Below are 222,049 nucleotides of genomic sequence, written 5' to 3' on the forward strand. Positions count from 1 at the left end.
TCATTTGTGACAACATGGAATTGTTCCACTTGGTCTCAATCGCTAATTTTAATGGATTATGGGTATTATATTGAAAAATGCACATAAAATATTTGATTTTGTGAAATTATTTCAATCTTTTAAAAACCACTCTAAATCAGAGATTATTCGCAATATACTACTATCAACAATATCCAAAACATACAGAGTGACATGGAGTACCATAAACAACTACAAACCACTACAACATAGTATATGATACCTTTAGCTACTAGCTAGCATTTCTAAAAATAACAGATTATTAACATAATTCAGTAAATTACATACACAAAATATTATTTTATAAAATAATTACAGATTTTAAGGAAATTTATTTCTGAAGAAAATTATTCGCAATATACCATATCTTTGTTTTTCAGTTTCAGTTTTTTTAATTAGGATCAGCATTAGTTTTGGGGGTTTGATAGTCTAAGAAAATAATCAAAGATCATTCCAGGTCTTTTCTCATTTCATCAAATTCCTCTTTGGAAATTTCTCCCTTGGCATATCTGGTTTTTAAAATGCCTGTCAGGTTGTTCTCGTCAACTCTGTTTTCTTGGGTTTGGACAGGCCATGGTTTTAGAACTGCCGGTTTGTCATAGTACGGCATTTTTTCAAGCAACTTTACAATTTTCTTTTTGTGGTTTGTCTGATAGTGTACTTGGGCACTTTGTTGATTTACAAACCAGGTTATCTTGAAATTTCCGCCCCTCAAAAATCCCGAGTCCCATTTGAAGCTAGTTATCATGTCATGTGGCATTTCATAAAACAATCCCAACCCAGGAAAAGAACATACTATTCTCATATTGGTAATCATCAGCTTTCCCGTACGTCCTCCAGCAGTATTGGCAATCATACCAGGCAGTCCTATTTTGACCTCCAAGAGATTCTCTTCGTTTTCCCACAAGGGAATGTCTTTCATGATGTGCCTGCCCCCATCAGAGATGGCCCAAATATTTTAGGACGTGACACCTCAATCTTGCAATATTCTACTACTGGGAGTGTCTTGAAATTCTCATACTGAAAACGGGTAAGTTCTACAGTGTTTATCGTGTCATCACCCTTGAATTTGTAAGATATTGTTCTATACGCATTCCAAAAACTATCAGTCTGATCACCATCATACCAATCATCAGTGGTTTTTTCGAGCATCTGTTTGTGATTTGATCTTTGATTCATTACAGACCTCGCACAATTAGTAAATCACACAAAAATCGGCATTTTATCAAGAAATTACTCATTATTTCATATAGTATGATATAGTGTACTATATTAATATAGCGTCATATATTTAGCTATATGTAATAGATCTGCTAATCTTGACAGAGATAGCAAAGTTTGTCGCAACAGTGTCACATCAAGGAGACATGAGAGTTATTGTTGTCCCAAAAAGACTACATAAGAAATTTGAGAGGTATGAAGGGAGCCAAGTCAAGATAACCATAGAAGAAATCTAATCAAAAATACAATATTTTGTTTTTTAATCATTTTTACATTAGCAAAATGGAACTCCGTGTTACTAGTGGGTTTTGAACTAAAATTGTAAGTCCCTATGAGAGAATTAATTGTACAAATTTTGTAATTTTAAAAGTTTAGTTTCCCTCACTTTCCTTCCCGCAACTGGACAAACCGTGTCCAGTGCATCTGAGTTATCTGACAGGATTGATGCATCAAAACTGCTTGATTCAGTTGTAATGCCATACCAAGTCCAATCAGTCTCCTCACAAGAAATTGTCAACCAAAACATTGAATCTGCAAAAACCTGGATTTATGAAAAGCAAGACTATCTGGAGTCATTGTCTTTTGCAAGTCCAAATGCCAAATACGAGCTAGACAAGGCAAAAAATTCGCTAAATGAGGCAAAGACATACCTTGCAAACGCAGAATGGACCCAGAAGGAGGGAGAATCATACATCTCAGAGAAGGAATACCAAAAGGCGTTTTTCAAATACGAGTACTCTAAAAAGATGATTGAAAAATCCGAGCCGTTAATCAAGGAAATAGATGGCTTTGCTCAAAATGCAAACTAGCATGAAAAACTTTTCTTGGAAAGCAAAATCAATGAGATAAAAACGGAAGAGCCAAAGACTTGTTTCTTGTTTTGGTGCTGGTGATTGATTGACTCTTAAAGGTCAACAGAGTGCTATTCTATTGATTCACCATCAATGAACATGTCCATTGTTTTTTGAGGATTTTTCTTTCTCCATTTCTTCCAAGACGTTATTATTTTTCGTAACACATGATTTGCAGGAATGTCCGTGACTTTGCTCAAGACATAAGGGATTCCATACTCCACCACCACCTCAAAGAAGACTTCCACCGAATGAGGAGACTTTCGGGCATCCTTGATGGAGACTGAATGCAGTTCCCGTTCGTCTACCATGTTATACAACTGATGAGTGAACCCCCCAGCAGCTTCAATAGGCGTGTTTTTAATAAGAATGGAGTGTTTCGTGAGTTTGATTTGAGATTTTTGTTTTGACAATTAGTTTGGGATCGGTACTGATGTTAATACCCTTTTTGGTGACATTTTCTAAAACTGTTAAAATAGTTCGTATCAAATGAATGTAGTAATATATGAAAATTTCAGACGATGCAAGCAATTTCAAGGCAAGCGTAAAGAGCGCAGATCCCGATAGTGCAAAAAAAATTACCGACATATTGTACCAGATGGTCGAAGACAAGAAAATAGAATCATTTAAGATAAGAAGAGTCACAAAAGGGGCCAATTCCATCGACCTTTCCCCGTTAGTACCGCTAACAGATTACGTAGACATTGAATCTCTGTACCATCAAATCAAAGATTCGGAAATAGCAGTGTTGGGTTCAGGATTGCTTGCACTTGGAATTGCCAAAAAAATACTCTCCATAGTAAAAGACGGGATAGAGATTGCTGAAAAAATCAAAGGAAAGAAATCCATGTTTGGGGTGAACTGCAGAATTGATGAGCAGTCCGTGGTAAAGTACGGCAGAAGCTTTGGTGTAAAGCCTTTTGACACCATACTGACATCAGCAACTCCAAAAAACATGGAAAAGATGTTTTTGAAGGAACGTAGGTGGGGGGAAATCAAAATTGCTTTTGAAAAGTATTACACCATACAATACATTGCAATGTTTGTCAAGCATCCTGTTGCAGCGATAACGCACATGGGAGAGGTTGACCACATAGAATACAATCCAGAAACAGGAAAATCAACATTGATTTTGAAAGGCTCGCCAAAGAAACTCAAAAAGGAAATCCCATATGATCCAAAATGGGAGCACCACAATGCACACGGAACAGTGTACACAACCAAATCAAGAATTGACACTGCAGATACGCTGGCAGATGTCTATCCGTCATTAGACTACAGAAGAAAGAGAAAAATCCATTAGATTAACTGAAATATTCCTTTAAGAACACCAGTACGTTGCCAGACAAGTTCTCAAAGCAAACACGAAGTCGCATAATGTCATCAATCAGGTCGAAGAACACAAAACCAGAACTGCAAGTAAGAAAACTTGTGTGGGCACTTGGCAAGAGATTCAGGATTCATGACAGGACAGTTTTTGGAACACCTGACATCTCAAACAAGTCTAAGAGAGTTGCAGTGTTCATTGACGGATGCTTCTGGCACGGATGCCCAAGATGCTATTCTGAGCCAAAGTCAAACACTGAATTCTGGAGAAACAAGATTGCAAGAAACAGGGACAGGCGAAAGAAGGTAAAATCAGAGCTTAGAAAAGAGGGCTGGACTGTCATGGAGTTCTGGGAGCATGCAGTAAGAAAGGAGCCTATTCCAATCGCAATTTCTATCTCAGAGAAAATTTGAGCCTGGATGAAAAAATTTGGTAAAACTTGTCTGATAATTTGATCGCCATCGATCAACCTGGACGCTTAACCTGGAATTTTTTCCAACAAAACAATGAGCCCTCCAGTAAGGTTTGACTTCTCAAAGCCGGGAAAGACCAAATTCACGTTCAGCGATATATGCGCCGGAATCGGGGGAATGCGAATGGCATTTGAGAACCTTGGCGGCAAATGTGTCTTTACTTCTGAATGGGACAGGTTCTGCCAAGAGACATACCGTGAAAACTTTGGCGAGACTCCGCATGGAGACATTACAAAAATTCCAATCCGAGACATTCCAAGACACGATGTAATGCTTGCAGGATTTCCGTGCCAGCCATTCTCAAAGAGCGGTTTTGCGACAAGGAAGTTTCTCAACAAGAAGGACGGTTTTGCAGATGACACACAGGGGAAAATATTTTTCAGGATTGCAAAAATAATTGCAGCAAAAAAACCAAAGGCAATATTTTTGGAAAACGTTCCGCGACTGGTAAAGATGAACAAGGGAAAGACTTTCGAGATTATAATTAATGAAATTGAAAAGTTAGGATATAATTGCAAATGGAAAGTAATCAGTGCAGAAACGGTAGTTCCGCAAAGAAGGGAACGGCTCTATATTGTTGCGACAAGAAAAGGGATAGAGTTTGAGTTTCCGGAAATTCCCGACCTGAAACCGCAGCTTAAACAAATCCTTGAGAGAAGAGTTGACAAAAAATATGTTCTTTCAGACAACACGTGGCAATGGCTGCAGGACCATGCAAAAAAGCACTCTTCAATGGGAAACGGTTTTGGTTTCAGGATGGCAGATCCGAAAAAGACTGCATGCACATTAAGTGCAAGATACGGCAAGGACGGCTCAGAGATACTTATTCCCAGAAGAAACGGGAACCCAAGAAAGCTCTCCCCAAGGGAATGCGCAAGGCTGATGGGATTTCCTGACAACTTTGCGATCCCGGTATCGGACACCCAGGCCTACAAGCAGTTTGGGAATTCTGTGGCGGTCCCGGTAATTTATCTAATTGGTTATTCATTTATCAAAAAAATCACAAACATGCCATTTCCAAAAATCTTTCAAAGTACGTGATGAGTTTAAAAGTCACAGCTACCAAGTGAGCTAATTGAGCAAAAATCCCGCCTCAGAGGAAGAAAAAATTGAAGAGAATGAGCCTGAAGACACTATCAAGTTCAAGATCAGTAGTAAAGTTGCAAGACTGTTGGGAAGAGAATCCGTGTCAAGTGATACCGCGGCTCTTTTTGAACTTATCAAGAATAGCTATGATGCAGATGCTTCAAAAGTTACGGTAACATTTAAAGAAATACTAAATAAAAATCCTGAAAGAAGAACAATAATCATTGAAGATGATGGAGTTGGAATCTCGTTCAAAGAATTTGAAAAGAAATGGATGGTTATTGGAACTTATTCAAAAGAAAAGGAAACATTTACAACAAATGGAAGACGTATGCTTGGGAATAAAGGAGTTGGTCGTTTTGCAACAGAAAAGCTTGCAAAAAAATTAACTTTAATTTCAAAACCACAAAAATCCAAAGAGAAAATTCAATTAGATGTGGATTGGGGAAGTTATGAAAATGAAGAAATTGAATTTAATCAAGTACCAAATAAAATTCATGTGGAAGAAGAAAGAAATGATGGCGAACATGGTCTAAGAATTGTTTTATCCAATTTACGAACTGAGTGGAATACAAAAAAACTTACACGATTACTTGATGCAATAGGTTCTATTTTAATTCCAAAAGAGCTCCAAAGAACAAGAGATGATACATTTGATGTACAAATAATTGCTCCTGAATTTGAAACAAAAATTAAACCAACAGCTGAAAGCGTATTGTTAGAAACTGCACCTTATGTTGTTACATGCAATATGCCATCAGATACTTTCAAAACCAGTGTTACGATTAAAAAAGAAGGAAATGTTGTTGCAAGCCCTGAATTAGATTTTGCAAAAACTCCTATCAAAAAAACAGGGCAACAATGGAAACCATTTGGCCCTTGTACTGTTAAACTGTATTTTTATCCTATGAAATCAGCATTTGAAACGTGGGATAGTTATTACAGAGATACGATGAAGACTGTAAACATTAGAAAAATTCTAAAAGATTATCACGGAGTAAAAATTTACAGAGATGGTTTTTGGGTAAGTCCATACGGCGGGTTAGAAAATGATTGGTTGGAGCTAGAAGCGGAGAGGGTTCAAGCAAACATGAAGATAGGAAATACCCAAATAATTGGATTTGTGGAGATTTCCAAAGATAAGAATTCAAACATCACAGATACTACCACTAGAGAAAAATTAGTTGAGAATGATGCATTTCATTCCATGCGTCATTTTGTTAAATCAGTGATAGATGAATTGAGCGAATACCGAATTCAAGAATACAAAGATTTTAGAGAACAGCAGCCAAAAAAAATCTATAAAAATATTCTTGATTCGGAAATTCAAAGGCTGTTGAGTTATTTAGAAACAGAGTCAGACATTCCTGAAAATATTAAAAAAAATATTGTTAAACATGCACAAACGATTGATGCCAATATAAAAAATCTAACCAAAGTGACCTCCTCAGAAACAAAAAGAACTGAAATTGAAACAAGAGGTTTGTTAAATTTAGCTTCATTAGGAATACTTTCTGCAAATTCATACCATGAGATCTTTAACATTATCGGAAATATGAAAGAAACACCCACTGCCATCAAAACTCTGTTGTTTGAAAAATCAGACATAGACGATGTAGTGAATTCATTTCTCATTGAACTTGATGAACAATTAGAATTGATTGATCAATTTACATGGTTAGTACGACAATTTGTTAAAGCGATAGGAAATGATGTTGAGTCAAAACTATCAAAAGAAGAAATTCCGTTAGAAGAATTGGTATCAAAAATGATGAATAGCTATACAACTTCAACTGCAAAGAATGTTGTTCCAGAAATTATTGTGACTCCAAACGATTTTACTGTCACAATGTACAAGTCAGACATCATTTCAATAGTTTTGAATTTGCTTACAAATGCCATAAAATCAGTAGATTTAGACGAAGATGATGAAAAGAAAATCAAAATAACTATCAATAAAGAAGCATATGATCTGATATTGTTGTTTAGTGATAACGGTATAGGGATACAAGAAGGAATCATGCCCAAGATATTTAGGCCCTTTTTTTCAACTTACGAAAATGGAACAGGAATGGGTTTATCAATAGTGCAAGAAATTCTTGAGTCATATGAAGGCAAGATTTCCTTAGAACCAAAACCTGAATTTGAAAAAGGGGCATCATTTAAAATCACCATACCTTTGAAAAATTTGAGGAGTGAGAAAGAATGACAAAAAAAATGCTCATAATAGATAATGATACAAGCCTTCTCACAAAACTCAAAATTAACATTAAAGATTTTGATGTAGAAATAACTACAACAATTGATGAAAGCATCGAGATTATAGAAAACGGAGGTTTTTCATTTATAGTGGCAGACATAAAATTAGATAAAGGAAAATTAGGCTATCATGTGTTTGATAAATTATTTTTTAAAGGAAGATATGTACCGGGAATAGTAATAACCGCCTACGAATTAACAGACGGCCAAGAAGAAGAATTAAAAAAAATCGGAGTTGAAAAACTTGAAAAGATTGGCGCTAAAGGAACTCTGTCAAGTAGAATTCAATCACACGCAAATGAAATTTTGGCAGACAGACAAAAAAAATATGCAGGAATTTTTAACAAAATTTCGGAGTATGAATTGGAAAATTCTAATGCGTTACATGATGGACAAACAAAGACCATTAGTTCATGGATGAAAATTGTGTTGGACGGAATGTTATCCATAGAAGATGAAGAAAAAATAATAGATTCAGTTACAAAAGTTTGTAATGTGTTGATTAAAAGGGATGATTCAAAAGATTATGATTTTCCACAAATATAGAATGAATCCTCATTTTCCTCATAGTATAAAATCCATAATCTTTTCAGGTGGAATTTGACCATAACTTTTCTTCAACTCATCAATTGTATGCCATCCTCCAACCTCTGCAATAACACCATAATTGTAATTTGTTTTAGATAGCCAGTAATGAGCACCCAAATGTCGCAGAACATGTGAAGGACGAGTCAGGAAATATGTTTCATTTTTTCCTAAATATTAAAAAATTTTGTGTTTTTAAAATCTAATCAGCAGAGATTTGAACCAATCAAGTAATTCTCCATGTGGGTTTTAGTAGTTGGTTTGCACGCCAAATATTGTGTACTATGTATTGACTATTGTTCTACGGAAAATACACACAAAGCATCTAATACAAATTTTGTACAAGTACACATGTGAGAGTCGATTCGTGCCGTAATTGTGGATACATGTTAAATGTTCTAAAATACTGCAATGTATGCGCACAACCTCTCCAGCTAAAGTGTTCACACTGCCTGAAATATGCCGATGACCCAATTCACTCTGCATGTGCTTCCAAAGTTGCATTGTGTTAACTATTGATCATTCTATCATGTTCAGGTACAATTATACAAAATCACAAAAATTGTTATTGTTCACTGTATATCTCAATCATGTCTATTTGTTTTGGTAGTTTCTCAAAATTAGAATCTAGCATTTTAAATCCAATTTTAACTTCAAATGGCACATTTTGGAATTTATCCAAGTGTTCTTCAGGCACATCAATTTCCACGGGCAACAATATAGGATAATTGGCCTTGATGTAAATTTTATCTTGAAGTGGTTTAACATATTCTGATTTTACAATCGTATTTTTGTGTTGGTTTTGAATAGTACATGGTTCGACCATGTAAGCTTGACCTAGAATTTCATCCTTAAATGAAGCATATTGGCAATTAACCACGGGTTCTAAAATAGCCCAGGAACCAGAATATTTCGAAGATTGCATATCCACTTCAAGTATCACAATTGTTGAACCATCATTTGTTAATTTTGGATTGTTTAATTGTTTTACAGACAAATATGGCATACCTTGTTCTTGTGCTCTGTCAAAACTACGGTAATTGGAAATACTGAATTCTCTAGGAGTTTTATTGTTATTATCATAATCAATAGCTGCGTACATAGATAATGATGCAGTAAAAATAATTCCAAGTATTATCAAGAGTCTAGTTTTCATTTCCTATTTCTCCAAATTCCAAAACCAATTACAGCAATACCTGCATACAATACAAGTGACCAGAACAACCAGTATGGATCATTGACTGCAGTCTCAATAGGAAGGTAATCAATTTCAATATGTGTTCCACGTCCATCACTAGGAATTACATTGTGTAGGTGTTCAAATGGAAATGGTCGGTTTACCAACGTTAATGATGTTGGCATGTATCGAAAAACATTTGCCAAACCAAATACAATCATACTGGTTCCGATTATCAAAAATCTAGTTTTCATTCTCCATTAACCCCTCAACAAATCCCAAACCCAATAGAGTACAGATGTCCCTCATATTGAATTACTCTGAATGTATCAGAGTTTAAACGGTCTTGTGATTTTTGCCCAAACCATTCACGATACTGATTCTGTTGATCTTCAGGCAATCCCTTGCGTGCAGATATGGATTCTTTGACTTTGCCAATATTTTCAATGGCCTCTTTTATTTTTGGTACAGATTCCATATCCTCATCAGTTAGTATGATAAATTTTTCATCATCCTTGATGCTGTCTTGTGGATAAACACCCATTCTTCTTGGGTCGTGCTCGTTAGATGTCCAAAAATAAGTGCCATCTATAGAATACACATTATCATTGTAAACGATTGTAGGTGATTCAAAGTGGTTTGTCAATCCTTGTTTTGCAGGATTGGTCAATCTTTCCTCATAGTCTCCATCCAATTGCATAAAATAATCACCTTGAGTGTCACCATATTTTTTCATGGATTTTTCCATCAAAAAGAACTCATACTCTACAAGAGTCAAACCATCCAAATAAACAGACGAATGTTTGTTGTATGGAAATTCAATTGAATGTACAGCATGGATTAGTTCTTGTAATTCTGGAATTTCTTTTAGATCTTCAGATGTAATTTGTAATGTGTTGGCATCACTCAGACCTTTCTCATCATTTTTGTATCTTTGAATGTCTTGTTCAGTTGGAAAGTCTAATGTTAGTGAGGCACACATGTTTTCTGGGTATAGTGATATGTATCCATCTTCTATTCGGGCAATGTTTTGTCTGATTAAATTAGAATTGTTTTTTATGTCATCTGAACTTTCAGTTTCAGTCCATCCCCTCTCAATCAGTTTTTGTTTGGTTGATTCTGTCACACATGCAGGAGAGCCATCATACTTTTGGACAAGAACCAAGTCATCATTGCATTGTATTTTATCAGTCGGGATTTCTGACTTTAATTGATTTAATGGACTGGATAGTTTCTTTACTGCAATAATTGCATCATCAAAATTCTCAGATCTTATGGAGGGGTTTTCAAACCACGCTTTCTTTGTTTTAGAATTTGGATCATCATAACTGACCTGATATCCATACACATGGTAACAAACACCATTAGGATCATATGTTGAAACAAGCACTCTTAAGAGAAATATCCCATGATGGAACTCTGAATATGTTCTAGGATTTCCGGGTTCATCGCCTGTCTTAAAATGCTCAAAGGTTGCAGACGGATAACTTTGAAGAAATTGTTTCACCACAGGATCTTTTTCCAGCATTGCCCTTACTGCAAATTCATCATTTACATCACACAACTCTGTTCTAAAAGAATCATGATCAGATACGATATTCAAATAAACATTTCCTACTTGTTTGTATATCATGGTCTTGTAGGTGTCTAATGAAAAAAGCGGGTTATGCTTGTCATTAATTCCAACAGTTATCACTGAATTTTTTGGATTGAGGTACAAAGACGAGATTGGGATCCCATAGTCTTCATCATTCATGATTTTGTTTAGTATGTTGAATGTCTTGTTGGCTTCTCTGAATTGGTCAGACATGACATGGATTGTCCCAATCACATCAGTTGATCTGTGCTCTGCTAAAGATAATTGGTACTCTCCAGATTGAGAAAACAAGAACGATGACGTCCTATCTGGAAATATCATGCTGTGAAATCTATCATCAGAACTCCAATGGAATCCATCTTTACCTTCAATATAGCTTCCAGTTGACATGCGACGAATGTCAGGAGTGGTGTTGCTAAACTCTACAACAGTTCCAGCATCAATAATCAATACGGAGGGTTCAGTACATGCAATTAGACAATCATCTGTAGAGTCAGAATATATCGAGACTGTCTCTGTAGGATATGGTTGGTCGTCCTTTAATGCAGGAAATGTGATATGATCATGAATCAGTCCAATTCCACCATATGAAATACCGGAAACGTAATTTCCTTCCATAGACGGAGTAAATTGGTAAGTAATGGTAGTTGTGCCTCCAGATTCCAGATGGACTGACAGCATTTGATGATCCAGTATTTTGTTCTTCATAGTACGCGTAGAGAACCCGACCTCAAAATCTACAGAGTTTTCTTCGTTGTTTGTTATTGTAGTTTCAAAAGTTATTGGTTGTCCAACAATTCCCGTCAACATAGTGTCATTGTTTGTATTCTTTGCAATCAATGGTTCAGATTCCAATGCATGTGCAGGGATTTGTAAAACTACAAAGAAACCAAGAATCAGAAAAGGAATCACGAAATACTTCATACTGTATGAAAATCAATCCAAGTCATTGAAAAGTGCTTCTTATCAATAATCCCAAATTACACACAAAAAGTTAATGGTTTAACCCTAATTCAATAATTTAAGTTAACGTCAAAATCCCAAAAATACACTTTTAATTAAGGATTTCAAAATTCAATACGGTTTGCACGCCAAATACTGTTTACCGAGTATTGGCTTAAACAAAATTAAAATTTAGAAATTCAAACCAAAATTAGAAGAGTTATCTTTTTTGTCTTTGAAAGGACATGATTTTCCCTCATGTTCTCCATCTTCACCATAAGGCATCATATCATCACTTTGAGCAAATACTGATTCCATAGGAACTGCGACAACAAAGACTGCCAATGCAACAAGTGAAAACATGATAATTTTTGAATTCATATGAAATACAATAGTAGTTTTGACATTTAAGGTTTGATTATTTGTAAGAAAAAAGAATTTTTAGCAGGCCTTTAATGTCTGCCAAATTCCGATAATATTTCCTTCAGTGTCTTGTACTCGGGCATACAATCCAAAATCACCCACCTCTACTTTAGGCATGATAGTTTTGCCTCCAGCAGATTCAATTTTGGCAATATGATCATCAATAGATGGAACATCAATTACAATAACTGGGTGATTTCCTGTAAGATCTTTTTTCAAAAGACCTCCATTAATAGAGCCAGGTTCTTTTGGTTTCATGTTCTCATCACTTGGAGTAGTGACAGCAAGAAAGTAATCCATTTCTGGAAACTTTGTTATTTGCCATCCAAAGACATCTTGGTAGAACTTTTGTGCTCTTGATTCATCATCAAAAGGGATTTCAAAATGTACTACTTTGTTCATATAGACTAGAAATTACAATAATTGATAACCTTTTTTCCAATAGATTATAGAATGAACTTGTTCAGATTTGATGTGTGTTGACATCATATTGCGTCTCACATATGTGGAATTAGATTTAATCAAAGAACAAAAAGTAGAGTTAATCTTGCAATTACAGAAATCTGTGTAACAACAAAATACACATACAAAACTCTCCTCCATATCGGAATGGTTCTGGTACAAATCCAACTAGGAATAATTGCCAATAATGGGAGATACATTGCAAGAATCACATATGTAGCATCCCAAGGAGGAGCCTCAAGGTAACTAAAAACAGAGCTACTAAAACTAAATACAAATGAAGTAGAAGTAACAGAATTGAGATAGTGAGCTAGATCCATACTAAGATTTGGAAGATGGATAGAATATCCCGCATACCAACCAGCAAGATAAAACTGATCAAAATAGGTAACGGCATGAGTATAGAAATTTATCAAAAGTAGGTCTGAAATAGGAATATGCTCTGCAGATGGATACTTGCCAATCATATATGAAATCTCAGTCATGATTGGGACGATTGCAAAAGACAGCAAAGTGATTGTAGTTGTAACCGACAGCAGAATCTTTTCTTTAGTTTTCATTTTCTAATCTTCCATGACTATTACAGTACCAGTAATCCAAGGACCTGGCGTTCCATGATAATTGAAAATCCCCGTATTGTTAAATGTCACAGAAGACGATTCCCCAGGTTTTAGCAATCCAGTCCACCATGCATCATTTACATGATCGCTAATTAGCGTATGTGTCACGTCGTCACGGTTAATCCACGTTACAGTGTTGTTGACTCCTAACACAACGGTAGTTGTTTCAGGATCCAAGGCTTTGTTCTCCGCTATCACTGCACCTGGCAAAATAATTACAGTTGGGTTGGATTTGCCATATTCAGCAGTCCATACACCATATCTTATCCAATTTCTCTCAACCAGTTTCTGTTTGGTCGATTCTGTCACACATGCAGGAGATCCATCATATTTTAGAACTAAAACGTGTTCTGATTTACATAAAAAATTATTTTCATTCAAATCATACATCATTGCACGACTATATTGAATTTTAAGCGGATATACAAAATCATAATATTCATAGTCTTGTTTTTCAAAATCAAAAGGATTCAAACAGTCAATTATTTGAGAATTTTGAGAATCCCAAAAAGCAGTTGAATTTGCAAGAAAGGTGTTGAGTCCAGGCATGAGATCAAATTCTATAACCATATTGTCATCTTCTGTTTTAGTCGGGATTATTTTCTGGAAATTATTATCTTCTGGGAAATTAAGAGATGAAGAAGTTATGATGTAATATGTACTATTCTCATATCCGCCAGGCCAGTTCATGTCATTTGGAAATTTATATTTTACATATCCTGATTCGGAAAAAGAATTTTTATCAAGGACAAAGTCTGATGTGAAATAGCACTTGCTATAGGAGTCTCCTGCTAATGCATCAGGTGGAGAATATTTGTATTGATAGAATTTTTCACCATAATGAAAATCGCTGAATCGTCCCGTATCAAAGCCGTCTTCTGAAAAACCCTGAGCGGCATTAAAAGATCCTGCAAAAATTATTACTCCAAAAATCATTGCCAGTTTAGTTTTCATCTTCTTTTTCTCCAAACTATGTAGATTATCAAAATTGTAATTCCCAAGACAACGTATGGCCAAAAAATAACTAAAAACATGCCAAACATCATAGAAGGGCCGCCGTCATCTATTTTACAAGGAGTGAAACTTCCGTCATCTTCCTGATACCAGCATTCGTTTGGATTGCCCGTGTTTTTAGAACCAACAGGGTTTGATTCTACATCGTTATTTTTCAAATTACATTCTGCATTGCCTTCATTTTCATCACACAGTATCAAAAATTCTTTCCCATCCTCAGAATTGTCATAATGAAACCGGGTAATGTTTGACTTTTGATCAAGAAAGAGAATTTCGTTTTCTGCGTTAGACAAAAGTTTTGTGGGACCACAGTCATTTCCACTGGGATGTTTCTGGGTAGTATTCTCTGCAAAAAATAGATACGATTGCCCTTCTTTAATTTCAACACCGCCGCTTGATACACCCCTACATGACAAAAAGGATATCTTGTCAAGTGTATCTCCTTTCCATTGCTCCATTGTCTTGACAGATATTTGTTTTACTCCTCCAGATGTGACATCCAGAACCGTCGCAGAAAAAATAAAATCAGAATCATCATATTCGTCCTGTAGAGTTCTACCGGAGATACATTGACATGCAAAGACAGGTTCTTGCAAGTATGTGGTAAAAAATGTTGAAAAAACAAGCAGAATTAGAAGATACTTCATAATGTATGAAAACCAGTCCAAGTCATTGAAAAGTGCTTCTGATGTTTTGCATCGGGGGATGTTCTTCACAAAAGGAGTGTCATTTTGCAGATGGGACCCATTATGAAACTAGTTGTTATCATAACTGTCGTACTAAAAATTCAAGACTCACACCAACATATTCTCTAAACTGGAATCTGATTCTTACAATAACTTACAAATTCCCACCCATCTAAACGGCATAACTCATTGATACTTGCGACACATCTCCAGTGTTGATTTTGATAGTTTTTCATTTACTATTAGTAGTTCATTTTCTTGTTTTGTAGAATAGTTTTGTTCTTGTAGAAATTTTGTTAATTCTTTTTCTAATTCATTATTTTGAGCACAATCAATCTTTGTCATTTAAAAAGATCACATGTTTCCTAATTCATAAGTACTTCTAATCTTTGATTCAAAGTCTGATAGGAGGACTCAAAATAATAACTACAAAAACTGTAATTCCTAAAAGAAAAGCAACATATACAATTTTGAGTTTCTTTGTTTGTCGCTTAAGATTTAATGGAAGAAATACAATGTTTGCAAAGTAAATCAACCACAATCCAATCATTGGAAAGTTTTGAGTTGCAGCAGAAACAACTCTATCAGGACTTGCATCCAACATTACCATAGGAAGCAATGTAAAATATGCAGCCCCAATACTAAAAAAGACGACCAATCCAAGATTTATCAAAAACAAAACATTGATTTTCAAAACTTTTCATTCCATTGTCTGGACCACATCATTATCAAATAAACAGAAAATCCAGAAAAGCCAATTGAGGATGCAATACTAATTGCAAAATATGGAATGGAATCAAACTTTCCCACCTGAGGCTCTATCGGAGTCATATATGGAGGAAGTGTAGGATGAGGTGTTTCTGAATGACCGAAATTATCAATTACAGAAAACTCATAGTATCCAAAAAATGTCAAGAATAGACTTACAGCCATTGCAGGAATGAAAACATAAAGCAGATACTTTTGAAGTTTCTGAATTCTGTAAAAGGCCCAAATATTCAGAGGAGAGATTAATGAAAAATAATTTGCCACTTTACGTTAACTTTTGAATTAGATGGCATCTATGAAATAATTTTTGCTAGTAGGTTCATAAAGTATTCTATTGAATGGTTCAAATTTCAGTAGGTTTGAACTAGGTATCATTTTCCAAATTTTGGCATAAATCTATTTTGTGGAGTATAATATTCAAACATTACCTCAGAAATTGCATCCTCACATTCAACTTTGATTGTATAGTATCCATTCTCAAACAATTCCCCACGAGAATGTTAATTGGTTTGCACACCAAATACTGTTTACCGAGTATTGGCCATTAATGAGAAATAATTTTTGAAAAGTATGAGTCCACGGGAATTCAGCTACCATTTTGGGCATAAAAATGGACGCAGATAATTAAAAACTAAATAATTTTTCAAAAAATGCAAGAATTTCATCAAAAATGGATGGCTGTGTAGTTTCTTTTGTTGGTAAAGTATCATCACTGGCATAAGATACATCGCCGTTTAGAACTTTAACAGGTAGAGTTGCTACTGCAAATGGATTACCTTCTACATTAAAAAACTTCAAATCAACTGATGTTTTGGAATTTTCAGGAATAGCAAATTCTATTTCATTTGGATTATCAACTGAATTAGTGGATTTTCCATAATGAGTAAGGAGTGTCTCTTCTCCAGATTTTATGGACAGATCATAATATGTTTCAACAGGAGTTAATTGTGGAAATGTATTAAAAATATTAAAAAGAATTTTTGCAGTAGAACCTGCTTCAAAGTTTTTTGGTTCTACAATTATTCTAAATTGTCCATTTTCAGTAACAGCACTGAATGGAATATCTTTTGATGCAGGTTCTAAAACAAACTTCATACCTGTTATTTCACTATCTTGTCTCTCTTGTAATTCCAACAAATCAGCATGACTGAGAATTATGTGAACTAGCCTACCATCTGTAAAGAACTCATCTAATGTAATTAACTTACTTGGAATTTGTATATCATTAACATATGCATTATACTCTGCAACCATCAAATTTCCAAAAGTCTTTGATATTGTAAGCTCTTCATGCACAACAGATGTACGATTAATGTTATCACTAGTCCACTCAAAAGGCATCTCAAAAGAGATAGTTCTTGTTTGTGGAACATATTGAAAATTTGATGTTTTATCAAAATATGAAATCAGTTGTATGTATTGAGTTCCAAAATGAGAGTCTTTTATTTCATGAAATGTTTTATGAGGAAAAGGTATCTGGACTAAAAACACCAGAGGTTCATCAATTATTTTATTTTCTGCTTCTAGGATTTTGATTTCAAAGAAATACAAACCTCCAGTTTCAAAATCATTACTTTGTACTGAAACCAAGTCATATTTTGAATTATTTGGAAACTCTTTTGATGTTACATCTTTTTTTTCTTCTATTGTGATTGCTTCAGATTCTACTGGAAGAAATTCCATTATGAGCAAGCCATCATCTTGTTTCTCTGAAGTATATTCAAAAAGAAATTCTCCTGATTTTGTTGTTTTAATATCAAATACAGTATCTGTTATGACCTGATTAGTACTCACATCAAGAATCTGAAATGATATTTCCCTAGCATTTGTGTCAGGATCATATGAGGGGGAAGATGTGAACTTGAGAAGGACTTCTTTGTCTCCTAGTTTTTGAGTAGGAGTAAAATCATGATGGAATCCATGACCAAAAGAATTTGGAACAGAAAAGAAAATCAGAGATACAGCAATTATTGTACATATTACAAGATATTTTTTAAAAAACAAATTATTGTAATTCATAATTTGTTTACAGTTGAAACGATAATAACTCTTATTTTATTAGTACAACTATCAAACATTTTTTTATTAGAAAAATTGCATTATTGTTTTTTATACAAAAGATAGATTCCAGATAAAATAATCACCATTGCAATAATCTGGAAATAGCTTATTTGTTCTTGCAAAAATAATGCAGCAAAGAGTAGTCCAAAAACAGAAGAAGTTGAAAAGATCATTATTGTCTTTACAGTTCCAATTCTCTTCAAACCATGCAAAAAGAGGAAGATTGACGTACCAAACCCTGCTATTCCCAATAATAGAATATTTGGAATGTGTTCTAATTCAATTTCAATAGGAATTTGGAGTAAGAAGACTAACAGCAAGAGGATTGCACCTCCAATCAGTGATTTTATCTGGACAATTTTTGCAACATCTAGTCTTGTGCTGAGAATTTTACTTAGGTTGTTATCAAGAGCCCAAAACAGTGTTGCACCAAGAATGAGTAGATTTCCTTTATTTTGAACATCAAAAATGGAATCTGAGAACTGCATATCAGTTGTTACAATGATTATTCCTGCGATTACCAAAATAACTGCAAAGTATCCTATTGCTGAAAGTCTCTCTCTGAACAGCAACACTGCAAGAAATACCGAAAAAATAATTTCCCCATTTAATAGCAGTGATGAATCAGAAGCCGTGGATTTTTCTAATCCTGCAAAAAATAGAATCGGACCAATTACTGCACCTGACAGCGCTATTGCAATCAACAGTCCCTTGTCTTGCAATGAGAGCGAGACAGTTTTCTTTGAAAGTGGAGTGGCAACTATTGACGCTAAAAAATACACTAATGATGCAAGTAGTATTGGATGAATGTCTACAAGTGCAGGCTTTGCGACAGTAGAAACAGAACCAAATAACAAGGCAGCTAATACTGCTGAAATATAACCAAATTTTACATGTTGAGTGTTTGTACTCAAACTGTAAGTGTTAGATTAGACATAATTAAAATGATTGAATCTATAGAGATTCACCTACCGTTTAAGGGTTAAAAATGGATGTAGATATGCATGAAAATGCTTTCTGAATTGAATTCATGAAATTCTGTTATGGGTTTGTTGGATAGATTAAGTCGTACGTTTGACAAGCATGGATATGATCTAGATGGGTATGACAAAGATGGGTTTGACAAAAAAGGTTATGATAAAAACGGGTATGACAAAGATGGGTTTGACAAAAAAGGTTATGATAAGAATGGATACAACAAAAACGGGTTTAACAAAAAAGGTTATGATAAAAAAGGATATGATAAAAAAGGATACAAAGATGGGTTTGACAAAGATGGGTTTGATTTCAAGGGTTACAACATAAATGGATTCAACAAAAATGGGTATGATGAAAACGGGTATGACAAAGATGGGTATGACAATCGGGGTTTTTCTATAGATGGAATTCACATCGATACAAAAATAGCCTTTGATAAAGAGGGGTTTAACAAAAAAGGTTACGATGAAAATGGATACAATGAAAATGGATATGATAAAAATGGATACAACAAAAATGGGTATGACAGAGACGGATATGATTTAGATGGGTATAACAAAAAAGGTTATGATAAAAAAGGATTCAACATAGATGGGTATGATGAAAATGGATATGATAGTAGCGGATATGATGAAAATGGATACAATGAAAATGGATATGATTTAGATGGTTATGATGAAAATGGATATGATAGTAGCGGATATGATAAACTAGGATATGATCACCTAGGTTATGATAAAGAAGGATACAACCAAGAAGGATTCAACAAATTCAATAAAAAGAAAAACGAAGTACTCAGTGATTAAACCTAGGGTTATGAATGAATCCAAAGAAAGTATATGAGCCCACGAGGATTCACCTACCGTTTTGGGGTCAAAAATGGACGTAGATAATCATAAATTTTGAAACAAAAAATAAGGTCAAAGAGGCATGTTTTCTTCGACCCAATTGACAATAGTCATGATATTTTGTATGTTGCCAAACTCTTCTCCCTCTAAACTTACAAAAAGCAAATGATTGTTTGGGAGCGGGACAGTAATTCGTTTGATTTTATCATATGCTACAATAGCATATTTTCCCTTTCCAATTTTTTCAGAAAGTTTATCACGTTTTTCCCAGGTTTCAATTGAACGTTTTAGAGATTCTTTTGTTTCATCTACGGAAAGGTAACTTGTAGTATTATCACGAACACTATTCCATAGAATATTTCCATCATGATCACAGATTATTGCAACTCTAGAACTAGGGATTTCCCCTAATATCATGTTCAAAAGTTTCTCTTCATTTTCATTGACATTTTGTGTGGCAGACATTAAAAATTAGTTAAGATTATTGAAGATAACCTTAATGACTAAACATCTTTAGAAATGTTTGAAAAATACAAGGTTTTTCAACAAATGTAAATCTAATCAATCAATGTAGGATTGTTTTGATTAATAATCTTGGAATGGACTTAATCAAATTTAATTCACGGAAGCTGAGAGGGAACAGTGGCAATTCTCAGCAAAGTTATGTTAATCATAACTGCATTCCAGCTTCCGTCGCAATAGTTGACAACTCATCACTAAAAAAACACATGTCTTTTTGAAATTAACGTTCTCTAAAAATCAGGAAGCCAACTGCATCCACCCTCTACCTAATGCTGCTGTAAGCGAGCATCAGTAACACGATGGGAATTTCATATGACAATGGATATTGTGTCGGCTCCTTGATACTATTACTCATTCATCACATAAAATATGATCAGAAAAAATCTTAAAACATGTTTAAATTTGATAGATTTTTTTAAAATTTTTAAAAAAATATTCAGGTTTCAAAAACTCATTCTTAGATAACATAAACCCCTAATCAAAACATGTCATTGTTAAAGACAACAAGATTGACCAAGCAAGGAAACCGCTTTGAAATTGAGATTCCTCCTGAATGTGTTGAAAAACTAGGATGGAGAAATGGGCTTGTTTTAGAGATAGACATTCAAGATTCTGAAGCAGTCATAAAGAAATTACAAGGGTTTGTAGGAAAATGAAACCTCAATCCTCTAAAGACTCTGTATTTTCTTCTAGCAAGCCCAGAGACATGCCATGGTTTTTTCTTCTAGTATTACTTGTATTGTTAGGATTAATCTCTCTCTTCAAAATGTTTGATTGAAACGATTTGTCAATAGAAAATTGTTGAAGATAGCTGTAATGAATTTTCAAAAAATCAACAATTTGCCTGTTTTCGTCCTTTTTTAGGCATGAATTAGTTGCAAACATGCCAAGATCTTTCAAATCAGACCTTAGTTTGGTATGTGATTTTCTGATTTCCTTTACATTGTGTGATTTTGAAAATTCTTTGATGTTTCCTTCAATTTCTAAAACATCCTTTTCTAATGCATGAATATTTTTAGTAATGCTTGAGTGCATAAATGGTTAATATGTTGGGATCAAAGATAACTCTTTTCTCATACAAATTAATCATTGTAAGTAATTTCAAATTAATTTAAACATATTTTCATGTTTTAGATGGAGAGTTTTTTATTCCATATTAGAATGAGTTATGATGGTAGTAGTCAACTGAATGAAAACGTTGGTGCGATAAAAAAGGTCAACGGACAAGGACAATGTTCTTGCGTAAGGTTTCAGTGGATTACTATCATCTTTTCTAATATGTCAAATGATACTTTAGTTCATTGATTTTATTTTTGAGAACAGTTGCAATTATCCTATACATCTCTATTGTATCTGAATCAAGATAGATGTCTTTGAGAAATTTCCATTGGGATTCAATTACAATTTTTGAATTTGTTTTAACATCTTTTTCTTGTGGGGTGTATCTAGAGATAACAATTGTTCGCTCTTTGAGTAGGCATTTTATCATCAATGCTCGTAATCTTTGTTCTTGGTATAATGCATCTGCAACATTATCTCTGACTAGCCCAGGAGGTAATGTTGTGAGTTTTTGATATCCACTCCACACAAAATCTTCAACTTTTGAATTGAATAATCCTTTCTTTATTGTGGTAATAGTTCCAAAGTCTAAAGGCCCTAATTGTATTGAGGGCGGAAGTGACAAAAAGAATCGTAGTTTCCTCCAAGAATGTTTGTGAACACCCATCCCAACATGGCTTCCCATCACAAAGTCACATTTTGCATATTCTTGTTTTTTTAGGATTTCAATAAAATCAATTGGAGAGTTTTCTAGTTTTAATGTCCCTACATGTCCAATTCCATCAGTAGTTCCAAGAAAAACAGCATCAACGTTATCTGCTTCAAAATCTAGTCTTTGTTCTGAAACCCTAGAATCAATTCCATGTTTTTTGAGATGTGCTTGCAGTTTTTCTAACTCTGGTTCAACATGTAATAACATGGACATTAGATTATGTTAGAATTTGATGATTATAAGATATATTAATTAGAAACCTTAAATCCATAAGGAAAAATCTTCTATTCTTAAATATTTGTTAAGAGAATAACATGTATGAAAATGGATGAAAAAGACACTCAGATACTAAAACTGCTTTTAGCAGATTCTAGGCAATCTGCAAGAAAGTTGTCACTTAGAATGGGACTATCTACAGTAACTATGATATCAAGAATCAAGAGGCTTGAAGAACAAAAAGTGATTCAGGGATATTCTGTTCGTCTTGATCATGAACTACTTGGATATGAGTTGACAGCAGTAATTGAGATTACAACAAATCAAGGAAAGATGTTAGAGATTGAAGACCATATTGCACAACAAGAAAATGTTATTGCAGTTTATGACATTACAGGCAATGCAGACATACTAGTTATTGCAAAATTCAAAGACAGAAAATCTTTGAGCATCTTTGTCAAGAAACTCTCTACAATTCCAAATGTAGAAAATACTGTAACCCATATTGTACTAAATACTATTAAAGAAGATGAACGTTTCATATAGAATTCTTCAGTCATTGTCTTGCAATCCTCTCTTTGCTGAGGATTTCACCAGAATTCTTGTTAATTTCAATTCCTATCTCTTGATATCCTATTCTTACAATTACTGAAGTTATCTTTGGATTATCAATAGATGTGATTGATTCTAATTCAAAATTATAGTGCCCGTCTCTTTCTAATTCATCATGAACTATTTTCAATGTCTTTTCATCATTTATTGTTGTTTTTTGTTTAGAGAATTTTATTGACAACACAATCAAAATTAGAATTATTAATAATCCAAATCCTATTTCAAACCAAAACAAACTCATTTTCACTTTAGGATTGATTTAATAGAATTTATTGGTCATTGTGCCAATACAAAAAATTTGTTTACAAAAAATATTATTTTTTAAAATATTGAATAGCAGTAATCTTACAAAATCAGGCTTTCTCTGAGTACAGCCCATTGATCAGTTTAACTTTTCAATGTTGTTCATTGTTTGACTACTGCAAAGTTACTACCATATATTGGAATAAAAGTACGATTGTTTGAATTCTTAAAACTTGTTTAAAATATGATGATTTTTTAAAATGGTTTATCCGCCTGTTGCTGCATCAAATAATGCACATTCACATTCATCTCTTTTATCACAATAAGGACATCTACAATGACAATGCGGAAGAGGATTATGACACAAGTGACAATCGGTAAATTCATCAATTTGTAAAGATGTTTTTTGTGACATTTTTTCCACCTAACTTTGTCCTACTACACCAGTTAATGTCAAAGTAGCTCGGATGTATGGCAGTTTACGAATCTTCCAGGTAATCTCTTCACGTAACTTGTCAGTAGAATCAGCAATGACTTCTGCAATAATATCATATGCCCCAAATGTTCCATGAGCTTCTTTTACAGATGATAGACTTCTCAGAGCCTCTAGAATCTCTTTTTCTGATCCTAAACTACAATTAATTAGCACATATGCCTTTTTCATGAGGTATTTTTAGTTAAATTATATTTTAAGCATTAGTTCAAAATATTATAAATTTAAAACTATTAATCCAGTTTTTTTAAAAAGATTTAAACTTTATAGATATATTCCTTTATATTCATTTATTGTTAAATTAACTCATGTCATGGGTAGTACAATGTCCAAAACACGGAGCAGTGATAGAAGAATACCATTTTCAAGCCTTACGAGAACTAGAATTACACAGTAAGGAAAAGTGTGATTTTAAGCATGACTTGTCTCTCCTCTTTGAGCTAAAAGAACAATCAGCCTAGAAATCATTCTATTAGTTGACGAATTTTTTCAATAATGACGTTGTGTTCTGCTGTTGTTTCCATTCCAATTACAAGTACAGCATAATTTTTTAGAGGAAAAGTAATTCTTTTGACTTCTTCATACTCAGTAAGAGAATATTTTCCTGTACCTAAAAATGGATACATCAATTCACGTGTTTTCCAACGTAGTAAAGTATTGTGAATGGATTTTGTTAATTCATCTGGAGGCAATAGTGATGAAATCCCATCATGCATTCCTCCTGCTAACAACTCACCATTATTATGATAAACATAAACAGATCTTATCTGCGGTTCTAGTCCCAGAATTAATGAACAGAGTTTTTTAGGATTCATGACTTATGGAAAATTTGCTCTACCAATACGCCATTTTTCTAACCGCTTCCAATCTTCATCATCATTTTGTTTATCGGATGACTTTATCTTGTGTTCAGTCTTCTCCATGAATTCATTATAACATATCTAAAACAAAAATAATGTGGAGAAAAACCTATACAGATATTCATTTTTTATTAATTTTTAAAATAGAAAATGAATTTTTGTTTATGTTATTTTATAAACAAAACTAATGCCGATACTGCAGCCAGTATTCCAATAAAAATTAGAACATTTCGCAGAGAACTGGTATGTACCAAATGACTCATCATAACATATTTTGGGTTTTCTAAAAGATAAATTTAATCTTTGGAAACTTTAAATTTTTTTAATTAATGTTAGATTTTCAAATAAATTTTCATTTCCCCAATATACTACTTTATTGATAATAAAATCACATAGTAGTCAGATTGAACATCTATGATACAAAATCAATAACATGCAAGGATTGTGGCAAAGTTATTGGAGAAGTAGATTATGATGCAGAGATTATCCTTCCAAGGTGCGGTCAATGCTCAAATCCCATACCAGATGTAAAAGACAAGATGCCATACCTGATTTATCACTAGGCTCAAAACTTCTATTAAATTTAATGAAAAAATTATTTAAAATCATTTAGAAAATTTTTAAAATATTAAACAATTTTTAATGCAATGTAGAGTTTTGCTTAAATATTTTTTTCACATATTTTCCTCATGGACACTGCCTTTGTATTAGTTAACTGCGACCTTGGGGCAGAAGAAGAAGTGCTTGTAGAACTAAAACATATTGATTCTGTAAAGGAAGTATGTGGAACATTTGGAGCATACGATGTTATTGCAAAAATTGAAGATTCAGATAGAGACAAAGTCAGAGATACAATTACTTGGAATATTAGGAAAATTCCACACGTACGCTCTACATTGACACTAGTTGGGATACCAGGACAGTCCTAGAAAAAATGGCCAAAGCTTATGTTTTAATTATTAATGAATCAGGAAAAGAAGGTTCAGTAATTTCTCATCTACGTAACATACAAAGTGTTTCTAATGCATATGGTACATTTGGAAGTTATGATATTTTAGCAAAGCTAGAATCATCAGATGAGAAAAACATTCAACAAGACATTTCAAATGGAATAAGAAAAATACCAAACATAAGATCCACACTCACACTACTAGTTGACAAAAGATCAGGAATTTCTAAAACAAGTGATACAGAGCAAAAAGTACTAGATGAGCATATGGCTCAAGCCTACATTACAATTCATTGTTTAAAATCAGAAGAAGAAAATATTATCAGTAAATTAAATGCAGTTGCCGAAGTAGTAGAGGCACACACACTAGTAGGAAACTATGAAATCATTAGCAAAGTTGTAGCACCAACTTATAATGAAATATCAGAAATCATAAGCAAAAAGATTAGAAAGATTCCTGGAATAAAATCTACAATAACAATTAATCTAATAAACAATCAGGGATTTGATAAATAATTTTTATGTAAATGCCAGCACTTCGCCTTTAGCACATTTTTCTTTAAAATCTTCTTTGTCTTTTTCTTGGTCTTTCATGTTTTTGGACATGCCTTAAGTATCACAATTATATCATTTATTGTAGCTAGTGAAAATTCTATAAAACTGTCTAAAAATGATCAAAAAATTAAACATCTTTTCAAGTTTAGAAATTTTTCTTCTAATATCAGGGATATGATTATGAATTATGGACGAGATTCTAAAATGTGAATGTCCACCAGGCTCAAAGACCTATGAAAATGATGATGGAATGCAGATTTGTGTTTCATGTGAAGGCTGGGTTGAAGCACAATCCTAGTCTTTGATTTTTTGTTTAGAAAATCTGTTAAAAAACAATCAAGTATGAAAATATGTTAAGTATTTTTTAGTAATTTTTACAAGTATTAAGAAATCAATGAACTAGAGTTATTTTGCATATTGTTACTCATAAAATATGCAAACTGATGTCCGTCATGATATCAGGAAGTTAGAAAACGAGATCGTACAGATAGAAAACAAAATAGTTGAATTTATGAATTTTAGACATCAAGCAGAAATCAAAAAATCATTACACAAGTTAGAATCAGATTTGAAATATCTGAGCATTCTTGCAAATGGTGCACCTATTGATAAAAGAGAGGACAGAAAAGTAATGGATTTTTTGAGAGTTCATTATGACTATTTGCAAAAACTATCGGTGCCAGTGTAATAGTGAAAATCCATGTTTGAGTTAAAATGTAATGATTATGGGTTTGAATGCAATTATGAGATTAAAGGAGACAAAGAATCAGTTACAGAACAATTCAAGGCACATGTCTATGAAGAACATGGAATAGATTACACAAAAGAGGCAGTTACACAGTTCATACGACGAAAATATCCTGAATGTAAATAAAAATACAGATTATTCAAATACGAATTTTGAATTTTTGTCCCATACTGCAAACACTTGCCTTACATACAGAACATATGCTTTCTATATCCAGTCTTTTGCAACCACACATACACATACATTCTTGAAATTCCATTTGGTTTTCCCTCAATCAAGTTCCTCGGGATGTCCTTTTCCACGTAGTGAAAACAAGACTATTGCAAGGGTAATTGCTACTCCTGCAGCAGCTCCATATGCTGCCATTCCAGCTTCAGCCATAATCAATCTAGTAAGAAATTAACAATAAACATAATGGTGTCAAAACAAAAAATTTGTTTGATTCTGCAAGAAAAATCTAATAAGTTTTAACTATCACTAGTTGTTTTTCAAAATTCCAAAAATTAAGTTTCAGTGTCGTCATAACCACTTTCCCTGCCACAATGACTACAAGTCCTTTGGTTTTGGAATAATTCTTTTCCACAATTTCGACAAGATTGAGGTTTCACAAAATAATTAGTACTTTATTTGATTTAAACAATAATTTCATCATAGGTTCAATTTGTAAGAAGCTTGAACCGTTATCAGATTTAATCTAGATTCAATGTAAACGAAAATGCAGATTGTTCAAAACCCAAATGTTTGTAAAATTGATGAGATTCTGTTCGTTGATTTCCAGATTCTAGTCTAATTCTATGACATTTTTTTTCTTTTGCAAAGTCAATACAAGAGTTGATTAGTTTTTTACCGATTCCCTGATTACGATATTTTTCAATAACCACCAACTCTGGAATATACATCTCCAAGGTATCACGATTTAGTCTTGATAAAAACATCAAACTTACCATACCAACTATTTTTGTATCATCAAGAATTGTAACACGGATTTGTTTGTCTGAATCTATGATGTATTTTTTTACTAATTTTCTAAATGAATCTATATCAGAGTCTTTTTGTGGTTTTGGACGTCCTAAATCATATAACAACCCAAGAATTATTGGAATGTCTTTATCAGATGCATCTCTGATTGTCACATTGTCCATGATTAGACAAGATCATTATATCATAAGAATTGAGCCCATAGAGTCTTGAACCGTTTATGGAGACAAAGTTTGGCTCACAGACCAATCTTCACTTTACGAGTATTGGTTTCAAAGAGATTTTACCCAATCAGACAATTCCCCTTCAGAGAATTAATGTTGGAATCTTTTACTCTCATAGTCTAAAATAAAAAGAAAAGAAGGGCTAGCAAGCCTCCTTTAAGATTGAGAATAGTTTGTTTTTGAGCTCTTGTTCACTACCTGCCGTAGTTATTGCTGCAGATATTTTCTTGTGAATATGTTCAACTACAGCATCAGCACCTTGATCTAGTGCATCACCCATCTGTTTTTCAATTCTTGATTTGATTCTGTCTTTTTTAGCCTCCAAGATGGCATTCATTGCTGCTTTGTGCCAAGTCAATTCAATAAAATCAACTGGATTTTGTCCTGTACAAGATGGGCAATCACAGGAGTTGTGTGATTCTACTTGCGAAACAGAGCATTGTGGTCCATTACATTCCATTTACTTCACCTCCTGTTACATCAAAAGTAAGACAACAAGAATCACATAGAATTGTAGGGGAGCGACTATTGTTAGTATGGTTTGTGATTCTCATTGTTACTTACCTAAAGTAAGTTAATTACAATTCTTTATTTATAGCAGCTAGTGAAAGACTAGATACTAGATATACATCAGGTTAGTTACTCTTTATTAGTAACTATAGAAAAGTAAGTATTATATAGAAAATTTGTTAAAATCAAATATGAGTTTAAATTCATTCAAGTGTTGCCCAATTGACAATACTTTTAAAATTATTGGAAAAAAATTCACCATGCATATTATTAGAAATATGGCTATGAAAGAACATACAAGATTCAATCAATTTTTGGATCATATTGAAGAGATTAATCCTAAAACACTATCTGCAAGATTAAAGGAGATGGAAAAGGCAGGATTAATTTCAAGAGAAGTATATGATGAGACTCCAATTAGAGTTGAATATCACCTTACAAACAAAGGTAAAGATTTACAGGGAATATTATTACAAATGGCCGCATTTTCAATGAAACATTATCCTAAACAAGTTTTCAAAGATGGCAAGGCAAGAACTGTAAAACAGGTTTTCAACATATCATCTCCAAAATTAAATTAAATTCATTTACTCCTGAGAGAATAATTGATGCAATTAATTAATTCCAATGTTTTGAGCCATCTAAGAACATCTGACCATATTTTTTTCCAATTTCCGACTCTTGTTCAAAAGAAACATTGCCTTTTGAAAGCATGTTACTTACTTCCCAAAAATAAAATTCAAGATTTGGAGGACTAGTAACCATTACATGTCCACCATTAGGCCCTGTTTCAAATCTATGTGGCGCATTAGTTGGAACGCATATCACATCTCCTGATTTTGCTATAATTGATTCACCATTTAGGAAGAATTCATACTCTCCTTCTATGATGCAAAATGTCTCAGGACCTTTCGGATGTTTATGTTCTGCAGGCCCCATATTTGGTGCGTGTTTCACATCTAAAACCGTATAACGATCATTTGATTCAGATGTAAGAACTTTGATTGTAAATTGCGAACCATGAAAATCAAAAGGCTGGTTTTTCATGTATGGGTGGCATTATTGTCAAATTTAAGATGATATGCTAAACCAAAAGAAGTGAATTTTTTAGGTTTCCTAGTAAATGATAGAGACTTTAATCAAACAAACAATTCCCCACGAGAATGTTAATTGGTTTGCACGCCAAATATTGTTTTAGCGAGTATTGGCCACCCACGAGTTCTAGTTATTCAACGAAAATTCTAATTTTGATTTTGTATCTTTTTTCATACGAATGGACTTTGTCTATTATAATAGGATAATTTATTCAAGGATTTCCTTACGGTTCCCAATGACAATCACAGTTACATCCACTTTGACAACGCATTCTTTTACAATCAATACATCTTTTTTGCCATTGAGATGGAACAGTATTCATGTTCTTATTGGCAATTCATTCTACTTAACCTCATCAAAATGAAACTCTTTAAGCAATAATGACGTAGTTTCAGTAACGTAGTGGTGTGAGTTTGCACATCTGTAAAGGAAGGACTGAATTAACTACTCAGCTACGTAAAAATTAATACATTTTTGAATTTCATTGTTTATAAGCAAGAAGCAACCCTAGGAATCATGTTAAAGAATCTATTTGCAAGACTGAAAATAAAACAAGAATCAGTAAACGATGTAAATGTTATCAGTATGTTATCTAATGAAAAACAAGTAGACAGATGCAAGTAATGGGAATTTTTAGAATATGTCAAGCCAACTCTACTGTGAAAAATGTCACAAACTCAAGTATCCTAGGTTTGCCAAACAAGCAAAATGTGAGTGCGTAATCAACTAACACCACATATTTTTATTGCTCCAAATATGGCACTACCCAATCTTTTAGGGCCATGTCAGTTCTATGATCTTGACAACGCACATGTGGACATGGAATCAACCTGAGACATTCGGCTTGTTCACATTTTCGGTAAAGGCCAGGAATGTTTGTTCCTTTAGGAGTAATGGACATCAGGAAATATGTTTTCGGATTGTCTTAGATACATTATTTGTTGGGTGATTTTTTTCATGTTCATGCACTTCGTTAAATGTATACGAAGTTCCAATCCAATGAAAATCACATTCAGGGCATTGATATTTCATTTATTTTTCTGTATCCTCTGATTTCTTTTTCTCAAATTCTTTGGAGATATTTACGTCTGCTACTGTTGTGGTTTTACAAGAACCAAATCTTAGTTTTTCAAGTATTTTTTTAAACATACTATTATTAAATTCACTATGGTATATACTGGCGTATTTGATAATTTTTATGCCTAGATTTCTATAGAAATTTTTTTTATCTATAAAGATAAATACACAGGTATATATGGAGTAAATCTATCTATATAGATATGACAAATCAAGAAAATAACCCAACAGTTGTTGTCGGTAACGATGACAAAAAAGAAGAGCCAAAAAAAGATGACTCTTCCAAATCTGACAAATAGATACATTTCCCCCTTTTCTAGGGATGATCATAATTTTACAAGTTAATTGACACTGTAATCAAATTACTATCTGATATACAAACTAGATGTTACTGCTTTCTTTGGTTTTTAGTAATACTATGTAACGAATTTACATTTTTTACATCTTAATTAACTAGAGCAACATAACATAACGTATGTCACTTACATCTGATTCCCTAATTGATATTTTGAGTGAGATTAAAAAGGAACTGACGAATCAAATTTCTTTGGCAAATAACAATGACAAAAAAATAGATACAAGAAAACTTTTACAACAATCAAAAATTTTGGATGATGCTATTCTAACATCTGAAATTACAGAAGAACACAAATCCATGTTACAAAAATTCTCATTGACTCTTCATGACAGTGAATCCATTAAGAGTCTTAGATATGAGAAACAAGATCTTCAAAGAGTTATTGATAATTTGAATGATGATGATGTGTTTTAACTTAGAATGTGAACTAAAAGAATGCGTTATCAAAAAGGATGTAATTGTGATTGCCATTGGAAACCATGACTAATTTTGACATACAAAACGATAACACAAGATACATGTCCTCATGATGCCAAAGTCAAACTGGTAGGATATCAAGATCTATACGAATGTAGCAGATGTCACAAATTCATTTCCACAGAGGCCTGAACATTTAGTGGGTAAAACATCGGTTCACAGACCAATTATCGTTTTGCAAGTATTGACCAAGTTAATCTTTGAGTGAGATTTATGGAATTAATCTAACACTCCAATATTTTAGAGAATTAAACCAATTAGAAAATACCCATGAGAGAATTTGAAATGGGTCATCACACCAACAGTTCGATGTCGTCTCAGAGTCTAGTTTTCATATTCAAACACACAACTTGCTCGTATAATTCCAGCACCACGACACACTTTAACTGTAAGAGGATCATCATCAATGATTCCAGTATCAATACACGGTGGTGTGATATCTTCTTGAATTGTTATCCCTCCAATATCACGACAGACTTCCCACAAACCTTCACAATCATGACGAGTATAATTCCACATTCCTCCATTTGACTCACACTTTTCTACAAAAATTTTGTCATCAAGCATTGCAGTAAAATTAAGTGGAGGTACACCAACATCAACTTCCTTGTATATTCGTGTAAGTTTAGAATTTTCAGGAGGCACATAGCCTGATCCTCCAGGATATACCGTCCAATCTTTGCGTGCATTTCCAAATACTATTTCTTCAAGAGAGGAACATTGAGTCAACACTCCATCATCAGAAGGAATGCAGTAAAAATTGTCAGAGTAATACACTAGGGAGTTCCTAGTTGATGGTTGCCAAAGTTTTTCGGATTTACCATACTCGGTAGTCCACGATTCCACATTCACATCAAAATCAACGGGCACACATTTTGTCCCATCCCAGTATTCTGTTAAGAAGCAATCCAGTTGTTCATCATCATTATTGAGAACATGATTTATGGGGGAATTCAATTGGTTCAATGTTGTTTGTTCTCCAGTTTGTGAGGTTGCCACATTATCATTTATGACAAACGAACCTTCAAAAAACGGATAATATCCTCCTCCCATAACAGCAGTTTCATCTTCATGATCCAAAATTACCAGGACTTTTTGCCCTGATTCATAATGAAAAACGGGTGTGCCAGATATTGAAACTCCTCTCAAGTCATCGATTGTCTTTGCCCAATATCCATAATATCGGATTTCCAATGTGTCTGAATTCTTGTTGTTTTTGAGCCAGTCATCCACTTTGATTTTTGCGGTGTCTACAATTGGGTGTTGATCAAATGGTCTCACATCAATCCAAGTGTTTTGTATGGTGCCAATTATAATTGCGTCAGATCTTTGAGCCATCTCTTCTAAAGACACTATCATACGTGAAGCATCACTGTGTGGAATAAATGCAAACAACGACAAAAGTCCAACAAATGCAACAATTATCAAAATTCTAGTTTTCATTTTCTAATCTAGTTTCTCTAATTGTGTAGAATCAAATAGCAGTATTTTTTCAGGTCGCTTTTTATTTTCTGGAATAAATTCTTGATGAACATCAGTGCAATCCACCTTACCTGTTGCAAGCCAAACCCGGAAAATTTTCTCCCTGTCCTGAACTGGTGCATCGCCCCACCTATCATAGACTGTAGGAGGGCCATGCCCTTCCACAACCGGGCTTAAACCATCTTCTGCATGATATGCAACGTGAAAAGGCTTGTAGGGAAACTTGGACATTTCCTTTTCAAGACACGAATAAATTAATTTGTCAATTTCGTCTTCAGTGCTTACTATGGACTTGATTTCTCTTGGAGGATGATAATGTAAATACATTTGATTTTGTTCTTTATCAAAAGTAGTTCTCATGAAATAATTAAAATCCAGACCATCAATTGTAAAAACAAATTCAATGTTTTGGCCAGAGGCTTTTGCAGGTGTGGTGTAAGGTCCGGAATTTGGTTTAGGTTCTACTACGACATCAGGTTCATCTGAAACAATCGTTAGGTCAAAATGTTTTTCAAAGTATTCAGGGGAAATTTTTTCCAGGATTTTTTCCTTTATCTTTTCGGTTAGTTTCTCAACGAGAACATGTGACTCGGACTTTGTGGTACAGTAGTAATATGAATCATCATCTAGGAATTTTTCAGAGCAATAGTCTTCATTTGCATCATAGTTATTGACGTTTTGATAGAAAAACTCATGATCAAAGAAAGTGGCAACTGCATCTCTTAGTTTTACAGAATGTTTTTGGGCAGGAGCCATATCAGAATCAACAAGATCATAAGCACCACGTTTTACATCTACATTTTTGAGAAACAACAATACCTCCTCTCCACGTTCAAAAGGAATGTTGAATCCGTTTCCACTATGAGTTGCTGTTTGTTCTAGAAACAATTGCTGGTCATCATATTTTCCTTGCTTTAGCCATTCATAGGAACCCAGCCAAACATGTCGCTCACCATTGAGTCGATTATCTTCACCGACAACCATCCCAGTAATTATCGCATCTGAATTCTCAACTAGTTTGACAAGGAATTCATGAGGCATTCCCCATTGGCGTTGAGACAAAGATGAAACAGTATCAGATTTTACGCAAGCAGGGAAACCGTCGTATTTCGTAACAAGGATTAAAGATTCTTTGCATTGTATTTCGTTAATTGGGATTCCTGACTTGAATTGTTTCAGAGGGGACAAAAGTGGATAGGAGAAAGGGCGGTTATCTGAACCATTGCACGTGTTTTGTTGTGTGGATTCAGGATAGTTTGCGCCAATAATTGTAATTGTTGATGCGTTTTTAGAGAAAGGAATTGTAAGAATTCTTAATCCTGCATCAGTTAATTCAGTAAAATGTGCTTCCTCTGAATTTTCCAGTACAAAAAAGACATCATCATTACCAGTTGTAAATTTGGAATCAATCAGGTATCTTGAGAGACCTATGGTTAGAATGCCAGAGTCACCAGTAGTCTGTACAGTCAAAACAAGTTCAGAGGAATTACAATTAATTTTGATTTTCTCAATTGTTCCATCTGAAATTGAGTATGGAATATCATGCACATAGTCTCCTACAACCAGTGAATATATACTGAATTCTGGATTGGAGTAATAATTCGTATAGGAAGGCTCTAACGCAAATGCAGTTCCAGAAAATCCCAGTACCCCAATCGCAAGTATTGTAAAAAGCCTAGTTTTCATTTTCTAATCCTCCAAGTTCATGAGATCCAAACAATTTTACAGATGCAATAGTTTGACCATAGTTTACAATTACTTTATTCCCATCAATTGATATCCGCTCATCATCTACATTATCTCCATTAATGTGAATCATAAATACACCATCAATCAGATCTGTGGGAATGGCAATTTCAACATAGTCAGTATGTCCATTCACTACAAAATATTCAACAGCATACTCTTCCTCATGAAACACCATGTCAAGATCATATGGAATGTCATCTGACGTGTCATAGTCAATCACAGAATTAAAAAAAGCGTTGATGTATGCAGATGAGACAATCAATGCAATTGGAATTGTGATGATTAGAATTTTGTATCTAGTTTTCATTTTCTCTATTCAACGACCTTAATTTTTTCAAAATCCGTTAAGATATACCCTGAATTGTAAATAACTGCATCACACCAATTCATGTCTCTTATTGTAGGAACAAATAGTCCAGTTATTTCCACTTGGTTGTTTTTTAACTCAATTGGAAGTCTTTCTGATTTAGAAATGCCAATGTTATCTGCACTTCCAATTCTCACTCCCAAATGTTTGTCACCTTTATCATCATACAATTGCTGACTGCTGATAAATTCTGCAACAAAATCATCACTTGTTGTAAACTTTGCATTATCACAACCAACCCCAGTACGTACCATTACATCAGCATCATGTTCACGCAATTCACCTTTAATGGCAATCACTTGGTTGTAGTACTGATCTGGATTCGCATGTATCTCATCAATGGATGCTTGTAATACCCCATCTCCTCGAAGTCCAGTTGGAATTATAGAATACAATACATAAATCTCATCTACAGTGATTATTTCCTCTCCTTTTTTTGATATGCTTCCAAACAGTTTGACGTATTTTCCATCAAGGTTGTCTCCATGATCAATTCCCTCCAGTTGTATCCCTGATGAGCCAGTGCTGATTTTTGATATTTCATTTGTAAAAAATCGGTATTCATGTGATTCTTTTTCGAGTCGTTGATCTATTATTACTCCTTCAAATTCTTGTGTAACTCCATATGTCAATTTTTCTTCTGATTCAGACTCGTCTTGAAGCTCAATTTTACTATTGTAAAAAACGATTGGTATGTCATCAGGGTATTGAGATATAATTTTCTCAATTTCTGAATTGAACTGCTCAGTTTCAACAATCACGATGATTTTCTTTGTTGCATGATCAAGGTTTACCGCATAAGCAGTCAAAGGGCTTTTTTGATGCAATTGGCTGACTTTGTTTCTAAGATCTTGCTCTGCTGCAACTAGCACTGCTTTTCTTTCAGGCTCTATGTAGTATTTGCTACCTGGTTTTGGAGATGTGTTAATGTCAGACGAGGTATCTGTAGAAAAGCCATAATAGACATTATACCAATCCAGTACAGAGTATGTGACAAACGGGATTGTTATTATCAAGATTACAGTGATTATCAAAAACCTAGTTTTCATTTTCTATAATTTCCATTTATCAAGCAAGATATCCCAATCATGTTCACATCAATTAGACAATCTAAAATCTATCTCAGTAAAGTACGCATAGTCTGCCTTGTCTTTTGGTTGCTCTAGTATACACAGACTAGTTTCAATGTTACTATCAATAGCAATCTCTGGAAGATGGACTAGAGTTGGGAATAACGATAAAAATTCCACATGATAATTTCCCTGAGCGTCTGGAAGAATGCCAAAATCTTTTTCGGTCATGTATACTGTGTCAATTTCAGGCAGTATGGGAATTGTTGGAGATATGCCATTTGTTATGTCAATTCGCCTATCATCGCAAATTGCAATATATGTAATTCCAATTGCAATGACTCCATAATTATCCCTGTCAATGACTGAATCATCCCATGCATCATTACCGTTCTCATCTACAAAAATCCATTCACCAGAGCCTCTAGGGAGGTTATCCCAAATGACTCCTCGGGTATCACCGTTTCTGTTTGCTATGGAGAAACGATCCCATACAGCTTCGCCGTTAACGTTGGTGTCCACATCAGTTATTGTAACAGGCAACAGATTACGTTTGTTAATTGGGTTTTCTATTGTTAGAATTGTAGGATATTCCACAGCGTCATTTTCAATGGCACTTTGGATTTCTGAATCTACAAACTTGTCTTCAAGGATATCCCATTTGTTATCAAGTATAGCTCTGTGAATGGTGTTGATGTTTTGCACTGACAAAGTGATTGTGTATTTGTAAATTCCATTTTCAGATATTTGTGCATCAGGATATAATTGCTTGTCAGATTCAAATGTTCCTAAAACACCAACATGTGGGGGAAGCGTATCTCGCTGTCCGTAATATTTTAGATCAAGGTTTTGTATATTACTTTGTGATGATGATTCTACAAAATGCTTGCTAGTCATAATTGCAAATGTTGTAAAAGAATTCTCATCAAGATAACCTCGTTTTTGCAATGGTAAGATATGTTCAGACAAAATGCATACAGGTTTGCCGTCAGATTTTTTTAGCATCAATACATGTCTGTTCTCAATATTTATCGTGCATTCTATGTTATTTTTTGAGACTCCGCTTACAAGTTGTTTTAGTGGAGGTTCTATGGTAGGTATTTTACCAAGACATTCTTTGTCAGTTTCAATTTTTGCCAAATCAATCAAATCACTAAATTTTTTTCCATCATCTGAGCTGTAATGGTACAAAATGCAATTAGATGTATAATCTGCATCAATAACAATGTGCACAAACCCATTGTCTACATCCATGATTGTATTGCTTGGCCTCATAGGATAGTCTTGTAAGATGTCAGTTATTTCTGAATAATTTCCGTTATTGTCTTTTATGTTAAAGTACAATGCATAGTTTTCATATGGATAATTTTTCACTCCAGGTGCAAAATAATATTGCTTTCCATCATCAACTAGCGTTATCACTCTGCCGTATTGTCTTACAAAACTGCTAGCGGGAATTTCCTCCATTTTGAAATCTTTACCTTTGTTGATGCTTGTGCCAACAAAAGTCAGGATTGTTTGATTTTCACCATCCCAATAGTCAGACTCCCACAATACATTCAGTGTTCCATCAATTACAAAAATTCCTAATCTCTCAGGATGATAGGTGTCAATAGAGTCTGGATCAGATGGTAGGTATTTTGATTTCTCAAATGTTTTGCCTCCGTCATGGCTTGCTGCAAAGCTAGAGTACCACCTAGTATCATTTGGTCTGTCTAGCCAAGTTACATAGACATCGTCTCCAGAAACTGCAATCTTTTGATTGGTGACTGACGTCTCTGCATTATTTACGCTTATTTTATCAGTGACAGTGCCGTCAGGTAGAATCTTGACGAGATACAAGTGACCTTTTTTGTCATAATCTTTTTCATCATCCATAAGAAGATAGATCACACCATCACTGGCAAAAGTTACAATGTCTTGGCGCACTTTGCCTTGATTTAGAATTTTGGATGGCTCTGAGAAAGAATTTCCAAAATCATCGCTAACTGAATAAAACGCATAACTGGTATTTTCCCCCCTAGTCCACATCGTGCCAAAAACATATAATTTTTCATTTAGAAATTCAACGTTACTTATATCATAATACACATCATCCGTAGTTAGAATTAATTTTGGTTTTGAGAATGTTTTGCCATCATCATTACTAGTCAACACATAAAATTGAGGTACAACATCTCCATTTCGTGTAAATAGTTCGTAAAAAACAAAGATGTTTTGCTCTTGTGAGAGGATCTGGGAGTTGCCAATAAATGATCCAGTCGTAATAATCTTAGGTTCCAATATTGTTTTGCCATCAACTAATTGCGTAAAGATAATTGTTGAATCACTATCTTGATTATATGATTCCCAGATTATGTTGGCTTTGTTATTTTGAATTGAAATCAATGGGTTTGAATAATGGGTTTCTTGTTTGTCTTCATGGGACCCAAATACAAAGTGACCTTGATCATAGTGACTTGTAATACCAATCATGCCAATTAGAAATAGAACGAAAAATATTTTCATGATATTACAGACAGAATGATAGGAAGCTCATAAAGTGTTCTAATCTTTTGGGAATAGATGATGTGAGGTAAACGGTCTGGGAATTAGCCTCAAACATATCTATTGTGATTTGAATATTCCAATTACAATAAAAGCAACACGAACGAATCGTTCATACAAATTCTCAGTATTCCCTAAATACCAAATTGACAAACACAATGCAGAAACTGTCACCAGACAACTAATCATTGTTGGTCTTAAGTTTCGATTTTGATTATCTTGTTTAATTCCTTTTAAAGGGATTTACAGTTTTAGTTTAACACCCTGTTCATTATTTTTAATAAAATATGTGCAAATCTGTCAAGATTTGAACCATTGGAATCTGTATGGCCTTATCATTAGAATACTTTATGAACACTACATCTGCTAGATTTATTAAATGAATTTCACAGTTTATCATATTCTATAATTGTGTATTTGCCAAAACAGTTACAATCTACAACAAGAATTCTAAACATAGTGGCAACCCCAAAAGATTGCAAGTTCTGTGGAAAAACAATTAGACCTGATGAATTGTTTTCATTGTACATAAAACACATCAACAAAAAGAAGGAAGAGTCTTGGTTTCATGAAGAATGTTATGCTGAACTGATGAAGGAGATGGGAGAAGATTCCCCATTTGACCGGTAACAAAATGCTATAACTGATTATACCACATATACTGTAATGAAGACAAAACGAAATTCAGAAATATTTGCATTTTCTAATTAAATCCAAAATGTTCTAATTATCTCAATGTCTTGAGTATTTTTTGAAAACCACACTGTAATTATTCTTGAGTCATCTGTTTTTTTCTCACCATACATATGCTCTAGTCCATCAATTAATAGAAAATACACATCATCAACTTCACTGTTTCCGATTTTTGCATCTATCAGATCACGTGGAATTGATATTACCAGATATCCGCCTACAGATTCACTTAATGAAACATGAACAGAGTTGGCATCAGCATCATGTACAATACTTTCTAGTGTTGCGCCCTTGAGGGAATACAAAACTTCAAAATCAGTGTTGTTTTTTGTAACAGAATACGCTATAGGGTTTGCAAGCTCAACTGTTTTGTCAGTGGTAGCCCAGCCACGCATTACCAGTTTTTCAACAGATTCCGGTTTGATACATTTTGGATATGCATGAGGCATCTTTCCAACCAGCTCAAGGCCATCTCTGCACTGTATATCTTGGAATCTTACTCCCATTTCATGTTGTTTTAAAGGAGATAAGATGGTTGGAATTCGATTTTTTTCAAGTTTAACACATAATTCTCCATAATATGGTTCACACCAATCCATAAACTCTTCAAATGTTTTTTCTTTCATGTCTGGAGGCAATATGATTGAATGCTCAAGAAGTTGGTTTGGATCATGTTCTGCAAATGCAACACCCACAAATCCAATCATTCCAATAATTATCAAAAATCTAGTTTTCATTTTTTCAGACATATTTTCTCCACAACCTGATTGCCAAATAAACTCCTAGTGCTATAAGCAATAACGGAATCCAATGAAAAATCAATACAAACAAAACAGACATGAAATCATAAGTAAGTGTATTTCCACCAAAAGTATCATGGATTGAAAAGGAGTAATAGTTTAGAAGATTTACAAAGCTTTCCGGTATGAATGTGGGCAATATAGGAATGCAAACTATGCCAATTTTCAGAAAAGTTTTAGTTTTCATTTTCTTTTTTTCCATCTAATTATTACAATAATAGAACCAACAATCATTCCTAAGACAACATAATAAAACAGATTATAATCAAATGGATTTAGTAATCCCAATCCCAAAAATCCAATTGGTTTAGTATCACACATCCCGTTGTTATAATGAACATTATCATGGACAAATACAGTGTATGTAATACCAATTTGATATCCAACATCACATGAACTATGCTTACTTGTGGTATACTCATCTGAAAAACTTAGTCCTAGATTTTCTAAGACAAATATGTTATCCTTGATATCTCCCTTGAATATTTGAGTAACATAAAAAGTGACTTTTTGTGGACCGCCACTATTGTCAATATCAGTAACAGTTCCAATAAACGCATATTCAGACTCTTGTAATGCTGCAAGAAAATCTGTAGGAGCAGAACAACTACAAGCATAAGAATTCTGTAAAAATAATGGCAAAATGAGAATCATCAGTATTGTAAATATCGATACTCTAGTCTTCATTTTCTCTTTCTCCTAATCACAAATATGCTACCAACCATACTGCCAACGATTGCGATAGTGAGTAAAACTACCACATAGACTAGTCCATAATCATAATCACGTATAGGCTCCAAATTTGGAGGAGGTAAATTTTCATAAAATGGCTCTCCCCATTTTACACCAGTATCACCATATTCGTTTTCAGAGATTACTAGACAAATTCCGTCTTGCAGTACAGTTCTAGGGCCACATTCTTCATAGACAGTTCTATCTTGTTCTGGTTCAGGAATCGGTTCAGGTGAAGGACCATCGTGCTCCCATCTTGCAGGAGATTCCTCATACAACAAAACAAAGGGTACATCACCTATCAGTTCTTGGACTTTGTTTCCAATGGTCAAATCAGGTGTCCATAAAACAAGAATGTCTCTTTTGTAATCTATTGCAATTGATGCAATTGGTAACTCAGTATGATCTAATCCATGACTATACAAGCCATCCATGGCAACATCTAGTTCTGTATCAGTTAGGTTTGATGGTTGTGCAGGGATTACAATCGAACCATCACCAAGTACATCTCTGTAAGATTCTCTCTCGTTTGCATCTTGGTATTGTCGTAAAGGTTTCTCATATTCTTCTGAATAATAATTTCCGTCCTCAGGTCCAGGTTCCCAAATGTAACCATCAGGAGGTGTAGTAATATTTGTGGTGCATTGGCTTGTCTGTCCGTTTATTACGTATACCTTGTAGGTTTTTCCAATTTTGTAATCCACGTCTGTTGACAAACTCATAATTGCGTCGTTTTCAAGAAACACCATTCCAGTATTTTCAAAAACATGTTTTGGTGTATTGACATCTCCTTTAACCACATCATGAATCAAGAACGTAACTTTTTGCGGTCCGTCATAGTTATCAAGACGTGTGACAGTCCCAGTAAATACCAATTCAGAGTCAGATTCTACTGAATCATAATTAACTTCTGCAGCACAAAGTGCAAATACTTGCTCATCCCATGATGGCTGTAAAAATACTGTAATTACAAAAAGTGCAATTATCAATATTCTAGTTTTCATTTAATCCCTCACAACCATGTGCTGTCTCAGTACCGATAAAATAATCAGAATACCCTTCATGATACACAATCTCGTAGTTGACAGATGAGGGAATCTGTGAAATTATCTTTTTTTCAGGGTCAGAACCTTCAAAGAACTTGTGCAAATCAAGAATTATTTTGTTGTCTTGTAGTCGAACATCACAAATATCATATTGAGTTTTTTCTATATTGAATTTAATTTCTTCAAACTGTAATTCAGATAACAGTGTTGGTTCTTTAGGACAAAATTGTGGACATCCTTTAGAGTTTGATGGGTCATATTCAGGATCTAAATCAATTGGAGGATCCTCTGTCTCTTTGTAACATACTGAGTAAAAATTGTAATGAATCATATCTAGTTGTTTTATTGGATCTGTGTAATACACAGCAAAGAATATTTGATTTGCAACAAAATCATCAGGAATTGGAAAATAAGGGCAAAAGACTTTTGATATTACTGCAAACTGAGGAGTGTCGGTATTTGCATACACATAGTCAATTGTTATAATTGATGAGACAGGAATTCCAATAATTAATAAAATAATTATTGTGATTTTGTATCTAGTATTCATTTTCTATTTCTCCAAAATGTAACAACTCCAACAAGGGTAATGAAAAAGCCCATGATTCCACCAAACAAAAATGCATGACGATACATGACAAAAACAAAATTAATGCCTTCAATTGGTCGCATGACAGGTGGATCTACAGGAGGAAGTAAAAATAATGACAAATACAAAGTCACAAACAGTCCTTGAACCATTAACGCTATGCCAGAAATTATCAAAAATTTGCTTTTCATGATTTTGCCTTGAATTATCAGTATTGTTATTATCAAAGAAGGAATTATCACTAAAAAGAAAACAAATTCAATGTGTACATTAACAGTACTACCAAATGTTGTTTCTTCCATTCCTTCTGCAGTGCCAGTCCATGCACCAATACCGTCTCCAGTATCCCATACATGTGGACTTGCTAATGTACCAGTCAAAATTGCAAGAATTATCAACAAAGCAGAATATGCCAAAATCATAGTAATTACAGATATTATCAAAGACTTGTTAGAGGTTTGAAAGATCATCTTTTTTTGAATCATAAAAGATGCAAATCCTGCAACCACACCAACAGTAATTGCAGACATTGGACCCAGAGTTTGACTAAACGGAAGTATCAAAGATGTTGCCGTAATGATACTCAAAGGGATCCCTGCAACTCGGATATTTTTTGATGCCCATGAGAACAAAATCCAAGATGTGAGGGAAAAAACAACAGTCAATGTCATAACCACAACACTGCTAACTGTCAAACCATCCATCATCACTTCGTTATTTATACCAAAATCCAGTCCCCTAATCCAAGGAATCAGTACAAGAAACACTGCAATAATTATCAAAAGTCTAGTTTTCATTTTCTCCAAATCTCATAATTTTCAGTATGTTTGTATTGCAATCCATCAAATGTCCAAAAGTATGAAAAACGCTTTGCCCATCCCTTTTGTTCAATTTTGTCTGCAGTGTCAGAAGTAACGCAAAAAGGAGAGCCAACATACAAGCGATACATTGGCTCCATTCCTAACGGACATGCAATCAGGTCATACACTGCAGGAGAAATTTCTTTATCCATTTCAAAATACTGGAATGCTCTTTGTTCTTTTAATGGCGGTATCTTTACGTCTCCAGGATAAATATCGGGGACATAATCTTCCAGATTCCACTCCCAAATAGAGCCTTGAATTTTTTCGACCAAGTACACATCAGATACTTTGCAATTTGTTCCAAAAGAAAACTCGTCATAATGTTTCAGATAAAGAAGCAGTTTTTCTCCTATTTCTGGCGTAAACTTGTATCCATATGACATTGGTTCTGCATAATGCCTGTCAGAGATTATTTCCATACCGATTATTCGTATGATGTCACCTGCATCGTGGTTTTTGTAGATTTTTTCTACTTCAAACTCATAAAGAAATGGAGTTTTGGCAGTACTGTTGTTTAGAAAATCTACGATTCCTTGGTTTGGTTGCGCGTACTGTAATCCAAGTCCACATGGGTTTGAAGGGTTGTTTTTGTCATATCCAATCATGGCATCTGTACTGCTGTGTTTCTGTATTGGGATTCCCAATACGATAATGTCTGATCTAAATGCCATCTCAGCTGAGATTGGCGAGGCTATGGGAGAGCCACATGGATAACCCATTAAACATCTGGCATCGGCATCTGAAACAAGATATGAAGCTATCATAAAAACAACAATTAGAAAAATTGTAAAATATTTCATATCTAATGAAACATTATTGTGTCATTGAAAAGTGCTTCTGATGTTTTGTGTTTAGATTTTCGCTTAGTTTTCCATATTAGACATTACGGCATCAAAGAACCTGTCTTCCTTTGCTAAAATTATATACAAATATCCCTACACCTACAAATGTAACAATCATGAATATTATTGGTATATGGATTTGTGGATGTTCATAGTACTGATATCCAAACGGAACTGTTTGGGATAGACTTATTCCATCATAATACAAAACAATCAATCCAATTGTCATTATCACCACACCTATCTTTCCAAGATGACTGCGAGGTTTTTCAGACAAGTTTGCAGATTCGTTGTCTTTCATGAGTAAAAAATAATCTGGTTATTCATAAGGTCTTCTAATATTTTGTTAACTCCAAAGTTTTCATAAATAAAGTCAAGAATGCCTCTCTAAAAATCAAGGCATTACTTTCTTTTTTTCCAAAAATAATAGACAATACCAAGTGCAATAATACACCCAATGCCAAGCGGAATTAACTCATATGCAATATTTGTAAATACAATCGGTTTGACAATTGGATCTCCTTCAACGACTACCGTTTGACCCAAACCATAATGTGGCCCTATCTGGGATATGTTAAACTGGGAATGTATGTGATACGTTCCAGGTTCAAGTGCTTTTACAGTTATAGAGTATTTCACAAAAGAGTTGCCGGCAACGTCAAAAACTGTTTTGGGAGGATCTCTTGCCATTATTTCCCATCTGCTGGAATTGCCATGGGATTCAGAGAAAATAGAAATCCATCCTTTGAGATCCTTATCCACATTACTTTTTATGATACCTGTAACAGTCAAAGTTTCACCAGTCTGCATGCGATGTTTATCAAATGTTTCATCTTCAATTCTAACAAAACTAGTAGCAGGATACATAATGTCATGTGCATCTGCACTTGGAATTACAACAAACACGCTAGATAACAGGAAAAAAATACCAAAAGAAAGTATAATGATTTGTAATGATACAAACTTCATGTATTATTCCACCAATACTACATTGCATGGAGGACTCAAGTCCATTATCTCATCTGAAATATCTGAGCGGAAATGTTTTGTTAACCCCTTCTTCTTGATGCATCCCATGACCATCATGTCAACGTCATTTTGGTATGCAAAATCTACAAAGGCCTTTGCAGGTGACAGATGCAGATCCATTATTTTTACATCCAAGTTTACATCGCTTAGAATTGCCTGTTTTTGCAACCCTGTTAATATTCCATCAAATTTATGCAAATCACATTCCCTAGATAATATGTCAGCTGCCATCATCATGTCAATTCCAAGTCCTGCACGATAGTCAATCACCTTGACTACAGTTATCCTTGCGTTGTTTTGTTTTGCGATGGTTACTGCCTCATCAAATGCCCTAAAAAACACGTCAGAAGGACGAAATGGAACCATTATGTGTTTTGGGTATATTTTCATATCACCACTCCAGAAAAATTCCTGCAACAATTGGAATAATTATAAAAAAATTGAGTTTTCATTTTACTTTCCAAATATCCATGAAATCAAATTGTCAATGTATACAAAAATTCCAAAAAATGAGGCATCATCTCCCACTACATCTGTTTTTTCCATTCCTATAATTTGGCAAACACCGTCAACTAGTTCTGTTCCAGTACCGCACATTGACGCATCATCGTTATTCTCAGGAATGAATCTTTTCCAACTGCAACTATGTACATCATATATCAAATCAGCATGGTTTGCAGGCAAGTAATATTTGCATTCAGTTGGGATATAGTGAGATGCAGCATAGTCAATTAGATAGCTATAGGAAGACTCTAAGTCATCAGAAATGTGTACATAAAATACAAGCTTGTCACCAATTTTGTACAAATTTGGAGTGTAAGACATCCCATGAGGCTTTTCAAGATATTCACCATGTGCAGAGATGACCTTATTCTCAAAGGAGTTTTTTATAAAATCGTGAACCTTTAGGGAATATACTACCTTGCCAGGCGTCTCGCTGTAATGGTTTTTGTCATGAGTCTGAATGGATTCAGATAGCACTTTTGCAGATAAAACCTCTCCATAGAAAACATAGTCTGCTCGCTCATAAGATCTCTCATGATCTAACTCAGGTACGGCAAAAACAGTTCCAACAAATCCAACTAAAACAAAAAAAACTACAAGATACTTCATAATGTATGAAAATCAACCCCAGTCATTGAAAAGTGCTTCTAATATTTTGTTCAAATCCAAATAGATTTGGTCAGTGGATTGTTGAGGGTTTAAATGGATTTTGTAAATTTTTTTCTGTTTTTGTTATTTCTGTAATACTAAATGAATCTCTAGTTAGTTGTGCAAGATAAATGTAGACGATGTTACTTTTTCATCAGTGTCATAATTGGATTTCATATGTTCCTGTTGGCCAATTCTTTTTTGTTTGCCATTTAGTTAACATGGAAGAAATTGGATTAGAAATCTGTGAGTTTTGTGGATATATTCGTCATGACGATCTAGTAAGTGTACATAGATCGCATCAAGCTCTTTAAGAAATGAGAATCAGAGTTAAAATCTATGGTGGTTTGTCATAAAAGATTAGAACACTTTATGAATCCCATACAAATCGACTAATGTGTGAAATATCATAAAATTGCGGTTGGTCTTATTGGAATAATTGCAGTATTTGGATTTGTTGTACCTTTTGTCACTGTTGCTCACTGTGATTCCATTCAAGTTTTTGATGACAGTTGTTTTAGATTTGGCGGTTCACCAACAGATTTTATCCGACTTGCAGGCGCTGAGATTTATTATGATTACTTGATTTATCACATGAATCAACATTTGGTGGAAAACCCAAACGTTGATGACGAGGTTTTTAGCATATCTGGAGACATCCCAAAAGAGTTTCCAAACAGCATTGTCTTGAAATACGATGATACGCTCATCCACCTTCAACCCGAACCAAGAACAGTGATGATTGATCTTGTGCACAATTCAACTGTGTCTGTTTTCAACGAATCAAATTTGAGCTATAATATTTTGTCAAGGAGTTTTGGGAATACCCAGCTGTTTGGAACAGTTGAACCAGATGGCTTCTGGATTGGTAATTTCACCAACGTTGGAGTGTATACATATCAATTAGATCCAATAAGCGAATATGATACCAGAGCAACATCATTTCGGGTACTTGTAATTGATGAGCCTGTTGAAAACATGCCAAAATCAATCAGACATAACATTGCATGCCAACTTTTTGAAATTGACCATACAAAATACCCATACTCTACTGGAAGGAGTTGTGGAGGTTCTCACAGCGAATCAATATCCATTGATTTTCACAAGTCGTTAAGAGGGGCAAGTTCTGAATTCAAGCAAGAATTCCTAGATAAAATATCCGAGAATGCCGGATTTTTAAAACCAGAAATTACCTTTGACTATGATGGTAACCAGCGTTACTGGAGTATTCCCTTCCCATTGTTGATAACGGAGGTCATCATTACACGATGATAGACGAATACCACACAAACAGCCAGATATTTCTTCTTGCAATCTACACAGTCATCCCATCTGTTTTGGCAGGTGTGTTTCTGTACAAACTAAAGAAGACGAATACTGACAGGCGATTCATAATTGCAGGATTGGCAGGAATTGCAGTATCATCCCTGATGTTTTTTGGATCTTCAGTTGTCTTGATTTCTGATGTCTGCTGTGAGATAGACATGGATAATTTGAGTAAGACATTTTTTCAAACATTGAGGTTTTTATCTACTCCGTTTGCCTTTGTTTCTACATGTTTTTTCTATAGGGGGTTGTCTGAAAAATTTAATCGAAAATACATTGCAGAGACATCCATTTTGATGGTATTAGTATGGATGATGCTCTTTTTCATATAGACATAGATAAATTCAACAGTTCAAACCTGTTAAGATTTGCACCTGTATTATAATTTCCTTCAAAATTTGATCAGACGGGAATAACTTCAAAAACATAGTTCTTGGAGTGAATCCCGACTCTCTACCCGTCTGATCTGAAAGCCAGGATGTACAAAAGAAGAATCAACTTGCATTTAGCATTTTTTACAATTCTTTTCAAAAATTATTTTGGATAATGTATATGTGATGTTTGTCGATATTTTTGAAAATATTGATTTTTACGATATTCATACTATAAGAGTATTACTTCAATACAAATTGAATCAATATTTAATAATCTCATATTTTATGAGAATGATAATAACATGAATAACAAAAAAACAATGAAAACAATGTTGTTTGCATCTTTGATTGCTGCAATGATTCTTCCTTTTTCAGGAATGAATTTTGCACAAGCAGAGAAAGCACCTGATTTCACAGACTATGTATCTCAATATGCTGAAGTCGATAAAAAAATTCGTGAAAATGTAAAATCAATTGGTAACGACAAAAAACAATTGAAAGATAATTCCAACCTATCAAGTTTGGATGTTGAAACAATTGAAAAACGAATTAAAGATAAAGAAGAAGCAAATGTTGATTTGTGGAAAGAACTCGACAGAATTCAACAATTAAGCATTGAGTCTTACATCTTAGATGAAAAAACACAAGCAATCTATGACAATGATTTGGAAAAGTTAACAAATAATTTCCTAGACGAATACGGAATTTATGATATTTCTCCAAGTACTAAATATAGAAAAATGTTGGTGTTTGTAGATCCAAGTATTTTTGAAGATAGTAGTTTTAATGGAGACAGAAATGCACTTGCAAATGAATTGAAGAAAACAACCAAAATAAATGTTGAAATCATTTTCGAAAAACTGACTTTAACACACTCAACTTCTTGTACAGATGAAAATTCTGCATGTCATAATCCGGGAAAAGGTGGCATTTCAGTATCTCACCAAAGTTCAACAGGTGTAGGTAATACTTTGGGATTCAAAGCATTACATCCAACATTTGGAAGCGGATTTGTGATTACTGAGCACGAAGTTCCTAATGGTACTGAGCAAGTAGTTCAACCATTAAGTACTGGAGGAGTTATTGGTCAAGCTAAAGTTGCACCAAGTGGAACCTGTGATTGTGCATTCATACAATTTACAGGAGGTCATTACATGAATGATGAAATTTGGGCACCTGATTTTGGAACAATCTATCCAGTTGAGACTAGAAACATTGCAGCAACTCCTGCAGGAACTATAGTTGCAATTGATGGAGTTGGCGGTGTTGGCTTTTATGGAGCCGTAGATTATGAAAATGACCATAGTGGAAAATTTGCAGGAACTGCCTCTCCTGGCGATAGCGGTTCAGCAGTATTCAAACCACTCGTTAATGGAAATGCAGACATTTATGGAATTGCAAAAGGAACAACCGGCGGTTATACATTCTATGAACCTTATGATCATATTAAAGATCAATTAGGTTTAACATGGTAACCTTTTTCTTTTTTTTTAAAATAATAAATAATAAAATCTGGATATAGTATTATGAAAAAAATAAAACTTGTTATAATTTTTTCATTAGTTATATTAATGGGAGCGTTAATCCAATTCAATTTAAGCTTAGAGGCAAATGCTCAAATCAAAAAATACGATGGTCATTCTCATTCATTAAAAGAATTACTTCAAGAAAGAAAAATTGGAGATGCTTTTGAATGTCCAAACCCTTTGCACACATTAGTTTTGAGACCTAATTCTAATTGGGCTTGTGTTTATCCTGAAACTGCTAGTAAATTAAAGTGGGATGTAGTATTATATACAAAATCAGATTCACCAATAATCATTAAATCTATTTTTTATGACAATTCTTATCATTCCATTTCTTATCAAACAAGTGAAAATGTTGTAAATTCTGTTAAATTTGATAATACGGAGCAATATAATAACAAAGGTTACAAATTAGAAATTACAATTACGCCATATGATAATGGAGAAATAAACATTGTAATCCCTTCCCTTGAATCTGATATATTTCCTGAAAATTATTGTTTTGAATTTAATAAAACTCTTAATTCTCATTTTTATTTTTTCTTAGTTGATGGACAAGAAGCTTTAGTAAAAATATTGGACACATCTTCAAAATCTATGAATGTGCAATTTCCTTATGCTCAGGATGCAAAATTAATTGAAATTATCCTTGCTTGTCACATATAATCCAAAATCTACAAGGAAAACTCGCAGAGTTGTGAAGTGGAAAGGGATTTACAATAAAAAAACATAGTGAAATGGAAAAAACAATTTCTCAAGCTTTAAAATTCCCAGGTCCTGTAATTGTTGATGTGTATGTAGATCCATATGAACCACCAATACCTCCTGAAATACATTTGAATTATTTGCAAAACATTACCAAATCTATTGCTAAAGGGCAACCACATGGTGCAAAAATTGCAATGTCCATGATTAGTAACAAAGTTAGAGAAACAATAACAAAAAAATAATTCTTTTTGGTTATGCTATAGTATTTGTATTCTTAATATCAAGTATCAGCAATATCTTTTAAAGATAGTTTTTAAAAACAATTTTTTTATAACTAAAAAGAATCTGGAATTATTTTTCCTACCGCTGATGGCGATCCTGATCTGCGACACATGTTTTATGGGGAAAGTCCAATGTTTCTGGATTGGTGTATTGATTATTTTGAGTACTATTGGAAAAAATCAAAAAAAATAACAGACTCTATAAACGATAAATTAAATTAACCTTCACATAATTATTCAGTTTGAATACAAATTGTTATGGTTTTATGTTTAAAAATACTTTTGAATAAATCCGGTTAATCCAATTACTAATACATATGTTGGATAGTATATTTCCAAGAATTTTCAGATCATGTATTATCAGTTTTTTGTATAGTTTTTTTAGCATATGATGTTCAAAGTAGATATTCTTAAGCTGTAATTATTAATCTAAGCTCTTTTTATGATTGATGTTAATCTAGTTTATCAATCTAATGATACATAGATGAATATTTACGATAAGAGACAAATCAAATGTTCTATTTGTGGGAAATTTATTGGTGAAATAGATGTTGATGCAAAAATAATTTTTCCATTGTGTAAAATTTGTAAAAAAAGAGAAAAAAATACAATCAAAAAAGGCATAAGCAAAATCCTTGTACCTATAGATGAAACAAAAAAATCTATCAAAGCATTAGATGCTGCAATATATTTTGGAAAACATTTAGGTGCATCAATAACTCTTCTGAATGTAATTCCTGTAGCGTATATGACTACAATGTCATTTCAAAAAATGTTAAAAGAAATGACACATGAGGGAGCAAAAAACATTGAAAAAGCAAAAGCATATTGTCAGAAAAAAAATACACTACCAAAATACAAAATTGTAAGAGGAGATGAGCCTGTAGAAATTGTAAAATTTGCAAAAAAACATGATTTTGATCTAATTGTTATGGGTTCTTCAGGCAAGGGAGTTTTGAAAGAAATTGCATTTGGAAGTGTTTCAAACTATGTGATGAATAACACAAAAATCCCAGTTGTAACCCCAAGTTGAATGGTTAAAGCAGGAAAAATACATTCCATTAGATTTTTAGATTCAAATCTATAGAGACTTGAACCTTTTTGAGGGACAAAGTTTGGTTCACAGACCAAATACCTTTTTCATAGATTGATTGTTCAAATATTTTAGAAAAATTATACAATTCTAATTTTCCTTATAAACAAAAGTAGGGAGTGTTTAACCGATTTGACAAAACCCGGTGAGAGCATTACAATTTTGGGGCATAGGCAAGCCATCTCATTTGATCTTTTCTAAAATTATGGTGAAAATTTTCTCAAAGCAAGAATTATTCAACGCAAAAAAAGATTATCTGTAAATGTCAAATGTACCACTAATTCAAGAATTCTACGAGTTATTCAAAAATAAAGACAAAAAATATCTTGATTTTTGTCATGATGAAATAGAATGGATAACCATGGATAAAATGCCCAATGGCGGCACATTTCATGGAATCAAAGAAATTTTTGAGGAATATTTTCCAAAGATGCTTTCAAATTTTAAAGAATTTCATGCAATTCCTGAACAATTTCTTGATTTCAAAGATCATGTGATGGTAATAGGCAGATATCAAGGTATCTCAAAATCGGATAAGCAATTTGATGTGCAGTTTTCACATGTCTATCTAGTTCAATATGGCAAAATAATTCAATTTAGACAATTTACAGATACTAAAATTATTCAAGAATCTTTGAATTAATTTAAGAAAATTTTATGAATACTTTCTTTTGTAATGTGAAGTTTGTAGATTCCATCATTTTTCAAAACAAAGATTCTATCATGCATCAAAAACAACTCTATCATATCTGTAAGATCTGATTTCATAAAATCTTCTGCTTTATATGGACAAAACATCAATCCTGGCAGTCGTGCGTCATCATATGTTCTTTCAAGCTCCATTGCATGAGAAAATGAATTGTTTGCAATATCTGTAATTATGAAATCTACACAACACAATGGTTTTTTCTCTGATGATTTTGCAATATTTTGAATTACTTTGCCACAGTATTTTGAACCATCAACTCCATGAGGTTTGTATGGTTTTACAGTTCCATTAAACCAATCAAGTTTTGATAGGACTTTTTCTGTATGGTGTTTTGGTGGCACTGCAAATGATTTGAACCATTCTGTGCTGCTAGTCATTCTATCCAAGGATTTTAGAAAATTATTCATTGATTTCTCATCTGAATAAATCAGCAAATCATGAACATGTGGTGTTGGTGATTTTTTATCTAGCCATTGTTCTACTGCATCTTTGACTATGCTGTTAATTGAAACACCCATGGTTTCTGCTTTTTTTCCTAGTTCTGAATGAACCGAATCATCAAACCCTCGAATTAGAATATCTTTTCCCAATGATATCATTTCTGACTGTAACTATATAAATTATGATATCATGATAGCATTAAAAGTAATACTAATATGATGATATCATGATACCATTAGTATGAAAACCAAACAAATTCAAAAAGAGTTAGTCAATGGTGTTGATGTTCCAAAATTGACACAAATCATTGATGAATTAACTCAAAACCCTAACTTGGCTCAATTCCATTTTTGTGCAAAGAATAACTGGGTCAATGGAGGTGAAAACCAAACAACTGTAAACGAGTTTTACGGTGGCAGTGTAAAACATGTTAGAAGCAAACCTTTTGTCTTTACAAAAGACGAGCCAACCGTTTTGCTTGGACATGACCAAGGTGCAAATCCGGTAGAATATGCATTAACTGCGCTTGCAGGGTGTGTCACTACCACATTGGTATATTATGCATCCGCGATGAATGTCAAAATCAACAAAGTAGAGTCTATTTTGGAAGGAGATATTGACTTGAGAGGCCTGCTAAACATTGATGAGAACATCAAAGCAGGTTACAAGAGCATTGATATCAAGTTCAAGATTGATTCAGATGCATCTCCCGAGACATTACATAAACTCATGGAGATTGCAAAAAAACACTCCCCAGTAGCAAATACCATAACAAATGCTACTCCAATCAATGTAAGCTTGGCGTAATGCCAACTTTTTTCTTTATTTTCAACTATTGGAAGCCCCGTAGTAGGATCACATATGGAATTTCAGTGTACTACTTTATTCATAAATCTAAAAGATCTTAGTTACTGATAATTCTTTTTCCAAATAAGTGACATATATTTCTCATAAGATCAAATGGCTATCCCTTGTCCATACCCCAGCATTACAATTTTTTAATGAAAAATTTTTTGATAGTTCTAAAAATAAGAAAAAAGGGTTATTTTGCAAGTACCATAGAGTAGCTTACAGTGAAGGGATCAGAATTCATCGTATGGAGTGCTAATGCATTTCCAGTGAACTGAACAGAACCTGCTGCCTTTGATGGAACCAATATCAGTGCATAATGAGTTTCGCCATCTGGAGTCCATGAAGGCATTCCAGCTAGTTCACCTTTAGACATTGGGCCTAACAGGGTAACAATTTGAACTGGCTCTGATGCATCATATGTTAAATGACCAGAGTATGCTTTGTCTCTTGGAGCCAACAGTACTGCTAGTTGATGTGACTCATGACCAATACCTGGATCTTGTGAAGAAGTTGTTGTTCCTCTGAATACCTTTTCACCATCAACTACACGTTCAGTGTATGTTACTGAGTATGTAACGGTAAATGGTTCAGGATTCTTGGTATGAACTGCAATTGCATTTCCTGAGAATTGCCAAACACCTGCAGAAGTTTCTTTATCTACAAATGTTAGACCGAATTTTGTTTTACCATCAGGTGACCAAATTGCTTGTCCTTTATCCATTCCTTTCTTCAATGGTCCATGTAATGCAACAAGCTGAACATTTTCAGATGCGGCATATGTTAAATGACCGCGATAAACTTTGTCACTAGGTGGCAAAATTATTGCAAGTTGATGATTCTCATGACCTTGACCAGGATCTTGTACAGAAGTTAATACTCCAGACATAGTCTTTGGTACTTTCATGGAATGAGCTTCTTTTGCTTTTTCCATAGTTTCTGCTTTCATATCCTTCTTTGGTGCGTCTTTGGCTTTTTCTGCTGACTCTGCTTTCTTTTCAGATTTTACTGCCTCTTTCTTCTTTTTCTCAACAGGTTTCTCTTCTTTAGGAATTTCAGAACACAGTCTGTCACCACATACTTTTTTGGAGCCAATCTCTGTGAGTGAAGTTCCTTTTGATTTCACTGCTTCAGCAAATTGTACAAATCCTGCTGGACCTGCAATAACTCCTGTAAGTAATACGGCAACTGTGAAAAATGCCATAATTGTTGTTTTTGTCATTAAGTACTAGCAATTTTTCATTAGTAATAAATATGATCAGAAGATTAATCTAAATTGTTTTTTTTTTGAGTACGAAATCCTGTTCCAACTAGGAAGCATTATGACAGGAAATCGTCCTCAAGTTATAATTTCATTATTTGGAGATAAGTGGCATACAAGTTGATTTAATTTTAAATGAAATCAACTGGTTGTTTGTAAAACAATTTTTATCAATTTTGTCCCACTTTAAAATCAACTTTGCGGTACAATTGCCATGAAGCAAATCATGTTACAAGGTCAAAAATCCCGACCATCAAAAATGATAGAAAGTGATGTCAAAAACGCTCTTTCAATCACGACTTACAATTGGACAGATGTGTCTGGTTTGTCATGGATTTTCAGAGAAGATTCTATGACTAATTATGCTTAGCCAACTAGGAGGAGGTGTAAAGAGAAAAATGAAAACAAAATCAACAATTACAACAATTACTGCATTAACATTGGCATCAGCATTAATCATATCTGGATTTAACCTTCCTGCAGCTGAAGCTCAAACGTTTCCAAGTGTGAAAAAAGTAGTAGTTACCAGTGTAGGATCACAAGGCAAGATTTACGAATCACAACCAAGAACAATTGCATACACCTATGTGTTTGAAGCATGTGCTGGAAAAAATGCAATCAGAGCTCCTGAAGTAGTAGTTACTTCTGATAGTGAAGTAAGATCTGTAAAACTAGCATTAGACTTGAACCCAGAAGCATGTGTTGTGTCAGCTACAAAAATCAAAGCAGCAAATCCTGACACAATCAGTGCAAAGTTGTTCACTAAAGAAACTGTCACAAATATGGCAAACAACGCTGAATTGAGACTAGCAAATGTCAAGATGATGTTAGCTGAAAAGAATGCTGAATTACAAAAACTTGTAAAACAACCATCTAGCAGTGCAAACACATCAAAGCTTGTTCAGATAACTGATGAAGTAGTAGAATTACGTAAACAGCTAAAAGATGCAAGAGGCGAATACTATAGATTGCTATTCCTTATTCACGGATAGCACCTCTTCATTTTTTATTTTTTAGCATATCTTTATCCAAATAACGGGTAAATTACAAAGTAAAAGATTTTTCAAAATTGTTTCTTTAAATAACAAATTCAATGATGACAAATATTGGGATTACGAGAAATTGAGCTAAAAGAGGAATATCGTTCGGACTTGGATGATATCGTAGCAGAATTTTTCTTTCCATGTCTTGCTCAATGTATAGAATATGACAGATGCGTAGATTTTCTCTCAATTCAGACGCTGGCTACAATTGCTATGGCATTTGAGAATTTTTCAGAGGGCAAAGCCAAGATGAGAATGGTAACAGGTCATAGATTTAGAACAGAGGATCTTAATCTATTTACGAAATTATTTTCTGAAAAGTATACAAAATCATTTGAAGGAATCCTAATCAAAGATACCAAAATCCAAAAATTGCAAGACATAGTCAACAAGGGTCAAATTGAATTAAAGATTGCAATTCCAAATTCAGAACAAGTTGCTGAATCTTTTTCAGAAAGAATTGGTATTTTTAGAGATGAAAACGATGATGCAGTTGCATTTACTGGAACTTCAAGAGAGTCATTTTCCACTCAAACAAGAGACTTTGAATCAGTTGATGTATTTACATCATGGAATGACAAGTCTAGAGTGGAAAGAAAACAAAAGGACTTTGAAGAGTTGTGGGAAAACAAGACAAAGTACTTGGAGGTTTATGATTTCATGTATGCCCAAGAGAGAAATCTCTTAAAGTATTCATCAGAGTGGCTCTTCAGAGATTAAATGATTCTTCTAGTCTTGCCTTGTTTTCATGGAAATTCATTTTATTGATTTTGTAATAGATTACTTCGCCACGTCTCTCAATTACTGCAATTATTGGCTCTTTTCCCATTTGTGTTATTTCTTGAATCTTTTTTTGGAGATGTCCCATCTTCTCTTGTTGTCCTTCATTTAGTCCAAATATCAAAAATTTTGCCCCCTTTTCACCAAAGTGTCCTCTCTCATAGACTCTAAAATCAGAGCCAAATCCAAACCCATCCTTTACAACATAACCTCTGTTCCGGAGATCCCGATAAATCAAAAACTTTGTAAGAATTTCAGAGTCAGTCTTTTGACAGATATTCATAAAAGAATCAAAATCGATTTGTTTTTTTCCTTTCTTTAGAATCAGTTTGCTTGTGTATAACAGGTATAGTGTCTCAAATTGTTTTAGAAATAATTTCTCTTTTTCAATTTCCCCATACCCTTTTAGTTCAAGTTCATGAACCATATCTCCATCAGAGATGCAGGCTTGATCTGAAACCAAAATGCCTTTGACTAAAGGAGTATCTTCCATGACGAAAATAAAACCAAATGATTTCCATATAAGCATTGGAAAACACGAACAAATCTCTTCTAACCGTTAAAATATGGGCATTCATGGCTTTATCATATCATGCATGGTGCCAATTATAGAGAAGGAAATGGTCAGGTCTTTACCAGAAAAAAGTACATCAAAGGTAAACCACAAATCAAAATTGCAAAATTTCAAGGTGGAAAAAGAGGTACATACCAATACTGTGTACAATTATGCATCAATGAGAAGATGCAGTTAAGACACATGGCAATAGAGTCAACAAGGCTAGCAGCAAACAAGACACTAGAAAAAACAACTGGAGAATCAGGATACTATTCCAGACTCAGAATTTACCCACATAACATGCTAAGAGAGAATAAACAGATTGCAACTGCAGGTGCAGATAGAATTTCAGAAGGAATGAGAAGAGCATGGGGAAAAGCCACCAGCTTAGGTGCAAGAGTAAAAGAAGGTCAATGTATCATGGAGCTTTATGTCAATGGCGATGCGCATCTGACAGCAGCAAAAAAGGCACTCAAAAGCGCATGTGTGAAACTACCAGGAACACCAACAATCAAAGTTTTAGATTGGAATAAACCATCACCATAGATTTTCCAAATCAGATTTTCTGTTTTTAATAAACTCTAAAAATTCTTCAAATTCAACTTTGGTAGGTTCTCGATTCAAGATTCGTTTTGATTGATAATAAAATGCATTATAGATTCTGCCAACAACAATACCCAAAGCAAAGGATTTAGAATTATCAATTTCAGACAACATTGAAATCAATTGTTTGATTTCATCTTTGTTGGAGATTGATTCTTGAATTTTTTCATTAATCTTTTTTAGAAGAATTTCATCCATAATGATTCTTCATTAAAATAGTTAAAAACAGTTTAATATCCAAATTCAGCCTCTAGATTTGTTGCAGTTATAGTACAGTCTGGTTAGTACTCGTGCTTGCCAAGTACGTGACCCGGGTTCAAATCCCGGTAACTGCACCACTTATTGGTTTTTAGGAATTAAAGCAGTTTTTATGATTTCCAATGCATCATGAGCTTTTTCTGGACGTGGAAGTTGAATCGCAATTACATTATCCTTTCCGTATTGAGATTCAGGAGAATTCAATACAAGCATCGAGGTATTTGCTAGTGCTTCAAAAAACTTCAAGTCAGTTTTTGCATTGACGAGAAATCTTTCAGATATATTTCCAATTGAAAAAGTCAAAACAATTTCAACAAAAACATTTCCCAATCTGTCTTGCAGAATGTTAAGATCAGTGTTTACAGAAAATGGTTGTCCCTCAGTTTTGGCTCTAATATCACCATATTTTTTTGCATCAATAACAATGCAGGGCGTCTCCTTTCCTTCAAAATCAAAAGTGGTAATGCCACCATGTACTTGTTCTAGCATTCGTTTTAGTTCATCAGACATTGTCTTTTTCTAATTTGGGGACTATTTTATCTCCGGCTTTTACCAAGAAGGGTGAAAGAAATGCAGTGATAATTGAGATAATACCAACAAGAGGGAACAAGAAAGCACTAACTGCACCAATATCTACGCCAGCCTTTACGATTACAATTGAAAATTCTCCTCTAGGGGCAGCCAAAGTAAATGCAGAACGTAGTGATTTTCCACGTCGTTGCCTAAACAGAATGTTTCCAATCATATTTCCTCCAAACTTCATACCTGTTGCAACTGCAATCAAAGCAATAGCTACCCAAATGTAATTTTCAATTTGAGAGACATCCATCAATGCACCAACTGAGATAAAGAAGATTGCAACAAACATGTCTTTAATTGGACTAGAAAGAAGTTTTGCAACTTCAGCAGATTTTGATTCAGCTACCAATACACCTGCCAAAAAGGCACCAATTGCAACTGAGAGACCCACAATATTTGCAAATAGGGCATAACCAAAGCAGACACCAAGAACACTAAGCAGCAGAATTTCACGATGCTCTGCTGCTGCAACTCTATCAATTAGTGGAGGAATTACGCGAGTTCCAACAGTAAATGTTCCAACAATTAATCCAGTTGCAACTAGAACAACTACAATTATGGATTCAATGGACACACTACCAACTAGTGCAATTGACTGCAGTGATGAAATCAAGATAACTGCAATGACGTCTTCTACAATCAATATTCCTAAAACAAGTATAGAAGATTCTCTTTTGATCTTCCCCATATCTTCTAAAATTTTTACAATAATCGCAGTACTGGATATTGATAAGGCAGCTGCGATGAACAATGCATCCATAAATTCCATACCAAGAGCAGTAGCTGTGTAAAACAAAGCACCTAAAGTTGAGAACAATCCAATTGTACCAACTCCAACTGCAACACGCCCTATGCTTCTAATTTTTGCATATGGGAATTCAATTCCAATTACAAATAGAAGCAAAATCACGCCAATCTCAGCAAAAAGATTCAACGCAGAAATATCAGACAGTATTCCTACGCCTTCTAAAACATCTGAAGATGGTCCACCTTCTGGCAACACCCAAGACCAAAATGGAGACAGGGGTCCAATCAGCATTCCTGCAAAAAGATATCCAATAATTAGTGGCTGTTTGATTTTAAAAAATGCAAGAGTTACAACTGCCCCAATAATCATGATAAATGCCAAGTCTGTAACAAATGAAGTGTGGGGTAGCTCAGGGGTAATCTGTTCAATTAGAGTAGTAACAGTATTGTTAAATGAGCTTTGAATTCCACTAGGATTTAGCTGTAGTGGAATATCTTGCATGTTTTCACTTAACAAATTTGTTTAAAAATGATTACGGATTAAAAAGTTGAAAATAAAATTAGAAAAACATCTCATGATTGAATACAGGCTCAAAAAAAATTTCATAATGTTTAACCTCTTTATTTCCAATAGTCATTGTCAAAATGCAGAGTGATGATTAGGTCAACTGAATCAAATGTAGAGATATGACCTGGGGTATCTGACTGCATAATTGGTTACGTTGTCATTACCTTGATATTAATAGTACGGTACCATACCGTACTATATGATTCAATGTGAATATTGTACAAGAGGTTTTATCGAGACAGCAAACGGACTGGCCGAAAAGACCTTTCATGAGTTACTACACGAACCAGAAGTTGTAAACAAGTAACTCTTTACATTTTTTATTTTAGACCTAACTTTTTTATCGTTAAATTTTCAATTCAAGTGATATGGCTGCAAAAACTACAAAGAAAAAGACCCCAAGCAAGACAAAAAAAACTGTAAAAAGAGAACCAAGTCCATCTGTTTTACTAAAAAAAGTAGCAACAGTCTCAGACACCAACAAAGCATTACAAAAAGAGATCAAAGCAATGTCAAAAATTTTTGGTGAAAACCAAAAAGTTCTAGTGTCCATGAAAGGAATGATTGATTCTCTAACGACAGCACTAGAACATATCCAGAAACAATCAAAGCAGATCAACATTATTGAAGATGACACACAAAAGCTATATGCAGGATTGAATCAAGTTAGGACACAATCTAATCTGGTAAACAAAATTAACAATCAAACTGCAAAATTGCAAGAAGAGATTAACAGAATTACAGAATTACAAAAATCAACAAAAACTCAAGAAATTACTCAGCAAGTAGAAGAGAGTATGAACTCCATTAGAAATAACTCTCAAATGATAATCAAGATTGCACAAAGAATCGACGAGGTAAGAGATGATCTTAGAAAAGTATCAGGAAAGACTGATTCATTTTTAGAAGTTGGTGCAGAAATTGATAAACTAAAAAACAACATTGAAGAGATTTCAGGAAAAACACAAAAGCTTGAAACAGGCGCTCAAATTATTGAAAGTCTAAAACAAGAGCTCTCAAAAATTACTGAAGGAGTATCAGATAATTCAAACCTAAATTCAGAACTAGATGCAATCAAAGTAACAATTGATGCAATTTCAGCAAAGGCATCAAAGATTGACTCTCTAGGCGGAGTTATCGAAGGTCTAAAGCAACAATTTGAAACAGTTTCTGCCAAGGCCAGCTCAGCAGACAATGTAAGTCTAGAATCAATTAAAGAGTTAACAGGCAAGATTGACAAGATTGAGACAGAGATTGGAACCCTGTCCCATAGAGCAGACTCTACTGCATTTGTAGGTGAAGGCCTCAAATCAGTACAAGAGGATCTCTCAGATTTCAAGCAAAACGTCTTTGATAAGACAAACAGCATTGAGCAAAAAATCTCATCTGCATCAGAGATGCTAAAAAGACAAGATGCATCTACTATAGAATTTCACAAAAAGACTGAAAAATTGTTTGAAGAGATGCAATCAGTTAGAAATGTTACAAGTAAGGCCTCAGATGATTCCTCAAAGGAGATGATGGCATTGTTGAAGCTATCAGAGTATCAATCAAATATCAGAATGAATGCAGAATCAAAGTATGGGGATGTAAAGGATCTTGAAAAGATGGCAGCCCAAACTGCAGACATTGTAAATCTGTTTGACAGAATTTCAATAGAGTCAGGTGAAAAGATTCCCCTACCACATGAAGTCAGACAATGGGCAGTAAGTAAAATCCTAGATTGTGCAGATAAGTGGGAGATTCGATTCAGTGACGTTTATTCAATTTTGACAAATGCCATTGGACGTGACTTGTTAAAAGAAGCAGTTAGAGTTCAACAGATTAGAGATATTTACGGAATCAGAGCAGTTGATGAGATTAGAAAGGATCTAAATATTTCTTAGATTCCAGATTCGTCTACTTGTTTGAGTTGCTCTTTCTTTCTTTTTAGTGCTGCAAAGATTCCTAACAGTGCAGCAATCCAGACTGTTGCAAATACCATATTTGCAACACTGACATACATGTATGGGGTTGCATCCATGATGTTAGTTTTGATAAGAAGAGCTCTATCACTTACATCCATCATTCCAGTATGATATGCAGAACTATCCTTTGGAACTGTAGATATTTTATCAACGCTTGCAAGCATTGTGTCAAGATTATCTTGAATTCTAACAAAGTTTGTAGATTCAGTTGAAAATAGCCAAACAGGGTTTTTAGATATTAGTTCACCATCAGCATTAGTTTTTTCAGGGATTAGATCATTTGCCATAATAGTATCCATGTCTGCCTGAATTGCCACCAAATGAGTGCGAATTGCAGCAGGATCAGATGAACCAATAATTCCATCAAGGTTGCCCCTTATTCTATCAAGTGGATAAATGTCAACACTATACCCGTAGATTGCCATGAATCCACCAAAAACAATTATTCCAACAATTCCAACCATGGAAAGTTTGTAAACTCTATTTGCCATCTTCTCTTTCTTGGTCATTACACGGGAAACACTTGATTTATTTCTTTTAAATCGAGTGTGTGACAGGCTCAGGTAAGCAATATAGAAGAATCCAATTGTTTGCAGGGCAATAATTGGAACAAAGATAGGGTTGTTTGAAAATATTGAAACAAAGATGCCCAACATACCATAAATTCCAAAGAAGATCTCAAGAAGAGTCACTTGTGAGAAAGGCAAGTTGTATGCGTTGCTTTTCCAATCATCTTTTGTCTTAAGGACGCCATATTTTGGAGTTCTAAGAAATTCGTTCTTTTTGCCAAGTACTGCATCAAATACTGCAACAGTATTGTTCACAGACATTCCAGCATTATAGACTAGCAATGTAGGAAGTATCTTTGCCTTTGATTTCCACGACTTGTGATACATGCTTTGTATAATCATAATGTATGCACCAGGACCCATTGCAAGATATGTTGCAATTGTTATTGCAGGAAGAAAGCTAATCACATAGAGATTAACTTGTCCTGCTAACAAAATAGGCAGTGCCAAAAACTGAATCAACATTAGTGGATAAACAACATGACGAGTAAGTTGGATGAATGCCTGAATCTTGGCTTCAATTGCAACTTTACGTTTTATTGCAATGTCAGTAAGTAATTTTATTGCACACTGTATTGAGCCCTTTGCCCAACGGAATTGCTGCCTTTTTGCAGCATTCATTTGAACTGGCAACTCTGCATCAACTACAATGTCTGGCAGAAAGACACATTTCCATCCCTTCATTTGGGCACGATAACTAAGATCAAGGTCTTCAACCAATGTAGCAGTATGCCATCCTCCAGCATCTTCTATACAATCACGTTTCCAGATTCCAGCAGTACCATTAAAGTTCATGAAAAGATGAGAGTTGCTTTTTGCCTTTTGTTCAATTAGAAAATGAAAGTCAAGACTCAGGGCTTGTGCTTGAGTTATTGCAGAATAATTTTCATTGACATGGCCCCATCTACATTGGACTAGCCCAATTTTTGAGTTTGAAAAGTGAGGAATGGCACGTTTTAGAAACCATGTTGGTGGAATAAAGTCAGCATCAAAGATTGCTACAAGTTCAGTGTCAGTTGACTTCATTGCATGCTTTAGTGCACCTGCCTTGTATCCGTCTCGGGTTCCACGTCTTACGTGTTCAATTTGAAATCCTTTCTTTTTGTAGTCATCAACAGTGTCTGCTAAAAGTTCCACAGTATCATCATCTGAATCATCTAATACCATTATCCTCATTTTGTCTTGAGGATAATCCAGATTACATACAGAGTCAACTAGTCTTTTTGCAACATATTTTTCATTGTATATTGGCAATTGTATTGTAATTGAAGGGGTACCCAACTCGGCAGTCTGCAGTAAATCCTTTCTCTTTCTTGAGAGAAACGCCAGATAGTAAAAATTGCAAGTGTATGCAGTAATAATAATAGCAGATATGATAAATAGATCAAAAACCAATTGCGTGAAAGGGTTGAATGCCATATTCCCTAGCTCTCAGAATCACTATTCATTATTTATACTTGCAAAAAACTTTGATTATTTCTGTTCGAAGATCTTGATTGCCTGGGGTGGACAAACTCCCTCACATGCAAGACAAAAGATACAATCAGGTTCTTTTGACATTAGTGGTTTCTTTTCAGATGCAGGATTTCCTGGAGTGTCAAACCACTCATACACACCTACTGGGCATGCTTCGATACATCCACCATCTGCAACACAGATATCATAGTCAACTGACACAAACTCTCCCCAAACGCCCAAGATTGCATTGCTTGAGCCCTTTCTGCCCCAAGTCTTGATAGTATGTTCAGGTGCCTCATAAGGAGCAGATGTTTTCATCTTTTGTTTGAATTCAACATCAATTGGTCCAGGTTTTGCACCATCTGGAATTTCTATATCACCATCATCATCTTCTACTTCTTCTTCAGTAGCTTCAACTGGTTTTGGTTTTGCACCAAGGACAATCTTTGCTAGTGGAGTAAGGTCTTCGAGTTTTTGAATTGCTGCAACTTCAGATATTTTTTCTGTCTTTACAAAATAAGAAATCATCTTGTCTGCCAAGATTGTGTTTCTTAGAATAGTATCAATTACCATTTTTGCAAAATGGTCTGCCTTCTTTCTGTAATCTTTGACCCAGTTAGGATCTCCAAATTTTTCAATTGGGAAAATCTGATAAATAATATCAACTACTTCGCCAGTAACAATTTCAACTGTTACAGATAACTCTACTTCTTCGTATCCTTTTGCATCAGGATCATCCATGTTTTTTTCAGTCCAACGATATGTTGCAAAAACTCTATCGGCATACTTGTCCATCTCAAATGCTTTTTTGAGACCATCATGAACGGATTTAATCTCATTAGGATCCTCTAAATTAATGGGTAATCTGTATAGTCCCAGTTTGAATCCATGCAAAGGATATACACCACGTTTTGCAGTAGGTGCTTCCATAGACCAAACTCGATCTTTGAGGAGTAATGACATCTGAGTCTTGTGAATCGATTTTATTTAAAAAGGTTATCAGTCGTCATCGTCAGGGCAAGTAAGTTCTCTTAGTTCAGTGTATTTTTTCTCCATTGCTTCAGCATGCACCAAAACAGCAGAAAGATCGTAAGAATCCTTTGGGAAATACCACCTAATTGGAACCCAATGACCAATTCCATCCATATCATGAATCATTCCTTTGTCAGCCTTGACATTGAGTTTTTCATCAACAGATGTCTCCTTTACATCTAGTCCTCTCTTTGTCTTGTCTTCTATGACAAGATCAGTTTCAGAATCTTTGATAAAATAAAAAGATCCTTTCTTTAGAACAGGAAGGTCTAACAGCAATTTATTTTTCCACTGGATTTCCTATCATGTTTCCCCATTCAGTCCAAGAACCATCATAGTTTCGAACCTTTGGATAACCAAGTAGGTATTTTAGAACAAACCAGCTATGTGAAGAACGCTCTCCAATTCTACAATAACAAATTACATCTTTGTCAGGTGTAACTCCCTTTGGTTCATAGTTTTTTCTTAGTTCTTCAACTGCCTTGAAAGTTCCATCAGCATCATTGACTGCAGTTGCCCATGGAATATTATTTGCATTTGGAATGTGGCCGCCTCTTTGCGCATGCTCCATTGGATACTCTGGTGGTGCAGTAATCTCTCCTGAAAATTCTGCAGGAGATCTAACATCAACCATGACTGTATCTTCTTTTCCAAGTGCACGACTTACATCAAATAGATATGCACGTAGTCCCTCATCTGGCGGTTGTGCCTTGTATGCAACAGATGCAAATTGTGGTTCTTCAGTTGTGTATTCTCTATTTTCTAGCTCCCACTTTTTTCTGCCACCATTCATAATCTTTAGATTTTCATGTCCATAGATTTTAAAAACCCAAAAAACAAATGCTGCAAACCAATTGTTAAAATCACCATAAAGAATTACTTCGGTGTTTTCAGTAATTCCGTTTTTTGCCATTAGTTCTTCAAATTTCTTTTTGGAGATAATGTCTCTTGTAACAGGATCATTAATGTCGCGTTTCCACCAGATTAGACTGGCTCCATTAATGTGACCTTTTTGATATCCATTTACGGGATCATAATCGACTTCAACTAATTTTCTATTTTCATTTGGAGGATTTTGTGAAACCCATTCTGTATCAACTAAAACTTCTGGATGTGCGTAACTCATGTGTTAGTCTAGATGTTTTTCATACTTATTTGTTTTTCCTAGTAATGGAAAAAATATCATTTTTAAGTAAATGCAATTTTTAGAAAACTGGTTGAAACTACAAAACGTTGCAGTGGTAAGTAAAGTAGGGAACAAGGATTCTGAGAAAGCTGCAATAAATGTTACAAGAAAATTATTGGCAAAAAAATCCAAAGTATACACAATTTCACCTATTCAAGTTCAAGGTGCAAAAACAATCGAGTCCCTTGAGGAATTAAAAAAGATCAAACTTGATCTAGTCATAACACTTGGGGGGGATGGAACGACATTACGTGTTTTTAGAAACCTGGAAAATGAGACACCAATTTTGACAATCAATGTAGGGGGAAACAGAGGGATTCTAGCTGAGATTACAATAGACGAGATAGATAATGCACTAAACCAAATTCAAAAAGACAAATTTTTCTTAGATAAAAGAACTAGAGTTACTGCATCTTGCGGAGGAAAAGAGTTTCCACCTGCACTCAATGAAATATACATCAGTAGAACAAATCTGACAAAAACTGCCGAAATTGAAATAAAATTCCAAAATGATACTGTAAAACAAAAGATGGATGGAGTAATTGTTGCAACTCCAAGCGGTTCTACTGGACACTCTTTTTCATTGGGAGGACCAATTTTGCATGAGAGTTTAGATGTTTTGATAATTACTCCAGTGGCACCAGTGTATAGATTGGAATCAATTGTTGTACCAGACGAAAAGATTGAGATCATTAGCTCTCATGATTGCAACATTGTAATGGATGCACAAGTAGTCAAATCTGCAGGGTTTGAAGAGACAATAACTATCAAGAAATACAAAAAGCCCGCAGTATTTGTTAGATTGAAAAAACGTGGATTAAGACAAATGAGTAAGCTTGGATTTTAGAATTTTAGATGCTAGTGCATTTTATGCAGGTGTTCCATTTAGATCATCTAGTGATTGTTATACTACACCACTAGTTTATGATGAGATAAAACACATAAAGAAAAATCATGATGCCTTGGGGACATTACTTGAAACAAACAGACTAAAAATAAGAGAGCCTGACGAAGCATCTACAAAAGCTGCTACCAGTGCTGCAAAAAATACAGGAGATTATCCACAACTATCAAAACAAGACTTGTCAGTCATTGCATTATGTATTGATTTGAATGGCGAGATAATCAGCGATGACTTTGCCATATCTAATGTTGCAAAAAATTTAGGGTTGAAAATATCACCTATCATGACTCAGGGAATTAGAGATGTTGGAAAGTGGGTACACTACTGCCCTGGATGCAAAACTAATCACACTACAGGAAAAGAATGTCCAATGTGTGCAACCCCACTAAAAAGAAAACTACTCAAAGAATAGAGTTTCAAATTAATTTAAAAATAAAAAAAATGGAGAAAATACTCCACTATACTTTTTGATTAAATGGGGAAATTAAAGAATCAACCATGCCTTTGTGAATGTTGACAAAAGTACTTGAATTCTCATTCCATGTCTTGATGTTTTGCTTCATTGCATCAATTGATACAACAGACATCTTGCTTTGAACATCCAGTGAACGATTCACCTTTTCTGCTGAATCATGTACAAAACTAATTGATGCTTCTGGGAGATTTGATTTAATTCCTGCTTTAGTTGCAAATTCTCTCTGAATTTCAAGTGTAGATGATGCTGCATTACTCAATGATCTTACATATTCCTGAAACAGATTGGTAGTTGCTTGATGCAGTTGTGGAACTGATTTTTCTATGTTTGAATAGAATGTTTCCATGCCATCTTTCCATACAGAATAGAGATCTTTGTGATTGCTTATATTTTCAATTTTACTCATATTTTTGCACCTCCTCCTATTTGATTAAGTGTGATTACTTGAGATCCTCAAGCACGTCTTCATCTTTGAATATCCATGACAAACCTAGCATGTCAATAGTAGAAATCTCCTGGCTAAAACTTGGAGCGTTTTTGGCATCACCAGTTTTTAGCACAGACAAACTGTCTGTTGTTTTCTTTGCAATTTGTATGAGTTGACTCATGGTAATAGTATGAGGTCAGAGATTATTAAGGAAAGAGATAGATGACTCTAATCTGAATGAAATCAACTGTAATCTGTAGTTAATTAGGATAGATACAATATTGCCTTAGTGAATTCGTGATAAGACAGCTGTTCTATATTAGTATCCTATCTCATTTTCAAAAACAGGTCTGCCTTCATTTGAATTCACTTTACAAATTAGAATTATGAAAGATGTGAGCCAACAAAGAATATTAAATTAGAACAAGGCTCTAGTTTTATTCTTGTAGTCTTTATCTATTGAATTAGGTGTTGTCATTAAAAATAGTCACAGAAAATTGTAAAAATAATAACTTAAAGTGTTAAACTGTAATTTCTTTAAATTCATTAAGTTTTCGTATCCCTTCAAATTCAATATCAAATTTAGCTTTTTCTTTGAATGAAAAATCTAATTTGATAACATTAGATAAGATCTTTATTCCTTCTTGAATTTTTCCAGATTTTATTAAAGATGATGCTTTGTTGTAAAGAGTAGTAGGGTTGTTAGGTTTTTCTTTCAAGACTTTATCATAGCAACCTATAGCAATATCAACTTGTCCTAGATAATGGTGTGCCAATCCTTTGTTAAGTAATGCTAAGAGATGTTTTTCTTGAGAAAGAACAGCATCATATGCAATGATTGCTTGCTCGTATCTAGCCAATTGTCCTAGAATATGTCCTTTTTTTAGCAAAGCCTGAATATGTTTTGGATCTTGTGCAAGAATTTTATCATAAATTATCAATGCATCTTTTGGATTTCCTAGATTCATCAATGTCTGACCGCTTTTTATCAGAGATTCAATTGTTTCAGACATTAGATAATGTATTAGTTTGATTTTCTATATATTCTTCTGATTCTCTAGATTCAATTTTAGTCCAATTATTGTTGGAATAATTTAAGAGTCTAGAGTTTTTTGATTTGATTTTTTTAGATGTTTGCTTTTAGAGTCAAGGGTTTTCTTGATTTTCTTTGCTCGTGATTCTCCTAGTCCCTCTACTTTAGCAAGTTCAGCAGTAGTTGCTGCAAAAACCTTCAATGGCGTTCCAAACTTTTCAAGCATTCTTACAGCAAATTTCTCACCAACACCAGGCAAGCTACAAAGAACGGATAGTTGTTGTCGTTCCAGATCAGATGATTTTTTTATTTTTTTGAGATACGGCCCTTTTGGAGCATCCTTTCTTGAACACATTGATACCAACAATTTTGCAGTATGTGTTGCACTAGGTGTAGGGATTACTGGAATTTTAAAATCAAGTACCACAGTTGAGATTGCACCATAAAATATCAAGGGGTTTTCTGCAATCTCTTCAATCTCATCAACATTTCCCTCCATTAGAACAACAGGGTTTTCAAAATGCTCCTTGAGTCTAGTACATTGATCAAACAGTCTCCCATCAAAGACTGATGCCATCAGATCACGAATACTTTTTCGCTCTACAACTGTTTCAGGAGCTACAATATAGTCACCTATTGGAAGAGTCTTCATCTCAAGGTTTAGGCCAACTGATTTTAGTAGTTCAGGGATGCCACTTTTTCTCTCTCTCTCATCTACAATAATTCGAAGATTTTCTAGTTTCACAGATTATAGTTGAAAAGAATTGTTAATATCTTATATGAAAAATATCTCAGAGATTATTTTCTAGGATTATCTTCAGGTTTTGGAGATTCTGCAGAACCACTCTTCATCATTTCAGTGATCTTTGCTTCTTGTTCTTTGAGGGTTTCTTTGACACGTGTCTCTTGTTTTTCTAGTACTGTGGCACGTGTTTTTGCCATCTCTTGTTTTTCTTCCAACTCATCAATTAGTTCTTTTTTTGTAGATTTTAGCAAGACAGTTCCTGCTTGTTTGAATACTGCATCAGCATCACCAATTTTCTTGAGTTCCTCAAGTGCTTTTTCAGTCTCTGCCTTTTCCATTTCAAGGTGTTGTTTTTGAGTCATGATTGACTGGAGGTTTTGTTGAGATTGTTGTAGTTTCATCAATTGTTCTTGAAGCCATGGTGGCATTTGTCCTGCTGACATGATTTATCACAATTTTTGTTTCATTATATCTTTACCGATTCAATAGAATCGTTGCTTACCTGAATCAGTCTTAGAGTAGAGTTGAGATTTGCCCTCAAATGAGGAAGGTGTTCAGACTCTACAGAAATTATTATTTTTTTGTCTAGTTTAATTTTGGTTTTAACTGGATTTTCAGGATAAAACTCATTATCAGTATTTACAGAATCAAAAATTGCCTTTGTTTTGTCTTTTGCATCAACTGTGATTTTTGCACTAAATTTTAACATCATATGCTGTTCCAGCTACTTTAAAGCTGCATTTTTTACAAGACCAGATTCCAACTGCATCTCTTCCAAATGTTGTTGAACCACATTCAGGGCATGCTCTCTTTTCTTTTAATTTAAGATGAATTTTGGTGTATTCTTTTCTAATCTTAATTCCGTATCTTGCGCCAAGACCTTTGAGAGATTTCTTTCCTTTTGCCATTCTATTGACCTGCCTGCTGAGCTGCTTTTAATTTTTCTCTTATTTTTGCACCTACTCTAACTGAAATTTCGCCACATTGAACTATTTCATCTACTGTAAATCCATCTTCACCTCCTTTTTGTAAGGCACAGATGTTTCCATCAGAGTCGCTTGTAATTGTAATTCTTGCATCCATGCTCTCCCATTCATCACCATTAGGATCAACTATGATGTGCTTTCCAATTTTGGCCATAGTTACTGATACAGGAATTGTAGTAATTGGGACCGGTACGTCTTCTCCTTCAACTAGTGCAGGGGCGTCATCAACCCAATTCCATTTTGGGCTTTTAGATGATAGTAATGCAGCAGTTGCAGCATAAGAGCATGCATCAAAGAGATTTCCGTCATAATCAACAACAACATTGTCTGCAAAAACACCAATGACTGACTTGTCTTTTTCGATAACTAATTGTGATACATCAATCATGTGACTTTCTCTAATTCCTCTATCCACAACTCTTGCTAATTCAATTACCTCAGGTCCTGGAGGTCCTGTCTCAACTGTAGGATGAGACAGTGGTAATAGTTCAGCAGTACAAATGAAGAGACCTTTGTCACCAGTATCAGGAAATGGTCTGTCTGGTTGAATTTTAACACCACATACAACTTCGGTATCACCTAGTCTAACTCTTGCAGAACCATTTGCTTTTGGAATTGCATTTATTTGAATGGTGACTTCTCTTGGCTCATCTAGTGCTCTGCCATCTACTCTTTTTCCTTGTTCTAATAGTTCAATAATTTGATTTTTCTTTAATTCATCGATAACTGTATGTGATGTCATTTCCTAGTCCCCACTATTTCCAAAGTATTTGTCGTTGAGTGCCTTCTTTTGTAATTCATAAACAAGTTTACAACCGTCTACTCCAACTTGAACACATTTTTTGTATTCTTCAGGAGTAAGTACGCCGTCTAATTGTAATAGAGTAATTTTTTCAAGGTTTGGCATGTAACCAATTGGCATGTCTGCTTGACCTGCTTGGTCTTCTTCATTATTTACATCAAGAATTACAGTATCTGCAACTTTGCCTGCGGCAATTGCTGCAACCATATCTCTCATTGGAATTCCTGCATCAGCTAATGCAACAGATGCAGCAGTAAGTGCAGCACAACGGGTTCCACCATCTGCTTGCAATACTTCGATAAATACATCAACTGCAGTTCTTGGAAATTTGTCCAACATTACTGCAGGCTCTAGTGCCTCTTTGATTACTTTGGAGATTTCAATCTCTCTTCTTGAAGGGGCAGGATTCTTTCGCTCACCGACAGAGAATGGCTCCATGTGATATCTAACTCTCAAAATACCAGTGTCAGTGTTTGACATGTGTTTTGGATGAACATCTCTTGGACCAAAGACACCAACTAGAATTTTGTTGTCTCCAAATTCAATATAGGCAGAACCGTCTGCGTTTTTTAGTCCGCCTGCTTTAATCATAATTCTTCTTGGCTCATCTACGGTACGTCCATCACAACGTTTTCCGTTTTCGTCCATAAGGACCATTGTTGCTTCTCTTCCACCCATTATGATTCACCTTTTTTATCTAACATTTCTTTCACTTGATCAGTCAAATTTGCAACGTGTGCTTGCTCATTTACCATCTGAATTGCTTTTTTAGCCTTTAATAATCCCTCTGGGGATTCACATGAAACCACAACCCAGCCATTTTGGCCTATTGTGATTGCAGCATCAGTTGCCTCCTCTATCATCTGAATCATACTTCCTTTCTTTCCAATTAGGCGTGGGACTTTGCTTGGAGAGATTTCTACCAAGTCTCCAGAGTCAATCTTTCCCAGGTCTCTATCAGAGATGGAAACCAGTGGATCTCTAGTTCTATCAAAGTTTGCAATCCTTGCAGCTACAAGATCTCCTGTCTTTAGTTTAGTGGCAAGTTCATCAGCATGTGCTGAAAAGTCACGGCCAAAGACATCTTGTGCTGGTAAAAATCCAACATAGCATGAATTGATATCCAACTCCCATGACAATGATGTATGTGAGTTTACTTTGCCAATTACTAGATCATTGATTTTTGGAATATATTTTCCTGTTAATGGAATTACACGAACTGAATCATCATAAATTTCAGAGATTCCAATAGTAGTAGAAATTATTTTGTTGCCATCAAGTATTACATTTTGTTCAGGTCTAAAGGGACCAGTAGTTACAACATCGCCTGGAATAACGTATTTTCTCCTATCTGCCATTACTGCATTACCTCAACTGAAGCAGAGCCTTTGGTTATAGAACCTAATCTGTCTATCACGTTTGGCCTTGCTGCAGCGGGTATTTCAAGTATTGCTTTTAGAGAACCATTATTTTGCCATTCTTCTTTTTTCAGAGAACCTACTGATTTTAGAACGGCATATGATTGCGAAGCATATTGTGCTGGGATGATAATCTCTAATTGCAAATTTTCAGATTTTAGTGCAATTATTGAACGGAGTTTTTCTACAATATCTTTTACTTGTTCATCAACGCTTTTTTGTGGATCAACTGAAACTCGTCCATCTTTCATTGCTTGCTCAACTCTCAGAGGAGGATGAGGCAAGTGAGTTTTAGGATCGACATAGGTCTTTGCAATGTATGATACAATCTGTTTTTTCTTGTCTTCAATCATTTTTCGTCTTTGATCAGTTGTAAGGTTAAGATCACCTTTCTGCATAATTATCTTAGCAATCTCTGCCTGATCTTCAGTCTTGAAAGCTTTGAGTAGTTTTTCAGTTGAAGGCTTTGTTCCCTTTCCTGAATCAGTGTAGATTTCATCTGAAACCAAAATTGCAGAAATATCTTTCTTCTTCCCAAGCTTGTACTCTAGTGCAGGGTCTGGTTTTACCAATATCTCAAACTTCTCTCCTTCAAAAGAGAATCTTGCAACTGTTACATCGGCCATTTCTAAGTAATGTATGATAATTTGGTATTTATCTCTACACACAAAACTACATCATATTGATTTGAATAGTTGCACTATACATCATATTTAGAAATTAATTGTCTAATTGTGAATTAGATCAAGTATTTTTTTAATGATACTTGTGTGATCAGCATCGATCTCAGTTGTAATCATTAAGAGATGGGTTTCATCAACTGGAAATGTTATTCGTTTAATTTTGTCATATTCTGCCAATGCATACTTTGCAGGACCAATCTTATGCTCAATATTTTTCCGAGTTTGCCATCTTTGGGATGCATGGTAATGCATCATCTCAAGTTCTTCATCGCTGAGAATCGGACTAATCCCATCTCTAAAACCACCTGCAATTTTTACACCAGCACTATTTTGAATCGCAGCATATCTAATGGAAGAATTCAAATTCATAGTATCAGAATAGAGTTTTTCAAAATCCACAGATTTTCTAGAAAAAATATGGACTTAAGCATATCTTCTAGAATTCAAAATAGACTTGTTTCAGACTCAAAACTAGCTAGATTTTTATGTGGATTTTAAAGATTTTCTTCAAGATTTGTCATCCTTAGAAGTAATTAGCAAAGATAATCAAAAAATAGCTTTAAAGCTTAAGGGCGTACCATTACAGTATGCAAATGCCCTCAGACGTGTTTGCCTTAATGGAGTACCAGTCTTTGCAATTGATACAGTAGACATTATTGAAAACACCTCTGTTTTACCAGATGAAGGTCTGGCACACAGATTGGGCCTTATTCCACTCAAGACAGACTTGAGTAGATTCAATGAGCCATCAAAATGTGACTGCCAAAGTGAGACAGGATGTTCAAATTGTAAAGTAATGTTAGTTTTAGATTCTGGGGACACAGATGTCACAAGAACAGTTCTGTCAAATGAATTATCATCTGAAGATGATTCAATTGCTCCAATTTCTGACAAAATTCCAATAGTAGAACTTGCACCAGGTCAAAAGATCAAAATTGAATGTTATGCAAGACTTGGACGTGGCACAGAACATGCAAAATGGAACTCTGCAAACATTTCAATGCTAACTGAGACAGACAAAGATGACGAAAGAATTCTCACTGTTGAATCAACTGGCGCCCTTAATCCTGAACAGATCATTTTATCAGGAGTAGAAGAAGTAGGTAACAGATTGACCGAATTCAAAGACACAATCAGTCAAATTAGTGAGTAGGAAGCATATACGTTATATTTGGGTTTTAAACCGCATTATTCACATGACTAATCAAGTAGTTATACGCATGGCAAAAGATCTAAAGTCAGCATCAGCTAAAAACGATGCTCCAATATGGGCAAAACTAGCTGAATATGCACTAAAACCATCTATTGCCAGAAGAGATATCAACTTGAACAAGATTGCCAAGCTAACCAAAGAAAACGATACTGTAGTATTCCCAGGTAAAGTTCTTGGAACAGGCAATGTACCTCACAAAATCACACTATGTTCATTTTCAATTTCAAATTCTGCAGCTAGCAAAATTCTTGAAAGTGGCGGAAAACTAATCAGTTATTCCCAACTAATCGAGCAAAACCCTACTGGAAAAGGAGTCGTATTACTTGGCTAGCCAAGAGACAGTCGTCAGAACTGACAGACCAATTGTAGTAGATGCAACTGATCATATTGCAGGCAGGTTATCATCAAATGTTGCAAAATTACTAAAACAAGGTCACAGAGTTTCACTTGTAAACTGTGAGAAAATTATGTACAGCGGAACAAGATCAAACCTAATCAAAGAGTACAGAGCATTTTTAGAGATTAACAGTATCATTAATCCAAAACATGGACCAGTCCATTATAGAAGGCCAGACACAATAATTACAAAAATGATTCGTGGAATGCTACCATATGAGAAAAAGCCATCAGGAATTGTAGCACACAAAAGACTAAGAGCATACATTGGTTCTCCAAAAGAACTAAAATCATTTGATAAGATTCAATTTGAGAAAGCAAAAATTAAAAAATCTGCATCAAACTATACCACAATGGGAGAATTGTGTAGGGTTATAGGGTGGACTGAATGACAACACCAAAAACTGAAATTTATTTTGCAACTAGGAAAACATCTAGTGCACACGTTTACATCACTAAAGGACAAGGTAAAGTTAGAATTAACAACGTACCAGTTGAGATGATTCCACAAGAGACTGCTCGCGAAGTAATTTTAGCACCACTTGAAATCACAGGTGATTTGAGAGACAAAATCGACATCTCAGTTAGAGTTAGAGGAGGAGGCTTTATGGGACAAGCAAGTGCTGTTGCAACTGCAATCTCAAGGGCACTAACTGGATGGACAAAGTCAAAGAAGGATCCAAAAGATCATCCATTCCCAAAATCAACTAGAGAAGACCTTAGAAAGAGAATCACAGATTATGACAAATACCTAATCAGCGGGGATGCCAGAAGAAAAGAACCAAAGAAGTTTGGCGGACCTGGTGCAAGAAGAAGAAAGCAAAAATCATACCGTTAGACTGTGAAGGCAATAATTTTAGCCGGTGGCAAAGGCACACGTGGCAAGCCATATACAGAATTTTTCCCAAAGGCAATGACTCCAATTAATGGAAAGCCAGTCATAGATTATGTGATAAGATATCTTCAGAAATTTAGTTTCATAAAAGAAATTATCATAATTTCTGATTTTAATGGACTAGGGGGCCAAATCAAAAACTATTATGGGAATCAAAAAGGCATCTCCTTTGTCCAAGACTCGCAAAGCGGAACGGGTGGAGACCTTTTGCACATTGAAAATAAACTCAAAGGAGAATCTGAATTTGTGTTATGGTTTGTAGATAATTTGTGTGCAATAGATCTCAAAAAGATGATAGACGTATTTGTTACAAAGAAAAGTTCTGCATGTATTGCAACTAGAACAAAAAGAAAAGAAGAGACAGGATTTGCAGTAGTAGAAGATGGAATAATCAAAGAGTTCAAAGAAAAGCCAATAATGAAATTGCAATTATCAGAGTGTCTTGGTATTTACATGCTTGGAAAAGACGTAATCAAAAAAATAAAGGCAAAGAAAAAACAAAAAAATATCAATCTATCATATGATATCTTGCAGCAATTATCAAAGGAAGGAAAGATTAGTACATTTGATATTGGAGATAATGAATGGATTGATGCAGAATCTCCTTCTTATTTGGAAAGAAACGAAAAGACTGTAAAAAAGATCATAAAACAGATGGGACTGTAGACTTTTTTTCAAACTCAGAAATTTTGTCTTCGTATTGGTAGGTCTGTGCAATGTCATCTAGTCCCTCTAAGAGAATCTTCTTTTTGTGAGGATCAATCTCAAAGGGTATTTCTTCAGAAAAAGTCTTGATTGTTTGGTTTTCTAAATCAACTTCAACTGGCTGTGTTTCTTGTTGTAGTTTTTCCACAATTTTTTGGTCCAATGAGATTGGCAAAATTCCGTTTTTGAAGCAATTGCTAAAAAAGATATCAGCAAAAGAAGGTGCAATTATTACTGCAAATCCATAGTCTTGCAGCGCCCATACTGCGTGCTCCCTGCTTGAGCCACACCCAAAATTGTCTCCTGCAATTAGAATTTTGGAATTTTCATATTTAGAGTCATTTAATACAAAATCAGACTTTGGATTCTCATTTTCATCATATCTCCAGTTAAAGAATAGAAACTTTCCAAAGCCGGACTTTTGAACTAGTTTTAAGAATTGCTTTGGAACAATTTGATCAGTATCAACATTTACCTTATCAAGTGGAGTCACAATGCTTTTTGTTTTCTTAAATGGCTCCATTCTAACTCAAGTCCATCTTTCTTACATCAACAAAATGTCCATTTATTGCAGCAGCTGCTGCCATGACCGGACTAACCAAGTGAGTTCGTCCGCCATTGCCTTGTCTTCCTTCAAAATTTCTATTAGAAGTACTTGCACATCTCTCACCAGGAGCTAAAATGTCAGGATTCATTCCAAGACACATGCTACATCCAGCTTCTCTCCATTCAAAATTAGCATCAATGAAAATTTTATCAAGACCCATCTCTTCAGCTTGTTTTTTTACCATTTGTGAACCAGGAACTACCATTGCACGAACATCTGGAGAAACTTTTTGTCCTTTGACTATTTTAGATGCCTCAATAAGATCTTCTAGTCTTGCATTAGTACAAGAGCCAATAAAGACTCTATCAATTTTTATTTCTTCAATTGGCGTTCCAGGTTTCAAGTCCATGTAATCAAGTGCTTTTTGTGCCCCCTTCTTTTGATTAGAATCGCCTTTAGAAAACTCATCAGGACTTGGAACGGATTCAGTTACATCGCAAGTCATGCCAGGATTTGTTCCCCAACTTACCTGAGGTGCAATGTCATCAATGTGCAGTGTGAACTGTTTTTCAAATTTTGCATCATCGTCTGTCTTTAGATTTTCTCTCCAATAGTCAACAAGAGATTCATAGTTTTTTGGAGTGTATTGCCTGCCTCTAAGATACTCATAGGTCTTCTCATCAGGGGCAATCAATCCTGCACGGGCCCCTGCCTCAATTGACATATTACAGATAGTCATTCTCTGCTCCATTGAGAGATCCTCGATTCCCTGGCCTCGATACTCTATTACGGTTCCAGTTCCACCTCCTGTTCCAATGTGCTTAATGATAGATAATATGATGTCTTTGGCAGTTACTGCATGCGGATTCTTTCGCTTTCCCTCAACCCTAATCTCAAATGGTTTTGGCTTTTCTAGCCACAAAGTTTGGGATGCCAAGACATGCTCAACCTCGCTTGTTCCAATTCCAAATGCAAGTGCACCAAATGCCCCGTGAGTTGAAGTATGGCTATCACCGCAGACAATTGTAGAGCCAGGCAAAGTGATTCCTAGCTGAGGGCCAATAACATGGACAATTCCCTGATTGGGGCTGTTAATATCAAATAGCTTGATTCCAAAGTCTTTGCAGTTTTTTTCCAAGGTCTGAATTTGTACTGCAGATGTTTGATCTAAGATTGGCAGTGTCCTGTCATTTGTTGGGACGTTATGATCCATGGTAGCAATGGTAAGATCAGGACGTCTGACCTTTCTGCTATTAATTCTTAATCCATCAAATGCTTGGGGAGATGTTACTTCATGTACTAAATGTCTGTCAATGTAAACTAAAGAAGGTCCACTTTCTTTTCCAACAACAATGTGAGAATCCCAGATCTTTTCAAAAAGAGTTTTTCCCATTTTAATCCTGATCTGGTTTGTAGTTGAAAAGACCGCCTGCTGCAATTATCTTTCCAATAATTTCTGAAAATGGTTTCATCTTGTATGTCTGGTTTTTTGTAATGTTTGTGATTTGATTAGTAGAAATGTCAATATCAACCTCATCGCCTTCAGAGATTCCATTGTATGCATCTTCATCAATTTCAATAGGTAGCAAAAATGCACCATCTACTGCATTTCTGTAAAATATTCTTGCAAAAGATAATGCAAGTACTGCTTTTACTCCGGAATGAGATAATGCAATTGGTGCATGTTCACGAGATGAACCGCATCCAAAATTTTTTCCTGACAAAATAAAATCACCCTCCTTTACTTTTGAATGAAAGTCAGGATCAAGTCCCTCCATTGCATGTGTTGCAAGTTCTGCATAATCATGAACCTTGAGATACTGGCCAGGAATAATTACGTCAGTATCGATGTTGTCTTGTGCGTATTTTATGATATTTCCCTTCATTTCAAGTCCCTCGGATCAGTTATTTTTCCAGTTACAGCAGAAGCTGCAGCAACTAATGGAGATGCAAGATAAGTTTGTGACTCTACATGACCCATTCTTCCTGGGAAGTTTCTGTTTGTGGTACTGATACAGATTTCATCTTTTGCCAAGACGCCCATATGAGCGCCACAACATGCACCACATGTAGGTGGACCAACTGTCACACCAGCATCTAAGAAAATTTTAAGCAAACCGTTTTCCATCGCACGCTGATAAATCGATATTGCTGCAGGTAAAATTTCAGTTCTAATCTTTACCTTTCTGCCCTTTAGAATTTTGGCAGCTGCCTCCAAATCCTCGTATTTTGCACCAGTACAAGAGCCAATGTAAGACTTGTCTAATTCCACAGAAGGAGCTTCGCCAACTACACAAATGTTTTCAGGTGAAAATGGTTTTGCAATAATTGGTTCCATCTCTGATGCTTCATATTCAAAGGTTTTTGCATATTCGGCATCAGTATCACCGTTAATCAAATTGATGTTTGTTGCACCTCTACTTGAAAGATAATCAACTACTTTTTGATCTGGTTCAACAATTCCGTTTTTTGCACCTGCCTCTGTAGTCATGTTACACAAAGTCAATCTGCTTTCCACAGACATCTCATCAATGCCGCTTCCACCAAACTGCATAGTTCTGTATGCACCACCATCAGTTCCAATCTCTCCAATAATTTTGAGGATTAGGTCTTTTGCCATGACGTGATCTGGTAACTTTCCGTTTAGCTTAAAGTAGTAAGTCTCTGGAACCTTGAACCATATCCTTCCATTCAATAAAACATATGCAACATCAGTGTGGCCCAATCCACATGCAAATGCACCTAGTGCTCCAGTTGTATTGGTATGAGAATCACCACCGACATAGACATCACCAGGCATTACCATTGCCTCTTCATGAGATAATGTATGGCAAATTCCATACTGGCCCATTCCATACTTGAAATGCTTTTCAATTCCATAATTTTTTGTGAAATTAGTTAGTTTTACAATATTTTCAGCAGATACTTTTTCTGCAGAAGGAACAAAGTGATCTTCGGCAACCCAGACCTTGGTTGGATCCCATAACTTGTCAACTGCAATTCCTTGCTTCTTTAATTTATCAAATACCTTAAGCACTCCAGGTCCAGACACATCATGAACCATTACCTTGTCTACATTGGCAAAGATTACATCATCAGGTGCTACTTGGGATTTTCCTGATGCACGTGCAAGAATCTTTTCAACTATATTCATAATCCCAAAGGCCTGTTCTACAGATTAAAAGCTTTTCAGAACAATAAAAAAGAAAAAGGACACTCATAACATTGTGCAATTAACAGTTTTACCACTTTTGGCAGATAGAATGAGTGAGAAATTTGATGTTTTTGAAGTTTTTTTGAAGACACTGGAAAAAAACGACATTAAACTGCAAGACGGCGATGTTTTAGTAATTTCAACAAAATACATCTCAAACTCACAAGGAAGAATTGTGGATCTTGATAAAATTAAAATTTCAGAAAAAGGATACGGCATCTCAAAAAAATATCAACTAAGACCAGAGATTGCAGAAGTAGTAATTAGAGAGTCAGATAAAATTTTTGGCGGCATTGGGGGATTTGTCATTACATCATCAGATAATATCATGGCACCAAATGCAGGAATTGACAAGTCTAATGCAAAAAAAGGCAAAGTCATTCTTTATCCAGAGAACCCATACTTGGTAGCAGAGCAACTTCGAAGAAAGATTTTCCTAAAGATGGCAATCCACATTGGGGTGATTCTAGTTGATAGTAGGTTGATGCCCGCAAGAATTGGGACATCAGGTGTTGCAATTGCATGTGCAGGAATTGAGCCAGTATTAGATATGAGATCCAAAAAAGATCTTGACGGCAATCCTCTCAAGGTTACATTTCAGGCAGTAGTAGATAATTTGGCAACAATTGCAAATCACAAGATGGGCGAGGGTGCCGAATCAAAGCCATTTGCAATCATTAGAAATTCTGGTGCAACTCTAACTGATAGGAAAATTGATTCCTCAGAGATGGCAATAGATCCTGATCAGTGTGTTTACGTCAGGGGTCTTTCAAATCCTCCAAAAAACCAGTAAAATTGTTGTTCTGCTTTAAATAGAGGTATTTTCTGCAACAAAATATTGGAATACCTTACAACATATCCAAAGACTGTTTCATTTCTTGATGGACTAAAACACAAGATTGATGTTGACAGTAGGGAAGGAGTTGAACAACTTCATGTTGTTGTAAAGAAGAGTTTTGATGAATTGATGAAGATCTTTACTGAAGAGGGATTCACCAAGGTAAAATTCGAACACAAGCAGCCAGACCAAATAGGAAGTGGTCTTAATCTTAAACTAAAAAAGCCATGGGAGATGCACGTAAGGATGGTAGACCTCAAAAAAGGACTTATTGGAATTCATGCAGAAGTCGAAGTCTCTAGAGATTATCTTCAGCACTTGTTTTCCCAGAGAACCCCAGTTGTATATGAAGTAGAAGAGATTCTAAAAAAATATCAAATAGAATACAGCATATGGCATGACAAAATTAAGAAAAACGTTCATGCAATTGTAGATAACTATAAGGTAAAACTTTCAACTCCGAGTATTCCTGTATTTGCATGGAAGCCAATGCTATTTGTCATTGGAACTGTTGCTGCATTTTATGCTTGGAAGTATTTCAATACAATACTTTAGATTATACACCAAGAGATTCTGCTTTGCTTAGTTCCAAAAAGACCTTATCTCCAACTGAGAGACCCATGTCCTTGTATTCATGCATCTCTAGTTTTAATTGAGTAACACCACCTTGCATTCCCATACCTCCACCCATACCTGAAAGCATCTTGTTGAGGTCTTTCATCATATCATTCATGTTTGAGAAATTCATGACCTTGGGACCGCCAAAAGGAGTCTGTGGGTTTTGATTTCCTTCTTTTAGATCTTTTACAGAAGATAATGATACAACTACATATGGTGCGCCATCAGGGGCAGCATCAATACTTCGTACTACATATTCTTTTTTCATTATATGGTGACATGCTCCCCATCTAATTTTAATTTTGAGGTCAATTTATCCTAGTATATTGAAGCTTTAATTACAATTTTTGAGACTAGAAGGTATTGACTGAAAGTCTAAAGACAACACTGCGATACTATGGCATTTCTCCATGGGAGATCGAGGTGTTGTATGGATTTTTGAATTCTCATTTTACAATAATTCAAGACGAGATAGAGGCAGATGATGAGAATTTTGTTAGTTTCTTAGATATGGATATTCCTCTGACATTTAATGACGCATTTTTTGAGTGGTTTGATTTCAAACGCTGGGAGAAAGTCAAGGCAGTATTCAAAGAGATGAAGAGGAGAAGGGGCAGCGGCAATGCACTAAAAATTGTCATCAACTTTTCTGGCAATCCAAAGATAGGATTTACAGTTGATACTGAAGAGAAGCAGTGGTTTGATAATGCCATTGAAAAGATTGACTCTGTTTTGGAGTTGTTGCCATACCATCTTGATCCTCAAAAGATTCCATCTGAAATAACTAAAGTAGATTACAAGTTTGATTCAAAATCAATCAGATGGCGACTAAACACAGCCTCATCACCTGAAAAACAATTTATGTTCAAGGGCGACTCGTGGAAAGAGATCAAATAAGATCTTTTTGCAACGGTTCCAATAATTCGTGTAGTTCTTTGTATTTTGATTCCAAAAACTCCAAGGCATGATCTAATTTTTTTGATTTTCCATACTTGTAGCGAATCAGTTCACGATGATGCCAAAACGTTTTCCCATCATCAACTGAGAGTGTTGTAAAGTAATCAGTTCCCTTTAGGTTATCAGGTAACTTGACGTCATGTGGAAATAGCATATCTACGATAAACCACTCATCGCCATCAGGATAGTCAGCGCCAGTATCCACATCAAAAAATATGTGAAGCAAGTCAGACTGCATAAGGCCATCATCACTTATTGCTGGATGCCTTACAGATGATTTTTGAAAATCCAAGTTTAGTAGTTGCGGTTCAAAAAAACCTTTGATTATTGATTTTCGAAAGATGGTGTTTGCCTCATTAATATTCAAATGCAAGATACACTTCTACAAAACTTGCCTATAACCTGTTTGGTTTAGAGTTATAATTACACTTCAAGTGAATCTAGGATTTGCGAGATATCAGTATTGGAGAATCCATTCTTTGAGATGCTTTGTTTTGCAGGTGGATTTTCCATATAATTTGGAATTTTATCACGTAGTCTTGTAGCATATGGAGAGATTGTTTCATTTTTGTAAAACACTCCAATTGGAATCTTGTTTCCCCACTCTAGCGATTTGATTAGTGATTGTGAAAGCTTTTCATTAATTTCTGCCTCATCATTGTAGTGGACTACAGGTTCATATCCGTGTTCTTCTAGCTTGTAAATTCTTGAATGTCTTTTTTGAGCTTCATCAACTAGGTCAACTCCAGCATACCAATCCCTTGTGTTAAGATCATTGTAAGTTGGACATGGTTGTAAAACATCTAAAAATGAAAGACCTTTGTGATTGACTGCCTGAACTATCAAGTCCTTGAGATGTCTTACATCATAAGAGTATCCACGTGCAACAAATGTAAATCCACTTGCAACAGCCAGTCCAATTGGATTGACGTTATAATTTGTGTTAGGGGAAGGAAGTGATTTTGTCTTTTCTCCAAGTTTTAGTGTTGGAGATGCCTGTCCCTTTGTTAATCCATAAACGCCATTATCAAAGATAATGTATGTCATATCCACATTACGTCTACCTGCTGCAACAAAATGTCCTGCACCAATTCCCAGGCCATCACCGTCACCGCCAACTGCCACAACAGTCATTTCGGGATTTGCGATTTTGGCACCCTGTGCAAATGTCAAAACTCTGCCGTGCAGAGTATGAATTCCGTAGGTGTTGATATAATGAGATGTCTTTCCAGAGCATCCAATTCCAGAAAATATTGTAGTCTTGTCTCTTTGAACACCCATTTCAGCTAGAGCCATCTGGATAGCATTTACAATTCCAAAATCACCACAACCAGGACACCAGTCGTTATGGACATCTGTCTTGTAGTCTGCCATCTTAAGCGCCATGCATTAGAACCTCCCTTTTGTCTGCCTTGTTTTCAACAATTCTCTTAAGTGAATCATAAACTTCAGTACTAGTCATTGCTCTGCCAGTGTATTTTAAGATAAAATAATCAACGTCTCGTTCTACATTTTGTTTGAACAATTTTGATAGTTGTGCAGAGTGATTTGCCTCAACATCAATGATTGTCTTTGCGTCTTTTAGCAGAGATGAGACATACTCACTTGGAAATGGATGCAAGAGTTTTAGTTGTATAAATCCAATAGAGATTCCTTCTTTTTTGAGCATCTTTATTGCATCAAGAATTGGACCCTTTGCAGAACCCCATGAAATTATTGTGTAATCCTCAACACCAAAGGAGACTACCTTTTCTGTATCAGGAATTTCTTTGAGTATCAAGTCAAGACGTGACATTCTCTTATCCATCATCTTTGCACGCAGTACTGGATCCTCTGTAATGTGTCCTGTCTCATCAGACTCATCTCCAGTATCCCAAAATATTCCGTTATCCATTCCTAATCTAGAACGTGGAGATACACCATCATCAGTAAATGCAAATCTCTGGTATCCAGATTCTACTTTGTCTAAGAGTTTTCCTCGGTTAATTGAAATTTTAGATGTATCAAATCTTTTGCAAGTAACAACTGAACTTGCAATGAATTTATCCATTAGGTGAATGACTGGAACCTGAAAGACATCAGCGTAATTGAAGACATTTCCAGTATCATAGAAGCTCTCCTCTACATCGCCTGATGCATAAACAATTTTTGGAAAGTCTCCATGTCCTGCATAAACTGAGAAAAGCAAGTCATCTTGTCCATGTCGGGTTGGTAGTCCAGTAGATGGGCCACTTCGCTGGTAGTTTGTAATTACAACAGGCACCTCATTTATCCCCGCCCAGCCTAGCATTTCTGCCATAAGTGCAAATCCAGGGCCAGAAGTACATGTTGCAGAACGCGTTCCAGTCAGGGCACTTCCAATAGTCATTCCCATTGCACAAATCTCATCTTCAGTCTGAATTACTGCAGTAGAGCCAGGACGTGCATCAATGATTTCTAAAATTTCATTTGATTCTAAGAATACAGATTCGTCTGAAGCTGGAGTAATTGGATAGTAAGGTTGCATTCTACAACCACATGCCATCTTTCCTAATGCAGTTCCTTGGAATCCTTGAACCAAAAGTGTTCCAGGTTCTTTTTGAATTCCAGTTAAGGTATGATTGAAATTCTCAAACTTTGCAGTGGCATAATTGTAAGAATAGTTTGCAGCTTGCTGATTTATTTTTGCAATCTCTTCTTTCTTTGAAAATACCAGTCCAACTGTTTTTTGTAGCGAGTCAGGAGGCATATTTACTAGCCCCAGTGACAAAGAGACTCCAATAACGTTGAACATTCTAATCAATCCTTTGAGACGGGGATTTTCAGTCTCTTCAGCTAGGGTTTCAAGAATAGATTTGAAGGAAACTGGATACAGCAATACTCCATTTTCTTTTGCAATCTCCAAAACACCTGCAATTGAGAATGGTTTGTTCTTTGATTCTAATTTTTTGTGTAGTCTTTCCTTGAATGGCGCATCAAGTGTATGGACCTTATCAGTAGTAACATCATCAAGGTCTGCATCATAAATTATCCCACCACCTGAAACCACTTCATCATAATGACGGAAAATTGTTTCAGCATCAAAGGATGCCATTAATGTTACATCATTGATGTTTGAGTGAATTTTTTCATCAGATATTCTTACTGCAAAGTAGCTGTGTTCACCTTTGATGTTAGAGTAAAATTCTCTTTTTCCAAATACTTGGTAGCCCATCTCAGCGCATACTCTTGAGAATATGTTTGCACCAGACTCTACACCGCTGCCTTGAGGACCGCCAATTAGCCAAGTAAAATCAACAGAACTCACAGCAAATCACCTACAAAATGAATAGTAATAATCAGTTTTACCAAATTCTTATCCTCCTGTTGCTGCATCAAATAATGCACATTTGCATTCATCACGTTCGCCACAATAGGGGCAAACACAAACACATTTTTCAATAGAATTGCCACATTCTACACAAATTGCAAATTCCTCTTCTTCTTTTGCTTCAGAAGACATGTAGAATTTACAAGGAAATCGTATAAATGGTTTGAGATAAATCTCATGTCTATGAGAAAGAAAGTGTTTCTAACAAGGACACTTCATGACTTTGCTTTAAAGGAGTTGAGGAAAAAATATCAGATTGAAGTTCATCTAGGAAAGATTCCAGTTCCTCAAAAAAAGTTACGATCAAAAATTAAAGACATTGATGGATTGATCTGCTTCCCATATGACAAAATCAACAAAGAGACAATTGATTTGGCAGAAAATCTCAAAGTTATCAGTACCTATAGTGTAGGTTTTGATCACATTGATACAAAGCATGCAAAAGAAAAAAAGATCAGAGTAGGATACACTCCCGAAGTACTAACTGATGCTACAGCAGATTTGGCTTTTGCATTATTACTTGATGTTCTAAGAAGAGTTTCAGAAGGAGATAGAATCATTCGAGACGGAAAGTGGAAAGAGATCTATGGAGCATATGATTATGTAGGACTAGATCTTCAGGGAAAGACTCTAGGAATTTTGGGGCTTGGTAGAATCGGAGGAACACTTGCAAAAAGAGCAAAGGCATTTGATATGAAGATAATCTATCACAACAGAAATCGCATATCAAAGTCTAAAGAAAAGTCACTAGGGGCAAAATACGTGCCGCTAGAGAAGATAATCTCCCAAAGCGATGTGATATCAATCCATGTTCCGCACACAAAGGAAACAGACAAGATGTTTGGTATGAAAATTTTTAGAAAGATGAAAAAAACTGCGTTTTTAATCAACACATCAAGGGGCAAAGTGATTAACCAAAAAGAACTGGCCACAGCACTAAAGAAAAAGATCATTGCAGGGGCGGGACTAGATGTGTTTGAAGAAGAGCCAGTTGGTAAAAACAATTCGCTTGTAAAATTAGAAAACGTGGTCTTGGCACCACACATAGGAAGTTCTACTGAAGAGACTAGAGCCAAAATGGCTGAAATTACTGTAAAAAATCTCAATCTAGGAATGAATGAAAAAAAACCGATCTACTCAGTTGGATACTAGATTGACGCCCAGATACTCTAAACGAAAATGTGGAGTTTTTATATCTAAACTGTAGATAAAAAGTAGATTGAAAAAATTCAAACATACAAACGAAGAATTAGAATTAGCTAAACTACAATCTGAAAAAGAAAAGAAGAAGAAATCTCAAGAATAATATTTTTTCTCCTTGTCTTTTTCAGACAAGGTTTTTTTTAAAATTTAATTTTAGAAGAAAACTTTTGGATTAGATCATCATAGATTTTTTTTCTTTGAGGAATTAGTGTTTTAGAGTCATCATACATTTTTGTAAAAAATGCTGCCAAAACTCTTTGGCCATCTTTATCAAAGAATCTTACACTAAAACTTGTGCGCTCAGGCTTTTCTTCTTGGATAAACTCTGCTGAACTTATCAATTCTGAATCAACATGTATGTGTGCAGGTCCGTCATTTTCACCCATAGTAATCCACTTTTCCTTCTGTCTAATGCTAAGCGGACTCCTGACCTCACTTGTGGCACTGTTACTTTTTACAATAAACAAGATATCTTGAATCTTTACAATATCAGAGAGTAATTCAAGTAACATTAGATAGTCTAGGAATTGAAATTAATTTAGACTTTTGGGATTTTTCATGTCAATTTGGACAAAATCTTCTTCATCGCCATGAATACAATCAGTTCCAACAGCCTTTACAGGTGCAAAATTAATTGTTCCATCATGAATTTTGCCCTCTTTTTGTAAAATTCCTATCTTTCCTGAGACAATTTGTTTGTGTTTCCCACATGTTACGCCTACCATATATTCGTCTTTTCTATCAACTATGGATACAATAAACTCAGGGGGGTTTGCACATTGTTTTCCTTCTTCAGTAACAGAACACTTGTCAGGTAACACAATTTAATTTGAAATTTTATCAGATATTAACCTTGATTGCCACAGATTCCATTTATTATCAACTAAAACGAAATTAAAGTGAAAACAGTTGGCACATGATTTTGATGTAGTAATTATTGGTGGGGGCATACTTGGGACATCTATCTCATATTTTCTGTCATTTCTAAACAAATCAAAAAAAATAGCAGTAATTGAGCAAGCTCAAAATGTTGCTTTTCATACCAGTGGCAGAAATACAGGAAAGGTTCATGCTCCATATCTATACAATCCTGAAAAGAAAAAGCTGTTTGCAAACGCTGCATTTCATGGATTTGAGATGTGGGAGAGATATTCTAGATTGCATGACTTGCCATTTAAAAAAGATGGAGTAATAGAAGTTGCCCTAGACAAGAAAGGAATCAAGGTCTTAGAGAAATATCTCAAATGGGGAAAACAAAACGGACTAGAAGAAAAAGACATAGAGTTGATGGATAAATCACAACTGGCAAAAATAGAGCCAGAGATAAAATGTGAAGCTGCAATTTATGTTCACAAGGATGGCTCAGCAGACTATTCGGCATACACTAAATCACTAATGAAAGACAGTGAAAAGAATGGAATGACATTTCTTTTGGACACAAGAGTAACAGATGTAAAAAAAGAAAACTCAAAGTGGAAGATTACACTAGATGAAGAACATGAAATTTTTGCAAAATTTCTAATCAATGCTGCAGGTGGGGAGGCAGTAGACATTGCACACGGTGTGGGGGTTGCAAAGGAGTTAACTGATGTTCATTTTAGAGGCGAATACTGGAAGGCCCCATCTGAATACAACACACTGACAAAGACTAGCATCTATTCTGTTCCAGAATTTCCAGACTATCCATTTTTGGATCCTCACTGGGTTATTCGCGTTGATGGGAGTTGTGAGATTGGACCCAATGCGGTTCCTGTCTTTAGTCCATATGGGTATAACAAGGCAGAAAACATCAAGGAGTTTATTCCAAAGATGTTAGAGATGCTAGGTTCTGGCGCAAGAAAAGCAATATTTGATAAGCAATTCCAAGAACTTGCAATAAATGAAATACAGTCATCAATGTCAAAATCTGCAATGGTTGAGCGAGTAAGAAGATTCTTGCCAAAAATTGAGGCAGACAAAATTACAGAAAAAGGCACAGCAGGTATTCGTTCATCTGTAATTGATGAGAACGGCAAGTTTTCACCAGATGTAATTTTAATTGATGAGGAATCATCATTTCACATTCTAAATTATAATTCACCAGGAGCTACTGGGGCACTGCCATTTTCTGCACACATTGTAAATCACTTGCACACATCAGGTCTGGTTTCTAGTGAAGACATGGATGCACAATGCGGTCCATGGAAATTTACAGAAATTATTGAGAAACTAGAAAGAAAGTAGAATCAGTTTATGTCAGGATTTAGCCAAAAACATGATTCATTCCAAGTACTACAAATGCCATCCCTAATGGAGCATATGCCAAATTAGCAATAGTTTGGGGTTCGATTGTAATGGAGGGGCAAATATAGTATTTTTCTTTTCTAGTCAGGATAATTCTGCGCTGCCAAACAATACACTAAATGCCTTGCACCAAATCAATACCTTGTTGAATTTGGTCAGATCAGCATCATCAGGTATCTCATAATTTTGATTACCTCTGTTTGCCTTGAGCTCACCTAGATTAAGAAACTCTGATGCATTATCATCAGTTGCCAAATACACGTACAAATCAGGGCCATTAGTTGATTGAAAGTTTTCTAGTCGCAGGACATTGCTTCCATCATCAAGTGGGATTGTGTATGCAATACCTTGGGCATCATGAATTCCATCACCTACACCAACAAAGGTTCCAGAATGTACAACAGGAGTGACTTGTTTCATAGTTTCATCCATCATAGTTTCATCCATCATAGTTTCATCCATCATAGTTTCATCCATCATAGTTTCATCCATCATAGGCTGAATAATTGCGCCAGATGGTAATGCCTCATCTATAGTAGATTCTGTAAAATACGGGGAAAGGGCATATGCAGAAACTGCACCAACTATTATTATCGCAATAAAAGATATCAGATATTTATTCACAGAAAAAACAATAGCAATTTAGTATAAAGGTAATTTTCCAAATATTAGATAGATTTTTTTAAAATATCATTTATTACTTTTGAAAAACTAACTGTTGCTGTTGTTTTTTTCATTTCTGAGGCTTGCTTTAACCGTAATTTTTTGTAGGTATGATCATCAATAATTAATGAAATACGTTTTGACATACTTTCTTAAAGTGTTAACCATATTTAATGGACGTGGGTGTTTTGTAATTGTGAGGATGTGAATAAGTCTTTTAATTCAAATAATATAAAAATATTCAATTAATTGATTTTTCAGACATGCATTTTAGAAACAAAATAAATAATTTACTAAATTTATTCACAATTAGTTTACATCAATTGTAAACTCTACAGTAGGACTCAAGGCAATAGGATTAGTCAAACTAGTCCAAACAAAAACTGTTGCAGTGTATTTTCCAGATTTTTCAGGTATCCAAGAGACTGCGGGAGAGAAGTTTTGATTAACCTCAAGGCTTCCAGTAATCCAAGACAAAGATTGTACAGAATTGTTAGAGTCTTGAATTTGTACAAGATAGGTAAATGGCTGAGTTGCAATGTTTTTGTTAGAAATTCCTGTAGTTATCTGAATTTGCTGATCAGCCTTAACTTGTCCAATAACATTTCCAAATGAATCCACAACTCTAGGAGTTCCCACAGGTACTCGTTCTAATGGTGGAATAACAGGACCCACAACAGTACTAGAGATAATTTTTAACTCATCTGCCTTTGCGTATGGCTTTGGCAGTGTATTGTCTTCATATTTTGCAGTAACAAAATCACCTTCACTTACACGCAACCTATGACCAGATGACTGATCTTTGGAAGAAAATGTAACATGACCCTCAAAGATTCCTGTTGCCTGACCAGTCTCAGTCACTGTAAGGTCAATTCCACCAAGATCAGAATCAGACCACACATCTATAGTGAATGTGTTTACTGTGTTAGGATTGAGATTCATATCAGGATCTATGACACGTATAATTCCGTTTCCATTGGCAGATGTTGCACCTTGAACCCATTCAACATTACCTATGTTCCATTTGATTAATGCAGATGCAGTCAAAGTTTGTCTGTCTGAATATTGGAAGGATACAGTTAATCCATCATCATTCTTTGATTCTAAGAATCCATTTTTAGGACCACCATTACTTTTTGGTTCGGTTCTTGGAGTGGTATCAATTCCATCAATGCTACCAGTTCTAGGATTTCCATCAGCATCATGTTTGAACCCAGTTAGTATTACTTCGCCGACAAAAATTCCAGTGTTAAATCCAGTCTCAGTTAGTTTGTATTGAGACAATTTGTTTGAGCGAGTAGAAATTTTAATTTCGTTATCAGATTTACTTCCTATCTCGTCTATTTTATTTTCATTAAAATTATGATCAGGTGCAATAATTGTGATGTAGACTTTTTCAGTCCACGAGTATACTTTCTTGTCCAATGCTATCTGAGATTGGAAGTTTGATGTTGAGAATCTTATCTCTACTTTCTGATCATTTTTTCCAACAAAATCGGAGCCTGGTGTTCCCCAATCGGTGTATGTGACTTTGATGTTCTCGCCTCTATCAACTTGCTTTTTATTTATTTCAGATGGGATTTTTATCGATGTCTGAAATATTCCAGTAGATTCTCCTGTTTCACGTAGTCCAACAGGTCGTGGATCAAATATTTTTCCATTGTTTGTCATAGCACCACCCAATGCACCCATAGAGACCTTGGCATCATCAGACTTCCACTCCAATACATCAAGTGAGTATGTCTCTGCTTTTCTGGAATCAAAATTCAAGTCAGGATCAATTAATGTGATTAATGCGTCGCGGCCAACAATGTAAGATTGGGTATCAGATTGGAGTACACCCATCCTGAGATCAAATGCAGCAGAATCAGTCACAGTTCTAGATGAGCCAGAGGCATCAGCCTGATCAGCATATTCTACAGTAATAATATCACCTTGCAAGACACAATAGCTTCCAGAAGAAGGCTTTGCATCAAATCTTGATAAAACACCGGTTTTTGATTTATCTAATTTTTCAAATCCGGATTCCAAAGTAGTTGGACATTTTGTAGAAGATGGACCATCGACATACTTGATTGGTAAACTAAACTGGAATACTCCTGAGCTAGGAGATGTTTCTGGAATTGGTCCAAACTCTCTTGTAATACCACTTTTTACATTCTTACCAACAGTAATTACTCCTACTTTTGCTTCCTCTCCACCTGCAGTTGCCAAAACAATGGTTGAGGAACCTCTAGTAACCATTACTTTGATTGGCCCATTTGTTGTTCCGCCAATGTTTTGGGATAATTTGTCTTCTCCATTAGGAGATAGATTGTAATCAGCATCATGGATTCTGATATCAAGCATTGTATCTCTTGGTCCAATCTCTTCTCCAGAGTCAATTGCTTTGAAATCTCCATTTTTAGTAATCGCAGTTAGGTGGAAAGGGAATATGGAATTGCTATCAGGAATTGTAGAAGAAGTTTTTCCTGATTCATAAAAGTTAGAAACTGCACCTATTGGTACTGGGTATGTTGTTCTATCAAGCTTGACAATTCCGCTTGTTGCACCAACTGATGCGCTTGCAGATGTTATTGCTGCCTGACTTGATTGCCCTCTAAAGTCATAGTATACTGCTCCAATGTCAACACCAGATGTAGATTTTACAACACCGCCATCATTTCTTGAACAGTATTGAGAAGGAATTTTGAAATCGCCTTTGAACTCACCTGTCTTTTTTCCTGTCTCAACTAAAGTAAATCCAGTTGAACTTAATCCATCTAGTCCAGAGATTGCAGAACATGATTTACCATTGTGCAAAATGTTGGATTTTAACCATCGTTCATCATCAAAAGTAATCTCTAACAATCTACCAAATGGCTGATTGTTCTCTCTAAATCCTAGATTTGCAAGTCCTACCGTATCAACTGCAGGATCATTTGGGAATTTTGTAGCATCAACTACAGTATAGATATCAACAAGATCAGAATTAGTATTCAAATCCTTATCAAGCAAGTTTACACCAACAGTATCACCAGGCTTGAATGTCTTGACTGACAGTACTACTATTCCCATATGAGACAATACGTCTTGTTGATCAGATATTGTAGTCTGTACTCCATCAGAGCCCAAGTCATTGTAACTTATTCGCGGTGCTTCGTTTCCTTTGAGTTCATCAATGATTATGAATACAGGTTCATCATCAATTGGAAGAATTTGCTCATACGTTTTAGAATCAAAGATGTTGAGTTGGTTTAGCATAATATATTCAAGACTGCCTCTGAACTTTCCTGCGCTGTTTGATAGTTCTTCCATCTCTACACGGACAATTTGATTTGCTACTCTGTCACTTTTTGCAGTGCCGGCATTTTTTAGACCATATGAGAAAAAGTCAGCTACGATTGGTTTTGTCTCTGTTCCAATGTTTTGTATTTTAGGATATGCAAACATCAAGCCAATTTTTTCATTTCCTGAAAAAGATGATGAAAACAAGTTAGAGTGAAGTGTTTGCGGACTAGAAACTTGCTGTGTAGAGTTGAGATTAATCAGATTCTGAACAGTTGTATCAGATGCAATCTTGATTGCAGTAATGCCAGAAGTTGGATTTCCTGAAGAGTCAAGAATAGATGATGTTGTAATTAGAAGATAGATATCGACACTACTAATTTCAGTGCCAAGTGAACGTATATCAAAATTAAACATGTTTAGCCCTTTGAATTTCTTGGATGAATCAAATGGGTTGTTTATAGAAGAATAAAGTTCAGATAGATTTGTTTTCAGATCAATTACTAGTGCATCAGAATCAGTGTTAGATGAAGGATCTATTCTTGCCCTATCACTGTGCTTTTCTACCAAGACACTAGTACCAGTACCCAAAACTGTTTCTGAAAGTGTGAACTGTCCAGAGGTTGTAGGGGTTAGAGTATATCCATTTAGAAATGATGCAGTTGTTTTGGTGTTTGATTCTGTTCCACTTTCACCTAAGGTGTATGGGTCTCCCGTACTTAATGCTGGAATTGCCTTGTAAGATGGATTAAACAAATCAAGATCTTCTTTTTCTAAATTATTCTTGTTTGCATCAGAATCTATCAATATCACAGGCATCTCTTCACCAGAATTCCACTCGTTTCCCTTCAAAGATTCATCAAGAGAAAGTGTGCCCTTGCCAAATCCAATTAAAAGTGTGGTTGATTTTTTATTATATTCTATTGATGCAGATGTTCCTCTTTGTGCATTGTCAGTTGTAAGTAAAACAGAGTCATTGTTTGCATCAGTAGTTGTAAAGACTGCACTGTTTGGTCCAGTTTCAGTTATTGTTACAGGATATTTTCCTGTAGCAATAGAGCCACCACTGGTTGCAATTTGGGATATGTCTAATTCTCCATCACCATTTGTTTGGGAATTACTATTATCTTGAATTGTAAGAACATTTGATTGTCCTTGTACGTTTGGATTTATCTTGAGAACTCCATTATCTTTGAACATCATGGAACTGAGTTTTGATGCTAGATTTACAGCACCTGTAGTTCCATCTGAATCATTTTTGCCAGAATCTTCATAGAGCAGATAATATGTAGAAGGGCCTGATGGCAAGGTTCCAAATGACCAAGAATCCTCATCGGTAGGATCTATGTTTAAGCTAAGATCTGTAATTTTGAGATTAACGTCTGAAGATCTAGGATATGAGGTTCTATCTAGTTCAAAATTTACAAGTTTGTCTGCTGAATCAAATGTAAGTGTAGTTTGTTGTGGACCGCCACCACGGTTGTATTGAACTACTACATTTCCGCCTTTAGAAAAATCATAAAGTTGGATAAATGGCCAAAGGTCTTGTGATGCCAATCCAACTTGTCCCAGTTTGACAGAACCACCGCCAGAGTTTATCGTCTTTGCCTGTCTAACTACATTAATGGAATTTTTTGTGTATGGGGAAGACAAGGAACAGTCTTGGGAAATCTCTTTTGGTGTAGAACCGTTTTCGCCACCAATACCAGTACCACTAACAGGTATTGCAATGCCAACAGTCTCAGTTACAGAGAATCCAAGAACAGATGAGCTTGGAGTACAAAGAGTTCCAAAGTCAAGACCCTTTCCTGTCAGGCCAACTGTACTGTCTGCAATCTGGGCTTGTGCTCTATCTGCAAAATAACCATACCAATTGCCATCAACTGCTTGAACCATTCGAAGATTTTTGCCATTGACTGTAACATCTGGTTCGCCTATTGCTTTTCCAGTATCACCAATATTTTGATCACGAATTACGACTTCAATTACTTGCGGACCTGAAATTCTATTTTGAGATTGAGGATTGTTTGCTGAAACATAGAGATTAGTTGTTTGCGCATCAGCTGTGAAAAGATTTCCAAAAGATACACTTCCTGTAAAAATTAGAATAGATAGTGCAATTGCAGATAAGATTCTTTGGCGAGACATTTTGGTAACAATTTCCTTGGTTTTAATGGTATGAAAGGATTGTGTACTTTTCACCTCCTCCTAGTTGGTTTAAGCGTAATTTGTCAAATCATCATCTAAGAATATCCAGGACAATCCGGCCAATTCTGTCCAGTTGCAGGACGTACTGGTTGGAAGAGCATTTTTGGCATCACTTCCAACCAGAGATAATGACTGGTCTGGTCTTTGGATGTTTAGTGTAACTTGTTTCATTAACAGAGTATAGTGAGTGTATCTTATAACCCACTAGAGAATTGTGCAAAATTAATTTTAAGATAATTAGTTGACTTTGTTCAGTCTAAAATCAACTAATGAACAATTTATCCTAAATCTATTTTAAGTTGGATTGAGATGAAATTCCCTACAAAGGAATTCTCCTAGTTGGTTGTAGGGTTTTTCATCTCATTGATAATTTGGTAAAGAATTTTGTATTCAAGAAAATGGCGCCGGGAGGGAGATTTGAACTCCCGTTCCCTTGCGAGAACGCGCTTTATGGTTAACAATTTCCAGGCGCGCGCCCTACCAGGCTAGGCGACCCCGGCACAAGTCTTGCGACAAATTTAGTTTTTAGAATCTGATTATAAATTGTGTTACTACTTCCAAATAGTTACAGTAGTTGAACGTTCTACTTTTTTTCCCATTGGATCAAATCCTTTTGTTGAAATCTTGTAGAGGCCTTCTAATGTAACATCACCATCATTTTTTATTTGATCCCAGGAAAGTTCCACCTCTTCATTTGGTTTGAGTTCAGAAATTACTTGGGCAGATGTTGGAGTATACATCAAAATGCCAGACAGTCCGGTAATTCTTAATCCATATGATTTATCTGAAAATGTTATCGGGACAGTTCCAGTGTTTTTAATTATAATGTTAATCTCTTCGCCTTTCTTAAAATCAAATTTTTCAGTTAGAATTGAAATTCCAGGACCTTCAACATATACTAGTTGACTAGTATTTTTTACATCGATTAGAAAAATTCCATATCCCAATCCAGCAATTACACCGATTCCAACAAATATTACAAGACTTTTTGAGAGCAATTTTTATTCTTTAGAAGAAGGTTTTGTTCTCCATTTTTTAGGATATGTGTTTGGGGCCATTATGATTCTCCTTGTCTCAAATGCATAGCCCTTTGTTGCATCACGAATCTCTTCTTCACTCATTGTGGATTCTGCCAGTGCTACTGCTTCACCTTTTTGAGTATAGATTCCAACAATGTCACCTTTCTTCAAATTTGGAGATATCTTCAAAATTCCTGGAATTGCAAGTTGTGCGCCATGACACATTGCATCTACTGCAGAATCACGAATCACTATTGATTTTAATTCACTTAGTGCAAGCTCTACGGGCTTTATCATGCTCTTGAGTTTAGCATCATCTTTTTTTTCTTCCCACAATGCAAATGCATTTGCTAATTCATGCAAAGTTACCAGTCCATCAGTCTCTCTGAACTGATCAACTCTAGTTCTTCTAAGCTCAATCATAGTTGCACCAGGTCCCAAAATCTCACCTAGGTCATAGTACAGTTTTCTGATGTAGGTTCCTGCCTCACACAAGACTCGAGTTAGTAGTAATCTCTCTTTTTGTTCTAATACTTCAAATTCATAAATTGTTCTTGTCCTTGTTTGTCTGACTACTGCTGAGCGCTGTGGAGGTTTTTGGTAAATCTCCCCAGTTAGTGACTCTACAATCTCATGTAGTTTTTCTTTTGATGGAAGGGAGTGGACACGTCCTAGTGCATGATACTCTTTTGGTCCAAAGAGAAGTACTCCTAATGCTTTAGTTGCCTCACCAAGACCTAGCGGTAAAACTCCAGATACTTGAGGGTCTAGTGTTCCGCTATGTCCAATCTTTGGCAGCTTTAAGATTCTCTTTGTCCAAGCTACAGTCTCATGGCTTGTAGGACCAGGAGGTTTGTCTAAAATAATTATTCCATAGTTTAGTAGTTGCTCGATTGTTCTTTTGTCATAGTATGTGCCGTATGCATCATCAGTAATGTCTTGATCAACTTCGATTAGATTCTCTAGTTGCTTTAGAGTCATAGTAGTTTTCGCACCGTTTCTGTTGCAACATCAATTACTTGTTTTGCTGTGAGATGATCCGTGTTAATTATTACATCAAAGACTGACTTGTCATCACCAAAATCAAAATCGTATAATTTTTTGTAGAGTGCCTTGTTCTTATCAAATCGCTGCTTTGTTATTTGGTATGCTTCCTCAGAGCTCATGTCATCTCGTGATTGCATGCGTTTTGTGCTGCTCTCATGAGAGCCTTCTAGCCATATTTTGATGCCGTCATTAACCAACCATGGTAAGGTGTAACTAGTAATTACCATCCCGCCTTCATTGAATAGTTTGGTTAGCTTTTCATCTAGTCTTTTATCAAACTCTGAATTTTGTTCTCTCTGATTTAGAAACTTCATTCCATCTTCTGTATCCCACCAATCATCACCTGATGAATCAAATCCTTGCTCTTTTGCCATCTCCTTGAGTACATCACCGCCACTAAGATATTGTAGTGAGAACTCTTCTGCTAGTCCTTTGGCAACAGTTGTCTTTCCTACAGCAGGAGGACCTGATATTACAATGGATTTTGTCAACTGAGATCCATTGAGGTTTTTGTTAGTTTCATAATAATGCCACTAAACGCAATTGAGGAGAGGAAATACCAAGCCCAAAGGAACAATGCGTTTTCGGTAGTACAAACATGTTCGGGGTCTGCTGCTTGCTCTGCAGTACATGTCAGTTGGAATAAATCTCCGGGAATTACATTTAGCGGAATTGGAGAGATAGCTACAGTATAAGAGAAGAGTTGTGGCAATACGAAATAAAATATCAAAATCAATGGAACAAATGTAATCATCATTGGTCTCATGTTCATCTGCATCATCTCCATCGACATCTTGTTCATGTATGAGGATTTTTTGTTGAGCTCAGCTGTTTTTGCAGTATCTTTTGCTCTCATTGCAGCCATTCTTTCTTTTTGCCATCCGCGAGTCTCTTTCATTATTCGTTTTAGCTTTACTTGATCAACCATCTTCTTTCTGACTCCAGAGTTGAAGATGTTTAGCAATATACCAAATCCGGCAACTGCAAACATTGAGAGAATCAGGCCTTTGATGATGGGGTCATCGCTGCCAAGTGCACCTCTCTCACCTCCAAGAAAATCAAACTGGAGAGGTATTGATTCGATAAATAGTAGAATAATTCCAAAGTCCATTTTTTACAGTCCTAATGATTGAATTATCTTATCTGCTGCTTCATCAACCTTTCCCTCACGATTCAAGATGTACTTGACTGGAGAGCCAGTAATTACTGAACATGCTGAAATCATGCCTGACTGGACGTCTAGTTCCGTCTTTACATTTGCAAGAGTGTTTTTGTCTCTGTTTCGGGTCTCATCAGTCATTCGTCTGCTATAGATTTCCTCAGGCTTTGCTGAAACTGAGATAAAGTTTGATGGTTTTATGATTTTGAGGACATGCTCTGGCAGTCCTGGATAGTATCCTTCTGGAGAACTGATGAATGCATGAGTATCAATAATTACAATTTCTTCAGTGCATGCAGCAATATTTTCAGCTGCAATCTTTTGTAGCTCTTGCTGTTTTGTTACAGGTAGTTTTCTTAATTCATCTCTGTCATTGAGACCGTTTTGTTTTGCAACCTCAAACATTAGTGTTCCATAGCTTACAACATTGACACTTTTTTGTTGGCTTTTGATGTGGTCTAGTATCTTTGATAATAATGTAGTCTTCCCAACTCCGGGGATTCCAACTAGGATGATTTTTTTACTTTCTGCCAAGCAAAGCACCCAAACGCGGCATTACAACTTCGACTTGTTCTCTAACCAATTGCGTGTAGTAGTTGATGAGAATATCTACCATAAGTAAAATTCCAATACCAGAACCAAATACACCCAAGACATCAGATACTCCTGCTAGTAGACCCAAAATAGTTGAGCCAATGATTGTAACTGATGGAATGTATTTGTTCAACAATGCTTCTACTGGTTTGTTTGATCTTCTAAATCCAGGAATTTGCACGTCTGCATCAAGTAAGTTCTGAGCTGCACTCTTTGGTGAAAGACCACCTAGCTCTACCCATAACCTACCAAATACAATTACGATTCCAATCATGAATAATACATAGCCAACTGCACGTCCAGGATCCAAGATTGCAACATCTAGTCCTCTAGGTGGTGTGATGTAGTAGATAAGACCACCAATTGGGCTAGACGGACTTGTCGGGTCAAATTGCGCTATGAAATTCATAAAGAAATTATTGTTACGCGGGTTCATGTTGGCCCACAACATCTGGAAGATAAAGACGGCGTTTGCAGTAAGTGCAGATGCCAAGATAACTGGAATATTTGATACATACATCATCTTAATTGGATAGACTGCAGAGAAACCTCTGTATTTTGTAGATACGATTGGAATCTCAATCTTCATTCCTTGTGTAAATACAAGTATCAGTAAGACTCCCGCAGTAAGACACAAACCAAAGATGCTCGGAAGCTGGTTTGAACGGAAGAATACATTTGAGAGATCACCTGCCATAATTGATTGGCCGATGTATGGTAAGATACCAATAGTTCCTCCATCACCTGCCGGTAACGGGCTAAACAGACTCCACAAAATTTGTTGAGCAACACCTGCCATAATGAAAAGACTGATTCCACTACCAAGACCCCAGCCTTTCTGAATTAATTCGTCTAAGAACATGATGATAATTGACGCGGCCATCAGCTGTCCGACCATAATATACAGTATGTTAGGATCCGCTACTCCAGGACCATAGACTGCTACGCCATATACAATGGACTCTGCTACAATTACAACATAAGTTACCAACTTTGTTGCAGTCTGAAAGATACCTCTCTCTTCGGGTTTCTTAAAGTCAAACTTGAGAATGTCTGAACCTCTAAGTAATTGCATCAAGAGTCCTGCAGTTACAATCGGCCCAATTCCTAATTCAACAAGTGTGCCTTGTTGTGATGCAAAAATTACTCTAGCAAATGCTAGAAAGTCAAATTCAGGGGTTGTTGCTCCAAATAGTGGTGTCTGTCCCATTACCATGTAGATGAGTAATGCAACTCCACACCAGAGTAATCTAGTTGATAATGGAATCTTCTTTTTTGGTTTTGGAACCTGTGGTAGATAGGGCTCTGCTTTGAAAACTACTTTTCTAATAACTGCTGTAACTGTACCCTCAGCCATTTTCTGTTAGCACCTCTTCCCCATCAGTTTTTTCTTTGGTAGCAGATAAGACTTCTCCGCCAACGGCTTTGAGTTTTTCTTCTGCAGATGCAGTAAACTGAGTTACTTTGACGGAATAAGCATTTGTTACTTTTCCGCCACCAAGGAGTTTCTCGTATCCTGCGCTTTGAAGGTCTACAATCTTCTTTCCTCCTTCTTCTTTACCGAACTTAGTAAACAAGTCATCAAGATCACGGACGCTAGCCCATTTCTTGGTAATATTTGGGTGAGGTGGTTTAGTTGAATCATGGCCATAATGATCTGGTTCGTCTTTTAGTGTTGTACTCCAATGATGCTTCATCATTCCAGTAACTCCAAGACCACCCTTGTGACCACTTGCACGATGTTGACCTACTTGGCCCCATCCCATGTGGCGTCCTCCCCTAAGTCGTCTTGTCTTTCTTAATCTTGTTGCCATGTTAAATCATATTCCTTACAATTGTTCCAAGTTCTTTGTTTGATCCTAGGACTCCTTTTTGACCATACAACTTTTTGGTGCTTCTCTTGAATCCAGTTCTTGGTGGTGCTAATGCAAACCAGGGCTTTAGTGGTTTTAATTTTGATAGAGTTGCCTTTCCTTCTGAAAGTGCAGTTGCCAATTCATCAGAACTTGCAAACCCAAGTTCCTTCAAGTCTTCAGCAGTAATTTTTTGATATCCAGATTTTCTTGCCTTTTTGTCAATGAGTTCTTTTGCCAATTCAGAGTCAAGTTCAACCCATGAGACATAGTGCTGTACTTTTTTTAGCATTCCCAATGTGTTTTCTTTTGCTGGCAATATTGTTGCGCGATATTTCTTGTCTAGTTTTAAGAGCATCATGGTGTGGGTTGCCCAGTAAGGACAATCAGCTTGGCCTTTAATTCTAACAACAAGATATGCATTTGCCATTTTTTATCAACCCTGACTAAATGTCTGTCTAAGACAGTCCAAGATAGCTTTTGAAGTAGAGTTCATTGTTGGAGTAGAGCCTTTTGCCGTAGTCCAAGCGTCTTTGAGACCTGCTAATTCCAATAATCGTTTAATTTTACCTCCAGCTACCAGACCTAATCCACGTGGTGCGGGAATAATTTCAATAGTAACACTTCCGCCCTTTCCTCTTACTCTAAATGGAACAGAATGTTTTTGATCACATCTACATTCCCAACTGCCACATCCCATCTTGATTGGGTTGACGTTAAGATAAGCAGCGTTTGTTGCCTTTTCAATTGCAATTCTCATTTGTTTTGATTTACCTTGACCAATTCCCAAGTAACCGTTCTCGTTTCCAGTTGCAACGATTGCTTTGAATCTAGTTGATTGTCCGTTTGATGTCATCTTTTGAATAATCCCAACATCAACTACCTCACTCTTCAAATCAGGAAGTAGTTTTTTGATAATTCCTGCTTCTTGAATTCTTAATCCTAATTCAATAATTTCTTCAAGAGATGTAATTTCTCCTGATGCTACTTTTTGTCCCAAGATTGTTTTTGGAACCCAAACTTCTTCTTCTGGTTCTCTACGTGGTCTTCTTGGACGGTCTCCACCTTTTGAACCACCAGGTGGGCCTCTACCATAAGTTGGTGGAGCTTTTCCTCTTGGTCCGCCTTGTGCGGGTTTAGATTGTGCTGTTTGACTCATTTTATTTTACCTCAGTATCAATTGTAGATTTCATTTTGGAAATTTCGTTTTTAACAGTAAGATGTTCTCCGTTGATTCTATCTTCGGATGGAAAAGTTTCTTCATCAGCTGGAACTTCTAGACCGGCATCAATTACGCCCTTAAGAGCGGCTGCCATTCTTTGGGTGTATCTTCTTGTTCCAGTATACAAGATTGCATCCTTTGCACCCTGTCCAAGTGCTTTCTTTCCTGCCAGATATCCTGTAAGATATGCTGCAGGTACACTCTTTCTAGAACCCTTCCAGCCTTTTTCTAACAGATATCTAGAGTGTGCAGATGCAACAACCTTGTCGCCTGTCATTCCAGGCTTTAGAATTTGGACTTGAGTATTTTCATTAGTAATATTTACAGTGATAAAGTCACGCTTACCCATCAACATTGTACCGCGTTTTTTATAATTGGTCTTCTCTTCCCTTAATCTTCTCAATATTTTTGAATAGGCCATGTATAGAATTCGAGTTTGAACGTGCTCTTATATACGTTAAGCGCGAATTAGAGAGGCAAGCAATGCCTTTTGAGTGTGAAGGCGGTTTTCTGCCTCATCCCAAATAACAGACTGCGGTCCATCAATTACAGATGATGTAACTTCTTGATCTCTTTTTGCTGGAAGACAATGCATAAAGATCGCATCTTTGTTTGCAGACTTCATCAGTTTTGGGTTGACTTGGTACTTTGGAAGAAACTTTTTGATTCTCTTTGGATCATCATTATGAATAGAAGAATACGTATCAGTTACAACTACATCAGCATTTTTTGCTGCAGCAATAGGATCAGTAGTCAATTTTATCTTAGTTGATTTTTGTGCTTCTTTTACTGTCTTTTTGTCAGGCTCAAAGCCCTTTGGAGTTGCAATAGACATGGAGGCACCTGACAATGCTGCGCCATAAATCATAGAGTTGCAGACATTATTGCCATCACCAACCCATGCAATCTTTATTCCCTGGAGTTTCTTTTTCTTTTCTTTTATTGTCATAAAGTCAGCTAATATTTGGCAGGGATGAAATGCATCTGAAAGTCCATTGATTACTGGAATCGTTGCATGCTGAGATAATTTTTCTAGCAAGTCATGATCATAAACTCGGGCCATAATACAATCAGTGTATCGCGACAAAGTCTTTGCAGTATCTTCAACTGACTCGCCACGAGAGAGTTGCATGTCATTTGATGAGAGATTAACTGCATAGCCTCCTAGCTGAGACATTCCAATTTCAAAACTTACTCGTGTTCGAGTAGACGGTTTTTGGAAAATCATTGTTAGTGTTTTGTTTTTTAGAAGAGGTTTGTTTCCACCTTTTTTGAGTTCTTTTTTTAGTTTGATTGATTCATCAATTAGGCCCACAAATTCCTTTGGGGATAATTCCGCTAAAGTGAGTAAATTTTTTGTTTTTAGTTTCATCTCTTAAAGAACCCGAACCTACTCTTTTTCTTTTTTGGTTCTTCTTTATCATGTTTGTGAATTTCTTCATCTTCATCATCATCTTTAGATTCTCCAGGATTTGGTTTTCCATCTTTAATCCATTGACGAATCTTGTTACCTAGATTGATAGCTTTATCATCATTTTCTGGGGGAGGAACATCAAACAAATCTGAATAAGTTGTAATCTCATCATCAGTAATTCCTTCAAACGGATCATCAGAAGTTGGTTCTGGTGTTGGTTCTGGTGTTGGTTCTGGTGTTGGTTCTGGTGTTGGTTCTGGTGTTGGTTCTGGTGTTGGTTCTGGTGTTGGTTCTGGTGTTGGTTCTGGTGTTGGTTCTGGTGTTGGTTCTGGTGTTGGTTCTGGTGTTGGTTCTGGTGTTGGTTCTGGTGTTGGTTCTGGTGTTGGTTCTGGTGTTGGTTCTTTCTTAATATCAACTCCTTCAAGAGTTCCAAAAACTGTTTCAAGGAAAGTCTTCTTATCAAAAGGCTTTAGATCAGGATATTCTTGTCCAACTCCAACAAACATCACAGGAGTCGATGTTACTTTTACAATAGATAATGCAGCACCACCTCTTGCATCAGCGTCACTTTTTGTCAAAATAGAACCATCAAATTTCACATGCTCATGGAATTCACGTGCTTGGTTAACAGTATCATTTCCAGCTAAAGAGTCACCTACAAAAATTTTCAAATCAGGATTTACAACTTTGGTGATTTTTTCAATCTGCTGCATCAAGTTTTCACTTGTTTGCATTCGTCCAGCAGTATCAATTAGGACAACATCTGTTTTGTGAGATTTTGCATACAACACAGCATCACGTGCAACAGCAGCAGGATCAGAGTTGTAATTTTGTGCAACAAGTTTTAGGTTAAGACGATTGGTGTGTTCTCGTAGTTGCTCAATGGCACCAGCTCTAAAAGTATCGGCTGCTGCAACAACAACAGAATATTTTGCTTGTTGTAACATATGTGCAACTTTGGCGAGCGATGTTGTTTTTCCAGTACCGTTAATTCCAACAAATAAAATCAAGTAAGGTTGCTCTTGTTGTTTTTTTTCATTAATTCTTTGGAAGAGATCAATCTCTCCGGCATTATCAAAGTGTGTAGAAATACTTGAAATCAAACTGTCTTTAACAAACTTTTCAATTTCTTTTTTGTCAACTTTAGAGCCAATCAGTTTTTCTTTTAGATCATCTTTAATGGAATCAATTACTTCTGTTGCAACATCAGACTCTAAGAGAGCAATTTCTAATTCAAAGAGAATGTCTTCAATGTCTTTTTCATTGAGTTCTTTTTCGCCTAAACTTTTCGCTGCATTAGAAAACGCACTACGAAGTTTATCAAACATGGTTTATCCCGATTGTGGAGGTTGACCTTGTTGTTGACCGGATTGTTGCATGGCTTGCATCATTTGATTGACTTGGGCTTTGCCTTGTTCTAATCTTTGAGCAGCATCTTGTTTTTTTGCAGCAGTATCTTGTATTGCAATTTCAATTTCTTTGATTCGCTCTTCAAGATAATTAATTGCAGAAGCAAAATCTTTTTCCACTGCAACACCTGCACCGATATTTAGAATTATTTTGCTGTTGGATGAAATTTTTGTTGGGATAAAAGTTCCCAATCCAATTGGGACAAGAGTATCTGATTCAGGATTCTGACTAAGTGACTTTATTGATTCAATAGCTGCAGTTGCCTCTCTAAATACGCTCATGAATGTTCCCTCTCTTTGAGATAAATCTGCAAAATAGGTTTCAAGCATTTGCATTTGTTGCATCAATTGCTCTGCTTGTTCTTGACTCATTTACAACAAGGCTTTCTCTTATGGTTATAAATTCATTCATAGATTCAACCAAAAATGTAGAATAAATAAAAAATAAAGAATGGACTTTATTTTGCTTTAGAGAATCTGCTCTCTACCTCATCCCAGTTAACTACATTCCACCATGCTTCAATGTAAGCAGGTCTTTTGTTTTGGTAGTTGAGATAGTATGCGTGTTCCCAAACATCACAGCCTAACAATGGCACTAGTCCTTCAGTTCTAGGACTTGTTTGGTTTGGCATTGATTTGTATTCAACCTTTCCAGAGGAAGGATTGTATACTAACCATCCCCAACCACTGCCTTGAATTACTGCTGTAGTGGATGAAAATTTCTCTTTGAAGTCAGCAAAGCTTCCAAAGGAATCATTGATTGCATCAGCAATTGATCCTCCAGGTTCACCGCCTCCATTTGGTTTCATGTTGTTCCAAAATAGCCTATGGTTGTCATAACCACCACCGTTGAAATTAATTGCACCTCTTTTGTCCTCTGGAACAGACTTGATATCAGACAAAATGTCTAAGATATCTTTGTCTTGAATTTCAGCTGGACATGTTTCAAGAGCTGCATTTAGTTTGTCAGTGTATGTTTGATGATGCTTTGTGTGGTGAATCTCCATCGTTCTTGCGTCAATGTGAGGTTCTAATGCATCATAAGCATATGGCATTTCAGGAAGTTCGTATTTTCCCATGGGGACTTTTGATAGCTTATTCCATTTATTGGTTTACAGGTAATCATTTTTACTTGTTAAAATTGATACAAGATTTGTGAAATTCTTAGCGATTTTTTCTTTTATTGTTGTAATTTTGACGGGTTTAGTTTTGTCCCAATCATTGCATTTTGAAAACGAGATTCAGACATATCTTGAAAGAAGTGTTCCGTTTGTCGGAACAGATATTCCTAGAATAGAAGGAATTGATGGCACTGGAATCAAGATAGCAATTATTGATACGGGTGTGGACTATAACCATCCAGACTTGTTTGGTTGGGGACCAGATGGAAAAGTAATTGGAGGATACAACTTCATTCAAGAAGGCAAACCACCAATAGATAACAACGGACATGGAACTCAGGTTGCAGGAGTCATTGCAGCTGATGGGCAAGCAGTAGGGGTAGCACCCAAGGCAAAGATTCTTGCCTACAAGGTCTCAGAAGACGGAGAAGGAGTATCATCGGATTTGATAATCAGGGCAATTGAAAAAGCAATTGAAGATGATGCAGACATTATCAATATCAGCTTGGGAGTAAACAAAACAAACACAAAGATTGAGAGAGCAGTAAACCTTGCATTAGAAAAAGAAATTTTTGTAGTAGTTGCTGCTGGAAATGATGGTCCAGGAATTGGAACAATTGGAAGTCCTGGAAGAAACTTTGGTTCAGTTACAGTTGGTGCAACATACAACAATCTTACATCAAGTCTAGTTGCAACACTAGAAGTTGATGAGAAACCATACACAGTAATTCCAATGGTAGGAAATCAAATCTCAGAAGATACAATTTCAGGAAAGCTTGTTTTTGGAGGATATGGAAAAGCAGGAGAGTTAAAAGATTTGGATGTAAAGGACTCCATACTAATTGTAGAGAGAGGAAGTGACGTAGAAGGAGAGTTGCTGTATTTTTCAATAAAGGAAACTAATGCAGCTGATGCTGGAGCAAAGGCATTAATTGTATACAACAATGTCCCAGGAATTTTCTTGGGAGAATTAATTCATGATTTTATTGAACCAGACTATTCACCGCAGATTCCAGTGGTATCAATGGATAGAGAAGAGGGATTGGAGATTGTCAAATCAATTAATGGAAATGAGGCAGTACTAAATCTGTTTTTTAATCCAGACTATCTTGCACACTTTAGCTCCCGTGGTCCAGTATCTCCATTTTACATAAAGCCTGAGATTGTTGCACCAGGAGCATACATCAATACCACACAAAGCAATGCAGGATACAACTTTACTAGTGGAACAAGTTATGCTGCTCCCCATGTAAGTGGGGCGGCAGCACTATTACTCCAGAAAAACCCCCAACTCCACCACCACGAGATAAAGTCACTATTACTTACTACAGTTGAGCCTGTATCTGATGCCCACGGTAATGAATTCTCCATTCAAGAATCAGGTGCAGGAAGGCTAAACATTGCAAAAGCATTTGAGGCAAAGCTAATCATAGAGCCCCCTAACTTTGTTGCAATCACATCATCAGACAACAATGTTGCTCAAAAGAAATTTCAACTAAAATCAATGGATGGTACATGGGATGGATTTGATGTTACATTTGATGGGCCTGAGTTCATAAAGTTTAGTGGAGAACTTGTAGATGGAAATGTTTTGAGTGTGAGAATGAGTATGTTAGAAGATAATTTTGGAGAGCATGAAGGAAAGATGATGATAAGCCACAATGAAATACAATATGTTGTTCCATTTTTGCTGCATCATACACCTGGTTCAGTTTCAGCAGTACAGCAAAATGAAAAACTGTTCTTTGAGATTTATCATCCTCAAGAATGGAGTTTTGCAAAAATTTCAGTTACAAACAGTAAGGATGGAACAGTTGATACAACAACTGCAACACCAGACAAAACTGCAACAATTGATGTCTATGAAAATACAAAGTATTGGATTGATGCAAAAATCAGAGTCAGTGGAAACTCGTCAAGTGCATACAACACTATTGATGTAAAATCAATTCAAGAAAGAGAGAGATTCGATCTTGTCATCCCAGAAAGACAGATGGCAATAATTGCAGGTGCAGTTATAATAATTGGAGTTGTCGGTATTCTAAAAAGAAGATAGTCTATTGTGGCAGTTTTGGACCAGCATCAATGATTTCTTGTGAAACACCATCAAATTTCTTAAAGTTCTCAACAAACATTTGAGCTAGCTTCTTTGCAGACAAGTCATACGAGTCTTTGTCAATCCAAGTGTTTCTAGGATCTAAAATCTCAGATGGAACTCCTTCTACTTCTGTTGGAATATCTAGATTAAACAAGTCATTGTGAGTATACTTTACAATATCAAGTGCACCTGATAATGCAGCAGTAACCATTGCACGGCTATACTTTATCTTGACTCGTTTTCCAACTCCGTATGGGCCACCAGACCAACCAGTATTGATGAGGTAGACTACGGTGTTGTGTTTGTTGATTTTTTCACCTAGTAGTTTAGCGTAAACTGATGCGGGTCTAGGCATGAATGGTGCTCCAAAGCACTGAGAGAATACAGATTTTGGTTCTTTGATTCCTCTTTCAGTTCCAGCAAGTTTGCTAGTGTAACCTGACATAAAGTGGTACATTGCAGCTTCCTTGGTAAGTCTTGAAACAGGTGGCAACACACCCAATGCGTCTGCAGTCAAAAAGATAATCACTTTAGGATTTCCACCTACACTTGGAATTACAGCTCCTGGGATGAAATCCAAAGGATATCCAACACGAGTGTTTTCAGTTAATGTGTTATCGTCATAGTCAGGTACATTGTCTTTTAGTACAACATTTTCTAAAAGTGCACCAGGCTTGATTGCATTCCATATTTCAGGTTCTGCTTCTTTGCTAAGGTTGATACATTTTGCATAGCATCCACCTTCAAAATTAAAAGTTCCATTATCAGACCAACCATGTTCATCATCTCCAATTAGTTTTCTATGTGGATCTGCTGAGAGGGTAGTCTTTCCAGTACCAGATAATCCAAAGAATAATGCAGTATCTCCTTTTTCTCCAATGTTTGCAGAGCAGTGCATTGGAAAAATTCCTTTTTCAGGTAAGAGATAGTTCATTACACCAAACATAGACTTTTTCATTTCACCAGCATATTCAGTTCCACCAATTAAGACAATCTTTCTTGTCAAATCAATGAGAATAAAGATATCACTTCTTGTTCCATCAATCTCAGGATCTGCCTTAAAGTCATTAATGCAGAGAATTGTAAATTCTGGTTCGTGATTTTCTAGTTCTTCTTTTGTTGGTCTAATAAACAAATTACTTGAGAACATACTTTGCCAGACATGATCATTGATTACTCTGATTGGCAAACGTGTCTCAGGATCTGCTCCTACAAATCCATCAAATACAAATAATTCCTTGTTTTCAACAAAGTTTTTCATTTTTTCTAATAGTTTCTCAAACTTGCCACTTGGGAATTGGTGGTTGATTTTTCCCCAATCAATTGTTTCATGAGTTTTGTCATCATATACGATAAAGCGATCATCAGGTGAGCGGCCCGTATACTTTCCAGTATTGACTGAAAGGGAGCCTGTTGAGTTGACTACACCCTCTTTTCTCTCAACTGCAATGCGTACCATCTCATCTGTAGGAAGGTTTCTGTGGACTTTGGATGGATTAATCCCAAAATCTTTGAGTTGAGTTGAAAATTTCTCAGTTGCAGCAGTACCTTCTACTTGGGTCAGAGGGTTACGCCCCCAAAAGTAATATCATTAATCCCAGGCTTGTTCATGAGATATTTCGATCCGCATTCAATTTCCTTATTATCTCTTGTCATCTGAAATTATTTTTTATGTCTAGGAACGTATTTATTCCAAAATTCAAGAGTCAATTTGATGCCGATCAATAAAGAAAAGATTGCAAAGAGACAGGAAGCAAAAGAACACAATCCTGATTTTAAAAGACCAGAGAGCTGGCGTTATGTTAGACTTCAAACTGGTTGGAGAAAACCAAAAGGAATTGATCATCATCAGAGAAAACAATGGAGTAGAGGTCGTCCAGGTCTAGTCAAAGTAGGATTTGGTGGACCAAAAGAAGCAAGAGGATTGCATCCTTCAGGATTTACAGATAATTTAGTTTACAATTTAGATGATTTGTCAAAACTTGATCCAAAAACAGATGGAGTAAGACTAGGTCACAGTGTTGGTACTAGAAAAAGAAAAGAGATTGTTGCAAAAGCAGTTGAACAGAAATTCAAAATTTTCAATGCGAGAGTGAGTGTAAGTGGTAGTAAATCTTAAAGCTAAGAAAAGACTGGCATCCAGAGTTACTGGTGTTGGAATTCACAGAATAAAATTTGATTCAGACCATCTTACTGATGTTGCAGATGCAATCACAAGAGAAAATATCCGCAGTCTAATTACAGCTAACACAATTAGAATCGATTCATTCACTGGAACGTCTAGAGGAAGAGCACAAACCAAAAGAGACCAAAGAAACAAGAGAGGTACCAAACAAGGTTCAAAACAAGGACGCAAAGGCGCACGTGTTGGTAAAAAAGAAGTCTATGTTGCAAAGGTCCGCGCATTGAGACGACTGCTAAAGATTGCAAAGGATAGAAAAGATCTGACTAATCCAGAATTTTGGGCACTATACAAAAAAGTAGGTGGAAACACAGTCAGAAACAAGGCCCACTTGAGACAATTAATGGAAGAGATTGTCGCAAAAAGAGCAAAGTAGAATTTTTTTCAATTACCAAAAATCCTTTTAATTGCTAAAAGCAAATTTGCTACATGACAAATACTCTCAAAGCAACATCTATGGACCATGTAAACATGAATGTAAGGAACCTGGCAAAGACTGTAGAATTTTACAAAAACTTGTTTGGTTTTGAGGTTAGAAAAGAAGACAACTCTCCAAACAAACTTGATGCACCCTCAAAGATTATTGGAAATGACTCTATCAAGATTTGTCTGTATGAGGACCCGCATGTTACACCTGCTGGAGGAATTGCTCACTTTGGTTTTCACGTTGAGAACTTTGAGGACATTATGCAAAAGTGCAAGGAGCTTGGAGTTGAGGTGTTGTATGACGGTCCCATTGATTTTGAAAAATCAAGATCAGTTTACATCAAGGATCCAACTGGATACGATATTGAGTTAAGCGAAGTTGTTGGCGGCGGGCTATAAAAAATTAGAATCTATGAATGGTTTTTTCCCAATCTAAAATTTTTCCATTTTCAATTTTAATTCCCTCATCATGCAGCATCTTTGTTTTGATGTGCTCGCCATATGCATATCCGCCAACCTTACCATTTGACATTACAACTCTATGACATGGAATGATTACGGGATATGGGTTCTTGTTCATTATTCTTCCAACTGCCCTTTGTCCGTTCTTCAGGCCAACTGCCTTTGCAAGTTCACCATAAGTTGTGATTTGGCCTTTTGGGACCTCTAGTAATTTTTTGTAGATCTTTTTCTCAAGACTCAAAGCTTGATTACCTCAAGTTCTGTAGATTCAAGAAGGTCAAGAACTTTTTGCTTGTTTGGTCCAAGTCCATTCCAATCCAGCAGAGCAAACTTTGCTGCACTGTTTTGCTTGAGAATATGAGAGAACAACTCCTCATCAAGATTATCTAGTGCATGTTTTGGAATTACTGTTCCAAGTGCATATTTGCCATCTAAGAGTTGTTCTGTAAACTTTGTAGGATAATGAGTTCCACCAAAACACAGTGCCACTGGATTCGTTGGAATGTCATGAGATATTACCTCATGAACTAGTTTTGCAACTCTGTGACAGAGCTGCTCATCAGTCCACTGCTTTTCAGTTGTTCCAATTTCGATAAATATTGTAGGCTTTTTGAGAGCTGTTGGCCCGTGATGTGTTGCTTCTATTGTAATGTCGAATTCTGTAAAATCTGACTTGTGATCTCGCAGAGTCTGAAGATATTTTTTTTGCAAGTCTGGATGAGATATTGCTACCTGTCTGTCATTTCCACCAAACTTTGCCTCTGAGAAATTTCCAGTGCTATGGCAAGTAAGTGCCAGCACACCAGATTCAGCTGCATGTTTTGATAAAAAGATAAATCCATCATAATCATATTTTTCTTCTAACCAATCTGCAGAAATTGCAGGAGTTGGAATAATTACCAGATCATAGTACTTTCCACGAAATACATCTCCATCCCGAGTCATATCTTTGCAAAGAAACTTTGCCATATTGTGGCCAGCAGGATCATCGGCGTATGCAACTAGCAGCTCCATGAAATAAGAGATATAAAGAGACCCTATTAATTTCCACCAATGAACCCAAGACAGACTTTGAAGAACATGGCAAATACCATGAAAATGGCCAAAAAACCAGACAAAGATGAGTATCAACAGCATCTTAGATTGGTATTATTAGGAATAGGTGGCGTCGGAGCTATTGGATTTACAATACAGTTTGTCTTTTCGGTGATTACATTTGGTAGGTAAAATTGTCTGAGGAAGTAAAATCACATTTGTTTGCAATTAGAACCACTGGTGGACAAGAAAAAGTGGTAATGAGATTATTAGAAGCAAAAGCTAACGCTAATCAAATCAACATTCAATCAGTATTTTGGGTAAGTGATCTTAAAGGATATGTCGTCATTGAAGCAGTCAATCCAAGTGATGCATACATGGCAGTAGAAGGTGTAAGACACATCCGCGGTCAATTAAGAGGGGAATTAGAGTTCAAAGATATCGAGGGATACTTGGTAAAGAAATCAACTGTATCAACACTGGCAGTAGACAATGTAGTAGAAATTACTGGTGGGCCATTCAAGGGAATGAAGGCAACAATCACCAGAATAGATTCAGAGAAAGAAGAAGCTACAGTTGTATTGCTTGATGCATCATACCAATTACCAGTAACAGTAGACGCAAACTATCTAAAACTATCAACTGAGGGTTAGGAAGGATTAAATTTTCATTTAGAGGTGATTAAACTATGGGAGAACAAAAAATATCATCACTTGTAACAGGCGGAGCAGCATCAGCAGGTCCACCTTTGGGTCCAGCACTAGGTCCGCTTGGCGTCAACATCATGGAAGTTATCAATGCAATTAATGATAAAACCAAAGACTTTGAGGGAATGAAAGTTCCAGTTACAGTAATTGTTGATAGCGACACAAAAAAGTATGAGATTGAAATTGGTATCCCATCAGCAGCTGCACTAATCATGAAGGAGGCAGGAATCCAGAAAGGTTCTGGTGCTTCTGGAACTGAATGGGCAGGAGACGTTACAATGGATTCAATAGTCAAAGTTGCAAATACAAAACTTGAGAAATCCTATGCATCATCAATAAAGTCAGTTGCAAAAACCATCATTGGTACATGTGTAGCTTTAGGAGTCAAAGTAGAAGGAAAGACTCCAAAAGAGATTACAGCTGAAATCAATGAAGGTAAATGGGATGAGAAATTCCAGTAAAACAGATTCTATCTCTTTTCATCAACGTCTGCAATAATCTTCTTCATACAATCATGACAAATTACGGATTTGTCATGCAGTTGTCGTATAATTTCATGGTCTTGAAAAACTGAATCATATGTTGCGCCAATTACTATTTTGTTAGTCCAGACCTCAAAGTCTTCTTTTAGCTTGGCACATACAAAGCAGTTCATAAAATCTCTAAAATAACATATTTTTATTAAATTTTACATACGGTTTTTGTCCACATCAGATAAAGGGATTTTTGATAAAGCCGTTTGCTAAAAGAACAACCAGACCTACTGCAGTCCCAGTTCCACCAATAATACCTATCAAAAATGCAGCGTCACGTTTGTCCATCTAGTATATTTCAAAAACCTCGAACTTATGAATTTAGAGTTTTGGGAGTTGGCCTGTTTTATCCAAGTTTGATTTGCAGACCTTGCAATACAATCTAACCTCACTTGAAGGAAATTCAGTTCCACAGTTTTTGCAAGTGTAAAATTTTGTATCACCCATGATTCTACAACACAAGTTGCAGACTTAAGGGTTGATAATTTTGGATTTAGTGTGGTTTTTCGGATTTTTCTTGTGCAGTATCAATACCATACTGTTCCTTTCGTTTCTTGTTTGATAGCTCACAATAGAAAATTTGTTTTTCTTCAGACATTATAATTTCTGGCCTGTCTTGGTTATTAATAGATGTGCAATAATCATGTTAATTCATTAAGATAGACTGGATCTTTGTCTGTCTTTTGTAATTCCACAAAGGTCTCTGTATTTTGAATGCCTTCAATTTTTCCAATCTTCTCAATCACTACTGAGTGAAGTGACTCCAAGTTCTTTGCATATACTTGGATCATAATATCAAATCTGCCTGTAATCTCAGATATTGAGACAACTTCGGGAGTTTCCATGAATTTTTTGTGAATTTCGTCTTTGAACTTTGGATCTCTATTAATTCCAACATTTGCTTTGACACTAATTCCCAATAGAGAGTCGTCAATTTCTACGGTAAATTTCTTGATTAGTTTCTTTTTTACTAGCCTCTTTATTCGGCTGTATAACACAGATGCATTGATTCCCAGTTTCTTTGAGAGTGTAGGTACTGAGATGGAACCATCTTTTGTTAGCTCAAAGAGTAATTTCATATCAAGTTCGTCGAATCCATGCAATATATTAGAAAATTCTCGTTGTGATTTAATATATGTAGGTTTTGAGACAAAACTGTTGTGTATTTTCAATTATTTTGGGCAAAAAATGAAATTTTTTAAAAACAAACTTCACCAGAATTACTGCATCTAAACGATTTCAAAAAATTGTTAGATTTTGGCAGTCTTAAGACTTGGCAGTAATCAGTCTTTTTGTTTTGTTTATTTTTATAATTTTCCAGATCAAAGTAGGTGGAATTATAAAATAAATTCCAATATTTACAATAATAATTCCAACTCCATAGATCAAAACTTTTTCTTCTGAATCCATCTCCACACCATTTAGAATTGAAAGTGTGGTTAACAAAGGAATCAAGATAGTTTTTACCATCTCTTTGAAGATAGGGTTTTCTCTTTGATAATCAGCTATTGTAGGACTAAATGAATAGTATACTGCATTAAATGAATCCATAAAACTTGTGCCAACATCTGTCTGCATTAGTTTGTTGTCACGCAGTTCACGTAATTGTTGAACCTGAATAGATAGTTCTGTTCCGTGTGCAGCTGTTGCAATCAAACAACCTCCTTTGTTTTTTTGCTCATCAATCATTCCAGTTTTTTCTTTTAATTCTTTTACATATTGTTCTTCGCAACCATAATCTTCTATGCACTGGTCATATTGGCAGACAATTCCACTAATGCACCTTGATTCACAATAGTCCATTCTATCGATGCATCTGTCAAGTTCTTGTTTTTCATCGCCGTAGACCATAGGGGGTTGAATCATTATAATCACCAAACCAATTAGAAACAGGCTAACTGCATTACTTTTTGCAACCATAGTGAATTTAAAAAAATCTAGTTAATATCTTAAGTGGTATCTTGTTGTAATCGGTAATCGATTATTTTTTTAGAAAGAATTTTCCAATTTGGATTTGTTCTATGTGGAACCGTTAAATGCTAAATTAGTTAACTTACTTAATGGTATTGCATTTTAGACCTCTAAATGCTGTAACGCAGATTGTATTAATTTGCGTGATTGTAATCAGTTTTTTACTATTTTCACTGTATACATTTTACCCAAACATAGTTTCTTTTATGGATGTAATCACAGAATCATCAGTAGTAATTGAGAATTCTGTAAGAGTATGCGTAGTAAAGACAGATGATCCATATGTCGAGACTAAAATCATTAATGACTGTGATTTACCTGCAGGTACGGAGGCCGAAATATTCTATAGCCCAGGTGATCCATATGCATACTTATCGCCCCCATAATATCATATAATAAGAAATAAAGTTATCAATATATCTTTAAATAGATCTATGATCAAAACTAGACAATGAAAAAACTGCACGCATTAAAAAATGCAAAAAGAAAAGCAGTATCTACAATTATTGCAACACTTCTAATGGTTGCAGTAGCAGCAACAGGTGGTACAGCTCTATTCGGATTCTCACAGGGGTTCTTTAATGAACAACAAGTGGGCGCTCCAGCAGGATTAGAGCAACTTGAAGTTACTGGTTTTGATGCCACAGACAGTAATGACAGAAAATTGCATAATGCCAATATCGATAACGGTACTGGAACCCATACTACAGGTGAAGGCAAACTTGCAGAAGGAGATAGAGTATACATCTATCTATTAAACAAGGGAAGCAATCCAGTGGCAATTAATGAATTGCGATTTGCTGGAATTTCATATGCCCATCAGCTAACAGCATCCGCATCAGAGATTGATGGTACAGTAGCTACTGAGTCTGTATCATCATCAGTTCCAGCATTACCAGTACGAACTTCATTCGTTTTAATTGAAACAGGTGATGAAACTTCAACTGATAAAATACCAGAACTAGAGCCAGGTCAAGAAGTTACTATTGTTTTAACTCTTGATGATCCAATCAAAATTGGACGTGATGCTCAGTTAAAGATAACCACTGCGGCAGGTACTGAGTTTACAGACGTAATAAACATAGGGCAACTAGACGACTAGAGTCCTTTCATTCTTTTATTTTTAATATGACAATTGATAAATTATTGTTGTTTGCTAGTCACAGTTTTCATTATTGTGTGAATTAATTTCATAGTTAACTTTATAACTTGTGTGATGTATTTTATAATATGACACAAATAAATGCAAAAATAGATGATGAGATATTACAAGAATTTCGTCATGTCATATATGAAAAATATGGTCTAAAGAAAGGGGATTTTAAAAATGCCTTGGAATCAGCCATGGTTGATTATGTTTTAAAGTATTCCAAAACAGACACTGCCAAAGAACTGGCAAATCGCCTAAAAGACGAGAACAAGTAAAACCAATAGTTTAGAAACGACAGTCGTCAATTCATCTTTATTTCATTCTTTAATTAATTATATTTGGATGTATTTTTATGACTGTCGTAACGATAACTTATGTTAGCAATGGGTTTTCATGTTCTGGAGATGATAAATAGTGGAATCTAGTTTGAATCAAAGCGATACTGACAAAACTAAATCCAAAATTAATCTGAGTAAGGAAGATGCATTAAATACAACCAAAAGATTAAACAAAAACTATCTAGATCTATCCAAACTGGATTATTCAGATTTTGACATTTATTCAGGAATATTAAAAGATGCCAGTTCAGAATCTGGAATAAAATATGAAGTGATTGAACCTACCATGTCAAAGAAGAATATCGCATCATATAATGAATTGAAAAAAATTTTAATGGCAGAGCTTGTAATAGACCTGAACGAATTAAAAAGTAAGCAGGGAGCTGAAAAATTATTAAAACAGCAAATAATTTCGATTGTTAAAAAATACAAATTAAAGATTCCAGCATCAGTCCTCCCAAAAATTCTTTATTATGCGGTAAGGGATTTAATTTACCTAGGGAAGATTGAACCGTTTTTACATGATCATATGATTGAAGAGATCAGTTGTGATGGTTCTAAAATCCCAATATATGTATGGCACAGAGAACACGAATCAATTCCATCAAATGTAATATTTGAAGATGAGAAGGAATTAGAAGATTTTACAAGAAAGCTTGCATATGTTTCTGGAAAAAACATTTCAGTTGCTCAACCCATAGTAGATGCATCACTACCAGATGGAAGCAGAGTTAATCTTACATTTGGACGTGAAATAACAAAAAAAGGTTCCACGTTCACCATTAGAAAGTTTAGATCAGATCCAATTACAATTATAGATTTGATCAAATTCAATACATTGTCTTCAGATATTGCAGCATACCTTTGGTATTTTGTAGAAAAGAAGTTAACGATGATTGTGGCAGGCGGTACTGCAAGCGGTAAAACAACCACCCTGAACACCTTGGCTTCATTTATCACTCCAGGACAAAAGATAATCAGTATAGAAGATACTCAGGAACTTAACCTTACACATACAAACTGGGTACCGTCGGTTTCACGAGAAACTTTTTCTGGTACACAAATTGCTGAAATTTCACAATTTGATTTGTTGCGTGCATCGCTCAGGCAGAGACCAGATATAATTATTGTAGGCGAAACAAGAGGTAAGGAGGCCTATACCCTATTTCAGGCCATGGCAACTGGGCACGGGGGTTTTTCATCAATCCATGCAGACTCTATTCCATCTACAGTTACAAGACTTGTTTCGGAACCCATGAATGTTCCAAAAACGCTCATAGTAAATACGCTTGACGCAATACTATTGCAGCTTAAAATGAAGGTACACGGAAAAACCGTAAGAAGAGTGATACAAGTATCTGAACTTGCAGGACTGGATGAAAAGACTGGCGAAGTTTTGCTAAATGATGTATTTCGTTGGAATCCATCTACGGATCAACATTCATTTACGGGGCGCAGTGTAGCACTTGAAAAAATAGAAAACGAGTTTGGAGAATCTCAAGAGGATATAAAATATGAGCTAAATAAGAGAAAGACAACACTAGACTGGATGGTAAAAAATAACATTGTAAGATACAATGAAGTTTCTTCAAACATAATAGAATTTTACAAGGATCCTGACAAATTTTATGAGCGAAAACGAATCCTGTTGTGATCTACATATGGAAAAATCTACACAACCCAAAAAATTGACAAAATCTAAAGTCATTGAAAAAAAACATAGAAGTACAATATTCACAATAAGTTATGTTTTGCTCAATGAGGTTATTGGAATTCTTTATACTCGTTTTCCCAACTTGAAAAAAACATTGAGACAAACACACATTCCTGTGATGTTTGAAGCCTTTGTTTGCACCATGGTTTTTGTCAGCATTATCGCAACCATTGCAGGAGTAATTACAGGATTGACTATATCTTATCTGCTTCAAAACAACGAGTTTGTTACATCTTATTCTGCTATTCCTATTGCTCTTGGAGCAGTATTTGGTATTGTAGCTTTTGTGATGACATATCAATATCCACAAAATGAGAAGTTGAAACGAAAATCAAAAATTGCCGAAGAAATGGCTTATTTCTCTGGATATATGGGAACCCTTGCTTCTAGCGGTCTTACGCTTGAAGGCATTTTTAGAACCATAGCAATCGAACAAACTAATGAGGAAATTGTCAAAGACGCACAACATCTTACAAGAGATTTAGAATTACTTGGCATGGACATTGAAAATGCACTAAAGGATCTTTCAGATAGATCTCCTTTAGATACATACACTGAATTTCTTGAGGGAATAATATCGAATTTAGAAGTAGGTGGCAATCTTAAAGATTATTTTGTTGCTTCTGGTGAAGTGCAACTAGAACAACGAAAAAACAGGATTAGAGAAGCTAATCAATCATTAGGAATTGTGACAGAAATTTACACAATACTGCTTATTGTATTTCCACTTCTTGGTGCAATCATGTTATCCATTATGGGAATGATGTCGGTGAATCTTTATAATTTCAGCATAATATCTCTAATGAATATTCTTACCTATGTTTTTGTTCCTGCATTTGGAATCATAATGATACTCATGATTGATTCATTAATACCAAAGAGATGATAAATTGAGTTCACAAAAAATAAATTCTAAAAAACCTGAGTACAACTTACCATTCATCAAGACAACCAAGGGAAAGATAACCATACTTTCTGCCAGCACTGGATTTGCAATCATGGTTCTTTTCTTCATGATTTCTAACCAAACACAAGAGATTCTGTATGCAAATGTAGGAGTTGTCTTGGGATTACTAACTGGACTACTTCCATATACCGTCTTGGAGGTAAAAGAGAATTCTGTAAAAAATAAGATTGATGAAAACATTCCATTATTTCTTTTATCATTGGTAAGTGCTGTGGAAAGTGGCTCTAGTCTTTTGTTAGCAATTGAAGAGGCAGCCAACAGAAATTATGGTCCGTTAACACCCCACTTGAAAAACTTTAGAGCTAATATAAGTTGGGGAACCCCACTTGATAAGGCATTTGAAAACTTTTCAAAAAGAATAGGAACTAAGCTTGCTGCACGTGTATCGATTTTACTTGAGACATCCATTAACATGGGTGGTGATGTAATAGAAACGCTAGGTATGATACAACATCATGTTACAAACCTGCAAAATCTTGAAAAAGAAAGGATCAGCACGCTAAAACCATACATCATAACCATATACATGTCATTTGTCACATTTCTTGGATTAACAATTATGTTGATTGTTAGTTTCTTTTCTGAACTGGAAATAGTACAAGAACAGCTAATTTCAGAGAGCACAAAAGGAACTGCACTGCCCTTGGGAATTTTTGAATCCATGATGGGCCTTGAGGTTGAGGTGATCAAATCAATTCTATTCCATATGGCGATCATTGAAGCCGTTTTAGGAGGGATTGTAGGTGGTAAAATTTCCGGAGGCACATATGCATCTGGAGTAAAACATGCAATCATCATGGTGATTTTGACAGTTATTGCTTTTTCAGTTCTGCGCGTAGCAGAAATAATCTAAAAACGTGCTCGATCCCAGATATTTTCATTTCCAAATTTGGGAGGATTCATTTTTAATCTAAAATAGATTATTTTGTATCAGGTGACCGAAGATATGGAACAGAATGTTATATCAATTGAGGATCAAAAAAATTTGCAAGGTGGTTTAAAATTGACTGATATAGAGGACAATGAGAGGAACGTTTCAGAGGATTTTGAAATATCAGTAGGTCAAAAATTAATAGAATATCTCAAATCCACCAACACAACAATCATTTTGCCACAAATTAACTTTGAAGAAAATCGTATAATATTTCCAATCCTTAAGGAAATAGGTGAAGACCCATCAAATATTTCCGTTTTAGATAAACTTACGACTCCTGCAGTTAGTATTCTTCAAAAAGAGACATATGAAGTACTTCCTGTTTGTCCAGAACATCCAGAGAACCTCTTAACTACAACACGAATTTGTTGTTCTGAATGTAGTTCTATCAATGTAAAAAAACTGTATCTTGTCGAACACAAAGTTTGCGGTTTTATTGCAGATACTGAAATCTTTGGTCAAAAAACCATAAAAGAAATAGTAGCATGTCCAAAATGTGAAAAAAACATTACTAATCCAAAAAGAGAATTGAGATCATTAGGGTCTTGGTTTTTGTGTAGTGACTGCGGAGAAAAGTTTGATAACATATCTAACAAGTTATTTTGTCGAAAATTCAATCATGATTTTGACATAAATTCTGCAGAGTATCTTAGTGTGCCATATTATTCAGTGAATAATTCATCATCGGCAGATGTTGATACGATTACGCTACTTACTAAACTTAGTAAAGCCATAGAATCTTTTGGATTTTCCAGTCAAAAATTTGTAAAAGTAATTGGACGAAGTGGAGTACCTCACTCTGTAAGTATTCACGGCAAAAAAGAAGACAAACAAGTATCTGTTTTCTTCCGCTCCTCAGATAAACAATTACCAGATGTGGATGTAAATTCAATTATTGCAGAATGTGCTGACTTGCCAGAATCATTCAATATTTTAATTTGTATTCCAAGTATATCTAGTGAAGCAAAAGCTATGGCAAGATATACAGGCACATCGATAATTACTGGCAAAGAATATGACGAAGTTTTCTCTCAACTAGAAAAACTAGTAGATGAACATATCAATAAATAATAAACTGTAACATCCAAACTAATTGGCAAATACAATGACAAGGAGAGGTATCAGCGAAGTAATCACCAGTATGTTTATGCTAGCCATTGTAGTTGGTGTGGGTTCAGTAATTTTGTTTAGTGGTTATTCAAACATAATGGATTTTACTACAATGGTTTCATTTTTTGTGTCAGACATAGAAGAAACCCATCTTGAAAACTTGACACTTGAGCATATCCGATATTATCCTCTAGGAAATAATGTTACGTTATGGTTAAGAAACACAGGCGATTCTCAAGTTACAATTGATTCCATTGCAATTGTAAAAATTGATACGCAAGATCTTATTTTAGATGATGATGACATGAGTCAGGTCATATTTATTGGAGATATTATCTCAGTTGAAAAGGCTACACCACTCACACAAGGTACAGGTCAATTCAATGATGATTATTACAAAAATAGCAAGTATCGAATCACCATAACTACATCAAAAGGAAATGTGTTTGAAACTATCGCAAAACCATTTAATACTTAGGTTATGGTGGAGTCGAGTTGTTGAACATATTATTCAATAATGGAAGAGATGGGGGATTGATTCACCTTTCACATTGCATGTCATGCAAAAAAAGAGGGGTTTCTGAAATCATAGCAACTCTCATGTTAATGTCTATTTCACTTATAGGTACAGTTTTGGTGCTTAGTTTTTTCCAAAATGCAGATATTGCAAACATTGTGGGGTCTTCTGAAGTGGAGTCTTCTTTAAAGTCCATACAACTTGTCGGTTATGATACAAGAGATTCACTAGGTCTATCCGGAATATCTTCGTTAAGTAACATTCTTGATGCCAAAGGTCTTTGTACTACTTCATGTAGTTCCAATCCAGACTTGATACCGATAAATTCTGGAACAGAGTTTGTTGTACTTGATTTAAGAAATAATGGTGGGGAATCTATTTTTCTTTCATCATTAGTGATTAATGATATCAAACACACTTTTGACAGTGCGACATCAGGAGCTGTTTTGGATGCATCAGTTAATGCAGCTACATGCACATTATCTTGCCCATATCCAAAGGCAGGTAAATTTAGCATTGTTCCCATTTCAGATAACACCCAAAAGTCTACAAATGAGATAGTTGTAGGACAGGAAGTCAGACTAGTAATTAAACTGAGTTCAGATATCAGCTCAGACATAAAATTAACAAAGCCACTTGTAGTCCAAATTGATACCAACAGACTTGATCAAGAAGTGTTTATAGTACCTACAGGGGGGGCTAGCTAAATGAAGATATGTTTTCGTAAACGGCGCAGTATATCTACTGTAGTTGGCACGTTTTTTTTCCTTATATTGTTAATTGCGGCATTTTCAGCACTATTTGCAGCTTTCTCGCTGCAGAAAAATCTAGTGGATACTCATCAAGATGTTGCACAATTAACTCTTCAAAAAATACAAGATGATTTTGATATTGATTTCTGCATAGATGATTTTGACAATCGCCTACATCTAGATGTTACAAATACAGGTGCATCCCCACTTGAATTCAGGTCCATATGGATTGTAAATCAATCAGACACAAACTTTCCTGTAACTTTTTACGAAATTGATTACAAGGATATGCACGCGCCTATAGGTGGAACCATTGACATTTTAGATAACAACAAACTTTTGTTTGCACAGAATTCATATGATCTTAAAATTGTAACCAGTACTGGCAAAATAAAATCATTCTCTCAAAAAGTTGGACCTATAATTGAACCAGGAACATTCAAAGGAATATTTGCGAGTGCAGGAGGACTTACAAATCCACAAGGAATTGTATTTGGACCAGACGGAGGCCTATATGTGGCAAGTAAAAATACGGATAACGTATTGCGATATGATACAATTACGGGGGACTTTGATATTGACATATTCGAGGGATTTATCAGTGGGGATCTTGACAAACCCTCAGCCATTGTAAAAGATTTGACGGGGAATTTTTACATTGCTGGAGAAAATTCTGATGCCATCAGAAAATTTGACATAGCAGGTGATCTTGTAGGGGATTTTGTTGCAGCAGGTAGTGGTGGATTAGATTCTCCAGTTGATATGGTAATAGGTACTGATGGTAATCTATATGTGGCAAGTAGGCTCACAGATGAAATTTTGCGCTACAACGGTATAACTGGAACATTTTTGAGTGCTTTTGTTACCTCCCAAAGTGGCGGACTAACAAATCCTTCAGGTATTGCATTTGGTCCAGATGGCAACCTCTATGTTGCAAGTGACAACAAAGATGCTATATATCGTTACAACGGCATAACTGGTGCGTTTATAGATATTTTTGTAACTGGGGGTAGTGGGGGATTGAATAAACCCAGGGGAATCACATTTGGTCCAGACAGTAATCTCTATGTTACTTCTGAAATAACAGACTCTGTATTGCGTTACAATGGTGTAACTGGTGCATTCATCAATACTTTTGTAACTGACAGTAGTGGGGGATTGAACAGCCCCAGCGATTTAGCGTTTGGTCCAGACAGTAACCTCTATGTTACTTCTGAAATAACAGACTCTGTATTGCGTTACAATGGCATAACTGGTGCGTTTATAGATATTTTTGTAACTGGGGGTAGTGGGGGATTGGATAATCCACATGGATTATTATTTTCATCAGGAAATCTATATGTTGCCAGTCTAAATACTGATGAGGTCATTCAATATGATAGCACCACTGGTCTGCTCGATTTTGTATTTATGAAAGCAGGTCTTGGACTGAATGTTCCAAGCGATGTGACATTTAGTTCTGCAGGAGACATGTACGTAGTTGGTGAAACATCAGAGAATGTTCTCAAGTATACTGGTGGAGAAGTAGCTCTTTCCCCGGCAGCATTTATCAGTGTTTTTGTCAGTACAGACTCTGGTTCTATGAATGATCCTCATTCTATCACATTTGGACCAGATGGAAATCTCTACCTATCTAGCAGACTTACAGATCAAGTTCTCCGCTACAACGGTGTAACTGGTGCGTTTATGGGTATTTTTGTAACGGATGGTAGCGGCGGACTGAACAACCCTACGGGTTTAACATTTGGTCCCGATGATAATCTCTATGTAGCAGGAGAAATCAATGATGCCATATTTAGATACAACGGTTCTACTGGGGCGTTCATAGACGTGTTTGTAACCAGTGGCAGTGGTTCACTGGATAATCCACAAGGAATTGTATTTGGTCCAGACAATAATCTCTATGTAGCAAGCCATAATACAGATAGTATAATGAGATACAACGGTTCTACTGGGGCGTTTATGGAAGAGTTTGTTACTCCAGGTGCAGGGGGATTGAACAACCCAATAGATGTGGCATTTGGCCCCAACGGGCGTTTGTTTGTATCAAATGAGGCTCCAAATAATATTTTACGATTTCAAGGACCTGGAGATTCAGCAGGCGGGTCAGATAATGATTTCAACTGTAAATGGGAGCCATAAATCAAATATTTTGAGCCATCATTACACTCAACAGGTATGTTTTATTTGGCACCAATGCCAACTTAGTCAAAAATTATTTACCGATCATTGTTTATAACCTTCTTTGGTTCTATTGATCCTTAAAGGTGAATGAAAATGGCATCAGTGTTTGGTTCTGAAGGACGAAAAGAAGAATATACCCAAGAGTTTGCAGTAGAGCAAAAGCAGACAATACAAACAGGAATTGCGGGATTTGATGATGCATTAGGACAGGGACTTCCTGTAGGAAACCTATATCTTGTTTCAGGTCAATTGGGAAGTAGTGCAAGTTTATTTGTACAACAGATTCTTTACAATAATATTATTTCAAAACAAAAGGTTGCCTACTATACATCTACGGTTCCTAGTCAGGACATAATTCAGGACATGAAGTTTAGCAATATGGACATACAAAAATTTGTCGATGATGGAACTTGGGTATTTGGACGTGCTGTACCTTCAGACAAAGTAGAGATAGTAAACGCTATGCCAGAAAACCCACTAGAGCAAAAAATCGATCTAGGCGATACTCTTGCAAATTTGATGAATCACCTAAATGAAACTATTTCTGATGGACGAAACACTGTAATTCACTTAGGAGATTTGATCAGATCATATCCCATCTCAGAGATACAAAATACTATCCTTTACATTGAAAGCTTTGCAAGAAAATATGGAGGTGTTCATTTTATTATACTAACAGAAGATGTACATGAAAAAGTTGACATCATGGGAATCAAAGATTCAGCAGACTCTGTCTTTGAATTTACAGCAAACATAAGGGAAGAAACAATTGAGAACATACTTACAATACAAAAAGTACGAGACATGGCTCCAAGAAAGAGAATAATTCGACTTTCACAAAGAAAGAGTGGCTTGTCAACTGAGACGATAAGAAGAATTTCTTAAAGTTTTTTGAGTTTGTGCAACTAACAAGTAATTTCTAAATTTTCAATGTAGTGAACAGTAATTTTTATCACGCTTGAAAGATTTAGATTTCTTCTTCGTATTCCTCATATTCTTCTTCTGGTTGCCTTTTTTTACGCATAATAATAATCGCAATTATTACCACTACCACAATTATGATGGAAACCCCCAACATAAACACCAACGACAAATCTTCTCCCTCCATGGAACCATCGCTGATTGTTGAAAACTCTGCTACATCCTCGTCATCTAAGTAACCGTCCTTTGTAGCTTGAATTGTCAAAGTGCTCTTGGGGGAAGTTCCAGGTGTGAACAAAACAGATACCTTTCCATCCTCATCTGTTCTAACACTGGTGGGAAAAACTGCAGAGCCTTCCTGTGGAATTAATCTAACTCTTGCACTGTCTACTGCATTCAAGTCCTCATCATCTATGTTGATTGTTATTTCTGATGGAAGATTAATCATTAGAGGCTCCAGCGGATAGTCTACAAAGATACTCAGTCTTTTCTCAAATGCATCATCTTCTCCAACAATTATGGCAGTACTTGCGGATTCAAAGACATTTGAATTTATGATAATCTCAGTCTCTCCCATATTTCCAACAACGGTAAACAATGCCTCTACAAATGATTCACCGGCAGTCAGTGTGACTTGGTTTGGAGTTTCTACAATGTTATTGCCAGAAGATTCTACAGAAATTTCAATATTCTCCGAAAGGGTTATTGGATTTCCAAATGAGTCTGTAAGACTAATGACTAAAGGAATTTGTTGTTTATCTGCCGAGATTTTTTCAAAAGGCATCGATATGTTTAGTTTCGAAGATGAAGATATCATATCAAAACTTGACGTACTTTCTAGATTAGAGTCAGATCCTACTCCAATTGGAGTAACAGTAATTTCAGTTTGATTAGATTTTGCTAAATCCTTACTTAACAAAGTTATGTTTGCAAAATTTTTTTGTGGGGCAACTGTTACTATTTCATTTATTGGTAAAAGAATGTATTTTAACCCAGTTTCAGAGTTAGTGGGCCTGTCACGTGGGTCAATAGGCAAAACAAATAGTTCCACCTTTCCAGTTCTATCAAAAACAAGAGTTTGCCCAGTAGGCGAGAATATTTTTGTGTCAATTGGCTCTACGGGATTTACAACCTTTACTGTAGTCGATCCTACTGCAAGCCCCTTTAATGATGTTGATATAGTTACCTCACCTGTTTGCTGTCCTGTGGAAATAACTGCCTTGCCATACGATGAATGTGGTAAAATATAATTATCCACAATTTCTCCAGAATCTTCAATTTTTACAATTTTGGTGTTGCTGCTTGTCACTCTCAAGTTGTCAGAAGAGGTTTCAAGTGCACTTTTCATAATAGAATAGTTAGTGTCTGCTTGAACTGGGAATAAATTATCAGGACCGAGTTGTTCATCATCTTCATCAAGCTCGCTCAAATCATCTATAGTCCTTACAGTTATTTCTTCATCATCTTCATCTTCATCATCATTTAGATCTCTTTGTCCAGGTGGATCGTCATCATCATCTTCAATGGCAGTAATTTGATAGGCCATTATTGATTTTGCTCCTCGTGGTAATTCCGGCGGAATAAAAAGTCTCAATATTTTGTCTTCTGCTTTTGGATCATCAGCGCTTAAGGGTATTACGATATCAAAAATCTGGGAATCAAGACCGTAATCACTTGAGCTTACAGAAATGGTATAATTATGCGGTTTGTTTGGAAAGATGTATTCTGGAGTAAGATGATATCCGAATTCACCTTTCTTGATCATAGGCCTGTTGTTTTTCATTGCCTCATCTATTGCAATTGATAGAGCAGTATTATCTGAAATAATATCTAACGGAACATTTTCAGTGGCAATTGCTGGAAATCCCTCAGAATCTCTCAGAGTTACAAAGATCTCAATATTTCTTTCAGTCTCTTGAGCAATTCTATCTGGGTATACGTATGTCTTTATGGATGATGGGTTAACAGATGAAACCTTAACGTTATTTACGACATCAAATTTTTTGTCTTGTGCACTTGCTCTGATAAATGCAGTTCCAGTTTCTTCTAGTGCAGTGATTGTATTAATTCCATAAACGGTTCCCTTTTCTATGGTAATTTTCTTTTGTTGTAATTTTAATAATTCATTTTCATATTCAAATGAGATGGGTATGTCTTTTGGAACTTCCAGTGGTATTTCATCCTTGGTAAAAAACACAGATAAAGGCATCTCTCCATTTACATGGATTTGATCAGTTGGCAACAATATGTGAAGCTTCGAATCACTTGGAATGTTTCCGACAGTTTCCCCTACTCTAAAATCCTTGCTTACCATCTGATCATTTAATTTGGCTGTAATTTTTGCAATTCCTGTCTTTCCTGTATCAATTTGAAATTTTTGATAACTTGTATTTTCGGATAAAGTTATAGATTCTGGTACAGAGGCAACAAGTGGGTTATCTGATTCAAGATTTATTTTAACTTGATCTGATGGTTTTGCAAGTATTCCATTCTTGTCAATTACTCCCACATATCCTACCACTTGTTGAGTTGTTCCTGATTCTACTGTGGATGGGATCAGTTTTAGTTGTATGCTAAAATCATCAGGAGTTTGTGCAGTAGTGTTATCAATAGTTGCTACTATAAATACAGAAAAAATGATCAATGTTAAACCAAACTGATGACTTTGTAGCAAATGTTATTCGATTAAATTCAGGTCAGTTCGTTTAAAAGGATTTGGAGATATTTTCAGGGATAGTGAGTAAAATGATTTTTACTATTTACTTGTGTTTTGGTAAAGATAGACAGATAGTTATCTTTAAATAGATTTTTAGATATAACAAAACAATGAATCACACTACATCTCGTAGGGCAGTAGCACCGGTTATAGCGACAATACTTTTAGTAGCAATCGCAGTAGTCGGCGGCACACTAGTCTTTACATTCTCTTCAGGTGTCTTTAATGAACAGCAACTAAACACTCCAGCTGCAATAGAATCATTAATCATTACTGGATACGATGCCAGAGATACTGCAGCTAGATTAGCTCACAATGGAACATCTGTATCAGGTGTAACTGGAGTAGCAACACCAGGTGCAGGTCTTCTTGCAGCTAATGATGAAGTTTGGATTTTTGTTCAAAATGCAGGAACAAATCCAATTGACATTGTTACAGTAACCTTTGCAGGAACCACATATCCATTTAGTGCCACAGCCGCATCATCAACATACAATATTGCAGACAATTCAGGACTAACATCTGATCAAGTATTGGAAGCTGGTGAAGAAGCCACCATAATTGTGGATTTGGCAAACCCAATCAAAATTGGCAGAAGCGGCCTAGTGCAGATAAGTACTGGCAGTGGAGAATTCTCAGAAAAAATCCAGATTGGCAGACAGCTTGGTTAAGACACCATCTGCCAATTAACCTTATTTTTGTTAAATTATTTTTTTAAAATAGGAAAACCAAGCATATTTCATTTCTAATCCCAGAAAGATTGAATATTACAATTCTTGTTAACGTAATATCAAAAAAGTTTTTGAAGTGTTGAAAAATTCCATAATTGAAATGAGCTATAAAACAATTACAGTAGAAGAGCCGTTTTACATGGAAGTACAACGTGGCAAGTGAGGATTCAATGAATAATTTCGTGACTGCAAAAAGTGATTAGAGGCATAAAAAAGGAAGATTCAGTATGTTTGATGACCATCAAATTTTTCATAATTATATCATCTTACACATGCTTAGAAGTACTAAAAAATGTGGAAATGATGTTTATAGTAAATAACAAGTTTATGAGACCATACAAAATACGAGTCAAGAAGGAATATAATGGATTTCCAGATCTTTATTCTGCTACTAACAAAACCTATGTCAATCACATCCCAACCTTTGGCAGGTACAAAAGGTAGACTAAACGCCAGGTAAGATGGCATAACTAAACATAGACAGATAGTTATCTTTAAATAGATTTTTAGATATAACAAAACAATGAATCACACTACATCTCGTAGGGCAGTAGCACCGGTTATAGCGACAATACTTTTAGTAGCAATCGCAGTAGTCGGCGGCACACTAGTCTTTACATTCTCTTCAGGTGTCTTTAATGAACAGCAACTAAACACTCCAGCTGCAATAGAATCATTAATCATTACTGGATACGATGCCAGAGATACTGCAGCTAGATTATTTCATAATGGAACATCTATGTCAAGTTTTTCTGGAATAACACCTGGTGCAGGTCTTCTTGCAGTTAATGACATAGTTAATGTACATGTTCAAAATGCAGGAACAAATCCAATTGACATTGTTACAGTAACCTTTGCAGGAACCGAATATACTTTTAGTGGATCCGCAAAAGCTGATAGTGGCGAATATAGCATTGCAGACAATACAGGATATGCCAGTGATCAAGTCTTAGAAGCTGGTGAAGAAGCTACCGTGATATTTAATATGACGGATCAAATCAAAATCGGTAGAAACGGTCTAATGCAGATAAGTACTGGCAACGGAGAAGTCTCAGAAAAAATTCAGATTGGCAGAGAGCTTGGTTAAGACACCATCTGCCAACAACCTTATTTTTGTTGAATTATTTTTGTTGAATTATTTTTGTTGAATTATTTTTGTTGAATTATTTTTTTCAAAATAGCAAAACTAAATATGTTTCATTGCCGATAATAATAATATGGTTGAATATACACTTTACAATTCAATTCTTGTCAATGGTGATATCAAAAAAGTTTTTGAAGTGTTGAAAAATTCCATAATTGAAATGAGCTATAAAACAATTACAGTAGAAGAGCCGTTTTACATGGAAGTACAACGTGGTAAAGGAGGACTACTTACAACTAAGATTAAAGACTCTAAAACCAATCTCAAAATCTCATTAAAAGAGGCACCAAAAGGTGATGTCATCAGTATTCTCTTTGATTACAAATTTAACCTAAAGGGCTTGTTTACAGAAAAAGACAAAGATTTTATCCAAAGTGAGTTAGTCAAAATAAATCATGATCTCTTTGATATTGGTTCTTCAGGCAAACCCAAGTTCTTACGGGATTATAGCAAATTAAATAAATAATTTTTTCCCAGAATACAATACAAACATGTTTGTAGGTAGCAGGGTTTGATTTTTTAGGTAAATTGCATGTTATTTGATATTACTAGCATGTCATCTTTTTGCAATGCCGGCTTTAGTTTTATTCCATTGCTCCCTATCTCAAACTCCCAAATGTCCATGCTGTGATGAGTATTTCGCATCTTTAAAACTGCCAAGCATCTTCTTATTTTCTCTCTAATTTGAGCATACTTCATAATTATTATGCCATCTGCAATAAATTCCTCTACCCCTAATCCCATCTTTTTAGAATTTAGTGGAAGTTCTGAGATTAAAATAACTGTGATATTTTTTGATTTTGTTATGGAATGTATCATTTTTAAAAAGATCCTCATCTCCTGAATATTTTTTAAATCTCCTGCAAGTGTTGATATTGAGTCTATTACCAATAGTGAGGGTTGAACCTTTTCAATTTCTGCTTCTATTTCTGAGATAATTGTAGTGATTCCCTCCTCAAGAATTGGAAAAAATTCAGATATTACTAATTTTTCCTCATCGATAAATTTTGAAAAATTAAATCCAAAGTTATTTGCATTCTTTATTATGTCTTCCTTACTTTCAAAAAAACCACAGTAAAGGCTCTTTGAATTTTCTGAGTTTGAGTTTATCATGTGTGATGAAAACAAAGTCTTTCCAGCACCCGTATTTCCTGCAAGTAAAATCAAACTACCTATTGGAATACCACCATCAACTAATTCATCAAATCCTGGAATTAATGTAGGAATTCTTAATTCCGCCACAGCTAGAACTAGTTACTAGTCCTTTATTAAGAGTGTAGTGCGCATTCAAGTAAAAAAGAAATTGGAATTTTTACTTGTTCAGGTTCTTGAAATTAAATCCATGAACCAAAACTGTTTAGGATTATGTCGCCCAAAAATATCTGAGCAATGAATCCAATTGTTATGAAGACAATAAATGGAATGCCAGTAGATACCCATGTATCTTTCTTGGTGCAATACTCTGTCTTTTCTGCGTGATGAAGTGAAAAGCTAAACATTTTTGCTCCCATGTGTTCATCCTCTATTGAAAAACTAAATTTTGGATTTTTTGCCCTATGACCAAAAAGCATAGCTAGGATCTTTCTGCTTTTTGTTTCATTAAAACCATCAAAAATGTTATGATTCCTTGATAATGCAATTAGGTTTCTTGCTAGGTTTACTACAAAGATGCTTGAGCTAAATAATGCAGCATTTGATAGAACTGTGAAGGGAGTTACTATGTTGTCTGAAAAAATGGAAAAAGGAACTAGTGTTTGCAATACTGCTATTCCAATAAAATCAGCACCTCCCAAAAATCCTATCCTCCACATGGCAAACAATATTGGAACTACGATTAGGGATATACCCACAGCAACCAGATTATTTAGCGGATCATCAATGAACACAAAAACTACAGCAGCAATACCAAAAGGAATCCAAAAAATATCGTGAATCTCTCGTTTCCATAAATCCAACGTTGATGCCAAAACTAGCATAACTAGCGCAACTAAAATCCTGACAATCTCAATTTCAATCGAGGAATACATGTAACATACTGGATAATTTTAGTTAAAAACATATATCTTGATTTCATCTTGAATCCAGTTTTTAGATACTAGTTTCCAGTACATAGAAAAAATCATCACTTTGATATTTTATAAAAAATAATTTTGCGTTAAATCATTGAAATTTTTTATAAATTATTTTGTTCATCAAGTTTTGCATAAAAAATTACAGGTGATATGAGATACGGTGAAAATCAAAAAGAGGATTTAATGAGAATATTCTAGTTAAAAAGTAAAAAGATGTCGTCAATGATAGTATTAATGTATTCTTTGAATAATCTAAATTGTTTTAATATGAAATTACATTTAGAATAGGATTGTTTTTTTCTGTCACATTTAGTTTGGCTTTAACAGTCATACTCCTTGATTTGACATCCATCTTGATATCAAGATCAGAAAAGACAGTACAATAACAATTGATCTTTTTGCTTCTGTGGTTTATAGTGCCTTTTTTTATCAATAGCCCTTCATCCATTAGTTCATTAATTTTTCTGTATCCAGAAGTTTGCGGTAGATGACACTCACTTATTATTTGACTGACAATCTTAGGTTCAAATGCAGATTCCAAAATAGACTTTTTTTCAGGATCTCCAAAGGCATTTAGAATTATACTGCAAACATTTTGATCATTAATTGTAACCCATGATTGGTTGCTATTTGTTTTTTCTTTATCGTGTTGTTTGAGGATCTTTTCTTTTATTCCGTCTGCACCCTTGCCAAAAAACTCTCTAAACACAAAATCGAGTTTTTCATATTCTTCTATTCCTTGACTTAGACTGATCCCGAATTTCTCAAAAAGTCTGTCTTCTACCTTTTTGGTGATTGACTTTCCAAAAATGCTCGAAATTCTTTCCTTAACTGTACCGTCCATTACAGATGTGGTTTCAGACATATTTTTTAAGATAAGTTCATACTATAATAACTGATCATTCTAAAAATCACATAGTAATTTATCAAAAATAGTTAAAACCAGTATAAAATCTATTTTCTAATAAAATTTTTGGGCATATCTATTAATTTTTTGCAATATTAAGCAGATTTTTGCAAGATTTATAGATCTTGTGCTCAATTAGCCACATAATTGACTTGAAGAAACTGTGTAATTGAAAAACGATATTGTTGAGAGCGGATAGATATCCAATACAAGGACTTGCTCAGGAATTGAGGGTTTTATCTATGGTTTTTATTTTCAGGGGGTTATCAATATCCGCTAAACGATTTTAAGTAGGCTTTCTCGAATTTGTTCGTAATGATTACAGAGCCCCAGCTAGTCGATATGATAAAGGAGGCAAAGGCTGCAACAAAGGCAAAAAAGTTCAAGCAGTCAATAGAGTTGATTGTCAATTTCAAAGACATTGACGTCAAGAAGGGATTTGCACTCAACGAAGTAGTTCAGCTTCCAAAGACTAGTTCACCTGCAACAGTATGTGTTATTGCAACAGGAGACATGGGAACCAAGGCAAAAGCTGCCAAGGCAGACTCTGTTATCGGAAATGAAGAACTAGACAAATTTGGAGCAAACAAAAGAGAGTCTAGAAAATTTATCAACAAATATGATTTCTTTTTGGCAGACACACAAATTATGCCAACAGTTGGTAAGACTTTGGGTCAACTATTAGGTCCTAGAGGAAAAATGCCAACACCAGTTCCATTTAATGCACCTATCGAATCATTTTTGGCAAGATTTAGATCATCAATTAAAGTTAGAACAAGAGCATCACTTTCAGTCTCATGTAAAATCGGAGACGAATCAATGGATGATGCAGACTTGGCAATTAATGCACATGCAGTACTAAGTGCAATTGAAAAGAAACTACCAAACGGTGAGAAGAACATGAAAAGAGTAATGATCAAGACAACAATGGGAAAACCAATCAAACAGATTCAAGAGGTCAAGAAGAAGTATGCATGAAAATAGAACCAGTTATCCTAAAAGAAAAACTCAGATTTATCAGCAATTACAAGAGTTGCCAAAAAAATACAAAGTGATGGCAGTCATCAAGATGAGCAAGGTACGTTCTACCCAAATACTACCTTTAAGAAAAACTCTCAAAGAGGATGTAGAGTTTTTCAGCATCAAAGACAAGGTTGCACAAAAAGCATTAGAGAATTCAGATATTCCAGGAATGAAAGACATGATTGGAGAATTCAAGGGACAAATCATGCTCATGTTTACAAACATGTCACCATTCAAGCTTAACGTACTTTTGGCAAAGAACAAAATCATGATGATGGCAAGAGGCGGAGACATTGCAAGTATCGATATCGTGGTTCCAGCAAAGAACACAGGAATTGCACCAGGACCAATGCTTACAGAATTCAAGGAAGCAGGAATTCCAACAAAGATTGACCAAGGTACAATCTGGATTGCAAAAGACTCTACACCAGTAAAGAAGGGAGAGGCAATCAATGAGAAACTTGCAGCAATTTTAGGTAAATTAGATATCAAACCAGTAGAAGCTGGAATTTCACTATACACCGCACTAGAAGACGGACTCAAGTATTCTGAAGAAGAGATGATAATTGATGTCGAGAAGATAAGAAACGAGTTTGCTCAAGCACACCAAGAAGCAATCTCACTATCTATCGAGGCAGCATATGTCACTCCAGAAAACATCGAACAAATCTTGGCAAAGGCAGCACAATCTGCACGTTCTGTATCTGTTGAATCAGGATACATGACTGATGAGACCAAAGAGCAAATCTTGCAAAAGGCAGATGCCCAAGCAAGAGCAGTTGCTGGACAAGCAAAAGATTACACTCCAGCATAACTGACCAGTTTTTTAGTCATCAAAATTTTCCCAAGTGGCAATTTACAAAAAAGCAGAATCATTTATGAACACAAAAGAATTTTTGAGAACATTGACATCTGAGAGTTTACAAAAATCTGCAATCAGATTCCCATCAGCTGTGTTTCTAGTAGCACTAGTTGGAACAACTCTTGCAATGTGGGGGGCAAGCTGGGATATTACATCTCATCTGCTTAGAGCTCCTGAGACATTCTTTACACCATCACATGGGATTTTGTATCTAGGTGTTGGAATTAGCGTAATTAGCGCAATCATGAGTTCTGTGGCATACCTTAGAAGAAAAGAACTCAGGACAGAGTCATTTGCAGCAGGACTCAAACTCGTAGTAATTGGAGCGCTAATCCAAATTGCTGCAGGACCTGCAGATTTTTACTGGCATGAATTGTTTGGATTAGATGGACTACTTAGTCCAACCCACATCACACTTGCACTTGGAATTCTAACCACACTTGTTGGTTCTGTTATAGGATTCTCAAGGATTAATTTTCACTTGCAAGAAAAGAACTTGTTCTTTAGAGTAATCTTGCCAATAACTTATGGAATATTTTGGTTTAGTATAATGTGGTTAATCTTCTTTTTTGTATTACCAATTTCAGAAGGAGAATCCCATAATTTCAACCCGGATCCTAATGTTGCAATTGTACTAAGTTTTATTTTTATTCCATTTGCATATTCACTAGTATTTTGGACATCATCAAAGACACAAAATAGATTTGGTGCAACTAGTGGTGCAGCATTTGTATTCATTATGATGAACATAACATCAAACATCTTTACATCTGAAGGAATTATGTTTTATCTCCCATTGTTTGCAGTGCCAATGATTAGTGCAATTGCTGCAGATTTTATTTTTAACAAAAAATGGAAGTCAAAAATTATGCAAAGACATTCAACAAAGATTGCAGGTGCAATATTAGGTTCTATGTTTTTTGCATTTAGTTTTCCAATGCTTTCGATGACATTTTTGGAGGTATACTTGTACAATGACACATTCCCATATGACGTACTTCCAACTGCATCAGACATGGTTTTCAACCACTGGATGATGAGCATTCCAGGTGGAATTGTTTCAGGAATTGCAGGGATGATTGTTGCACCAAAGATACTCAGATTCTCAGATTAGGCACAAACTTGATTTTTGATAGATAACTGTTACTATACATTACATATCTCCCTTTAAATGCGGAAATTTTGGTCTAAAGTTAATGCAAAAGACACTTCCAATACTTGGATTATTTACCATCTTGATTGTAGGAATGACTACTCCTGCAATGGGACAATATGACGAGTGGGATGAAAAATACAAGCAACTTCATGAAGAATTTGAAGAAAAGAGACATCAAATCGAGAAACACTTCCAAGAAGAGTTTGAAGAACTAGACAGAGACTATGAACAACAAAAGATGGAAATCTATGAAAAAATAGAGAACAATCCAGATCTTAGCGATTCAGAAATCAATGCAATGTTTGATGGATTATTCGCAGAATTTGATGAGAAGAGACAATCTCTTGAATCAGACATGATGAGACAATTCCAAGAACTTGAGGAAATGTTTGAAGAAAAATTCCGTTATCTTGATGAACAAGCAAGAGAGGAGTACGCTAATTCTGATGAAACATACAGAGACGCAACTGAGTACAATGATTATGAAGATGACAGAGATAAAGGAGAATTTTATGAAAATGATCCTGAATGGCAATCAATAGAGTCAATGGCAATGAGAATCATGGAGATGATTCCTCCAGAAAAAATCCAAAGACTTTGGGAAGCTGGAGAGATTGAGCAACTAGTAGAGTTGATTGTTTCTGAAACTGACTTGTCATATGAGCAAGCAAAGCGAGTTGTTGCATTCTTTGAAAAATATGACAACAGAGGCGATGGAAGCTATGACAATTCTGAATACGAATATCAAGAACATGATTACAACAAGTATGATTATCCAGAACACGACTATCCAGAATCTGATTATCTTAAACCATATCCAGAGCCATATCCTGTACCAACAGTAGATAATGAGCAAGTTCTAAGATTGGAGCAAAGAATATCAGAACTTGAAGAAGAAAACCAAATGCTCCGAGAAACAATCAAAGAATTAGAAGAGAAGATTTCTCAAATCAATGCAGTTCTAATGGAGCAAGTCAAATTCATCTACGAATGGGTTTCAACCCAGTAATTTCTTTTTTATTTTATTTTTAGAAATTAGCACCAGATCAAAATTTTTTGGTTCCTTAAATACGATTTTTCAATAGTTTCCTCATGAACAAAAGATACAGTTTTGATACTATTCAACAAACAGAGACAGAAAACGAGCCTGCAGTTAAGGTGTATTTGAACAATTACACAATTAAGAGAATTTGCAAGAATTGTGGAAATAGATTTGAATATAATGAAAGCGAGTATTGCTCTTCTGAATGTGTTTTTGAGGACGTAGAGAAAATCATAGTTGAGGTAAACTAAAACTAGTTTCTCTATTGCCTGTAGAGCAAAAATACTACATACCCAACATATCCTGCAATCAGTATCAGTCCTTCCTTTCTAGAAATGCTAAAGCCCTGACGCATAATTGGTAAAAGCACCAAACTAAATGCCAGCATCATTCCAACATCAACTAAAACTTGATCACTTACTGTAATGCCTGAAATCACAGAAGATATTCCAAGTATTGCTAAAATGTTGAAGATGTTACTTCCAACAATATTTCCTACACTAAGTTCAGCATGTCCCTTTTTGGCAGCGACTATGGATGTAATTAGTTCTGGAAGAGAAGTTCCTGCTGCAATTATAGTCAACCCCATAAATAATTCAGATATTCCAAAACTGTTTCCAATTATTACTGCATTATCTACAGTAAGAAAGGACCCAAAGGTTAGAAGACCAAGCCCTGCTGCAATAAATAGAATTGATTTGGGAATAATGTTTTTTTGCAATATTTGAGATGGAGTTTTTTCAGTGTCAGTGTATTTTTTCGAGCTACGATAACTAAATCCAGTAAAGACTATGATTCCTGTAACTAGTAATGCACCATCAATCAAATCTATTTTCCCATCAATAATTACTGCAAGCAAAAGAAATGAAACTCCAATCATGATTGGTATCTCTTTTCTTATCACAGACTTTGAAACAGCAATGGGACTAACTATGGCAGTAACTCCAAGTATCAGTCCAATGTTTACAATATTGCTGCCAACAACATTTCCCAAAGCCACATCTGAAAGACCTTGCATTGCAGAAGATATACTTACTACAAATTCCGGGGCGGATGTCCCAAACGCTACAACAGTCAAACCTATCACAAGTGGACTAATCCCAAACTTGCGGGATAGTGAAGTTGAACCTGAAATTAGCCTGTCGGCCCCAAAGTAAAGCATGGTTAGACCAATTCCAACAAGTAAAAAATTAAAAATTAATTCCATTATGTTTGTAGTTTATTGTAATAATTAAACCAGGTTCAGGATTCTTGAACCTTTGGTAGATTCCAGTTATACTTCATTGCAAGCAGCCTGATTCCAGTTGCAACTACAATTCCAATTATTGAAGATACCTGAATGTCTACTCCAGAAGAAAGTATTGCATAAAATACCACAATGCCAGCTACACTAGCAACAGCATAGACTTCTTTTACAAAGACGATAGGAATCTCCCTTACAAAGACATCTCGAAGTATTCCGCCACCTATTGCAGTGATTACTCCTGCAAAAAGCATTGGAAGAAACTCCAAGCCAACTACCTGGTGCGCAATAGATGCACCAATTATAGAAAACACTCCCAACCCTACTGCATCAAAGACCAGCCAAGTTGCCATCTGGCGTTTTAGTTTTGAATACAAAAAGAACATTACAACTCCTGACGCTGCTGTCAGACTGATGTAGATTGGATCAGAGAAGGCAGTTGGGAATCTGCCAAATATCATATCACGAGTTATTCCGCCAGCTACACCAACTACACTTGCCAATACAATAATTCCAAAGATGTCAGCGTTATGTGCAATTGCTTTGGAAGCTCCAGTTACTGCAAATGCAATAGTTCCCAAGTAATCTAAAATAGAGATAAACGATCCAAGTTCAAATGAAAAATCTACCATTCAATTCAAACATCGTAGCGTTGCTAATTAAGAATTGATAAAAATGGAGATCAAAAATAGATTTGAGAAAAGTAAACTCGTTTAGCCAAATAATGAAGATAATCCTTCCATGGCTGCTTCTTCGGTTTTACCTTCGTCTTTAGGTTTTTCCTCTTTCTTTGCTTCACCACCGGCTGCATCTCCGCCCTCTGCTGCTGGTGCGGCTGCTGCTGCAACGGCTACAGGTGCGGCTTTAACTGCCTCATCGATGTTGACATCGGCTAAGGCTGCAACTAGTGCTTTAACTTGGGCTTCATTAACTTCAGCGCCAGATGCTTTGACAACTGAGCTGACGTTTGCCTCGTTAACTTCTTTGTCTAGCTTGTGAAGAAGTAAAGCAGCGTAAACATATTCCATTGTATCGGGATTTTCTTACTCGATAATATAAAACTACTGTGAACTTGTGCCTAAATCCTAGTTTAGAATTTTAAGACTGCGACATACAGAGTAGAGTGTTCTCTTTAGATTCTTGTCAATTAGAGTATCCATTCTGTTTTTGAGGACACGTTTTGCCTCATCGCGTTCTGCTCCCGGTGGCAAAGACAGCACTGTATTGATAAATTCTGGCAGTGATTCGCGAATCCAACCATCAAGCATTGCATAGACTTTGGGCGGGATCAGATCACACTTGTCTTTGTCAAGATCTAGTACAGTTGCAAAGTTTTCATGTTCTACTCTATACACTAGGGCAAGTACTACATTGTCAGGAGTTGGATTCTCTAGAATTTCTCTTGAGCGTTCTCCAGTCTTTCCTTGTTCTAGTTTGTTTTTCAGGCCAACTGGATTTACAATAACTCCGCTGACCCCAACTTTTCTTCCCTCAATTCCAGTAACTGTTGCAAAGATAAAGTCATTATAATCACCATTCTTTTTTACAGAAAATACGTGGACTCCTTCTTTGAGTTGGGGTTTCTTACCAAACATGGTTTCACTGAATATGATAGTGTATTTAATGTATTATTAATTATTCAAAGTAAACCATGAAAGTTACAGTCATTGTTTGCATGCTAGTTGTTTTTGGAATCATTCCAGCTGCATTTGCTCAAAGTTATCCCGAACTGGGAGTCAAAGTAGATGTAATTGCAGAAGATCTCAAAATTCCATGGAGCATTGATTTTGCTCAAGACGGCAGAGTGTTCTTTACTGAAAGAGTTGGGACTCTGAATGTAATTGATGATGGAAAGATAATTGAACTTTTGAATCTGAGTGTAGGTGGTGGAGAAGGAGGAATGCTAGGTGTTTCACTTGATCCTAGTTTTGATGAAAATCACTATGTCTATGTCTATTACACTTACAATGAGTTTCTTGGGATAAAGAACAAACTGGTAAGATATGTAGAGGCAAACAATGTTTTGTCTGAAGACAAGGTATTACTGGAAGGAATTCCAGGTGCTCCATATCATGACGGCGGCAGAATAAAGTTTGGGCCAGACGGAATGGTGTATGTTACAACAGGAGATGCAACAAGTCCTGAACTTGCACAAGACTTGAATTCAGTTGCAGGAAAAATTTTGAGAATCAATTCAGATGGAACAATTCCTGATGACAATCCATTTGGTTCAGCAGTATACTCATATGGACACCGCAATCCGCAAGGAATTGCATGGGATGAATCAGGAAATCTAGTTGCAACAGAGCATGGGCCTTCTGGATGGCGCGGAGTTGCACATGATGAAATCAATTTGATAACTCCTGGTTCCAACTATGGATGGCCTGATGTAATTGGGGATGAGACCAAAGAAGGATTGACAAATCCAATACTGCATTCAGGAGATGATACTTGGGCCCCATCAGGTTCTACATTTTACTATGGAGACATTCCTCAGTGGAGCGGGAAATATTTTCTAGCAGCACTAAAGGGTGAACACCTGCGAGCAGTAGAATTTGATTCAGAGTATAACGTAGTATCAGAACAAGAATTATTCTCAGGTGAATTTGGCAGGCTGCGTGATGCAGTTGCAGGCCCGGATGGACTGTACATTTTGACTAGCAATCAGGACGGACGTGGCAATCCTCAATTAGGTGATGATAAGATTCTCAGAATCTCATTTCTTTATGATATGAGTAGTTCCCCTCTATGGACTAGTAACATTACCATGTGGCACTCAGAGGGATTAATCTCAGACCAAGAACTAGTTGATGCATTATCATATCTTGATGGAAGAAATATAATTTCTAAAAACTAGAGACCGCCAAACTCAGACCACTGTCGTCCTAGCTTGTTGAGTATGTCCCACGCAATTCTATCAATGTTTACGCGAGGAGTTGCAATAACTAGTACAACATAGGTTCCAAAAGGAAAACTCATCATCACTGCATTTTCTCTTCTTGAAGACGAGTACTTTACACGTCCAAGGTCTGCATCAAAGCCTTGTCTGTTTGCGACTCTGTGAGCTAGCTCCTGATAGAGCAGTCTTCTTTGTTTGTCATTTAGCATTGGTACAGACTTGCTATCAAAGCCACATGCAAGCAATTCTCCATTACCATCAATTAGTCCGCAGAATCGAATCTCAGGGTCTATCATGATGTCATCTATTCTTTCTTTGATGTCTTTGATTGGGAACTGTTCAGCCATGACACGGATAATACATTTCTTCCATATTTAATGGAGCTCCAAAATCAATTATGGTTTTAGAAAGACTTTGAGTGTTTCAGGTTTTTTTGCATGCTCAATTGCTTGAGAGAACTGCTCTAGTGGAAAAATAGAGTCAATCATGGAATCAACTGATACAATACCTGATGCAAGTGCATCAATTGCCGGCTTGAACAATCCACAACGAGAGCCAATCAGTGTAATCTCATTTACAACAGTTGGAGTCAAGTCAAGGTTTTCTCGTGATGCAATAGTAGATTTTAAAACTACAGTTCCGCGTGGCTTTACCAGCTTCATGGTGTCAGAGAATCCAGAGTTGCTTCCAGTAGCTTCGACTACCAAGTCATAGGACTGCTGGTCAGCTGACTCTATTCCAATTCTAGTTGGAATCTCAAATTTTTCTAGCAATGCAAGCTTGTGCTGATGTCTTCCAAAGCAAGTAACATCAGGGCATGACAACTTTAGAACCTGGCAAATCATCTGTGCTAGCCTGCCATCTCCTACAACTGCTACCTTCCAGTCAGGATTTAGTGAGACTTGTTCTTTGATTTCAAATGCTGCAGCAAGTGGTTCGACAAATACTGCCTGCTCATCAGAAATTGAATCAGGAATCACATGCAAGTTTTGCTCAGGTAGTGATAGGAATTCAGCAAATGCTCCGTCTCTTTTCAAAATACCAAGAACTGTTCTGTTAGGACAGTGTCGTTGCAATCCTTTTTTGCAAGAGTCGCAGTTGTTGCATCCAGCATTAATCTCACCTACAACTCTTTTTCCAACCAATTTAGGATTTTCAGATTTTTCTACTACTCCAACAAACTCATGGCCCAACACTCCATTGTATGCCATGTATCCATCCAAGATTTCAAGATCAGTTCCACAAATTCCAGCAAGACTCACTCTAACTAGAGATTCTCCAGGTTTTGGATCTGGATAGTTTTCATCATACTTTATTTTCTCTCCATCAAAGCAAGTTGCCTTCATCAGGAATGCTTGAAAATCTATTCCATTTTAAAATATAGATTATTTTTGATAAATTTGCAGCAATGCATACAAGTCAAACATTGAGATCAAGCTGTGCTGCTTGCCAATTACAGAATACACCATATCAAAGGGATTTGTTGTGGGTCCCAGTCCCAGTGCATGGCCTAGTTCATGTCTTGCAACCATCTCTATCTCATTGTATGACATGTCATCAACATCATACAAAATAACAAAGACTAGTTCTATTTTATCATCATTAATTTTGTATTTTGTAAAGCCATCTGTGTATTGTGGTCCTTGATTTTGTTCTCATCTACATCAAAGTCAGATTCTATTACTACATTGATTTGAGACGCATCATTCCATGGCATCAGGTAGTTCCACTCTGCTGGATTTGCAAATGAGATTGGAAACAACATCAGACCAAAAATTGCTCCCATGATCAGTGCTTTCATAAAAAAATTGCAGAGAAATTTGATTAAAACGAGGAATATGTAATTGAGGTTACAGACAGCGATTCTAGCCTCAAAAAGCAAGCCATATCGCTAATTCTTAATATCGGCAAATGGCAGGTTTTTTCATTGGATAAAAAAGAGATTCTAAAAGAATTTTCATCAGATCCTGACAAGTACTATAACGTCAAGCTGTTTTCAGAGAAGGGATTTGTAAGAAAATCATGTGCCAAGTGTGGCAGATTCTTTTGGACTCTGAATGCAGACAGGGACTTGTGCCCTGATGACGGACTAGACACGTACTCATTCATTGGAGATCCGCCAACTTCAAAGAGATTTGACTATACCCAATCATGGAAGCAGGTCGAAGAGTTTTTTGTAAAAAACAATCACACTTCAGTTAGCCGCTATCCTGTAGTGTGTCGCTGGCGTGATGACTTGTACTTTACAATAGCATCAGTTGTAGACTTTCAAAGAGTGATGGGAAGCAAGGTAGTATTTGAGTTTCCTGCAAATCCTTTGGTTGTTCCGCAAACTTGTTTGCGATTCAAGGACTTGGAAAACGTCGGAGTTACCGGACGCCACTTTTCATCATTTTGCATGATAGGGCAGCACAGCGTTCCAGATTTGGGAGGATATTGGAAAGACGAATGCGTTGATTTGGATTATAGATTACTAACTGAGCAATTTGGAATAAACAAAGACGAAGTAGTCTTTGTTGAAGATGTGTGGGCAGGCGGAGGCTCGTTTGGTCCATCACTAGAATACTTTGTGCGTGGACTGGAGCTTGGAAACGCAGTCTTTACTGAATTTCAGGGGGAGCTTGGACAACATACAACACTAGACCAGCGAGTAATTGACATGGGTGCAGGTCTTGAGAGATTTGCATGGATTACGATGGGAACGCCAACTGCGTATGACTGCTGCTTTGGCCCAATCAATCAGAAATTATTCAACACTATTGGAATTGATTCTGATTCAGAAATTTTGCGCAAGTACTTTACTGAAGTTGCAAAAGTAATTGATCACTATGATGACTTGAATGAGGTAAGACGAATTGCAATAAAGAATGCAGGAATTACAGATGAGCAGATGCAAAAGATGATCACGCCGCTGGAGGGAATGTATCTGATTGCAGATCACTTGCGTACTTTGATATTTGCAATTACTGATGGTGCGCTTCCATCAAATGTTGGCGGCGGATACAACTTGAGAATGATGTTGCGTCGAATCAATGCAACCATTTCAAAACTAAATGTAAAACTGGACATTGATGACTTGATTGATGCTCATGTAGACTATCTCAAGGACACGTATCCCGAACTTGATGAGAAGAGAGATGATGTAAAATCAATACTAAAACTCGAATCTGCAAGATACGAGGAATCCAAAGTTCACATGAAGAAAAAAGCAGACAAGATAAAGGAAAAAGGAACTCCATCAGTTGATGAACTAATTACATACTACGAATCAGACGGAATCACTCCTGAATATCTTAAAGAAGTCGATGCAATTTCAGAGATTCCATCATCATTTTATTCCAAGTTATCTGATTTGCACCAGTCTGACAAGAAAAAGGCAATTGCAGAACTTCCACTAGAAGGACTGCCAGAAACTGAAACTCTATTTTACCAAGACGACCCAATGGAGTTTTCAGCCAAGGTACTCAAGGTAATTAAGGATATGGTAATTTTAGATAGGACATCATTTTACGCACGGGGTGGAGGCCAAGAGCCAGACCACGGAACAATAGCAGGATTTTCAGTAACAGATGTAGACAAGCATGCAAACATTATCGTTCACAAGCTAGAGGACGGCACTCCAAAAGAAGGTGAGACCGTTTCATGCAAGGTTGATGAGACACGCCGCTCCAACATTACAAAAAACCATACCAGTACCCACATCCTTAATGCATCATCACGCAAAGTTTTGGGTTCATGGATTTGGCAGCATTCAGCTTTCAAAGAAGATGATCATGCCAGACTAGACATTACTCATCACTCTTCTCTATCTAATGACGAGATCAAAAAAATAGAAGATGCAGCTAACAACATGGTAAAACAAAATCTTAATGTCAACATTGACTATTACGATAGAGGAACTGCAGAGCAGACATATGGATTTAGAATTTACCAGGGAGGAGTTGTTCCAGTAAAAGCTGTTAGAATTGTTTCAATTGAAGACCAAGATGTTGAAGCATGTGGTGGAACACATGTCAAAAAAACTGGCGACATTGAGCTAATCAAGATTACAAAGACTAAACGCATTCAAGACGGAGTGGTTCGTCTAGAGTTTGTATCAGGTCCTGGCGCATTTGAATATGAGAAGCTGCAAGCTCAAGAATTAAAGAGAAAAGAAGAAGAAGCAAAGCAAAAAGAAGAGCTAGAAAAGAAACGTGAAGAAAACAAGCAAAAGACAAGAGAAAAGATTCCAGTACTACTAGAAAAGATTCTAGCTGGAGAATCAGTAGAAGAAGACGGAATATTCACCAAAGGAAAGTTGTGCTTTACTGCAAATCCTGATTATGATGATTATTTCCACCAGAACTTTGGCAAGAAAATAGTTGGAAAAGATGCAACAGCTGCATTTTGTGGAATCTTTGAAGCTGACCCAACAGTTCGTGTAATAGTGTTCTCAGGTGAGCAATCAGGGGTTAATGCAGGCGAGATTGCCCGAGAAATAGCCTCAATTTTGGGCGGTTCTGGTGGTGGAGATGCCAAATTTGCCCAAGGCGGTGGAAAAGACACATCTAAAAAAGACGAGGCAATAGCCAAAGCGAAATCGATGATTTTAGGATGAGACAATGACAATTAACTGGACTGAGATTGAAAAAAAGTGGCGAGACAAATGGGCCAAATCAAAAGACTTTGAGACAAACCCAAATGACAAACCAAAAAAATTCATTACAGTTGCATATCCATATCCAAACTCTCCGCAACATATCGGACATGGAAGAACATACACACTAGCTGATGTTCATGCAAGATTTTATCGAATGAAAGGATACAATGTACTATTCCCAATGGGATTCCATTATACGGGAACACCTGTACTTGGCATGGCAAAAAGAATCGAGTCTGGAGAAAAAGAGATACTTGATGGGTTAAGAAACATCTACCATGTTCCTGAAGATGCAATAAAGTCATTTGTTAAACCAATAAAGATTGCAGATTACTTTCATGAAGAGATAAAATCTGGAATGATTGAGATGGGGTATTCCATTGATTGGCGTCGTGAATTTACAACTATAGTTCCAGGTTATCAGAAATTTATTGAATGGCAAATCACCACACTAAAAGAAAAGGGTAGAATCATTCAGGGTAGTCATCCAGTTGGATGGTGTCCTGTTGATCAAAACCCAGTATCACAGCACGATACAATGGGCGATGTAGAACCAAAGATTGATGATAAGAATTTCTTGATAAAGTTCAAGCTAGATGAATTTGTATTTCCAATTACGACTCTTCGACCTGAAACTATATTTGGTATTACAAATCTCTGGGTCAATCCAAATACTGTTTACAAAAAGGTGTCAGTTGATAATGAAACTTGGATAGTCTCAGAACAATGTGCAAAGAAACTAGAATTCTTTGAGAAAAAAGTATCAGTAATTGGCGAGATTCCAGGTAGTGAGATAATTGGCAAGAATGCCACTAATCATGACGGACGAGAGATTCCAATACTGCCAGCTGACTTTGTAGAGCCCAGCATGGGAACAGGATTAGTAATGTCTGTGCCTGCACATGCTCCAAAAGACTATCAGGCATTGATGGATTTGAAGGCAAAAGGACACGAACTGGCCTCAAAATTAGAGCCTATTCCAATTATTGGTACAGAAGGATATGGCGCCATTCCAGCAAAAGACATTGTAGAGAAAATGGGAATCTCAGACCAGTCTGATGACAAGTTAGAAGAGGCTACCAAGGAACTATATCTCAAAGAATTTACTGATGGAAAGCTAAATGACAAATGTGCACAGTTTGAAAATGAGAAGGTACAGTTTGGTCGAGACAAAATTAGAGTTTGGTTGCAAGAAAATAATTTTCTAGAAAAATTCCCAGTGTTAGAGAATGCACCGGTGAAATGTCGCTGCGGAGCTGAATGTGTTGTAAAAATATTGAACAACCAGTGGTTCTTGAACTATGGCGATGAAGAATGGAAGGGATTAGCTCGCAAATGTTTAGATGAGATGAACATTCTACCTAACAATATCAAGACAGAGTTTGTTGAAGTAATTGATTGGTTGCATGAGCGAGCTTGTGCAAGACAACAGGGACTTGGAACTAAACTACCATGGGACAAGGACTGGATTGTAGAGTCATTATCAGACAGTGTAATTTACATGGCATACTATACTATATCGAGATTTGTAAATGATGGAACAGTACAACCTGAGAATCTTAGCAAAGAATTCTTTGATTATGTTTTGTTAGATAAAGGCGATGTGACACAAGCTGCCAATTCATCAAATCTTTCTGAAGATGTAATTAATACAATGAAAAAAGAATTCCAATACTTTTATCCAGTTGATTCAAGGCATTCGGGTCGTGATTTGGTACAGAACCACTTGTCATTTTTTGTACTAAACCACGTTGCAATCTTTGATAAAAAATTGTGGCCACAAGAAATTGTTGTTAACGGTAGTGTGATGATGGATGGAGCTAAAATGTCAAAGAGTATGGGAAACATCATTCCATTGCGAGCTGCAATAAAAGATCATGGTGCAGACCCAATTAGATTGGCAATCATATCGTCTGCTGAATTACTCCAAGATGCTGATTTTAACATGGAGTCAGTTTCAGGCATTCAAAGCAAGCTAGAGTCGCTTTTAGAGGAGTGCTCTAGGCTCAAAAAAGGTCAGATTGGCAATTTGCAAGCAGAAGACAGGTGGATTCTCTCCAAAACCCAGAGCAAAATAGCTGAAGTCACAGAAGCAGTAGAAAAAATGAGATTGCGCGAGGCACTACATGATATCTTGTTTACATTTGAGACTGACTTGAGCTGGTATCAAAAACGAGTTCAAGCAAAAGAACGAGGAGATGTTTCAGGAATTTTACACCAGATAAATTCTGCTCGAGTTGCAATGCTGTCTCCATTTGCACCACATGTTAGTGAGGAGATGTGGGAAAAATTAGGAAATTCAGAACTAGTATCAAAGGCACAATGGCCAGAATATTCTAAAGATGATGTAGATGCTGTATCAATTCAAGCTGAAGAGTTGTTAAAATCAACTATAGATGATATTGCAAGTATTCTCAAGGTTACAAAAATCACTCCAAAAAAAATTGTAATCTATGTAAACTCAGATGAAATAAAATCCAAAATCTATCGCAAGATACTTAGTATCATGGTAGGCGGTCAAAACAACATGGGAGTTGTGATGAAGGAGTTAATTGCAGATCCTAATACTGCTGATGCCAAAAAGATGCCAGACTATGTACAAAAAGTAATCAAGGATTTGCATTCTGAATCTGAGAGTATCAAAAGAATGAAGCTTGAAGCTGAATCCTTTGATGAAAAAGAGTTCCTAAAATCAGAACTATCAAGCATTGGTAAGAAAGAGTTTGGAGTAGATATTACAGTGTATTCTAAATCAGATGATGATATCTATGATCCAAAGGGAAAAGCTAGACATGCAAGGCCATTCAAACCTGCAATACTGATTGAGTGATTTAGTCGTTCTAAGAGAATTATAATTTTAGATGTAATTCTAGGCTTTAGCTAATTTACATTGAATTGCAGGAGAACTAAATATTTTATGGTGAATTTATCGTAAGTGAAAATTGATCAGCAAAGACAGATGGCACTACAACTGCAGGATAGTCTAAACCTGAAACATCAGATTAACTGCGCTTACATTCCACAAATAATCATCGTCATTTAATGGAATATGAGTGTATGATTGCAATGATAGATGTACAATCTCAACGGATCCTCCAATTTTTTCTACTTGCGCCATACTATTACTACATCATACTAGCATGAGAACAATTCCAAAAGCGAAATGTCAGATATGAATAATTGTTCTTTTATACTAGATTGCAAAAAATCAAAAAAGTTGCATAGTTATAGATTGAAATTTCAGTAAAAACAGGAGCAGACAGTGAGAAAACAAACAATCACAACTCTAAACAAAAAGATCAAAGATTGTCAAAAATGCCCAAGACTATCTACATACATCAGAGATGTTGCCAAAACCAAAGTCAGGCGATTCAAAGAAGAATCATACTACGGCAGACCACTATCAGGATTTGGAGACATTAAGGCAAAACTGCTCATAATAGGATTGGCACCTGCAGCGCACGGCGGAAACAGAACAGGCAGAATGTTTACAGGTGATTCATCAGGTGACTGGGTAGCAAAAGTAATGCACAAGACAGGGTTTGCAAATATACCAATTTCTCAGACCACCAATGACGGACTGGTACTAAATAACGCATACATTACAGCTGCAGTAAGATGCGCACCTCCACAAAACAAGCCAACAAAAGAGGAGATGCAAAACTGCCACCCATATCTTGAGCAAGAACTCCAGATACTAGGTAACGTCACAACCATACTATGTCTTGGAAAAATAGCATATGATCCCACATGCAAGTTACTCCAAGTAAAGCCAGAAAAGTTTGGACACAACAAGACATTTCATTACAACACCATAACAGTAATCACGTCTTATCATCCATCAAAGCAAAACACACAGACAGGCAGACTGTCTTGGAGTGACTGGTATGCAGTATTCAAAAAGGCAAAAAAACTAGCTAGATAGTCACGCAAATTTCAAATTTAAATTAATGCTACAATTCTCAAATTAAAAAAAGAGTCATTCCACTCTAATTTGTATGGCGCATAAACAATACATGTCAGCAATCCCAAATAAAAAAATGAAAAAATCAAATTCCAAATCAATTATAACAATTGCAGCAGTACTTGCAGGTATCGGATTGGCACTTTTGGCATATCTGATGTTTTATGTCGCACCAGATGAGAATATAGAGCTAGTCAAGATAATAGCAATTACAGATAACGGTTGTATTGCAGAGACACTTGATGGATATGCAGTAAACATTGGAAATTGCCAAGGAAAGTCTGGAGACTATGTCAATGCACTAGTTGATCAAAAGCTCAAAGAAAGAGCTGCACTGATGAATCCGACAAGCTAGTTTTTTACAATTCGTTTATTGCGTCTTGGATGCCATCAACCCATCCACCAACGTTGAACACCCCAAACTTGTAGACTTTCTCTCCGCTACTGGTACGAACACTGATGCATGCCTTTTTCATGATCAGCCCCTCCCTCCAGGTCCTCACTATATCAGATAAGGGAATATCAAGCAGTGTCTCTCCCATGCTTTTTGAGAAATCCATTACACGAGACTTTGTCTTGTCAAATGCAATTCTCGTGGTAGTTAGAGTCAGTATCCCAGGACCAAGATTGTCTTCGTTGCAGTCTTCTTGCTGTAGTTTTTTCTCACTCATGTCTTGCTTTGAGTAGTCTGGCAACTTCTGCAACTAGTTTTTCGTCTTTGTTTACCAAATCAATTAGTGCCTTTTTGTATTCTTGGTCGCCCCACTTGTCTTGTGCAAACATCTGCTTTACCAAATTTACAATATCAGACTTGTTTTTCTGGTGATCATGTCGTGCATTATCTAGATTATCCAATGGTTTGGATTAGTTACAATACAAAATTAATCTTTAGTAATTCATTTTTCGATATCAAAATAATTAAAATAAAAAAAAGTTAGCACTATTAAATATATTATCACCATGTTAAATATGATAAACGAAAAATCCCACTAATGGCACAAATAAATGAAACAGCAGTAGAACAAAATCTCAATATCGGTATTGCTGATCAAGACAGAGAAGGGGTAGTCAGTATACTTACTTCCTTGCTCTCTGATGAGTATGTCCTGTATACAAAAACAAGAAACTATCACTGGAATGTGGTTAGTCCGCATTTTAATGACTATCACAAATTCTTTGAAGGTCAATATGGAGAAATCGAAGTCATAATTGATGATATCGCAGAGAGAATTCGACAACTTGGAGGAAAAGCAATTGCTACACTTGATGAATTAAAGTCACATGCAAGGCTACCAGAGCATCCTGGTCAATACCCTACAGATAGAGAGATGTTTGCCAATCTTGTCTCAGACCAGGAATCAATTATCAGAAATCTGAGAGAGGATCTTGAAAAATCTGACAAGAGTTTCCACGATATGGGAACAAGCGATTTTTTGACAGGATTAATGGAGCAACACGAAAAAATGCTTTGGATGCTACGTGCAACAGCTCCTACATCCTAATCTTTTTTTATTTTTATAAATAATTTAATTACTTTGGATTCATATCTCTAAAGTGAATTCAAGTGAAGGCAGATCTGTATAGCATTAGAAGATAATACATCTTTCTTATCACGAATTCACTACTGGTCTATAGTGTTTGTAATAATTAAGATAGGTTCCAGTTGATTTCATTTAGTATCAAATCAATTCATGCAGATCTTAATTGCTTGTTTTGCTAAAGTGGTTTTGGAGGAAACAGAAAAAAATCCATCTAGAAACAATTGAGAATAGTCTAAACAGTGATTTATTACAATCTATGTTTTGCTCTTTAGTTGTTTCTTTATGGAATTACTCTAGAAGGTGAATCGATATGATTTATGATATTTTACATGGTTTTGAAAAACATGTACCACACAACACTGATGAAGTCCGTTACAAAGTTTTGACGCCTGCTTACAGGTTTGTCACATCAACTGACTTTGTCATAGGTGTTATTGTAGTAGCATTGGTTCTAGCATTAATGCTGCTTCCAACAGCCTTTGCAATGACACAAGTAAACATTGAACGTGCATCCATAAAGGAACTCTATGTAGAGTTTAATGGGACATATCACTTGTATGCATTTAAGTTGTGTGCAGGAGACAAGCCATTACGCTATGCCAAAATCATAGTAACTTCTGACTCGAGTATGGTGACTGTAGACGTTAACAAGACCATAAAGGAAAACAAGTGCAGAAACTTTGGTGTAAACATCACTGCCGATAATGTCGACAGCATACATGCAAAACTAGTAAAACAAATTAGAGCATAACTCTAATAGTTGGATCAATGGCATGATCCAATTTTTCTTTTTAACCAGATTAGTTTTCTTGTGATTTTTTCATGAATTTTGTTAATAATATAAACAAATTCCTTTCTCAGATTTCAAACTCCAACACTTCTCATGGCAGCACATGCCTTGTTTCCCTTGCTCCAGCACTTGCAAGAACATGACACTGCCTTTCCGCTCTTGATATCTTTGACTACTTTATGAAATACTCCCTCTCTAACCTTTGATGGAATGGTTAGTGTTTCGTATTTCTCAGAGTCCATAAAATTATTAGAAAAATTCTCAATTTAAAAATTTAGAATCCTTCCTCATTGGTGTCAGGTTGTGCATTAACGCTCTCAAAAGTCATCTCTTGTTTCTGACAAGATTCACATTTTTCCCACATGCCAAACTCGTTTCTGATTTTTCCCTTGCCATCGCATCTCAAACATGGCATAAAATTTCTACAAGGCACAAAAACTTAAGATTTTTGATAGTCTTACTTTTTTGCCTTTTGTGGTTTGGAATGAGCCTTTACCATGTGCCTCATTGTTCTTTGAGGATCATTAAACTCCATCTTGCATATCTTGCAGACAAGACCAGGCTCTTCCTGCTTCTTTTTGAAGAGATTCATGGAAATGACGCAGGTTGGTTTCAATATTAATTGTGAAAAGGCAAAGAGTGTAGATTTTAGTTAAAAAAAATCAATACAGGAAATTTGGAGTATGGATAAATATGCGAAATGGTAATTTGTACTATTCAAGAATCCTGCAAAGCCTACTACCTTTGCAGGCTTGAATCCTGATTGTACAGTATGTTTTTGCTTGGTAAATTAGACCAATGCCCCAAGCAACGACATACTTGCAGTCAAAAATTATTACTTGTGGCAATCACACATGCAACTATTAGGAAAACACCTATGACTAAGGCAGTCCCTGCAGCCCTTGCTTCTGCCACTTTTTACACGTAGTCTCTCTTTGTCCATAAATGGGCCTCATCATTACAAGATTGTTTATCAGATAGTTTTGCCATAAATCGCATAAGAAAATACAAACTTAAGCGTATTGGCGCCCAAGATGTTTGTCCTGCTTAAATGCAATGAACTGTCAATTAATACATGATAACAAAGAAAGAAAGAACAGAAATTTTTGAAGATACGATTTCAGGTCTTAGAAAAAAATTCATTCCATCTGAGAGAAAAGTGGATGTAAAGATACTAGACAGATTGGCTGAAAAATTTCGCAGACTACCCCTGGATTAGAATTTTAGTTAAAGATACAATAAATCAAACTTTTTCCCAGCAGCTTGAAGCGCCGCACTGGCCACACTTTGCCTTTTCGTTCCATTTCTCAAATGGCTTGTCAGATGGAATCTTTACTACTGTAATTCTCTGGCACCCAGTACACTTTACCTTGATTGGAATGTTTCCAGCATTTCCTCCAACAAACAAGTCCTTGAATCCCATGATACTATATTTGGTGTAGGAGTCTATTGTATGTTTTTTGGATAGATTTGAATTTTTTGTATGAATTGATTAACAACTACCTATCATTCGAGACAAATTACAACAACTCCAAACCAGAATATAGTTTGTCAAAATAGATTGTGCGATCAAAAATTAATTTTTACTCTTTTGGCTAAATCCCAACTGCTAGAAACCATTCATGACAAAAACACAAGAAGAACCAATTTCAGAAAAATCAATTCAAGACAGACTACGACAAGCAAGCTGCATTACAGTAGAGTCTGCACTCAGAAACAAAGTAAATCTCAACGTTGAATGGTATGATGTTCACGGGGAACAGCAAAATCAAAAGTTCACAATTGCTGCAGGTTCAGTAATAGAGTTTTAGGATTTTCTCCTATTTCTTTTTTTTAATTTACGCCCTTTCTTCTAGATAGTTTTTCTGCTGGAAAGTTTGATGTCTTTTCAAATTCGTCTGCCTTTGCCTTGACATTTGTCCGTTCTTGCTCTGTCTGCTCGCGAATAATCACGTCTTCACTATCTGTGTAATTTTGACACTTGTTGCAAAGCCACAGCGTACCCTTGTCGGATTCCTTGTATATTGGGTATCTTCTACCCTCGCATTGTTTGCAAAAAAGAGGCATGATTCCAATGGAATAATTCTCAAATAAAGTCTTATCACTTGTGATATTTTCATCTAGTTTCTTAAATGAGAAAGACCAAATATACACAATTGAAACAAAATGACAAAATTTTGATCATTGCAGGACTGGTTGCAGGAATGATAGGATTGGCAGTAATGATTGGGTTTATCGGACAAGGAAATGTCAGACATGTGTCGATTTTTTGGACTGAAAAAGTAGAGCAGACAGTAGTATTCCAAGAGGTAGGTGGTGAAACCCAAATCAAAGCAATAAAGGGAGTCAAAGGAGATGACAACCCAACGCTAATTTCTCGTACAGCATTTGCTTATGTCTTGACTGTAATTAACAATGGAACCACACATCACAGATTATACATTGACGGTTTTAACGTTCAAACTGACTTGTTAGAGCCAGGAGAGCAAGACACCATTACAATTTATCCAGACAAGGAAGGCGAATTTACCTACTATGACAAGAGGCAGTATCTAGAACCACTAGGCAAAATCAAAATTTTCTCAGTTGTACCAAGTGATGAGTTCACAGGAATCTGGAAAGACCTGATTTAGGATTTTTGTGCTATTACGAAATCTACTTTGTAGTTTAGAGTAGCTCGTGGATTGAGTTTCAGATTCCAGGGGATAAAGGATGGTTTTTTTGTAGAACTCAAAACATTAAATCCCAAATCTGTCAAATTTATGCGCAAAAGAGATTCATTAATGGGATTTTTCACAGAATTTGGACCTCTATCAAAGTCGTATGGATCAGAGATTACAAAATGGCCTTTAGTGATCTGTTTTGATATTGATTTTAGCAAGACTCTTGGTTCAATTATTTCTAAAACGTTTAGAGCCAAAACTAAATCAAACTGTAATTTTCCAAACACAGGACAAAGTGAATCAGCTACAAAGTAATCCAAGTTTTCTTTGAAATGTTTTTTTGCAATGTCTAATGCACTAAAGGAACGATCCAAACCAAATACCATCTCATTGGAATCAGCCAAATGATTAGTAGTTATTCCAATAGAGCAACCATGCTCCAAGACAAGTTTTGATGAAGGTAAAGCATCTAGATTTTTCTTTACTTCAAAATAAAATTTGGAGTTTTTGCTGTTTTGGTAAATTTTAGACCATTTCTCTTCAAGGTTGCTCCTGTCATTTTCTTTTTTACTCAAAGAAGATTTTACAAAACTCTTGAGTTTTGGGGAGCAAACAAGATTGTACAGTTTTCCTCCCAAGATTCGTCGTGAAGAAAGATAATTGGCAAAGTCATCCCACAAAATTGGAATTTTGTGTATTATAGGAAATTTCAATTTACATTTTTTGCATTCTAGCATTCCCTCAACAATTTCTTTTTCAGACAAAAAAACATCAAGTTCAAGCTTTGCTCCACATCGCACACATCTCAAAAATTCAAGACTTGATTGAAGCATATGAGAAATCAATTATTACAAACTATATTTCTTTGATCTAAAACCAAGATAATGTTAAATGTAGTAATCGACGATTTGATTTGAAAATGGGAGAGTTTGAAGAATTTGCAGAGGCACTTTTTGGGCAGTTATCAGTAGAGATTGATGAGGAAAAAGAGATTTCTGGGCTCGCAGTAAAGGCCAAAGAAGACTTGGCAGGCAAGGTGGAGTTTGAAGATATTGAGGAAATTGCAAATAGAGTAATTCCAGAATTTAAGACAAAGATCAAAGAGTTTCTTGGAGTAGATGTATCTGATAACATCAAACTAGAATTTCCAGAGCTTGAAGACCTAAAGAGACTCAAAGGAGAAAAAGTCTTTGCAGATAACGAATCAAAAGAGTTTGTAAGGGAATTATTTAATGCAGTAGCAAAAGAAGATCAAAAAAAGATTGCAGAACTAATGAAGCAAGACACGGCAAAATATTTAGTATATTCAACATATGCAATTCAATACATTTCTAAAATCACTACAACATATGGAGACTATCTTAATGACGTGATTTATCTCAATAAATTCATTCTATCAAGATATCCACAAATTATTTTACACAAACAAGGAGAGCCATACGAATCAAGATTTGAGAATGTAAACTCTGGGTACATGGGTGCAATAAAGATGGCAGTATTAGAAGAACTAATCCACTCCACACAAGAAAAGTTACATCAAATCAACAAAGAAGCTGCAATGCAGGTAAATAAGATTAATGAAGAGTTGGCAGGAATTATCCTAAAGATTGATACTCAAACTGTCAATATGCTTGCAGAATATTGCCAACTTCAAACAGTACCAGATGATTTCCCGTTTGCAAAAAGGGCAAACCTGTTTTTCTTTTTGAATCCAGACCATTTCCTAATTGAGCAGATTGGCCCTGACGTTATGACATTTACACATGTAGAGATGGATCCAAAAATAAAAGAAGCGATTCCACAGCTCTTAGATATTTACAAGAGATGGCTTGCACCAATCCAGCATCACCATGCAGTATTTACTGCAATGGAAGGCATGGCAGGATTTGCAATTGAAAATATCCTAAAAGATGACCAAGATTTCCAAAATTATCTTACAACATTCATGGGAACGGACATTTCATCATATCAGGTTAGAAAGAGCATGGGCAAGGACTTTACAAAGACAGTATATGAAAAATTAGGCTCAGATACGTTCAAAAAAATCATTGAAATTCCCCCAAACACCAGAGAACTCAAGGATCCCCAACTATACCTTGACAAGTTGAGCCAGTAACAATTGCAAGAAGACTTTGATCCATTTGTTGCAGAATGGTATGCATTTGTAAAAAATCCAAACTTTAACCTAGTTGAAAAGTGCCTCAAATTTGCACAGATTCTAGAATATCCAGATTTAGAGATTGAAAAGTATATTGAAAAGATCAACAAGATGGGAATGTCTCTAAAAGAGTCAGTAAGTGATGTAAAAAATCCAACATATCTGATTTCTATGTTAAATGAGCATCTCTTTGAGAATCTAGGATATAGTGGAGATGATGATGATTACTATAATCCAAAGAATAATTTTCTAAACGAAGTACTAGATAAAAAGACAGGTCTTCCAATCACTATTTCCATTCTTTATGCAGAAGTTGCAAAGTTTATTGGATTGGATCTAAAAATTGTAGGATTTCCCAGCCATATCTTGGTAAAATATAATGAAGAGATGATACTAGATCCATTTTATGATGGTCGATTACTAGACATTGATGACTTGCAAGAGATTCTTGACACAAATTTTGGAGGAGAGGTAGAATTTAAACCAGAATTCCTAGATGAGATTAGGCCTGAACAAATTCTAGTAAGACTAACACGAAATTTGAAGAACTCCTATGTTCAGTCTTTTGTTTATGACAAAGCACTACGTTGTGTTAACATGGTCTTGGCAATAGAACCAGAATCTCCTGAAGATATTAGAGATAAGGGAATATTAGAAGAACGACTACTAAATTATGAAAGCGCATTAAAATATTTGAATAAATATTTGGAGATTAATCCAAATGCCGAAGATGTAGATTTTATTTTAGAATTGATTAGAGGTATAAAGACAAAAAATTAATCAATAATAGAATCTATGTCTTGTCCTCTCTTAATCATTGAGATTTCATGACGAGCAATTTTATTTCTCAATGCTCTTTTGAGGATATCGACTTCACTTCTGAGTAATGCAATTTCATCTTCAAGTTTTGCAACTCTTTCATAGATGGTTTCAGCTTCTGAACTCATGATTATGTATCAAGAAAAAATTGTCTTAAAAAGTTATGGGTAAATATTTTGATGGGCAGGTAAGCTTTTTGCACTATAATTCAAATTCTTGGCGACATTTTTCACACTTTGCGCGCTCTTCACCAGGAGAACCAAGGATGAAAATCTTACCAATTGTTTTACAAACGGGACACATTCCAGTTGTTGCATTCTTAGGACCTGTGCGTATAATTTTTTGAGTTTTTCTTCGTCCCATAAGTAAACATCTTGAATCGGTCTATTAAGTTTTAACGGCGGATATGAGAGTACGCCTTGAATTTTTCACTATTAGAGGGCGATATTATGAATTAGGAATTAACAGGAAAGAATCAAGTTCCTTTTCCATCCCATACGACTCTTTGAGGGAATGGGATCTCTATGCCTTCAGCATCAAGGGCATTTTTGATTACTTTGAGTAAAGTGGGCATTACTTCTAGCAAATCATCACGTGGATGCCATACGCGAACTAAAATGTTGACACTATTATCTGCAAGTTCAGATACTGAGAAATGAGGGGCAGGTTCCATTAATGAATAAACAACATTTTTTTCAATTGCATTTTTGATAGTTTTGATTGCCTTGTCTATATCTTCACCATATCCAATTCCTACAGTTACCTCACTTCTACGAACTTCAGAAAGATCAAATGTTCTAAGATTAGATGTAAACATCTTTTCATTTGGAATACGTACAACTGTTCCATCAAATTGCTGAATTTTTGAAGAAAATGTGTTAATGTCAATTAACTTACCTGTAACATTATCTCCTACTACCTCAACAGTGTCTCCTTGTTTGACAGGTTTTTCAATTAGCAAGAATACCCCAGAAATCATATTGGAAACAACTGTTTGAGCTGCAAATCCAATTACAATTCCCATAAATCCTGCGCCAACTACCAATCCACCAATATCAAATCCTTGACTTGCAGTTGCAGCAAAAAGAAAGATTACAATTATTCCATAATAGATCAGTTTATTGAGGGTCTTTACAGAATGTGTGGACATGGTTGGTGCAAATTTCTTGTTGAAGATCATTCGAGCAATTCTTGCAACAATTACACCTGCAAATACTATGATTCCAATTACCAGCAGACTCCAAATGGTTAGTCCGTCAGTTAGTTGAGTGTCAAGAATTTCTAATACCATCTAAGAAAACCCCTTGTCCATTACAAATGTGCCAATATCTTGATTTTCAGAATATATCACATGTTGCAGATCTTTATCTTTTTTATCATAATCAACTTTTTTAATTTTAATTATCTCTTTGTTTGTGTCTTCTCGTATAGTTCCTTTGATGTCATCAATGTGAACCTCGGAATTATCTGAATAGTATATTGTATGTGAGGTAATTGGAAATACTAGCTTTCCAACAGAGACGCCATGGGAGAGATTATTTTTTAGCTCAACTCTCATTTTAGCATAAATATATGGAAAAGATTCATCCCCTTCTAACAATTTTACCTTAGAATACATACAGAGACTACCATTTTCGGGGGTACCATACAGTGCATATCTAGAATGCATAGGCTCACATGTAAAGCAGTCAAAAAGTTCCTTAGATTTATCCTCAGAATTTAGAATAAAAATCCCAATCTCAATTGGAAACTGAATCAAAAAGTTAGCAGTTGAATTCTTTTCTACAAATATTGATTCTTCTAATCTAAGAAAGATAAGATCATGTGTTTTCTTTGCTGGAAGATGTAGTGGTAATACTGGACATAGTTCTATTTCAGTTGAATCTGAAGGTGAAAGGGATTTTTTAATTTCATTATTTGTAGAGTCTATTCTATGATATGAGAGTCTTCCATCTTGTTTTCGTGAAAAGTGTATCTGTGTTTTTGGAAGTTCCAAGTCAAGCTTCTCTGAGATTACATATTTCCCATAATCTGAAAACTTGTCAGTCATATCCATGCAAAGTGAATGAAACCACTAATAAGGTATTCACAATGTGATTTTTATTTTATAATTTAGAAAATTTTCAAAGTACAGAATTCTTGACATCAACTCACAGATGTTAATGGCGCGGGGAGGGGGATTTGAACCCCCGTGTCCTTGCGGACATGGGATTAGCAATCCCACGCCCTACCAGGCTAGGCGATCCCCGCACAAAGATGGCTAGAATTAATCTGTAAATAAGTCAAACTTTGTATGAATTTTTTAAAACTCAAGTATTGTCTAGTTCGTCATGAAATTGGCTGTAATTGTTCACAATTTCATCAATTGGAACACGTTTTCCACCTACAATTTTTAGATCAACTTGGACCTTTTTGTCGGAAATTGTTAAAATGTTGTATGTGTTTTCAAATAATCCACGAACTCTCTCAGAGGTAGCAGTACCCGCATTTACAACAGTTAGTGTTCTAAAGTTCCAAGCCCATGGTCTGTGTTTATGGCCACATAATACAACATCAACTTTGGAATCAAGTACTGTTCTTAGTACATCACCGGCATCAACTACAGTAAGTTGATCAGAACCAGTATCAGGAATTGCAATTAGATGATGATGCATTGCAACAATCTTTATCTTATCTTTGTATTTTTTCATAGTTCTCTCAAGCCAAAGATTTTGTCTATATCCAACTTCCCCTTCGTTTCTGTCAGGTCTGGCAGTACCAACAGTTACCAAAACTACATCTTCACTTAATTCATTAACAGTTTGAAACGGAAAGAACTTTTTGAATAGCAGATAACCAGTGTTTCTGTAATCATGATTCCCACTAATTGCGATAATTTTTTTTGTGTTGAATTTATCTAATAGAGATTTACATTTTTCATATTCTTTCATCAATCCCTCGTTTGTCAAATCTCCAGTGATTACAATTACATCTGGATTGAGTTCATTAACTTCTTTGACTAGTATGTTGAATTTTTCTTCTAGGAATTGAGATCCCACATGCAGATCAGAGATTTGAACTATTATCATTAAAGACTGTTTTACAAAAATAGCTATTAAATCATCTCTATAGATAACATGTAGAAATCATTTTCAATCAAGGTAGAATTAAATAATAAACTCCTCAAAAACTTGCAGTTTTGAGTAAAAAAGCTGCAGTAATGAAAGGAGATGGTATTGGACCTGAAGTTGTAGATTCAATGCTAAGAGTTCTCAAGGAATGTAACTTTCAGTCAGAACTAGTTCTCTGTGAGGCAGGCTCAGAACAATGGGACAAAAACGGTAGAAAAGATGCATCATACATTCCAGATGCAACAATGAAGATTTTAGAAGAGTCAAACTGTTGTTTTAAGGGTCCTACTACTACAATTCCAGTTCCAGGTGCACCTAGAAGTGTTGCAGTTACATTAAGACAGAAATTTGATCTTTATGCAAACATCAGACCAACTAAAACTTATGATAGATTAACTCCAGATAGAAAGCTTAATTGCGTATGTTTTAGAGAAGCAACTGAAGGTCTCTATACAGGGGTAGAAGCAAAAATTACAGATGATGCAGCAATTGCAATTAGAAAAATTACAAGACATGGGAGTAGACGATTAATTGATTCAGCAGTAGATTGGGCAAACAAATTCAACATGAAAAAGATGGTTGCAATTACAAAAAGAAATATCCTAAAACAAACTGATGGGATTTTTTGGGATGAGGCACAAAAGGCAGTTGAGGGAACAGATATTGAATTGTCTGAAATTTACATTGATAATATGGCACAACAAATGGTAATTGCAACTGAGCAATTTGATGGTTCAGTACTGGTTAGTACCAATTTATTCATGGATATCATTTCAGAACTTGCATCAGCACTTGTAGGTTCAATTGGATTGATTTATTCTGCAAACATTGGAGATAATTATGCAATGTTTGAGGCAGCACATGGAAGTGCACCACAATTTGCAGGACAAAACAAAGTAAATCCAACTGCAACAGTTCTATCAGGAGCTTGGATGGCAGATTATCTAGGAGAGCGAGAAGTTAGAGACGCAATATTTGCTGCAACAGAACAAGTGATTAATGAAGGAAAGGCAGTAACATGGGATATTGGCGGTAATGCATCCACAACACAAATGACTGATGCAATTATCACATATGCAAAAGAAAAATTAAGAAAATAATTAGTTAATTGCTTCTACAAGAATTAGTTCCTCAAAGAAAAGTTTCTTTTTTGCTATAATTCGTGTCTTCAAACCTAGTTTTTGTGCGTAATCTATGAGTTTTTGATAGTTTGAAAGAGATGACGTAACAAAGACAAACTTGCCACCTTCTTTAAGATTTTTCAAGGCAGAATTAAAGATCTTTTTTGGAATCTCAAATCCTTCTGCGCCACCATCAGTAGCAACATCTAAAATTTCATCAGTTGCCAAATAAGGAAGATTACACACAATAAAATCAAATTTTATTTTTAATGCATCTGAGGCATTGCAGCAAATTAGATTATGTGTTTTGTATGAGCTTTGATGTTGTAATACATTACAATTAATATCAGTTCCAACAACTAAAGAAAAATTTTCAGTCAACAATTTTGTAAGATATCCCGAACCACTTCCAATGTCTAGCGCATATTCTCCTTTTTCATTTTCAATATTGTTTGCAATGAAAAAGGTATCCTCAGATGGAGGATATTCATCATTTGAGGATTTGTTTTGCAAGGTTTACTATTTCATCTCCTGTCAAGTCATCAACACGTTTCTCTATTACAGTTTCTTTGTTGAATTGCTTTAGAATATTTTTTACAGTCTTTCTTCGGTATGAAAAGATCTCATTAATTGTAGAAATTAGTTTCTTGTCCATATTATCTTTCTTTGTTATTTTTAGAATTACAGAATCAACTTTTGGAGGCGGTGAAAAATTATTCTTTCTGACATTAGATATTTTTTCAATATCAAATGCATAAGTTGCAATAATGCTTATTGCCCTTCTATTTTTTGACTTTGCAACAAGTTTTTCTGCAAATTCCTTTTGGACCATTATTATTCCATGAGAAAATGAGCATTGAGCCAACCACTCTATAGCATCCTTGCTCTTAGAGTATGGCAAATTTGAGACAAAAATAGAAAAAGAGTCCTTTGTCTTAAATCCATCTCCTGATTTTAACACAAGATTCTCAAAATCTGAAAATTCTATTCGTGCTTTTTTGATAAGATTTTGATCAGCATCAACTGAAATTATCTTTTTTGCTTTTTTGCACAATAATGGAGTAAGTATGCCCAATCCAGTTCCAATTTCTAAAACAATGTCATTTTTTGTAATTTTAGCCTCAGATACAATAGATTCTGCAATTTCCTTTGAGTTGAGAAAGTGTTGTCCGAGTAATTTTCTCTTTATCATCTCTTAACAAAGAGATTCATTCTACTTTCACCAGTTATTTCATCCATTATTCGCTCTGTGATGTGTTTAATTGGTTCTTTGAATCCAACTCGCTCTTGCAAATCTTCATAGCTCTCAAATTGTTTCTTTTCTCGTTCTTCTAACATTGTTTTCATGTATGTTTTGCCAATACCTGGAATCAATTCTAATGCATGTATTCTAGGAGTTAGAGGTTGTGCTTTGTTTAGGTATTCTACAAATTTTGATTCATTCTCAGTTACAATATTTTCCACAACATTTTGTAATTCACTTTGAGCAGATGAAGATATTTTATCATATTCCATTTTACCTAAAACAGATTGAACTTTGGTTCGCCCTTCTTTTCCGATATAGATTTTCTCACCAACTTCAAATGTAGAATTTGCTACTCCAAGAATTTCCAATATTGTTAGTCTATCCTCACCAATTCCAGTAATGATTATTCCTTCTCTTCCTCTTACAGTAGATGATTTTCCACGGGGGTTAAAATCTAGAACGTATGCATATTCCTCATACTTTCTAGGTGGGGATTGTGCCCTATACAAAATAAAATACTCCTAAGAAATTAAGAGTGCTCCTTGATTATATTGAGCATTTTTTCTAGAGTTTCAGCAAGAATTAATTTTTTCCAACCAAACGTGAAAGAACGTAATTCTGCCATACTTGTTGGTCTAATGTTGACAATTTCAACAGCTTCATCTTCTGTTAATTCACATTCCTTGATGAGTTTTTTCTTCATCTCTTTTGCATTTTTAGGATCAATTGATACAAATTTTGAAACATAATCATAGGTCCAACGTTGGATTTGATCCATATCTTCAGGATCGACTTTACCTAAGATTTCTTTAACTTCTGAAAGAGAAATAGCTTGTTTCTTTTGTACTTCTTCCATAATTATACACCGAATGGTTTTATGTGATCCAATCTAGTGATTAAGGTTTTCGATTTTTCTCCTAATTTTACATCTAGAGTGATAGCACGTCTACCTACATTTGTAATCATACCAACTTTTCCATGATATCGTCTGTGAGGTAATCCCTTGTGCTGTCTAGGATCAATAATGACAAGTGCTTGCTGACCTTCTTTGTATTCACGTAACAGGAATGAAACGCCTCTAGGAGACTTTTTCTTCATAACTGATCTAGATTTGTGTTTAAATCCATGTGAACGACCAGAAGATTTCTTAGTTGCCATGTAGTGTAAAACCTTCGAAAGCCCTATTTTAAGACTTAGAAAGGATTCCAGCCAAATTTAGCCAATAATATCAGTTCTGAGCTGTCCACAAGCAGCAGATATCTCAGTTCCTTTCTCAACACGGACAGTACAATTTACACCAGATTTTTGTAAAATTCGCTCAAATTCCAATACTCTATTATCTGAAGGACGTTTAAAATCACCTGCTGTAGGATTGATAGGAATAATGTTTACGTGAGATCCATTTCCATACAATAGTCGTGCTAATTCTGTCGCAATTTCTGGAGAGTCATTAATCCCTTCCATCAAGGCATACTCAAAAGTGACACGGCGTCCAGTTTTTTTAAAATAATTTTTTCCTGATTCTATGATGTCTTCAACTGAGTTTGGTCCAGCAGTTGGAACAAGTTTCTGTCGTAACTCATTGTTTGGTGCATGAAGAGAAATAGCAAGGCCAATTTGTAAATTCTCTTCAGCTAGTTTTTCAATTCCAGATGTAATTCCAATAGTAGAAATTGTGATATGTCTTTGTCCCAATCCAAAGCCTCTATCATGTGTTAAAATTTTTACAGCACGTATCATCTCATCATAATTTGCCATTGGCTCACCCATTCCCATAAAGACTAAATTTGTAACATGTTCTCCTCGTTGTTCTAAAATTTCAGCAAAATGAATTACTTGAGATACAATATGTTCAGCTTTGAGATTTGTTTCAAATCCCATTTGCCCAGTTGCACAAAACACACACCCCATTGCACATCCAATTTGTGTTGAAACACAGATTGTGGATCTTGGATGACCACCAATTTTTGTTGGCTCATACTGCATCAAAACAGTTTCAACTGAAGAGCAATTAGATAATTCTAACAATAACTTTGTAGTATCACCATCTTCACTTACAACACGATGAATTTCTTTTGCTGAACCAATTGTATATCCAGCCTCTGTAAGTTCTTCTCTTAATTTTTTTGGAAGTTGTGGAATATCATTGATACTTTTTGGAAATTTATAATATAGTGGAAGCAGAATTTGATCTGCTCTGTATCTTGGATATCCCATATCAATCACAAGTTTTTCCATTTCTTCAGGTAGTAATCGATAAAGATCTGTCATGATTAACTTCGTTAATCAAATGATATTATAATTTAATTAGTATGTAGAGTTGAAATTGAGGCTAAATTCTAACTTCTAATTGATTCAAAGCAGATTGTAAATCATCTAAATTTCTAAAATGAATAGATGACATACCACAGTTTTCTGCAGATTCAACATTAGATGGTTTATCATCAATAAATAATATTTCATCTACAGAATAAGGTAACCTTTGAATTACATGTTCATAAATTCTAGGGTCAGGTTTTGATAAGCCAATTTGATATGACATGAATTGGTATTCAAAATGAGATATTATGTTCCAATCATTTACAATGTTATGAGTTACTTTTTCAATGTTAGAGATTATTCCAATAGTAAATCCATTTTGCTTCAAATCAACGCTGAATTTTTTTACTTCAGTTTTTGGTACAGCATTTTTTCGAAAGTAGGTATCCCAAAGTGATTCTTTAGTGTTTTTCAATGAATCAGATTTAGTTTCAATTGCAATTTTACGCCAAAAATTTGATTCATTAATTTTTCCAGAATCTAATTCAGGTAGATGTTTATCAAATGCAGAAATGATCAAATCTTCTTTGATATCAAATCGTGTTGAAACTTCAGAAGTTATCCATGACATGTGCCAATCAACTAAGACACCTCCAATATCAAACAAAATACATTTGATCTTAGTCACAACAAAATTATCATTAAAGGAATATTCATAGATTTCAAAAGAAAGGAAGGTAGAGAGTTCTACTCTTCTACAGGTTCTGAATCATCTGTTTCAGCATCTACTGGAGGTGCTTTTACAGTTTCAACTTCTGGCGTAGTCTCAACTTCTGGTGTTTCATCAGTTGTTTCTACTTCAGGAATTTCTGTAGATTCTTCTGGAGTTTCTACTGTTGATTCCACCTCAGGCTCTTTTGCCTTCTTAGTGGTTGTCTTTTTGGTAGTCTTTTTGGTCTTTTTCTCAGCATCTTCAGGATCTATAACACCTGCTTCGCCTAGAGCAAAGATTACCTCTTCTTCCGGATGATGAGGGCTATCCACCATTCGGGCAATTCGTTTCTTGCCAGATTTCTTAAAGTAGATTCTGTAGGTACTAGTATGAGCAACTACATTTCCGCCAATTGGACGAGTTGGATCTCCAAAGAAGACATCAGGAGATGCCATAACTTGGTTTGTTGCAATTGCAGCACAGTTGTAAGTTTCTGCAATTCTAGATAACAGATGAACAAAGTGATTTAGTTTTTGTTGTCTGTTAGATAGTGTTCCTCTTCCAAGATATTCAGAGCGGAACAATCCAACTGCAGAGTCTGCTACAATTAGTTTAATGTTGTTTTCTTCAATAATTGGTCCAGCTTCTTCTAGAATCAATGTTTGATGTGCGCTGTTATATGCACGTGCAACAATGATGTTGTCTAGAACTTTTTCTGGATCCATCTCATGAGCTTGAGCAATAGATACGATTCTTTCAGGTCTGAAAGTGTTTTCAGTATCAATATACAAAACACTGCCTTCAAGACCACCCTCTTCTTTGGTTTTTTGAACCATAACAGACATTGTATGAGCAAATTGTGTTTTACCACAACCAAATTCACCATAAACTTCTGTTAGTGCTTGGGTCTCAATACCACCATCAAATAGTGTATCAAGACAGTTTGTACCAGTTGTAATTTTACCAATACTTTGACGGTGCTTGTAAATCTCACTTGCACTTGTAAAGTGTTTTGCAATTAATCCTCCATCAACTAAATGCTGACGGGCTTTATTGACAATTTTTTCAGCGGTGTCCTTTTCCATTCCAGTTATTTCTGCAATTTCGACTGGACCCCTAACGATGAGATCCATGACGTTGTGGACACCTGCATCGGATAATTTTCTTGTAGTTACAGGACCTACGCCCTCTAAACTATCTAATCTTAAATCTTCTACCATACCGTATGGTACGGTACCAGTACTTTATAAGAGTATTGTTTTAGAAAATGATCGTAAAGTGACAAAATTTTAGAAAAATTGACTATCGTCTCTTTCTTCTTTGTCCAGGTTTGTTTTGACCAGGAAATCTACCCAAGACAAATCTCTTTTTGAAATTACTCTTATTCCTAAGACTAGAATTTGTACCTACAATTTTACGTCCTTCTACCTTTGGAGTTTGTCCTCTTACTTTGCCTGCTTTTGTAAGTGAACCGTGAGTTGCCATGATCTACATTACAAATTAACGAATTTATGTATTTGGAATCTACCAGTACTTGTTCTTGACAGTCTCGATGACTTGTTCATGTTCTTTGCTCTTTCTGCGTGCATATCTTTCCATAGCACCCAATGGGACACCACCAAGAGATCTTGCTATGGCATTAAAGAAGTATCTTTGTGGCCCTTTTGAGCCAGTCTTAGTCATGAATTTTTGAATACCATACTTGAAATTGTGTTGCCATGTCTTGTATAAAACACCCAATTGTGCAGGAGTCATTTCATTTCCAATGTTAAAGAAATCAGATTTTTCAAGTAAACCAATTGGGACAAATGTCAGGGCAGTAGCAGTAAACATAGATTCAGGTTGCTCTCGTTCCAATTCACTGATTAAACGAATTGTTTCCCATGAATCCTCTGGTTGTTCATCATTGTCAAGTCCCATAATCAAAGTAAATGCAGGAATCCAGTAATCTTGGTTTAAGGTCTTTACACCTTCTTTTACAACCCAATGCCACTCATCAGGAGAGTACGGTGCAAGTTTTCTATCAGCATATTTTCCAATTAGTCTCAAACTTCCAGTTTCAAATCCAGCTTGAACACCAATCATGTTGTCAGGCCCTGCTTTCATAATTTTAGATAGATTTGGAATTAGTTTTTCATCAGCAATTGCTCCTGCCAATGTACCATGAGTAGGATTTGTGTGCTCAACACCAGTAGACATGATTGCAGTAAATAGTTCTTCTAATGCTTCTCTGTTTGGTTCCATTCCTTTTGCAGTTCGGGGATCCATTCCATAAACGAAAATATCATCACTATGAACCCATGCAGATTTAGAACCACCTTTCTTAATGTTAACTTCAATTTCTCTTTTGACTTTTTCAGGAGAATAGTATCGTAGTGATCTTAGTGTTACATCACAAAACTTACATCCTCTTCCACAACCACGCATAACTTCAATCATTCCATGCATACTTGGCTCTATAATGTCTGGAATCTCTTCCAAGTCAGGTCTATCCCAGAAATTAACAAATCTTCCATGAAGTTTTTTGCCGTTTCTTTCAAATTCTTTAATGTTAACTTTAAAGTCACTTCTCTTTCTGAAAGGATCCATGTTTTCAAAGTCACCGTTAATCAAATAGTTGAAGAACCTACCAGCATGTCCATCAATTTCAGGTGCAATACCACCAAGTTCGCCTTCCAAGATTGCATAAATTCCAAATTCTTCAATTTTTTCTGGATCATAATTATATTGCCAAGTTCCAGATGCACCAGAAATTACTTTGGCCTTACTTCCAGTTTTAGCTTTGGCAGCTTTGATTCTATGATGTAGTTCAGTATTGTAATACTCATCATAAGACATTTGCTTTCTACCATAAGTAAAAGTCATAGTTACAGGACCCATTCCAAGTGGATCCATCTCATATGTTCCAACAACTTGTGTTTCAGGCCCAATGAATTTTTCAATATGGTCCGGATGGGCAACAACAACATCTTGTCTACTAAATCCATCTCGTAGCAAACCGGCCTCTAATTTTCTTAGTCCATATGGAGCATAATTTGCAACTCCGTTTGTATGTGGAATATAATTACAGATAAAATCAAACAGAATTTTTGGAGTTACTTGTTTTCCAAGAATTTTATACCAAATACTCTTTGGGTCTCTATTAGGGTCTAAAGCAGGGGCACATCCAAAAAATGTAGCAAGAGACAATCCCCTATATGGCGACATTAGTGTACGATCAGCAGTTAAAACGATCTTTGGAGTTACCATTCCCTTCACGAAATTAATTTTATGATTTATTTTAAACCTTGCTGGTCAAATCTAATAATTTTCTAAAATTCCAGCCTTATTCCTATGAAAATTGCCAAATTCCTTATTTTTGGACAGGTGTTCTCCATCAAAAACGGTCCCATCCTTGCAAACAAGATCTTCCCCAATGCAACAACTGCCACATATTCCAACACCACACTTCATCATTCGCTCAAGACTGGCCTGAACAAAGATACCTCTAGAATGAGCAGATTGAACAGTTTTGTACATCATTATTTCAGGCCCACAAACATAAACAGCATCGTATTTTGCTTGACTCAGATGTTTTTCAACTAAATCAGTGACAAAGCCCTTTTCACCATAACTTCCATCATCAGTTGAGACAATTACTTTGTGGACATTATTTTCCAAAAGTCTATTTGCCAAATCTTCAAAAAATACTTCATCTTTTGATTTTGCACCAATCAAGACAGTAACATCATCTGTAGGTTTGACATGTATTAATAATCTCATCATTGGGACTAGACCAGTTCCACCACCAACTAGCAAAAGTTTTCCTTCTTTAAGATCAAAAGAATTTCCATAAGGTCCACGAATTCCAATTTGTTGTCCTACCTGTACATTAAACAAACCAGTTGAAGCGGCTCCATGTTTTCTAACAGTAAATGCTGCTTTACCAGATTCATTTGAAATCATCACACTCATTGGTAATTCATTGATTCCAGGAATCCAAACCATTGCAAATTGTCCAGGAAGAACATTTGACATGACTTCATCAGAAAAAATCAAAGTTCTAACAGTTGGAGTTTCATCAATTACCTTTTCAACAGTTACAATTGTTGTGTGATTATGATTTCTTTGCAAGTCCCACCATATCCTCAATTTTAGAATAGTTCTTTTTCTTCATGTATTGTAAAATCCCTGTATTAATTTCATCAAACACATCTATCCAATTATCACCAATTGCACTTCCAAGTTGTATGGCAGAAGCTCCTGCCAAGAAAAATTCTATTGCGTCCTCCCAAGTAGAAATTCCACCGCATCCAATAATTGGAATATCATATTTAGAAGAAATTTCATAAACACATCTTAATGCAATTGGTTTTATGGGAGTTCCAGACAGACCTCCAAATTTATTGCTAAGAATTGGACGTTGTGTTTCAACATCAATTGCCATTGCTCTAACTGTGTTGATAGCAGTAATTGCATCAATTCCAGATTCAATGGCGGTTCCCACAGTATTGAGATAGTGAGTAGTTCCTAACCCAACTTTAGCAATTACGGGTACATTTGTTGAGTTTTTGACAGTAGTGACAATTTTTTTGACTAGTTCAGGATCATCTCCCACCTCTAATCCAACTTTGGCAACATGTGGACAGGACAGATTCAATTCATAGGCAGTCACTTTACATTTTTCAAATTGTTTTATCATATTTTCAAAGTCTTCAGGGATTGAACCTACAAGACTAACAATAATTGGCACGTCTTTGTTTGGTTCAATCATTTTTGCAAAATTTTCAGCTCCAGGATTGGAAAGGCCTACAGCGTTAATCCATCCACCACCCTTAACACTAAAGATTGTGGGGTTGGGATATCCCTCCCAAGGTTCAGTACTAAGAGACTTTGTAACAACAGCCCCTGCACCTGAACGATAAAGGCGATTAAAAACATCTAGTGAAATCCCCAATATCCCAGAGGCTAGCATTACAGGCCTATCTAATCGAATAGGACCTATGGAAGTTACAAGATTGGGCTCCACTTTGATTAATGAGGGGAGTTTCGAATATAACAGTTGATTTGCGATTCTAATACCTTTTTTAAAGGTGGTTTAGATTGAACTAGACATGTATTCTGTGATTTTAACAGAATTGGGAATCTCAGTTTTTGATGATGAAAAACTAGAAAAATCATTTCCATTTTCAAATCCTGTTAAGGAATATCTACTAGTAAAAAACAAGGAATCAAAACTAAATGAACTCATAAACTATTTAGCTTCAATTCAAAGAGGAGTGTCAGTAAGTGATGATGCATTACTTGCAATTTTGAAAAAAAATAACATAGATTCTCAAATAATGGAGGATTCAGAATTAGAGAGAATTCAAGCATCAAAACCACAGATTATTGTGGATTCAGGTTTTGCATCTAATCCACAAGACGCACTAGGAAAACTAAGAGAGTTTGCTTTAGGATTATCATCTTCAAAAGTTACAGAAGTATCTGAGAGTCCAGATCTTCACATCATTCAAGCAATTAATTCATTAGATGAAATCGATAAAATTGCAAATGCTCTAAGTTCTAGATTAAGAGAATGGTATGGATTACATTTTCCTGAGCTAGATAATGTGATTGATAGTATTAACGGATATGCACAAATTGTTATGGCAGGAAAACGTGAATCATTAACAAAACAAGTTTTTGAAGATGCAGGATTTCCAGAATCAAAAGTTGAGATGTTGTCTTTAATTTCTACAAAAAGTAGGGGAGGAGACATATCAGATGTTAATCTTGCAATCGTTCAATCAATTGCAAAACAAATTTTAGATTTTCATGATCTACGTAAAAAACTAGAAGAACATGTTGAATCTGAAATGCAAACGATTGCACCAAATCTTTCTGCAATACTTGGTACTGCAGTAGGTGCCAGAATTTTAGGAAGAGCAGGCAGTCTTAAGAGATTAGCATCACTTCCAGCAAGTACAATTCAAGTTCTTGGAGCTGAAAAAGCATTGTTTAGATCATTGAAGACAGGTTCCCAACCACCAAAACATGGATTACTATTCCAACATGCAATGGTTCATGCTGCACCTAGATGGCAAAGAGGAAAAATTGCACGTGCAATTGCGGCAAAAGCAGTCATTGCTGCAAGAGTTGACGTCTATGGTGACGGGTTAAACAAAACATTACTTGAAAAACTCAATGTAAGAGTGGATGAAATTGGCAAAAAATATGAAAATCCAACAGAAAAAGACATCAGAAGACCAGAATCATTTAGACGAGATGGAGGTAACTTTAGAGATAATTCCAGACGTAGAGATGACAGAGGTGGACGTAGAGATGACAGAGGTGGACGTAGAGATGACAGAGGTGGACGTAGAGATGACAGAGGTGGACGTAGAGATGACAGAGGTGGACGTAGAGATGACAGAGGTGGACGTAGAGATGACAGAGGTGGACGTAGAGATGACAGAGGTGGACGTAGAGATGACAGAGGTGGACGTAGAGATGACAGAGGTGGACGTAGAGATGATAGAGGTGGACGTAGAGATGACAGAGGTGGACGTAGAGATGACAGACCAAGTTCAAATAAAAACAAAAAGAGAAAACAGTTTGGAAGAAGATAATCCAGCATTTTTCTGGATAAAATCTGAAGGCCAGCAAAAATTAGCTACTGAAAATTTAGTTCCAGGTAATCAAGTATACAAAGAAAAACTAATTGTCAAAAAGGGAATAGAATACAGACTATGGGATCCATTTAGAAGTAAACTAGCAGCTGCAATAATGAATGAATTAGAAAACTTTCCTTTTGAAAACAAAACCAAAGTGTTGTATTTAGGAGCATCAACTGGAACCACTGTAAGTCATATTTCAGATATTGTTGGACCAAGTGGAATTGTATTTGCAGTAGAACATGCAAGTAGAGTTGCAAGGGATTTTTTAGATAGAGTTGCAGCATATAGAAAAAATATTATGCCAATTTTACAAGATGCACGAAGACCAAAAGAATATTTTTCAGTATTTGGCAAAGTGGACGTAGTTTATGTGGATATTGCACAACCTGATCAGACAGAAATTGCAATAGATAACTGTGAAATGTTCCTAAAGAAAGGCGGTTATTTCTTTTTGGTAATTAAAACAAGAAGTATTGACGTAACAAAATCACCAAAAAAAATCATAGAAGAAGAAACTCAAAAATTACAACCAAAATTTGAAGTATTACAATCAATTGATCTGCATCCATATGATAAAGACCATGCAATAGTTATTGCAAAATCTAGAGGTTAATCATTCAATATTTTCTGTACAGGTTTCCAGCTTTTTCGCACGAATGTAGGCAGGGTATGATTAGATTTGTAATATTTAGTCACAAATTTCACAGTTTTTGAATCAGATGGATACCCACTTCCCAAATCATGATTTTTTCTCAGTATTTCAATTGCTCGATCACGGGTAACCTTGGCAAGAATAGAGGCTGCAGATACTATAACAAATCTACTATCTGCATGATGAAAAGACTTGATTTTATGATTATCAGATAATTTTGATATTTCTTTTCCAAATCTTTTAGGATTTACATCACATGAATCAACATATGATGTGTCAGGATTTAATTTTGAGACAACCCTTGCCATATATTTTGCCTCTAATTGATTCAAGCCATGTTTTTTTACACTTGCATCAATAGATCTTGGAGGAATCTTTGCAATGTAATAACTATCGGCTAGTTGAATAATTTTTTTGTAAAGAAGATTCCGGTTTTTTGGAGAAAGTTTCTTTGAATCTTTAACACCCAATGAAGAGAGTTTTCTTAATTTTCTTTTGTCAATAGAGATTCCAGAAATCACTAGTGGACCTAACATAGAACCACGTCCAGCATCATCAACTCCACAGATTTGCACGAATTTTGTCCTTAAACACAAGTATTAAACCATTATAGGCTTTGAAAAAATAGAAGAATGTTGGACATACCAAGTGAATCTTTTCAAGAAATTATTGAGGGGAAAACAAAGTTGTTGGTTCCAAAAGGATCTATTACAGAAAAGGTTCCACCAAAAGAACCAGCATTTTTTAATCCAAAAGCAAAACTAAACAGAGACTTTTCAATAATTGCATATGCAGCATTTATAGAAAAATTTCAAGGTCCAAAGATTTTCTTAGAAGGACTAGCAGGAATTGGGGCTAGAGGATTACGAGTTGCAAATGAATTAAAAATTGACAATTTGGTAATCAATGATCTAAATCCAACTGCATTAAAGATGGCAGAGTATTCAGCTAATCTTAATGGAATTAAAAACGTAGAATTTACTGAAAAAGAAGTATGCAGATTTTTTAGCAGTTATTCAAAAAAAGGACAAAGAGGTTCTATTGTAGATATAGATCCGTTTGGTTCTCCGGCAGCATTTTTTGACTGTGGAATACGTGCAACCATGCATGGAGGAATATTATCAACTGCAGCCACAGATTTACAGGTGTTAAATGGGCTTTTTCAGAGTGCCTGCAAGAGGAAGTATGGTGGAATTCCAATTAGAGTAGAATATGGAAATGAGATGGCAATTAGATTGGTGCTTGGGTGCTTACGAGTAGTAGCAGCAAGATTAGGAGTTGAAGTTAAACCAATGTTTGTTGAAAGTGATATGCATTACTATAGAACATATGTCAAAGTTCTAAACAGACCAGATCAGGAAGAAAACATTGGATATATTTTACATTGTAAAAATTGCGGATATCGAAAAATTTCATTCGAACAAAAACAAGAATGTGAATTATGCAAATTAAAAATTGGAATTGCAGGTCCACTATGGATTGGAAAAATTTTTGATAAAGATTTTCTGAAAGATATGTTAATTCAAATTTCAAATTTACAAGTTGACAAAGTTTGTGAAAAAACCCTAAACAAATGTCTATTAGAAGCAGAAATGCCTCCAACATATTATACACTAGATGAAATTGCAAAGAAAATGAAGACATCACCACCAAAATTAGAAGATGTAATAGAAAATTTACAAAAAAATGGTTTTGTTGCTAGTGTCACATCATTTAATCCAACAGGGTTTAGAACAAATGCAAAAATAAATAAGATAATTGAAATTTTTCAACTATCCAGTAAAGCCTAAACATACATAGTATAACTCACTACTTTGTTTTCTACTTGCCTTCGGTTTTGTAAGGTTGATGCGTGCAAATTTTTTCTTTATGTAATCTCTAAATTCCATAGAATATTCCCCATCAAAAACTTTGAAAACAGCATTGCCTTTATGTGCCAATACTTTATCCATAATTTTTGTGCAATCATAATTCAAAGATATTTGCTTGGCATGATCCACTGACCAATTTCCACTCACTTTTGGAGAAAGATCACAAATTACAGCGTTAACTTTACGTCCAAAATAAGACATTATCTCATCAACCATATTCTCATCTTCAATATCACCTCTAAGAATATGAGCACCAGGAATTTCTTCAACATATGACAAATCAATACCCATGACTTTACCCTGATTTCCTGCTAATTTGACAGCCATTTGTGTCCAACCACCAGGAGCACAACCAAGATCAAGAACATAGAATCCAGGACCAATAAGCCGGTAAGATTGATTTAGTTCTTTGAGTTTGTATGCAGCTCTACTTCGAAAACCTTGCTCATGTGCTAATTTTCGATAGTGATCTTTTCTAGCATCTAATAACTTCATTTGGCCTTCGCAGGTTTTTTCATTTCAGCAATTACCCAATCTTCAATGAACTGACAATTTCTAGGACTGATTTCACCTTCAAGAGAACATTTCTGCTCAACGGGACAAACCAAACAGGGAGCATTTTCAATAGATTGAGTACTAATTGGTGTCTTTTTTAGAATTAATTTGTAAGTCCATCGATTTTTTTCAAGAATCTTTTCTCTAGTAATTGTACCCATTCTTTCAAGTTTTAATGCTAAACGAGAGCCATCACGACTTGTAAGTTTAAGCTTCTTCCACAATTCACTTTGAAACATCCCTTCTGATTCACGTTCAGCTAAAATATCACAAACTTTGTTTGTGAGTCTTTCCATGTCAACTTTTTCAATTTGGAAATTTTCAATTTCTTCATCAGATAATTGTTCTTCTAGTTCTTCTTCAAGTGTTTTTTCAGCTTCTTTTTTTGCTTCTTCAATTTCTTTTTTAGTTAATTTTTTTTCTTTTGGAGGTTTTGCATCGGCTTTCTTTGTCTTTGCAGGTTTTGCATCGGCTTTCTTTGTCTTTGCAGGTTTTGCATCGGCTTTCTTTGTCTTTGCAGGTTTTGCATCGGCTTTCTTTGTCTTTGCAGGTTTTGCATCGGCTTTCTTTGTCTTTGCAGGTTTTGCATCGGCTTTCTTTGTCTTTGCAGGTTTTGCATCGGCTTTCTTTGTCTTTGCAGGTTTTGCATCGGCTTTCTTTGTCTTTGCAGGTTTTGATTTAGTCTTTTTTAAAGTAGAATCTAGAACATCTTTTTTCTTTTTAAGAGCATCAATCTCAGCTTTGATTTTCTTTGCTTCATCAACTAGTTCATCTTTTTTCTTTGCCATCAAATCACCTTATTTTTTAAATTTAATTTCATATTTTCCATAAAGTCATTCCTATTTAACAGTAAATTCTCCAGAAATAGAGATGTTTTTTAGATCTTTTGATATCATTTCAGCTACGATTTTGTAAGAGCCCGGAGTATCAATTACTTTTGAAAATTTATCCCCAATTGGAATTAATTCGTTTCTTTCACCAAAACATTGTTCAAAAAACCCACCTTGAGTAATTACATCTTTTCCAGAGTAAATTGTTACATAAAGATCTCCACAGTCAAAAGTGGCATCGTTTATTTCAATTGAGATTTCTACAGGTTCAGAAGTAGAATATGATTTTGATAGTCCAATTATTTCAATTTCAGTACCATGTGAAGATAATCCTCCAGAAAAAGACATGGATGGTATCATGTTTAGCTCCCTATCAGGTTCTTGAAGAATATCACCCATAACGGCTGAACCAAAAGCTACTGAAAAAATTACTGGTAAGACAAATACAATAAAAATTCTCTTTGATGCCATTTTGTTTTAAAATTACTGTTTCCCCTATATCTATTTAGCAAAACTATTGACTTCAGATCAATTTGACGAATGAGTTAAATCGTAGCCGGCTAAATATCGCTAGATGCGACTTAGAAAATTCAGAGTTAGGGCATATCGTTGCATTCATGATTCTGGTGAAATAACAGTTGGCGATTTAGCAGCATTTGTGGGAAGAAATGAAAGTGGAAAAACGACCATACTTCAAGCACTAACTCTTTTGAATAGAGATGAAGAGATTTCAGAACTAGATCTTTGTGACGAAATGAGTGAAGAACTCAAAGACGAGATTAGACTAGCTGAAGGGGAATTTGAATTAAATCAGCATGAAATTGAAATGCTAAAAGAAAAATTTCCAGGCCTGCCAGAAATAAAAAAGCTTAGATTATTTAGGACAAACAGAAGCCCCAAAGTCCAATATGAGTTTGATGACATTGAACTTGGAGAAGAAGAAAGTAAGGGACTTAATTCCTGGGAGAATTTCTCAAAACAAATAATAGAATTCTTAGATACAATTCCAAATCACCTTAGAATTCAAATTGACACATCATTTTTTGAGGGAGGTGTTCCAAATAATCAAGAATCATTTGACAGAGGAATGGCAGAATTTAGCAATCAATTTCATGTCATTGCAATTCAAGAACCTAAAGTAATTGAAGAGTGGGAAAAAATTTATGAGAGTCCAGAAAATCAGTTTTCAAATTTACTAAGTGGAAAAAGTGAGAAAACAGCTCTACAAAACTTTATTGAATCAGAACTGCATCCAAGGTTTGTTTATTTTTCAGATTATAAAAAAATCTATGGCAACATAAATCTCAACGAATATCTTAGAGAAGAGAAAGGGGAGAGAGCAGATTCTATTGAATATGTAGAAGAATTTGACAAGGCAGAGACGGTAAGAAATCTCTTCTACCTAGCAGAACTAGACATGAATGAATTAGAAGAGGTCAAAGAGAGTCCATCAAAGTGTATCAAACTACTCAATACTGCAAGTAATAGATTAACAAGTAAACTAAATCCTGCATGGAAAGGAGACCCAATCCATGTAGACTTGAGATACAACCCAGGAAACATCATGAGTGTTGTAATCTCAGATGTTCACAGGGATGGGACAGTAACTAACACAGGATTACTAAATAGACGAGCTGAAGGTTTCAAATGGACATTTTCTTTTATTGTAAACTTTGCAGCTGAAACACAACGAGCAGAATTAAAAGAAGCAATTTTACTTTTAGATGAACCCGCAAGAAACCTTCATCCAACTCAACAAATGGGAATTTCAGATTTGTTAAAAAATTTGGCAGGTTCCAACCAAGTTTTGTATGCAACACATTCACCATTTATGATCTTTGATTACACACCAGGAAATTTACTTGTAGTAGAGTTAGATAAACGAAAGCATCTAAGTAGAATATTTTATGATTATTGGAATGCAGATGACAAAACGCTGACTCCTATTTTGTATGGGTTATCAAGAGGACAAGTAGAATCTATCGTAGATAGAGAAATAGGAACAAATTCCAGACCAGTCATCATTGTAGAGACGATATCAGATTCAATGTATCTAAATGCATTTGACAAATTCTTACAAGATCCAAATATCTCAATGAATCCACTCAATGTAGTTGCAGCATACAACAAAAACTCGGTTCTACCTCTAGCAATTTTTTATAGAAACCATGGATACAGGACCTTTATTCTATTAGATAACACTGAAGAATCAAAACAAATTTCAGCCCAACTAGTTTCAAATGAATTTTCACCTATTCAGACTATTTTCTTTGAATTGGAAGGCAAAAAGCTTGAATCAATTGAAGACTATATTGTACTTGAAGATTATTTGCATCCAGTTAATCAGACATACGAGATTAAATTGAGACGAGAGGGATTCTCAAATCTTACCCCGGATGATGTTCTATCAAAAGATGGTAAAGGTAATTTGGAAAAATTAAGAAAGATTTGGCAGGAACATAATGATGATGATTGGGGCAAATTTAACAATGAAGAGATTACCAGATACATTTGTGAAAAAATTGCACTGGAGGAAACAAGTTTTCTCTCAGATAAAACAAAAGATCAATTTAGATCATTGTATAGACTAATTGCAGAACGAATTAGACAATACCAGAATGTCAATACAAAGTCAGATTTAGATAAGTTTCAAAAGGCCAAAGCTTAAGAAGTTTGCTCATGAAAAATACTGAATTTAAAAATAGAAAGATAGGGAAAAGCCTTTAAGGTTTAAGTTAGAGATGAATGGTTTGAAATTAATGAATACATCCTCTATGAGAGGAATTCTCCTTTCAGTTATACTATTATTTTCAATAACACTAATTTTAGTTCCATCAAATACATTCGCTGAAGAGATTAATGCAAAGAGTATTGGACTAGAGGAAACAGTAATCATAGAATTTACAAATGATTCAGATACAGAAATCAATACTTTTAGAATTTGGCTTGGTGCAGATTTTAATTTTAAATCTTTTAAAACAGAAAAAGGATGGATAGGTGAAAAAACGCCTCAAGGAGTAATTATTTTTACATCTCCTGAATCAATTAAAAAAGGAGAATCAGTAAAGTTTGGTGTAAAGACAGATAACAAAAATCCTGGAATTAATTGGAAGGCAATCGACATTAAAAGTAAAGAACAGGGCATGGGAAAAGTATTACCAAAAGAATTGCCCGAAGTTATAAAGAATACAGAAATTAAACCAGATAAAAAATCTGTAGATATAGGAATTCTTTCTGATTCTATTTTTAGAATAGTTCCAGAAAAACCCAACATGGGTTCAACTATAAGAGTAACTGGAGATAATTTTGGGGCATCACAAGAATTTGATTTTTACATAGATAATTCAAAAATCGGTAGTTTTGAAACTGATGAAAACGGTCACTTTATGACAACAATGAAAATTCCTGATAATCAGAATGCAGACAGAGTAGATTTTAAAATAAAAGATAGTAAAGGAGAAGAGAAGAAAATTAGTCTAAGAATTGGAGAAATTGAAAACCGAATTCCAGAGACAGAAAATGTTAAACTCACAATCAAAGGAATTCCAAATATAATACATAGAGGGGACTTGTTAGATATTTCAGGTACAGGGGCACCAAAGAGTGCAATCACTGCAGAGATTAAAACAGAAGATGGAGATATTATCAACTCAAGAACAGCAGAAGTAGATGCTAAAGGAAATTGGAAATTAGCAGAACCAATAGCTATTCCACTAGACACACCATTTGGTAAATATAATGCAGTTATTACTGATGGAAGAGAAAGTATTCTAAAATCTTGGACAGTTGAATCAAATAAAAAAATAATAATTACTCCTTATAACTTGAAATTTCAACCGGGGGAGTTACTAAAGTTTAATGGAACTGCAGTACCCAACAAACCAATTGAAATTATTTTGGAGGATCCTCAAGGAAAAGAATTATTTTCAGACATCATTCAGTTAGATGAATCAGGTTTTGTTGAATTTGAATATCAAACAGAACAATCATCTATTAAAGGCACTTATACTCTAATTGCCACTCAGGATAAAGATATAGAATTTATTTTTGCAGGATTAGGTCAACTGCCCGCAATTCCAGTTAATTTAGAATTTGATAGACTAAATTATAGTGCTGGAGATACTGCAGTAATTTCACTTACGGGGGTAGCATCTGAAATTGTTAGTTTGTTGATTATCGATCCATCGGATAAACCAAAAGGTGAAACAATTTCCATTACTTTACAAGCAGATGGGACTGCAAAATATGAACTAGATTTATCAGGATATGCATCAGGAGTGTATACCGCTGTAGCTAGTAAAGGTAGTGCACAAAGTACCGAGATTTTTACTGTAGGATTACAAACTGGTTCAGGAGAGATTCAGATAAACACCACAAAATTGAAGTATACACCAGGAGATTCTGTTTTAATTTTAGGAGACACAGCAAAAAATGTTCTACTTACAATAACAATGACAGATCCTGATGGAAATATAGTAAAAGAAAAAGAAACTTTTTCGGATAAAAATGGAAAAATTTCTGAAGGTTCATTTAGAATTCCATCAGATGGAAAAAGTGGAATGTGGACAATTACTGCAAAAAGTGGTTCAAATTTTGACACTATAGAAATTGAAGTATTATCGACAATAGTTGAAGGTATGCAGATTATCGTTGAAGAGGGTGCTGAGATCCCAGGATATGGAAATACACTTCAAATAAAGGTTGTTGGAGTTCAGCAGACAGTAGAGATAAGTATTGTGAATGCAGATGGACAGGTTATTGAATCGTTATCATTTCAGGCATCATCTCAAGGCGAGATAAACCAACCATGGATCATTCCAAAAGATACTGAGCCAGGAACATATACAATTAAAGTATCTGACGCATTCACTTCAGGTGAAACTACATTTGAGATAAAATAATATCAAACAATTTTATTTCGCCTAAATTTACAAAATCAATATGAACTTAAAAGACAAAATAGCAGAGTATCCAAATTTTCCTAAAAAAGGGATTTTATTTAGAGATTTTAGCCCAATTTTAAAAGATCCATCTGCAATGACAGTAATTGCTGATGAATTTACAAAGCATTTTCATCCAAAAAACATTGATCTTTTTGCAGGTATTGAATCAAGAGGATTTATTCTTGCGTGTATTCTAGCTGCAAGATACAACAAAGGAATGGTAATGATCAGAAAGGCAGGGAAACTGCCTGGAAAAACCACAAAAACTTCATACACAATAGAATATGGAAAAGACACAATAGAGATTCAAAAAGACATCATCAAAGAAGGACAAAGAATACTCATTTGTGATGACCTGCTTGCAACAGGAGGAACCGCCAAAGCATCTGCAAAATTAATTGAGAAAGTAGGTGGTAAAATAGTAGGTTTTGCATTCATTATAGAACTGACAGAGCTTAATGGTATGAAAGGAATAAGCAAGTATGATTGTAAATCATTGGTGAAGTATTAATGGAAAAAGATGTGGAAATAGGGATTTTTGGAGGTACTGGAATTTATGATTCAGGACTATTAGAAAACACACAAGAAATAGATATCGACACACCATACGGGAAGCCATCAGATACAATTACAGTAGGAACTTTCAAAGGACGAAAAATTGCTTTTCTTCCAAGACATGGGAAAAAACATACAATTCCACCACACAGAATTAATTTTAGAGCAAACATTTGGGCATTCAAAGAACTTGGAGTTACAAGAATAATTGCACCTTCAGCAGTTGGGAGTTTAAAAGAAGAGTTAGAGCCGGGACATTTTGTATTGCCATCACAATTTCTAGACTTTACAAAATCAAGAGATGGTTCATTTTCTGAAGATGGCAGGGTTATTCACATTTCAGTGGCAGATCCATTTTGTCCAGAGTTACATTCATCAATCACTAAAGTTACAGATAATCAAAATATCAAAATTCACAAAGATTGTACATACGTCTGTATTGAAGGCCCAAGATTTTCTACAAAAGCTGAATCAAAGTTCTATAGGACAACTGGTGCAGACATTATTGGAATGACTCTAGTTCCAGAATGTCAATTGGCAAGAGAAGCACAGATTTGTTATGCATCAATCTCAACAGTAACTGATTATGATGTTTGGGCAGAAAAGCCTGTTACTGCAAAAGATGTATTAGAAACACTGTCAAAAAATGTTGAAGGAACAAAAAAAATACTAACAGAGTTAATTGAAAAGATTCCTAAAACTAGAAGTTGTTCTTGTGCAAAAGCACTAGAAGAAGCAGAATTCTAGTCATCAACAAAGGATTCTTTTTTGAGTCCCTCTGGAAGAGACATGTCACCTTGGAGTAAATTTCTCTGAAGAGTCATTATTACCTCTTCAACATCATAACCCAATTTTTTTAATTCTTTTTCAGTATCTTTAGAAATTTTTGCTCCAACATTTTGTCCACCAATTCTACCAAACGCTATTGCAGTAAAGCGAAAATCATTATTATCTAAAGTGAATTTACCTATAATCTTTGCAGCCATTTGACTACCATGTATATTGTTAATGTGAACTTTGAGTTCCATTTCAGAAATTAAATTTCAACTGCTTTGTTGACGTTATCGTCAATCAAAAAGCTCCAATGTTTTTCATCTTCAACCTTGTAATCTTTAACTGTTAAAGGAATTATCTTTTCATCAAGGCATTCATGCTTGATTTCACCATTTTCTTTTAATTTTACTAATTTCCACTTGTATTTTCCCTGCTGTAATTTACAAACAGTAACTCCCCACTTTGCATCAGAATCAATTTTTGGCATCCCTACAAGATCAGCCAACTCTTCAATTCCAAGTTGTTTTTCTTCACAAAATCTTTTCTTACACACACCACATCGCCATACATCAACTGAGCCAATTGTTCTTTCATCGATGTTGATGTTAACTACACCAAAGTAAACAGGTTGATGTTTACATGTTTCAGTATCAATAGTCAATGTTGTTCAAAAATCGTAGCATTATTTAGTTCTTGCATCATCATATGGCTTTTCTAATATCACACCTATGCTATCAACAAGTTTATTTCTTTTAAATTCAATATTTTCTCTCTCACACATTCGTCTATACATGTTAACTACAGTAAATCTAGGATGCATTGCCTCAAATTCGGTTTCAGAAATATCTATGAATGCACCTAAATTCATTAGATCCTTTGCTGTATTTTGCGCATCATCCAAGGATATCTTTAATTTTTCTGAAATTACTTGTGGAGACATTTTACCATAGCAAGTAACAAGCAAGTATACTTTGGCTTGTATAGGATTCAAATGAATTTCAGAGATCAAATCATCTTCAATTCTAGAGTCCATTACTTTTCAAGTAAATTATTTGTAATAAAACATGATCCATACATCATTTTTTGACTAGAAGTTTTTTAGAAATTTTTAGGGAAAATCCCATCGCAATAAAATGAATTACTGCACCTAGAATTGCACCTAAAATCATGTCATCAAAAAAGATCCAAACTAGAACAAACGCAATAAGAGAAGGAACAGATATGATTACAGCAATTACTGCTCCCCTTATCATAATTTCACGCTTTGTTAGTTTTGAAAATTTTTCATCCTCGGACAATAGCTCAAATTTCAAAAGTGGTAATAAAAACCAAAGATACTTTATATTTGGTAAACCCAAATTGTGACTGTTTGGCAAGTTATAAGGGCGCATATTCAAATGAGCAATCACTGAATTTTGTAATACCAATTATTGTAATATTATTTTTAGGAATAATCTACATTATGACCCAAAGAGCAGATTCAGGTTTTGTTAGTTTCTTCTTAATTGGGGCAGCAGCACTTACAATGTTTTACTGGGTTAGAGTTTTGAAAAAGATGACAAAAGACCAAAAGCCACTTTATACACAATCAAGAGAGCAAGAACAGAAAAACTGGGTATATGACCTTATCAAAGGCGAGGGAGAGTTTGTTTTTGTTGCTGAAGTTCCAGGTCCTGAAGACAAGATTGCAGTAAGGCTAGTTGATGGAATGCTATACATCAGAGGAACTGCAGGGTTTTCAAAAGAAGTTCCAATAGAAGGAGCAAACAATATGCAAATATTTGATTTCAAATACAGAAACGGTGTGTTAACACTTAGAATAAAATAGCTAAAGACTTTTTGCTAATTCTAATTTCTGTGGCAGATATTTATCAGTAATATTAGTAAGACCATATTTTGCAAATGCCTCAAGTTCTGCTTTTCTTTTTAATCTCAAAAATACTTCTAATTCCTTTTTCCAAATTCCCGATTCATATCTTGGATCTTTTTGAAGATCATAACATCTCTTAATATCTGATTCAGTCATTGGAATTGTTGGTAGTTTGTATTTTTCAATATCAGTAGCCCAAACCCCTACCCATTTTGCATCAGGTACTGTTAATTCTCTTAGATGTGCAGCATTTGCAGAACCAGATTTTATTACCATTGCAATATGTTCTCCATACACATCACCATCAGTCAAAATGATTACAGGTAATCCCAATTCATCATGTAGACGTTTTAGTAAGGTTCGAGTAGAACGTGGAGCTTGCCCACCAGTGTTTATGATGATAGACTTGAATTTTTTATCAATTTGTTCTTCAACAAATCTTGTAAAAAGACCGCCTTTCTCAATTGCAATTACAATTTCAGCACTAGTATCAACTAGTTCAGCAGTAGTCAAACTAGGTCCAATAGAATAACCATCTGGATGGTTTGACAAATTCATTTTTTTGCCTTCATAGCCTGGAATTGTATATTCAATATTCAGATCACCGAAAATTGAGCTTCGCTCTTCTGGAAAAATATGGAAATCTTCTCTTGGCCTGGATGTTACTGCCTCTAAATCTACAATAATGTTATCAGATTCTGATTGATCTTCAAACTCTATTGCAAAGGCTTGCGAAGAGTAATACACATCTCTCAAGGTGGATGATTTTTTTTCTTGTGTTAAACGATTTGCAAAGAATGCAAGCCACATCAATTGTGTAAAGGAGCGTAGTTGGGCAGAATTTTTAGCACTTCTCAAGGCATTAGAGTTTCCTAGAATGTACTGCCTTAGTTTTTTGTCATAAACAATATTACTTACAGATCTGCTTGGAATTGAGAATTTTGGGAATTGGCCATTTTCTAAATCCTCATAGATTTTTGCTCCATGGTTTTTAAGGGATTCAAGAACACTTTTTTGCTTTTCCTTTGCCTTTTTGCTAATTTCTTTTGCTTTTTCCTTATTTGTTTTCAATTGGTTTTTCCTCCTCTAGTGTTTTAGTTTCTGTTTGTTTAGTTTCAGCAGGTTCTAGTTCATCTAAAATTTTCTTATAATTGGGTTGTTTTTTCTTTCCTGCAAGCTCTGTGCAAAACTCTGCGATCATTGGAATGTATTTTGCATAAAGATTTGCTCGCTTTTTTGCCATTTCAGCTTGTCCTCTTTTTGACATGAATGCTGCCAACTTTCTTGATAGGAATTGCAATCCCAATCTCAATTCACGTTCAATCTCTTGTCTATCAGCGACATTTTCTTTTCCTGCAGTCTTGTAAGGAATTCTAGTGGAGCAAATATGAGATACTATGATAAATGGTGGATCACCTTTTACTTTGTATCGTCCCCAATCTGTATCATTTACAACTTTTAGTACTACATCACTACCCTCATCATAAAGTAGTGGTATTCTGTTTGCGTATCTATACACATGAGGGCCACCTGTTTTAATATCGCCACCATATGCAATTCCCATCTCAACTATGAATGGAAATCCAGAATAGGCTGATGCTGGACGCTGGACTACGGCAACAAAATCAGGATTGAAGAATTTCTGAATTCCTTTTTCAAGAGGTCCTTCTCCCAATGGAGCCAAACAGCTTGAATCAGGTGCCATAAAGTCATCGAACTTTTGAAGAGAATCACTAAGGTTTACTAGTTCTTGATTTGTTAGCGTTCCCATACGTTTTTCAGGCTTGAATCCTGCAAACTCTGCAAATTTTACTGCAGTAGTAGGTCCTATACGCTGAAATCTTTTTGTCAGAAAAGTGGTGAGAGGTTCTCCTTGAACTGTATTGGTTAATTGCTTATAGTATTGGCTTTCAGGATCCATTTCAACTGTTTTTGATTGAGAATCTCCAAAATCCCAATAATACAATTTTTTGTTAGGTACATCAAGATCTTCAATTCTAATTTTACTTAGTTTCTCAAAATCCATTTTAAGAAATGACATCAAAGCTATCACAACACGAACTTGACGAGAAAGATTTTTCCATTTCTTTTTTGCTTTTGCCATAATAGCAGAGAAGCTAAGATTTTGTTTTGATAATCCCAAGTCTTTTCTAACTTTTTCAATCATTGTGTCATCAATTGTTGGTATTTCAAATTGAGATTCAACTATCATTCTTCTAATTCTTTCAACATCAATTCCATGTGGATGTGGTCGAATAATTGTTGGTGGAGGTGGTATTTCTTTTACAAATCGTGGATGGTGGAACTTTTGTCCCTTTGGATCATCAAATGTTATTGTTGCATAAGGTGTAATCAGAGATGTTTCATAAACATAATCTCGGATTTTGTTTCCTGCCTTAGAATAGTCACCTTCTAAACAAATACTAACAGAAAGGCCTTTTTTTGAAATTTCCTTTGTAGTGTGTTTTACAATAACTGGTTTGTTTTTTTGAATATCCAATAGGATTTCAAACTGATTCTGAATTTTTGCATCTGTTGAGCTTTTTACCACTACAGGTTTGTTGGTTGTAATTTGGCCATATAGGATTGCCATTGTTGCACCCAAACCAAACATACCCCTTGCTTGTTTTAATCCAAATTTTGAACCATAAAGAACAGTTCCAAATGCAAGTGGGATGTGTTTTGCGTCAACGCCTGGTCCATTATCTTTTACAGTCAAAATATACGGTTTGGGGTCGGGCTTATCAGGTTCAACTGCCTTAATTGTCAGGTGAACATCAGGCAAAACTCCTTTTTGATCACATGCATCCAAAGCATTTTCGACAAACTCTCTAACAGCAGTATATAATGAACGTGTAGGATTACTAAATCCTGCCAAGTCACGATTACTATAGAAAAACTCACTAGGAGAGATTTGATTGAATTTTTCTTTAATAGAAGACATCTTGATCTTCCCACAACTTCATTTTTTCTTGTTTTTCTTTTCTATTTGCAGCTTCTAATTTATCATAAACTGCACCATGCATACTTCCACTAGAAATAGAAGATATTGCATCAACAGCTAGTCGTAATTTACTTGCATCACCAATAATTGAAACAGTTTTTCCATAAACTGAGATATAAGTACTGCTAAGATTTTCCATATTCCTTCTTGCTCTACCACCTTCTCCAATAATTCTCCCTTTTATCCTTTCAACATTTGCAGTAGATTTTCCAGCAAATTCTCTAAGGTCTATAACATGCAATGTGTTTTCTCCTTTCAACAAAGTCATAGCATTTTCAGGAGAAAATCCTCTACCAATTGCTGTAACAATTTCCATTGCCTTAAATGGTTGTATCTTTGCAACATCACCATTTGATTTTATCAGTACTTCTCCAGTATCACCATCAATGTCTAAAGAAACATGACACAATTTTTCAATTTTTGATTTAACATTACCCGATTTACCAATCAATACAGCTATTCTATCATTAGGGATACGAAGTAATTTTTCAAAGCTCATTTTACAATATCCTCAAATAATTCATCTGGATCTTCAACAGAAACTCCTCTTTTATTGAAGAATCTCGTGATGTTATTAATATCTCTTTTAAGAAATTCTTGAGTATTAGGATGTCTCAAATCAACTGCAGATCCTAAATCAAAAACCACTAGGCCTTTTTCAGTCTTAAAAATATTATATTCTGAAAAATCTCCATGGACTAGTTTTGCCTTTTTGTACATTTCACTAATAATTTGAATGGCTTGTTTGTAGTCATCTTCATCTACTTGAGAATCCAATAGAGACTTGCAGGGGGCACCATCTTCTCCCACAAACTCCATTGCCAACACATTATTTGTCAAATACAATGGTCTTGGAACTGGAATTCCAGCCTCAAAGCATTGAGTCAGGTTTCGGTATTCTTTTTTTGCCCAGAGATATACAAGATTTTTAGTTCCTTTTTTTACATTTGAGAATCTAGGATCACCTAGAATGTATGGCTCACGTTTTTTAAAATTTGAAGTACTTACAAGATAAATTTTCAAGGCTACATTAGATTCATTTTCATCAACTCCCCAAAAAACAACAGATTCTTTTCCAGCACTTACAGCACCATTGACATAAGCAATGACATGATCTGTAATCATTTTGTACAAAGTCATGACAGTTGGCTTGTCTAAAACTTCATTGACCACTTTGCCCTTTTTGAAACCATCTTCCAAAGTTTTTCTTTTTGATTTTGAAATCAATTTTTTGTCTAACTTTGATTCTAGCTTTTTACTTAGAATATCTGTCATTAGTTAGTGATACCTCTACTAGATAAAATCAATTTCTTTTTTTCAATAAATCCATTAGAACTAAAAACATCAAATGACATTCTACATTTTAAAAACAATTAGAAAAGGGACTCCAGAAATTTTTTTAACACCATTTTCAGAACCGACCCCCAAATCAATTGATAAAGATATTGTTTCATTTCCAACCATGTTAATAATAGCAGAATTTTTTAGTAATACTTCAGCTTCTTCTTTATCTACAAATCTTTCTCCATAGTAGCTTTCACTGATGTGCATGTTTAATTCACCTTCAACAATAGTTTTGCCCAATAGTTCAGCATCACAAATATTCAACATTGGATTTTTTTGATAATCAGTTTGTCGTACTGCAAATGGCATTATGCATATTTACCTTTTAGAGTAGATTTTGCACCACACGCCTCACAAATCAAAAATGAAATACGATTTTCTTTTAGAATTTTTGTATCAGGACTTTTGCAAGTTGGGCATTCAAGATAATCTTTAACATAAATTTGGAACAATCGAGTAAAATCATCAGGATCACGTCTTCCAATAAACATGGCCTTATCACCAATTCTTTCAGCAGGAACTGCAAATTCTTTTGACAAGTATTGTAACACTTTGTCAGGATCTCTTCGGAGAACCTTTGGAAATTCAGAAAAATTACGTAAGAAAGTTTTTTGGCCTTCCCACATTACATCTACAACAGGAAGTTCAAACCTAGCAGTAGATTCCTTTTCAGTATCACCTAGTTTATCCTGTATCCTTTTGAGTAGATTCTCATATTCTGCTTTGGTCACTAAAAAACGGTGTAGACTAGACCCTATATGGGTTTTGAAAAAGAAGAATCGTGTGGATTTTGTTTCTAAATTATTCCATTTTTCCTATTCGGAAAACGTTAGTTCCACATTCAGGACATGTACCTTTTACGGCAGGACGTCCATTCTTTAGTTTAGTTTCTTTAGGATTTTTGATATCCCTTTTTTCGCGGCATTTTACGCAATATGCTGTAACCATTCTAAAAATTGTCAAACGTGGTGGTATTTAGGAAGAGGCTGTGAAAATTATTTAACTACAGGCTAGATGTAGGTAAATTTTTTGTGCGTCAAAAAAAGCCCATATTCAAAAATTTTAACGAATGTTAGTATTTTTTAGAAAAATATGGCCAAGATTATGTCAAAAACTAATTTTTCGAATATTTGTTTGATAATTAGAAATTTCTTCAGAGATTATCAATTATAAACTCCCAGAAATTAAGAAAGTAAAATGGCATCAAAAAAGGGGGTTGCAATCACAACAATTATTTTAGCTGCAATCACTGGAGCAAGTTTTTTTGTATGGACTATTCCCCAACAAAATGAAACCACATTTATCGTTACAGACTATAAAAATTATTTAGATGGGGCAAAAGGCATTCATGAAGTTCTACAAGAATCAACAGATATTGAGTATCAAAAACTTCTAGACGGTGAGATAACACCTGAACAATACATTGCATCAGCTGACATTACATCATCGCAAGTAACATCTCAGATCAGTGAATTTGTTACATCAAAACCACCTGAAGAATGGCAAAATAGCTATATTAGTTACATGGATGCTATGAAGAAATTTAATTCGTATGTTGGAGAGACCAAAGTTCTAGCAAAGCTAATAGAAAATGAAAGATCACAAGAAAAAATTTCAGAGACAATACAAAAAATTGAATCACTAAAGGCAGAATCATTAGAATTGATCAAGATCTCTGATGAGTCAAGGCCAGGTTAGCCTCAAAACCGAATTTTAATAATCATAATTGTTGGAAATCGTTAAAAAGCAATTCTGAGATACAAGATGGATGTCTCAGCGCTCAGACAAAGTTGAAAAAGATGTTAATGCATCAACTGCTAACAAATTACTTGTAATTTGTATTGACAGAGACAACGATGTGGGCGAAAAAGCAGGAATAGTAACCCCAGTAATTGGGAGAGATGCTTGTATTGAGGCAGCACAGAGATTAGCATTAGAAGATCCTGAAGATGCAGATTCAAATTCAATATTTTCAGCAATTAAAACATACGAAGACTTGGTAAGCAAGGGATATCAAGTTGAAGTAGTTACAGTTGCAGGAGTCAAAGACAGAGGAGTACAAGCTGATGAGAAGGTTCTTAATGAAACAAAAAAAGTATTAGAAAAATTTTCTGCAAATGGTGCCGTAATAGTTTCAGATGGGGAAGACGATGAAAGTGTTATCCCAGTTATTCAAAATGTTCTACCAGTAGTTTCAGTACAACGTGTTGTAATGAAAGTGAGTAGAAGTGTAGAGTATTCTTATGCTGTTTTTGGGAAATATCTAAAAATGATTGCATATGATTCAAGATATTCAAAATTTTTCTTGGGAGTTCCTGGAATACTTTTACTGATTGGAGGAATTGCAACAGTATTTGATTATACTGCAGAGATATTTGCAGTACTTGTTAGCATTTTAGGTGGAGCATTTTTAATTAGGGCATTTGATATCGATAGAGTCTGGTCAAGCTGGTCAAAGCCAACACCGATGGGCTTTATCAGAATGTTTACAATGGTTGCAGGAGTACTGCTAATACTTTCATCAATACCAGCTGGAATTACTGCAATTGATCCAGAACTAATTGAATCAGATACAGGACTTGTTGGAAAGATTACTGATCAAATAATTATCGGTCAATTTGTTGCAGGAGTGTTACCAATATTGTGGACAGGTCTTGGTGCAATATTTGCAGGAACATTACTTAGTAATTGGATTGGTGGAGTACCAAGACAAATCAGTGACATTTTAAGAATAATTGTTCTAATTGCTTTGTATCCAACAATACACCAATTTACTAACATCATGATTTCTGATGTAAGTTCATTTACCTTGATTCCACCACTTCTTGGAGGTCTTGCAGCTACATTGATTTCAGCCACAATTCTCTTCAAAAAATACAGAAAACATAAAGATCAAGAGATGGTTTCAGACTAATTTGAGCCTGGAATTATCTGTAGCCTGAATTTTTTCAAAAACACTGATATCTTTAATCATCTAGTAATTATCAAAAGGTGAACTGACATTAGCAAAATTAAAGATGTGATTTTTCAGCTATCAGGCCTTTACAAGATTTATGGGAAAAGGCTAGAAAACGAAATCCAAAATGGAGACATTCCAAACCATGTTGCATTAATTTTAGATGGAAACAGAAGATGGGCTAAAAGACATTTAACAATTCCAAAGGCAGGACACTGGAAAGGTGCAGACGCTGTTGAAAATCTACTTGATTGGTGTGAAGAATTTAATATCAAAATTGTTACATTGTATGCGCTATCTGCTGAGAATTTGGATAGGAATGATGAAGAACTAGACCATTTGTATGAACTGATTCGAATGAGATTAGAAAAGCTGTACAACGATCCACGAATTCACAGATGTAAGATGAGAGTAAAAGGGATAGGAAGAATTGAGTTACTGCCTGAATCTATCAAGAAAGTTCTAAAACGACTAGATGATGCTACAAAAGACTATGATAATCATTTTCTAAATATTGCACTAGCGTATGGAGGTCAGTATGAATTAGTTGATGCTGTAAAGAAGATTGGTGAAAAAATCAAAGAAGGTCAACTAAGTGTTGATGAGATTACCAAAAAAGAGATTGAATCAAATCTTTACACATCACATTTACCACAATCATCACCAGATATGATTTTACGTACGTCTGGAGAAAAAAGACTAAGTGGATTTTTAATGTGGCAAAGTGCATACAGTGAGTTAGTTTTTATGGACATTTTTTGGCCAGAATTTAGGAAGATAGATTTGATGAGAGCAATTAGAACATTTCAAGAGAGAAAAAGAAGATTAGGAAAATGATAGAAGAGACATCAGCAGGAATAGTATTGTTTAGAAGAGAGGATTCTAAAAACTTGTTTTTACTTTTGCATTATCCTTCTGGACATTGGGATTTTGTTAAAGGAAAGATGGAAAAAGGCGAATCAACACACGAAACTGCAATTAGGGAAACAAAAGAAGAGACAGGTATTACTGATATCATATTTATAGATGACTTTGAGGAATGGATAGAATATAATTTTCAGTACCAAAAAGAATTAGTTCACAAAAAAGTAGTTTTTTTCTTGGCTGAGACAAAAACTAAACAAGTAAACATTTCACATGAACATCTAGATTACACTTGGATAGATTACAATACCGCGATGGATAAAACTACTTTTGATAATGCAAAGACGGTTCTAACAAAAGCTCAATCGCTACTTACCAAAACTGTCTAATTGTAAATTTTTTGCCACGTCTACGGGTTTTGTGGCATTTAGAATGGTTCTTCCAACAATTAGATAATTTGTTCCAGAGGAAATTACTTCGTTTGCATTTCCACCTTGAGTTCCAACGCCTGGAGAAAATATACTGAGTTTTTTTCCAGCCTTTTTGGAGCAGTATTGGATAATTTTTGGAAATGTGGCCCCAACTACAATGCCATCAACTTTGGCAGTAAGGGCCCAATCTAAGAATAACTGATAGAGTTGTTGTTTTTTATGCAGTTTTATCTCCATATCATAGGACAATTTAGCCTCAGGGGCACTCATATGACACAATGTAATCACACCTTTACCATTTTTGTGAGCAGATTTTACCAGGTTTTTCAAACTATCCAATCCCATAATGGGGTTGGCAATTACTGCATCAAATCCTAAACTCCATAAATTTTCTGTAGTTACTTTGTTAGTATTTCCAATATCATTTAGTTTAATGTCTGCAATTGTTTGCAGACCATATCTATGAGCTGTCTTGTTTATTTTGAAAATTTGTTTGCCACTTAGTGGTAGCAGTAAATGAAAATTTAATTTCACTGCACAAAGGTATGGATGTAGTTTTTTGATATTTGAGATGGTTTTAGTTTCTAAATTCTTTACAGATGGATCATAATCATTGGCAAGAATTACTTTGCCATTTGTTTTTGCAATCTCTGCCAGTCTAGTTTTGAAGGTGGGCATAATCAACTAATGGGTGAGTGTCTTTTAATTTTATTATTTTGATATATGAATACCCGTGCTCAGATGGACTATCAACAAATGTTGGTTCAATTACATTACTTGTGGAGAACTTCATGAATGGTTTTTCTGGATCTTTATCAAGTAATACATGACAAAAATATGAAGTTCCTTCTTCATGAAAATTCATGAAAACCCCAAGAAGCCATTTGTTATTGTGTGGGAATAAGAAGAGTGGAAATGGTATTTCTTCAAATCCCCAAGTTAGTTTTGCAAGACTAGACATATCTTCTAATTCAATTGGTTGATATCTATCAAGAGTTCCATTTCCAGGTTTCAAAGTTTTTGGTAGTGATTTTATTCGAACAATTGGGGAATACAATTTGCTAGAATCAGAAGTTGTATCTACAATTTCAGATTCTTCTTTTCCTCCCTTCAGACCATAACGAAGATAATGCCCGTTTTGTTCAAGTGGTGTAAAGTATACAATTGGTTTTTCTTTTAGAACATCCATTTGAACAGATAAGATTTTTCTACCATCATGATCATGCAAAAATGATACGCGTGGCGCACGCTCAAGTGCACAAACGAGCCTAGTAAATTCTAAGGTGGAGTTAACTTGAATGTAACGTGGTTGTTTGTCAATAGGAGAAGCAGGAGATTGTTCCACGAAGATTTACGATCAATTAACAAATTAAACTTATCCAAAACTTTGGAGCCTAGTTTCTTCTATCAATAACATCATTGACAGTGGGTCCTGTTCCAATAATTGTAACAGGCGTGTTTAATTTATCTTCAATATTTTTTATGAATGCTTTTGCATCATCAGATAGTTCATCATACGAAGTTTTTCCTGCACAGTCTGTAAACAGTACATCTAACTTTGTAATTGAGATTTGTGTTGCACCATTAAGCATGATTGCACGCCTAGCTAAATCAAAATCAAAATCAGCTGCTCTACGTTGACGACCAGTAACAGTTCCAAACTCAGACCAACCTTTCTTTTCTGCTTCTTCAAGTGAAAGTTCTTTATCAAGAGGTCCAGTGCCTACACGCGTAACATAAGACTTGAAGACTACAATTACCTCATCTACTTTGGTTGGGCCTAGTCCAATATCAGCACATATTCCAGAAGCAGTCACATCTTTTGAAGTAACAAAAGGATATGTCCCATGCCACAATGAGAGAAATGTTCCCTGAGTTCCCTCAACTAACACATTTTCATTTTTATCCAAAGCAGAATTAATCTCGTAAGGAACATCTGTAACTAGAGAAGCCAATGAATCAAAGTCTTTTGCTAATTTTAAAACCCTCATTGCCCTATCAGCATTTGCAGGACCTGTTCCTGAACCAGTACTACCAATCTTCTCTTTTAGATCACCCTTAGAGTCTCTGGCAAGATGGGTCTCCTCAATAATTCCACAGTGCTTATCAATGAATGCACGTCCTGAAACGCCAAAGTCTTCAATCTCTTTTTTTAGCACATCGGGATTAATCACAACGCCAGGACCAATCATGACTTTGGCGTCTTTGTTTAGGAATCCACTTGGAAGCATTCGAACTTTGTAAACTCTTTCGCCATCTTTTATGGTGTGTCCGGCATTTGGGCCAGCGCCACCACGAACTATTATCTTTGGATTGTCTTTGATTGCCAAATATGAGATGATCTTTCCTTTTCCCTCATCTCCAAAAAATCCACCAACTACAACAGTAGATGTCATGTTGTTGAACTTGAACTTGGTTTATTTAAGCTAAAGTGGTCTTGCATCATTTTATAACAGAGATTAAATTTTCTAGATCGATGGTTGGAGAGAATTTTGCAGGAAATATCATTGTTAATTTAGCAAATCTTCCAGACTTTCTGAGAAATCCAATTTTAAAAAAACGCATGATAGAATTCTTTACGCTAACAAAACCAGATCAGGATGAAGTGATCAATAATGCATTAGAGGCAGGCCCAACAATTCCATTTCCTAACTTTGCAAAGCTTTTCAAAACTTGGCTTAAAATTTTGGCAACGCTTTCTGAAGAACAAAGAGAAGGGTTGTTTTCTGCATACATTTCAGAAGTATCACAAAACCCACAAAAATTAATCAACTTCAATTTGGATGGTATTTTGGAAATTTATCTCACACTAGATGATAATGAAAAAAACATTCTAGCCAATACAATAAAAAGAATAATCAACAATTTAGATGAAGAGCATAGAAGAAGAATGATGTTAGTTATTCCAGAAAATGCTAAAAAGCACTTGAAATTCTAAGCCCCTGTTGGTTCATCAGGCTTTCTGTTATCCTCATTGGTATAATCAATAACTTCTCCTTCAGGAGACATTACACCTACAAAGATCTTCTCATGTTTTTTCAATAATTTCCTGTGGTCAGGCATTGACATGTCAAGTTTCATCTCATTCATTACCATTATTTGGTATTCTTTCCATTCAGCCCAACACTTGTTGCAGGTAGGATATTTCTCTGCAACAGGACCTAATTGCTCAGTATCAGGAATAGCATCCTTGCATTTTGTACAAGTACGACTCATAGAAAGTAGCGATTTGAAACTCCTTTTATCTTTTATTGAATGTAAACGAGAAAAGTGATAAAAAAATTATCTAGTTTATATTCAATTTTATGGCATTTAATTATCATTTTAAAATTAGAAGTGTTGAACACGCACAAAAATATAAAAAAATGAAAAATTAGGAAATTTCCTTTCGGCATTTTTTGGAACAGATTTTCTCAAACATGTCGATAAATTCTCTACCGCAATGAATGCATTTTTTGTAAATATTCATAATTTCAATTATGGAATAATTCTACAAAATCACAATCTGTACAAAACTTTGCTTGGATTTTTCTCCAAGGTTGGTTTGCAAGAATCGTAACGTTTGTTGCACTTGTTCGAATTTCGTTTGAACATTTTGGACAAGTTTCCATACTGTAGAATTGTGTACTACAATATTAACAATGGCAAAAACAGTAGCTTACTTGTCATATTATCAGCTTACTTTTTTTAAAAAAATAATTTCAAAAAAATTCTAATTACCATACATAATTATTGAAGAATTATTTTAGAAAACCACTTGGACGAAGAACAAAAAAAGAAAACAGAAACAATGTCATTTAGAATAGACAGTAATATTCTCAATAAGATGAGAGCAGAATCTGAATCACAAGGAGTTAGTCTGAATGTGTTAGCAAATAAGATATTTTCAAGATATACAGAATGGGACATGTTTGAGCCTAAAGTAGGCATGGTTCCAATAGCAAAACCAATAGTTAGTGCACTATTTCAAAAACTCTCAGAGCAAGATACAATCGAATTGGCAAAAAAGATAGGCCAAAGCATTGTATCAGATATTGCAACATTTATGAAAGGTTCTATGGATGTTGATTCGTTTGTATCGTGGTTTGTAACAAGAATGAAAATATCTGATTTTGAGATGAATCATAGTGTCAAAGATTCAAGACACAGGTACATCATAAAGCATGATCTTGGTTACAACTGGTCACTATATCACAAAACAGTTTTGGAGCTCATATTCAATGACGTATTAGAAAGAAAAATTGATTTTAAGATTAAAGATAGAATAATGGAAATATCTTTTGAAAAATAATTATACAGACTTTACTGCTCCAGTCATCCATGGATGAAGCACACAATAATACTCATACAGACCAACGTTTTCAAAAGTTTGCTCAAAAGTATCTCCTGGCATCATCATTCCAGAATCAAACAAGTCATCATTGCTAGTTACAGTATGAACTGAAATGTCTTTGTTAGTCCATGTTATGGTATCCCCAGATTTTATCTGAGTGACTTTTGGATAATATGATTTGTTTGAAGACTTTACTGCAGAGCCCTCTTCAACTTCGCAAATAGTAGTTTCAATTATTTGGGCAGTATCAACAATGACTGATGTGTCGACATTATGTTGTTTGTGACCTGTTGAACCTGCAGAGGTCTTTGAAATCTTTGCATTTGCATCAGATAGTTGTAAGTTGGTTAGGATTTGTTTTTGCCATTCCCACATATCAATTGATTTAGTTTTGGCAAGATCGGTTCCATCAATAGAGTCAGAGGCATAATCTTGTATGTCAAAGTACGCCATTGTTCCTTTTTCTTCAGGGATACCATGCAAGTGGAAAAGATAACGTCCAGGTTCTTTCCATTTTGCCTCAAATATTGCAGCGTTTCCAGGACTCACTTCCCAAGTTTGTGTTCTGATAGGCTCATTTTCCCAAATACCAGACATAATGGTATCAAATATTGTACCATGAATGTGAAAGCCAAAAGCGGCAATAGCACCCATATCTACATAGTATAATCTAACTAATTCACCAGTTTTTGCAGGTAATGGGTTTGTCCAATATTGATCTGCATATCCGTTAAAAAACACATAATCAGGATTCCAAGTCTCTTGGTCTTCCAAGTCATACTCTCCTTTGACAAGAACGTATTCTCTTGCAGGTTCCAATCCTTCTTTAGGATCTACAATAAATGCACCATACAAACCGTTTCTGATGTGTTCAGATACAGGCATCACATGACAATGATACATGAAGAGGCCAGCAGGTTCTGCAATGAAATCATATGTGTATGAATCTCCAGGTAAAACTTCTTGGAAGACACCGTCATTTTTTTCATTGTGATCTCCATGAAAATGCATTGTATGTGGAAGCTTTCCATTATTGATGAAATTAATTATGACTCTATCACCTTCAGTTGCACGTAATGTGGGACCGGGAATTGTTCCGTTGTATGTCCAAGCTTCAACTCTTACTCCAGGTGCAATTTCTAATGTGGTGTCTTCAGAGATTATAGTAAATGTACGTGTTATGGGAGCAATGTGGACAGAAGTGTCTTGAGCAAAAGATTGTAAAGGTATTTCGGCATTTAAGAAATAAACACCAAGTGTTACTCCAAGAGATATAACGACTATCACCATAACAGTTGCTCTGTCCACGAGAATCAATTTGAAGAATTGTTTTTAATTATGAGGTATTTTTTGCAAACAATTGCAAACAATGTAATACATCCTTCTTATGTGTCTGATTTTTTTACAGTATGTCTTGGCACCAAGATGTAAGGGATATTGTATTGACTTTAAAACAAAGAGGTTTGAAGGAGGGCTAAAGTATCAAAATGGGTTAAAATGGTGCAGCATCTGTTCTCGTTTTATTCATACTGAATTGATTCGTTGCTCATGTTGCAATACAAGATTACGGAACAGGGCAAAAAATAGAATATATCAAAAACGAACTAAACTCATATAATTTTGGAGCAAAAATAATTAAACCTGAATTTAGTCAATTTAGGGTATTGAAGGGCACATTCTATCAAATTTCAATGCAAGAAAAAATCAAAGCAGCAAATGTTAGTCAACCTTTTGAATGTAAAGTAATAATAATTAACAAAGACCAAACTATCTATGAAGATAAAGTGTCCTAAATGTAAAGAGAATGCAGAATTAGCACCGGACTTTTCTTTTGTAAAGTGTGGATCTTGTGATTTAGACATGAGTTATGGAGAATACATCAAATTTGTAGCTCATAACGAAGCAACATACTCAGACATACTTGGAGACTATGCAGGTAGTACAGAAGGACAAACTGCAGGGTCACTAGATGAATGGGATTAACAAGATAGTAAAATCATTCATCAGATTAAAATAATTAGTTTGGCAAATCTCTAAACATCATTGGAATTTTTATTAGAAAATATACTTAATCTCATAGGATTTTTGGTAGGACTTGGAATCGGAATAATGTCATTAATTGGATTTAGGAATACGGGCAGTCCTACATTGTTTAGATTAACAATTGCATTTTTTTCAATTAGTTTAGGGTTCTTTGTAATTTGGGCAGGATACATGGCAGAAGACTTTGTCATACAATCAGGAAATATAGAGAGATGGGTGCAAACTTTGGGAATTGCAATTCAAACAGTAGGATATTTTTTTATTGCATTTTCACACAGCATCAAATCATTTTTTCCAAAATCAAGTTACTTTAGATCAGTTGGAATCTTACCGTTGTTCTTGGTATCATCAGTACAACTAGAGCATCTATTCAGATCAGTTTCATTTATCTTGTTGGTGTATGGTGCAATTGAGACAATGCTGTCATACATTGATAATAAAAACAAAGGAGCAATCTCAGTTTCAATTGGATTAGCATTATTAGCACTTGGAGAATTTTTGGGATGGTATTCATTTGTATTCCCAGAATCAATTTTGTATTCAGTATCAATGGTAATCAAGATTGGCGGCCTGATTGCATTATTCATTCCAGTGAGTAAAGTTCCATTAACTAAGATAAAATTTGATGAAGGACTGGAATAATTCAGTCTAGGCTCGAAATTTACAATTTGTCAAATTCTTTTATCTTTTTGGTATATTGCAAAATATCAACGTCCTATCATAGAAATTATCAAGATTATACCATAGGAAATGGCAGAGTATAGGACACATATGAAAATTATTGGTGATATACTAGCTACTACCAGAGATGATCTTCAAGACGAAGATGGGGCAACAGTAACTTATCTGATTAGAAAAGCAAACATTTCTCATTCTAGAATTTCAAGAATTCTAAAGACATTGGTTTCTCAAGGATTATTAGAACAAGTCGACACACAAGGTTATAACAAATACAAAATTAGTCAAACAGGTAGAGAGTTCCTTCAAGCATATTACAAGTTTACAAGTTTTGCAGACAATTTTGGATTAAGCATCTAATCTTCTTCATCTAACTCATCTAAATTATCATCAAAGTCATCTTCAAAATCAGTGTCCGGATAATCCTCACTAGACATACCTTACAATAAAAAAAATTTGATGTTAAAAACTTATTCAAAAGAAAATGGTAATAAAACAAAAAAATTAGGACAAAACATTGAAAGTAAATTGCAATAAAGAAGGAATTGGAAAAGCATCAGAAATAATAGAGGAAGGAGGAATAGCTGTATTTCCAACAGATACCGTTTACGGGATTGGTTGCAATCCTTATGATAAAAAAGCTGTAAAAAAAGTCTATGAGATAAAATCACGGGACTTTGCAAAACCATTTCCAGTCTTGGTTTTCTCAAAAGAGATAGCAAGCCAAATTGCTGATTTTGATGATAAATCAAAAAAGATTGTAGAAAAGTTTTGGCCAGGTCAGCTAACAATCATTTTAAAACTAACTGACATGAAACTAAAAGAGTCACTAAATCTAGCAGATAAGATTGCACTACGTGTTCCAAATCACAAATGCACACTAGAGCTGCTAGAAAAATGCAAGTATCTAATTGGAACTAGTGCAAATGTTTCAGGACAACCATCATTTTTTGATCCTCAGGAATGTATCAAAAATGTAGAAAACTATGATGTTTTTGTTGACGGGGGAACAATTACAAGCAAAGGAGAATCAACAATTATTGAGATAGAAGATGGCCAAATCAAAATTATCAGAGAAGGTTCTTTGAGCAAAGAGGAGATTTTGGGTTTATGAACTTGATAGTAACATGTGCAAGACACCTAGAATCTGAAACAGAAGATGAGCTAAGGGGATTTCTAGAGGAGTTTGGGGATTCTGATCCCAAAGTTATAATCACTAGCATGTCAGGCATCTTGACTGCAGATACAAAGTTAGATCCAGTAAAAGTTGTAGGAAAGATCAAGGAGATGTTACTTGATGAGCCATGGAGTGTAAGGTATTGCTTGAGAATCATTCCACTACAGAAAATAGTTGAGACAAAAATCGAAGAGATTCAAAAAGTTGTAGAAGAGTTATCAGACAGAATTTCAAAAGATGAAAAATACAGAATATCAATTGAAAAAAGAAATTCAGATTTATCCAGTCAGGAAATAATTAAAAAAATTGCAAGCAAGATAGAAAATCAGGTTTCACTAGAATTTCCAGATAAGGTTGTCTTAATTGAAATTTTGGGCAACAAGACTGGAATTTCTATTCTAAAAAAGTCAGATATTTTGAGCACAGAGAAGACAAAACGCAGTATTTCAGAGTAAAACTGCTGCCTTTTCTACTAGAATATCTTCTAGAGGAGTCTTGGAGTAAACGCAATCAATTTGTTTTTTTGAAATCTTAAAAGATTTTTTTAGAAAGATTGTATTGTTTTTTGAAAACAATGGAATGATTAATGGAGATAATTCCTTGTGCAAAGAGTGTAGATTAGTTTTGTTTCCAATTGCAATTAAAATAAAATCAGCATTTGGTTTTATTCCAACAGATGCAATTGCAGCAGATATTTGTTTTGTCAATGCAAAGCGCATCAAGATATCGGTTTCAGGTTTGTTTGAAAGTAAGATATCGTTTTTTTGAGACTCTAGTGAAAGAGATAAGATTTTTTTCATATGATAACTATTCAAAACAAACTGGCTTGATACTGCCTGAAGTTGGAGTTTGGGATATTTTTTTCTTAGATCATCGAGAAACTTTACATCAATTGCCTTTTTTCCTTTGATTTGTAGAATCTGTATCTGTTTTGAAGATATTTTGTAGAGTAATTTCTTTGAAGCACCGCCATGAATTACAGGAATGATACTAACTACATCATTGTTTTTGATTATAGTTGATTTTCCATCCATTGCAGAAGAATCAGCACCATTAATGGCAATCAGAATGTTCTCAGTGTCTAATTTTGGAGAATCATCTGGTTGTAATTGTAATAATAGATCAATTAGTTCTTGAATAGTAATGTCTGATTTTCCAATTTCTAGTTGTTCTTTTGAAAAAGATTTCTTGGCACCGCCAACTAGTTTTACAGTAATCATGATTATTTGTGCAAGGTCTGAAATTAATATTTAATTTATTTAGATTTTTCTTTGGTGGTTTCAGTTGCCTCGACTGCTGGTGTTTCTGTAGCAGGTGCTTCTGTGGTTTCAGTTGCCTCGACTGCTGGTGTTTCTGTAGCAGGTGCTTCTGTGGTTTCAGTTGCCTCGACTGCTGGTGTTTCTGTAGCAGGTGCTTCTGTGGTTTCAGTTGCCTCGACTGCTGGTGTTTCTGTAGCAGGTGCTTCTGTGGTTTCATCTGCAGATTCATAGTCTGCTTGAGCTTGCTGTTCTGCTTTTGAGGATTCAATTCGTGCTTGTTTTTGTTTTTCTTCGCGAATCTCTTTTTTGATAAATTTTGTAATATATCCAGCAACTTCGTTTTTTAGGCCCTTTGAGCGTACAATAGAAACTTGATCTAGAACTTTTTTGTTATCAGCAAAATCTTCACCGAATTTAGACTTGTGAGTGTCCAAGACTTCGTATGAAAGACGTTTTATTCTATCCACGCCTCGTCTAAAGATTAGGGTATTTTATATCTATATTCCAAGATAGGAGTTTGAATTTTTTTCTAGCAATGATGCAGTGTCATCAAATGATTTGCCTAGAACTTTGGAGGCAGCAAAAATCACACTGGGAATAAAGCTGATTTGTGCGGATTTCATTTCAAAACATCTAGAAAATCTAACAGGACCATCGGTCTCTACAAGAATTTTTGATTCGTCACTTTTTGATAACAAAGTCTGTTTGTCATTAGCATAGATCATCACAGGACCAAAGGAAACAAAAAATCCCATATCCATGGCCTTTTGCAGTTGTTTTTTGCTTCCATCAAACCAGTGAAGTAGTGCATGCTCAGTATTATATGAAGTCATTATTTGTAAAATATCATCTAAACTCTTTCTAGAATGAATAGATACTGGTTTGTGGGATTTTTCTGCACAAGACAGAAGAGTTTCAAAGACAACAGTTTGTCTTTTAGAGTCTTCATCGTTGTTGGTATACGTAGGGTCAAGTCCTATTTCACCAATTCCTGCAAGTGTATCATGATTGTTTTCTATCAGATCAACAACTTTTTCTAAATCATCATTTGTACATTCAGGATGAATTCCAATAAAGGGTAATACAAGATTGCTTTTTTTTGCAAGCTCCAAAGTTTGTAGTGAATTTTCTGCATCCATAGACACGCAACAAGCTTTGATTTTCAAAAACTCCATTTCCTGTAAAGTAAAATCCATATCAGAAGAATAGTGAGGATCTGACAAATGTATGTGAGAATCAAAATACCATGTCATTTCTTTATCAATTCTTAAAATAGTCTGTATAAATCGATTCCTTAGTGATATTTTTTCACTCATTATCTTTTTTCGGAAAAAACTAAAATAAAATTTATGAAATCATCAGAATTAGGTCTATCTGCCATGTATAGAATTCTGAAAAAAGCAGGTGCCGAAAGAGTTAGTGATGAATCTGCAGATGAATTAAGAAGAGTGATTGAAGAAGTAGCAAATGGTATTGCTAAAAGTGCAGTAGATATGGCTTCTCATGCAGGTAGAAAAACGGTAAAAGGAGAAGATGTGAAATTGGCTTCAAAACCATTTAACAAATTCTAATCTAAAGAGTTTAATTGTTCATTTTGTGTTTTTCAAAACGGTACTCTGGCAGAACGGTTATGCGTGGGCCTGCAAAGCCTATACAAGGGGGTTCGACTCCCTCGGGTACCTTTATTCAACAATAACTTGTCCTTCCATCCAAGGATGTAAGGTACAAAAATAATCAAAAGTTCCTGATTCATCAAAAGTAAGTGTGTATGCTTCAAAAGGATCCAAATATCCACTATCAAAAAGATCTATTGGTGCATCATAAAATCCAGATGTGACACTATGAAATGCAGAGTCTTCATTTACCCATGTTACTGATTCCCCTACGCTAATTGTAATTATAGATGGGATGTAACATTTATCTTCTTTCTCACAACCAGGTCGTGAAACTTTTGTTGGCATTACAACATCGCCTTGAATCTCAGACTCTGATTGAAAAATTTCTGGAACTGAATCCGCTGTAGATTCAGGAACCGGTTCAGGTTGTGGGTCTACATCAGTTGAAAAAGCAACAACTAAAGCTACTATGGTAATAATTCCAATTATAGATAAAGTAGTTATTTTTTTCATTAAATCATTTCACATCCAAGATAGAGTTATTACATAATTACCAAGTTGTCTAAATATATAACATACTAGAAAAGTAACTTGGCTCAAAACGGAAATGGGTTGTTAGAATACATACCTGGTTCACACACACTATTAGTTCAAAAAAACTCTACCCCACCTCTTGAAGGGTTTGCAGAAAATATCAGAGGTAGCATACATGAATATGCTGAGAACTCAAAAAGTGATGTCGAGAAAGGAAATAATTTTCTCCAGTGGATATTAACGCGAGTTTTTGAGGCTACAGAGGATGATGCTGCAGATGCAATTGTAGATGGAGCAAACGACTTGGGCATTGATGCATATCTTCCAGTAGATTTTTCAGATAATACAATTAGATTATTTCAATCAAAGTATGGAACATCTCATTCACTAGAAGCAATTGCAAAATTCAAAGAAGATGCAAAAAGGTTACTTTCAAAAGACGTGACTAAAATGAGACCAGAGTTAGCTCAGCTTGTTACAAAAATAAAGGAAAAAAATCTTAAAGTAAAGTGCTGTTATGTAACAGATCAAAAAGTAGAGTACCATGATGATCTAGTTGAAGTAATTGATGAGGAAAAAATTATTCAGAAATTATGGGACAGAATAAAGAAACCAGCAGCAGGAAAAAAGTCATCTATACGACTAGAAAAGATGCTAAGACACGAAAATACGATTTTAGGAATTTTGAAACTTCGTGAACTTACAGAGTTTGTAAGTAAGAATAGGGACTATGTTTTTGAATCAAATATCAGACAATGGATGCAGTTTAAGACTACAGTTAACAAAGGCCTGCGCGAAACATTGCAAAGTAATCCTAACAAATTCTTTTTTTATAATAACGGAATAACTATTGTAGTAAGCGATTTTTCAGATCTGGGCGAGAACATGATTGAGCTTCATGCACCACAGATAGTAAACGGTGCTCAAACATCAAACTCCATACTTGATCATTCAAAGAGAACAAAAAACATGGATGGTTCAATGACAGTAACAATAATCAAAGCAGATGATGAACAAGAACAAAATAATATTACAAAGTATAGAAATTCTCAGAACTCAGTAAGAGGAAAGGATTTAGTTTCTTTGATGGATTTTCACAAATCAATAAAATCACAATTAAAAAATTGTGGCTATTTTTATGAAATTCAAGCAGGTTCTTTTGATACAAAATCAAAATCCAAACAATGTGAATATGCAGGAGACTCTACATACAACAATTACCTTCCAGATAATCACAAAAAAGTCATTGTTGCAAAAGATGCAATCCAGTCTTTAGTTGCAGGAATTGAACAAAGGCCAACAGAAGCATACAGTTCACCAGCTCAATTTCTTCCAAGAGGGAGCAAGTATGATGATATCTTCAATGATAATCTAAAAGACGATTACAGAATTTTGTTGTACCCATATCTTGTAAAAGAATATGCAAAAAAGTCATTAAAGTATGGAAAGAAGGGAGGTCACAAGACAAAAAGATACGCAACATTGTTTTTTGTTGCAGTGTACTTTAGAATTCTCCACAAGAATATTTTGGAATCAAAGGGAGATTTTAAAGGTGATATTAGAAAAATAGAGCCTGTTTTTCGCAGTTTCAAACTTAATTCTAGAATTCTAAAGTTGACAGATATAATTGTGACAAAATTTCTTGAAGATACAGTAGTAGATGATGAAATAGAGATGGCAAATACAAAACACAACTTCTTTTCCCAACATGTTTGGAATGAGACAATGCTTAGGGTAATTGATAAAAAAATTAGACAAGAAGAAGACGAAATATTAGCATTAAAAAAACTAACAAACAGTTTGTTGTGATTCTAGTAGGCAGAGTCCAACCAAGTAAAAATCTTGCAGGAGGTTTACATTGGTCAGACTACTACCTAAATTTCATAAAAACAAGTGGTATTTAACATAATTTTCACCAAGTTTCCAGAATGTTTTTTATATCGATTAAAAAAAGCAGAGTCACTTTGGGACTAAAAGAAAAATGTGCAATTTGTAGTCAGAAGATTGAGCTTCGTTTTGTTCCCATGGAAGAGTGGGGAATTGAAGGTTCAATTTGCGGAGATTGTTATTCAAAAAAAATTCATGAGCATTATCCCGGAGATCACATTAGAGTAAACAAGCACTTAGATTGATGTTAATCTTCTTTTGAGAATTTATTTGCGTTAAAACAATTCCAAACTAGAGGATCACTCTTTACATCTTTTTCTTCAAGGAATTTAATATCAGTAATTGTCTTTTTTCTTTTCAACAAGTTTACTTGGAAACTAGTGAATTTTTTACAATCACATTTGTTGTACAAACATACATCATCATCACCTTCATCATGATCTGCTGCTTCATGACCGCAATTACACATTGCATCTTTTTTTACATCGTCAAGTGATTTTTTTGCATACGTACCTAATCTTAGATATGCTTCTCCCCCATGTCCTTTCTTGAAGCGCTCATAATTTTCAGATTTTTGTAAAATTTTGTAGAAAGACAAATTTGTGTCAGGCTTTTGGGAATCAGCACCCATGATGAACCAGTACTTTTCGCCAGTCTCTACAAATCGGATTTTGATGGATGGATCTACCCAATATCGTATAGTATCATGCCATAAAGAAGCAGACTCTTTTCTGTCAGAGACCAGAGGAACTACATTCATTCTAAGATCATAGTACCTGTAAGCGACACCAACAAAGTCATTAAACCAAGGAATTGAAATAGACAATGTTGGCAAATCAGGCTAGAGATTATTTATCTGATCTGAATTAATGGTAATACCCTTATATCTGAGTTTTAAAGTAAAGTACGTATGGTTTCCTATAGAACTAGCATGCAGATTGTAGCGGATTTGTTGACTGTTACTGAACAGTCTGGACAGGAAGGTATCAAGACAACATCCCTTCTAACAAAGGCAAACTTATCACATTCTAGACTATCCAAATTCTTAGAAAACTTGACCGGCGCAGGTCTGATCAATAAAATTGAATTTGATGGGAAAAACACTTTTGTGATTACGCCAAAAGGAAGACAGTATTTAGAGTCTTATGCAAACTTTTCAAGTATTGCAGAATCATTTGGTTTAGAACTCTAAAATCTATTTCTTAGAACGTCTTCTAGCATTTGCCTTTTGTCGTTCCTTTTTCTCTTTGTATGAACTGTAAAGGATAATGATGATTATTCCTGCAATTGAGCCATAAAATAATGGAATGAAAGGTTGTTCGCGCATTTCACCAGTCGTTGGAGAGAAAAATGCAATTGGAATTCCAACTACCATAAAAATCAAAATTACTGTAAGATACTTGTCCATATTCTTCATAATTTACAAAACCATATATCTTTTTGAAATTATCAAAAAACTCAGAGAAAATATGACAAAAATGCTGGAATTGGGAGGATTAGGTTTGATAGTTATTATGTTTGCAAGTTTTGTTGGAGCACTTCAACCTACTATTGAACCAGGATTATCACCAGTTTTTTGGGGATGTGCAGGAGCTGCTCTTATGATAATCATGTATAGAAAATTCAAAAGAAGAAAAGAAGAGAAAACAAATTAGAAATTTCAAAAAATACAAGTAATTGATCAACGTTTAATCAACCGACAGATCTATAAAGGACAATTCCAGGTAATGTATGAGGAGAATATGACAGAACAAAATAAACAATGGTGGGAAGGTTTAGGAAAAGAACTTGAGATCGACATTGAAACCCTTGATGAGTCAAATTCTTAATAATTTAGAAATATTTTTTGGAAAATTTACAAAGCCTCGGACGGGATACGAACCCGCGACCTAACGCTTACGAGGCGTTCGCTCTACCAGGCTGAGCTACCAAGGCACGATTGGATAAATCCATCAGAGTTAATAAAAAGCCTTTCTGAGTTGGATTAATTGAAAAAAACAATTTCTGGAATTAGAGGAATATTTGGAGAAGATCTTAATCTAAAAGACGTATTAGAGTTTTGTAACAATTTTTCATCACTAGTAAAATCACAAAAATGTGTGATTGGAAAAGATACAAGACCTTCAGGATTTATGATAAAAGATACAGCTAGTGCAGCATTGATGAAAAATGGAATAGACGTTTTTAATTTAGGAACTGTGCCGACACCAGTTGTTTTTAGAGAAGCAAGAAAGTATGGTGCAGGAATAGTTGTGTCTTCATCTCACAATCCAATTGAGTGGAATGGTATGAAGTTCATCATAAAAGGAAGAGGAATAAATGAAAAGGAGCTTCCACAAATAATCGAAAAACAAGAAATAACAAAATCAAAAATTGGTAATGAACAAGATATTTCATCATCATATGTTGAAGATGCAAAGAAAATCATAGGAAATTTAGAAAATCAACCTGAAATTGTAGTAGATATTGGGGGTGGTGCGGCAAAAGGATTTGCACCTGACTTATTGGAATCTATTGGATGTAAGGTTCTCACACTAAATGAGAACCTAGAAGGATGTTCCAGAGGGCCTGATCCCACTGCAGACAACTTGTCAGAACTTGTTTCAGCATCATCTAACAAGGAAATTGGGTTTGCGTTTGATCTAGATGGCGATCGGTTAGTTGTGGTTAGAAATGGAAAAAAACAAACACCAGATGTAACATTAGGGCTAGGAGTTGCAAAATCATTAGAACTAGGATACAAGAAGTTTGTTCTAAGTATTGATACAAGTGTTTCAGTTGAAAAATTCATCAAAGAAAGAGGTGGAACTGTTCAAAGAACCAAAGTAGGCGAAGCAAATGTTATTGAACAAATGTTAGAAAGTAACGCACAAGCTGGAGGAGAAGGAAGTAGTGGTGGCTTTATTTTACCTGAATTCAATTATTGTAGAGAAGGGATTCTCACCAGTGGTTTAATTTCATCTATGTTAGGAACCAAAAAGTTCAATGAAATTTTGAATTTTATGGAAAGCTATTTCCAAATTAGAGACAAGACTGCAATTGATTCACAATTTCATGACAAAGTAATAGATGATGTGCATTCGAAATTATCTAAAGAGTATTCAGAAGTTAATACATTGGATGGGGTTAAAGGAATTATTGATGAAGACAGTTGGGTATTAATTAGAAAATCAAACACTGAAGACATCATTAGAGTTTCAGCTGAATCAAATGATGAAGAAAAATGTAGGCAAATTGTAAAAGACACAATAGAATTGGTGAAGCAAAGTTATGACAAAATTAGATGAGTCAGACATTATCAAAATTTTTCAGAAAAAACTAGGAAACAAGAATTTTGTATCTGAAGATGTGGAAATTTTCAAGTTAAGCAAGTCCAAGGTTATAGCAAAAACAGACACATTAGTTGAGAGTACTGATATTCCTCCAAAAATGAAACTATCAGATGCTGCAAGAAAAAGCATAGTTGCATGTGTAAGTGATTTTGCAGCAAAAGGAATTAGGCCTCAATATGGCATTATTTCAGTTAATTTTCCTTCAGACATATCACGCTCAAAGATTGAGGATGCTGCAAATGGCTTTAGAAAAGCCTGCAAAGAGTTTGGGATTTCCATTCTAGGAGGAGATACAAATGAAGGAAGAGAAATTGTGTTTAATGTATGTCTGTTTGGCAGTTCTGATGGCATAATACCTAGGAGAGGCTCAAAGAATAAAGATCTAATTTTTACAACAGGTCCATTTGGATATACTGCAGCAGGTTTGGATATATTGCTACACAAAAAAAGTGGGAAAAGAGATTTTGTCAAAAAAGCTGTCCAGTCAGTGTTACATCCAAAGCCACCAATGAGTTTTGGGATAAGAAACAAGAGATATTTTTCATCAGCAATGGATTCTAGTGACGGTCTATCTACTACACTTAATGAGATGGCAAAACAATCAAAAAAGAAATTTGTCATTACCAATTCCCTACACAAAAAAGACTTGGAAACTCATGCAAAGATGCAAAAACTGAATATAGATAATCTAGTTTTTCACGGAGGTGAAGAATATGAGTTTGTATTTACCATTAATCCAAAACACAAACAAACCGTTCTAAAAAATGCAAGATTACTCAAAACACCAATTATTGAGATTGGTTACGTGACTGCAGGAAAAGGGGTAGTCTTGCAAAGAAACAACAAAGAAATTATTCTAAAAGACGCGGGTTGGAAACACTTTAGGTAATTATTCACCTGAAGACACATCTCTTTCAACATTATTTACAATACTAAAAACAGATTCAGCAGGCAAAACTGCAACACATTCAGTCATCCACAAATCATCAAGGTATAACAATCGTTTTCTGTCATCGTCTGGCAAGTCATCAGGATGTGCTTCAGGATATAGTGCATGCATTTTGTATCCTTCATTTGCAATTTGTTGGCATTTTTTCTCTTGAGGTGACAAAATCACTTCATTGATCGGAGTAAATGATTGAATTGCCATTGAACCAAACAAGGCAGCAGCTACTGCAACACCAATTGCCAGAAACAAAATAGAACCCATAGAGAATCTTTGAGTTTGTCAGTATAAGAATAATAGTCGTTTTTGAGTCAAGTGACCAAATTAAAGCAAAATCTGAAAATCAATGTTTTTTAAACCCCTTTAGGTGTGAGTAGTCATTGTCAGAAACTGAAGCCAAAGTTGAGGAAGCACCAGTAGAAGAGACTGAAGCACCTGCCCAGGAAGTTGAATCCGAAGCAGTAGAGCAAAAAGCTCAACCAGAGGCAAAGAAAGAGGGCCCAGAAAAATGGGGTATCGCTCACATTTACAGTAGTTACAATAACACAATCATTCACATGACCGATCTAACTGGTGGAGAAACTGTTTCCATTAGTTCTGGTGGAATTCATGTCAATGCAGACAGATACGAATCATCACCATTTGCTGCAATGAAAGCTGCAAATGCAGTAGTAGAATCTGCAAAGACAAAAGGATTCACAGGATTTCACATCAGAGTTCGTGCAGTCGGTGGAGTTGGTTCTAGAGTACCAGGTCCAGGAGCACAAGCTGCAATCAGAGCACTAGCAAGAGGCGGATTTAAGATTGGAAGAATTGATGATGTTACACCTATTCCTCACGACACCACTAGAAAGAAGGGTGGAAAGAGAGGAAGAAGGGTCTAGGCGACTTTAATTTTTACGTCACAATTTTTAGAAGCAAAATAATCTTTCATAAATTCAGCAAACTTTTCTTCTTGAGTACTAGAACGGTATTTTGATAACATGTCATCAAACTTTTCTACAATTCCATTGTGTAGTTCAGGTTTGAATGCAATTTTGAAAAAGGTCCAACCAAAGTTTTCGGTTGGTTCACTGAACACGTATCCATTGTATCCACCAGTAAGCGTTTCCATATGAGATAGCGCTTTTTTGATATTGAATGAATCATCAGAATAATTTTTTGTGGAAATTTCTAAAGTTATAGTCATTCTTCTTCATCCTGAGATGATTGTTTGCTGAGTTTATCAGTCAATGAAACAAACTTGCCGTCTTGTTCAACATTGATCTTTGTTTCAAGTCTAATGTTTAGTCCAACTGATCTAAACAGTGTCATTAATTTTCCACCATCAATTGTTTCGTTAATCTCACCGGATTTTATCAATTCAGATAATTTTTGTACAATAATTTTTGTTTCATTTGGAAATTGTGATTCTGCGTTTTCTAAAACTTCGAGTCCCCTGAATCCTAAAACTTTGACTAGAATATCTCTTGGATTCTCAGCAGGCTTTTGTTGAGTCTGTTCTGTGGATTTTTCTGAACTCTGTCGAGATACAAGATTTTTTTGCATCTCGGCTAGTCGTTTTGCTTTTAGTCTCTCTAGTTCTGAATCTTCTTCACTCAACCTTTTATCACACCTATAGGCACTAATTTTGCTACTTTAGTGGCAATTCCTAGATTGTGAGAAACATCAACTACAGCATCAACATCTTTGTAGGCTTGAGGTGTTTCTTCCACAACTCCATCTCTGGTCAATGCTTTGATAAAGATGCCCTTATCATTTAGGGATTTTTTTACGTCATTTTCAGTATAGTTTCTCCTTGCCTTGGAACGAGACATTGTTCTACCTGCTCCATGTGCAGTAGAGCCAAAGCTTAGATCCATGGAATTTGGTTGTCCAAGTAAAATCCAGCTTGCAGTACCCATAGAACCAGGTACCAAGACAGGTTGGCCCAAGTGACGATACTTTGAAGGAATCTCATCTCTGTTTGCAGGAAATGCTCTAGTTGCACCTTTTCTGTGAACAACTAGTTTTCTCTCCTTACCATTTACTTTGTGTTTTTCAACTTTAGCAATATTGTGTGCAACATCATAAACTAGTTTCATGTCAAGATCTGATTCTGATTGATTAAAGACTCGTTCAAAAGATTTTCGGGTCCAATGAGTAATCATCTGTCTGTTACTCCAAGCAAAGTTTAGTGCTGCAAACATTGCTTTTCTGTAAGACTCTCCTTCTTCAGAGGTATTAGGAACACATGCAAGTTCTCTGTCTGGCAATGAGATATCATATTTGCTCATGGCTTGTTCTGCAACTCTTAGATAATCACTACAAACTTGATGTCCAAATCCTCTTGAACCACAATGAACTAGAACTGTAATTGTTCCTTCTTTGATTCCCATTTTCTCAGCTGCTTCTTGGTTGTGAATTTCTGCAACTTTTTGAATCTCAAGAAAATGGTTTCCTGAGCCTAAACTACCAAGTTGTGGTGCACCCCTCTTTCTTGCTTTATCTGAAACTTTGTTTGGATCTGCGTTTTTAATCTGACCGTTTTCTTCACATACATCTGAATCATTTGTTGAACCATAGCCATGATCAATTGCCCAGTTTACACCATTGACTAGAACCTCATCAAGTTCTGAATGACTCAGTTTTACAGCACCTTTAGAACCCACACCAGATGGAATGGAACTAAAAAGATCAGTGACAATGTCTTTTAGTTTAGAGCGAACCAAATCTTCAGTTAAATTTGAGCGCAATAGTCTGACTCCGCAATTAATATCGTAACCTACACCACCTGGACTGATCATTCCTTCTTCAGCATCCATAGCAGCAACGCCACCTACTGGAAATCCATACCCTTCATGTCCATCAGGCAAAACAACACTATGCCCCACAATTCCCGGAATTGAGGAAACATTACGTGCTTGCATAATGGTTCTATCAGTAAGCATCTTCTCAAGTAATCCTTCATTTGCGTAAATTCTTACAGGAACTTTCATGCCCAAATTAGAATCAGCATCAATTTGGTATTGATTTTCTCCAATTTTTTTTGGAGTAACTATAGTCATATCATTTGAAAAGCTACAAGGTTCCAATTTTAATCTTCAGTAAAAATTTGATCCATGAAAAATCAAAACAAGAAAATGATGATAGAATTTATCTATGATAGATTACTCTTAGTAAGTATGGCAAGAGCAAAATTAACTAAAGAAGAAATAGAAAAACAAAAAGAAGAGCAAAAAACTAGAGCAAAAGCATCACGAGCAGCAAGAAGAAGTGGAAAAAGTATGAAAAAAGAAGGCAAAGTGAACAAATCAAAAGCTAAAACAAAGGAGCCTAGATCTCAAAGAAAAATTGCTACAATAAACAAATCACGATATTAGTAATTGGAATTAATTTACTCCAATTAACCCCTTTTCTACCATGTATTTGAGACCATTAACAAATTCAGTTTCATCAATTTGTCCTTCAGCCCACCACTTTGCATTATTTTTTACCCAATACGGAATTGTATCCTCAGATGTGTCAGATGATTCAGGTAAATCATCAATTGCAATAATGTCTTCTTTAATCATAAATGAGATTCCTTGTTTGAAAGAATCATCTCCAATTGCACCATCTGCCCACCACTGTACGTTATTTTTAATCCATTCAGGGACTTGTTTTCGTGAAAGATTTTTTTCTTGTAACAATTCTGTAGATTTTTGTTTGTATGGTGGAAGTAGATTAAATGTCACAGTATCAGTTTCTTGTCCTTGATATTCTGCTTGAATTTCATATTCACCATGAATTGTTCTCTTATCAAACCAGAGAACGTTCTCGTAATTACCATCTTTGGTACCAACGATTTTTTGTTCAGCAGTCTGTCCATTAGGATCTGTTATAGTAAATAAAATTCTTGCACCACGAGAATAATCTTCTATTTCACCAGAAATTTTTAGTTGGATTGGTTCATACCATTGTAATTGCATTTCATTTTGTTCAAGGACTATACTAATTGAATCAGAGTTAGATTGAGACACTGAAGGTGTTATATCTACAAAATCAGATTCTACAAGAGGAAGTGTTTCAGTAGGAGACAAGGGTCTTTCAGGTATTGCATCTTGTCTATACAGGGTTTCCAAGAATACAGGTTTAGTTACATCTAAAATTTGAAATGAGTTGATAGAATCAAAAATAATTCGTTGTTGTTGTCCAATGTTTTTACTGATTGTTTCACCACCTACCAAAATTATATCATCATCATATGGAATTAGATTCAACCAACGCTGCCATTTCTCAAATTCAACCTCATCACCACGCTCAAATCTAAATTTTTCAGAAATTTCATAAGATACTTGAATTGCATCTAATCCATTTACTGTAATTTTTTTGAAATTAAAATTCGGAATGTCTAAACAAGTCATCCATCCTTCTTCACCAGGATCATCAAGATAGACAGGAGTTGTTTGAGAATCAATACACCACTGTCTTTCATAATCTTCGATAAAGTCAGTTACTTGGTCATAGTTTTGTAAATCAATTTGTTGCCCCACATCATGATATATTCCAAGGGCCAACCAATTCATCCAGGAATTATACCAAAATGAGTAGAAAGTCCTATGTGGAAATTCAGATGTGTTGATTGATGCCCAAGTTTTCCAATGATCTGGGATTTTCATTGCTACATTATAGTTACTAAGATCATGTAGAACATATTCTAGATTTGGTGGGTCTTCATAGTCATAGTAATCGAAATCGTATTCGTCTTCGTATCCATCATCATCAGTTCTGACATCTCCAGGTCCATCATAAGTTCCATCAGGACCATCAAATCCAGAATATCCTTCATCAAAATATTCTTCTTGAGTGTCTTTATCATCCATCGATGATTCAACATGGATTCCAAAATTGTCTATAGATGCAACATCACCAGCGCTAACAATTTTTGTATTTCTATTAACAAGATTTGTTATTTCTACAGTTCCTTCTATTAGTTCAACTGTAGTGACATCTCCTGTGTGAGTAGTAATGAATTCAGTACCTCGCACTGCAAGATTTGCTTTCTGAGTTTCAATTATGCAAAGAAGACATCCTTTTTCAAAAAATGCATGTACCTTGCCTTTCAATAATTGAAATTTTGATTTTTCTTTACTTGTATCAGCTAATTCAAATTCAGAATTAGGACCAAGAATAACTTTGTGACCAGATTGAAATATGATTTCAATATGTCCACTATTCAAAGTAAAAATTCTATCCCCAGCATAAAGAATTGAATTTTGTGTCAAATATTCAACATCTCCTGAAGTACGTTTTACGGTTACCTCACCTTGAACTACAAAGACAACTCCACTTTTTTGTCCTACAACAGGTTCTGGTTTTTCTATAATAACATCAACGCTAGATGTCTTTTGATTTCCATCAGAATCTTTGGCAATAACTAGAAGAGAGTAGTGATTTACAGGGATTGTTGGTAACGTGTAAACATTAAGAGTAGTATCAAAAGGTGCAGTTGCAGCAATAGATTTGTTAATTGTTGGAAATCCCCAATCCCCATCTTGACGAAGTTTTTGGGAATCAGTAGTAAGACTCAATGCAACTGTAACATGTTTTTGTAATACATCACATGTTGGATTTACATGTCCTACAAAAATTGGAAATGATGCAGTATCACCTGGAGCAATGGTCTCTATCTTCTTTCGTACAATGAGTTCAAAATCACGACATTCCTCTAATTCAGGTTCTGGGGCAGGTATGGGTTCAGGGTATGGTGCAGGTATTGGTTCGGGGGTAGGAATCGGTGTTATTGTATCCCCACCAACTGAAACACCTTCTTCTGAATCAGTTGTCGAAGATTCTCCACAAGGAACTGCAATGTCTAATTGCTCAACTTGAGATAAAAGATCTAATGCTGCACTTTTGAATGCCGTAGTGGATTGATAATAAACTTGATTAGAATAACCGGCTACTACAGCAACATCATCACTAGCTATCCATGTTGTAGAACCTACTTTTTGTTCAGTACCACAATCATAATCATGATAAATATCATCATAGTTTCCTTGATACTGCCAATTTACTGAAACAGTTCCTGTTGATGACCAATACCCACTTTCATAATCACCATAAGAACACCAAAATGAATTCACATAAGATCCAAAATTTTCTCTGGGTACTCCTTGAGGATCATACACATAACCACCAGCACTAGGAGGACAATAAAGACCACTTGAACCATAAACAGGTTCTGGAGGTGGAGGTGGAGGAGCTATCAAAGTTGCATATTCAGAGCTGTAAATATTTCCACGATATTCAGGAGTATAGCTTGCACTGATGTACTTGTTTGCAATACCTGATGAATGTATAAAGTCTTGTTCAGAGATAGGTCTAGATATTCCAATAAAAATTCCGGAATTAACATCAGTCTCTACAAGTTGAAAAGTATCTATCGTAACAGGTACAGTGTATGGTGAAACACGTGTTACAATTTCTGCAGTTATTGAATCCTTTGTGTTTGAAGATATATTTTTGTCAGTATCTACAACTTGTACAGTTATTTGTTCACCGATTTCATACTGATTTTTATCTAAAGAAACCTCAATTTCAAAGTTAACTGAAATACCATAAACGTCATCAAAAACAAAAAATAAACCAAACAGAAAAAACCCTAGGAATAATACAAATCTTGCATCATAGAAAATATCATGAATTAGATTTCATCTCCATTCTCCAGGGTTTACGTCAAAATGAGTTTTAAGGATTACATAATATCCCAAAATTTAGCCTCAAATAATGCGTGAAATACACAAGAAGTAGATTTATTTTCCGATAAATTCAACTCAAAATATTGGCAATTCTACCTATTGATAGTGGTCGTTATGGCACTAAAGAGATGATGGAGATTTTTAGTGAGCAAAAAAAAGTCAATTATCAATTAGAAATTGAAGGTGCAGCTGCAATTTCTCAAAGTGAAATTGGAATGATTCCAAAAACAGTCGGAAAACAAATTCACAAAGCTGCAACGTCTGGTAAGATTACTGCAAAAAGAATCAAACAATTAGAAGCCAAAAGTGATCACGACACTGCAGCACTAGTAGAATCACTAAGTGAAAAGTGTAGCAAAGATGCAAGACCATGGATTCACTATGGACTGACTAGTAATGACTTGGTTGATACAAGCAATTCAATGCAAATGCGAGATGCATTGCAAATCATTGAACCCAAAGTTGCAAAGATGGCATCAATTCTGGCAAAAAAAGCAGTAAAGCACTCAAAGATTCCAGCAGTTGGTAGAACACACGGACAGCATGCAAGTATCATTTCATTTGGTTTGAAATTTGCAAACTGGGCAGCAGAGATGGCAAAACATGTTGAGAGAATTGAAGAGATTAAGAAAAGAATTTTGATTTGTAAAACATTAGGAGTGGTTGGAACAGGTTCACTGATGGGTGCAAAGTCACTTGAAGTGCAAAGAAGAGCTGCCAAGCGATTAAAGTTATTTCCAGCAGAAGTTACAACACAGGTAGTTCCAAGGGAAAGATATGCAGAATACGTCTTTGAGCTTGCTTTGATTGGCGCTACATTAGAAAAGATTGCAATTGAGATTAGAAACCTTCAGAGAACTGAAATTGGTGAAGTAGCAGAGCAATTCAAGAAAGGACAGATGGGAAGCAGTGCAGTTCCAGTAAAGAGAAATCCAATCAAAAGTGAGCGTGTATCATCATTATCCAAACTAGTAAGAAGCCAAGTTGGAGTATCATTTGAGAACATTCCACTATGGCATGAACGTGATTTATCAAATTCAGCTAATGAGCGATTTGTAATTCCTACAGTATCCATTCTAGTAGATGAAATGTTGGAAACCATGACTAGAATTGTTTCTAATCTAATGGTAAATGAGAAGAGAATTGTAGATAATCTCTACATCACAAAGGGACAGATATTTGCAGAGTTTGTACTAGAGGCACTAATCAAAAAAGGAGTGCCAAGATTTGTCGCATATAGAGACGTGCAAAGAGTCGCATTTGAGGCAAATGACAAGGGAATGTTTTACAAAGATGCAATCAAAAACGACAAAGCATTCTCATCAAAGTTAACTGAAAAAGAAATTGATGCAATATTTTCACCAGAAAAACATCTGGGTGCATCACCTGCAATTATTAGTAATGTACAAAAATCTGTTCAAAAGACAGTAAAAAAATTCATCTAGTCTTTAGTAGAGTTTTGTGAATTTTAGAGCCATACTGTAGTGCTTTTTTTCTTTTGTTACAAGAAATTTCAGGAACACCAACTTCTTTTGCTAGTTTTCGTATGATATGTTTTCTGTATAGATCTTCAGAATCTGTAATCTTTTCTGAAATTGAAACTGTCTTTGCATAATTAATAAAATCTTCAGATAACAATGGCTGTAAAATTTTTACATCAAATTCTGATGCAATTAGATTTACTGCCTTCATCATCTTTAGTTCATTGTCTAGTTTTGAATCCATTACTTTATTGATTTTAGAGTCACCATCTGAAAATGCCTCTCTATACGCATTATAGCCACAAAATAACTCATCGATTCCGTTTGCAGTAACTACTGTATTGATACCCAATCTGTTTGCAAGCTTTGATACATAGTAAAATGCAATACAGTTTTCATTCCATGAAAGATTGTCAGTTTTTATTTTTTCATGAATTCCAGATGAAATAGATGGGAATGTTTCTGAATCAATCTCTAAGACATGGTGAGGGTAATTCATTTGTTCGTTAACTTCTTTTGCAAATAAGATATCATGGGATTCAGAGAATCCAATTGTAAGTAAGGTGACATCATAGTTCATGTCTTGGCAAATCTTTGAGATTAGAGTACTATCAACACCGCCGGAATATGCAACTCCAATTTTGTTTTGTGTTACAGTTTGAGTGATTGAAGTTTTGATATTATCAAATAACTCTTGGTATTTGGCATCCATTTCTATCCCTATAATTCTACAAAGGGTAATGAATCAAACTCTTTAACTATTAATTTAGATAAAATATACTGTAAATGATGAGACTATCACAAGAAGAAATTGAAGTAGAATTGAAAGATTTACCAGGATGGAGTATGATAAATGAAAAACTACATAGAGAAATTGAATTTAAGAGCTTCAATCAAGCATTTGGATTTATGACCAGAGCAGCAATGGAGATTGAGAAAATGAATCATCATCCAGAGTGGTTTAACGTATACAACAGACTCGTAATCGATTTGATGACTCATGATGCAGGTGGCATCACAAAAAATGATATCAATCTAGCCAGAATTCTAAATTCGCTGGTTTGATGAGAATTCTAGGCACAAATATTTCAGAATTTATATAATGACTCTGGTGCAGATGACTTTACATGGCAACAAGTCCCACAATATTGGATTCTGACTTTAGGTATATCGACAAGAAAGGAAACCTCATGAAAACTCGAACAGAGTTAACGGTAGCCCAGATGCTAGACTTTTTGGAAGATGAATACCAATACAATCACAAGGTTACATTGAAAAATGGAACTGAAATTACAATTGATTTTAAAACT

General features: G+C 35.3%; 284 protein-coding genes and 4 tRNA genes (1 of these 288 running past the window's edge). 113 read left to right on the plus strand and 175 right to left on the minus strand.

The window, feature by feature from the left end; all coding sequences use genetic code 11:
- Positions 1 to 466: 466 nt before the first annotated feature.
- Entirely contained in the window at positions 467 to 940 is a 474-nt protein-coding gene (locus NPIRD3C_RS10805) for an SHOCT domain-containing protein (protein ID WP_202812470.1), read from the minus strand.
- The gene (locus tag NPIRD3C_RS08740) at positions 937 to 1,197 is read right to left on the minus strand and encodes a hypothetical protein (protein ID WP_148703769.1); all 261 of its coding nucleotides are present in this window, start codon (positions 1,195 to 1,197) and stop codon (positions 937 to 939) included. Before NPIRD3C_RS08740 ends, NPIRD3C_RS10805 begins: the two co-directional genes overlap by 4 nt.
- 452 nt (positions 1,198 to 1,649) lie before the next feature.
- Between NPIRD3C_RS08740 and NPIRD3C_RS08745 the strand changes: the two genes are divergently transcribed.
- The gene (locus tag NPIRD3C_RS08745) at positions 1,650 to 2,048 is read left to right on the plus strand and encodes a hypothetical protein (RefSeq protein WP_148703770.1); all 399 of its coding nucleotides are present in this window, start codon (positions 1,650 to 1,652) and stop codon (positions 2,046 to 2,048) included.
- A 113-nt stretch (positions 2,049 to 2,161) separates the two neighbouring features.
- On the opposite strand, the gene NPIRD3C_RS08750 is transcribed toward NPIRD3C_RS08745, so the two are convergent.
- Positions 2,162 to 2,401, minus strand: coding sequence for a hypothetical protein (locus NPIRD3C_RS08750; RefSeq protein ID WP_148703771.1), 240 nt, complete (start codon positions 2,399 to 2,401; stop codon positions 2,162 to 2,164).
- Positions 2,402 to 2,595: 194 nt separating this feature from the next.
- On the opposite strand from NPIRD3C_RS08750, the gene NPIRD3C_RS08755 reads away from it, so the two are divergent.
- From NPIRD3C_RS08755 to NPIRD3C_RS08775, 5 genes are all read left to right on the plus strand, one after another.
- Positions 2,596 to 3,393: a hypothetical protein gene (locus tag NPIRD3C_RS08755; RefSeq protein WP_148703772.1), complete on the plus strand. Its 798-nt coding sequence runs from the start codon at positions 2,596 to 2,598 to the stop codon at positions 3,391 to 3,393.
- Between the two features lie 35 nt (positions 3,394 to 3,428).
- Entirely contained in the window at positions 3,429 to 3,830 is a 402-nt protein-coding gene (locus NPIRD3C_RS08760) for a very short patch repair endonuclease (RefSeq protein WP_148703773.1), read from the plus strand.
- Positions 3,831 to 3,923: 93 nt separating this feature from the next.
- On the plus strand, positions 3,924 to 4,931 hold the full coding sequence (dcm, locus tag NPIRD3C_RS08765) for a DNA (cytosine-5-)-methyltransferase (protein ID WP_148703774.1): 1,008 nt from the start codon (positions 3,924 to 3,926) through the stop codon (positions 4,929 to 4,931).
- Positions 4,932 to 4,965: 34 nt separating this feature from the next.
- A complete protein-coding gene (locus NPIRD3C_RS08770) occupies positions 4,966 to 7,185 on the plus strand; it encodes a sensor histidine kinase (protein WP_148703775.1) in 2,220 nt (739 codons plus the stop codon).
- Positions 7,182 to 7,781, plus strand: a complete 600-nt coding sequence (locus NPIRD3C_RS08775; protein WP_148703776.1) for a hypothetical protein — start codon at positions 7,182 to 7,184, stop codon at positions 7,779 to 7,781. The genes NPIRD3C_RS08770 and NPIRD3C_RS08775 overlap by 4 nt, the downstream gene beginning before the upstream one ends.
- Positions 7,782 to 7,799: 18 nt before the next feature.
- Here the strand turns inward: NPIRD3C_RS08775 and NPIRD3C_RS08780 are convergent, their stop codons facing one another.
- The 14 genes from NPIRD3C_RS08780 to NPIRD3C_RS08840 form a co-directional block, all read right to left on the minus strand.
- Positions 7,800 to 7,940, minus strand: coding sequence for a hypothetical protein (locus tag NPIRD3C_RS08780; RefSeq protein WP_237087655.1), 141 nt, complete (start codon positions 7,938 to 7,940; stop codon positions 7,800 to 7,802).
- 445 nt (positions 7,941 to 8,385) lie between these two features.
- On the minus strand, positions 8,386 to 8,976 hold the full coding sequence (locus NPIRD3C_RS08785; protein ID WP_148703777.1) for a hypothetical protein: 591 nt from the start codon (positions 8,974 to 8,976) through the stop codon (positions 8,386 to 8,388).
- Complete coding sequence (locus tag NPIRD3C_RS08790) at positions 8,973 to 9,251, minus strand: hypothetical protein (RefSeq protein ID WP_148703778.1); 279 nt, start codon at positions 9,249 to 9,251, stop codon at positions 8,973 to 8,975. Before NPIRD3C_RS08790 ends, NPIRD3C_RS08785 begins: the two co-directional genes overlap by 4 nt.
- Positions 9,252 to 9,265: 14 nt before the next feature.
- On the minus strand, positions 9,266 to 11,506 hold the full coding sequence (locus NPIRD3C_RS08795; RefSeq protein ID WP_160272909.1) for a hypothetical protein: 2,241 nt from the start codon (positions 11,504 to 11,506) through the stop codon (positions 9,266 to 9,268).
- Between the two features lie 222 nt (positions 11,507 to 11,728).
- Complete coding sequence (locus tag NPIRD3C_RS08800; RefSeq protein WP_148703780.1) at positions 11,729 to 11,917, minus strand: hypothetical protein; 189 nt, start codon at positions 11,915 to 11,917, stop codon at positions 11,729 to 11,731.
- A gap of 60 nt (positions 11,918 to 11,977) precedes the next feature.
- Positions 11,978 to 12,361, minus strand: coding sequence for a VOC family protein (locus NPIRD3C_RS08805; protein ID WP_148703781.1), 384 nt, complete (start codon positions 12,359 to 12,361; stop codon positions 11,978 to 11,980).
- A gap of 119 nt (positions 12,362 to 12,480) precedes the next feature.
- Entirely contained in the window at positions 12,481 to 12,981 is a 501-nt protein-coding gene (locus tag NPIRD3C_RS08810; RefSeq protein WP_148703782.1) for a hypothetical protein, read from the minus strand.
- Positions 12,982 to 12,984: 3 nt separating this feature from the next.
- Positions 12,985 to 13,995 (minus strand): cupredoxin domain-containing protein, encoded by a 1,011-nt coding sequence (locus NPIRD3C_RS08815; protein ID WP_148703783.1) that lies wholly within the window; start codon positions 13,993 to 13,995, stop codon positions 12,985 to 12,987.
- Positions 13,992 to 14,771, minus strand: coding sequence for a hypothetical protein (locus tag NPIRD3C_RS08820; protein WP_148703784.1), 780 nt, complete (start codon positions 14,769 to 14,771; stop codon positions 13,992 to 13,994). The genes NPIRD3C_RS08815 and NPIRD3C_RS08820 overlap by 4 nt, the downstream gene beginning before the upstream one ends.
- A gap of 156 nt (positions 14,772 to 14,927) precedes the next feature.
- Positions 14,928 to 15,086 carry a hypothetical protein gene (locus NPIRD3C_RS10495; protein ID WP_160272911.1) on the minus strand — a complete coding sequence of 53 codons (159 nt, stop codon included), beginning with the start codon at positions 15,084 to 15,086 and terminating at the stop codon, positions 14,928 to 14,930.
- 49 nt (positions 15,087 to 15,135) lie between these two features.
- Complete coding sequence (locus NPIRD3C_RS10500; RefSeq protein ID WP_160272913.1) at positions 15,136 to 15,435, minus strand: hypothetical protein; 300 nt, start codon at positions 15,433 to 15,435, stop codon at positions 15,136 to 15,138.
- The gene (locus tag NPIRD3C_RS08830) at positions 15,432 to 15,773 is read right to left on the minus strand and encodes a hypothetical protein (protein WP_148703786.1); all 342 of its coding nucleotides are present in this window, start codon (positions 15,771 to 15,773) and stop codon (positions 15,432 to 15,434) included. The genes NPIRD3C_RS10500 and NPIRD3C_RS08830 overlap by 4 nt, the downstream gene beginning before the upstream one ends.
- A gap of 360 nt (positions 15,774 to 16,133) precedes the next feature.
- On the minus strand, positions 16,134 to 17,528 hold the full coding sequence (locus tag NPIRD3C_RS08835; protein WP_148703787.1) for a hypothetical protein: 1,395 nt from the start codon (positions 17,526 to 17,528) through the stop codon (positions 16,134 to 16,136).
- Between the two features lie 80 nt (positions 17,529 to 17,608).
- Positions 17,609 to 18,484, minus strand: coding sequence for a DMT family transporter (locus tag NPIRD3C_RS08840; protein WP_148703788.1), 876 nt, complete (start codon positions 18,482 to 18,484; stop codon positions 17,609 to 17,611).
- A 138-nt stretch (positions 18,485 to 18,622) separates the two neighbouring features.
- Between NPIRD3C_RS08840 and NPIRD3C_RS08845 the strand changes: the two genes are divergently transcribed.
- Complete coding sequence (locus tag NPIRD3C_RS08845) at positions 18,623 to 19,354, plus strand: hypothetical protein (protein ID WP_148703789.1); 732 nt, start codon at positions 18,623 to 18,625, stop codon at positions 19,352 to 19,354.
- 114 nt (positions 19,355 to 19,468) lie between these two features.
- On the opposite strand, the gene NPIRD3C_RS08850 is transcribed toward NPIRD3C_RS08845, so the two are convergent.
- Positions 19,469 to 19,861, minus strand: a complete 393-nt coding sequence (locus NPIRD3C_RS08850) for a hypothetical protein (RefSeq protein WP_148703790.1) — start codon at positions 19,859 to 19,861, stop codon at positions 19,469 to 19,471.
- A 542-nt stretch (positions 19,862 to 20,403) separates the two neighbouring features.
- Here NPIRD3C_RS08850 and NPIRD3C_RS10505 point away from each other — a divergent pair.
- Positions 20,404 to 20,574, plus strand: a complete 171-nt coding sequence (locus NPIRD3C_RS10505) for a hypothetical protein (protein WP_160272914.1) — start codon at positions 20,404 to 20,406, stop codon at positions 20,572 to 20,574.
- Between the two features lie 4 nt (positions 20,575 to 20,578).
- Here NPIRD3C_RS10505 and NPIRD3C_RS08855 read toward each other — a convergent pair whose 3' ends face one another.
- Both NPIRD3C_RS08855 and NPIRD3C_RS08860 read right to left on the minus strand, forming a co-directional pair.
- On the minus strand, positions 20,579 to 20,953 hold the full coding sequence (locus NPIRD3C_RS08855; protein ID WP_148703791.1) for a hypothetical protein: 375 nt from the start codon (positions 20,951 to 20,953) through the stop codon (positions 20,579 to 20,581).
- A 238-nt stretch (positions 20,954 to 21,191) separates the two neighbouring features.
- Positions 21,192 to 21,902, minus strand: a complete 711-nt coding sequence (locus NPIRD3C_RS08860) for a hypothetical protein (RefSeq protein WP_148703792.1) — start codon at positions 21,900 to 21,902, stop codon at positions 21,192 to 21,194.
- A gap of 105 nt (positions 21,903 to 22,007) precedes the next feature.
- On the opposite strand from NPIRD3C_RS08860, the gene NPIRD3C_RS08865 reads away from it, so the two are divergent.
- Positions 22,008 to 22,451: an Lrp/AsnC family transcriptional regulator gene (locus NPIRD3C_RS08865; protein ID WP_148703793.1), complete on the plus strand. Its 444-nt coding sequence runs from the start codon at positions 22,008 to 22,010 to the stop codon at positions 22,449 to 22,451.
- A gap of 10 nt (positions 22,452 to 22,461) precedes the next feature.
- Here NPIRD3C_RS08865 and NPIRD3C_RS08870 read toward each other — a convergent pair whose 3' ends face one another.
- The 3 genes from NPIRD3C_RS08870 to NPIRD3C_RS08875 all read right to left on the minus strand — a co-directional run bounded on the left by NPIRD3C_RS08870 (position 22,462) and on the right by NPIRD3C_RS08875 (position 23,424).
- On the minus strand, positions 22,462 to 22,758 hold the full coding sequence (locus NPIRD3C_RS08870; RefSeq protein ID WP_148703794.1) for a hypothetical protein: 297 nt from the start codon (positions 22,756 to 22,758) through the stop codon (positions 22,462 to 22,464).
- A gap of 267 nt (positions 22,759 to 23,025) precedes the next feature.
- Positions 23,026 to 23,175 carry a hypothetical protein gene (locus tag NPIRD3C_RS10745; protein WP_192827847.1) on the minus strand — a complete coding sequence of 50 codons (150 nt, stop codon included), beginning with the start codon at positions 23,173 to 23,175 and terminating at the stop codon, positions 23,026 to 23,028.
- Between the two features lie 9 nt (positions 23,176 to 23,184).
- Positions 23,185 to 23,424, minus strand: a complete 240-nt coding sequence (locus tag NPIRD3C_RS08875; protein ID WP_148703795.1) for an Lrp/AsnC ligand binding domain-containing protein — start codon at positions 23,422 to 23,424, stop codon at positions 23,185 to 23,187.
- Positions 23,425 to 23,561: 137 nt separating this feature from the next.
- Here NPIRD3C_RS08875 and NPIRD3C_RS10510 point away from each other — a divergent pair, with 137 nt between their 5' ends.
- Positions 23,562 to 23,714, plus strand: a complete 153-nt coding sequence (locus tag NPIRD3C_RS10510) for a hypothetical protein (RefSeq protein ID WP_160272916.1) — start codon at positions 23,562 to 23,564, stop codon at positions 23,712 to 23,714.
- A gap of 3 nt (positions 23,715 to 23,717) precedes the next feature.
- On the opposite strand, the gene NPIRD3C_RS08880 is transcribed toward NPIRD3C_RS10510, so the two are convergent.
- Positions 23,718 to 24,068: a DUF6659 family protein gene (locus NPIRD3C_RS08880; RefSeq protein ID WP_148703796.1), complete on the minus strand. Its 351-nt coding sequence runs from the start codon at positions 24,066 to 24,068 to the stop codon at positions 23,718 to 23,720.
- A 449-nt stretch (positions 24,069 to 24,517) separates the two neighbouring features.
- Between NPIRD3C_RS08880 and NPIRD3C_RS10750 the strand changes: the two genes are divergently transcribed.
- From NPIRD3C_RS10750 to NPIRD3C_RS08900, 5 genes are all read left to right on the plus strand, one after another.
- On the plus strand, positions 24,518 to 24,676 hold the full coding sequence (locus NPIRD3C_RS10750; protein WP_182126672.1) for a hypothetical protein: 159 nt from the start codon (positions 24,518 to 24,520) through the stop codon (positions 24,674 to 24,676).
- Between the two features lie 126 nt (positions 24,677 to 24,802).
- Positions 24,803 to 25,042: an Lrp/AsnC ligand binding domain-containing protein gene (locus NPIRD3C_RS08885; RefSeq protein ID WP_148703797.1), complete on the plus strand. Its 240-nt coding sequence runs from the start codon at positions 24,803 to 24,805 to the stop codon at positions 25,040 to 25,042.
- Positions 25,043 to 25,047: 5 nt separating this feature from the next.
- A complete protein-coding gene (locus tag NPIRD3C_RS08890; protein WP_148703798.1) occupies positions 25,048 to 25,578 on the plus strand; it encodes an Lrp/AsnC ligand binding domain-containing protein in 531 nt (176 codons plus the stop codon).
- Between the two features lie 472 nt (positions 25,579 to 26,050).
- Complete coding sequence (locus NPIRD3C_RS08895; protein WP_148703799.1) at positions 26,051 to 26,305, plus strand: hypothetical protein; 255 nt, start codon at positions 26,051 to 26,053, stop codon at positions 26,303 to 26,305.
- Positions 26,306 to 26,317: 12 nt separating this feature from the next.
- Complete coding sequence (locus NPIRD3C_RS08900; protein ID WP_148703800.1) at positions 26,318 to 26,491, plus strand: DUF1059 domain-containing protein; 174 nt, start codon at positions 26,318 to 26,320, stop codon at positions 26,489 to 26,491.
- Between the two features lie 563 nt (positions 26,492 to 27,054).
- On the opposite strand, the gene NPIRD3C_RS08905 is transcribed toward NPIRD3C_RS08900, so the two are convergent.
- Together NPIRD3C_RS08905 and NPIRD3C_RS08910 are read right to left on the minus strand one after the other, a co-directional pair.
- Entirely contained in the window at positions 27,055 to 27,507 is a 453-nt protein-coding gene (locus NPIRD3C_RS08905; protein WP_148703801.1) for a GNAT family N-acetyltransferase, read from the minus strand.
- Between the two features lie 202 nt (positions 27,508 to 27,709).
- Entirely contained in the window at positions 27,710 to 28,027 is a 318-nt protein-coding gene (locus NPIRD3C_RS08910; protein WP_148703802.1) for a hypothetical protein, read from the minus strand.
- 241 nt (positions 28,028 to 28,268) lie between these two features.
- Between NPIRD3C_RS08910 and NPIRD3C_RS08915 the strand changes: the two genes are divergently transcribed.
- On the plus strand, positions 28,269 to 28,658 hold the full coding sequence (locus NPIRD3C_RS08915) for a winged helix-turn-helix transcriptional regulator (RefSeq protein WP_148703803.1): 390 nt from the start codon (positions 28,269 to 28,271) through the stop codon (positions 28,656 to 28,658).
- 37 nt (positions 28,659 to 28,695) lie between these two features.
- Here NPIRD3C_RS08915 and NPIRD3C_RS08920 read toward each other — a convergent pair whose 3' ends face one another.
- Together NPIRD3C_RS08920 and NPIRD3C_RS10515 are read right to left on the minus strand one after the other, a co-directional pair.
- Positions 28,696 to 29,124, minus strand: a complete 429-nt coding sequence (locus NPIRD3C_RS08920) for a cupin domain-containing protein (RefSeq protein ID WP_148703804.1) — start codon at positions 29,122 to 29,124, stop codon at positions 28,696 to 28,698.
- 790 nt (positions 29,125 to 29,914) lie between these two features.
- Positions 29,915 to 30,073, minus strand: a complete 159-nt coding sequence (locus NPIRD3C_RS10515; RefSeq protein ID WP_160272918.1) for a hypothetical protein — start codon at positions 30,071 to 30,073, stop codon at positions 29,915 to 29,917.
- 651 nt (positions 30,074 to 30,724) lie between these two features.
- Here NPIRD3C_RS10515 and NPIRD3C_RS08925 point away from each other — a divergent pair.
- Entirely contained in the window at positions 30,725 to 31,021 is a 297-nt protein-coding gene (locus tag NPIRD3C_RS08925; RefSeq protein ID WP_148703805.1) for a hypothetical protein, read from the plus strand.
- 387 nt (positions 31,022 to 31,408) lie between these two features.
- Here the strand turns inward: NPIRD3C_RS08925 and NPIRD3C_RS08930 are convergent, their stop codons facing one another.
- From NPIRD3C_RS08930 to NPIRD3C_RS08950, 5 genes are read right to left on the minus strand one after another with little or no spacing between them, the layout of a single operon-like run.
- Positions 31,409 to 32,527, minus strand: coding sequence for a hypothetical protein (locus NPIRD3C_RS08930; protein ID WP_148703806.1), 1,119 nt, complete (start codon positions 32,525 to 32,527; stop codon positions 31,409 to 31,411).
- A 3-nt stretch (positions 32,528 to 32,530) separates the two neighbouring features.
- Positions 32,531 to 34,252 carry a hypothetical protein gene (locus NPIRD3C_RS08935; protein ID WP_148703807.1) on the minus strand — a complete coding sequence of 574 codons (1,722 nt, stop codon included), beginning with the start codon at positions 34,250 to 34,252 and terminating at the stop codon, positions 32,531 to 32,533.
- Positions 34,242 to 34,622, minus strand: a complete 381-nt coding sequence (locus tag NPIRD3C_RS08940) for a hypothetical protein (RefSeq protein ID WP_148703808.1) — start codon at positions 34,620 to 34,622, stop codon at positions 34,242 to 34,244. The genes NPIRD3C_RS08935 and NPIRD3C_RS08940 overlap by 11 nt, the downstream gene beginning before the upstream one ends.
- 5 nt (positions 34,623 to 34,627) lie before the next feature.
- Entirely contained in the window at positions 34,628 to 35,731 is a 1,104-nt protein-coding gene (locus tag NPIRD3C_RS08945; RefSeq protein WP_148703809.1) for a hypothetical protein, read from the minus strand.
- A gap of 48 nt (positions 35,732 to 35,779) precedes the next feature.
- Positions 35,780 to 38,260 carry a sialidase family protein gene (locus NPIRD3C_RS08950; RefSeq protein ID WP_148703810.1) on the minus strand — a complete coding sequence of 827 codons (2,481 nt, stop codon included), beginning with the start codon at positions 38,258 to 38,260 and terminating at the stop codon, positions 35,780 to 35,782.
- A gap of 456 nt (positions 38,261 to 38,716) precedes the next feature.
- Here NPIRD3C_RS08950 and NPIRD3C_RS08955 point away from each other — a divergent pair, with 456 nt between their 5' ends.
- On the plus strand, positions 38,717 to 38,929 hold the full coding sequence (locus NPIRD3C_RS08955) for a hypothetical protein (RefSeq protein ID WP_148703811.1): 213 nt from the start codon (positions 38,717 to 38,719) through the stop codon (positions 38,927 to 38,929).
- 77 nt (positions 38,930 to 39,006) lie between these two features.
- On the opposite strand, the gene NPIRD3C_RS08960 is transcribed toward NPIRD3C_RS08955, so the two are convergent.
- From NPIRD3C_RS08960 to NPIRD3C_RS09010, 11 genes are all read right to left on the minus strand, one after another.
- On the minus strand, positions 39,007 to 39,741 hold the full coding sequence (locus NPIRD3C_RS08960) for a hypothetical protein (RefSeq protein WP_148703812.1): 735 nt from the start codon (positions 39,739 to 39,741) through the stop codon (positions 39,007 to 39,009).
- Positions 39,734 to 39,979, minus strand: a complete 246-nt coding sequence (locus NPIRD3C_RS08965; protein WP_148703813.1) for a hypothetical protein — start codon at positions 39,977 to 39,979, stop codon at positions 39,734 to 39,736. Before NPIRD3C_RS08965 ends, NPIRD3C_RS08960 begins: the two co-directional genes overlap by 8 nt.
- Complete coding sequence (locus tag NPIRD3C_RS08970) at positions 39,976 to 40,479, minus strand: hypothetical protein (RefSeq protein ID WP_148703814.1); 504 nt, start codon at positions 40,477 to 40,479, stop codon at positions 39,976 to 39,978. The genes NPIRD3C_RS08965 and NPIRD3C_RS08970 overlap by 4 nt, the downstream gene beginning before the upstream one ends.
- Positions 40,476 to 41,528: a hypothetical protein gene (locus NPIRD3C_RS08975; RefSeq protein WP_148703815.1), complete on the minus strand. Its 1,053-nt coding sequence runs from the start codon at positions 41,526 to 41,528 to the stop codon at positions 40,476 to 40,478. Before NPIRD3C_RS08975 ends, NPIRD3C_RS08970 begins: the two co-directional genes overlap by 4 nt.
- Complete coding sequence (locus NPIRD3C_RS08980) at positions 41,518 to 42,120, minus strand: hypothetical protein (RefSeq protein ID WP_148703816.1); 603 nt, start codon at positions 42,118 to 42,120, stop codon at positions 41,518 to 41,520. Before NPIRD3C_RS08980 ends, NPIRD3C_RS08975 begins: the two co-directional genes overlap by 11 nt.
- Positions 42,117 to 42,956 (minus strand): hypothetical protein, encoded by an 840-nt coding sequence (locus tag NPIRD3C_RS10905; RefSeq protein WP_237087656.1) that lies wholly within the window; start codon positions 42,954 to 42,956, stop codon positions 42,117 to 42,119. Before NPIRD3C_RS10905 ends, NPIRD3C_RS08980 begins: the two co-directional genes overlap by 4 nt.
- Positions 42,953 to 43,822, minus strand: a complete 870-nt coding sequence (locus NPIRD3C_RS08990) for a hypothetical protein (protein WP_148703817.1) — start codon at positions 43,820 to 43,822, stop codon at positions 42,953 to 42,955. Before NPIRD3C_RS08990 ends, NPIRD3C_RS10905 begins: the two co-directional genes overlap by 4 nt.
- 91 nt (positions 43,823 to 43,913) lie before the next feature.
- Entirely contained in the window at positions 43,914 to 44,165 is a 252-nt protein-coding gene (locus NPIRD3C_RS08995; RefSeq protein WP_148703818.1) for a hypothetical protein, read from the minus strand.
- A gap of 101 nt (positions 44,166 to 44,266) precedes the next feature.
- Positions 44,267 to 44,833, minus strand: a complete 567-nt coding sequence (locus tag NPIRD3C_RS09000) for a methane monooxygenase/ammonia monooxygenase subunit B (protein WP_148703819.1) — start codon at positions 44,831 to 44,833, stop codon at positions 44,267 to 44,269.
- 3 nt (positions 44,834 to 44,836) lie between these two features.
- A complete protein-coding gene (locus tag NPIRD3C_RS09005; protein WP_148703820.1) occupies positions 44,837 to 45,283 on the minus strand; it encodes a universal stress protein in 447 nt (148 codons plus the stop codon).
- Positions 45,284 to 45,346: 63 nt separating this feature from the next.
- On the minus strand, positions 45,347 to 46,006 hold the full coding sequence (locus NPIRD3C_RS09010) for a hypothetical protein (protein ID WP_148703821.1): 660 nt from the start codon (positions 46,004 to 46,006) through the stop codon (positions 45,347 to 45,349).
- Positions 46,007 to 46,444: 438 nt separating this feature from the next.
- Between NPIRD3C_RS09010 and NPIRD3C_RS09015 the strand changes: the two genes are divergently transcribed.
- From NPIRD3C_RS09015 to NPIRD3C_RS09050, 7 genes are all read left to right on the plus strand, one after another.
- Positions 46,445 to 47,317: a hypothetical protein gene (locus NPIRD3C_RS09015; RefSeq protein WP_148703822.1), complete on the plus strand. Its 873-nt coding sequence runs from the start codon at positions 46,445 to 46,447 to the stop codon at positions 47,315 to 47,317.
- A complete protein-coding gene (locus NPIRD3C_RS09020) occupies positions 47,314 to 47,703 on the plus strand; it encodes a hypothetical protein (protein WP_148703823.1) in 390 nt (129 codons plus the stop codon). Before NPIRD3C_RS09015 ends, NPIRD3C_RS09020 begins: the two co-directional genes overlap by 4 nt.
- Positions 47,704 to 48,047: 344 nt before the next feature.
- Positions 48,048 to 49,220, plus strand: coding sequence for a hypothetical protein (locus NPIRD3C_RS09025; RefSeq protein ID WP_148703824.1), 1,173 nt, complete (start codon positions 48,048 to 48,050; stop codon positions 49,218 to 49,220).
- A gap of 51 nt (positions 49,221 to 49,271) precedes the next feature.
- Positions 49,272 to 49,937 carry a hypothetical protein gene (locus tag NPIRD3C_RS09030; protein ID WP_148703825.1) on the plus strand — a complete coding sequence of 222 codons (666 nt, stop codon included), beginning with the start codon at positions 49,272 to 49,274 and terminating at the stop codon, positions 49,935 to 49,937.
- A 71-nt stretch (positions 49,938 to 50,008) separates the two neighbouring features.
- Entirely contained in the window at positions 50,009 to 50,221 is a 213-nt protein-coding gene (locus NPIRD3C_RS09035) for a hypothetical protein (RefSeq protein ID WP_148703826.1), read from the plus strand.
- 523 nt (positions 50,222 to 50,744) lie between these two features.
- A complete protein-coding gene (locus tag NPIRD3C_RS09045) occupies positions 50,745 to 51,293 on the plus strand; it encodes a universal stress protein (RefSeq protein ID WP_148703827.1) in 549 nt (182 codons plus the stop codon).
- Positions 51,294 to 51,615: 322 nt separating this feature from the next.
- Complete coding sequence (locus NPIRD3C_RS09050) at positions 51,616 to 51,996, plus strand: nuclear transport factor 2 family protein (RefSeq protein WP_148703828.1); 381 nt, start codon at positions 51,616 to 51,618, stop codon at positions 51,994 to 51,996.
- Here the strand turns inward: NPIRD3C_RS09050 and NPIRD3C_RS09055 are convergent.
- Positions 51,993 to 52,652, minus strand: a complete 660-nt coding sequence (locus NPIRD3C_RS09055; protein WP_148703829.1) for a hypothetical protein — start codon at positions 52,650 to 52,652, stop codon at positions 51,993 to 51,995. The two genes, NPIRD3C_RS09050 and NPIRD3C_RS09055, sit on opposite strands and share 4 nt — an antisense overlap.
- 91 nt (positions 52,653 to 52,743) lie before the next feature.
- Here NPIRD3C_RS09055 and NPIRD3C_RS09060 point away from each other — a divergent pair, with 91 nt between their 5' ends.
- Complete coding sequence (locus NPIRD3C_RS09060; RefSeq protein ID WP_148703830.1) at positions 52,744 to 53,310, plus strand: OsmC family protein; 567 nt, start codon at positions 52,744 to 52,746, stop codon at positions 53,308 to 53,310.
- A gap of 235 nt (positions 53,311 to 53,545) precedes the next feature.
- On the opposite strand, the gene NPIRD3C_RS09065 is transcribed toward NPIRD3C_RS09060, so the two are convergent.
- On the minus strand, positions 53,546 to 54,574 hold the full coding sequence (locus NPIRD3C_RS09065) for a hypothetical protein (protein WP_148703831.1): 1,029 nt from the start codon (positions 54,572 to 54,574) through the stop codon (positions 53,546 to 53,548).
- A gap of 253 nt (positions 54,575 to 54,827) precedes the next feature.
- Here NPIRD3C_RS09065 and NPIRD3C_RS10755 point away from each other — a divergent pair, with 253 nt between their 5' ends.
- The 3 genes from NPIRD3C_RS10755 to NPIRD3C_RS09075 all read left to right on the plus strand — a co-directional run bounded on the left by NPIRD3C_RS10755 (position 54,828) and on the right by NPIRD3C_RS09075 (position 56,376).
- Positions 54,828 to 54,983, plus strand: coding sequence for a hypothetical protein (locus NPIRD3C_RS10755; protein WP_192827848.1), 156 nt, complete (start codon positions 54,828 to 54,830; stop codon positions 54,981 to 54,983).
- Positions 54,976 to 55,605: a hypothetical protein gene (locus tag NPIRD3C_RS09070; protein ID WP_148703832.1), complete on the plus strand. Its 630-nt coding sequence runs from the start codon at positions 54,976 to 54,978 to the stop codon at positions 55,603 to 55,605. The genes NPIRD3C_RS10755 and NPIRD3C_RS09070 overlap by 8 nt, the downstream gene beginning before the upstream one ends.
- 114 nt (positions 55,606 to 55,719) lie before the next feature.
- On the plus strand, positions 55,720 to 56,376 hold the full coding sequence (locus tag NPIRD3C_RS09075; protein ID WP_148703833.1) for a phospholipase D-like domain-containing protein: 657 nt from the start codon (positions 55,720 to 55,722) through the stop codon (positions 56,374 to 56,376).
- Here the strand turns inward: NPIRD3C_RS09075 and endA are convergent.
- Positions 56,366 to 56,929 carry a tRNA-intron lyase gene (gene endA, locus NPIRD3C_RS09080; RefSeq protein ID WP_148703834.1) on the minus strand — a complete coding sequence of 188 codons (564 nt, stop codon included), beginning with the start codon at positions 56,927 to 56,929 and terminating at the stop codon, positions 56,366 to 56,368. The genes NPIRD3C_RS09075 and endA overlap by 11 nt on opposite strands.
- 99 nt (positions 56,930 to 57,028) lie before the next feature.
- Here endA and NPIRD3C_RS09085 point away from each other — a divergent pair, with 99 nt between their 5' ends.
- On the plus strand, positions 57,029 to 57,538 hold the full coding sequence (locus NPIRD3C_RS09085; protein ID WP_148703835.1) for a 50S ribosomal protein L16: 510 nt from the start codon (positions 57,029 to 57,031) through the stop codon (positions 57,536 to 57,538).
- On the opposite strand, the gene NPIRD3C_RS09090 is transcribed toward NPIRD3C_RS09085, so the two are convergent.
- Positions 57,530 to 57,793 (minus strand): hypothetical protein, encoded by a 264-nt coding sequence (locus NPIRD3C_RS09090; RefSeq protein WP_148703836.1) that lies wholly within the window; start codon positions 57,791 to 57,793, stop codon positions 57,530 to 57,532. The genes NPIRD3C_RS09085 and NPIRD3C_RS09090 overlap by 9 nt on opposite strands.
- A 63-nt stretch (positions 57,794 to 57,856) precedes the next feature.
- On the opposite strand from NPIRD3C_RS09090, the gene NPIRD3C_RS09095 reads away from it, so the two are divergent.
- Positions 57,857 to 57,933 (plus strand) — tRNA-Gly (locus NPIRD3C_RS09095).
- A 1-nt stretch (position 57,934) separates the two neighbouring features.
- Here the strand turns inward: NPIRD3C_RS09095 and NPIRD3C_RS09100 are convergent.
- Both NPIRD3C_RS09100 and NPIRD3C_RS09105 read right to left on the minus strand, forming a co-directional pair.
- A complete protein-coding gene (locus NPIRD3C_RS09100) occupies positions 57,935 to 58,363 on the minus strand; it encodes a hypothetical protein (RefSeq protein WP_148703837.1) in 429 nt (142 codons plus the stop codon).
- Entirely contained in the window at positions 58,356 to 59,681 is a 1,326-nt protein-coding gene (locus NPIRD3C_RS09105; RefSeq protein ID WP_148704189.1) for a cation:proton antiporter, read from the minus strand. The genes NPIRD3C_RS09100 and NPIRD3C_RS09105 overlap by 8 nt, the downstream gene beginning before the upstream one ends.
- A gap of 434 nt (positions 59,682 to 60,115) precedes the next feature.
- Here NPIRD3C_RS09105 and NPIRD3C_RS09110 point away from each other — a divergent pair, with 434 nt between their 5' ends.
- Positions 60,116 to 61,633, plus strand: a complete 1,518-nt coding sequence (locus NPIRD3C_RS09110; protein WP_148703838.1) for a chemotaxis protein — start codon at positions 60,116 to 60,118, stop codon at positions 61,631 to 61,633.
- Here the strand turns inward: NPIRD3C_RS09110 and NPIRD3C_RS09115 are convergent.
- The 4 genes from NPIRD3C_RS09115 to NPIRD3C_RS09130 are packed head-to-tail and all read right to left on the minus strand — an operon-like array spanning position 61,630 to position 65,899.
- On the minus strand, positions 61,630 to 63,702 hold the full coding sequence (locus NPIRD3C_RS09115; protein ID WP_148703839.1) for a cellulose synthase family protein: 2,073 nt from the start codon (positions 63,700 to 63,702) through the stop codon (positions 61,630 to 61,632). The two genes, NPIRD3C_RS09110 and NPIRD3C_RS09115, sit on opposite strands and share 4 nt — an antisense overlap.
- A gap of 54 nt (positions 63,703 to 63,756) precedes the next feature.
- Positions 63,757 to 64,704 (minus strand): 4Fe-4S dicluster domain-containing protein, encoded by a 948-nt coding sequence (locus NPIRD3C_RS09120; protein WP_148703840.1) that lies wholly within the window; start codon positions 64,702 to 64,704, stop codon positions 63,757 to 63,759.
- Between the two features lie 36 nt (positions 64,705 to 64,740).
- On the minus strand, positions 64,741 to 65,052 hold the full coding sequence (locus tag NPIRD3C_RS09125) for a hypothetical protein (protein ID WP_148703841.1): 312 nt from the start codon (positions 65,050 to 65,052) through the stop codon (positions 64,741 to 64,743).
- A 1-nt stretch (position 65,053) separates the two neighbouring features.
- Positions 65,054 to 65,899 (minus strand): sulfurtransferase, encoded by an 846-nt coding sequence (locus tag NPIRD3C_RS09130; protein WP_148703842.1) that lies wholly within the window; start codon positions 65,897 to 65,899, stop codon positions 65,054 to 65,056.
- A 91-nt stretch (positions 65,900 to 65,990) separates the two neighbouring features.
- Here NPIRD3C_RS09130 and NPIRD3C_RS09135 point away from each other — a divergent pair, with 91 nt between their 5' ends.
- Positions 65,991 to 66,806 (plus strand): NAD(+)/NADH kinase, encoded by an 816-nt coding sequence (locus NPIRD3C_RS09135; protein WP_182126641.1) that lies wholly within the window; start codon positions 65,991 to 65,993, stop codon positions 66,804 to 66,806.
- Positions 66,796 to 67,275, plus strand: coding sequence for an NOB1 family endonuclease (locus NPIRD3C_RS09140; RefSeq protein WP_148703844.1), 480 nt, complete (start codon positions 66,796 to 66,798; stop codon positions 67,273 to 67,275). The genes NPIRD3C_RS09135 and NPIRD3C_RS09140 overlap by 11 nt, the downstream gene beginning before the upstream one ends.
- A gap of 46 nt (positions 67,276 to 67,321) precedes the next feature.
- Here the strand turns inward: NPIRD3C_RS09140 and NPIRD3C_RS09145 are convergent, their stop codons facing one another.
- From NPIRD3C_RS09145 to NPIRD3C_RS09195, 12 genes are all read right to left on the minus strand, one after another.
- Positions 67,322 to 67,744: a hypothetical protein gene (locus tag NPIRD3C_RS09145; protein WP_148703845.1), complete on the minus strand. Its 423-nt coding sequence runs from the start codon at positions 67,742 to 67,744 to the stop codon at positions 67,322 to 67,324.
- A gap of 34 nt (positions 67,745 to 67,778) precedes the next feature.
- Positions 67,779 to 67,946: a hypothetical protein gene (locus NPIRD3C_RS10525; protein ID WP_160272922.1), complete on the minus strand. Its 168-nt coding sequence runs from the start codon at positions 67,944 to 67,946 to the stop codon at positions 67,779 to 67,781.
- A 340-nt stretch (positions 67,947 to 68,286) separates the two neighbouring features.
- Positions 68,287 to 68,778 carry a tetratricopeptide repeat protein gene (locus NPIRD3C_RS09150; RefSeq protein ID WP_148703846.1) on the minus strand — a complete coding sequence of 164 codons (492 nt, stop codon included), beginning with the start codon at positions 68,776 to 68,778 and terminating at the stop codon, positions 68,287 to 68,289.
- A gap of 81 nt (positions 68,779 to 68,859) precedes the next feature.
- A complete protein-coding gene (locus tag NPIRD3C_RS09155; protein ID WP_148703847.1) occupies positions 68,860 to 69,543 on the minus strand; it encodes an ERCC4 domain-containing protein in 684 nt (227 codons plus the stop codon).
- A 53-nt stretch (positions 69,544 to 69,596) separates the two neighbouring features.
- Positions 69,597 to 69,986 (minus strand): prefoldin subunit beta, encoded by a 390-nt coding sequence (locus NPIRD3C_RS09160; RefSeq protein ID WP_148703848.1) that lies wholly within the window; start codon positions 69,984 to 69,986, stop codon positions 69,597 to 69,599.
- Between the two features lie 23 nt (positions 69,987 to 70,009).
- On the minus strand, positions 70,010 to 70,255 hold the full coding sequence (locus NPIRD3C_RS09165) for a KEOPS complex subunit Pcc1 (RefSeq protein WP_148703849.1): 246 nt from the start codon (positions 70,253 to 70,255) through the stop codon (positions 70,010 to 70,012).
- Positions 70,239 to 70,451 (minus strand): eL43 family ribosomal protein, encoded by a 213-nt coding sequence (locus tag NPIRD3C_RS09170; RefSeq protein WP_148703850.1) that lies wholly within the window; start codon positions 70,449 to 70,451, stop codon positions 70,239 to 70,241. The genes NPIRD3C_RS09165 and NPIRD3C_RS09170 overlap by 17 nt, the downstream gene beginning before the upstream one ends.
- Position 70,452: 1 nt before the next feature.
- Positions 70,453 to 71,271: an exosome complex protein Rrp42 gene (gene rrp42, locus NPIRD3C_RS09175; protein ID WP_148703851.1), complete on the minus strand. Its 819-nt coding sequence runs from the start codon at positions 71,269 to 71,271 to the stop codon at positions 70,453 to 70,455.
- Positions 71,272 to 71,274: 3 nt separating this feature from the next.
- A complete protein-coding gene (gene rrp41, locus NPIRD3C_RS09180; protein ID WP_148703852.1) occupies positions 71,275 to 72,009 on the minus strand; it encodes an exosome complex exonuclease Rrp41 in 735 nt (244 codons plus the stop codon).
- On the minus strand, positions 72,009 to 72,689 hold the full coding sequence (gene rrp4 / locus NPIRD3C_RS09185) for an exosome complex RNA-binding protein Rrp4 (protein ID WP_148703853.1): 681 nt from the start codon (positions 72,687 to 72,689) through the stop codon (positions 72,009 to 72,011). Before rrp4 ends, rrp41 begins: the two co-directional genes overlap by 1 nt.
- Entirely contained in the window at positions 72,689 to 73,375 is a 687-nt protein-coding gene (locus NPIRD3C_RS09190) for a ribosome assembly factor SBDS (protein ID WP_148703854.1), read from the minus strand. Before NPIRD3C_RS09190 ends, rrp4 begins: the two co-directional genes overlap by 1 nt.
- 102 nt (positions 73,376 to 73,477) lie before the next feature.
- On the minus strand, positions 73,478 to 73,831 hold the full coding sequence (locus NPIRD3C_RS09195; protein WP_148703855.1) for a DUF6659 family protein: 354 nt from the start codon (positions 73,829 to 73,831) through the stop codon (positions 73,478 to 73,480).
- Between the two features lie 88 nt (positions 73,832 to 73,919).
- On the opposite strand from NPIRD3C_RS09195, the gene NPIRD3C_RS09200 reads away from it, so the two are divergent.
- Genes NPIRD3C_RS09200 through NPIRD3C_RS09220 form a run of 5 tightly spaced genes read left to right on the plus strand, consistent with a single transcriptional unit; the run spans position 73,920 to position 76,602 of the window.
- Complete coding sequence (locus NPIRD3C_RS09200) at positions 73,920 to 74,585, plus strand: DNA-directed RNA polymerase subunit D (RefSeq protein WP_148703856.1); 666 nt, start codon at positions 73,920 to 73,922, stop codon at positions 74,583 to 74,585.
- Positions 74,586 to 74,628: 43 nt separating this feature from the next.
- Entirely contained in the window at positions 74,629 to 74,976 is a 348-nt protein-coding gene (locus NPIRD3C_RS09205) for a 50S ribosomal protein L18e (RefSeq protein ID WP_148703857.1), read from the plus strand.
- The gene (gene rplM, locus NPIRD3C_RS09210; protein WP_148703858.1) at positions 74,969 to 75,433 is read left to right on the plus strand and encodes a 50S ribosomal protein L13; all 465 of its coding nucleotides are present in this window, start codon (positions 74,969 to 74,971) and stop codon (positions 75,431 to 75,433) included. Before NPIRD3C_RS09205 ends, rplM begins: the two co-directional genes overlap by 8 nt.
- Entirely contained in the window at positions 75,430 to 75,879 is a 450-nt protein-coding gene (gene rpsI / locus NPIRD3C_RS09215) for a 30S ribosomal protein S9 (RefSeq protein WP_012214808.1), read from the plus strand. The genes rplM and rpsI overlap by 4 nt, the downstream gene beginning before the upstream one ends.
- A gap of 3 nt (positions 75,880 to 75,882) precedes the next feature.
- The gene (locus tag NPIRD3C_RS09220; protein ID WP_148703859.1) at positions 75,883 to 76,602 is read left to right on the plus strand and encodes a nucleotidyltransferase family protein; all 720 of its coding nucleotides are present in this window, start codon (positions 75,883 to 75,885) and stop codon (positions 76,600 to 76,602) included.
- Here NPIRD3C_RS09220 and leuD read toward each other — a convergent pair.
- Genes leuD through NPIRD3C_RS09240 form a run of 4 tightly spaced genes read right to left on the minus strand, consistent with a single transcriptional unit; the run spans position 76,580 to position 80,342 of the window.
- Positions 76,580 to 77,164, minus strand: coding sequence for a 3-isopropylmalate dehydratase small subunit (gene leuD / locus NPIRD3C_RS09225; protein ID WP_148703860.1), 585 nt, complete (start codon positions 77,162 to 77,164; stop codon positions 76,580 to 76,582). The two genes, NPIRD3C_RS09220 and leuD, sit on opposite strands and share 23 nt — an antisense overlap.
- A 1-nt stretch (position 77,165) precedes the next feature.
- Positions 77,166 to 78,581, minus strand: a complete 1,416-nt coding sequence (leuC, locus tag NPIRD3C_RS09230) for a 3-isopropylmalate dehydratase large subunit (RefSeq protein ID WP_148703861.1) — start codon at positions 78,579 to 78,581, stop codon at positions 77,166 to 77,168.
- A 1-nt stretch (position 78,582) separates the two neighbouring features.
- On the minus strand, positions 78,583 to 79,074 hold the full coding sequence (locus tag NPIRD3C_RS09235) for a LeuD/DmdB family oxidoreductase small subunit (protein ID WP_148703862.1): 492 nt from the start codon (positions 79,072 to 79,074) through the stop codon (positions 78,583 to 78,585).
- The gene (locus tag NPIRD3C_RS09240; protein ID WP_148703863.1) at positions 79,071 to 80,342 is read right to left on the minus strand and encodes a 3-isopropylmalate dehydratase large subunit; all 1,272 of its coding nucleotides are present in this window, start codon (positions 80,340 to 80,342) and stop codon (positions 79,071 to 79,073) included. Before NPIRD3C_RS09240 ends, NPIRD3C_RS09235 begins: the two co-directional genes overlap by 4 nt.
- A 73-nt stretch (positions 80,343 to 80,415) precedes the next feature.
- On the opposite strand from NPIRD3C_RS09240, the gene NPIRD3C_RS09245 reads away from it, so the two are divergent.
- Both NPIRD3C_RS09245 and NPIRD3C_RS09250 read left to right on the plus strand, forming a co-directional pair.
- Entirely contained in the window at positions 80,416 to 81,195 is a 780-nt protein-coding gene (locus NPIRD3C_RS09245) for a coenzyme F420-0:L-glutamate ligase (protein ID WP_148703864.1), read from the plus strand.
- Positions 81,196 to 81,240: 45 nt separating this feature from the next.
- Entirely contained in the window at positions 81,241 to 81,795 is a 555-nt protein-coding gene (locus NPIRD3C_RS09250) for a hypothetical protein (protein ID WP_148703865.1), read from the plus strand.
- 1 nt (position 81,796) lies between these two features.
- Here the strand turns inward: NPIRD3C_RS09250 and NPIRD3C_RS09255 are convergent, their stop codons facing one another.
- On the minus strand, positions 81,797 to 82,126 hold the full coding sequence (locus NPIRD3C_RS09255) for a hypothetical protein (protein ID WP_148703866.1): 330 nt from the start codon (positions 82,124 to 82,126) through the stop codon (positions 81,797 to 81,799).
- Between the two features lie 95 nt (positions 82,127 to 82,221).
- Here NPIRD3C_RS09255 and NPIRD3C_RS09260 point away from each other — a divergent pair, with 95 nt between their 5' ends.
- A complete protein-coding gene (locus NPIRD3C_RS09260; protein WP_148703867.1) occupies positions 82,222 to 82,755 on the plus strand; it encodes a hypothetical protein in 534 nt (177 codons plus the stop codon).
- Here the strand turns inward: NPIRD3C_RS09260 and NPIRD3C_RS09265 are convergent.
- Genes NPIRD3C_RS09265 through NPIRD3C_RS10760 form a run of 4 tightly spaced genes read right to left on the minus strand, consistent with a single transcriptional unit; the run spans position 82,748 to position 86,296 of the window.
- On the minus strand, positions 82,748 to 83,188 hold the full coding sequence (locus NPIRD3C_RS09265) for a hypothetical protein (RefSeq protein WP_148703868.1): 441 nt from the start codon (positions 83,186 to 83,188) through the stop codon (positions 82,748 to 82,750). The two genes, NPIRD3C_RS09260 and NPIRD3C_RS09265, sit on opposite strands and share 8 nt — an antisense overlap.
- Positions 83,189 to 83,238: 50 nt before the next feature.
- Positions 83,239 to 84,201, minus strand: coding sequence for a 2-oxoacid:ferredoxin oxidoreductase subunit beta (locus NPIRD3C_RS09270; RefSeq protein WP_148703869.1), 963 nt, complete (start codon positions 84,199 to 84,201; stop codon positions 83,239 to 83,241).
- On the minus strand, positions 84,191 to 86,101 hold the full coding sequence (locus NPIRD3C_RS09275) for a 2-oxoacid:ferredoxin oxidoreductase subunit alpha (RefSeq protein WP_148703870.1): 1,911 nt from the start codon (positions 86,099 to 86,101) through the stop codon (positions 84,191 to 84,193). Before NPIRD3C_RS09275 ends, NPIRD3C_RS09270 begins: the two co-directional genes overlap by 11 nt.
- Positions 86,102 to 86,149: 48 nt before the next feature.
- On the minus strand, positions 86,150 to 86,296 hold the full coding sequence (locus NPIRD3C_RS10760) for a hypothetical protein (RefSeq protein ID WP_182126628.1): 147 nt from the start codon (positions 86,294 to 86,296) through the stop codon (positions 86,150 to 86,152).
- A gap of 51 nt (positions 86,297 to 86,347) precedes the next feature.
- Here NPIRD3C_RS10760 and NPIRD3C_RS09280 point away from each other — a divergent pair, with 51 nt between their 5' ends.
- Positions 86,348 to 87,316, plus strand: a complete 969-nt coding sequence (locus NPIRD3C_RS09280) for a 2-hydroxyacid dehydrogenase (protein ID WP_148703871.1) — start codon at positions 86,348 to 86,350, stop codon at positions 87,314 to 87,316.
- 191 nt (positions 87,317 to 87,507) lie between these two features.
- Here the strand turns inward: NPIRD3C_RS09280 and NPIRD3C_RS09285 are convergent, their stop codons facing one another.
- Positions 87,508 to 87,879, minus strand: coding sequence for a ChuX/HutX family heme-like substrate-binding protein (locus NPIRD3C_RS09285; protein ID WP_148703872.1), 372 nt, complete (start codon positions 87,877 to 87,879; stop codon positions 87,508 to 87,510).
- Between the two features lie 21 nt (positions 87,880 to 87,900).
- The gene (locus NPIRD3C_RS09290; RefSeq protein ID WP_148703873.1) at positions 87,901 to 88,188 is read right to left on the minus strand and encodes a hypothetical protein; all 288 of its coding nucleotides are present in this window, start codon (positions 88,186 to 88,188) and stop codon (positions 87,901 to 87,903) included.
- Positions 88,189 to 88,276: 88 nt separating this feature from the next.
- On the opposite strand from NPIRD3C_RS09290, the gene NPIRD3C_RS09295 reads away from it, so the two are divergent.
- Positions 88,277 to 89,590: an NAD(P)/FAD-dependent oxidoreductase gene (locus tag NPIRD3C_RS09295; RefSeq protein WP_148703874.1), complete on the plus strand. Its 1,314-nt coding sequence runs from the start codon at positions 88,277 to 88,279 to the stop codon at positions 89,588 to 89,590.
- 144 nt (positions 89,591 to 89,734) lie between these two features.
- On the opposite strand, the gene NPIRD3C_RS09300 is transcribed toward NPIRD3C_RS09295, so the two are convergent.
- From NPIRD3C_RS09300 to NPIRD3C_RS09380, 19 genes are all read right to left on the minus strand, one after another.
- Entirely contained in the window at positions 89,735 to 90,274 is a 540-nt protein-coding gene (locus NPIRD3C_RS09300; RefSeq protein ID WP_148703875.1) for a DM13 domain-containing protein, read from the minus strand.
- Positions 90,275 to 90,318: 44 nt separating this feature from the next.
- Positions 90,319 to 90,459 carry a hypothetical protein gene (locus tag NPIRD3C_RS10765; protein WP_182126625.1) on the minus strand — a complete coding sequence of 47 codons (141 nt, stop codon included), beginning with the start codon at positions 90,457 to 90,459 and terminating at the stop codon, positions 90,319 to 90,321.
- Positions 90,460 to 90,622: 163 nt separating this feature from the next.
- Positions 90,623 to 95,728 carry a hypothetical protein gene (locus NPIRD3C_RS09305; protein WP_148703876.1) on the minus strand — a complete coding sequence of 1,702 codons (5,106 nt, stop codon included), beginning with the start codon at positions 95,726 to 95,728 and terminating at the stop codon, positions 90,623 to 90,625.
- Positions 95,729 to 95,797: 69 nt separating this feature from the next.
- On the minus strand, positions 95,798 to 95,959 hold the full coding sequence (locus NPIRD3C_RS10770; protein WP_192827849.1) for a hypothetical protein: 162 nt from the start codon (positions 95,957 to 95,959) through the stop codon (positions 95,798 to 95,800).
- A 228-nt stretch (positions 95,960 to 96,187) separates the two neighbouring features.
- Positions 96,188 to 96,288, minus strand: a tRNA-Ser gene (locus NPIRD3C_RS09310).
- A 51-nt stretch (positions 96,289 to 96,339) separates the two neighbouring features.
- Entirely contained in the window at positions 96,340 to 96,786 is a 447-nt protein-coding gene (locus NPIRD3C_RS09315) for a hypothetical protein (RefSeq protein WP_148703877.1), read from the minus strand.
- Between the two features lie 3 nt (positions 96,787 to 96,789).
- Entirely contained in the window at positions 96,790 to 97,788 is a 999-nt protein-coding gene (locus NPIRD3C_RS09320) for an RNA-guided pseudouridylation complex pseudouridine synthase subunit Cbf5 (RefSeq protein ID WP_148703878.1), read from the minus strand.
- Complete coding sequence (locus tag NPIRD3C_RS09325) at positions 97,785 to 98,345, minus strand: cytidylate kinase-like family protein (RefSeq protein WP_148703879.1); 561 nt, start codon at positions 98,343 to 98,345, stop codon at positions 97,785 to 97,787. Before NPIRD3C_RS09325 ends, NPIRD3C_RS09320 begins: the two co-directional genes overlap by 4 nt.
- A complete protein-coding gene (locus NPIRD3C_RS09330) occupies positions 98,342 to 98,965 on the minus strand; it encodes an EMC3/TMCO1 family protein (RefSeq protein ID WP_148703880.1) in 624 nt (207 codons plus the stop codon). Before NPIRD3C_RS09330 ends, NPIRD3C_RS09325 begins: the two co-directional genes overlap by 4 nt.
- A gap of 3 nt (positions 98,966 to 98,968) precedes the next feature.
- Entirely contained in the window at positions 98,969 to 99,556 is a 588-nt protein-coding gene (locus NPIRD3C_RS09335) for an adenylate kinase (RefSeq protein ID WP_237087658.1), read from the minus strand.
- Positions 99,534 to 100,964, minus strand: coding sequence for a preprotein translocase subunit SecY (gene secY, locus NPIRD3C_RS09340; RefSeq protein WP_148703882.1), 1,431 nt, complete (start codon positions 100,962 to 100,964; stop codon positions 99,534 to 99,536). Before secY ends, NPIRD3C_RS09335 begins: the two co-directional genes overlap by 23 nt.
- Positions 100,957 to 101,421, minus strand: a complete 465-nt coding sequence (locus tag NPIRD3C_RS09345; protein WP_148703883.1) for an uL15 family ribosomal protein — start codon at positions 101,419 to 101,421, stop codon at positions 100,957 to 100,959. Before NPIRD3C_RS09345 ends, secY begins: the two co-directional genes overlap by 8 nt.
- Before the next feature lies 1 nt (position 101,422).
- On the minus strand, positions 101,423 to 101,890 hold the full coding sequence (locus NPIRD3C_RS09350) for a 50S ribosomal protein L30 (protein WP_148703884.1): 468 nt from the start codon (positions 101,888 to 101,890) through the stop codon (positions 101,423 to 101,425).
- Positions 101,891 to 101,896: 6 nt separating this feature from the next.
- The gene (locus tag NPIRD3C_RS09355) at positions 101,897 to 102,619 is read right to left on the minus strand and encodes a 30S ribosomal protein S5 (protein WP_148703885.1); all 723 of its coding nucleotides are present in this window, start codon (positions 102,617 to 102,619) and stop codon (positions 101,897 to 101,899) included.
- Position 102,620: 1 nt separating this feature from the next.
- Entirely contained in the window at positions 102,621 to 103,103 is a 483-nt protein-coding gene (locus tag NPIRD3C_RS09360; protein ID WP_148703886.1) for a 50S ribosomal protein L18, read from the minus strand.
- 36 nt (positions 103,104 to 103,139) lie between these two features.
- Entirely contained in the window at positions 103,140 to 104,054 is a 915-nt protein-coding gene (gene argF, locus NPIRD3C_RS09365) for an ornithine carbamoyltransferase (RefSeq protein WP_148703887.1), read from the minus strand.
- On the minus strand, positions 104,051 to 105,424 hold the full coding sequence (gene ftsY / locus NPIRD3C_RS09370; RefSeq protein ID WP_148703888.1) for a signal recognition particle-docking protein FtsY: 1,374 nt from the start codon (positions 105,422 to 105,424) through the stop codon (positions 104,051 to 104,053). The genes argF and ftsY overlap by 4 nt, the downstream gene beginning before the upstream one ends.
- A gap of 3 nt (positions 105,425 to 105,427) precedes the next feature.
- Complete coding sequence (gene pfdA / locus NPIRD3C_RS09375; RefSeq protein ID WP_148703889.1) at positions 105,428 to 105,877, minus strand: prefoldin subunit alpha; 450 nt, start codon at positions 105,875 to 105,877, stop codon at positions 105,428 to 105,430.
- 86 nt (positions 105,878 to 105,963) lie between these two features.
- Positions 105,964 to 106,584: a superoxide dismutase gene (locus NPIRD3C_RS09380; RefSeq protein WP_148703890.1), complete on the minus strand. Its 621-nt coding sequence runs from the start codon at positions 106,582 to 106,584 to the stop codon at positions 105,964 to 105,966.
- A gap of 130 nt (positions 106,585 to 106,714) precedes the next feature.
- On the opposite strand from NPIRD3C_RS09380, the gene NPIRD3C_RS09385 reads away from it, so the two are divergent.
- Positions 106,715 to 108,682 (plus strand): S8 family serine peptidase, encoded by a 1,968-nt coding sequence (locus NPIRD3C_RS09385; RefSeq protein ID WP_425338875.1) that lies wholly within the window; start codon positions 106,715 to 106,717, stop codon positions 108,680 to 108,682.
- Between the two features lies 1 nt (position 108,683).
- Here the strand turns inward: NPIRD3C_RS09385 and pckA are convergent, their stop codons facing one another.
- Positions 108,684 to 110,225 carry a phosphoenolpyruvate carboxykinase (ATP) gene (gene pckA, locus NPIRD3C_RS09390; RefSeq protein ID WP_237087759.1) on the minus strand — a complete coding sequence of 514 codons (1,542 nt, stop codon included), beginning with the start codon at positions 110,223 to 110,225 and terminating at the stop codon, positions 108,684 to 108,686.
- Between the two features lie 213 nt (positions 110,226 to 110,438).
- Between pckA and NPIRD3C_RS09395 the strand changes: the two genes are divergently transcribed.
- Genes NPIRD3C_RS09395 through NPIRD3C_RS09405 form a run of 3 tightly spaced genes read left to right on the plus strand, consistent with a single transcriptional unit; the run spans position 110,439 to position 111,731 of the window.
- The gene (locus tag NPIRD3C_RS09395; RefSeq protein WP_148703893.1) at positions 110,439 to 110,843 is read left to right on the plus strand and encodes a 50S ribosomal protein L32e; all 405 of its coding nucleotides are present in this window, start codon (positions 110,439 to 110,441) and stop codon (positions 110,841 to 110,843) included.
- Positions 110,827 to 111,282, plus strand: a complete 456-nt coding sequence (locus NPIRD3C_RS09400; protein ID WP_148703894.1) for a 50S ribosomal protein L19e — start codon at positions 110,827 to 110,829, stop codon at positions 111,280 to 111,282. Before NPIRD3C_RS09395 ends, NPIRD3C_RS09400 begins: the two co-directional genes overlap by 17 nt.
- A gap of 53 nt (positions 111,283 to 111,335) precedes the next feature.
- The gene (locus tag NPIRD3C_RS09405) at positions 111,336 to 111,731 is read left to right on the plus strand and encodes a VOC family protein (RefSeq protein ID WP_148703895.1); all 396 of its coding nucleotides are present in this window, start codon (positions 111,336 to 111,338) and stop codon (positions 111,729 to 111,731) included.
- A 4-nt stretch (positions 111,732 to 111,735) separates the two neighbouring features.
- Here the strand turns inward: NPIRD3C_RS09405 and NPIRD3C_RS09410 are convergent, their stop codons facing one another.
- Positions 111,736 to 112,035, minus strand: coding sequence for a methylated-DNA--[protein]-cysteine S-methyltransferase (locus NPIRD3C_RS09410; protein ID WP_148703896.1), 300 nt, complete (start codon positions 112,033 to 112,035; stop codon positions 111,736 to 111,738).
- Positions 112,032 to 112,808, minus strand: a complete 777-nt coding sequence (locus tag NPIRD3C_RS09415; RefSeq protein ID WP_148703897.1) for a D-aminoacyl-tRNA deacylase — start codon at positions 112,806 to 112,808, stop codon at positions 112,032 to 112,034. Before NPIRD3C_RS09415 ends, NPIRD3C_RS09410 begins: the two co-directional genes overlap by 4 nt.
- A 39-nt stretch (positions 112,809 to 112,847) precedes the next feature.
- On the opposite strand from NPIRD3C_RS09415, the gene NPIRD3C_RS09420 reads away from it, so the two are divergent.
- From NPIRD3C_RS09420 to NPIRD3C_RS09430, 3 genes are read left to right on the plus strand one after another with little or no spacing between them, the layout of a single operon-like run.
- Complete coding sequence (locus tag NPIRD3C_RS09420) at positions 112,848 to 113,021, plus strand: protein translocase SEC61 complex subunit gamma (protein ID WP_148703898.1); 174 nt, start codon at positions 112,848 to 112,850, stop codon at positions 113,019 to 113,021.
- A gap of 2 nt (positions 113,022 to 113,023) precedes the next feature.
- Positions 113,024 to 113,482, plus strand: a complete 459-nt coding sequence (locus tag NPIRD3C_RS09425; protein ID WP_148703899.1) for a transcription elongation factor Spt5 — start codon at positions 113,024 to 113,026, stop codon at positions 113,480 to 113,482.
- Between the two features lie 35 nt (positions 113,483 to 113,517).
- On the plus strand, positions 113,518 to 113,997 hold the full coding sequence (locus NPIRD3C_RS09430) for a 50S ribosomal protein L11 (RefSeq protein ID WP_148703900.1): 480 nt from the start codon (positions 113,518 to 113,520) through the stop codon (positions 113,995 to 113,997).
- An 8-nt stretch (positions 113,998 to 114,005) separates the two neighbouring features.
- On the opposite strand, the gene NPIRD3C_RS09435 is transcribed toward NPIRD3C_RS09430, so the two are convergent.
- From NPIRD3C_RS09435 to NPIRD3C_RS09445, 4 genes are all read right to left on the minus strand, one after another.
- Positions 114,006 to 114,191, minus strand: coding sequence for a hypothetical protein (locus NPIRD3C_RS09435; RefSeq protein WP_148703901.1), 186 nt, complete (start codon positions 114,189 to 114,191; stop codon positions 114,006 to 114,008).
- A 199-nt stretch (positions 114,192 to 114,390) separates the two neighbouring features.
- The gene (locus tag NPIRD3C_RS11030) at positions 114,391 to 114,516 is read right to left on the minus strand and encodes a hypothetical protein (protein WP_255464655.1); all 126 of its coding nucleotides are present in this window, start codon (positions 114,514 to 114,516) and stop codon (positions 114,391 to 114,393) included.
- 194 nt (positions 114,517 to 114,710) lie between these two features.
- A complete protein-coding gene (locus tag NPIRD3C_RS09440; RefSeq protein ID WP_192827875.1) occupies positions 114,711 to 115,148 on the minus strand; it encodes an Lrp/AsnC family transcriptional regulator in 438 nt (145 codons plus the stop codon).
- A 187-nt stretch (positions 115,149 to 115,335) separates the two neighbouring features.
- On the minus strand, positions 115,336 to 115,935 hold the full coding sequence (locus NPIRD3C_RS09445) for a CFI-box-CTERM domain-containing protein (RefSeq protein ID WP_148703903.1): 600 nt from the start codon (positions 115,933 to 115,935) through the stop codon (positions 115,336 to 115,338).
- A 194-nt stretch (positions 115,936 to 116,129) separates the two neighbouring features.
- On the opposite strand from NPIRD3C_RS09445, the gene NPIRD3C_RS09450 reads away from it, so the two are divergent.
- The 11 genes from NPIRD3C_RS09450 (at position 116,130) to NPIRD3C_RS09500 (ending at position 126,591) form a co-directional block, all read left to right on the plus strand.
- Positions 116,130 to 116,426: a hypothetical protein gene (locus tag NPIRD3C_RS09450; protein WP_148703904.1), complete on the plus strand. Its 297-nt coding sequence runs from the start codon at positions 116,130 to 116,132 to the stop codon at positions 116,424 to 116,426.
- 65 nt (positions 116,427 to 116,491) lie between these two features.
- Entirely contained in the window at positions 116,492 to 117,142 is a 651-nt protein-coding gene (locus NPIRD3C_RS09455; protein WP_148703905.1) for a hypothetical protein, read from the plus strand.
- 128 nt (positions 117,143 to 117,270) lie between these two features.
- On the plus strand, positions 117,271 to 117,465 hold the full coding sequence (locus NPIRD3C_RS09460; RefSeq protein WP_148703906.1) for a hypothetical protein: 195 nt from the start codon (positions 117,271 to 117,273) through the stop codon (positions 117,463 to 117,465).
- A 139-nt stretch (positions 117,466 to 117,604) separates the two neighbouring features.
- The gene (locus NPIRD3C_RS09465) at positions 117,605 to 119,182 is read left to right on the plus strand and encodes a type II/IV secretion system ATPase subunit (protein WP_237087659.1); all 1,578 of its coding nucleotides are present in this window, start codon (positions 117,605 to 117,607) and stop codon (positions 119,180 to 119,182) included.
- Positions 119,183 to 119,189: 7 nt separating this feature from the next.
- On the plus strand, positions 119,190 to 120,128 hold the full coding sequence (locus NPIRD3C_RS09470; protein WP_160272924.1) for a type II secretion system F family protein: 939 nt from the start codon (positions 119,190 to 119,192) through the stop codon (positions 120,126 to 120,128).
- Positions 120,129 to 120,132: 4 nt separating this feature from the next.
- Positions 120,133 to 121,062, plus strand: coding sequence for a type II secretion system F family protein (locus NPIRD3C_RS09475; protein ID WP_148703909.1), 930 nt, complete (start codon positions 120,133 to 120,135; stop codon positions 121,060 to 121,062).
- Between the two features lie 93 nt (positions 121,063 to 121,155).
- Positions 121,156 to 122,214, plus strand: a complete 1,059-nt coding sequence (locus NPIRD3C_RS09480; RefSeq protein ID WP_148703910.1) for a TackOD1 domain-containing metal-binding protein — start codon at positions 121,156 to 121,158, stop codon at positions 122,212 to 122,214.
- A 22-nt stretch (positions 122,215 to 122,236) separates the two neighbouring features.
- Positions 122,237 to 122,731 (plus strand): hypothetical protein, encoded by a 495-nt coding sequence (locus NPIRD3C_RS09485; protein WP_148703911.1) that lies wholly within the window; start codon positions 122,237 to 122,239, stop codon positions 122,729 to 122,731.
- A gap of 20 nt (positions 122,732 to 122,751) precedes the next feature.
- Positions 122,752 to 123,477, plus strand: coding sequence for a hypothetical protein (locus NPIRD3C_RS09490; protein WP_148703912.1), 726 nt, complete (start codon positions 122,752 to 122,754; stop codon positions 123,475 to 123,477).
- A gap of 123 nt (positions 123,478 to 123,600) precedes the next feature.
- Positions 123,601 to 125,664 carry a Vgb family protein gene (locus NPIRD3C_RS09495; RefSeq protein ID WP_148703913.1) on the plus strand — a complete coding sequence of 688 codons (2,064 nt, stop codon included), beginning with the start codon at positions 123,601 to 123,603 and terminating at the stop codon, positions 125,662 to 125,664.
- Positions 125,665 to 125,799: 135 nt separating this feature from the next.
- Positions 125,800 to 126,591, plus strand: a complete 792-nt coding sequence (locus NPIRD3C_RS09500; protein WP_160272927.1) for an RAD55 family ATPase — start codon at positions 125,800 to 125,802, stop codon at positions 126,589 to 126,591.
- 82 nt (positions 126,592 to 126,673) lie between these two features.
- Here the strand turns inward: NPIRD3C_RS09500 and NPIRD3C_RS09505 are convergent, their stop codons facing one another.
- Complete coding sequence (locus NPIRD3C_RS09505; RefSeq protein ID WP_148703915.1) at positions 126,674 to 129,271, minus strand: hypothetical protein; 2,598 nt, start codon at positions 129,269 to 129,271, stop codon at positions 126,674 to 126,676.
- A 182-nt stretch (positions 129,272 to 129,453) separates the two neighbouring features.
- On the opposite strand from NPIRD3C_RS09505, the gene NPIRD3C_RS09510 reads away from it, so the two are divergent.
- The 3 genes from NPIRD3C_RS09510 to NPIRD3C_RS09520 all read left to right on the plus strand — a co-directional run bounded on the left by NPIRD3C_RS09510 (position 129,454) and on the right by NPIRD3C_RS09520 (position 131,684).
- Positions 129,454 to 130,014, plus strand: a complete 561-nt coding sequence (locus tag NPIRD3C_RS09510; protein ID WP_148703916.1) for an archaellin/type IV pilin N-terminal domain-containing protein — start codon at positions 129,454 to 129,456, stop codon at positions 130,012 to 130,014.
- Positions 130,015 to 130,597: 583 nt separating this feature from the next.
- A complete protein-coding gene (locus tag NPIRD3C_RS09515; RefSeq protein WP_148703917.1) occupies positions 130,598 to 131,161 on the plus strand; it encodes an archaellin/type IV pilin N-terminal domain-containing protein in 564 nt (187 codons plus the stop codon).
- Positions 131,162 to 131,291: 130 nt separating this feature from the next.
- Positions 131,292 to 131,684 (plus strand): hypothetical protein, encoded by a 393-nt coding sequence (locus tag NPIRD3C_RS09520; protein ID WP_148703918.1) that lies wholly within the window; start codon positions 131,292 to 131,294, stop codon positions 131,682 to 131,684.
- A gap of 53 nt (positions 131,685 to 131,737) precedes the next feature.
- Here NPIRD3C_RS09520 and NPIRD3C_RS09525 read toward each other — a convergent pair whose 3' ends face one another.
- The 3 genes from NPIRD3C_RS09525 to NPIRD3C_RS09535 all read right to left on the minus strand — a co-directional run bounded on the left by NPIRD3C_RS09525 (position 131,738) and on the right by NPIRD3C_RS09535 (position 134,155).
- Complete coding sequence (locus tag NPIRD3C_RS09525) at positions 131,738 to 132,460, minus strand: RAD55 family ATPase (protein WP_148703919.1); 723 nt, start codon at positions 132,458 to 132,460, stop codon at positions 131,738 to 131,740.
- A 92-nt stretch (positions 132,461 to 132,552) separates the two neighbouring features.
- Positions 132,553 to 133,245, minus strand: a complete 693-nt coding sequence (locus NPIRD3C_RS09530) for an A24 family peptidase C-terminal domain-containing protein (protein WP_237087660.1) — start codon at positions 133,243 to 133,245, stop codon at positions 132,553 to 132,555.
- Between the two features lie 307 nt (positions 133,246 to 133,552).
- On the minus strand, positions 133,553 to 134,155 hold the full coding sequence (locus NPIRD3C_RS09535) for a hypothetical protein (RefSeq protein WP_148703920.1): 603 nt from the start codon (positions 134,153 to 134,155) through the stop codon (positions 133,553 to 133,555).
- Positions 134,156 to 134,512: 357 nt separating this feature from the next.
- Between NPIRD3C_RS09535 and NPIRD3C_RS09540 the strand changes: the two genes are divergently transcribed.
- From NPIRD3C_RS09540 to NPIRD3C_RS09560, 5 genes are all read left to right on the plus strand, one after another.
- Entirely contained in the window at positions 134,513 to 135,175 is a 663-nt protein-coding gene (locus NPIRD3C_RS09540; protein ID WP_148703921.1) for a 50S ribosomal protein L1, read from the plus strand.
- Complete coding sequence (locus NPIRD3C_RS09545) at positions 135,168 to 136,034, plus strand: 50S ribosomal protein L10 (protein ID WP_148703922.1); 867 nt, start codon at positions 135,168 to 135,170, stop codon at positions 136,032 to 136,034. The genes NPIRD3C_RS09540 and NPIRD3C_RS09545 overlap by 8 nt, the downstream gene beginning before the upstream one ends.
- A 64-nt stretch (positions 136,035 to 136,098) precedes the next feature.
- Positions 136,099 to 137,196 (plus strand): hypothetical protein, encoded by a 1,098-nt coding sequence (locus NPIRD3C_RS09550; protein WP_237087661.1) that lies wholly within the window; start codon positions 136,099 to 136,101, stop codon positions 137,194 to 137,196.
- Between the two features lie 82 nt (positions 137,197 to 137,278).
- Entirely contained in the window at positions 137,279 to 138,247 is a 969-nt protein-coding gene (locus NPIRD3C_RS09555; RefSeq protein ID WP_148703923.1) for a hypothetical protein, read from the plus strand.
- Between the two features lie 83 nt (positions 138,248 to 138,330).
- Complete coding sequence (locus NPIRD3C_RS09560; protein WP_148703924.1) at positions 138,331 to 138,531, plus strand: hypothetical protein; 201 nt, start codon at positions 138,331 to 138,333, stop codon at positions 138,529 to 138,531.
- 11 nt (positions 138,532 to 138,542) lie between these two features.
- On the opposite strand, the gene NPIRD3C_RS09565 is transcribed toward NPIRD3C_RS09560, so the two are convergent.
- The 4 genes from NPIRD3C_RS09565 to NPIRD3C_RS09580 form a co-directional block, all read right to left on the minus strand.
- Positions 138,543 to 139,487, minus strand: coding sequence for a calcium/sodium antiporter (locus NPIRD3C_RS09565; RefSeq protein WP_148703925.1), 945 nt, complete (start codon positions 139,485 to 139,487; stop codon positions 138,543 to 138,545).
- 35 nt (positions 139,488 to 139,522) lie between these two features.
- Positions 139,523 to 140,155: a trimeric intracellular cation channel family protein gene (locus NPIRD3C_RS09570; RefSeq protein ID WP_148703926.1), complete on the minus strand. Its 633-nt coding sequence runs from the start codon at positions 140,153 to 140,155 to the stop codon at positions 139,523 to 139,525.
- A gap of 81 nt (positions 140,156 to 140,236) precedes the next feature.
- The gene (gene rpl12p, locus NPIRD3C_RS09575) at positions 140,237 to 140,551 is read right to left on the minus strand and encodes a 50S ribosomal protein P1 (RefSeq protein ID WP_148703927.1); all 315 of its coding nucleotides are present in this window, start codon (positions 140,549 to 140,551) and stop codon (positions 140,237 to 140,239) included.
- A gap of 57 nt (positions 140,552 to 140,608) precedes the next feature.
- Complete coding sequence (locus tag NPIRD3C_RS09580) at positions 140,609 to 141,118, minus strand: hypothetical protein (protein ID WP_148703928.1); 510 nt, start codon at positions 141,116 to 141,118, stop codon at positions 140,609 to 140,611.
- A 56-nt stretch (positions 141,119 to 141,174) separates the two neighbouring features.
- Here NPIRD3C_RS09580 and NPIRD3C_RS09585 point away from each other — a divergent pair, with 56 nt between their 5' ends.
- Positions 141,175 to 142,380 carry a PQQ-dependent sugar dehydrogenase gene (locus NPIRD3C_RS09585; protein ID WP_148703929.1) on the plus strand — a complete coding sequence of 402 codons (1,206 nt, stop codon included), beginning with the start codon at positions 141,175 to 141,177 and terminating at the stop codon, positions 142,378 to 142,380.
- Here the strand turns inward: NPIRD3C_RS09585 and NPIRD3C_RS09590 are convergent.
- Genes NPIRD3C_RS09590 through NPIRD3C_RS09605 form a run of 4 tightly spaced genes read right to left on the minus strand, consistent with a single transcriptional unit; the run spans position 142,377 to position 144,223 of the window.
- Complete coding sequence (locus NPIRD3C_RS09590) at positions 142,377 to 142,769, minus strand: DUF6659 family protein (protein ID WP_148703930.1); 393 nt, start codon at positions 142,767 to 142,769, stop codon at positions 142,377 to 142,379. The two genes, NPIRD3C_RS09585 and NPIRD3C_RS09590, sit on opposite strands and share 4 nt — an antisense overlap.
- A gap of 48 nt (positions 142,770 to 142,817) precedes the next feature.
- Positions 142,818 to 143,768 carry an MDR/zinc-dependent alcohol dehydrogenase-like family protein gene (locus tag NPIRD3C_RS09595; protein WP_148703931.1) on the minus strand — a complete coding sequence of 317 codons (951 nt, stop codon included), beginning with the start codon at positions 143,766 to 143,768 and terminating at the stop codon, positions 142,818 to 142,820.
- Between the two features lie 39 nt (positions 143,769 to 143,807).
- Positions 143,808 to 143,993, minus strand: a complete 186-nt coding sequence (locus NPIRD3C_RS09600; RefSeq protein WP_148703932.1) for a matrixin family metalloprotease — start codon at positions 143,991 to 143,993, stop codon at positions 143,808 to 143,810.
- A gap of 17 nt (positions 143,994 to 144,010) precedes the next feature.
- The gene (locus NPIRD3C_RS09605) at positions 144,011 to 144,223 is read right to left on the minus strand and encodes a hypothetical protein (RefSeq protein WP_148703933.1); all 213 of its coding nucleotides are present in this window, start codon (positions 144,221 to 144,223) and stop codon (positions 144,011 to 144,013) included.
- Positions 144,224 to 144,349: 126 nt separating this feature from the next.
- Between NPIRD3C_RS09605 and alaS the strand changes: the two genes are divergently transcribed.
- Positions 144,350 to 147,019, plus strand: coding sequence for an alanine--tRNA ligase (gene alaS, locus NPIRD3C_RS09610; RefSeq protein ID WP_148703934.1), 2,670 nt, complete (start codon positions 144,350 to 144,352; stop codon positions 147,017 to 147,019).
- Positions 147,020 to 147,023: 4 nt separating this feature from the next.
- Positions 147,024 to 149,891, plus strand: a complete 2,868-nt coding sequence (leuS, locus tag NPIRD3C_RS09615) for a leucine--tRNA ligase (protein ID WP_148703935.1) — start codon at positions 147,024 to 147,026, stop codon at positions 149,889 to 149,891.
- Between the two features lie 153 nt (positions 149,892 to 150,044).
- Here leuS and NPIRD3C_RS11035 read toward each other — a convergent pair whose 3' ends face one another.
- The gene (locus NPIRD3C_RS11035; RefSeq protein ID WP_255464600.1) at positions 150,045 to 150,179 is read right to left on the minus strand and encodes a hypothetical protein; all 135 of its coding nucleotides are present in this window, start codon (positions 150,177 to 150,179) and stop codon (positions 150,045 to 150,047) included.
- 144 nt (positions 150,180 to 150,323) lie between these two features.
- On the opposite strand from NPIRD3C_RS11035, the gene NPIRD3C_RS09620 reads away from it, so the two are divergent.
- Together NPIRD3C_RS09620 and NPIRD3C_RS10910 are read left to right on the plus strand one after the other, a co-directional pair.
- Positions 150,324 to 150,986: a uracil-DNA glycosylase gene (locus NPIRD3C_RS09620; protein WP_148703936.1), complete on the plus strand. Its 663-nt coding sequence runs from the start codon at positions 150,324 to 150,326 to the stop codon at positions 150,984 to 150,986.
- A gap of 73 nt (positions 150,987 to 151,059) precedes the next feature.
- A complete protein-coding gene (locus tag NPIRD3C_RS10910; protein WP_237087662.1) occupies positions 151,060 to 151,380 on the plus strand; it encodes a hypothetical protein in 321 nt (106 codons plus the stop codon).
- A 4-nt stretch (positions 151,381 to 151,384) separates the two neighbouring features.
- Here the strand turns inward: NPIRD3C_RS10910 and NPIRD3C_RS09630 are convergent, their stop codons facing one another.
- Both NPIRD3C_RS09630 and NPIRD3C_RS09635 read right to left on the minus strand, forming a co-directional pair.
- A complete protein-coding gene (locus NPIRD3C_RS09630) occupies positions 151,385 to 151,696 on the minus strand; it encodes a hypothetical protein (RefSeq protein WP_148703937.1) in 312 nt (103 codons plus the stop codon).
- The gene (locus NPIRD3C_RS09635) at positions 151,689 to 151,880 is read right to left on the minus strand and encodes a hypothetical protein (protein ID WP_148703938.1); all 192 of its coding nucleotides are present in this window, start codon (positions 151,878 to 151,880) and stop codon (positions 151,689 to 151,691) included. Before NPIRD3C_RS09635 ends, NPIRD3C_RS09630 begins: the two co-directional genes overlap by 8 nt.
- Before the next feature lie 137 nt (positions 151,881 to 152,017).
- Here NPIRD3C_RS09635 and NPIRD3C_RS09640 point away from each other — a divergent pair, with 137 nt between their 5' ends.
- Positions 152,018 to 152,527, plus strand: coding sequence for a Dps family protein (locus NPIRD3C_RS09640; protein WP_148703939.1), 510 nt, complete (start codon positions 152,018 to 152,020; stop codon positions 152,525 to 152,527).
- Between the two features lie 349 nt (positions 152,528 to 152,876).
- Positions 152,877 to 153,317 carry a hypothetical protein gene (locus NPIRD3C_RS09645; protein ID WP_148703940.1) on the plus strand — a complete coding sequence of 147 codons (441 nt, stop codon included), beginning with the start codon at positions 152,877 to 152,879 and terminating at the stop codon, positions 153,315 to 153,317.
- 113 nt (positions 153,318 to 153,430) lie between these two features.
- Here NPIRD3C_RS09645 and NPIRD3C_RS10775 read toward each other — a convergent pair whose 3' ends face one another.
- Genes NPIRD3C_RS10775 through NPIRD3C_RS11040 form a run of 3 tightly spaced genes read right to left on the minus strand, consistent with a single transcriptional unit; the run spans position 153,431 to position 153,948 of the window.
- Positions 153,431 to 153,598, minus strand: coding sequence for a hypothetical protein (locus tag NPIRD3C_RS10775; protein ID WP_182126026.1), 168 nt, complete (start codon positions 153,596 to 153,598; stop codon positions 153,431 to 153,433).
- A gap of 32 nt (positions 153,599 to 153,630) precedes the next feature.
- Entirely contained in the window at positions 153,631 to 153,771 is a 141-nt protein-coding gene (locus tag NPIRD3C_RS10780) for a hypothetical protein (RefSeq protein ID WP_182126027.1), read from the minus strand.
- Between the two features lie 42 nt (positions 153,772 to 153,813).
- On the minus strand, positions 153,814 to 153,948 hold the full coding sequence (locus tag NPIRD3C_RS11040) for a hypothetical protein (RefSeq protein ID WP_255464602.1): 135 nt from the start codon (positions 153,946 to 153,948) through the stop codon (positions 153,814 to 153,816).
- A 483-nt stretch (positions 153,949 to 154,431) separates the two neighbouring features.
- Between NPIRD3C_RS11040 and NPIRD3C_RS10530 the strand changes: the two genes are divergently transcribed.
- Positions 154,432 to 154,575, plus strand: a complete 144-nt coding sequence (locus tag NPIRD3C_RS10530; RefSeq protein WP_160272929.1) for a hypothetical protein — start codon at positions 154,432 to 154,434, stop codon at positions 154,573 to 154,575.
- Between the two features lie 24 nt (positions 154,576 to 154,599).
- On the opposite strand, the gene NPIRD3C_RS09650 is transcribed toward NPIRD3C_RS10530, so the two are convergent.
- Positions 154,600 to 154,779 carry a hypothetical protein gene (locus tag NPIRD3C_RS09650; RefSeq protein WP_148703941.1) on the minus strand — a complete coding sequence of 60 codons (180 nt, stop codon included), beginning with the start codon at positions 154,777 to 154,779 and terminating at the stop codon, positions 154,600 to 154,602.
- A gap of 199 nt (positions 154,780 to 154,978) precedes the next feature.
- On the opposite strand from NPIRD3C_RS09650, the gene NPIRD3C_RS09655 reads away from it, so the two are divergent.
- Positions 154,979 to 155,167 carry a hypothetical protein gene (locus NPIRD3C_RS09655; protein ID WP_148703942.1) on the plus strand — a complete coding sequence of 63 codons (189 nt, stop codon included), beginning with the start codon at positions 154,979 to 154,981 and terminating at the stop codon, positions 155,165 to 155,167.
- Positions 155,168 to 155,189: 22 nt separating this feature from the next.
- Here the strand turns inward: NPIRD3C_RS09655 and NPIRD3C_RS09660 are convergent, their stop codons facing one another.
- A complete protein-coding gene (locus tag NPIRD3C_RS09660) occupies positions 155,190 to 155,423 on the minus strand; it encodes a hypothetical protein (RefSeq protein WP_148703943.1) in 234 nt (77 codons plus the stop codon).
- 89 nt (positions 155,424 to 155,512) lie between these two features.
- Here NPIRD3C_RS09660 and NPIRD3C_RS09665 point away from each other — a divergent pair, with 89 nt between their 5' ends.
- Positions 155,513 to 155,989, plus strand: coding sequence for a cupredoxin domain-containing protein (locus NPIRD3C_RS09665; RefSeq protein ID WP_148703944.1), 477 nt, complete (start codon positions 155,513 to 155,515; stop codon positions 155,987 to 155,989).
- Here the strand turns inward: NPIRD3C_RS09665 and NPIRD3C_RS09670 are convergent.
- Complete coding sequence (locus tag NPIRD3C_RS09670) at positions 155,986 to 156,852, minus strand: methyltransferase domain-containing protein (RefSeq protein WP_148703945.1); 867 nt, start codon at positions 156,850 to 156,852, stop codon at positions 155,986 to 155,988. The genes NPIRD3C_RS09665 and NPIRD3C_RS09670 overlap by 4 nt on opposite strands.
- A gap of 86 nt (positions 156,853 to 156,938) precedes the next feature.
- Here NPIRD3C_RS09670 and NPIRD3C_RS09675 point away from each other — a divergent pair, with 86 nt between their 5' ends.
- Both NPIRD3C_RS09675 and NPIRD3C_RS09680 read left to right on the plus strand, forming a co-directional pair.
- Positions 156,939 to 158,135, plus strand: a complete 1,197-nt coding sequence (locus tag NPIRD3C_RS09675; protein WP_148703946.1) for a hypothetical protein — start codon at positions 156,939 to 156,941, stop codon at positions 158,133 to 158,135.
- A gap of 3 nt (positions 158,136 to 158,138) precedes the next feature.
- A complete protein-coding gene (locus NPIRD3C_RS09680) occupies positions 158,139 to 158,957 on the plus strand; it encodes a SirB1 family protein (RefSeq protein WP_148703947.1) in 819 nt (272 codons plus the stop codon).
- Here NPIRD3C_RS09680 and NPIRD3C_RS10785 read toward each other — a convergent pair.
- From NPIRD3C_RS10785 to NPIRD3C_RS09700, 6 genes are all read right to left on the minus strand, one after another.
- On the minus strand, positions 158,954 to 159,124 hold the full coding sequence (locus tag NPIRD3C_RS10785) for a hypothetical protein (RefSeq protein ID WP_182126032.1): 171 nt from the start codon (positions 159,122 to 159,124) through the stop codon (positions 158,954 to 158,956). The two genes, NPIRD3C_RS09680 and NPIRD3C_RS10785, sit on opposite strands and share 4 nt — an antisense overlap.
- Positions 159,125 to 159,197: 73 nt before the next feature.
- Positions 159,198 to 159,359: a hypothetical protein gene (locus NPIRD3C_RS10790; protein ID WP_014963771.1), complete on the minus strand. Its 162-nt coding sequence runs from the start codon at positions 159,357 to 159,359 to the stop codon at positions 159,198 to 159,200.
- Between the two features lie 112 nt (positions 159,360 to 159,471).
- On the minus strand, positions 159,472 to 160,287 hold the full coding sequence (locus NPIRD3C_RS09685) for a mechanosensitive ion channel family protein (RefSeq protein WP_148703948.1): 816 nt from the start codon (positions 160,285 to 160,287) through the stop codon (positions 159,472 to 159,474).
- Positions 160,288 to 161,046: a DUF432 domain-containing protein gene (locus NPIRD3C_RS09690; protein ID WP_160272931.1), complete on the minus strand. Its 759-nt coding sequence runs from the start codon at positions 161,044 to 161,046 to the stop codon at positions 160,288 to 160,290. It abuts the gene before it with no gap.
- 113 nt (positions 161,047 to 161,159) lie between these two features.
- Positions 161,160 to 161,246 (minus strand) — tRNA-Ser (locus NPIRD3C_RS09695).
- Between the two features lie 59 nt (positions 161,247 to 161,305).
- Positions 161,306 to 162,064, minus strand: a complete 759-nt coding sequence (locus NPIRD3C_RS09700; RefSeq protein ID WP_148703950.1) for a metallophosphoesterase family protein — start codon at positions 162,062 to 162,064, stop codon at positions 161,306 to 161,308.
- Positions 162,065 to 162,174: 110 nt separating this feature from the next.
- Here NPIRD3C_RS09700 and NPIRD3C_RS09705 point away from each other — a divergent pair, with 110 nt between their 5' ends.
- Complete coding sequence (locus NPIRD3C_RS09705) at positions 162,175 to 163,206, plus strand: isocitrate/isopropylmalate dehydrogenase family protein (protein WP_148703951.1); 1,032 nt, start codon at positions 162,175 to 162,177, stop codon at positions 163,204 to 163,206.
- On the opposite strand, the gene NPIRD3C_RS09710 is transcribed toward NPIRD3C_RS09705, so the two are convergent.
- The 12 genes from NPIRD3C_RS09710 to NPIRD3C_RS09765 all read right to left on the minus strand — a co-directional run bounded on the left by NPIRD3C_RS09710 (position 163,207) and on the right by NPIRD3C_RS09765 (position 172,452).
- A complete protein-coding gene (locus NPIRD3C_RS09710) occupies positions 163,207 to 163,740 on the minus strand; it encodes a HemK2/MTQ2 family protein methyltransferase (RefSeq protein WP_148703952.1) in 534 nt (177 codons plus the stop codon).
- On the minus strand, positions 163,718 to 164,419 hold the full coding sequence (locus NPIRD3C_RS09715) for a ribosomal RNA small subunit methyltransferase A (RefSeq protein WP_148703953.1): 702 nt from the start codon (positions 164,417 to 164,419) through the stop codon (positions 163,718 to 163,720). The genes NPIRD3C_RS09710 and NPIRD3C_RS09715 overlap by 23 nt, the downstream gene beginning before the upstream one ends.
- A complete protein-coding gene (locus tag NPIRD3C_RS09720) occupies positions 164,416 to 164,982 on the minus strand; it encodes a DUF655 domain-containing protein (RefSeq protein ID WP_148703954.1) in 567 nt (188 codons plus the stop codon). Before NPIRD3C_RS09720 ends, NPIRD3C_RS09715 begins: the two co-directional genes overlap by 4 nt.
- 20 nt (positions 164,983 to 165,002) lie before the next feature.
- Positions 165,003 to 165,329 (minus strand): RNA polymerase Rpb4, encoded by a 327-nt coding sequence (locus NPIRD3C_RS09725; protein ID WP_148703955.1) that lies wholly within the window; start codon positions 165,327 to 165,329, stop codon positions 165,003 to 165,005.
- A gap of 2 nt (positions 165,330 to 165,331) precedes the next feature.
- Positions 165,332 to 165,631, minus strand: a complete 300-nt coding sequence (locus NPIRD3C_RS09730) for a 50S ribosomal protein L21 (protein WP_141977723.1) — start codon at positions 165,629 to 165,631, stop codon at positions 165,332 to 165,334.
- A gap of 57 nt (positions 165,632 to 165,688) precedes the next feature.
- Entirely contained in the window at positions 165,689 to 166,744 is a 1,056-nt protein-coding gene (gene rlmN, locus NPIRD3C_RS09735; protein ID WP_148703956.1) for a dual-specificity RNA methyltransferase RlmN, read from the minus strand.
- Between the two features lie 61 nt (positions 166,745 to 166,805).
- A complete protein-coding gene (locus NPIRD3C_RS09740) occupies positions 166,806 to 167,420 on the minus strand; it encodes an HAD family hydrolase (protein WP_160272933.1) in 615 nt (204 codons plus the stop codon).
- A gap of 59 nt (positions 167,421 to 167,479) precedes the next feature.
- Positions 167,480 to 168,664, minus strand: a complete 1,185-nt coding sequence (radA, locus tag NPIRD3C_RS09745) for a DNA repair and recombination protein RadA (protein WP_148703958.1) — start codon at positions 168,662 to 168,664, stop codon at positions 167,480 to 167,482.
- An 82-nt stretch (positions 168,665 to 168,746) separates the two neighbouring features.
- A complete protein-coding gene (locus NPIRD3C_RS09750) occupies positions 168,747 to 168,929 on the minus strand; it encodes a 30S ribosomal protein S30e (protein ID WP_012215770.1) in 183 nt (60 codons plus the stop codon).
- Positions 168,930 to 168,968: 39 nt separating this feature from the next.
- Complete coding sequence (locus NPIRD3C_RS09755; RefSeq protein ID WP_148704193.1) at positions 168,969 to 170,693, minus strand: B12-binding domain-containing radical SAM protein; 1,725 nt, start codon at positions 170,691 to 170,693, stop codon at positions 168,969 to 168,971.
- Positions 170,694 to 170,744: 51 nt separating this feature from the next.
- Positions 170,745 to 171,557 carry a dihydroorotate dehydrogenase electron transfer subunit gene (locus NPIRD3C_RS09760; RefSeq protein ID WP_148703959.1) on the minus strand — a complete coding sequence of 271 codons (813 nt, stop codon included), beginning with the start codon at positions 171,555 to 171,557 and terminating at the stop codon, positions 170,745 to 170,747.
- Complete coding sequence (locus NPIRD3C_RS09765) at positions 171,541 to 172,452, minus strand: dihydroorotate dehydrogenase (RefSeq protein ID WP_148703960.1); 912 nt, start codon at positions 172,450 to 172,452, stop codon at positions 171,541 to 171,543. Before NPIRD3C_RS09765 ends, NPIRD3C_RS09760 begins: the two co-directional genes overlap by 17 nt.
- Positions 172,453 to 172,537: 85 nt before the next feature.
- On the opposite strand from NPIRD3C_RS09765, the gene NPIRD3C_RS09770 reads away from it, so the two are divergent.
- Positions 172,538 to 174,034, plus strand: coding sequence for an NOP5/NOP56 family protein (locus NPIRD3C_RS09770; RefSeq protein ID WP_148703961.1), 1,497 nt, complete (start codon positions 172,538 to 172,540; stop codon positions 174,032 to 174,034).
- Positions 173,979 to 174,695 carry a fibrillarin-like rRNA/tRNA 2'-O-methyltransferase gene (locus NPIRD3C_RS09775; RefSeq protein ID WP_237087663.1) on the plus strand — a complete coding sequence of 239 codons (717 nt, stop codon included), beginning with the start codon at positions 173,979 to 173,981 and terminating at the stop codon, positions 174,693 to 174,695. Before NPIRD3C_RS09770 ends, NPIRD3C_RS09775 begins: the two co-directional genes overlap by 56 nt.
- Here NPIRD3C_RS09775 and rnhB read toward each other — a convergent pair.
- Positions 174,692 to 175,309, minus strand: a complete 618-nt coding sequence (rnhB, locus tag NPIRD3C_RS09780; protein WP_148703962.1) for a ribonuclease HII — start codon at positions 175,307 to 175,309, stop codon at positions 174,692 to 174,694. The genes NPIRD3C_RS09775 and rnhB overlap by 4 nt on opposite strands.
- Before the next feature lie 114 nt (positions 175,310 to 175,423).
- Between rnhB and NPIRD3C_RS09785 the strand changes: the two genes are divergently transcribed.
- Positions 175,424 to 176,524, plus strand: a complete 1,101-nt coding sequence (locus tag NPIRD3C_RS09785; RefSeq protein WP_237087664.1) for a tRNA (guanine-N1)-methyltransferase — start codon at positions 175,424 to 175,426, stop codon at positions 176,522 to 176,524.
- On the opposite strand, the gene NPIRD3C_RS09790 is transcribed toward NPIRD3C_RS09785, so the two are convergent.
- Genes NPIRD3C_RS09790 through NPIRD3C_RS09800 form a run of 3 tightly spaced genes read right to left on the minus strand, consistent with a single transcriptional unit; the run spans position 176,507 to position 178,461 of the window.
- A complete protein-coding gene (locus NPIRD3C_RS09790; protein ID WP_148703963.1) occupies positions 176,507 to 177,100 on the minus strand; it encodes an RlmE family RNA methyltransferase in 594 nt (197 codons plus the stop codon). The genes NPIRD3C_RS09785 and NPIRD3C_RS09790 overlap by 18 nt on opposite strands.
- Complete coding sequence (locus NPIRD3C_RS09795; protein ID WP_148703964.1) at positions 177,097 to 177,948, minus strand: helix-turn-helix transcriptional regulator; 852 nt, start codon at positions 177,946 to 177,948, stop codon at positions 177,097 to 177,099. The genes NPIRD3C_RS09790 and NPIRD3C_RS09795 overlap by 4 nt, the downstream gene beginning before the upstream one ends.
- 51 nt (positions 177,949 to 177,999) lie before the next feature.
- The gene (locus tag NPIRD3C_RS09800) at positions 178,000 to 178,461 is read right to left on the minus strand and encodes a hypothetical protein (RefSeq protein WP_148703965.1); all 462 of its coding nucleotides are present in this window, start codon (positions 178,459 to 178,461) and stop codon (positions 178,000 to 178,002) included.
- Positions 178,462 to 178,564: 103 nt separating this feature from the next.
- On the opposite strand from NPIRD3C_RS09800, the gene NPIRD3C_RS09805 reads away from it, so the two are divergent.
- The 4 genes from NPIRD3C_RS09805 to NPIRD3C_RS09820 all read left to right on the plus strand — a co-directional run bounded on the left by NPIRD3C_RS09805 (position 178,565) and on the right by NPIRD3C_RS09820 (position 184,235).
- Entirely contained in the window at positions 178,565 to 180,658 is a 2,094-nt protein-coding gene (locus NPIRD3C_RS09805) for an AAA family ATPase (RefSeq protein ID WP_148703966.1), read from the plus strand.
- A 91-nt stretch (positions 180,659 to 180,749) separates the two neighbouring features.
- Positions 180,750 to 182,891: an alpha-2-macroglobulin family protein gene (locus tag NPIRD3C_RS09810; RefSeq protein ID WP_237087665.1), complete on the plus strand. Its 2,142-nt coding sequence runs from the start codon at positions 180,750 to 180,752 to the stop codon at positions 182,889 to 182,891.
- 40 nt (positions 182,892 to 182,931) lie between these two features.
- The gene (locus NPIRD3C_RS09815) at positions 182,932 to 183,444 is read left to right on the plus strand and encodes an adenine phosphoribosyltransferase (protein ID WP_148703967.1); all 513 of its coding nucleotides are present in this window, start codon (positions 182,932 to 182,934) and stop codon (positions 183,442 to 183,444) included.
- Entirely contained in the window at positions 183,444 to 184,235 is a 792-nt protein-coding gene (locus NPIRD3C_RS09820; RefSeq protein ID WP_148703968.1) for an S-methyl-5'-thioadenosine phosphorylase, read from the plus strand. Before NPIRD3C_RS09815 ends, NPIRD3C_RS09820 begins: the two co-directional genes overlap by 1 nt.
- Here the strand turns inward: NPIRD3C_RS09820 and NPIRD3C_RS09825 are convergent.
- From NPIRD3C_RS09825 to NPIRD3C_RS09840, 4 genes are read right to left on the minus strand one after another with little or no spacing between them, the layout of a single operon-like run.
- Positions 184,232 to 184,516 (minus strand): hypothetical protein, encoded by a 285-nt coding sequence (locus NPIRD3C_RS09825; RefSeq protein WP_148703969.1) that lies wholly within the window; start codon positions 184,514 to 184,516, stop codon positions 184,232 to 184,234. The genes NPIRD3C_RS09820 and NPIRD3C_RS09825 overlap by 4 nt on opposite strands.
- A gap of 8 nt (positions 184,517 to 184,524) precedes the next feature.
- A complete protein-coding gene (locus NPIRD3C_RS09830; protein ID WP_148703970.1) occupies positions 184,525 to 184,923 on the minus strand; it encodes a hypothetical protein in 399 nt (132 codons plus the stop codon).
- A 21-nt stretch (positions 184,924 to 184,944) separates the two neighbouring features.
- A complete protein-coding gene (locus NPIRD3C_RS09835; RefSeq protein ID WP_148703971.1) occupies positions 184,945 to 185,295 on the minus strand; it encodes a hypothetical protein in 351 nt (116 codons plus the stop codon).
- Between the two features lie 43 nt (positions 185,296 to 185,338).
- On the minus strand, positions 185,339 to 185,560 hold the full coding sequence (locus NPIRD3C_RS09840; protein ID WP_148703972.1) for a hypothetical protein: 222 nt from the start codon (positions 185,558 to 185,560) through the stop codon (positions 185,339 to 185,341).
- Between the two features lie 71 nt (positions 185,561 to 185,631).
- Between NPIRD3C_RS09840 and NPIRD3C_RS09845 the strand changes: the two genes are divergently transcribed.
- Positions 185,632 to 186,090, plus strand: coding sequence for an Hsp20/alpha crystallin family protein (locus tag NPIRD3C_RS09845; protein WP_026089900.1), 459 nt, complete (start codon positions 185,632 to 185,634; stop codon positions 186,088 to 186,090).
- On the opposite strand, the gene NPIRD3C_RS09850 is transcribed toward NPIRD3C_RS09845, so the two are convergent.
- The 7 genes from NPIRD3C_RS09850 to NPIRD3C_RS10915 form a co-directional block, all read right to left on the minus strand.
- Positions 186,091 to 187,203: a DNA topoisomerase IV subunit A gene (locus NPIRD3C_RS09850; RefSeq protein ID WP_148703974.1), complete on the minus strand. Its 1,113-nt coding sequence runs from the start codon at positions 187,201 to 187,203 to the stop codon at positions 186,091 to 186,093.
- Entirely contained in the window at positions 187,190 to 189,076 is a 1,887-nt protein-coding gene (locus tag NPIRD3C_RS09855) for a DNA topoisomerase VI subunit B (protein WP_148703975.1), read from the minus strand. The genes NPIRD3C_RS09850 and NPIRD3C_RS09855 overlap by 14 nt, the downstream gene beginning before the upstream one ends.
- Positions 189,063 to 189,635, minus strand: a complete 573-nt coding sequence (locus NPIRD3C_RS09860) for a KH domain-containing protein (protein ID WP_148703976.1) — start codon at positions 189,633 to 189,635, stop codon at positions 189,063 to 189,065. The genes NPIRD3C_RS09855 and NPIRD3C_RS09860 overlap by 14 nt, the downstream gene beginning before the upstream one ends.
- A complete protein-coding gene (locus tag NPIRD3C_RS09865; RefSeq protein WP_148703977.1) occupies positions 189,632 to 190,411 on the minus strand; it encodes a serine protein kinase RIO in 780 nt (259 codons plus the stop codon). The genes NPIRD3C_RS09860 and NPIRD3C_RS09865 overlap by 4 nt, the downstream gene beginning before the upstream one ends.
- An 81-nt stretch (positions 190,412 to 190,492) precedes the next feature.
- Positions 190,493 to 190,789: a DUF424 domain-containing protein gene (locus tag NPIRD3C_RS09870; protein WP_148703978.1), complete on the minus strand. Its 297-nt coding sequence runs from the start codon at positions 190,787 to 190,789 to the stop codon at positions 190,493 to 190,495.
- Positions 190,789 to 191,211: a translation initiation factor IF-2 gene (locus NPIRD3C_RS09875; RefSeq protein WP_148703979.1), complete on the minus strand. Its 423-nt coding sequence runs from the start codon at positions 191,209 to 191,211 to the stop codon at positions 190,789 to 190,791. Before NPIRD3C_RS09875 ends, NPIRD3C_RS09870 begins: the two co-directional genes overlap by 1 nt.
- Positions 191,212 to 191,281: 70 nt before the next feature.
- The gene (locus NPIRD3C_RS10915; protein ID WP_014963798.1) at positions 191,282 to 191,428 is read right to left on the minus strand and encodes a DUF5679 domain-containing protein; all 147 of its coding nucleotides are present in this window, start codon (positions 191,426 to 191,428) and stop codon (positions 191,282 to 191,284) included.
- A gap of 249 nt (positions 191,429 to 191,677) precedes the next feature.
- On the opposite strand from NPIRD3C_RS10915, the gene NPIRD3C_RS09880 reads away from it, so the two are divergent.
- The 4 genes from NPIRD3C_RS09880 (at position 191,678) to NPIRD3C_RS09895 (ending at position 194,689) form a co-directional block, all read left to right on the plus strand.
- Positions 191,678 to 192,178 carry a hypothetical protein gene (locus NPIRD3C_RS09880; protein WP_148703980.1) on the plus strand — a complete coding sequence of 167 codons (501 nt, stop codon included), beginning with the start codon at positions 191,678 to 191,680 and terminating at the stop codon, positions 192,176 to 192,178.
- A 70-nt stretch (positions 192,179 to 192,248) separates the two neighbouring features.
- A complete protein-coding gene (locus NPIRD3C_RS09885; RefSeq protein ID WP_148703981.1) occupies positions 192,249 to 193,394 on the plus strand; it encodes a DUF373 family protein in 1,146 nt (381 codons plus the stop codon).
- A gap of 105 nt (positions 193,395 to 193,499) precedes the next feature.
- Positions 193,500 to 194,273: a polyprenyl diphosphate synthase gene (gene uppS, locus NPIRD3C_RS09890; RefSeq protein ID WP_237087667.1), complete on the plus strand. Its 774-nt coding sequence runs from the start codon at positions 193,500 to 193,502 to the stop codon at positions 194,271 to 194,273.
- On the plus strand, positions 194,270 to 194,689 hold the full coding sequence (locus NPIRD3C_RS09895) for a bis(5'-nucleosyl)-tetraphosphatase (protein WP_148703982.1): 420 nt from the start codon (positions 194,270 to 194,272) through the stop codon (positions 194,687 to 194,689). The genes uppS and NPIRD3C_RS09895 overlap by 4 nt, the downstream gene beginning before the upstream one ends.
- Here the strand turns inward: NPIRD3C_RS09895 and NPIRD3C_RS09900 are convergent.
- From NPIRD3C_RS09900 to NPIRD3C_RS09910, 3 genes are read right to left on the minus strand one after another with little or no spacing between them, the layout of a single operon-like run.
- On the minus strand, positions 194,669 to 195,409 hold the full coding sequence (locus tag NPIRD3C_RS09900; RefSeq protein ID WP_148703983.1) for an orotidine 5'-phosphate decarboxylase: 741 nt from the start codon (positions 195,407 to 195,409) through the stop codon (positions 194,669 to 194,671). The genes NPIRD3C_RS09895 and NPIRD3C_RS09900 overlap by 21 nt on opposite strands.
- On the minus strand, positions 195,390 to 196,076 hold the full coding sequence (locus NPIRD3C_RS09905; protein WP_148703984.1) for a hypothetical protein: 687 nt from the start codon (positions 196,074 to 196,076) through the stop codon (positions 195,390 to 195,392). The genes NPIRD3C_RS09900 and NPIRD3C_RS09905 overlap by 20 nt, the downstream gene beginning before the upstream one ends.
- 49 nt (positions 196,077 to 196,125) lie before the next feature.
- Entirely contained in the window at positions 196,126 to 197,127 is a 1,002-nt protein-coding gene (locus NPIRD3C_RS09910; protein WP_148703985.1) for an adenylosuccinate synthetase, read from the minus strand.
- Between the two features lie 80 nt (positions 197,128 to 197,207).
- Between NPIRD3C_RS09910 and NPIRD3C_RS09915 the strand changes: the two genes are divergently transcribed.
- Positions 197,208 to 197,669, plus strand: a complete 462-nt coding sequence (locus tag NPIRD3C_RS09915) for a hypothetical protein (RefSeq protein ID WP_148703986.1) — start codon at positions 197,208 to 197,210, stop codon at positions 197,667 to 197,669.
- Here the strand turns inward: NPIRD3C_RS09915 and NPIRD3C_RS09920 are convergent.
- Positions 197,666 to 197,947: a Fe(2+)-trafficking protein gene (locus NPIRD3C_RS09920; protein WP_148703987.1), complete on the minus strand. Its 282-nt coding sequence runs from the start codon at positions 197,945 to 197,947 to the stop codon at positions 197,666 to 197,668. The genes NPIRD3C_RS09915 and NPIRD3C_RS09920 overlap by 4 nt on opposite strands.
- Before the next feature lie 541 nt (positions 197,948 to 198,488).
- On the opposite strand from NPIRD3C_RS09920, the gene NPIRD3C_RS09925 reads away from it, so the two are divergent.
- Positions 198,489 to 199,022: a hypothetical protein gene (locus tag NPIRD3C_RS09925; RefSeq protein WP_148703988.1), complete on the plus strand. Its 534-nt coding sequence runs from the start codon at positions 198,489 to 198,491 to the stop codon at positions 199,020 to 199,022.
- Here NPIRD3C_RS09925 and NPIRD3C_RS09930 read toward each other — a convergent pair whose 3' ends face one another.
- The gene (locus NPIRD3C_RS09930) at positions 199,023 to 200,372 is read right to left on the minus strand and encodes a multicopper oxidase domain-containing protein (RefSeq protein WP_148703989.1); all 1,350 of its coding nucleotides are present in this window, start codon (positions 200,370 to 200,372) and stop codon (positions 199,023 to 199,025) included.
- Between the two features lie 465 nt (positions 200,373 to 200,837).
- On the opposite strand from NPIRD3C_RS09930, the gene NPIRD3C_RS09940 reads away from it, so the two are divergent.
- The 5 genes from NPIRD3C_RS09940 to NPIRD3C_RS09960 all read left to right on the plus strand — a co-directional run bounded on the left by NPIRD3C_RS09940 (position 200,838) and on the right by NPIRD3C_RS09960 (position 203,417).
- Positions 200,838 to 201,047, plus strand: a complete 210-nt coding sequence (locus tag NPIRD3C_RS09940; protein WP_148703991.1) for a hypothetical protein — start codon at positions 200,838 to 200,840, stop codon at positions 201,045 to 201,047.
- Between the two features lie 60 nt (positions 201,048 to 201,107).
- Positions 201,108 to 201,749 (plus strand): hypothetical protein, encoded by a 642-nt coding sequence (locus tag NPIRD3C_RS09945; protein ID WP_192827850.1) that lies wholly within the window; start codon positions 201,108 to 201,110, stop codon positions 201,747 to 201,749.
- A gap of 108 nt (positions 201,750 to 201,857) precedes the next feature.
- Entirely contained in the window at positions 201,858 to 202,145 is a 288-nt protein-coding gene (locus tag NPIRD3C_RS09950; RefSeq protein ID WP_148703992.1) for a winged helix-turn-helix domain-containing protein, read from the plus strand.
- Between the two features lie 157 nt (positions 202,146 to 202,302).
- Positions 202,303 to 202,899, plus strand: coding sequence for an L-threonylcarbamoyladenylate synthase (locus tag NPIRD3C_RS09955; protein ID WP_148703993.1), 597 nt, complete (start codon positions 202,303 to 202,305; stop codon positions 202,897 to 202,899).
- The gene (locus NPIRD3C_RS09960; protein ID WP_148703994.1) at positions 202,896 to 203,417 is read left to right on the plus strand and encodes a THUMP domain-containing protein; all 522 of its coding nucleotides are present in this window, start codon (positions 202,896 to 202,898) and stop codon (positions 203,415 to 203,417) included. The genes NPIRD3C_RS09955 and NPIRD3C_RS09960 overlap by 4 nt, the downstream gene beginning before the upstream one ends.
- Here NPIRD3C_RS09960 and cgi121 read toward each other — a convergent pair.
- From cgi121 to NPIRD3C_RS09975, 3 genes are read right to left on the minus strand one after another with little or no spacing between them, the layout of a single operon-like run.
- Positions 203,409 to 204,182, minus strand: coding sequence for a KEOPS complex subunit Cgi121 (gene cgi121 / locus NPIRD3C_RS09965; protein WP_148703995.1), 774 nt, complete (start codon positions 204,180 to 204,182; stop codon positions 203,409 to 203,411). The two genes, NPIRD3C_RS09960 and cgi121, sit on opposite strands and share 9 nt — an antisense overlap.
- Before the next feature lie 35 nt (positions 204,183 to 204,217).
- Positions 204,218 to 204,688, minus strand: a complete 471-nt coding sequence (locus tag NPIRD3C_RS09970) for a hypothetical protein (protein ID WP_148703996.1) — start codon at positions 204,686 to 204,688, stop codon at positions 204,218 to 204,220.
- A gap of 30 nt (positions 204,689 to 204,718) precedes the next feature.
- Complete coding sequence (locus NPIRD3C_RS09975) at positions 204,719 to 205,474, minus strand: TatD family hydrolase (RefSeq protein ID WP_148704199.1); 756 nt, start codon at positions 205,472 to 205,474, stop codon at positions 204,719 to 204,721.
- A 96-nt stretch (positions 205,475 to 205,570) separates the two neighbouring features.
- Here NPIRD3C_RS09975 and NPIRD3C_RS09980 point away from each other — a divergent pair, with 96 nt between their 5' ends.
- Positions 205,571 to 205,792 carry a histone family protein gene (locus tag NPIRD3C_RS09980; RefSeq protein WP_048071117.1) on the plus strand — a complete coding sequence of 74 codons (222 nt, stop codon included), beginning with the start codon at positions 205,571 to 205,573 and terminating at the stop codon, positions 205,790 to 205,792.
- A 111-nt stretch (positions 205,793 to 205,903) separates the two neighbouring features.
- Here the strand turns inward: NPIRD3C_RS09980 and NPIRD3C_RS09985 are convergent, their stop codons facing one another.
- Positions 205,904 to 206,350 carry a cupredoxin domain-containing protein gene (locus NPIRD3C_RS09985; RefSeq protein ID WP_148703997.1) on the minus strand — a complete coding sequence of 149 codons (447 nt, stop codon included), beginning with the start codon at positions 206,348 to 206,350 and terminating at the stop codon, positions 205,904 to 205,906.
- 78 nt (positions 206,351 to 206,428) lie between these two features.
- Between NPIRD3C_RS09985 and NPIRD3C_RS09990 the strand changes: the two genes are divergently transcribed.
- Positions 206,429 to 208,180 (plus strand): AIPR family protein, encoded by a 1,752-nt coding sequence (locus NPIRD3C_RS09990; protein ID WP_148703998.1) that lies wholly within the window; start codon positions 206,429 to 206,431, stop codon positions 208,178 to 208,180.
- A gap of 325 nt (positions 208,181 to 208,505) precedes the next feature.
- On the opposite strand, the gene NPIRD3C_RS09995 is transcribed toward NPIRD3C_RS09990, so the two are convergent.
- Positions 208,506 to 209,084 carry a hypothetical protein gene (locus tag NPIRD3C_RS09995; RefSeq protein WP_148703999.1) on the minus strand — a complete coding sequence of 193 codons (579 nt, stop codon included), beginning with the start codon at positions 209,082 to 209,084 and terminating at the stop codon, positions 208,506 to 208,508.
- Between the two features lie 105 nt (positions 209,085 to 209,189).
- On the opposite strand from NPIRD3C_RS09995, the gene NPIRD3C_RS10000 reads away from it, so the two are divergent.
- Positions 209,190 to 209,450 carry a winged helix-turn-helix domain-containing protein gene (locus tag NPIRD3C_RS10000; RefSeq protein WP_014963822.1) on the plus strand — a complete coding sequence of 87 codons (261 nt, stop codon included), beginning with the start codon at positions 209,190 to 209,192 and terminating at the stop codon, positions 209,448 to 209,450.
- A gap of 3 nt (positions 209,451 to 209,453) precedes the next feature.
- Here the strand turns inward: NPIRD3C_RS10000 and NPIRD3C_RS10005 are convergent, their stop codons facing one another.
- Positions 209,454 to 209,666, minus strand: coding sequence for a hypothetical protein (locus tag NPIRD3C_RS10005; protein ID WP_148704000.1), 213 nt, complete (start codon positions 209,664 to 209,666; stop codon positions 209,454 to 209,456).
- 61 nt (positions 209,667 to 209,727) lie between these two features.
- Between NPIRD3C_RS10005 and NPIRD3C_RS10010 the strand changes: the two genes are divergently transcribed.
- Complete coding sequence (locus tag NPIRD3C_RS10010; protein ID WP_148704001.1) at positions 209,728 to 209,913, plus strand: hypothetical protein; 186 nt, start codon at positions 209,728 to 209,730, stop codon at positions 209,911 to 209,913.
- Positions 209,914 to 210,119: 206 nt separating this feature from the next.
- Here the strand turns inward: NPIRD3C_RS10010 and NPIRD3C_RS10015 are convergent.
- Positions 210,120 to 210,193, minus strand: a tRNA-Thr gene (locus NPIRD3C_RS10015).
- Positions 210,194 to 210,246: 53 nt separating this feature from the next.
- On the opposite strand from NPIRD3C_RS10015, the gene NPIRD3C_RS10020 reads away from it, so the two are divergent.
- Together NPIRD3C_RS10020 and thiL are read left to right on the plus strand one after the other, a co-directional pair.
- The gene (locus NPIRD3C_RS10020) at positions 210,247 to 211,545 is read left to right on the plus strand and encodes a phosphomannomutase (protein WP_148704002.1); all 1,299 of its coding nucleotides are present in this window, start codon (positions 210,247 to 210,249) and stop codon (positions 211,543 to 211,545) included.
- Positions 211,529 to 212,479 (plus strand): thiamine-phosphate kinase, encoded by a 951-nt coding sequence (gene thiL / locus NPIRD3C_RS10025; RefSeq protein WP_148704003.1) that lies wholly within the window; start codon positions 211,529 to 211,531, stop codon positions 212,477 to 212,479. The genes NPIRD3C_RS10020 and thiL overlap by 17 nt, the downstream gene beginning before the upstream one ends.
- Here thiL and NPIRD3C_RS10030 read toward each other — a convergent pair whose 3' ends face one another.
- The gene (locus NPIRD3C_RS10030) at positions 212,480 to 212,800 is read right to left on the minus strand and encodes a hypothetical protein (protein WP_148704004.1); all 321 of its coding nucleotides are present in this window, start codon (positions 212,798 to 212,800) and stop codon (positions 212,480 to 212,482) included.
- A 116-nt stretch (positions 212,801 to 212,916) separates the two neighbouring features.
- Between NPIRD3C_RS10030 and NPIRD3C_RS10035 the strand changes: the two genes are divergently transcribed.
- Entirely contained in the window at positions 212,917 to 213,420 is a 504-nt protein-coding gene (locus NPIRD3C_RS10035) for a 30S ribosomal protein S11 (RefSeq protein WP_148704005.1), read from the plus strand.
- Here NPIRD3C_RS10035 and NPIRD3C_RS10040 read toward each other — a convergent pair.
- The 3 genes from NPIRD3C_RS10040 to NPIRD3C_RS10050 are packed head-to-tail and all read right to left on the minus strand — an operon-like array spanning position 213,417 to position 215,583.
- Positions 213,417 to 213,725 (minus strand): hypothetical protein, encoded by a 309-nt coding sequence (locus NPIRD3C_RS10040; RefSeq protein ID WP_148704006.1) that lies wholly within the window; start codon positions 213,723 to 213,725, stop codon positions 213,417 to 213,419. The genes NPIRD3C_RS10035 and NPIRD3C_RS10040 overlap by 4 nt on opposite strands.
- The gene (locus NPIRD3C_RS10045) at positions 213,722 to 214,138 is read right to left on the minus strand and encodes a DNA-binding protein (RefSeq protein ID WP_148704007.1); all 417 of its coding nucleotides are present in this window, start codon (positions 214,136 to 214,138) and stop codon (positions 213,722 to 213,724) included. Before NPIRD3C_RS10045 ends, NPIRD3C_RS10040 begins: the two co-directional genes overlap by 4 nt.
- Positions 214,135 to 215,583, minus strand: coding sequence for an RtcB family protein (locus NPIRD3C_RS10050; protein WP_148704008.1), 1,449 nt, complete (start codon positions 215,581 to 215,583; stop codon positions 214,135 to 214,137). Before NPIRD3C_RS10050 ends, NPIRD3C_RS10045 begins: the two co-directional genes overlap by 4 nt.
- 54 nt (positions 215,584 to 215,637) lie before the next feature.
- Here NPIRD3C_RS10050 and NPIRD3C_RS10055 point away from each other — a divergent pair, with 54 nt between their 5' ends.
- Positions 215,638 to 215,898 carry a hypothetical protein gene (locus tag NPIRD3C_RS10055; RefSeq protein ID WP_237087668.1) on the plus strand — a complete coding sequence of 87 codons (261 nt, stop codon included), beginning with the start codon at positions 215,638 to 215,640 and terminating at the stop codon, positions 215,896 to 215,898.
- Positions 215,899 to 215,907: 9 nt separating this feature from the next.
- Here NPIRD3C_RS10055 and NPIRD3C_RS10060 read toward each other — a convergent pair whose 3' ends face one another.
- Positions 215,908 to 218,769, minus strand: a complete 2,862-nt coding sequence (locus tag NPIRD3C_RS10060) for a FecR family protein (protein WP_160272935.1) — start codon at positions 218,767 to 218,769, stop codon at positions 215,908 to 215,910.
- Positions 218,770 to 219,341: 572 nt separating this feature from the next.
- Here NPIRD3C_RS10060 and purB point away from each other — a divergent pair.
- Positions 219,342 to 220,703, plus strand: coding sequence for an adenylosuccinate lyase (gene purB, locus NPIRD3C_RS10065; protein WP_148704010.1), 1,362 nt, complete (start codon positions 219,342 to 219,344; stop codon positions 220,701 to 220,703).
- Here purB and NPIRD3C_RS10070 read toward each other — a convergent pair.
- Entirely contained in the window at positions 220,696 to 221,451 is a 756-nt protein-coding gene (locus NPIRD3C_RS10070; protein ID WP_148704011.1) for an asparagine synthase C-terminal domain-containing protein, read from the minus strand. The two genes, purB and NPIRD3C_RS10070, sit on opposite strands and share 8 nt — an antisense overlap.
- 74 nt (positions 221,452 to 221,525) lie before the next feature.
- Here NPIRD3C_RS10070 and NPIRD3C_RS10075 point away from each other — a divergent pair, with 74 nt between their 5' ends.
- Both NPIRD3C_RS10075 and NPIRD3C_RS10080 read left to right on the plus strand, forming a co-directional pair.
- Positions 221,526 to 221,804, plus strand: coding sequence for a 4a-hydroxytetrahydrobiopterin dehydratase (locus NPIRD3C_RS10075; RefSeq protein WP_148704012.1), 279 nt, complete (start codon positions 221,526 to 221,528; stop codon positions 221,802 to 221,804).
- Between the two features lie 62 nt (positions 221,805 to 221,866).
- Positions 221,867 to 222,049 carry the 5' end (the start) of a 6-pyruvoyl trahydropterin synthase family protein gene (locus NPIRD3C_RS10080; protein WP_148704013.1) on the plus strand. It continues 633 nt past the right edge of the window, so only the first 183 of its 816 coding nucleotides appear in the window; it begins with the start codon at positions 221,867 to 221,869; its stop codon lies off the right edge, out of view.

Origin of the sequence: Nitrosopumilus piranensis (assembly GCF_000875775.1) — an archaeon.
GTDB classification, from domain to species: Archaea; Thermoproteota; Nitrososphaeria; order Nitrososphaerales; family Nitrosopumilaceae; genus Nitrosopumilus; species Nitrosopumilus piranensis.

Coding starts and splice junctions, on each gene's coding strand:
- NPIRD3C_RS09595 (WP_148703931.1), bottom strand. CDS start 143,768: ATGAAGGCAACTTGCTTTGATGGAGAGAAAATAAAGTATGATGAAAAC.
- NPIRD3C_RS09895 (WP_148703982.1), top strand. CDS start 194,270: ATGATAGAAGAGACATCAGCAGGAATAGTATTGTTTAGAAGAGAGGAT.
- cgi121 (WP_148703995.1), bottom strand. CDS start 204,182: ATGATTACTGTAAAACTAGTTGGCGGTGCCAAGAAATCTTTTTCAAAA.
- NPIRD3C_RS09860 (WP_148703976.1), bottom strand. CDS start 189,635: ATGAGCTTTGAAAAATTACTTCGTATCCCTAATGATAGAATAGCTGTA.
- NPIRD3C_RS10775 (WP_182126026.1), bottom strand. CDS start 153,598: ATGGACTCTGAGAAATACGAAACACTAACCATTCCATCAAAGGTTAGA.
- NPIRD3C_RS09305 (WP_148703876.1), bottom strand. CDS start 95,728: ATGTCTCGCCAAAGAATCTTATCTGCAATTGCACTATCTATTCTAATT.
- NPIRD3C_RS09700 (WP_148703950.1), bottom strand. CDS start 162,064: ATGATAATAGTTCAAATCTCTGATCTGCATGTGGGATCTCAATTCCTA.
- NPIRD3C_RS08865 (WP_148703793.1), top strand. CDS start 22,008: ATGAAAATGGATGAAAAAGACACTCAGATACTAAAACTGCTTTTAGCA.
- NPIRD3C_RS08945 (WP_148703809.1), bottom strand. CDS start 35,731: ATGAAAACTAGGTTTTTGATAATCACTGTAATCTTGATAATAACAATC.
- NPIRD3C_RS08970 (WP_148703814.1), bottom strand. CDS start 40,479: ATGAAGACTAGAGTATCGATATTTACAATACTGATGATTCTCATTTTG.
- NPIRD3C_RS09910 (WP_148703985.1), bottom strand. CDS start 197,127: ATGACATCTACTGTTGTAGTTGGTGGATTTTTTGGAGATGAGGGAAAA.
- NPIRD3C_RS08965 (WP_148703813.1), bottom strand. CDS start 39,979: ATGAAAACTAAAACTTTTCTGAAAATTGGCATAGTTTGCATTCCTATA.
- NPIRD3C_RS09725 (WP_148703955.1), bottom strand. CDS start 165,329: ATGGAAGAAGTACAAAAGAAACAAGCTATTTCTCTTTCAGAAGTTAAA.
- argF (WP_148703887.1), bottom strand. CDS start 104,054: ATGAAACTAAAAACAAAAAATTTACTCACTTTAGCGGAATTATCCCCA.
- NPIRD3C_RS08930 (WP_148703806.1), bottom strand. CDS start 32,527: ATGAAAACTAGAATTTTGATAATTGTTGCATTTGTTGGACTTTTGTCG.
- leuS (WP_148703935.1), top strand. CDS start 147,024: ATGACAATTAACTGGACTGAGATTGAAAAAAAGTGGCGAGACAAATGG.
- NPIRD3C_RS09285 (WP_148703872.1), bottom strand. CDS start 87,879: ATGTTACTTGAATTACTCTCTGATATTGTAAAGATTCAAGATATCTTG.
- NPIRD3C_RS10070 (WP_148704011.1), bottom strand. CDS start 221,451: ATGGATGCCAAATACCAAGAGTTATTTGATAATATCAAAACTTCAATC.
- NPIRD3C_RS09880 (WP_148703980.1), top strand. CDS start 191,678: ATGGCATCAAAAAAGGGGGTTGCAATCACAACAATTATTTTAGCTGCA.
- NPIRD3C_RS10510 (WP_160272916.1), top strand. CDS start 23,562: ATGTCATGGGTAGTACAATGTCCAAAACACGGAGCAGTGATAGAAGAA.
- NPIRD3C_RS09145 (WP_148703845.1), bottom strand. CDS start 67,744: ATGAGTAAAATTGAAAATATAAGCAATCACAAAGATCTCTATTCTGTA.
- NPIRD3C_RS09645 (WP_148703940.1), top strand. CDS start 152,877: ATGATTTATGATATTTTACATGGTTTTGAAAAACATGTACCACACAAC.
- NPIRD3C_RS10505 (WP_160272914.1), top strand. CDS start 20,404: ATGTCATTGTTAAAGACAACAAGATTGACCAAGCAAGGAAACCGCTTT.
- rpsI (WP_012214808.1), top strand. CDS start 75,430: ATGACAACACCAAAAACTGAAATTTATTTTGCAACTAGGAAAACATCT.
- NPIRD3C_RS09730 (WP_141977723.1), bottom strand. CDS start 165,631: ATGGCAACTAAGAAATCTTCTGGTCGTTCACATGGATTTAAACACAAA.
- NPIRD3C_RS09510 (WP_148703916.1), top strand. CDS start 129,454: ATGAATCACACTACATCTCGTAGGGCAGTAGCACCGGTTATAGCGACA.
- NPIRD3C_RS10515 (WP_160272918.1), bottom strand. CDS start 30,073: ATGTCCATTACTCCTAAAGGAACAAACATTCCTGGCCTTTACCGAAAA.
- NPIRD3C_RS10770 (WP_192827849.1), bottom strand. CDS start 95,959: ATGAAACAAGTTACACTAAACATCCAAAGACCAGACCAGTCATTATCT.
- NPIRD3C_RS09455 (WP_148703905.1), top strand. CDS start 116,492: ATGAAAAAACTGCACGCATTAAAAAATGCAAAAAGAAAAGCAGTATCT.
- NPIRD3C_RS08740 (WP_148703769.1), bottom strand. CDS start 1,197: ATGAATCAAAGATCAAATCACAAACAGATGCTCGAAAAAACCACTGAT.
- NPIRD3C_RS08995 (WP_148703818.1), bottom strand. CDS start 44,165: ATGAAAGACAACGAATCTGCAAACTTGTCTGAAAAACCTCGCAGTCAT.
- NPIRD3C_RS10760 (WP_182126628.1), bottom strand. CDS start 86,296: ATGTCTTCTGAAGCAAAAGAAGAAGAGGAATTTGCAATTTGTGTAGAA.
- NPIRD3C_RS09110 (WP_148703838.1), top strand. CDS start 60,116: ATGGCTGCAAAAACTACAAAGAAAAAGACCCCAAGCAAGACAAAAAAA.
- NPIRD3C_RS10055 (WP_237087668.1), top strand. CDS start 215,638: ATGAAAAATCAAAACAAGAAAATGATGATAGAATTTATCTATGATAGA.
- NPIRD3C_RS09685 (WP_148703948.1), bottom strand. CDS start 160,287: ATGGTATTAGAAATTCTTGACACTCAACTAACTGACGGACTAACCATT.
- NPIRD3C_RS10010 (WP_148704001.1), top strand. CDS start 209,728: ATGACAAAAATGCTGGAATTGGGAGGATTAGGTTTGATAGTTATTATG.
- NPIRD3C_RS08855 (WP_148703791.1), bottom strand. CDS start 20,953: ATGCACTCAAGCATTACTAAAAATATTCATGCATTAGAAAAGGATGTT.
- NPIRD3C_RS08890 (WP_148703798.1), top strand. CDS start 25,048: ATGGCCAAAGCTTATGTTTTAATTATTAATGAATCAGGAAAAGAAGGT.
- NPIRD3C_RS09445 (WP_148703903.1), bottom strand. CDS start 115,935: ATGATTCAACCCCCTATGGTCTACGGCGATGAAAAACAAGAACTTGAC.
- NPIRD3C_RS10805 (WP_202812470.1), bottom strand. CDS start 940: ATGAAAGACATTCCCTTGTGGGAAAACGAAGAGAATCTCTTGGAGGTC.
- NPIRD3C_RS09650 (WP_148703941.1), bottom strand. CDS start 154,779: ATGGGATTCAAGGACTTGTTTGTTGGAGGAAATGCTGGAAACATTCCA.
- NPIRD3C_RS09810 (WP_237087665.1), top strand. CDS start 180,750: ATGAATACATCCTCTATGAGAGGAATTCTCCTTTCAGTTATACTATTA.
- NPIRD3C_RS09940 (WP_148703991.1), top strand. CDS start 200,838: ATGAAGATAAAGTGTCCTAAATGTAAAGAGAATGCAGAATTAGCACCG.
- NPIRD3C_RS09755 (WP_148704193.1), bottom strand. CDS start 170,693: ATGGTAACTCCAAAGATCGTTTTAACTGCTGATCGTACACTAATGTCG.
- NPIRD3C_RS09045 (WP_148703827.1), top strand. CDS start 50,745: ATGAATATTTACGATAAGAGACAAATCAAATGTTCTATTTGTGGGAAA.
- NPIRD3C_RS09355 (WP_148703885.1), bottom strand. CDS start 102,619: ATGAGTCAAACAGCACAATCTAAACCCGCACAAGGCGGACCAAGAGGA.
- NPIRD3C_RS09800 (WP_148703965.1), bottom strand. CDS start 178,461: ATGGCATCAAAGAGAATTTTTATTGTATTTGTCTTACCAGTAATTTTT.
- NPIRD3C_RS09960 (WP_148703994.1), top strand. CDS start 202,896: ATGAACTTGATAGTAACATGTGCAAGACACCTAGAATCTGAAACAGAA.
- NPIRD3C_RS09345 (WP_148703883.1), bottom strand. CDS start 101,421: ATGGCAACAAGATTAAGAAAGACAAGACGACTTAGGGGAGGACGCCAC.
- NPIRD3C_RS08950 (WP_148703810.1), bottom strand. CDS start 38,260: ATGAAAATATTTTTCGTTCTATTTCTAATTGGCATGATTGGTATTACA.
- NPIRD3C_RS09535 (WP_148703920.1), bottom strand. CDS start 134,155: ATGTCTGAAACCACATCTGTAATGGACGGTACAGTTAAGGAAAGAATT.
- NPIRD3C_RS09130 (WP_148703842.1), bottom strand. CDS start 65,899: ATGAGTTACGCACATCCAGAAGTTTTAGTTGATACAGAATGGGTTTCA.
- NPIRD3C_RS09750 (WP_012215770.1), bottom strand. CDS start 168,929: ATGGCAACTCACGGTTCACTTACAAAAGCAGGCAAAGTAAGAGGACAA.
- NPIRD3C_RS11035 (WP_255464600.1), bottom strand. CDS start 150,179: ATGGCGCAAGTAGAAAAAATTGGAGGATCCGTTGAGATTGTACATCTA.
- NPIRD3C_RS09415 (WP_148703897.1), bottom strand. CDS start 112,808: ATGGAGCTGCTAGTTGCATACGCCGATGATCCTGCTGGCCACAATATG.
- NPIRD3C_RS09280 (WP_148703871.1), top strand. CDS start 86,348: ATGAGAAAGAAAGTGTTTCTAACAAGGACACTTCATGACTTTGCTTTA.
- NPIRD3C_RS09010 (WP_148703821.1), bottom strand. CDS start 46,006: ATGAAGTATCTTGTAGTTTTTTTTGTTTTAGTTGGATTTGTTGGAACT.
- NPIRD3C_RS10785 (WP_182126032.1), bottom strand. CDS start 159,124: ATGAGTTCAGAAGCTGAAACCATCTATGAAAGAGTTGCAAAACTTGAA.
- NPIRD3C_RS09520 (WP_148703918.1), top strand. CDS start 131,292: ATGGTTGAATATACACTTTACAATTCAATTCTTGTCAATGGTGATATC.
- NPIRD3C_RS09165 (WP_148703849.1), bottom strand. CDS start 70,255: ATGATGTTAAAATTTAGTGCAAAAATCACAGTTGATGCAAAAGACAAA.
- NPIRD3C_RS09865 (WP_148703977.1), bottom strand. CDS start 190,411: ATGACAGATATTCTAAGTAAAAAGCTAGAATCAAAGTTAGACAAAAAA.
- NPIRD3C_RS09460 (WP_148703906.1), top strand. CDS start 117,271: ATGACACAAATAAATGCAAAAATAGATGATGAGATATTACAAGAATTT.
- NPIRD3C_RS08895 (WP_148703799.1), top strand. CDS start 26,051: ATGCAAACTGATGTCCGTCATGATATCAGGAAGTTAGAAAACGAGATC.
- NPIRD3C_RS10745 (WP_192827847.1), bottom strand. CDS start 23,175: ATGTCACAAAAAACATCTTTACAAATTGATGAATTTACCGATTGTCAC.
- NPIRD3C_RS09675 (WP_148703946.1), top strand. CDS start 156,939: ATGGGAGAGTTTGAAGAATTTGCAGAGGCACTTTTTGGGCAGTTATCA.
- NPIRD3C_RS08810 (WP_148703782.1), bottom strand. CDS start 12,981: ATGAAAACTAAAGAAAAGATTCTGCTGTCGGTTACAACTACAATCACT.
- NPIRD3C_RS09150 (WP_148703846.1), bottom strand. CDS start 68,778: ATGTCTGAAACAATTGAATCTCTGATAAAAAGCGGTCAGACATTGATG.
- NPIRD3C_RS09835 (WP_148703971.1), bottom strand. CDS start 185,295: ATGGACTCTAGAATTGAAGATGATTTGATCTCTGAAATTCATTTGAAT.
- NPIRD3C_RS10000 (WP_014963822.1), top strand. CDS start 209,190: ATGCAGATTGTAGCGGATTTGTTGACTGTTACTGAACAGTCTGGACAG.
- NPIRD3C_RS09440 (WP_192827875.1), bottom strand. CDS start 115,148: ATGAAATTACTCTTTGAGCTAACAAAAGATGGTTCCATCTCAGTACCT.
- NPIRD3C_RS09500 (WP_160272927.1), top strand. CDS start 125,800: ATGGCATCAGTGTTTGGTTCTGAAGGACGAAAAGAAGAATATACCCAA.
- NPIRD3C_RS10050 (WP_148704008.1), bottom strand. CDS start 215,583: ATGACTATAGTTACTCCAAAAAAAATTGGAGAAAATCAATACCAAATT.
- NPIRD3C_RS09435 (WP_148703901.1), bottom strand. CDS start 114,191: ATGAACTGCTTTGTATGTGCCAAGCTAAAAGAAGACTTTGAGGTCTGG.
- NPIRD3C_RS10530 (WP_160272929.1), top strand. CDS start 154,432: ATGATAACAAAGAAAGAAAGAACAGAAATTTTTGAAGATACGATTTCA.
- NPIRD3C_RS09555 (WP_148703923.1), top strand. CDS start 137,279: ATGCAAAAGACACTTCCAATACTTGGATTATTTACCATCTTGATTGTA.
- NPIRD3C_RS09120 (WP_148703840.1), bottom strand. CDS start 64,704: ATGTCATTACTCCTCAAAGATCGAGTTTGGTCTATGGAAGCACCTACT.
- NPIRD3C_RS09480 (WP_148703910.1), top strand. CDS start 121,156: ATGGAACAGAATGTTATATCAATTGAGGATCAAAAAAATTTGCAAGGT.
- NPIRD3C_RS09690 (WP_160272931.1), bottom strand. CDS start 161,046: ATGACTGACAAGTTTTCAGATTATGGGAAATATGTAATCTCAGAGAAG.
- NPIRD3C_RS08975 (WP_148703815.1), bottom strand. CDS start 41,528: ATGAAAACTAGAATATTGATAATTGCACTTTTTGTAATTACAGTATTT.
- NPIRD3C_RS10525 (WP_160272922.1), bottom strand. CDS start 67,946: ATGAGTCAACTCATACAAATTGCAAAGAAAACAACAGACAGTTTGTCT.
- NPIRD3C_RS08870 (WP_148703794.1), bottom strand. CDS start 22,758: ATGAGTTTGTTTTGGTTTGAAATAGGATTTGGATTATTAATAATTCTA.
- NPIRD3C_RS09330 (WP_148703880.1), bottom strand. CDS start 98,965: ATGGACTTTGGAATTATTCTACTATTTATCGAATCAATACCTCTCCAG.
- NPIRD3C_RS09030 (WP_148703825.1), top strand. CDS start 49,272: ATGAAAAAAATAAAACTTGTTATAATTTTTTCATTAGTTATATTAATG.
- NPIRD3C_RS08980 (WP_148703816.1), bottom strand. CDS start 42,120: ATGAATACTAGATACAAAATCACAATAATTATTTTATTAATTATTGGA.
- NPIRD3C_RS08885 (WP_148703797.1), top strand. CDS start 24,803: ATGGACACTGCCTTTGTATTAGTTAACTGCGACCTTGGGGCAGAAGAA.
- NPIRD3C_RS09000 (WP_148703819.1), bottom strand. CDS start 44,833: ATGAAGTTTGTATCATTACAAATCATTATACTTTCTTTTGGTATTTTT.
- NPIRD3C_RS09515 (WP_148703917.1), top strand. CDS start 130,598: ATGAATCACACTACATCTCGTAGGGCAGTAGCACCGGTTATAGCGACA.
- pfdA (WP_148703889.1), bottom strand. CDS start 105,877: ATGAGTCAAGAACAAGCAGAGCAATTGATGCAACAAATGCAAATGCTT.
- NPIRD3C_RS09270 (WP_148703869.1), bottom strand. CDS start 84,201: ATGGCGCTTAAGATGGCAGACTACAAGACAGATGTCCATAACGACTGG.
- NPIRD3C_RS10780 (WP_182126027.1), bottom strand. CDS start 153,771: ATGCCATGTTTGAGATGCGATGGCAAGGGAAAAATCAGAAACGAGTTT.
- NPIRD3C_RS09085 (WP_148703835.1), top strand. CDS start 57,029: ATGCATGGTGCCAATTATAGAGAAGGAAATGGTCAGGTCTTTACCAGA.
- NPIRD3C_RS09350 (WP_148703884.1), bottom strand. CDS start 101,890: ATGGCAAATGCATATCTTGTTGTTAGAATTAAAGGCCAAGCTGATTGT.
- NPIRD3C_RS09775 (WP_237087663.1), top strand. CDS start 173,979: ATGACAGACCAAGTTCAAATAAAAACAAAAAGAGAAAACAGTTTGGAA.
- NPIRD3C_RS10005 (WP_148704000.1), bottom strand. CDS start 209,666: ATGGACAAGTATCTTACAGTAATTTTGATTTTTATGGTAGTTGGAATT.
- NPIRD3C_RS09100 (WP_148703837.1), bottom strand. CDS start 58,363: ATGTCTGATGAACTAAAACGAATGCTAGAACAAGTACATGGTGGCATT.
- NPIRD3C_RS09580 (WP_148703928.1), bottom strand. CDS start 141,118: ATGTTTGGTAAGAAACCCCAACTCAAAGAAGGAGTCCACGTATTTTCT.
- NPIRD3C_RS08835 (WP_148703787.1), bottom strand. CDS start 17,528: ATGAATTACAATAATTTGTTTTTTAAAAAATATCTTGTAATATGTACA.
- NPIRD3C_RS09420 (WP_148703898.1), top strand. CDS start 112,848: ATGAACCCAAGACAGACTTTGAAGAACATGGCAAATACCATGAAAATG.
- rrp4 (WP_148703853.1), bottom strand. CDS start 72,689: ATGGCAGATAGGAGAAAATACGTTATTCCAGGCGATGTTGTAACTACT.
- NPIRD3C_RS09430 (WP_148703900.1), top strand. CDS start 113,518: ATGGGAGAACAAAAAATATCATCACTTGTAACAGGCGGAGCAGCATCA.
- NPIRD3C_RS09790 (WP_148703963.1), bottom strand. CDS start 177,100: ATGAAGTTATTAGATGCTAGAAAAGATCACTATCGAAAATTAGCACAT.
- secY (WP_148703882.1), bottom strand. CDS start 100,964: ATGGCTGAGGGTACAGTTACAGCAGTTATTAGAAAAGTAGTTTTCAAA.
- NPIRD3C_RS08860 (WP_148703792.1), bottom strand. CDS start 21,902: ATGTCCATGTTATTACATGTTGAACCAGAGTTAGAAAAACTGCAAGCA.
- NPIRD3C_RS10905 (WP_237087656.1), bottom strand. CDS start 42,956: ATGAAAACTAGACTTTTGATAATTATTGCAGTGTTTCTTGTACTGATT.
- NPIRD3C_RS10755 (WP_192827848.1), top strand. CDS start 54,828: ATGAAGCAAATCATGTTACAAGGTCAAAAATCCCGACCATCAAAAATG.
- rpl12p (WP_148703927.1), bottom strand. CDS start 140,551: ATGGAATATGTTTACGCTGCTTTACTTCTTCACAAGCTAGACAAAGAA.
- endA (WP_148703834.1), bottom strand. CDS start 56,929: ATGGAAGATACTCCTTTAGTCAAAGGCATTTTGGTTTCAGATCAAGCC.
- NPIRD3C_RS08815 (WP_148703783.1), bottom strand. CDS start 13,995: ATGAAAACTAAACTGGCAATGATTTTTGGAGTAATAATTTTTGCAGGA.
- NPIRD3C_RS09115 (WP_148703839.1), bottom strand. CDS start 63,702: ATGGCATTCAACCCTTTCACGCAATTGGTTTTTGATCTATTTATCATA.
- NPIRD3C_RS09975 (WP_148704199.1), bottom strand. CDS start 205,474: ATGACATGGTATTTTGATTCTCACATACATTTGTCAGATCCTCACTAT.
- NPIRD3C_RS09715 (WP_148703953.1), bottom strand. CDS start 164,419: ATGATAAAGAGAAAATTACTCGGACAACACTTTCTCAACTCAAAGGAA.
- NPIRD3C_RS08900 (WP_148703800.1), top strand. CDS start 26,318: ATGTTTGAGTTAAAATGTAATGATTATGGGTTTGAATGCAATTATGAG.
- NPIRD3C_RS10915 (WP_014963798.1), bottom strand. CDS start 191,428: ATGGTTACAGCATATTGCGTAAAATGCCGCGAAAAAAGGGATATCAAA.
- NPIRD3C_RS09235 (WP_148703862.1), bottom strand. CDS start 79,074: ATGAAGGGAAATATCATAAAATACGCACAAGACAACATCGATACTGAC.
- rrp42 (WP_148703851.1), bottom strand. CDS start 71,271: ATGACATCACATACAGTTATCGATGAATTAAAGAAAAATCAAATTATT.
- NPIRD3C_RS10030 (WP_148704004.1), bottom strand. CDS start 212,800: ATGGGTTCTATTTTGTTTCTGGCAATTGGTGTTGCAGTAGCTGCTGCC.
- NPIRD3C_RS09660 (WP_148703943.1), bottom strand. CDS start 155,423: ATGCCTCTTTTTTGCAAACAATGCGAGGGTAGAAGATACCCAATATAC.
- NPIRD3C_RS09550 (WP_237087661.1), top strand. CDS start 136,099: ATGAACACAAAAGAATTTTTGAGAACATTGACATCTGAGAGTTTACAA.
- NPIRD3C_RS09405 (WP_148703895.1), top strand. CDS start 111,336: ATGACAAATACTCTCAAAGCAACATCTATGGACCATGTAAACATGAAT.
- NPIRD3C_RS09025 (WP_148703824.1), top strand. CDS start 48,048: ATGAATAACAAAAAAACAATGAAAACAATGTTGTTTGCATCTTTGATT.
- NPIRD3C_RS09950 (WP_148703992.1), top strand. CDS start 201,858: ATGGCAGAGTATAGGACACATATGAAAATTATTGGTGATATACTAGCT.
- NPIRD3C_RS11040 (WP_255464602.1), bottom strand. CDS start 153,948: ATGAATCTCTTCAAAAAGAAGCAGGAAGAGCCTGGTCTTGTCTGCAAG.
- NPIRD3C_RS09205 (WP_148703857.1), top strand. CDS start 74,629: ATGACTAATCAAGTAGTTATACGCATGGCAAAAGATCTAAAGTCAGCA.
- NPIRD3C_RS09655 (WP_148703942.1), top strand. CDS start 154,979: ATGACAAAAACACAAGAAGAACCAATTTCAGAAAAATCAATTCAAGAC.
- NPIRD3C_RS09640 (WP_148703939.1), top strand. CDS start 152,018: ATGGCACAAATAAATGAAACAGCAGTAGAACAAAATCTCAATATCGGT.
- NPIRD3C_RS09105 (WP_148704189.1), bottom strand. CDS start 59,681: ATGCAAGATATTCCACTACAGCTAAATCCTAGTGGAATTCAAAGCTCA.
- NPIRD3C_RS09360 (WP_148703886.1), bottom strand. CDS start 103,103: ATGGCCTATTCAAAAATATTGAGAAGATTAAGGGAAGAGAAGACCAAT.
- NPIRD3C_RS09920 (WP_148703987.1), bottom strand. CDS start 197,947: ATGAGTCGTACTTGTACAAAATGCAAGGATGCTATTCCTGATACTGAG.
- NPIRD3C_RS09670 (WP_148703945.1), bottom strand. CDS start 156,852: ATGCTTCAATCAAGTCTTGAATTTTTGAGATGTGTGCGATGTGGAGCA.
- NPIRD3C_RS09980 (WP_048071117.1), top strand. CDS start 205,571: ATGAAATCATCAGAATTAGGTCTATCTGCCATGTATAGAATTCTGAAA.
- NPIRD3C_RS10765 (WP_182126625.1), bottom strand. CDS start 90,459: ATGTCAAAACGTATTTCATTAATTATTGATGATCATACCTACAAAAAA.
- NPIRD3C_RS09190 (WP_148703854.1), bottom strand. CDS start 73,375: ATGGCCGATGTAACAGTTGCAAGATTCTCTTTTGAAGGAGAGAAGTTT.
- NPIRD3C_RS09170 (WP_148703850.1), bottom strand. CDS start 70,451: ATGGCAAAAGGAAAGAAATCTCTCAAAGGTCTTGGCGCAAGATACGGA.
- NPIRD3C_RS08850 (WP_148703790.1), bottom strand. CDS start 19,861: ATGTCTGCCACACAAAATGTCAATGAAAATGAAGAGAAACTTTTGAAC.
- rlmN (WP_148703956.1), bottom strand. CDS start 166,744: ATGACAGATCTTTATCGATTACTACCTGAAGAAATGGAAAAACTTGTG.
- NPIRD3C_RS09380 (WP_148703890.1), bottom strand. CDS start 106,584: ATGGGAAAATACGAACTTCCTGAAATGCCATATGCTTATGATGCATTA.
- NPIRD3C_RS08880 (WP_148703796.1), bottom strand. CDS start 24,068: ATGAATCCTAAAAAACTCTGTTCATTAATTCTGGGACTAGAACCGCAG.
- NPIRD3C_RS09020 (WP_148703823.1), top strand. CDS start 47,314: ATGATAGACGAATACCACACAAACAGCCAGATATTTCTTCTTGCAATC.
- NPIRD3C_RS08755 (WP_148703772.1), top strand. CDS start 2,596: ATGAAAATTTCAGACGATGCAAGCAATTTCAAGGCAAGCGTAAAGAGC.
- NPIRD3C_RS09870 (WP_148703978.1), bottom strand. CDS start 190,789: ATGCCATTTGCAGTACGACAAACTGATTATCAAAAAAATCCAATGTTG.
- NPIRD3C_RS08785 (WP_148703777.1), bottom strand. CDS start 8,976: ATGAAAACTAGACTCTTGATAATACTTGGAATTATTTTTACTGCATCA.
- NPIRD3C_RS08920 (WP_148703804.1), bottom strand. CDS start 29,124: ATGAAAAACCAGCCTTTTGATTTTCATGGTTCGCAATTTACAATCAAA.
- NPIRD3C_RS08925 (WP_148703805.1), top strand. CDS start 30,725: ATGTCACTTACATCTGATTCCCTAATTGATATTTTGAGTGAGATTAAA.
- leuD (WP_148703860.1), bottom strand. CDS start 77,164: ATGGAGCCATTTAAGAAAACAAAAAGCATTGTGACTCCACTTGATAAG.
- NPIRD3C_RS08990 (WP_148703817.1), bottom strand. CDS start 43,822: ATGAAATATTTTACAATTTTTCTAATTGTTGTTTTTATGATAGCTTCA.
- NPIRD3C_RS09585 (WP_148703929.1), top strand. CDS start 141,175: ATGAAAGTTACAGTCATTGTTTGCATGCTAGTTGTTTTTGGAATCATT.
- NPIRD3C_RS09795 (WP_148703964.1), bottom strand. CDS start 177,948: ATGGCAAAGAAAAAAGATGAACTAGTTGATGAAGCAAAGAAAATCAAA.
- NPIRD3C_RS09605 (WP_148703933.1), bottom strand. CDS start 144,223: ATGAAAGCACTGATCATGGGAGCAATTTTTGGTCTGATGTTGTTTCCA.
- NPIRD3C_RS09915 (WP_148703986.1), top strand. CDS start 197,208: ATGGTTGGAGAGAATTTTGCAGGAAATATCATTGTTAATTTAGCAAAT.
- NPIRD3C_RS09470 (WP_160272924.1), top strand. CDS start 119,190: ATGGAAAAATCTACACAACCCAAAAAATTGACAAAATCTAAAGTCATT.
- NPIRD3C_RS09770 (WP_148703961.1), top strand. CDS start 172,538: ATGTATTCTGTGATTTTAACAGAATTGGGAATCTCAGTTTTTGATGAT.
- NPIRD3C_RS09255 (WP_148703866.1), bottom strand. CDS start 82,126: ATGAAAAAAGAATATGTAGTACGAAGTATTGATGCTGCCCCTGATGGC.
- NPIRD3C_RS08905 (WP_148703801.1), bottom strand. CDS start 27,507: ATGGACAATGTGACAATCAGAGATGCATCTGATAAAGACATTCCAATA.
- thiL (WP_148704003.1), top strand. CDS start 211,529: ATGACAAAATTAGATGAGTCAGACATTATCAAAATTTTTCAGAAAAAA.
- NPIRD3C_RS09035 (WP_148703826.1), top strand. CDS start 50,009: ATGGAAAAAACAATTTCTCAAGCTTTAAAATTCCCAGGTCCTGTAATT.
- NPIRD3C_RS08940 (WP_148703808.1), bottom strand. CDS start 34,622: ATGAAAACTAGATACAAAATTCTAATCATCACAATTCCAATTGCATTG.
- NPIRD3C_RS09855 (WP_148703975.1), bottom strand. CDS start 189,076: ATGTCTTCTATTAAAGAAAAATTCAATCAAATCTCTCCTAGTGAGTTT.
- NPIRD3C_RS08750 (WP_148703771.1), bottom strand. CDS start 2,401: ATGGTAGACGAACGGGAACTGCATTCAGTCTCCATCAAGGATGCCCGA.
- NPIRD3C_RS08800 (WP_148703780.1), bottom strand. CDS start 11,917: ATGAATTCAAAAATTATCATGTTTTCACTTGTTGCATTGGCAGTCTTT.
- rrp41 (WP_148703852.1), bottom strand. CDS start 72,009: ATGGGTGGAAGAGAAGCAACAATGGTCCTTATGGACGAAAACGGAAAA.
- NPIRD3C_RS09590 (WP_148703930.1), bottom strand. CDS start 142,769: ATGGCTGAACAGTTCCCAATCAAAGACATCAAAGAAAGAATAGATGAC.
- NPIRD3C_RS09545 (WP_148703922.1), top strand. CDS start 135,168: ATGCATGAAAATAGAACCAGTTATCCTAAAAGAAAAACTCAGATTTAT.
- NPIRD3C_RS09885 (WP_148703981.1), top strand. CDS start 192,249: ATGTCTCAGCGCTCAGACAAAGTTGAAAAAGATGTTAATGCATCAACT.
- NPIRD3C_RS09450 (WP_148703904.1), top strand. CDS start 116,130: ATGGTATTGCATTTTAGACCTCTAAATGCTGTAACGCAGATTGTATTA.
- NPIRD3C_RS09070 (WP_148703832.1), top strand. CDS start 54,976: ATGCTTAGCCAACTAGGAGGAGGTGTAAAGAGAAAAATGAAAACAAAA.
- NPIRD3C_RS09530 (WP_237087660.1), bottom strand. CDS start 133,245: ATGTATTCCTCGATTGAAATTGAGATTGTCAGGATTTTAGTTGCGCTA.
- NPIRD3C_RS09820 (WP_148703968.1), top strand. CDS start 183,444: ATGGAAAAAGATGTGGAAATAGGGATTTTTGGAGGTACTGGAATTTAT.
- radA (WP_148703958.1), bottom strand. CDS start 168,664: ATGGTAGAAGATTTAAGATTAGATAGTTTAGAGGGCGTAGGTCCTGTA.
- NPIRD3C_RS08910 (WP_148703802.1), bottom strand. CDS start 28,027: ATGGAATGTAATGGACCACAATGCTCTGTTTCGCAAGTAGAATCACAC.
- NPIRD3C_RS09065 (WP_148703831.1), bottom strand. CDS start 54,574: ATGACAAAAACAACAATTATGGCATTTTTCACAGTTGCCGTATTACTT.
- NPIRD3C_RS08960 (WP_148703812.1), bottom strand. CDS start 39,741: ATGTCTGAAAAAATGAAAACTAGATTTTTGATAATTATTGGAATGATT.
- NPIRD3C_RS10040 (WP_148704006.1), bottom strand. CDS start 213,725: ATGACTATAACTTTAGAAATTTCCACAAAAAATTATTCTGATGATTCA.
- NPIRD3C_RS09630 (WP_148703937.1), bottom strand. CDS start 151,696: ATGAGTGAGAAAAAACTACAGCAAGAAGACTGCAACGAAGACAATCTT.
- NPIRD3C_RS10790 (WP_014963771.1), bottom strand. CDS start 159,359: ATGGGACGAAGAAAAACTCAAAAAATTATACGCACAGGTCCTAAGAAT.
- NPIRD3C_RS09540 (WP_148703921.1), top strand. CDS start 134,513: ATGATTACAGAGCCCCAGCTAGTCGATATGATAAAGGAGGCAAAGGCT.
- NPIRD3C_RS08790 (WP_148703778.1), bottom strand. CDS start 9,251: ATGAAAACTAGATTTTTGATAATCGGAACCAGTATGATTGTATTTGGT.
- NPIRD3C_RS11030 (WP_255464655.1), bottom strand. CDS start 114,516: ATGGGTGATACAAAATTTTACACTTGCAAAAACTGTGGAACTGAATTT.
- NPIRD3C_RS08805 (WP_148703781.1), bottom strand. CDS start 12,361: ATGAACAAAGTAGTACATTTTGAAATCCCTTTTGATGATGAATCAAGA.
- NPIRD3C_RS09005 (WP_148703820.1), bottom strand. CDS start 45,283: ATGAAAATATACCCAAAACACATAATGGTTCCATTTCGTCCTTCTGAC.
- NPIRD3C_RS09815 (WP_148703967.1), top strand. CDS start 182,932: ATGAACTTAAAAGACAAAATAGCAGAGTATCCAAATTTTCCTAAAAAA.
- NPIRD3C_RS10495 (WP_160272911.1), bottom strand. CDS start 15,086: ATGACAAAGATTGATTGTGCTCAAAATAATGAATTAGAAAAAGAATTA.
- NPIRD3C_RS10910 (WP_237087662.1), top strand. CDS start 151,060: ATGGCGCATAAACAATACATGTCAGCAATCCCAAATAAAAAAATGAAA.
- leuC (WP_148703861.1), bottom strand. CDS start 78,581: ATGGGAAAAACTCTTTTTGAAAAGATCTGGGATTCTCACATTGTTGTT.
- dcm (WP_148703774.1), top strand. CDS start 3,924: ATGAGCCCTCCAGTAAGGTTTGACTTCTCAAAGCCGGGAAAGACCAAA.
- NPIRD3C_RS09060 (WP_148703830.1), top strand. CDS start 52,744: ATGAAAACCAAACAAATTCAAAAAGAGTTAGTCAATGGTGTTGATGTT.
- NPIRD3C_RS09090 (WP_148703836.1), bottom strand. CDS start 57,793: ATGGATGAAATTCTTCTAAAAAAGATTAATGAAAAAATTCAAGAATCA.
- NPIRD3C_RS10075 (WP_148704012.1), top strand. CDS start 221,526: ATGATGAGACTATCACAAGAAGAAATTGAAGTAGAATTGAAAGATTTA.
- NPIRD3C_RS09160 (WP_148703848.1), bottom strand. CDS start 69,986: ATGTCAGCAGGACAAATGCCACCATGGCTTCAAGAACAATTGATGAAA.
- NPIRD3C_RS09320 (WP_148703878.1), bottom strand. CDS start 97,788: ATGACTCTAAAGCAACTAGAGAATCTAATCGAAGTTGATCAAGACATT.
- NPIRD3C_RS09825 (WP_148703969.1), bottom strand. CDS start 184,516: ATGGAACTCAAAGTTCACATTAACAATATACATGGTAGTCAAATGGCT.
- NPIRD3C_RS09985 (WP_148703997.1), bottom strand. CDS start 206,350: ATGAAAAAAATAACTACTTTATCTATAATTGGAATTATTACCATAGTA.
- NPIRD3C_RS09240 (WP_148703863.1), bottom strand. CDS start 80,342: ATGAATATAGTTGAAAAGATTCTTGCACGTGCATCAGGAAAATCCCAA.
- NPIRD3C_RS08915 (WP_148703803.1), top strand. CDS start 28,269: ATGAGTTTAAATTCATTCAAGTGTTGCCCAATTGACAATACTTTTAAA.
- NPIRD3C_RS08875 (WP_148703795.1), bottom strand. CDS start 23,424: ATGAAAAAGGCATATGTGCTAATTAATTGTAGTTTAGGATCAGAAAAA.
- NPIRD3C_RS08775 (WP_148703776.1), top strand. CDS start 7,182: ATGACAAAAAAAATGCTCATAATAGATAATGATACAAGCCTTCTCACA.
- NPIRD3C_RS09050 (WP_148703828.1), top strand. CDS start 51,616: ATGTCAAATGTACCACTAATTCAAGAATTCTACGAGTTATTCAAAAAT.
- NPIRD3C_RS08935 (WP_148703807.1), bottom strand. CDS start 34,252: ATGAAAACTAGGCTTTTTACAATACTTGCGATTGGGGTACTGGGATTT.
- NPIRD3C_RS09565 (WP_148703925.1), bottom strand. CDS start 139,487: ATGGAATTAATTTTTAATTTTTTACTTGTTGGAATTGGTCTAACCATG.
- NPIRD3C_RS09805 (WP_148703966.1), top strand. CDS start 178,565: ATGCGACTTAGAAAATTCAGAGTTAGGGCATATCGTTGCATTCATGAT.
- NPIRD3C_RS09395 (WP_148703893.1), top strand. CDS start 110,439: ATGCCGATCAATAAAGAAAAGATTGCAAAGAGACAGGAAGCAAAAGAA.
- NPIRD3C_RS09560 (WP_148703924.1), top strand. CDS start 138,331: ATGAACAAAAGATACAGTTTTGATACTATTCAACAAACAGAGACAGAA.
- ftsY (WP_148703888.1), bottom strand. CDS start 105,424: ATGTTTGATAAACTTCGTAGTGCGTTTTCTAATGCAGCGAAAAGTTTA.
- NPIRD3C_RS09570 (WP_148703926.1), bottom strand. CDS start 140,155: ATGGTAGATTTTTCATTTGAACTTGGATCGTTTATCTCTATTTTAGAT.
- NPIRD3C_RS09900 (WP_148703983.1), bottom strand. CDS start 195,409: ATGCCCACCTTCAAAACTAGACTGGCAGAGATTGCAAAAACAAATGGC.